The organism is Isoptericola sp. GX10416 (assembly GCF_056590155.1).
The window spans coordinates 1-168,459 of sequence record NZ_JBWPVO010000010.1; the positions used below are offsets into that span (position 1 = coordinate 1).

Genomic DNA, 168,459 nt, shown 5'->3' on the forward strand with positions numbered 1-168,459 from the left:
TGGAGACGGGGTGGGAGAGTAGGACGCCGCCGGACACCCTTCACAGCAGGCCCCCCAACCACACGGTTGGGGGGCCTACTGCATTCCCCCCAAGCTCACAGCGGCCAGCGCCGCGTTCTCTCGCGGGGCGTCGATCGTGCGTGGGAGAATCGACTGCTGGACCGCAACCGAGAGGACCTCCGTGAACGAGACACCGCGTGACGACCGCCCCGAGCGTGACGGCGAGCGTCGCCGCAGCCCCCAGGGTGGGCGCGACGGTTCCTACCGACGTGAGGGCCGTCCGTCGGGTTCACGCGATGCCGGCGCGCGCCGCGACAGCTCGGATCGGGGCAGGAGCTCGGGCGTCGGCCGCACCGGCGACGCCGCGCGAGGCTCGGGTGGCGGTTCCTATCGACGGTCCGACGACACCGGAGACCGCTCTCGTGGTGGGTACCGCGATGGTGGTGACCGCCGCCGCGACGACTCGCGTGGGTCTGGTGCGCCGGCTGGGCGTGGTGGGTACCGCGATGGTGGTGACCGCCGCCGCGACGACTCGCGTGGGTCTGGTGCGCCGGCTGGGCGTGGTGGGTACCGCGATGGTGGTGACCGCCGCCGCGACGACTCCCGGGGGGGACGACCGCCGTCGGGGGGGCCGCGTCGCGACGGCGACAGGCCGCGGACCGGTGACGGGCGTGGCCATGGCGGTCGCGACCACCGGTCCGATGACCGCGCGTCGCGCCCTGAGAAGGCGCCCTCAACCCGGTTCGAAGGCCCGGCACTGCCCGACGACGCGGACTTCCGCCAGCTCGACGGTCCGGCACGTGCGCGGTTGCGTGGTCTGAGCAAGGAGAACGCCGAGTGGGTCGGCGCGCACCTGGTCATGGCCGGACGCCTGATCGACGTCGACCCCGAGCTCGCCTACCAGCACGCCCAGGCGGCGGTGGGGCGGGGCGGCCGGATCGACGTCGTGCGGGAGGCGGCCGGCATCGCCGCGTACCGGACGGGTCGGTTCGCCGAGGCTCTGCGTGAGCTGCGGACCGTGCGGCGCCTCAACGGGTCGTCCGAGCACCTGCCGCTGATGGCGGACGCCGAGCGCGGCCTCGGTCGGCCGGAACGGGCGATCGCCCTGGCCGCGACGGACGAGGCGTCGACCCTCGACGCGGACGGCCGCACCGAGCTCGCGATCGTCGTGAGCGGCGCACGCAGCGACCTCGGCGAGCACGACGCCGCTCTCGTCGTGCTCGACCGCATCCCTGTTGCTGAGCGTGGCGGGGATCTCGGGATCCGGGTCCTGCAGGCCAAGGTCGTCGCGCTGGAGGCGGCTGGCCGTGAGGCAGAGGCTGCCGCGCTCCTGGCGACGGTGGATCCTGCTGTTCTCGCGCGCGTCCTCGGGGACGACGGCGACGAGGAGGACGTGGTGGTGTTCGACGTCTACGACGACTCCGTCGCCGACGAGGACCAGGAGCCCGCCGACACTTCGGGTGATTCGGACGACGTCGCTGCCGCCGAGACCTCGGACGTCGCGGAGCCCACTGTCGAGTCCGACGACGAGTCCGACGACGATGTGCCTGTCGCGGAGTCGGTCGCTGAGCCCGTAGAGCCGACCGACGCGGAGGCAGACGCAGAGGCCGGCACCGACGGTTCTGCGTCCGAGGGATCCCACGCGGAGGCCGACAAGAAGGACCAGGCGTGACCGTCGCGGGTCTCGGCGCGAGCGACGTGCCGTTGGCGCAGGCCCACGACCTCGCACTCGTCGACCTCGACGGCGTTGCCTACCAGGGTCATCTGCCCATCGACCACGCGGCGGCCAGCCTGGGCGCTGCGCGCGATCACGGGCTGCGCCTGGTCTTCGTGACCAACAACGCGTCACGGGAGCCCGAGGACGTCGCCGCCCAGCTCAGCAGGCTGAACATCCCCACCAGGCCTGACGAGGTCATGACTGCCGCCCAGGCGTGCGCAGCCCTGCTGCAGACCCGTCTGGCGGCCGGGTCCACGGTGCTCGTGGTGGGCGGCAAGGGTCTCGCGACGGCGGTCGCGCAGGCGGGCTTCGAGATCGTGGCCGGTGCCGACGATCGTCCCGACGCCGTCGCCCAGGGCTTCTCGCCCGATCTCGGCTGGAGCGATCTCGCCGAGGCGGCCTACGCCGTCGCCGGCGGTGCGTGGCACGTGGCCAGCAACCGCGACCTCTCGCTGCCCACCGCTCGCGGGTTCGCCCCGGGCAACGGTGCACTGGTCGCGGCGGTCGTCGCGGCCACCGGCGTCGAGCCGGACAGCGCGGGCAAACCGTCGCCGACCATGTACCGCATGGCGGTCGAGCGTGCCGGTGCGGAACGACCCCTGGTCATCGGCGACCGGCTGGACACCGACCTCGGCGGGGCGCGAGCAGGTGGCTACCCGGGCCTGCACGTCCTGACGGGCGTGTCGTCAGCTCGCGACGCCGTGCTGGCACCAGCCGGCATGCGGCCCACGTTCCTCGGGGCCGACCTGCGCGTGCTGCTCGAGCCCCATCCGGCGCCGGAGCCCCACGCCGACGGCTGGTGGCGCTGCGGCGGCAGGGCTGCCCGCGTGGTGGGCGGCGCGCTCGAGGTCGACCGTCAGGGACCTCACGGCATCGATGTCGTCCGGGCGGCCTGCGGGGCCGCCTGGGCCACGGCGGACGCCGGAGAGCCGGTCGACGCTGACCGGGTCATGGAGCTGAGCGCCTGACGCCCTGCCTGTGGGTCATCGGCGGACCGCGACCGCGCAGGCGGTAGCGTTGGGGCCGGAACGACCGAGGGAGCCGAGATGTCGCAGGACGCGCAGCACGAGGAGACCGTCGAGCCCGTGGGGTCCGACGACGTCCTCGCGCCCGTCCGTGATCTGGAGGGCCTGCCGACCGCCGAGCACGTCGAACGGTTCGAGGCTGTCGAGCGGCAGCTGAAGAAGCGGCTGGACGACGATCCCACCGGCACGGCGCCGGGCGGCGGGACGGAGAGCTGATGGCCGATCGTGCCGACGTCGAGCTCGTGCGGCGCGGCCTGGCCAGGTCGCGCCGGCACGCGAGCACGCTCGTGGTCGAAGGGCGGGTGCGGGTCGACGGCACGGTCGTCACCAAGGCCTCGGTGCCCGTGGCGGTCGACGCCGAGCTCGTCGTGGAGCCGGACCCGCTGGATCCGGGGTTCGCCTCACGGGCCGGTGGCAAGCTCGCCGGAGCCCTCGACGCCCTCGACGGCGACGTGGACGGGCGTGCTGTCACCGCGCGGATCGACGGTGCGCGCTGCCTCGACCTGGGGGCGTCCACGGGCGGCTTCACGGACGTGCTGCTGCGCCGCGGCGCCGCGCTCGTCACCGCGCTCGACGTGGGCCACGACCAGATCCTGGCTCGGTTGCGGGACGACGAACGGGTCGTGGTCGTCGAGGGGTTCAACGTCCGCGACCTGGCACCGGACGACCTGGACGGCCCGCCGGACGTCGTCGTCGGGGACCTGTCGTTCATCTCGTTGCGCCTGGTCCTCGACGCCGTGGCCGGAGCGACCCGTCCGGGCGCCGTCGTCCTGCTGCTCGTGAAGCCCCAGTTCGAGGTCGGCCGCGACCGGCTCGGCAGCGGCGGTGTCGTCCGGGATCCCGAGCTGCGTGCGGCAGCGGTGGTCGACGTGGCGGCCGCGGCGGCCGTCGCCGGACTGCGCCCTCGCGCGGTGATCCCCAGCCCGGTGCCGGGCCCGAGCGGCAACCACGAGTACTTCTGCTGGTTCGAACGCACGGTGGGCCCCGTCGCGGCCGACGTCGACAGCCTGACCCGTGCTGCGGGGACGGCTGTGGCGTGGACGCCCGACGGAGTGCCGCCGGTCGTCGCCGTCGAAGGACGGCGACAGGGAGGTTCCACATGACGCGACGAGTTCTCATCGTGACCCACAGCGGACGTGCGCAGGCCGTCGCGGCGATGACCGAGGCTGTGGCCGAGCTGGAAGCCGCCGGCTTCGAGGTAGCCCTCCACGACGACGAGGTGGCCGAGGAGTTCGGGGACCCCGCGTCCGTCGTGAGGGCGCGCGAGGGCGTCGCCGAGTCCGAGATCGTCATGGTGCTCGGCGGCGACGGCACGATCCTGCGCGCGGCCGAGCTCACGCACGGCACGGACGTCCCGCTCCTGGGCGTCAACCTCGGGCACGTCGGGTTCCTCGCCGAGTCGGAGCGCGAGAACCTGCACGAGGCCGTGCGGCGGGTCGCCGCACGCGACTACGTGGTCGAGGAACGCCGGGTCGTCGACGTCGTCGTCGAGCGGCCGGGCGAGGACGAACCGGTGACGGGGTGGGCGCTGAACGAGGCCACCGTCGAGAAGGCGCAGCGGGAGCGGATGCTGGAGGTCGGCATCGCCGTCGACGGCCGCCCGCTGAGCTCGTTCGGCTGCGACGGCGTCGTGGTGTCGACCGCGACCGGGTCGACGGCGCACGCCTTCTCCGCGGGCGGGCCGGTCATGTGGCCGGACGTCGACGCGGTCCTGATCGTGCCGTTGTCCGCGCACGCCCTGTTCGCGCGCCCGCTCGTCATCGGGCCGGCGTCGGAGTCCACGATCCAGGTGCTCGACCGCAGCGCGGTGCCGGGCGTGCTGACGTGCGACGGGCGTCGCAGCATCGAGCTGCCCGTCGGGTCCCGCGTCCGGGTGCGTCGCGGTGCGGTGCCGCTGCGCTTCGCGCGGCTCGCGCACGCGCCGTTCACCGACCGGCTGGTGTCCAAGTTCTCCCTGCCGGTGATCGGCTGGCGCGAGGCGGCCGACGAGGCCGCGGCACGCCGTGCCGGGGTCCCCGACCGCCCCGAGACGGAGGGATGAGCGTGCTCGAGGAGATCGCGATCGAGGACCTCGGAGTGATCCGAGCTGCCCGGGTGCCCCTGTCCACCGGCCTGACGGTGATCACCGGTGAGACCGGTGCGGGCAAGACCATGCTGCTGACCGGCCTCGGGCTGCTCATGGGCGGCAAGGCCGATGCCGCGTCCGTGCGCCCCGGTGCGGAGCGCGCCGTCGTCGAGGGGCGCCTCGACCTCGCCCGGCACCCCCTCGCGGCGAGCCGGGTCGACGAGGCCGGGGGAGCGGTGGACGACGACGGCACGGTCGTCGTGCTCCGGACGGTCACGTCGGGGCGGTCGCGGGCCCACCTGGGCGGCCGAGGTGTCCCGCAGAACGTCCTCGCGGAGATCGCCGACGAGCTCGTCACGGTGCACGGACAGTCCGACCAGCTGCGGCTGCGCACCCCGGCCAAGCAGCGAGAGGCGCTCGACCGGTTCGCCGGCAGCGGTCACGCCGAGGTCCTGGCAGAGCACCGCGCGGCCTGGTCCGAGCGCGTCGGGCTGCAGGCCGAGATCGATGACCTGACATCCCGCGCCGCGGAGCGGGCCCGCGAGGCGGAGCTGCTGCGGCTGGGGCTCGCCGAGATCGAGCGGCTCGACCCGCAGCCTGGCGAGGACGCCGACCTGACGACCCTGACGACGAGGCTCGGCAACGTCGAGGAGCTGCGCCAGGGCGCCCAGCTCGCCCACGACGCCGTCGCCGGGGACGACACGGAGGTCGAGGGCTCCGCCGTGCACGCCGTCGAGCGGGCGCGCAGGGCCCTGGAGGCCGTCGCCGGCGACGACCCGGCGCTCGCGGACCAGGTGCGTCGTCTGACGGAGGCCGGCTACGTGCTCGGCGACGTCGCCACCGAGCTCTCGTCGTACGTGGCCGACCTGCAGGCCGACCCCGCCGCTCTGGAGACGGCGCACGCACGGCTGGCCGACCTCGGCTCGCTCACCCGCAGCTACGGGAGCACGATCGACGAGGTGCTCCGCTGGGCCTCCGCCGCGGGACTGCGGCTGCTGGATCTCGACGACGGGGGCGAGCGCATCGACGGGCTGCGCGCGCGGGTCGCCGAGGTCGACGACCTGGTGTCGAGCCTGGCGGCGCGCATCGGTGCCGCTCGACGTGCCGCTGCCGGACGGCTCGCCGACGCGGTCACGGCCGAGCTGGACGGCCTCGCGATGCGAGGCGCCCGGCTCGAGGTCGAGGTCACCGGTGCCGAACCGGGCCCGCACGGCGCGGACCAGGTCTCGTTCCTGCTGCAGGCCCACCCCGGGGCGCCCGCCCGCCCGCTCGGCAAGGGCGCGTCGGGCGGCGAGCTCTCGCGCGTGATGCTCGCCGTCGAGGTGGCGCTCGCCACAGCAGGGGAGGACGGCGACACCGTGCTGCCCACGTTCGTCTTCGACGAGGTGGACGCCGGCGTGGGCGGACGTGCCGCGGTCGAGGTCGGACGCCGGCTCGCCGCGCTGGCGCGCCGCACGCAGGTCGTCGTCGTCACGCACCTCGCGCAGGTGGCGGCCTTCGCCGACACCCACCTCGTCGTCGCCAAGTCCACCCTGGAGGGCGCCGGGACGACGGTGACCGACGTGCGCTCCGTCACGGACGAGGAGCGGGTCCGCGAGCTGGCCAGGATGCTCTCCGGCCAGGACGACTCCGAGACGGCCCGTCTGCACGCCCTCGAACTTCTGGAGTCCTCCGTCGTGGGACCATGGGGCCGATGAGACTGAGCCTCCGCAGGGCCGAGCGCGGCCCCGACACCAGCGACGTCGCCCCCGAGTCGGTCGGTCCGGCGCGCGTCGGCGCGCGCACCAAGGACCTCACCAAGCGGCTCAAGCCGGGCGACGTGGCCGTGATCGACCACGCCGACATCGACCGTGTGGCGGCCGAGGCGCTCGTCGCCGCAGCGCCTTCGGCGGTGCTCAACGCTGCGCTGTCGACGACCGGCCGCTACCCGAACGCTGGACCGGACATCCTGCTCGAGGCCGGCATCGTCGTCGTCGACGGCATCGGTGCCGACGTCATGACGGTCACCGACGGCGCCCCGGTCCACATCGTCGGCGACGAGGTGCGGATCGACGGCCGGACCTTCGACGCCGGGACGCGCCAGACGCCCGAGACCGTCGCCGAAGCCATGGCGGCGGCACGCGAAGGGCTGTCGGACGAGATCGAGCGCTTCGCCGAGAACACGCTGTCGTACCTGCGCAAGGAACGCGAGCTGCTGCTCGACGGCGTGGGCGTCCCCGACGTGCGCACCAGCTTCGAGGGCCGGCACGTCCTCATCGTGGTGCGCGGCTACCACTACCGCGAGGACCTCGCGATGCTGCGCCCGTACATCGCCGAGAACCGGCCGGTGCTCGTGGGCGTCGACGGCGGGGCGGACGCGATCCTCGACGCCGGCCTGCGCCCCGACATGATCGTCGGCGACATGGACTCCGTCACGGACAAGGCGCTGGCCTGCGGCGCGGAGATCGTGGTGCACGCCTACCGTGACGGCAACGCCCCCGGGCTCGAGCGGGTGCGGTCGCTCGGCGTCGAACCCGTCCTCTTCCCGGCCACCGGCACGAGCGAGGACATCGCGATGCTGCTCGCGGACGACAAGGACGCCGAGCTGATCGTCGCCGTGGGCACGCACGCCACCCTCGTCGAGTTCCTCGACAAGGGCCGCGCGGGCATGGCCAGCACCTTCCTCACCCGGCTCCGGGTCGGTGGCAAGCTCGTCGACGCCAAGGGCGTCTCGAGGCTCTACCGCACCCGGATCTCCAACCTCCAGCTCACGCTGCTGTCGGCCGCCGGCGTCGCGGCCGTCGTGGCCGCCCTGTGGTCGACGTCCGCAGGCCAGACCGCTTTCGGCCTGGTCGGTGCGCAGATCGACGACATCGTCTCGTGGATCGGCAGCCTCTTCGGAGGCTGAGCCGTCCACGACCCGGAACCAAGGAGCACTCCCTTCCCGTGATCGACTTCCGCTACCACCTCGTCTCGCTGATCTCCGTCTTCCTGGCGCTCGCGGTCGGCATCATCCTGGGTGCAGGCCCGCTGCAGAACGCCATCGGCGACCAGCTCACCGACCAGGTGAACGCCCTGCGTGCCGAGCGCACCGAGCTGCGCGACACCCTCGGGGAGACCGAGGCCTCGCTCGACCAGCAGAACGCGTTCGCGCTGGCAGCGGGGGCCGAGCTCGTCAACGGGTCGCTCCAGGACGTGCGGGTCGCCGTCGTCGACGTCGACGGTGTCAACGACACCACCGAGGTGGAGGTCGTCAACCAGCTCGAGGCCGCCGGCGCACGCATCGTCGCCCAGGCGTCCCTCACGGGAGCATGGACGTCGGCCGAGGACGCGGTGCTGCGGGGGACCGTGTCGGACGGTCAGCGCGGGCAGGTCGCCGACCTGATCGACGACGAGTCCACGACGGCGCAGGTGCTGGGCACCGTGCTGGGCATCTCCCTGACCGAGCCGGCCTCGGAGACCGCGGACGAACGCAGCGACCGGGCGGTGGACCTCTACCAGCTGCTCTCGCAGGTCGGCCTGGTCGAGTCACGCTTCAACCCGTCGGCACCCGCCGACGCCGTGCTGCTCCTCACGGCGGGGGCACAGGGGAGCGAGGCCGAGACGGCCGACGCCCCGGACGTCCCCGAGGACGTCGACATGGTCGGTGCAGTGCTCGCGGTCCAGGACGCGGCCGGGACCGTCGTGGTCGCCGGCCCGACGACGCAGGACGGCGACCTGGTCGACGAGGTGCGTTCGAACGACGACGCGACGGAGCGCCTGAGCACGGTCAGCGGGATCGAGCAGGAGGTCCTGCGGCTCGACGTCCCGCTGGCGCTGGCCGCCCAGTACGTCGGGGAGGTCGGCCAGTACGGGTTCGAGGACGGCGCCACCGTCGTCCCGCCCGCCGTCGAGCTGCCCGGTCGCGGGTCGACGGACAGCGGGTCCGCGGAGGAGGGTTCCTGATGGGCGTCGGGCGGTTCGTCCTCGCCGGAGCCGTTGCCGCTGCGGCCACGACGCTCGCGCGGCGCGCCCTCGACGCGCGCCCGCCGGGCGGCGGGGCCCGCTGGACGCGGACCAACCACCGGGGTGAGCCGGTGTCGATGCTGGAGGGGCCCGCCGTCGCGCTGGGCCTGGTCGCGGGCACCCTGGTCAGCGGTGGTGACGCCCGGGTGCGCGGTGCCACGACGATCGCCACCGCCGGGGCCGGGGTCTTCGGCGTCGTCGACGACCTCGCCGAGGACACCACGACCCGCACCAAGGGGCTCAAGGGGCACCTCGGTGCTCTCGCTCGGGGCGAGGTGACCACGGGCGGCCTGAAGGTCCTCGGCATCGGCGCGAGCGCGATGCTCGCCGCCGGGATCGGGACCCCCCGCCGGGGCGGTGCGCCGGGGCACGTCAGCGACGTCGTCGTCAACGGGGCGCTGATCGCCGGGACCGCAAACCTGCTGAACCTGCTGGACCTGCGGCCCGGTCGGGCCCTCAAAGCCGCGGCCCTCCTGACGCTCCCGGTGGGGGCCGTCCAGGGTGGCGGCGGCACGGGCGCGCTGCTCGGCGCGACGGCCGCGGCCCTCCCCGGCGACCTCGCGGAGCGGGACATGCTCGGCGACGGCGGCGCCAACGCCCTGGGTGCCTTCGTCGGCAGCCGGTGGGCGTTCGGTGCCCCGCGGCCGGTGCGGGTCGCCGCGCTCGCGGGCGTCGTCGGACTCACCCTGGCCTCCGAGAAGGTCAGCTTCTCGGCGGTCGTCGAGCGCACCGCCTGGCTGCGCCGGATGGACCAGGTCGGACGCCGCCCCGCACCCACGACGGAGTCCGAAGGCGCGACCGGGTGAGCACGCCCGGCGGGCGCAGGGCCGGCACCACGATCGCCGGTGCGGCGCTGCTCATCACCGTGGTGACCCTGGCCAGCCGTGTCGTCGGGTTCGGCCGGTGGCTCGCCCAGGCGTCGTTCCTGGGAACGGGTGGTGTCGACGCGCCGTTCAACGCGGCCAACCTGCTGCCCAACGTGCTCTTCGAGGTGGCGGCGGGCGGCGCGCTCGCCGGCGCCGTGGTCCCTCTGCTGTCGGGCTATCTCGTGCGCGGCGACCGGGAGAAGGCCTCGCGGACGGCGTCCGCGCTGCTCGGTTGGACGATCGTCGTCCTGGTCCCGCTCGGTGGCGCGATGGCTCTCCTCGCGGAGCCGCTCGCCCACCTGCTGCGCCTCGACGACCCGGTGCACGAGGCCGTCGCCGCGGACTTCCTGCGCGTCTTCGCCGTCCAGATCCCGCTCTACGGCATCGCCGTCGTCCTCGGCGGGATCCTGCAGGCCCACCAGCGGTTCTTCTGGCCGGCCTTCGCGCCGCTCGTGTCGAGCCTGGTGGTCATCGGTGTCTACGCACGCTTCGGTGCGCTCGCCGACGGCAATGAGCAGGACGTCGCGGAGCTGACCTCCCAGGCGCTGGGCTGGCTGGCCTGGGGGACGACGGCGGGCGTCGCCTTCCTTGCGCTGCCCCTGATCTGGCCGGTCGTGCGGACCGGTCTGCGGCTGCGCCCGACGCTGCGGTTCCCGGACGGCGAGGGGCGGCGGGCCGCGCGGCTGGCCTTCGCCGGCATCGGCGCCCTGGTGGCGCAGCAGCTCGCCCTCCTCGTGACGATGGTCAGCGCGAACGAGGCGGGCGGTGCCGGTGCCTGGACGATCTTCCTCTACGCGCAGCAGGTGTACTTCCTGCCGTATGCCGTCCTGGCGTTCCCGATCGCGACGAGCGCGTTCCCGCGGTTCGCCGAGCTGGCGTCCGAGCGGCGCGACGACGACCTCGGCCGCCTGGTGTCGTCGACCACCCGGGTGCTGGTCGTCGTGGCCGCGCTCGGTGCGGCAGCCCTGGTCGCGGCCGCGCCGTTCGTCGAGAACGTGTTCGACGGCGTGGTGACCTCCGGTGACGCCGACGGGCTGGCGGGCGCCCTCACCTGGATGGCGCCCGGTCTGATCGGGTACGCCCTCATCCTGCAGCTCTCCCGCGTCCTGTACGCCGTCGACGCCGGACGCGCGGCCGTGGTGGCCACGGCGACCGGATGGGCGGTGGTCGCCGCCGGTGCCGCAGCGTCGGTGCTGGTGTTCTCCGGACAGACCCCCGGGGGGAGCACCCAGGTCCAGGTCCTCGCCTGGCTCGGCGGCGCCACCACCGTCGGCATGACCGTCGCCGGTGCGGCGCTGCTCGTGGCGGTGCGCCTGCGCCTGGGGGGCGCGGCGCTGGGCGGAGTGCTGCGCACCCTGGTGGTGACGGTCCTTGCCGCCGGGCTCGGAGCGTGGTTGGGACGCCTCGCGTTCCCGGCGACGGACCGCTCGGGGGCGGGCACGGGCCCTGCCACGACCGGGCAGCCCGTCGATCTCGGGGCCGCTGCCCAGGACGTCGGCCTCGGACTGCTCGCCGGGCTCGTGGCGGCTGTCGTCGTGCTCCTCGCCGCGGCGCTGACCGACGCCACCGTGCGGGGGCGGCTGACGGGCCTGGCGAAGAGCCTCGCCGGTCGCGCGGCGCGACGCTGACGCAGGCGGTGTGGGCCACCGCACCCCGTGTCGGGTCGTCTCCGGGACGCCGGCCGTCCATCTGTCCGATAGCATGGAGTTCCGTGGCTGACACCCAGAACCGAACCTCGTCCCGCTCCTCCAGCCGCGCCGGTGCGACGCACCAGACGCGCCACATCTTCGTGACGGGCGGTGTGGCCTCCTCGCTCGGCAAGGGACTCACCGCATCCTCCCTGGGCCGGCTGCTGCGCTCGCGCGGTCTGCGGGTCACGATGCAGAAGCTCGACCCCTACCTCAACGTCGATCCCGGGACGATGAACCCGTTCCAGCACGGCGAGGTTTTCGTCACCTCGGACGGCGCCGAGACGGACCTGGACATCGGCCACTACGAGCGCTTCCTCGACGTCGAGCTGCCGGCGTCGTCCAACGTCACCACCGGGCAGGTCTACTCCCGCGTGATCGCCAAGGAGCGCCGCGGTGAGTACCTCGGTGACACCGTGCAGGTCATCCCGCACATCACGGACGAGATCAAGTCCCGGATGCGCGACCAGGCCGGCCCCGAGGTCGACGTGATCATCACCGAGATCGGCGGCACGGTCGGCGACATCGAGTCGCAGCCGTTCCTCGAGGCGGCCCGCCAGGTCCGTCACGAGCTGGGCCGCGACGACTGCTTCTTCCTGCACGTCTCCCTGGTGCCGTACATCGGCCCGTCCGGCGAGCTGAAGACCAAGCCCACCCAGCACTCGGTCGCGGCGCTCCGCTCGATCGGCATCCAGCCGGACGCCATCGTGCTGCGTTCGGACCGGGTGGTCCCCGAGGGCATCAAACGCAAGATCGCCCTGATGTGCGACGTCGACAACGAGGCCGTCGTCAACGCTGCGGACGCCCCGAGCATCTACGACATCCCGCGGGTGCTGCACTCCGAGGGGCTCGACGCGTACGTGGTGCGCCGCCTCGACCTGCCGTTCCACGACGTCGAGTGGGGTGGCTGGACCCGGCTGCTCGAGCGCGTGCACGAGCCGGAGCACAACGTCGAGATCGCGCTGGTCGGCAAGTACATCGACCTCCCGGACGCCTACCTGTCGGTGACGGAGGCGCTGCGCGCCGGCGGTTTCGACAACGACACGCGCGTCGCGATCCGCTGGGTCGCCGCCGACGACTGCAGCACCCCCCAGGGTGCGCAGGAGGCGCTGCACGGCGTCGACGCGATCCTGGTGCCGGGCGGTTTCGGCGTGCGCGGCATCGACGGCAAGGTCGGTGCGCTGCGCTGGGCCCGCGAGAACCTGGTCCCCACGCTCGGCATCTGCCTGGGCCTGCAGTCGATGGTCATCGAGTACGCGCGCAACGTGCTCGGGCTCGCGGAGGCCTCGTCCACGGAGTTCGACTCCGACTCGACGCACCCGGTCATCGCCACCATGGCGGAACAGCTCGCGATCGTCGGCGGCGACGGCGACCTGGGCGGCACGATGCGCCTGGGCGCCTACACCGCGACGCTCGCCGAGGGGTCCGTCGTGGCGAAGACCTACGGCAGCACCGAGGTCTCCGAGCGCCACCGGCACCGCTACGAGGTGAACAACCAGTACCGCGAGCGCCTGGAGGAGGCCGGTCTGCTCATCTCGGGGACCTCGCCCGACGGCAACCTGGTGGAGTTCGTGGAGCTGCCCGCCGACGTGCACCCGTACTACGTGAGCACCCAGGCGCACCCCGAGTTCATGTCGCGGCCCACGGGGTCGCACCCGCTCTTCAAGGGTCTGGTGGCGGCGGCGCTGGTCCGTCAGGGCACGTCGGCGTGAGCCGTCCGGACGCAGGACCGGACCGGGGCGTGGACGTCGTCGCGCCCCGTCCGGTCCGGGACCGCACGGTCGTGCACTCCGGGCGGATCTTCGACCTGGTGCGCGACGACGTCGACCTCGGTGACGCCGGTGTCGTGACCCGCGAGTACCTCGACCACCCGGGCGCCGTCGCGGTCGTCGTGCTGGACGACGAGGACCGGATCCTGCTGCTGCGCCAGTACCGGCACCCGGTCCGGGCCCTGATGTGGGAGATCCCGGCGGGACTGCTCGACGTGGTCGGGGAGCCCGCCGTCGAGGCCGCTGCGCGGGAGCTCGCCGAGGAGGTCGACCTGGTGGCCGACCGGTGGGACGTCCTGACGGACTTCGCCACCACCCCGGGTGCCAGCAACGAGGCGATCCGCGTGTTCCTCGCCCGCGGCTTCCGGGAGGTCCCTGAGGCCGAGCGGCACGAGCGCACGGGGGAGGAGGCGGGGATCGTCACGTCGTGGGTCCCGCTGGACGAGGCCGTGACCCGCGTCCTGGCCGGCGACCTGCACAACCCGTCGGCCGTCGTCGGCATCCTGGCCGCTGCCGCGAGCCGGGCCGGCGGCTGGGCCTCCCTGAGGTCCGCGGACGCGCCGTGGCCGTACCGGCGCGGCGAGAGCCCCGCATGACCTGCGGCCCGACGGCGGCTCAGACGCGGGTGCGCAGCCTCAGCACCGCGTTCGCCGTGGCCCAGACCAGCAGGCCGGCGCCCAGCATGTGCATCCCCACGAGGATCTCCGGTAGTCCGGTGAAGTACTGGACGTAGCCGATCAGGCCCTGAGCCAGGGTGACGGCGAGCAGCAGCCAGGCTGCCCGTCGAGCGTTCGCCAGGCGGTCGACGTCGGCGCCAGGGTTGCGGGGGAGCCGCGACAGCATCACCAGCAGGGCCACGAGAGTGGCGACGAAGAGCCAGACCGTGGCGGAGTGGGCTCGCGTCATCAGGTACGGGTCGAGGGAGAGCCGGTAGCCGACGGTGTTGTCGCCGGAGTGCGGCCCCGCGCCCGTGACGAGCACGCCGAGCGTGACGACACCGACCATGAGCGCGGCGAGCAGCCATCCTGCGACCGTGACCGATCGTGGTCCGACCGGGACGGGAGAGCCGTCCCCCTCGCCGTGCCGGTGCAGCAGGTACGCGCTGAACCAGACGAGCGCCGCGGACACCCCGAAGTGGAGCGACACCCAGCCGGGGTGCAGATCGAGCAGGACGACGACGCCACCGATGAGGGCCTGGGCCACGACACCGGCCAGCGGCACGAACCCGAGGGCGCGGTACTCCGGCGAGCGGCGACGGTCGGTCCACACGAGCAGCAGCACGGCGATCGCCACGATGCCCACGACGAACGTCATGAGCCGGTTCCCGAACTCGATGTAGGGGTGGATGGTCGTCGCCTCGTGCAGCACCGGTGTGAAGCGGCCAGGCTCGCAGTGCGGCCAGGTGGAGCACCCGAGCCCGGAGTCCGTCAGTCGGACGGCGCCGCCGGTGGTGATGATGGCGATCTGCCCCACGACGTTGGCCACGAGCACGCCGCGGGTCCAGCCACGGAAGCGGCCGAGCAGGTCGGGCGAAGCGGTCGGGGCGGCGGAGGAGCCCACGGGCTCCGCGGGGGCGGGGGTGCTCACGGGTCCACGGTAGTGCCCGGCGCGGTGGCGCTACGGCGTCGCCCGGTGCCCGGGCCTGTGAGATTGGTCCGGGCTCAGTGCCAGCGGAACAGTCGGCTCGCACCCGCACCGAACGCTGCCGTCCAGGCGAGGAGCACCATGACGCTCAACGGTGGCACCCCCGCGCCGAGGAGCGCTCCACGCAGACCTTCGCCAAGCGCGCCGGACGGCAGGAACGCCGCGACGTGCGCCATCACGCCGGGCAGCTCCGACGGCGGCACGATGAGGCCGCCGCCGACGACGAGGAGCACCAGCACGAGGTTGGCGACCGCGAGCACCCCTTCGGCGCGCAGCGTCCCCGCCAGCAGGAGCGCGAGGGCGGTGAAGGCCGCCGTCCCGAGCAGGATCAGACCGACCGCGGGCAGGATGCCCGCCGGGTCGGGCGACCACCCGAGGACCAGTGCCACGACGCCGATGACGACGACCTGCACGACCTCGACCGCCAGCACCCCCAGGATCTTGCCGGCGAGGAGCCCGCCCCGACCCAAGGGGGTCGTCGCCAGCAGCCGCAGGACACCGTTGCGACGGTCGAACGCGGTGGCGATCGACTGGGAGGTGAACGCCGTCGTGACGCAGGCGAGCGCCAGGATCCCCGGCGTCACGAAGTCGACCCGGGTGGCGCCGTGCGTGTCGAGCTCGACCAGCGAGGTCTTGACCAGGCCCACGAGCAGCAGGACGGGTACGACGATGGTGACGAGGAGCTGCTCGCCGTTGCGCAGGATCGCCCGCGTCTCGAAGGACGCCTGGGCGGCGATGCGCCGTCGGGCCGGGGCCGCGCCCGTGCTGGGTGGTGTCGTCATCGCAGGTGCCGTCCCGTCAGGTCGAGGAAGACGTCCTCGAGCGTGCGGCGCCCCACCGACAGGCGCCGTGCGAGCACGTCCTGGCCGGCCAGCCACTGCGTGACGGCCGCCACGGAGACGGGCGCGGTCGGTCCGGCGACCCGGTACGTGCCCGGCTCGCCCTCGGTCACGGACCAGGCGCCGTCGGGTACCGCGGCGAGCAGGTGGGAGGTGAGCCCGTCGACGTCGAGCCCGGGCACGGCCTCCAGGTGCAGCGCGGGCCCGTGCCCGTCGTCGCCGGAGGCCAGGAGGTCGGGCACCGAGCCGCTGGCGATGACCCGCCCGTGGTCGACGACGTGCACGAGGTCCGCGAGGTCCTCGGCCTCGTCCATGAGATGGGTGGTGAGGACGACGGCGACGCCCTGGTCGCGCAGCTCGCGGACCAGGTCCCACACCGCGTGGCGGGACTGGGGGTCCATGCCTGCGCTCGGCTCGTCGAGGAACACGACCTCGGGACGACCCACCACGGCCGCGGCCAGGGCCAGGCGCTGACGCTGGCCGCCGGACAGGCGGCGCACCGTGGTGCGCGCGAAGGAATCGAGGCCGAGGCGCTCGGCCAGCTCGCCGACGTCGCGCGGCGCGGCGTACATCGCGGCGACGTGGTGCAGCATCTCCAGGGCGCGCACACCTGTCGGCAGCCCGCCGTCCTGCAGCATCACCCCGACCCTGGGGCGCAACGTCGCCGCGTCGGTCACGGGGTCGAGCCCGAGGACCCGCACCGAGCCGCCGTCCGGGGAGCGCAGACCCTCGCAGCACTCGATCGTCGTCGTCTTGCCGGCGCCGTTCGGGCCCAGCACCGCGGTGACCGAGCCGGCGCCAGCCTGCAGGTCGAGGCCGTCGACCACGTCCCTGCCGCCGTACGTCTTGCGCAGCGACCGCACGACGACGGCAGCGCCGAGTGGCGAAACGGTGGTGGGCACCAGAGGATTCTACGGAGTCGAGAAGAGCGGAGACACCATGACCTTCTACACGTTCGCCCAGCCGGCCGATCTCGCCCAGCTGGCGCGACGCATCTGGTACTGGCCCGTCATCCGCGGCGTGCTCGCCGTGGCGTTCGGGATCCTCGCAGTCGCCCTGCCGGACAAGACCCCCGGGATGCTCGTGCGCGTGTTCGGCGCGTTCGTCATCGTCGACGGCATCGTCAGCCTTGTCGACGGGCTGCGGCGCAAGGGCACCCAGGCGGGGTCGGTCAACACCGGGATCGGCGTCGTCGCGGTCGTGTTCGGTGCGGTGATGCTGTTCCTGCCCGGCGTCACCCTCACGCTCTTCCTCGCGCTCGTCGCGATCTGGGCCCTGCTCTTCGGCCTGCTCCAGATCTTCGGGTCGTTCGCGATGCGCTCGCAGGGAGGCGGCTCGTGGGTCTGGGGGCTCGTCTCCGGGCTGATCTTCGTGGCGCTCGCGGTGGTGTGCTTCGTCCGGCCGAGCGAGACGATCGAGTTCATGTCGATCCTCGTGGGGATCTTCGCGATCGTCATCGGGGTGGTGCTGGTGTCGCTCGGTCTGCGGATGCGCAAGATCGGGAAGCAGGCCGGGAGCGACCCCGACGTGATCGAGGGCGAGGTCGTCGAGGGCTGACGACGGATGACGTGGTCGTGACGGTGCGGTGAAACCTGTGTGACGTGCGTCGCAGCCGGCGTCGGGACCAGGGGATCCGCGGGTTCGGTGAGGCATGCCTTGCTTGACATCCTGCATTACGCAACAAGGATGTTATGTATATCGACGAGGCTGTCCGGGTGATCTGTGCCCGGCGACGAACCGGGAGGTGACCACGTGACGTCAGCGCCAGCGCCCGTCACGCTGCCGCCGTCCGGCACGGACGTCGACGGCACGCGCCGTCGCGTCCTCGGCCTCGTCGCGACGGAAGGGCCCGTCACGGCCGGCGAGCTCGCTGCGACCCTGGGCCTGACCTCCGCCGCGGTGCGCCGTCATCTCGGCTGCCTCGAGAACGAGGGCACCGTCACGGTGCACGACGCCGGCCCTGCCGCCGGCGCCGCCCGGCGCGGCCGTCCGGCCCGGCGCTACGTCGTCAGCACGTCCGGCCAGGCCGAGCTCGGCGGCGAGGACGTCGAGCTCGCGACCCAGGCCATGCGGTTCCTGCGACGCACCGCCGGGGACGAGGCGGTCGCCGCCTTCGCGACGGAGCGCAACGACGCCGTCGTGCGCCGGTACGCGCCCCGCCTGACCGCCACCGACCCCCGCGAACGGGCAGCGCAGCTCGCCGACCTGCTCGCGGCCGACGGCTACGCCGCCTCGGTCCGACCCGTCGTCGGACCGCAGGTGCCCGTCGTCCAGCTCTGCCAGGGCCACTGCCCCGTGCAGCACGCCGCCGAGGACTTCCCCGAGCTCTGCGAGGCAGAGGCGCGCGCCTTCGCCCGTCTGCTCGGTACCCACGTCCAGCGGCTGGCCACCCTCGCAGGCGGCGCGCACGCCTGCGTCACCAACGTCCCACTGGCTCCCCCCACCCCCGCCCGCCGCTCGCGCGGCACGCAGGAAGGAACACGATGAGCGCCCCTACCCAGGACGCCGCGAACGCGGCTCCGGAGCAGCGGTCCGACGAGGACATCATCGCCTCGATCGGCGCCTACGAGTACGGCTGGCGCGACAGCGACGCAGCCGGACAGTCCGCCCGGCGTGGCCTCAACGAGGACGTCGTGGCGAACATCTCCGCGCTGAAGAATGAGCCGGAGTGGATGCTCAAGGCGCGCCTCAAGGCGCTGCGCCTGTTCGACAAGAAGCCGATGCCGGGCTGGGGCGCCGACCTCACCGGGATCAACTTCGACTCGATCAAGTACTTCGTGCGCTCCACGGAGAAGCAGGCCACCAGCTGGGAGGACCTGCCCGAGGACATCCGCGCCACGTACGACCGGCTCGGCATCCCCGAGGCGGAGAAGCAGCGCCTCGTCGCCGGCGTCGCCGCGCAGTACGAGTCCGAGGTCGTCTACCACCAGATCCGTGAGGACCTGGAGGAGCAGGGCGTCATCTTCGTCGACACCGACACCGGCCTGCGCGACTACCCGGAGCTGTTCCAGGAGTACTTCGGCACCGTGATCCCCGCGGGCGACAACAAGTTCTCCGCGCTGAACTCCGCCGTGTGGTCGGGCGGCTCGTTCGTCTACGTCCCGCCGGGCGTGCACGTCGAGATCCCGCTGCAGGCCTACTTCCGGATCAACACCGAGAACATGGGCCAGTTCGAGCGGACGCTGATCATCGCCGACGAGGGCTCCTACGTGCACTACGTCGAGGGCTGCACCGCGCCGATCTACTCGTCGGACTCGCTGCACTCCGCGGTCGTGGAGATCATCGTCAAGAAGAACGCCCGCGTGCGCTACACGACCATCCAGAACTGGTCGAACAACGTGTACAACCTGGTCACCAAGCGCGCCACGGCCGAGGCCGGCGCGACCATGGAGTGGGTCGACGGCAACATCGGCTCCAAGGTCACCATGAAGTACCCGGCGATCTACCTGCTGGGCGAGCACGCCCGCGGCGAGACGCTGTCGATCGCCTTCGCCGGCGAGGGACAGCACCAGGACGCCGGCGCCAAGATGGTGCACGCCGCGCCCCGCACGTCGAGCTCGATCGTCTCCAAGTCGGTCGCCCGCGGCGGTGGCCGGACGTCGTACCGAGGTCTGGTCCAGGTGCTCGAGGGCGCCACCGCGTCCGCGTCGAACGTGCTGTGCGACGCGCTCCTGGTCGACCAGATCTCCCGGTCCGACACCTACCCGTACGTCGACGTCCGCGAGGACGACGTGTCCATGGGGCACGAGGCGACGGTGTCCAAGGTGAGCGCGGACCAGCTGTTCTACCTCATGTCCCGAGGCCTGGACGAGACCGAGGCCATGGCCATGATCGTGCGCGGGTTCGTCGAGCCCATCGCGCGCGAGCTGCCCATGGAGTACGCGCTCGAGCTCAACCGCCTCATCGAGCTGCAGATGGAAGGGTCCGTCGGCTGAAATGACCGCAACCACAGATCTCACGACGGACCACTCGCGCGCCGTCGCCGACGGCGCGCACTCGCACGGCGTCGTCCCCGCCGGCTCCCGCGCGGAACGCGTCACCTCCTTCGACCTCGCGGACATCCCCGTGCCGTCGGGCCGTGAGGAGGAGTGGCGCTTCTCGCCGGTCGCCCGCCTCCAGCCGCTGTTCGCCGAGACCCTCGGCACCGACGGCGTGACCGTCACGGTCGACGCCGCCCCCGAGGTCAAGGTCGAGACCGTCGCCGCCGGCGACGCCCGCCTGGGCCGCGCCGGCAAGCCCGGCGACCGCACCGCCGTCGCCGCCTGGAACGCCGTCGCCGAGGCGACCGTCGTCACGGTGCCGGCCGAGGCCGTCGCCTCCGACGTCACCTCCGTGCGCGTCGACGGCGTCTCGAAGGACGCCACGGCGAGCCACCTGGTCATCGAGGCCGAGCGGCACTCCCAGGCCGTCGTCGTCGTCGACCACCGCGGCGACGCCCTGCTCAACCAGACCCTCGAGGTCGTCGTCGGCGACGGCGCGAACCTCACGGTCGTCTCCGTGCAGGACTGGGCCGACGGCGCGGTGCACGCCTCGTCGCACCGAGCAGTCATCGGCCGCGACGCCAAGCTCAAGCACGTCGTGGTGACGTTCGGCGGCGACGTCGTGCGCGTCACCCCGGACGCGACCTTCACCGCCGAGGGCGGCGAGGTCGAGATGGTCGGCCTGTACTTCGCCGACGCGAACCAGCACCAGGAGCACCGGCTCTTCGTGGACCACGCCGTGCCGCGCTGCAAGTCGCGCGTCACCTACAAGGGCGCCCTGCAGGGTGCCGGCGCGCACGCGGTCTGGGTCGGCGACGTGCTCATCCAGGCCGAGGCCGAGGGCACCGACACCTACGAGCTCAACCGCAACCTCGTGCTGTCCGACGGGGCGCGTGCGGACTCCGTGCCGAACCTCGAGATCGAGACCGGCGAGATCGACGGCGCGGGCCACGCGTCGGCGACCGGCCGGTTCGACGACGAGCAGCTCTTCTACCTCATGGCTCGCGGCATCCCCGAGGCCGACGCCCGTCGTCTCGTGGTGCGCGGCTTCTTCGCCGAGCTGATCGACGAGATCGGTGTCTCGTCGGTCGAGGAGCGGCTGCTCGCCTCGATCGAGGCCGAGCTGGAGAAGTCGATGAGCGTCATCACCGGCGTCCCGGCGTCGGAGGCCTGAGGCATGGCCATGCAGATCGCCTGCGCGGCGGACGACCTCGCCCCCGAGGAGGCCACGCTCGTCGAGCTGGCCGGGGTGTCGGGGACCGTGCCGGTCGCCGTGGTGCGTGACGCGGACGGCGAGTTCCACGCCATCAGCGACATCTGCTCCCACGGGGCGGTCTCGCTGTCCGACGGCGAGGTCGAGGGGTGCCTGGTGGAGTGCTGGCTGCACGGGTCGCAGTTCGACCTGCGCACCGGTCGCCCGCTGCAGCTCCCCGCGGTCCAGCCCGTGCCCGTCTACCCGGTGCGCGTCGAGGACGGCAACGTGCTCGTCGACGTCGACGCGACCGTCGCCGTGGCGTCCTGATCCTTTAGCTTTCGAGAACACAGACCTGGAGAACCACCTGATGTCCACCCTGGAGATCCGCGACCTGCACGTCAGCGTCGAGACCAAGGAAGGCCCGAAGCCGATCCTGCGCGGCGTCGACCTGACCATCAAGTCCGGTGAGACGCACGCCATCATGGGCCCGAACGGCTCCGGCAAGTCCACGCTCGCCTCGGCCCTCGCCGGGCACCCCAAGTACGAGGTCACCTCGGGCACCGTCACGCTCGACGGCGAGGACGTCCTGGCGATGAGCGTCGACGAGCGCGCCCGCGCCGGCCTCTTCCTGGCCATGCAGTACCCCGTCGAGGTGCCGGGCGTGTCCGTGGCGAACTTCCTGCGCACCGCCAAGACGGCCATCTCCGGCGAGGCCCCCGCCCTGCGTCACTGGGGCAAGGAGGTCAAGGGCGCGATGGAGAACCTGCGCATGGACCCGGCCTTCGCCGAGCGTTCCGTGAACGAGGGCTTCTCCGGCGGTGAGAAGAAGCGCCACGAGATCCTGCAGATGGAGCTCTTCAAGCCGCACTTCGCCATCCTCGACGAGACCGACTCCGGTCTCGACGTCGACGCGCTGCGCATCGTCTCCGAGGGCGTCAACCGTGCCAAGGAGACCACCGACGTCGGCGTGCTGCTCATCACGCACTACACGCGCATCCTGCGCTACATCCAGCCCGACTTCGTGCACGTCTTCGTCGACGGTCGGATCGCCGAGGAGGGCGGGCCCGAGCTCGCCGAGCGTCTCGAGGCCGAGGGCTACGACCGCTTCCTCACCACCGGTACCCCCGCGTCCGCCTGAGGACCTGCGATGACCGCCACCGACACCGTGCGCCCGGCAGCGAGCTTCACCACGCGTGAGCTCGCCGCCATCCGGGCGGACTTCCCGCTGCTGGAGCGCACGGTGCGGGGCGGTCGCCCGCTGGTCTACCTCGACTCCGCGGCCACGTCGCAGAAGCCGAACGTGGTCCTGGAGGCCGAGGTCGACTTCTACGAGCAGCGCAACGCCGCCGTGCACCGCGGCGCGCACCAGCTCGCCGAGGAGGCGACGGAGGCGTTCGAGCAGGCGCGCGCGGCCGTGGCCGCGTTCGTCGGGGCCGACGTCGGCGAGATCGTCTGGACCTCGGGCGCCACGGCAGCGATCAACCTCGTGGCGTACGCACTGTCCAACGCGACCTCGGGTCGCGGGGGAGAGCCGGCGGCCAGGTTCCGCCTGGCGCCCGGCGACGAGATCCTCGTCACCGAGGCGGAGCACCACGCCAACCTCGTGCCGTGGCAGGAGCTGTGCGCCCGCACCGGTGCCGTCCTGCGCTGGATCGGCGTGGGCGACGACGGCCGGCTCGACGTCGATGCCCTCGACCACGTCGTCACCGACCGGACCCGGGTCGTGGCGTTCGGTCACGTGTCCAACGTGACCGGGGCGATCGCTCCGGTCGACCGGTTCGTGGCCGCGGCCCGCCGTGTCGGGGCGCTCACGGTGCTGGACGCCTGCCAGTCCGTGCCGCACCTGCCCGTCGACCTGCACGCGCTCGATGTGGACTTCGCGGCGTTCAGCGCGCACAAGATGGTCGGTCCCACCGGGGTCGGCGCGCTGTACGGGCGGCGAGAGCTGCTGGAAGCCATGCCTCCGGTGACGACCGGCGGGTCGATGGTCGAGGTCGTCACCATGGAGACGACGACCTACGCGCCGCCGCCGCAGCGCTTCGAGGCCGGCACCCAGATGGTCGCCCAGGCTGTCGGCATGGGCGTGGCCGCCGAGTGGCTCGACGAGCTCGGCATGGACAAGGTCGCCGTCCATGAGCACGAGATCGCGGCCGAGCTGCTGAAGATCGCCGAGATCCCGGGCGTGCGCGTCGTCGGACCGCTCGACGCCGCCGACCGGGTGGCCGTCGTGTCGTTCGTGGTGGACGGCGTCCACGCGCACGACGTCTCCCAGGTGCTCGACGACCGCGGCATCGCGGTGCGGGTCGGACACCACTGCGCGCAGCCGCTGCACCGCCGGTTCGGCGTGGCCGCCACGGCGCGGGCCTCGGCGTCGGTGTACACCAGCGTCGAGGACGTCGTCGCGTTCCGGGAAGCATTGGCAGGCGTGCGCGCGTTCTTCGGTGTGGACTGAACGATGAAGCAACGCACCGGGAGGCTCGGTCCGTACCCCGGGGAAGGACAGCCGTGAGCTCGCTCGAGCAGATGTACCAGCAGGTGATCCTCGACCACGCCAAGCGCCCGCAGGGGCGCGGTCTGGTCGACGCCGTACCGGGCCACCTCGCGGGGGAGTCGCACCAGGTCAACCCGACGTGCGGTGACGAGATCACCTTGCGTGTCGACGTGGAGACCGGCGCCGACGGCGTGCGGCTCGCGGGGGTCTCCTGGGAGGGCCAGGGGTGCTCGATCTCGCAGGCGTCCGCCTCCGTCATGGCGGGCCTCGTCGAGGGGCAGGAACTGGCCGAGGTCGCCCGCCTGGACGCAATCTTCCACGACCTCATGTCGTCGCGGGGCAAGGGGCTCGACGACGACGATGCCCTCTACGCGATCGGCGACGCCGACGCGTTCACCGGGGTCTCGCAGTACCCCGCCCGCATCAAGTGTGCGCTGCTCGGCTGGGCAGCGCTGAAGGACTCGCTGGCGCGCAGCGGCGCGCCGGCCCACCGACCCGGAGGAACCGATGACTGAGAACACCACCGAACCGGTGGCGGCCCCGACCAACGTCGCCGACGTCGAGGAGGCGCTGCGCGACGTCATCGACCCCGAGCTCGGCATCAACGTCGTCGATCTCGGCCTGATCTACGGTATCGAGCTCGACCAGAACAACCACGCCACCATCGACATGACGCTCACCTCGGCGGCCTGCCCGCTGACCGACGTCATCGAGGACCAGGCCGCGCAGGCGCTCGAGGGCATCGTGACGGGCCAGCGGATCAACTGGGTGTGGATGCCGCCGTGGGGCCCGGAGAAGATCACCGACGACGGTCGCGAGCAGCTGCGGATGCTGGGGTTCAACGTCTAAAGGAGATGCGGTGCTCTCGAAGGTCGATTGACTTGCGGAAACACCGTCTGACCTGCGGTTTCTCGAAATCGCTGGGTGGACACGGGTGGACCGGAGTGGCCTCGGAGGGCCACCCGTTCCCCCACTGTTCCCCCACGAGATTCGGGACGTCTGCGCAGGTCGGCCCTCCGGGCGGCTCTTGGACGCGCGTGCGTTTCCCCCACCAGGAACGGGGTCGGCAGGACACCTGATGGGGTGGAGGACCGCCCATGGCACGCAAGTCCGGACAGAAGCGCACGTTCGGCGAGCTTGAAGCTCGCAAGAACGCCACGACCAAGAAGGTCACCGGGTGGCGGGCCCGCTACACCGGGCCCGACTTCGCCCGGCACTCGCGGGTGTTCGCCGACAAGATTGAATCGCCCTGGGTTTCGTTCCGTCCGAACTGTAAGGATGGAACCTGATGGCCAAGTACACACCTGAGATGCGGGAGCGGGCGTTGCGGATGCTCGCCGATGCCCGTGGTGACCACCCGAACCCGACCGCGGCGGCGAGGCATGTCGCGGGCCTGCTCGGGATGAGTCCGGAGACGTTGCGGTTGTGGCGGCGGCGTGCGCAGGTCGAATCCGGGCAGCGGCCCGGGGTGACGACCGAGGCGGCCGCGGAGATCAAGCGTCTCAAGAGCGAGGTCGCCGAGCTGCGGCGTGCGAACGAGATTCTCAAGGCGGCGAGCGTGTTTTTCGCCAAGGAGCTCGACCGCCCCACGACGAAGTGATCCGGTTCATCGACGAGCACAAGGATCAGTTCGGGGTCGAGGCCATCTGTCGGGTGCTGCGCCCGGGGAGTTCGTGGGTTCATCACCTCTCGCGGGTACCGTGCCGCGAAGACCAGACCGGCGTCGGCGCGATCGTTGAGAGACGGGCTGCTGGTGCCCGAGATCGTCCGGGACTGCTGCACGGATAGGTGACGCTCGATTTGTGGTGCCGTTGAGGCCGCTGGGTTGGCGGGGATTGCCACGGGGGATCGTGATCTCCAGGGAAGGCTGGGTGCAGATGTGCGGGTCGCTCGAGTGTGGGCCCGCGAGGGCGCGGCCTGGTGCCGGCCGATGAGCTCATCACCGGTGTTGATTCAGGATGAATCGGCGCGTAGCCTGGTGGTCGAGGAGGAAGTCATGTCTGCTGTTGCTGTCGCCGCGCACGAGCCGAGTTTGAGGCTGTCCTATGTCCGTGCTCGGCTGGCTGAGATCGACCGGATGCGTCAGGTGTATCTGGCGTCGCTGGACGGGGTGCCGCAGCGAGACATCGCCGCGGCGGTTCACCTGTCTCAGGCCAGCGTGCACCGGATGATCGTGCGGGCGCGCGCGCTCGGTGCGGAGCGTGAGTCGGTCGAGGAGGTCGTGCTGCAGCGGTTCGTCGGGCAGCTCTCTACCGCGCAGATGCTTGAGCGGCTGGCGTCGATGGAGTCGTGGGTGCCGCGGGTCGTCGATCCGGTCGACGGTGTCCTGCCGGGCGATTCCTGGGCTGACCTGGACGATTTGTGCGAGGACGGGTTGATCAGCGAGGACGAGGTCGATCAGGTTCTCGACGCCCGTGAGTGACCTGCGCGCGAGTGCGCACGCTGCGGTGTGCGCTGCTGTCCGCGGCGGCGCGCCGCTGGACTCGCTGTTGACTCGCGGGGAGCAGCGGCGCCTGGTGCGTGAGGCCCGTGACTGGTATCTGGACCCCTTCGCCGGGAGTGTCACGCGCCGGGGCACTTGCGTGGTCGCCACGGCCGGCCCTCCTGGGGCGGGCAAGTCCTCGATCCTGCCTATCGCGGTCCCGGATCTGAGTTCGCGGTTGGTGATCGACCCGGACAGGGTCAAGGACTACCTCGCCCGCTGGTGCGCCGAGCACCCGGCGTTCTACGCCGATCTGTTGTCCACGGTTCTGCCCGACGGTGGCACCCTGGGTCCCCTGGAGTTGTCGCCGCTGCTGCACACCGTGTCCACCGAGGTGGCCAACGCGGTGCGCCGCGACGCCCTCGTCCAGCGGATGGACGTCGTCCTGGAGGCAACCATGGCGTCGCCCGCGTACGGGGAGCGTCTCTTGCTGTCTCTCGCGAAGGCCGACTATCAGGCGTTGGTCATCGTGTCCGTCGAGACCGACCAGCAGACCGCGCACGACCGCGCGGTCGAGCGGTGGTGGACCGGACGACAGGCCGACCCTGAGCTCGGCGGCCGCCTTGTCCTGCCCGAGACCATCGACGCCGCCTACCCCGACGCAGGTCCTGTCAGCGTCTGCCGCACCAGTGCCCGCAGCCTCGCTGAGACGATCCGCGCCGGCGGCACCGCGATCGAGCGGGTCACGATCGCTGAGTACGACGGCGGCGCGCTGGCCCGACTCGACGCCGAATCGCCACGCGCACTCGACGCCTGACGCTCCTCGGCGCTGCGGGGTTGTCCTCCTGCCCCGGGGTCGAGGTGGCCGGACGTTGACATCGTGATCCTCGTCGGCAAGGTAGGCATCGTCGACGTTGGCGCGAAACTCGGGTGCCTGTCGGTCGGCGAGCCCGGCGCACTGAATGTAGCCATCGTCCGCTACTTCAGAAGTAACCGTCGAGAACCTGTGGTGCGGGAACGACCCCTCGCGCCGGTATCGGCAGGGCGCCTGGCAGGCCCGCGGTGACGTTGAGAAGTGGAGGCTCCCTGACGGGTGGGTCCTTCGTCGCACAAGAGCAAGCTCGTGAGGGAACGTCCGGGCCAGTCCAAGCCTCGGCTGCTGGTCCATCTGCTGGTTTACGGCTTCGAGCACGGACGGACGGGGGTGAACGGGAACGGCGTGTTTCCGCGGTTCAGGGGGACGGGTTCGGTGGTCTGTCTGCCTTCACACCGAAGAGGTCACTGGTTCGAACACAGTGTCGTCGGGGCCCGGGCCGTCTCTCGCCCACGCCCCGACTTGAGTGGCCGCGGCGCGGGCCCCGATGCCGTCGATAGACTCATCGGGTGGCGTCGCCGATGCCACGTTGGAAATCTCGATATTCCTGTCAGGCTCCTGCGGACCCCGTTTCGGCGGGGAGCGCTCTGCGCTCTGATTCCCCCACGGTTCCCCCACAGACCCGCCGGCCAGGGTGAACTTGCAGGTCAGAGGGCGGATACTGCGTTCAACGTCTGATCGTCGCGGCGAGGCATCGGTCACGCCTGACGTGCCCGGTATGCCGTCGGCGACGTCCCGTGCGTGCGCGTGAACCGGCGCGAGAAGTACAGCGGGTCGTCGTAGCCGCACGCCTGCGCGACGGCGGCCACGGGCAGGTCGGTGGAGTCCAGCAGCTCGCGGGCCCGCGCCAGGCGCAGGCCTGTCTGGTACTGCAGCGGCGAGGCGCCCACCTGGGCGCGGAACAGGGCGCCGAGCTGTGACGCGCTGAGGCCGACCATCGCCGCGAGCGCCGTGACGGAGGTCCGGCGCGGGGACGTGACCCGCAGGTGCGCCACGGCGCGCTCCACGGGGTCGGGGGCGGGGCCGGGGGAGCGACGGCCGGTCGCGACGACGTGCGCGAGGGCGTGCCATGCGGCACCTGCGGCCCGGACGAGCCCGCCGGCGGTCCCGGTGTCGAGGGCGTCGATGGCCTGGGAGACGAGGCTGGCGACGGGCGCGGGGTCGCGCAGGTGCGCCACGAGGCCACCGACGGCGTCACGGGCTGCGGCAGCGAGCTCGTCGGCGTCGGGGCCGGTCGTGTGCAGCCACCAGAGCGTCCAGGGGTCGTGCTCGGCGGCGGCGTACCGGTGCGGTGTCCCGGCGGGCACCAGCACGACGTCCCCGGGCCGGACGTCGAGGCGTCCGTCCGGCGCGGCGAACCAGCCGGCGCCGTCGGTGCAGACCAGCAGGACGTGCTCCGTCGCGCCGTCGGGCCGCTCGCGTCCGTGCCGGACGGCGTGCGGGAAGAACCCGGCGTCGGTGACCAGCAGGCGTCCGGTCACCGGTCGGGCCAGGGCGGTGCGCACCGTGGGGCGCGGCACGACGACCATGCGCTGACCGGCGAAGCCGTCCCGGACCGGTCCGACGGCATCGACCGTTGTTTCGTCCATGCGCGCCAGGGTTTCGCCCATCGTGCGGTGCGGTCAAGCCACCTAGGTTCGTCCTATGCCCGAAGAAGAGTCGCGGATCGTCCTGCCACCCGTCCCGGAGCACCTGGCCGACCGTGTGGTGCGCGGCTGGCGGGCGCCGGTGAGCATCGACACCTACGACGTCGGGCGTCCTGACCGGTACCCCGCCTACCTGGACCAGCGGGTGTACCAGGGGTCGTCGGGGGCGGTGTACCCGCTGCCGTTCGTCGACCAGGTCGCACGCTCCAAGGCGTCCCGGGACTGGGACGCGATCCACCTCGAGAACGCGTACGTGCGCCTCATGGTGCTGCCCGAGCTGGGTGGGCGCATCCACGTGGGCCTGGACCGCACCCGTGGCTACGACTTCTTCTATCGCAACGACGTCATCAAGCCCGCCCTGGTCGGCCTGGCCGGGCCGTGGATCTCCGGCGGCGTGGAGCTCAACTGGCCGCAGCATCACCGGCCCGGCACGTTCCTGCCCACGGAGGCGTGGATCGAGGACGAGCCGGACGGCGCCGTCACCGTCTGGTGCTCCGACCACGACCCGTTCACCCGGATGCAGGGCCTGCACGGGGTGCGGCTGCGGCCGGACAGCGCGCTCGTCGAGCTGCGCGTCCGTCTGGTCAACCGCACCGACGACGTGCAGACGTTCCTGTGGTGGGCCAACGTCGCCGCCGCGGTGCACGACGACTACCAGGCGTTCTTCCCGACCGACGTCACCGTCGTCGCGGACCACGCCAAGCGCGCCGTCACCACGTTCCCCGCGGCCCAGGGCCGCTACTACGGCGTCGACTACCCGGCGCAGCGCACCCCCGAGCGCCCCGACGGCGACCGGTTGGACCGCTACCGCAACATCCCCGTGCCGACGTCGTACATGTGCCTGGGCTCGCAGGACGACTTCTTCGGCGGGTACGACCACGCGGCGGGCGCCGGGTTCGTGCACTGGGCCGACCACCGCGTCTCGCCCGGCAAGAAGATGTGGACCTGGGGGAACGCGCCCTTCGGCTGGGCCTGGGACCGGCACCTCACCGACACGAACGGCCCGTACGTCGAGCTCATGGCGGGCGTCTTCACCGACAACCAGCCGGACTTCGCGTTCCTGCGACCGGGAGACACCACGACGTTCAGCCAGTACTGGTACCCGATCCAGGACATCGGCCCCGTGCACCAGGCGACGCGGGACGTCGCCGTGCGGCTCGACGTCGACCCGCGTGCCGGCGGGCCGGCCGCCGTACGGGTCGGCGTCGCCGTGACCGCGCCACGGCCAGGAGCACGGGTGATGCTGCGCGCGGGCGACGACGTCCTGCTGGACGAGCACGCCGACGTCGCGCCTGGATCGCCGCTCGTGCGCGACCTGGCGGGCCCGGCGGGCGTCGAGGCGAGCGCCTACGAGCTCGTCGTCGGGCACGACGGCGTGATCCTGCTGACGTGGAGTCCCCGACCCGTCGCGGACGAGGACACCGTCCTGCCCGACCCGGCCACCGAGCCGCACGCCCCGGGCGAGATCGCGTCGACCGACGAGCTGTACGTCACCGGCCTGCACCTGGACCAGTACCGGCACGCGACCCGCTCGCCGGAGCCGTACTGGGCCGAGGCCCTGCGCCGGGACCCCGGGGACGCACGGTGCGCGACGGCGCTCGCGGCACGCCGCGCGCGGGCGGGACGGCTCGACGAGGCAGAGCGGCTGCTGCGCACGGCGACCGACCGACTGACGCTGCGCAACCCCAACCCGCGCGACGGCGAGGCGCACTACCGGCTCGGCGTCGTCCTCGCGCGCCAGGGTCGGCCGGCCGAGGCACGAGCGGCGCTGGGCACCGCGTCCTGGGACCACGCCTGGCGGGACGCGGCCGCCGTCGCGACGGCACGGCTCGACCTCGCCGCCGGACGGCTCGCGGACGCCGTCGACGAGCTCGACGCGCTGCTGCGCCGCAGCCCCGAGCACGTCCAGGGCCGCAACCTCGCCGCGGTCGCCGCCCTGCGCAGTGGTGACCCGGACGCCGCCCGCGACCTGGTGCGCGGGACGCTCGCCGTCGACCCTCTGGACGCGTGGGCGCGCGACCTCGGCACCCGGCTCGGTCTGGAGGTCCCGGCCGGAGCGACGGACGATCCCACCATCGCGCTGGACGTCGCCCTGGAGCACGCGTCGGCGGGGGAGACCGCTGTCGCCGTCGAGCTGCTGGAGGAGGTCGCGAGCCGACCGTCCCCGCACGGACAGCGGGACGTTCGCGCGATCGCGCTCCTGCACCGCGCCGACCTGGCGCTGGGCCGGGGCGACGGCGCCGCCGCCGCCGAGGCCAGGGAGCGGGCCGGGCACGCCCCGCGGGACTGGGCGTTCCCCGCGCAGACCGATGACGACATGCTCGCCCGCCTGCGCAGGGCCTGGCCCCAGGACCCGCTCGTCGCGGGGCTCGCCGGCCACCGGCTGTACGCGGCCGGGCGGCGCGAGGAGGCCACGTCGGCCTGGGAGGTCGCGGCGTCGGGAGACGGCACCGATCCCGTGGTGCTGCGCAACCTCGGCGTCGCGGCGCACAACGTGCACGGCGACGCCGACGCAGCCGCCGGCTGGTACGCCCGGGCGCGGGCCCTCGCCCCCGACGACGCCCGCCTGCTGTACGAGGCCGACCAGCTCGCCGCCCGGCGCGGCACGCCCGCCGAGCAGCGGCTGCGGTCCCTGCTGGAGCGGCCGGACCTGGTCGGTGCTCGCGACGACCTCACCGTCCAGCTCGCCGAGCTGCTCACCGACGTGGGCCGCAGCGGCGAGGCGCTCGACGTCCTCGCTGGACGCTCCTTCCAGCCGTGGGAGGGCGGCGAGGGCCGGGTGCTGGCCGCCTGGGACGCCGCGCACCTCGATGCCGGACGGCGAGCGCTCGACGACGGCGACGCCACCGCCGCGCTGGCGCAGGCCACCGCCGCGCTGACGCCGCCCGAGTCGCTCGGTGAGGCTCGGCACCCGCTGGCCAACACCGCCGACGTGCACCTGCTGCTCGGCGACGCGCTCGCCGCCGGCGACCGGCTGGACGACGCCCGCCGGGCGTGGCGCACCGCGGCCGACCAGCACGGCGACTTCGAGTCCATGGCTGTCCAGGAGCACTCGGAGCGCACGGCCGCGTCCGTCCTGGCTCTGCGCCGGCTGGGCCGCGACGCCGAGGCACAGGCGCTGCGCGACGGGCTCGCGCGGTACGTCGAGGAGCAGGCCTGCCGTCGCGCGCGGATCGACTACTTCGCGACGTCGCTGCCCACCATGCTGCTGTTCACCCGCGACCCCCAGCAGGACCACGACGACCGCGTCCGTGCCCTGCGCGACCAGCTCACCGCGCTCGACGGGGACGCCGCCGCCCGCCAGGATTCTTCCGTCACCGCGCCGGCCTGACCGACCGGCCACGCCTCTTGGAGGACACAGACATGCCCGACGCTCCCGCGAGCCCGCCGTCCGTCACGCACCAGGTGCGGGTCGAGTGCCCCGCGCCGCCGCGCCGCGACCACCTCGAGCTGGGTGACCCGCCCGGCACGCGCGACGCGGTCGCGGTCACCAGCCGGTACCTCGAACGGGCCGGCCGCCCCTGGATCCCGGTGACCGGCGAGGTGCACTACTCCCGCATCCCGCGCGAACGCTGGTCCGAGGTGCTGGGGCATGCGCGGGCCGGCGGCCTCGACTCCGTGGCCACCTACGTCTTCTGGCAGGCGCACGAGCCCACCCCCGGAGACTTCCGGTGGGACGGGAACCTCGACCTACGGGCCTTCGTCGAGCTGGCCGGACGGCACGGCCTCGACGTCGTCGTGCGGATGGGTCCCTGGGGGCACGGCGAGGCGCGCTACGGCGGCTTCCCCGACTGGCTCGTCGAGCGCGACCTCGCCACCCGGACGAACGACCCGGCCTACCTGGAGCTCGTGCACGCCTTCTACGCGCAGACGATCGAACAGCTCGACGGGCTCCTCCACGCCGAGGGCGGCCCCGTCGTCGGCGCGCAGATGGACAACGAGCTGTACGACCAGCCCGAGCACCTGGCCACGCTGCGCACCACCGCCGAAGGGCTGGGGCTGCGCGTGCCGATCTGGACCGCCACCGGCTGGGGCGGCGCCCAGGTGCCCGCGACGCTGCTGCCCCTGTACAGCGCGTACGCCGACGGGTTCTGGGAGGAGACGGACGTCGAGTGGCCCGCCTTCTCGCCCGTGCACTTCCGGTACAGCACCGTGCGCGACGACCTCAGCGTGGGCGCCGACCTGCGCGAGGCGCTCGACGGCATCGTCGTGGCGCCCGAGGGGGTCCTGCTCAAGGACGACGACGCCCTGCCGTACGCCACCTGCGAGCTCGGCGGCGGCATGCACGTCGCCTACCACCGGCGTCCCCTCGTGACGCCCGACGACGTGGCCGCGCTCGCGCTGGCCAAGATCGGCAGCGGATCCGTCTGGCAGGGGTACTACATGTACGCCGGCGGCACCCAGCGCGTCGGGCCGCACGGCACCGAGCAGGAGTCGCAGGCCACCGGGTACCCGAACGACGTGCCTACCCGCTCCTACGACTTCGCGGCTCCTGTCGGCGAGCACGGCCAGGTACGGCGGCACCACCACCTCCTGCGCCGTCAGCACCTGTGGCTCCAGACCGACGGCGCGGCGCTCGCCGCCATGACGACGACGGTGGGCGGCGGCAGCGAGGACCCGGCCGAGCTGCGCTGGTCGGTGCGGTCGGACGGACGGCGCGGCTACGTCTTCCTCACGACCTATCAGCCGGAGCGCCGGCCGCTGGACGCCCAGCCCGGCGTCCAGGTCGCCGTGGAGCTCGACGACGCGACCGTCGTCGTCGTCCCGACCCGGCCGGTGGACCTGCCGGCCGGGGTCTCGGTCGCGTGGCCGCTGCGCTACCGGCTCACGGACGGGCTGGTGCTGCGCAGCGCGACGGCGCAGGTGCTCACCCGGATCCGCTCCGGCGCGTCCGACGGCGGCGAGGTCGTCGTGCTGGTCGCGACCGACGGCGTGCCGGTGGAGCTGGTGCTCGACGGCGACGTCCTGGCGAGCGGTCCGGTGCGGGCGCGCACCGAGCCGCCCACCGAGCCGGGCGCGACGGTGCTCGACCTGGTCGGGGAGCCCGGCCCCGACGCCGTGGTCCGGCTGTCCGGCGTCGACGTCCTGGTGCTCGACGAGGCGACGGCAGACCGGCTCTACCGACTGGACGTCGCGGGGCGCGAGCGGCTGGTGCTCTCCGACGCGCCCGTGCAGGCTCTCGACGGCGCGCTCGTGGTGCACACCGACGCCGTGGACGCCACGGTGTCGATGCTGCCGGCGCCGTCGTCGCTCGTGGTGACCGACGGCGACGACGGCGCGTCCGTGGCGCCGGCCGGGGACGGCACCGACGCGGTGTGGCGCACGTGGAACCTGTCGGTGCCCGCCGCCGGGTGCCACCGCTTCGCGACCGACCTGCGTCCCCACGCCCCCGCGCCACCGGACCCGGCGCACGGCGGACCGGTGGGACGTCTCAGTGCGCCCACCGACTTCACCGGGGCTGCCCGTGTGCACCTGGACGTGCCCACCGACGTTCTCGACGGGGTGGACCGCGCGCTGCTGCGCGTGACGTGGACCGGCGACGTCGGCCGAGCCCTCGTCCGCCACGACGGCGTCGACGACGTCGTGAGCGACCACTTCTGGCACGGCCGCGTCTGGGACGTCGACCTCACCCCGTGGCGCGACGACGTCGCCCGGGACGGCGTGACCCTGGAGCTGCTGCCCTGGCGCGCCGCCACGGGGGTCTGGGTGGACCCGTCCGTGCGGGACGTGGCCGACGGGATCGCCGTGGCTTCGGTCGACGTCGTGCGCGTCGCCCGCGTCGTGCTGACCGCCGACGACCCGACGACGGAGGACGAGGCATGACCGACCCGCGGATGGTGACCGGAGGGGCGACCCCGGCGGGCGGCGCGACGGCGGAGGTGCCCGCGCACCTGCCGCGTCGGCTGGCGATCACGCTCTGGGACTTCTCCTGGTACGTGCGCACCGGGCCGGGCGAGCCGTTCGAGGACCTCGACGCGGCGTTCGCCCGCGCCGTCGACCTGGGGTACAACGCGGTACGGATCTGCGCGATGCCGTTCCTGCTGTTCCGTTCGGGTCTGGACACGACGGCGCTGCGGCTGGGGCCGCTCGGCGGCGGCTACGCCTCGCGGGTGCGCTGGTACGACGTGCGCGAGCCGACGACGATCGACGCCCGGGAGCACCTGCTGGCGCTGTTCCGCGGCGCGGACCGGCATGGCATGACCGTGATCGCGTCGTCGTGGGAGTACCAGCAGAGCCCGGCGTTCGCGGACGACCGGGCCTGGTACGACGCCCTGGACGCCGTCGACCCGCAGGAGCGGCTGACGGTGCTCGGCGAGGCGATGGCCGACCTGGTCGACCTGCTGGTCGCCGAAGGGCTGGACCACGTGCTCGCGTTCGTGGAGCCGCACAACGAGGTCCAGGCCGGGCACCTCACCGCCGGGCTGCCCGGCGTCGAGGATCCGGTGGTGGAGCTGCGCGACCGCCTCGAACGGGGGATCGCGGCGTTCTCGGCGCGGCACCCCGACGTGCTGTGCGGGCCGAACTACGCGGCCGTGCCCGTCACCGCCATGCGAGGGTTGCCACGCAACGCCCAGGTGCTGGGGGTGCACCCCTACGTGTACGGCGTGCTGGACGACCTGGTGCGCGAGTTCGCCCTGCGCGGCGACCCCGCCGACTTCCCGCAGGAACGGGCCGACTCCGAGCTCCTGCGTCCCGGCGCCCCGAGGCTCGACGAGTGGGCGCCGCCGTCGGACGAGGAGTGGAAGCGGCGTGCGTCGATCGTCGGGCACGCGGAGATCTACGTGCACGACTGGTGCGACCCGCAGGCCGTGGACCGATGGCTGTACGACCGGTACGGCGCGCACCGCATCGCCATGGCGGAGCGGCTGCGGGAGTGGATCGGTGTGGCCGCCGACCACGCCGCACGGCTCGGGATACCGCTGGTGCTGGGGGAGGGGTGGGTCGGCTACACCCCGCGCGACACCCGCTTCGAGGAGGGTCCCGTCGGGGCGCAGATCTGCCGGGACGCCGTGCGGCACGCCGCCGACGTCGGTGCCTGGGGCTCGGTGGTGTGCTCCAACGCCGCACCCCACCACGCCATGTGGGACGACGAGGACCTCCAGCGCGAGTGCAACGCCGTCCTGCGAGGCTGAGGGCGAGTGTCGGCTCCGGATGTCAGCCCACGACCCGGTAGCGCAGGTGGGTGACCGTGCCCCAGTCCTCGCTGGCGAGCTGGGCGAGCGTCAACGGTGGTCCGGCGCCGATCAGCGGCGTGCCCCGACCGAGCCACGTCGGTGACACGAACAGGTCGAGCTCGTCGACCTCGCCGGCCTCGACCAGGGAGCCGACCAGGGCGAGCGAGCCCCAGACCAGGAGGGTCCCTGAGCTGGTGGCGCGGTGCTCCCGGACGACGGCGTGCGCGTCGGCGACCACGCCGGCCGGGGGATGGTCGCCCCACGGTGCGATGCCGAGCGTCGAGGAGGCGACGATCTTCGGCACCGCGTTCACGCGGGCAGCGATCGGCTCGTCCGACGTCGGCCAGTAGCTGACGAACTGCCGGTAGGTGCGGCTCCCGAGCAGGACGGCGCGGGTGTCGTCGAGCAGGGTCGCGTTGTACGCCTGGCTCCGGGCGTCGGCCGCCTCGTCGACGCCGCGCATGACGTCGGCCTCGCCGTCCGGCCCTGCGGCGTACCCGTCCAGCGACACCCATTCCTGCACGACGACGCGCCCTGTGCTGTCCCGCGGCATCGCGTCCACCTCTCGTCCGACGGTGCTCCGGCCCAGCCAGCATGGCACGCGGTGCTCCATACGTCCCGGGATCTGCGCCGCCTCTCCTCGGCGGCGGGTGAACTGGGCATCGGCGCTGGTCAGGGCCACCCGTGGCACGGAAGACTTTCGTCCGTGCTCCTCGCGTCGCCCCCCGCCCTGGCCGATCCCGTGCTCTACGTCGGCGTCCTCGTCGGCCTGGCCCTCGGGTACGGGCTCGGGTACGCCGCGGCGCTCTGGCGTCGCGCTCGAACCGCCTACCTCGCCACCAAGGCCGGGCTCCCGGGGATGCGGCGAACCATGTGGGACCAGTGGTGGACGCTGGTCGCTCGCTGGTCTCTCGCGCTGGTGGTGGTTGGCGTGGTCGTGCTCGCGGTCTCGGACCGGGCCGCCGCCCCGGTCGGCGGCTGACCGACGTCCACGGGTCGACGCGGGCCCCGACCCGTCAGTACCCCTGCGGCGTCTCGACCGACTCCCAGTGCCACGGCTCCGGGAGCCGTCCGGCCGGTCCGGCCCAGTCCGGGTGCGTCCAGCCGAACTCCCCGGCGTGCTCCGTCATCCAGGCGAACCTCTCGCCGTCGAAACCGTCGGCGCCCATGCTGACGTCGACGGCGGTGCCCAGCCCGTGGTTCGAGCATCCTGGCGGCGCCGCCAACGGGTTGGGGTCCTCGGGGTTGAACACCTCGACCTGGTCGTCGTAGCTGCGGTAGGCGGAGTTGACGGTGAGGTGCTGGCCGAACCGGGCGGCGTAGGCGTCGTCGAGCGCGACGAGGCTGTCGAGGAGGTCCGCGCGGAGACGGTGCTGCGGGGCCCAGGGGATGGCGGCGAGGTCCTCGTCGGCGACCTTGCCGGCGGCGGGGTCCCAGCGCTGGTCGTCCTCGGGGCACGACACGGCGTCCTGCGCGGTCATCAGCGCGGTCGTCGAGGACCCGACGGCGTCGCGGCTCGTCGCCAGGGTGCTGGCGACGACCTCCAGGTCGTCGAGCGGCATCTCGGCCAGCAGGTCGGGCTCGGTCGACTCGAGGAGCTCTTGCACCGAGGAGACGGCGTCGCGCAGGCTGGCCCGCGCGGTCCCGGCGTCCTTGCCGTCGTCCGCGAGCGCATCGGTCACCGACAGGATCTCCGCGGCCCGGACCTGCGGAGCGTCGAGCGTCGCGCGGACCGCCTCGGCTTCCTCGGTCGCGTGGACCCGACGGGACGCGCGGACGGCGTCGACCGCCTCGTCGAGATCGTCGGCCGCGTCGACGGCGTCGCCGAGGCGCCGCTCGACCACGGGCGTGCCGAGCCGTGTCGTCTCGGCCTCGCCGATCTCGACGACGAGGGCGGTGCGGACGGCGTCGTCCGCGACGCGGTCGGCCGAGGCGTCGAGCTCGGTGCGGGCGGCGTCCAGCCGCAGCGCGAGCGCGGCGTCCTCGTCGTCCAGGGTGTGCACGACGCCGAACCCGGCGACCGCGATCGTGGCCAGCAGGGCGAGCGGGACGAGAACGCGCGCGACCCAGCGGGTCCCGGCCCGGCCCGGGCGCACGCGGACGTGCCGCAGCGCCTCGTCGACGGTGGTGGGCCGGGGCCTGACGACGGCCAGCAGCAGCCCGGCGAGCGCCGCGCCCAGGACGTACCAGGCGAGGTCGGTCACGCTGAAGGTCGTCCCGAGCACGTACCGTGCTGCGGGCACCTGCTCCAGGACCGCCGTCGGTACGTCCGTCAGGTGGGACGCCTCGACAGCCGTCGAGGCCAGGAGCCCGAGCGCGGCCGCCGTCGCGGAGGTCGCAGCGGGAAAGAGCAGCGCGACGAGCCACACGAGCAGGACGGCGTAGAGGGTGTCGCCGACGGGGCCGGCGACGCCCTCCGGCAGCAGCGCCCGCCCGCCGAGCCCGGCGGCCACGGTCACCAGCGCGAACGTGGCCGAGACGGCGCGGGGGACACGGGCGACGGGGCGAGGCACGGGTGAACCCTACCGACCGCGCGGATGCCGCCGTCGACGCCGGCACCTCACTCGGCCAGCCAGGCCTCGACCTGCGCGCCGTCGGGCATCCGGGCGTCGCCGATGACGTGCGGCACGACGCGCGAGTAGTAGTCGGTGACGGGACCGTCGGACTCGCGCACGAGGCAGCCGGCGGACACGCCCCCGATGACCCACGAGCCGAGCACCACGCGGTTGCCGTCGAGGTCGGGCAGCGGCACGTACTGCTGGTAGACGAGCGGCTGGTCGCCGTACGCGCCGCCGTTGACCTGCTCCAGCCCGGCGGCGTGGACGTGCACGTTGTCGCCCTCGCGGCCCCACAGGGGCTTGGCCACCCACTCGGTCAGGCCGCGCGGGTCACCGAGGTAGGCGGGCAGCAGGTTCGGGTGGCCGGGGAACAGTTCCCACAGCACGGGCAGGATCGCCTTGGTGGACAGCAGCACCTTCCAGGCGGGCTCCAGCCACTGCACGGGCTGCTGCTCCGCGCCCGACAGCACGTGCGCGCCGAACGGTTCGTGCAGCATGTCCTCCCACGGGTACAGCTTGAACGCTGCGCGCACGGGCAGGTCGAAGTCGTCGACGAAGCGTCCGCCCGTGACGTCCGTGGTCCAGCCGAGCGAGTCGATCGGGTGACCGTACGTGCGCACGCCCGCCAGGGCGGCCGTGTCGCGCAGGTAGGTGACGGTCATCTCCTCCTCGCCGGAGTCGTCGACCGTCGAGTGCAGGAAGTGCACGCCGTCGGCGTAGCGGCCGGCGGCCAGCGCGTCCGACCACCACCGGACCAGCCGGTCGTGCACGGAGTTCCACTGGTCACGGTAGGGGAAGACGTCCTCCAGCCACTGCCACTGGGCGACCGCCGTCTCGACGAGACCCGTGGGTGTGTCGCCGTTGATCTCCAGCATCTTCGCCGGTCCGACGCCGTCGTAGACGAGGTCGAACCGGGCGTAGACGGACGGGTCGTCGCGGTCCAGCGACGCCTTGGCCAGCGCGATCGACCCGCTCGGCAGGCGCAGGTCGGCGTCCGAGTAGCGACGCACCATCTCCCTGGCCGCCTCGAGGCACATGCCGTACAGCTCGTCGGTGGCGGCCTCGAGGCGCTCCACCTCGGTCATCGAGAACTCGTACCAGGCGGACTCGTTCCAGTACGGCACCTCGTGGGGGGCGCCGGCGGGGGAGTCGTCCGGCCGGTCCACCGGGGTCATGGGAAAGACGAGTCCCTGGGACTCGACCTTCTCGCGCCAGCCGAGCCGCGGGGTGATGGAGTGACGACGCATCAGGCGATGGAGGCGACCACGACGAGGGCGACGGCCACGATGACGCCGGCGCTCACACCGGCGAGCGGCACGACCGCACCGGGCACGGTGACCTCTTCGCCGAGGGTCCCCGGCGTGACGGCGTCGACCAGACGCCAGGCGAGCGCCTGCAGCAGCACCCCGACCAGGCTGAACGCGATGGTCCAGGCGAGCGCGATGCCGAAGGCGGAGTCGGCGTTGGTCCAGATCGCGGTGAAGATGATCAACCCCTGGGCGATCATCCAGGTCGCGGACACGAGCGCGGCCGAGTGCGAGGTGTGCAGGTGCTCGCCCAGCTTGCCCGGGGTGAGGAAGTCCAGCACCTTCCAGGACGCGATGAGCACGATCGTGCCGACGACGCAGTATGCGGCGCCGTAGGACAGGGCGGAGAGCAGGTCGATCACGTCGAGCCTTTCGGTCGTGGAGCGGGACGGTGTCAGGAGGAGGACTTGCCGCTGCCGCCGAAGCCACCGCGCGAGACGGTGCCCCCGTCGGCGGAGACGCCGCCCTTCGAGGTGGATCCGCGCAGCGTGGTCGAGTCGTAGGTGCCGCTGGTGGTCACGTAGGACGAGCCGACGGCGGGCGCGCGGGAGCCCGCGCGGACGTAGTACCAGTAGCTGCCGCCGCCGCTGCTGCCGCCGTGGTAGTCGGCGTCGTCGTCGTCGCAGAAGTCGTCGTCGACGCGCAGCTCGGTCGCGGGGTCGACGCAGATCGCCTGGTTGTCGGGTGCGGGGGAGCATCCGGTCAGGGCGGCGGCGACGACGGTCGTCAGCCCGAGGGCGACGGACCGGCTGCGCATCCGACGGATGGACGAGGTCACAGGGCTTCCTCCAGGGAGGTCGGGGCGGGACGGCGACCGCGCAGGAGCGGGATACCGAGCAGGATCGACAGGGCGACCACGAGCAGCGAGACACCGCTGAGGTCGACGACGGAGACGGCCAGGACCCCGGCGAACACGACGGCGGCGAATCCGGGGACGACGACGCGCCACAGCGGGCGGGCCGCGCGGCCGTCGGCCCAGGGGTACCGCAGGGTCGCGACGGCGGTGATCAGGTAGTAGCCGGAGACCAGGACCGCGGTGGCGGCCACGGAGTCGTACAGGACGTCCTCCGACAGGCACACGAGCAGGATGTACAGGCCCACGGACGCTCCCGTGAAGACCCAGGTCGCCGTCGAGGGCGTGCCGTGGCGCGAGACGTCGGCCAGGCGGGGCGATCCGACGCCGTCGCGCCCCATCGCCAGCATGGTGCGCGTCGTCGGGAGCACGGTGGTCTGCGCCGACGCCAGGCCGGAGACGAGGACGGCGGCCAGCAGGACGTTGCCGCCGGTGGTGCCCATGAGGTCGCCGGCGAGCACCACGAAGAAGTCGTCGTCGGCGACGTCGGCGAGCCTCTCGGTGCCCGCCCAGGTGACGGCAGCCCAGGTGACGACGACGTAGAGCACGACGAGCACGGCGTTGGCGGCGAGCGCCGCGAAGCCTGGCGTCTCGCGGGGGTCGTCGGACTCCTCGTTGGTGGAGAACGACGAGTCCCAGCCCCAGTAGAGGAAGACGGCAGCGAGGAACGCGGCGCTCCACCCGGTGACCCCGCCGACTCCGGTGGCCGCCACGGTGGGCCAGGTGATCTGCTCGGCCTCGGCGAGCGCCTTGACGGCGAACCACACCAGGGCGACGAGCTCGACGCCCACCAGGACGGCCTGCAGACGTGCGGCGAGCTGGATGCCGCGGTAGGCGAGCCACGCCATGACGACGATGCCCGCGGAGCCGACGACGGCGCGAGCGACGGTCGAGCCGACGAGGTCGTCGGCGCCCAGCAGGACGAAGGCGTAGTCGGCGGCCACGAGCGCCAGGTTGGCCATGACGAGCAGGCAGGCGGCGATGGTCAACCAGCCGGACAGGGCGCCCGTGCGCGGCCCGATGGCCCGCAGCGCCCACGAGTAGGAGGTGCCGCAGTCGGGCTGGACGCGGTTGAGCTCGCGGAAGCAGAGCGCGACGGCCACGACAGGGACGGCGGAGAACAGCAGCGCGGTCGGCGCCGCCGTCCCGACGGCGGCCGCGAGCACGCCCACCGTCACGGCGAGGGAGTAGGCGGGCGCTGTCGAGGCGATGCCGAACACCGACGAGTCGAAGCGGGAGACGACGCCGGTGCGCAGACGCCGGGCCGGGGTCCCGGCGGGGGCGGTGGTGGTCACCGGCTCGGCTCCGCCGCAGGTGCGTCCACCGGTTCTGACGCAGCGGTGGACGCCGTGGCGGACACCGCGGGGTCGGCCACGGGGACCGGGACGCCCAGCTTCTCGCAGACCCGGACGAGCATCTCGTGCACGTCGTCGACGTCGTCCTTGAGCTCTTCCTGCTCCTCGTGCGAGAACAGGTGCGGGTCCTGCACGAGGCGTGCCGCCAGGCGTGCGGTCGCGAGCGCCACGAGCGCGACGCTGGAGACCATGAGCCACATGCCCACGGTGCGACCCAGGGCGCTCGCGGGGGAGATGTCGCCGTACCCGGTGGTGGTGGCGGTGGTCACCGCCCAGTACAGGCCTTCGACGTAGTCGGTGTGCTCCAGCAGGGCGAACATCCCGGCGCACACGGCGACGTTCACGACGATGGCCGTCACGACCCGGCGCCCTGAGGCGCACAGCCATGACACGGCGCTGGTGAACCACTGCATCCGCTGTTGCCCTTCTCGACCCCGATCGTCACCAGCGGGACATTCCGGACCGGCGCGCAGGCAGCATAGGGGTGCCGGGCCGAAGGTGTCGAACCTCGCTCACGGAGCGGATGGCGACGGTGTCAGGAGGGCCCGACGTCGTCCGCGCTCGCTGCGTCCGGCCCGGGTTCCCCGCCGCGGGCGCGCGACCCGCGCAGGGAGCGGCGGTCGTCGTTGGCGAACGCGTAGTAGTAGCCGATGAGCAGGCCGCCGCCCACGAAGTTGCCCAGCAGCACGATCGCGACGTTGCCGAGCGCCAGGGGGACGTCGAGGCCGTGGCTGAGGCCGACGATCGTGAAGAGCGCCGTGTTGGCGACGGAGTGCTCCAGCCCGTCGAAGGCGAAGACGAACACGCTCGCCACCATGACGACCACCTTGGTGAGGTCGTCCTTGATGAGGCCGTTGTAGACCAGCAGCATCGCCAGGTTGATCATGACGTTGCACAGCACCGCGCGGACGAACAGGTCCGACCAGCCGGCGAGGCCGTCGGACACGTAGGCGAGCTTGTGGTCGACGGAGAGCTGCATCTGCTCGCCCACGGCGCCGTCGCCGAGGCTGGAGGCGAGCACGGCCAGCGCGATGACGAGACCTCCGAGCGCGTTGCCGAGATAGCACAGCCCCAGGACCCGCAGACCGCGCAGGCGCGTGATCCGGCGGTGGTACCGCCCGATCGACACGATCATCATGTTGGACGTCAGCAGCTCGGACTTGCTGTAGTAGATGAAGACGAGCGCGAAGCCGAAGACCACTGCGCCGATCATCGTGCCGATGCCGGCCAGGGCGCCGTCGTCGATGCTCGCGAACGCCGCGACCACCGAGTAGTTGGTGATGTACATGATCCCGATGACGGTCCCGGCCATGGCCGCACGCATGAGGAAGACGTGGGCGAGACCGCCGCTCATCGTGGACTTCGTCTCGAGGGCGTCCAGCACCGTCGAGATGAAGTGCTTGCCAGGGAAGAGCCGGCCCTGATCGGTCATGGCTCATACGTTCGCACGTGACGAGCGTCGCTGCTTCCCCCACCGGTGGCCCGTAGACTGGCAGGCGGTCCCCGTTCACCCTGTCGAAGGACACCCCTGCCTTGATCACCGCCCACGGCGTCGAGCTGCGCATCGGCGCCCGCGTCCTGCTCCACGAGGCCACGTTCCGCGTGGCCTCCGGCGACCGCATCGGCCTGGTCGGCCGCAACGGCGCCGGCAAGACCACGCTGACCAAGACCCTCGCCGGGGAGACCTTGCCGACCGGCGGCAAGATCACGCGCGGCAACGAGATCGGCTACCTGCCGCAGGACCCGCGCACCGGCGACCTCGACACCCTCGCCCGCGACCGCGTGCTGTCGGCTCGCGGGCTCGACCACGTCGTGGCCCAGATGCGCGAGGCCGAGAAGAACATGGCCAGCGAGGATCCGGCCGTCCAGGCCGCCGCGATGGAGCGGTACCCGAAGCTGGAGACCCGGTTCCTCGCCGCAGGCGGCTACGCCGCCGAGTCCGAGGCCGCCATCATCACGACCAACCTCGGCCTCGACGAGCGCGTGCTCGGCCAGCCGCTCGGCACGCTCTCGGGCGGCCAGCGTCGTCGCATCGAGCTCGCGCGCATCCTGTTCTCCGGCGTGCAGACCCTGCTGCTGGACGAGCCCACGAACCACCTCGACGCGGACTCCATCGCCTGGCTGCGGGACTACCTGCGGGCCTACGAGGGCGGCTTCATCGTGATCTCCCACGACGTCGACCTGTTGCGCGCCACGGTGAACAAGGTGTTCCACCTGGACGCCAACCGCGGCGAGCTCGACCAGTACAACCTCGGCTGGGACGCCTACCTCGAGCAGCGCGAGCAGGACGAGCGCCGCCGTCGTCGCGAGCGCGCCAACGCCGAGAAGAAGGCCGGGGCCCTGCTCGCCCAGGCGGAGAAGATGCGGGCCAAGGCCACCAAGGCGACCGCCGCGCAGAACATGATGAAGCGTGCCGAGCGGATGCTCTCCGGCGTCGAGGGGGAGCGGCGCAGCGACAAGGTCGCCGCCCTGCGGTTCCCGAAGCCCGCGCCCTGCGGGAAGACCCCCATCACGGCGAGCCAGCTGTCCAAGAGCTACGGGTCGCAGGAGGTCTTCGCGGGCGTCGACCTCGCGATCGACCGCGGCTCGCGCGTCGTGATCCTCGGCCTCAACGGCGCGGGCAAGACGACGCTGCTGCGGATCCTCGGCGGCGTCGAGGAGCCCGACACGGGCGAGGTCGTCCCGGGGCACGGGCTGAAGATCGGCTACTACGCCCAGGAGCACGACACCCTCGACATGTCCGTGACGGTGCTGGAGAACCTGCGCCACGCGGCGCCGGACCTCACCGACACCCAGGTGCGCTCGGTGCTCGGGTCGTTCCTCTTCAGCGGGGACGACGCCGACAAGCCCACCCATGTGCTCTCCGGCGGCGAGAAGACCCGCCTGGCGCTGGCGACCCTGGTGGTGTCGAGCGCCAACGTGCTGCTGCTCGACGAGCCGACGAACAACCTGGACCCGGCGTCGCGCGCCGAGATCCTCGGTGCGCTGGACACCTACGAGGGTGCCGTCGTCATGGTCACCCACGACGACGGCGCGGTCGAGGCGCTGCACCCCGAGCGGGTGCTCCTGCTGCCTGACGGCGACGAGGACCTCTGGTCGGACGACTACGCGGAGCTCGTCTCCCTCGCCTGACGGCGCGCCCGGCCGGTTCGGTCAGGACGGGGACGAGGCCGCGTCCACCAGGGCGTCCTCGAACTCCTCGTCCTCGCGGCGTCGACGGGCCCGTTCGGGGCGCGAGCCGCCGTGCGGGTCCTCGGCGGCGATGAGCTGGCCGGCCGTCACCGTGGCTGCCCGCGTCTCGCGGCGCCACAGGGCGACGAAGCCGCCCACCGCGCCGAGGGCGAAGATCGCCCACTGGAACGTGTAGCTCAGGTGCGAGCCGGGGTCGGTGTCCGGGCGTGGCAGCGGGGCGGGCATCACCGCGACGGCGGGTTCCTCGCTCCGGAGCTGGCCGTACGCGCCGACGGTGGCGCCCGCGGCCCAGCCGGCGCCGTCGGCGCCGGCGGCGAGCACCTGGTCGGTGTTGACGGCCGCGACCGTCGACTGGTTCGCGTCGTGGTCCGACGCCGGCTCGTCGGCCCGCAGGGTCACCGTGACGGCGACCTCGCCGGTCGGGGGGTCCGGCACGGACGCGGGTTCGCTGGCGTCCTGGCCCAGGGGCACGAACCCGCGGTCGACGATCAGCACGACGGGCTCGCCGCCGAGCTCGGTGCGCAGCGGCACGAGCAGGTGGAAGCCGGGCGTGGAGTTCACCGGGCGGTTGCGCAGCAGCACCGTGTCGGCGGGCACGTACTCGCCGACGACGACGGCGGGTCGCCACACGTCGTCGGTGGCGAGCACGTCACCGGGAGCGTCGAGGAAGTCTGACAGCGGGGCCGGGTCGGCGGTGTAGTTCGCCTCGACGAGGGCGATCTGCGCCTGGCGGTCGGTGTAGCGGTGCCACTGCCAGAACGCCGCGAGGACGCAGAGCGCGGAGAGCAGCACCGCGGCCAGACCGAGCGTGACCCACTGCCTGCGGGTCCGTCTCACGCGCGCTCCAGGTCGTCGACGGGCACGGTCTGCTTCCAGAAGCCGCGTGCGCCGAGGAACGTCTCCAGGTGCTCGCGGTGCTCGTCGCAGGCCAGCCAGACCTTGCGGCGCTCCGGTGTGTGCAGCTTGGGGTTGTTCCAGAGCAGGCCCCAGCGGGCCTCGCTGCGGCAGCCCTTGGACGAGCACACCAGGGTGCCGGCGTCCACGGGATCGGCTCCCAGACCGAGCAGGTCCATCAGACGTCGTCCCCCTTCGTGTCGTCACCGTTCGTGTCGTCGCCCTGCGGGGCGACGGTGGTGTCGTCATGCTCGACGACGCGGTGCGCGGGCGCGGGCGACGGCGGGCCGGGCTCCAGCGCGCGGGGCGCCACGGGCAGGACGGCCAGGGTCTCGCGCGAGGTCCGGTCACGGCCGGCGTTGGCGAAGATGACTGCGGTGTAGGGCAGCACGATCGCTCCGGCGATGCACACCCACAGGACCCAGCCCCGGGCGAACAGCGCGGCGACGAGGATCAGGACGACGCGCGTGCCCATCTGCAGCAGATAGGCGCGCAGGCGCCGCCACTGGTCCTCGGCGAGGTTCGCCGGGACGCTCGAGATCGAGTGCACCTGCGGGTCGGACGAGCTCACCTCGCCAGTCTACGGCCGCTCGGAGGGGCCACGGTCTTTGGAGGATTCCGACAATCGTTCCGGAAGACCTGTGGCGGCGACGCAGCGCGATGGGGCAGTGCTGCCGGGGTACGGTCGCTCCGGCGCACCGGACGTGCGTCCGGGCAGGACGCCCGTCGTCGAGAGGAACATCCCGTGACAGTGCAGGAAGCAACCGGTGGTCGCGTCGTCGTCGTGACCGGGGCGGCCCGGGGTATCGGCCGGTCGATCGCCGAGCGGTTCGTCGCGGCCGGTGACACCGTGGCCACGATCTACCGCGGTGGTGACCTGCCCGACGGCGTGCACGGCTTCGTGGCCGACGTCACGGACTCGGCGGCCGTGGACGCCGCCTTCACCGAGATCGAGCAGCAGCTCGGCGCGGTGGCGGTGCTGGTGGCGAACGCCGGCGTCACCCGCGACCAGCTCCTCATGCGCATGAGCGACGAGGAGTTCGAGCAGGTCGTCGACGTGAACCTCACCGGCACCTTCCGCTGCGTGCGTCGCGCGTCCAAGGGCATGATCCGTGCGCGGTCCGGACGCATCGTCCTCATCGGCTCCGTCGTCGGTCTGTACGGCGGCCCCGGCCAGGTCAACTACTCGTCGACGAAGGCCGCCCTGGTGGGCATGGCCCGCTCGATCACGCGCGAGCTCGGCGGACGCGGGATCACCGCCAACGTGGTCGCGCCCGGCTTCGTCGAGACGGACATGACCGCGGCGCTGCCCGAGGAGACCCAGCAGCGCTACCGTGCGTCGATCCCCGCCGGCCGGTTCGCCACGGCCGAGGAGATCGCCGGCGTCGTGGAGTTCCTCGCCTCGGACGCCGCGGCGTACGTCTCCGGCGCCGTGGTGCCGGTCGACGGCGGTCTTGGCATGGGTCACTGAACTGTCCAACGGGCGCAGTGCCCGATACGCTCCAACCAGAACTTCACTGAAAGGTCACCATGGCTCTGCTCGACGGCAAGAAGCTGCTCATCACGGGCGTCCTGACGGACAGCTCCATCGCATTCCACGCGGCGCGGCTCGCCCAGGAGGAGGGCGCCGAGGTCGTCCTGACGTCCTTCGGCCGCCAGATGAAGCTCACGCAGGCGTTCGCGAAGCGGCTGCCCGTCGCGGCCCCCGTCGTCCAGCTCGACGTCACGAGCGAGGACGACCTGACCTCCCTCGCCGACCAGGTGCGCGAGCACACGGACCGCCTCGACGGCGTCGTGCACTCGATCGGATTCGCCCCGCAGAGCGTCATGGGCGGAAACTTCCTGTCGGCCGGCTGGGACGACGTCGCCACCGCGATCCAGATCTCGACCTTCTCCTACAAGTCGCTCATCACCGCGGCCAAGCCGCTGATGAGCGACGGCGGTGCCTACGTCGGCCTCACGTTCGACGCCGGTTTCGCGTGGCCCGTCTACGACTGGATGGGTGTCGCCAAGGCCGGCCTGGAGTCCGCGAACCGGTACCTGGCCCGCGACCTCGGCCCGGACGGCATCCGCGCCAACCTCGTCTCGGCGGGGCCCATCCGCACCACGGCGGCGAAGTCGATCCCCGGGTTCGCGACGATGGAGGACAACTGGCCGACGCGGGCACCGCTCGGCTGGGACCAGACCACCGCGGAACCGGCCGCCCGCGCCGTCGTCGCGCTGCTGTCCGACTGGTTCCCCGCGACGACCGGCGAGATCGTGCACGTCGACGGCGGCGTGCACGCCATGGGGCAGTGAGCATCCGCCCATGAAGCAGCCGAAGCACGGGGACGACGCCTCCATCCCGGGGCGTCGTCTCGTGCTGCTCCGGCACGCCAAGGCCGAGCCCGCCTCGGGCTCGATCCCGGACTTCGACCGGCCCCTGGCGCTGAACGGACGACGCCAGGCGGGCCGGGTCGGCATGGCGCTGACGGCGGCGGGTCTCGTGCCTGAGCTGGTGCTGCTCTCGCCGGCGCTGCGCACCCGGCAGACCTGGGACCTCGCCCGCGGGCACCTCGGCGGGCATCCGAAGGTCCCGGCCGAGCTCCACGACGAGCTCTACGCAGCCAGTGTCGACGACGTCCTCGACCTCGTGCGAAGGATCGACCCGAAGATCAAGACGCTGCTCGTCATCGGGCACGAGCCCACGATGGCGGCCACCGCGGCCCACGTGGCCGACAAGGACTCCGACGACGCCGCGCTCGCGCAGGTACGGGTCGGCGTCCCCACGGCGACCTTCTCGGTGCTCTCGGCGACCAAGCAGCCCTGGGAGGACTGGGGCAAGAGGTCGGCGAGCCTGGTGCGGGTCGGCCGCCCGAGCTGACCGCTCGACCGACCGGACCCGCCCCCGCTCAGGCGGTGCGGCCGTCGACCTCGTCGAGGATCCGCAGCACGTCGTCGAGCCGCGGCCCGTCGATGCTGTACGGCGCCTGCTCGCGCACGAGCGGCTTGGCCGCGAACGCGATGCCCACGCCGGCCGCGCCGATCATGTCCAGGTCGTTGGCGCCGTCGCCGACGGCGACCGTGGCGGCCATCGGCAGGTCGAGCTCGGCCGCCCACTCGCGCAGCGTCGTCTCCTTGTAGGCCCTGTCCACGACCGGGCCGACGGTGCGTCCGGTGAGGACGCCGTCGACGGACTCCAGGCGGTTGGCCCGCCACCGGGTGATGCCGTGCTCCGCGGCCAGCGGCTCGAGGATCTCCGCGAACCCGCCCGAGACCAGACCGAACTCCCAACCGCGCCGGTGCACCTCGGCGACCAGCTCGGCGGCACCCGGGGTGAGGACGACGGCGTCGCGCACGGCGTCGAGCGCCGACACCGGGACGCCGGCCAGGGTCGCGACACGCTCGCGCAGCGAGGCGGCGAAGTCGAGCTCGCCGCGCATCGCCCGCTCGGTGACCGCGGCGACCTCGTCGCGGGTGCCGGCGTGCTCCGCGATGAGCTCGATGACCTCCTGGGTGAGGAACGTCGAGTCGACGTCCGTGACGACGAGCCGGCGCGCAGGCGGCAGGCCGGACGGATCGGACGACGACGCGGGTGCGGGGGCAGCGGGGGCGCTGTCAGGCAACGTGGGTACCCTTCGGGACGACGGTGATCCCCGAGTCGGTGACGGTGAACCCGCGCGCCCGGTCCTCCTCGTGATCGACGCCGATCCGGGCACGCTCGTCCACCACCACGAACTTGTCGAGGATGGCGCGATGGACCTGGGCGTGCCGGTGCACCTGGACGTCGTCCATCACCACGGAGTCGGTGACCGTCGCCCAGGAGTGCAGGTGCACGCCCGGGGACAGGATGGACCCCGCGACGGTCGCCCCCGAGATGAGGACACCAGGTGAGACGATCGAGTCTGCGGCGTGGCCGAGGCGGCCCGGGCCCGCGTGCACGAACTTCGCCGGCGGCAGGCCGGTGTAGCCGGTGAGCAGCGGCCAGTCGGAGTTGTACAGGTTGAAGACCGGCTGGACCGCGATGAGGTCCTTGTTCGCGTCGAAGTAGGCGTCGATGGTGCCGACGTCGCGCCAGTAGTCGCGGTCGCGGTCGGTGGACCCGGGCACGTCGTTGCGGATGAAGTCGTAGACGCCGGCCGTCCCGTCGGCCACGAAGGCCGGGATGATGTCGCCGCCCATGTCGTGGCGGGAGTCGGGGTCGCCGGCGTCCTTGGTGACGGCCTCGACGAGAGCGTCCGCGTCGAACACGTAGTTGCCCATCGAGGCCAGGACCTCGCGCGGGGAGTCCGGCAGGCCGACCGGGTTGACGGGCTTCTCGAGGAACTCGCGGATCTTGGTGGGGTCGTCCGGTTCGACGTCGATGACGCCGAACTGGTCGGCCAGGGAGATCGGCTGGCGGATCGCGGCGACGGTGGCCCGGGCGCCGGACTCGACGTGCGCCTCGACCATCTGGGAGAAGTCCATGCGGTAGACGTGGTCGGCCCCGACCACGACGACGATGTCGGGGCGTTCGTCGTCGATGATATTCAGGCACTGGTAGATGGCGTCCGCCGAGCCGAGGTACCAGTGCTTGCCGACGCGCTGCTGCGCGGGCACCGAGGACACGAAGTTGCCGAGCAGCGACGACATGCGCCACGTCTTGGAGATGTGGCGGTCCAGGGAGTGCGACTTGTACTGCGTCAGCACGATGACGTGCAGGTAGTGGGAGTTGATGACGTTCGACAGGGCGAAGTCGACCAGCCGGTAGATGCCCCCGAAGGGAACGGCCGGTTTGGCCCGCTGCGCGGTGAGCGGCATGAGCCGTTTGCCCTCGCCGCCCGCGAGGACGATGGCCAGGACCCGGGGATGTGACGACGCCATGGGTCGACCCTAGGACCTCGGCGGTCCGAATGCCGCACGACGCGACGAAAAGGACGCTACGTTGACCTGCGTGAGCACCCTGCCCAGGATCGACCTGCTGACCCGCGAGTACCCCCCGCACGTCTACGGAGGTGCCGGCGTGCACGTCGCCGAGCTCGCCGCCGTGCTGCGGCCGCACGCCGACGTCCGTGTGCGCTGCTTCGACGGACCCCGCCCCGACCTCGACGGCGTGACCGGCTACGACGACCCCGCGAACCTCGCCGGCGCCAACGCCGCGCTGCGGACGCTCGGGACGGACCTGGCCATGGCCGCCGACACCGAGGGCGCCGACGTCGTGCACTCCCACACCTGGTACGCGAACATGGCCGGCCACCTGGGCGGGCTCCTGCACGGCGTGCCGCACGTCGTGACCGCGCACTCCCTGGAGCCGTTGCGGCCCTGGAAGGCCGAGCAGCTCGGCGGTGGGTACGCCGTGTCGAGCTGGGCGGAGCGGACCGCCTACCTCGGAGCGGCCGGCGTGATCGCCGTCTCGGCGGGGATGCGGGCCGACATCCTGCGCTGCTACCCCGAGCTGGACCCCGGCCGGGTGCACGTGGTGCACAACGGCATCGACCTGGACGGCTGGGTGCGTCCCGACGCCGACGACGTGGCGCGCCTCGCCACGGCGCGCGGCATCGACGTGCACCGCCCGGCCGTCGTCTTCGTCGGGCGGATCACCCGGCAGAAGGGCCTGCCGCACTTCCTGCGGGCGGCGGCGCTCCTGCCGCCCGAGGTCCAGGTGGTGCTCTGCGCCGGCGCGCCCGACACCCCCGAGATCATGGCCGAGGTGCGCGGGCTGGTCGAGGACCTGCGCGCGGCCCGCGGCGGTGGCGCCGAGGCCGGTGTCGTCTGGATCGAGGAGATGCTGCCGCGCCCGGAGCTCTGCGCCGTCCTCGCGGCCTCCACCGTGTTCGTCTGCCCGTCGGTGTACGAGCCGCTGGGCATCGTCAACCTCGAGGCGATGGCCGTCGGGCTGCCTGTCGTGGCGTCCGCGACGGGCGGCATCCCCGAGGTGGTCGACGACGGCGTCACGGGACGCCTGGTGCCGATCGAGCAGTCGGACGACGGCACGGGCACGCCGCTCGACCCCGAGCGCTACGAGCGCGACCTCGCCGAGGCTCTCACCGCCGTCGTCGGTGACGCCGGACGGGCGTCGCAGATGGGGGCCGCGGGACGCCGTCGCGCGGCCGACCATTTCGCCTGGTCGGCGATCGCCGAGCGCACGATGGACGTGTACCGGGCCGTGCTCGGTTCCTGAGCCCGGGCGTCTCGTCAGTCCGCCGCCCGCCGCGACGACCGGGCGGCCGCGACCAGGTCTCGGGCCCGGGCGTCGGGCAGATAGCAGCGCACCAGGGCCAGTCCGACGAGCGGCAGCGTCGCCGGCTCGGGGACGACCAGGCTCAACGGGACGTCGCGCGGCTGGAACTTCTGCTTGAAGCGGTGCAGGGACGTGAAGCCGTACAGCGGCTCGAGCGCGGAGGAGAGCTGGTCGAGGACGGCGCCGAGGCCACCGGCGGAGGTGTCGTCCCCGTGCGCGAGCGGGCTGCCCGACAGGGAGGCCGTCCGGGCGCCCTCGTCGCGGAACGTCGTGAGCGCCGACGCGATGAGCAGCTCCATCGTGTACCGGAACGAGTCCGGTGCCCGGCGCATCACGTCCAGGGTCCACCCGGTCACGGCACCCCCTGGTGCGTGCACGGGCAACCAGCTCGTCACGCCGTGGACGCGACCGCCGTCGTCGACGGCGAGCCCCACCCGCACCGCCGGGTCGAGCGCCTCGCGCACGCCGCCGAGGGTGAACGCCATCTCCGGGAGGTCGCTGTCGCCGAGCCACGCCTCGGAGATGGCGCGCACCTGGTCGAGCACCTCCGGGGGCTCGTCGGCGAGCGTGACCAGGCGGTGGCTCACACCCTGCTTGGCGGCCTGGTTGAGCGCGGTGCGCACGTCCTGCCACTTCTTGCCCCGGAACTCCAGGTCCGGCAGGTCCACGACCGCCTCCTGCGCGACGGTCACCACCGTCCAGCCGCGGTCCGCGGCGAGGTGTGCGACCTCGGGACCGCAGGAGAAGAAGCAGGATCCGAGGCCGGCGTCGCGCGCCGCCTCGACGAACGCGTCGACGAGCTCGGCCCGTCCGTCCGGCCCGTCGCCCACCGGGTCGGTGAGGGCGACCGCCACCCCGGCGTGCACCTGGTGGGCGACGAACCCGGCGGGCTCGCCGGGTGCCCAGCGTTCGTTGCCCGTCCAGGTGGTCATCCAGGAGAGCCGCTGCTCGGTGCCGAACTGCCGCAGGGCCGCCCGGGCGTCCTCGACGTCGATCCCTGCCTCCGTGACGAGCCGGGCGCGCCGACGGTTGCGGAACGCGGAGCGCCGCGCGATCAGGAGCACCAGCGCGCCGCCGTCGAGCAGGAGCATGAGGAGAAGCAGGGGCAGGTCCTGACGGTCGACGAACGCCGCCGCCACCGCCAGGAGGAGCTCGAGCAGCACGGACAGCACGGTCAGGACGACGGCGACGCGCCACCACGAACGACGACCCCGCAGCAGCCCGACGGCGAGCACCAGGTCGATCGTGACGGACACCAGCCCCGAGGGCCAGCTCTCGCCGCCGAGCGTCCCCAGCGGCCCACCGCTCCGGGAGGCGAACGCGCCGAGCACCACGAGCAGCGCCGAGATGGCGAACCAGCCGGACGCGTTGACCCGGGCGCGCTGCACGCGCCCCACGGTGGTGCGACGGTCGTAGCGCGCCCCGAGCAGGGGGCGCGCGATGACCAGGCCGGCCAGCCAGCCCACGACGTGCTCGACGTCGGCGATCCCGCCCCACACGAGGAGCGCGCCGAGCACGTACACCGTGAGCAGGGCCGAGGCGCGGAACCGCCATGGCTGGGTGAGGCTCAGCACCGCCACGGTGGTCGCCCCGACGACGCCGGCGCTGAAGCCCACGTCGAGCTCGCCGGCGGTGCGCACGGCCCAGTCCCAGCCGGTCCGGGAGAGGAGCGCCAGCACGCCTGCGGTCGCCACCACGCCGGTGAGCTGGGTGGCGACCGCCGCGATCGCCGCGCGCCGCGTCCCGATCCGCGTCTCCGCCCAGCCGACGAGCAGCAGGAACACCCCGGCCACGGGCAGGTACTCGGCGGGGATCATCGCGAAGAAGGAACCGGTGACCGGCGTCCACCAGCGGCCCTCGGCGAAGGCGGGGGCGCCGAACGCCACGTCGTCGAACCAGCGGTGATCCTCGAACGGTGACCACAGCGCTCCGGTGACGATGCCGAGCACCAGCATCAGGCCGACGACGCTCAGCGTGAAGGGCACCCGTCGCACGATCCGTCCCGGCCGGGACGTCCTGGGGGCCTCGTGCTCGGGAACGCTCGCGGGTGCCGGCCCGGGGCCTTCGCCCGCGACGCGGGATGCCGTCATGGACGCCTCCGGGGACGACGGGTCGATTCCCCGTCAAGGTAGCCGCGTCGTCCGCGCCGCGCTCGTCGAGCAGCCGCGCACTCCCGTCGGCGTCCTGCTGTCGACGCGGACCGTTCGGCGGTCGTTCCGCCGCGGTTCACGCCGTCGTCGCCGCTGGCCGACAGGCTGATCGCGCAGGTACCCGACCCCAGGAGGACCCCGTGACCCTGCCCATCCTCAGCCCGCGCCGCAGCCGTCGTGCTGCCGGTGCCGCCGCCGTGCTCGCCGTCGCTCTCGGTGTCGCCACCGCGTCCGTCGCCGAGGCGGAGACACCGACGACGCCGGAACGTCTCGTCCTCGTGCCCTCCGCGGACCCGTCCACGTCCCAGACCGTCACGTGGCGCACGCCCGGCGAGACCGGCGCCGTCGTCCAGCACGTCCCGCCCGCAGGGGGTGCGGTCGTCACCACGCCCGGTTCCGGCACGGGACAGGCAGGGGCCGGGACGTACCACCGTGCCGACCTCGTGGACCTCCTGCCCGGGACCGACTACCGCTACCGCGTCGGGGACGGCAGCACGTGGAGCGACTGGGCCGAGTTCACCACCGCGAGCGGGTCGGCCGAGCCGTTCCGGTTCCTGTACTTCGGTGACGTGCAGAACGACATCACCGCCGGCGCGGCGCCCGTGGTGCGGGCCGCCTACGACGCGGTGCCCGACGCCGCGCTCGCGGTGCACGCGGGCGACCTCGTCAACGACGCCGAGTCCGACGCCCAGTGGGGCGAGTGGTTCGCGGCCCAGGGCGGCGAGGCCACCACGATCAACCACGTCACCACGACGGGGAACCACGAGTACGAGGGCCAGGAGCTGTCGTCGTTCTGGAACCGTCAGTTCCCGGGCGCCGGCAACGGTCCGGACGACGAGGACCTCGACGGCACGGTCGGTTACACCGACTACCAGGGCGTCCGCTTCGTCTCGCTGAACGGCAACTTCCAGGCGGCGCCGTGGCTCGACGTCGAGGACTGGATGGAGGACCAGGCGGCCTGGCTCGACGGCGTCCTGGAGAACAACCCGAACGAGTGGACGGTGGTGACCTACCACCAGCCGATGTTCGGCAGCTCGGAGGGCCGCAGCGGGCTGATCCCGCGCCACTACTGGCTCGACGTCATCGAGGAGCACGACGTCGACCTGGTGCTGCAGGGGCACGACCACACCTACGCGCGCGGCGGGCTGCGCGCGAACGAGACGGGACGCGGGGGCGTCACCACCGGACCCGTCTACGTGGTCGCGGTGACCGGGCCGAAGATGTACGAGCCGTCCTCGATCGACTGGCGGCTCGGCGGCGCGCGGGTGCGCACCCAGCTCGGGGACACGCAGACCTACCAGGTTGTGTCCGTGGACGGCGACCGCCTCGACTACGAGGCGCGCACCGCCGACGGCACCGTCGTGGACGCCTTCGAGATCGACAGGACCTCGGGGGAGAAGGTCGTCCGGGACCGCTGAGCGGCCGGCTCAGCGCACGTCGGCGAACGTGGCTGCGGCCACGGCACGCCGGGCGGTGCGCTCGACCTCGCGCAGCGCGGTGGACCGCTGGTCGATCTGCCAGAGGTTCACCGCGCCGCCGTCGTCGACGCGGGCGAGGTCGATGATCGACAGCAGCCGCCAGGCGAGCTGCAGCACCCGGGCGCGGCGTCCCTCCAGGTCGGGCACGGGCCAGCCCGCCGTCGTCGAGTGGCGCACCCGCTCGATCGCGTCGGCGGCGTCGTCGCGCCAGCGGCCCACGTCGAGGGCGTCGAGCGCGTCCGTGGCGGTCATGAGGCTGGTGCGCAGCTCGCGCTCCGCGTCGGCCAGCGAACCCGCCGTCGCGGCCAGCAGCGTGGACCACGCCGGGACGGCGGTCACCTCCCACGTGACGAGGTGGCCCGGTTCCAGGTCGCTGCCGAACGCCGTGATGCGCGGGACGACGGCCCAGGAGCCGTGCGGGGTCGTCACCAGCACGCACTCGCCGGCCTCGGTCGCCGTGGCGGCCGAGGGTGCCGGGACGCCGGACGGGTCCCCGGGGGTGGGCAGGACGGCGGCGACCTGACGCGGGCCGGTCGAGAAGGTGGCGACCAGGTCGGTGAGCGACGCGTCGTGCACCTGGGGGAGTCCGACGACGGAGTGGGGCTCGTCGTCGTCGGTCACCGACCGCACCGCGAGGCCGTGCGAGGCACCGGTGGCCTGAAGCCACAGGGCCAGCACGACGCTGCGGGGCAGGGCGCTGATCTGGCTCATCACGTGCACGATAGACGTCGTGGCACGTCGGGCGCGCGCGGTACCGGTGGGTGAGCGGATGCCCAGGTGGCCCGCACGCTCCGGTAGGGTCGGGCACCATGAGCGCGGTTCTCGACCTGCAGGGTGTCACCGTCCGCCGCGGGCGGTCGACCATCGTCGAATCGATCGACTGGACCGTGTCCGAGGGGGAACGCTGGATCGTCCTCGGCCCCAACGGAGCCGGCAAGACGACGCTCCTGAACATCCTCGCGGGCAGGTCGTTCCCCTCGGCGGGCACCGTCGACCTCCTGGGCGAGCGCCTCGGCACGGTCAACGTGTTCGAGCTCCGTCCGCGCATCGGGTTCTCGTCGGCGGCGCTCGCGGACAGCATCCCCCGCGGGGAGACGGTGCTCGACGTCGTGCTGACGGCCGCCTACGGCGTCACCGGCCGCTGGCGCGAGGAGTACGAGACCGTCGACGAGCAGCAGGCCCGCAACCTCCTGGCGGCGTTCGGCGCCGAGGACCTCGCCGGACGGCACTACGGCACCCTGAGCGAGGGCGAGCGCAAGCGCGTCCAGATCGCGCGGGCGCTCATGACGGACCCGGAGGTCCTGCTCCTGGACGAGCCCGCGGCGGGGCTCGACGTCGGCGGCCGCGAGGAGCTCGTCGGCGCGCTGTCCGAGCTGGCCGGCGACCCTGCGTCGCCGGTGCTCGTGCTCGTGACGCACCACGTCGAGGAGATCCCGCCGGGCTTCACGCACCTGCTCCTGCTGGGTGACGGCACGGTCGAGGCCTCCGGTCCGATCGAGGAGGTCCTCACCGCCGAGAACCTGTCGCGGGCGTTCGGGATCGACCTGCTCGTGGCGCACGGCGGCGGGCGCTGGCTCGCGCGGGCAGCCCGTCCCGCGGTGCGCTGAGCCGGGTTCGCCCAGCGCTCGCCGGCCGTTCGTCCGATCCTTCGCGGGCCACGGTGGACGTCGGTGATCAGTACCCCCCGAGGTGTGTTCTTTGGTAGTTTTTGACCCAAGAGCCGACAACGCGGTCAAAGGGGGACCATGGACGCCTGGTTGTGGTGGATCGGTGGGGCACTCGTCCTCGCCGTCGTCGAGATGCTCACCCTCGACCTCGTCTTCATCATGCTGGCCGGAGGCGCCGTCGCGGGCGGCGTGACCTCTGCCGCCGGTGGCCCCGTCTGGTTGCAGATCGTCGTCGCCTGCGTGGTGGCGGTGCTGCTCCTCGTCCTGCTGCGCCCCTGGCTGCTGTCCAACCTGCGTCGCCGGACGCCCCTCGTCGAGACCAACGCCGCCGCCCAGGTCGGGCGTCTCGCGGTCGTGCTGTCCGAGGTCACCGAGACCGGCGGGCGCGTGAAGCTCGCCGGCGAGGTCTGGTCCGCCCGGCTGCGCGACGACGGCGTCCCGAACAGCACCGGCCGCGTCCCCGAGGGCACCGAGGTGCGCGTGGTGGCGATCGACGGTGCGACCGCCGTCGTCCAGCCCGCCTCGGCGCCGGACGCCACCCCCACCGACGACGGCGGCCGCGTCCTCTGACGCGGTCGTCCGCCCCACCCGACAGACCTACACAAGGAGTCCACCTTCGTGGAACCAGGAACCGTCATCCTCTGGATCGTCCTCGCGGCGCTCGTCATCTTCGTCGTCACGGCGCTGTTCAAGATGGTGCGCGTCGTGCCTCAGGCCACGGCGCTCATCGTCGAACGTCTCGGGCGCTACCAGAAGACCTTCGACCCGGGCCTGCACTGGCTGGTGCCGTTCATCGACAAGGTGCGTGCCGGCGTCGACCTGCGTGAGCAGGTCGTCTCCTTCCCGCCGCAGCCGGTGATCACCTCCGACAACCTCGTGGTGAGCATCGACACCGTCATCTACTTCCAGGTGACCGAGCCGAAGTCCGCGGTGTACGAGATCGCGAACTACATCACCGGTATCGAGCAGCTCACCGTCACCACGCTGCGCAACGTCGTCGGTTCGATGGACCTCGAGCAGACGCTGACCAGCCGTGACCAGATCAACGGCCAGCTCCGCGGCGTGCTGGACGAGGCGACCGGTCGCTGGGGCGTTCGCGTCAACCGGGTCGAGCTGAAGTCGATCGAGCCGCCGGTGTCGGTGCAGGGCGCGATGGAGCAGCAGATGCGTGCCGAGCGCGACCGCCGTGCGGCGATCCTCACGGCCGAGGGTGTCAAGCAGTCCCAGATCCTCACCGCCGAGGGTGAGAAGCAGTCCCAGATCCTGCGGGCCGAGGGTGACGCCCAGGCGGCGATCCTCACGGCCGAGGGTGAGGCCCGCGCGATCCTCCAGGTGTTCGGCGCCATCCACGAGGGCAACCCGGACCCCAAGCTGCTGGCCTACCAGTACCTGCAGATGCTGCCGCAGATCGCGAACGGCAGCTCGTCCAAGCTGTGGGTCGTCCCGACCGAGTTCACCGCGGCCCTCGGGTCGATCGCCAAGGGCTTCGGCGGCACGCCGGGGACCCCCGGCATCCCGGCCGAGCCGGGCGACGACTCCGGCGACTCCGGCGGCACGGGGGCCGCGCGCTCCGCGCTCGCCGAGGCGCTGAAGGGCTCGGGTCTGCAGGACCCGGGCGAGGCGCTCGCCGAGGCGCGCCGTCAGGCGCAGGCCGCGACCGCCGACGCCACGAGCTCTGGGACCCGGTCCGGTGCGCCGTTCGATCCGTCGGTCACGCAGGGTCAGCGTCCGGCGGGGGAGCAGCCGCCTGCTCCGCCCGCGACGCCGCAGCCGCGGACGTTCGGCGAGGGCGACGTCCCGCCGCCGGCGGCGCCGCAGAAGTAGCAACCCCGGTCGCGACCCCGTCGCGGCCAGGAGAACCGAAGGGCCGTCACCCAGGGTGGCGGCCCTTCGGGTGTTCCCGAGGCTGGAGTCCGAGCGCCTCAGGTTGCGGAGTGAGTGCTCACTCACCTACGGTGGGCGAATGCCCGTCGAGACCGCACCCTCCGGCCGTGCCACTCCGCTGCGCCCGCAGGAGCGCCGCGCCGCGGTCGTCGAGGCCGTCCTGCCGCTCGTCGCCGAGCGCGGCGTCGACGTCACCAGTCGCCAGCTCGCCGACGCCGCCGGCGTCGCCGAGGGCACCCTGTTCCGCGCCTTCGGGGACAAGCTCTCTCTGGTGGGTGCCGTCGCGATGGAGGGTCTGCACCGGGCGTCCGGTCCGGAGGCGACGCGGGCCGAGCTCGCGGCGATCGACCCGTCGCTGCCGCTGGCGGACCGGCTCGCCGAGGTCATCGCTCTCGGACGACGCCGGATGGCGGACGTCGTGACGTGGATGACCGTGCTGCGCGGGATCCACGAACGCACCGGGTCGGGCGAGCTCTCGACGTCGGACAAGCTCCTGCGCGCTCGCCTCTTCCAGCAGCGCGAGGAACAGCGTGACGCCACCGTCGAAGGGCTGGTCGCCGTGCTGCGACCGGACGTCGACCGGCTGCGCGTCCCGCTCGGCGTCGCTGTCGCCCTCGTCGAGGCATCGATCGCCGGCACCCACGGACGCGTCGACCACCTCCTGCCCGCACCGTCGGCCGAGGTCGTGGCCGACGTCCTCGTCCACGGCCTCCTCGACCCCAGCCGCGCCGGTCCCGGCGAGCAGGCCACCGAACTCCCTCACCCGCACCGCACCGCACCCCCGCAAGGAGCAGCCTGATGCTCGTGTCGTTGACGCGGAAGTACCTGCGTCCCTATGCCCTGCCCGTGGTGGCGTTGCTGGTCCTCCAGCTCGTCGCCACCCTGGGCTCCCTCTACCTGCCCTCGCTCAACGCCGACATCATCGACGACGGCGTCACGCAGGGTGACACCGCGTACATCCTGCGCGTCGGCGGCTGGATGCTCGTCGTCAGCCTCGTCCAGGTGGTGTGCGCCGTCGGCGCGGTCTTCCTCGGGGCGCGGGTCGCGACGGCGCTCGGTCGTGACCTCCGCCGGGACCTGTTCGACGCCGTCCAGGGCTTCTCGGCCCGCGAGCTCGGCACGTTCGGCGCTCCCTCCCTCATCACCCGCACCACGAACGACGTGCAGCAGGTCATGATGGTGGTGCTCATGACCTTCACGATCCTGGTCATGGCGCCGATCATGATGATCGGCGGCGTCGCCATGGCGCTGCGCGAGGACCCCTCGCTGTCGATGCTGCTGCTGGTGGTCGTGCCCGTGCTGGGCGTCGCCGTCGGGCTGCTGATGTGGCGTATGGTGCCCTACTTCCGCGACATGCAGCGGCGCATCGACGTCGTCAACGGTGTGCTGCGCGAGCAGATCACCGGCTTGCGCGTCGTGCGGGCCTTCGTCCGCGAGGACCGGGAGGCCGAACGCTTCGGTGTCGCGAACACCCAGCTCTTCGACGTGTCGCTCGGTGCCGGCAAGCTCATGGCGCTCGCCTTCCCGATGGTCATGCTCATCATGAGCCTGTCCCAGGTCGCGGTGCTCTGGTTCGGGGCGGGCGAGGTCACCGACGGCAACCTGCAGGTCGGCTCGCTCATGGCGTTCCTGTCCTACCTCATGTACATCCTCATGGCCGTCATGATGTCGACGATGATGGTGATGATGGTCCCGCGTGCCGCCGTCGCCGCCGGCCGCATCAGCGAGGTCCTGGACACCGAGTCCTCGGTCGCGGAGCCTGCGTCGCCCGTCGAGCTCGACGACCTGTCCGACGGCGCGGGCCCCCGCGGGCGGATTGAGCTGCGGTCGGTCCAGTTCGGCTACCCGGGCGCCGACGAGCCCGTGCTGCACGACCTGTCGTTCGTGGCCGAGCCCGGGAAGGTGACCGCCGTCGTCGGCTCGACCGGCTCCGGGAAGACGACGCTGCTGAACCTCGTGCCGCGGCTCTTCGACGCCACCGGCGGCCAGGTGCTCGTCGACGGCGTCGACGTCCGCACCCTGCGCACCGGCGACCTCGGCTCCTTGCTCGGCCTGGTGCCGCAGAAGGCGTTCCTCTTCTCCGGGACCGTGGCCGACAACCTCCGGTACGGCAAGCCCGACGCCACCGAGGACGAGATGTGGGAGGCCCTGGAGGTCGCGCAGGCGCGCGACTTCGTCGAGGCGCTCCCCGAAGGGCTCGAGGCACCGGTCGCCCAGGGCGGCACCACGTTCTCGGGCGGGCAGCGCCAGCGGCTCGCGATCGCCCGGGCGATCGTCCGCCGTCCGCGGGTCTACCTGTTCGACGACTCGTTCTCCGCGCTGGACTACGCCACCGACGCCCGCCTGCGGGCCGCGCTGAAGCCCCGCACCGCCGACGCGGCCGTCATCGTCGTCGCGCAGAGGGTCGCGACGATCCGCGACGCCGACCAGATCCTCGTCCTGGAGCACGGGCGGATCGTCGGACGCGGCACCCATGCCGAGCTGCTCGAGCACAACGAGACCTACGCCGAGATCGTCACGTCCCAGATGTCGTTGGAGGAGGCCGCATGAGCGCGCGTCAGGCACCACCCCGGACCGCCGGACCGCGTCCCGGCGGCCCCGGCGGCCCCGGCGGCCCCGGCGGCGGCGCAGGCATGCCCGCCGCGAAGCCGATGGACTTCGGCGGGTCGCTCAAGCGGTTCGCCGCCTCGATGCGTCCCGAACGGGCTCGCGTCGTCGCGCTCACCCTGTTCGGCATCGTCTCCGTCGCTCTGACGGTCATCGGGCCCAAGGTCCTCGGCGAAGCCACCGACGTGATCTTCACCGGCGCCGCCGGGATCATGCTGGGACAGGTCGTCCCGCCCGGAACCACCGCGGCCGAGGCGATCGAAGGCCTGCGGGCCGCAGGCCAGGACGAGCAGGCGAACCTGCTCGGCACCCTCGACGGGCTCGTGCCCGGGCAGGGCGTCGACACCACGCAGCTCGCCCAGGTCCTCGCCGTCGCCGTCGCCGTCTACCTCGGGGCGTTCGTCTTCGGCTGGCTGCAGGCGCGCATCATGACGATCGCCGTGCAGAACACGGTGCGGCGCCTGCGTGACGAGGTCGAGGCCAAGCTGCACCGGATCCCGCTCAGCCACATCGACAAGCAGGCACGCGGAGACATCCTCTCGCGTGTCACGAACGACATCGACAACGTCGCCCAGAGCACCACCCAGACCCTCGCCCAGCTCGTCACGTCGGTGCTGACGGTCGTGGGCGTGCTCGGCATGATGTTCTGGATCTCCTGGGTCCTCGCGCTGGTCGCCCTGGTCACCGTGCCGTTGTCGGTGTTCGTGACCATGGCGATCGCCAAGCGTTCCCAGCCGCAGTTCGTCGCCCAGTGGGCGGCCACCGGCCGGCTCAACGCCCACGTCGAGGAGATGTTCACCGGGCACTCGCTGGTGAAGGTCTACGGCCGCCAGGCCGAGGCCGCCGCGACGTTCGCGAAGGAGAACGACACGCTGTACGACGCGACGCGGCGCTCGCAGTTCATCTCGGGCACCATCCAGCCGTCGATGGGCTTCCTCGCCAACCTCAACTACGTGCTGGTCGCCGTGATGGGTGGGCTGCGCGTGGCGTCGGGGCAGATGTCGATCGGCGACGTCCAGGCGTTCATCCAGTACTCGCGCCAGTTCACCCAGCCGCTCACCCAGGTCGCCTCCATGATGAACCTGCTGCAGTCCGGCGTGGCCAGCGCAGAGCGGGTCTTCGAGCTGCTCGACGCCCCCGAGCAGGAACCGGACCCGGTTCCCGCCCGGCGCCCCGAGCACCCCGACGGCCGGGTCGAGTTCTCCGGGGTCTCGTTCTCCTACGTGCCGGACGAGCCGCTGATCGAGCACCTGGACCTCGTGGCGGAACCCGGGCAGACGATCGCGATCGTCGGCCCCACCGGCGCCGGCAAGACGACGCTGGTCAACCTCCTGATGCGCTTCTACGAGATCGACGACGGGAGCATCCGGCTCGACGGCGTCGACACCCGCGAGATGACGCGCGACGACCTGCGCTCCCGGATCGGCATGGTCCTGCAGGACACCTGGCTGTTCGAGGGCACCATCGCGGACAACCTGCGCTACGGCGTCCCCACCGACGCCGACGTCACCGACGAGCAGTTCCTCGCCGCGACACGGGCGACGTCCGTCGACCCGTTCGTGCGCACCCTGCCCGACGGGTACGACACCGTGCTGGACGACGGCGCGGAGGCACTGTCGGCCGGGGAGAAGCAGCTCCTGACCATCGCGCGGGCGTTCCTGGCCGACCCGGACATCCTGGTGCTCGACGAGGCCACGAGCTCGGTCGACACCCGTACGGAGGTGCTGGTGCAGGAGGCGATGAACGCCCTGCGCTCCGGGCGCACGTCGTTCGTCATCGCGCACCGCCTGTCGACGATCCGCGACGCGGACGTGATCGTGGTGATGGAGCACGGCCGCATCGTGGAGCAGGGCGACCACGAGTCGCTGCTCGCAGCCGGAGGGGCTTACGCCCGCCTCTATGCGAGCCAGTTCGCCGCACCGCTCCAGGACGCCGAGGACGAGCCGGTGGGTGCATGAGCCGCGCCGTGCGTGCCACAGTGTCCCGGTGAGCGCGCACCCTCCCCAGCAGGCGGCGGCCCCTGTCGACCCGTCGCCGCAGGCCGAGCAGACCGGTCCGACGGACCGTGGCAGGCGGCGCAGCGTTCTCGTGGGGATCCTCGTGGTCCCGGCCGCGGTGCTGCTGGTCGTCGCCGCGGGGATGGTGCTGCCCGGCCTGCCCGGCCTCGGTCACGTCGGGGCGTACGTCTCGGCCTGGGCGGTCTGGCTGGTCGTGGCCGGGCTCCTGGTGGCGGTCGCCGGGCTCGTCGCGCTCCTGCGCCGCGGCACGGTGACGCGGGTGCTCGTCGTCGGGGCGGGCGTCGCCGTCGTCGCGATCTCCTTCACGGTGCTCACCCAACAGCTGCGCGTCGCCCAGGAGCACGAGGTCGGGGTGCGGATCGCCGACCTCTTCCGGATCGGCGGCGGCGACGTCGCCCCGGACGTCGAGGACACGTACGGCGACGACGGTGCCGATCCGCAGGGCGTGTCGATCTGGCTGCCCGACGGCGCCGCCGACGACGGCGGGACGTCTCAGGAAGGTGTACCCGTCGTCGTGCTCGTGCACGGCGGTGGTTGGGTCGGCGGGGAGCGGGACCAGCCGACGACGGCGTCGCACGCCGCCTGGTTCGCATCCCAGGGGTTCCTGGCGGTGAGCGTCGACTACCCGCTGTCGACCGGGACGGACCACGCCTGGGACTCCGTCGAGCCGCAGGTGGCGTGCGCCCTGGCGTGGACGGGCGCGAACGCCGCCGAGCACGGTGGCGATCCGAGCAGCATCTACCTCGTGGGCGACTCCGCGGGCGGCAACATCGCGCTCGACGTCGCCTACCGGACGGCGTCCGGCACCCTGGAGTCCGGGTGCGGCGGTGAGGTGCCGCCGGTGGCCGCGGTCAGCACCCTCTACCCGGTGGCGAACCCGATCGACTTCCACGACAACCCCGACCTCGTGCTCGGCGACCGGTCCCGCTCCATGATCGAGCGGTACACGGGCGGCACCCCGGACGAGGTCCCGGACCACTACTCGGCGGTGTGGCCCGCCGAGCACGTCAGCGCCGCGTCACCGCCCACCCTCATGGTGCTCGGCAGCGCCGACCACATGGTCCCCACCACGGGGGCCGAGGACCTCGTCGACGTGCTGCGCGCGAACGACGTGGACCACGACCTGGTCGTGATCCCGTTCGGCGAGCACGTCTTCGACGCCGCGCCCGGGGGCGTGGGGACGCAGGTGTGGCGCGAGATGACGTTGCGGCTCTTCTCCGCGCGGTGACGCAGTGTCCTGGCCGGACCTGGCCGGACCTGCTCGGTCAGGGCAGGACGAGCAGCCGGGCGGGCGGGGCGTCGGCGTGCTGCCAGTCGAACCTCGCCTCGCCGACCACCTGCCATCCCTTGTGCAGGTAGACGGCGTGCGCGACGCCGTCGTGCCGGTCGACGTCGAGCACGGGCGTGAGGCCCTGGGAGCGCAGGTGCGCCACGGCCGTGTCGAGCAGGAGCCCGCCGACCCCGAGCCCCTGGGCATCGGGTGAGACGAAGAGCACCGAGAGACAGCCGAGCGCCTCGACGGGTCGGCCGGCGCCGGCCGACCAGATCGCCCCGTGGGCGTCGTCGGCGACCGTCGTGACGCTCACGTGCCCGACAGCGCGTCCGTCCAGCTCAGCCACCCACGCCCGCTCCTCGGCGTCGCGGACGATGAACTCCGTCGCCGGGAACGGCAGCGGCCACCGGTGCGGGTAGCCGGAACCGGGCTGCTGGGCCGCGAGGGCGTCGGCGAGCGCGTCGAGGTCGGCCGCGACACGAGGACGGACGATGACGGCAGACCGGGGGGCCCGGGCGGCCGGACGAGACATGGGCCGATCGTTCCACAGCGGCTGAGAGAATCCTCGGGTGAACCACCCGAGCCTCGTCCGTGTCACGGACATCGCCGACCCGCGCCTGCGCGACTACACCGACCTCACGGACATGAAGCTCCGCAGCGTGCGCGAGCCCGCCGAGGGTCTGTTCATGGCGGAGTCGTCGAACGTGATCCGCCGGGCGCTCGCCGCCGGGCAGCGGCCCCGGTCGTTCCTCATGGCGGACCGCTGGCTGGAGTCGATGGGCGACGTGCTGGCCGCGCACCCGGACGTGCCCGTGTTCGTCGGGGACGAGGCCGTGCTCAGCACGCTCACCGGGTTCCATCTGCACCGGGGCGCGCTGGCCGCGATGCACCGCCCGGTCCCGGCCGACGTCCGCGACCTGCTGGCGGGAGCGCGGGACGGCGCCGGTGCGCGCCGTGTCGCCGTGCTGGAGGACCTCGTCGACCACACGAACATCGGGGCGGTCTTCCGCTCGGCGGCGGCGCTCGGCGTCGACGCCGTCCTCGTCACCCCGCGCTGTGCGGACCCGCTCTACCGGCGCTCGGTGCGGGTCTCCATGGGCACCGTGTTCCAGGTGCCGTGGACCCGGATCGACGACTGGCCGCGCGCCGCGGAACCGACCGGGCGCACCGGCGGCACCGACCTGCTGCGCGAGCTGGGGTTCACGGTCGCGGCCCTCGCGCTGAGCGACGACGCCGTGAGCCTCGACGAGCTCGCCGTCGACCCGCCGGAGCGGCTCGCCCTCGTGCTCGGCACCGAGGGTGAAGGGCTGCGGCCGCGTACCGTGGCGGCGTCCGACGTCGTGGTGAAGATCCCGATGGCGGGCGACGTCGACTCGCTCAACGTGGCCGCGGCGTCGGCCGTCGCCTTCTGGGCTACCCGGACGGCGTGACGCCAGCGCCGGTTCGGTACTCCGCCACCGAGTCGGCACGATCTTCTGCCGATCCGGTGGCGGAGTGCCGAAGCGGTCGAGGCGACGGGGCCGGGGCGGCGGGCAGGGCGCACGCGTCGCCCTCGCACAGCGCGGCGGCGTCGCCGACCATCGTGAACGGTGACGGCACCGGGGTGTCGCCGGGCGGATCCGCCGGGTAGCCGTCGGGCGTGGCGCTCACGCGGCGTCCTCCGCACCGGCCGCCTGGGCGAGCGCCTGGGCGAAGACCTCCGGCGGCTGGGCACCGGAGACGGCGAGCCGGGAGTCGAGCACGAAGAACGGCACGCCGCGGATCCCGTACGCCGCCGCCTGCGCCACGTCCTGGGCGACGTCGTCGGCGTACGCGCCGGAGTCGAGGGCCTCGCGGACGGTGTCGGCGTCGAGGCCGACCTCCACGGCCAGCTCGACCAGCTCGTCGGTGCGCCCGACGTGCCGACCGTCCTCGAAGTAGGCGGCCATCAGCCTCTCCTTCATCTCGCCCTGCTTGCCGTGCGCCTTGGCCAGGTGCAGCAGCCGGTGGGCGGCGAGCGTGTTGGCCGGGTGGAGGGCGTCGTAGTCGAAGCTGAGACCGACCTGCTTCGCGAGGCCCGCCGTGCGCTCTTCCATCGCGCGAGCGTCCTCGACGCCGACGCCCATCTTGGCGGCCAGCATCTCGGCGTGGCTGCCGCTCACGTCGTCGGGCATGTCGGGGGAGAGCTGGAACGAGCGGTACGTGACCTCGACGTCGACGTCGCTCGCGGCGACGGCCGACTCGAAGTTGCGCTTGCCGACGTAGCAGAACGGGCAGGCGATGTCGGACCAGATGTCGACGTGGACGGTAGTCATGCACGTCCCAACCCGCGGCCGGACGAGGGTGTTCCGGTACGGCCGCCAGCCGGGCTGTGAGGCGGGTCACCATGCTTGCGGAGCACCCGGCGGGCAAGGTTAGGCTGGCCTCCATGACGGTGACCGCTGCCCCGACGACGACGCCCTTTCGCATGTTCGACGTGGAGGTCCGCCGTGTGGTGCGACTGTGCCCGTCGTTCGTGCGGGTGACGTTCCGCGGCGACGACCTGGACCAGTTCGCGGACAACGGCCGCGACCAGCGGATCAAGTTCCTGCTCCCGGCGCCCTGCGGCGGCTGGGAGTACCTGGACCGCCAGAACCCGGACTGGTACACCTCGTGGCGCGAGCTGCCCGAGGAGCGCCGCAACCCGCTGCGCACCTACACCGTGCGAGCCGTGCGCCAGAACCTGCGCGAGGTCGACGTCGACATCGTGCTGCACGGCGACACCGGCCCGGCGTCCCGGTGGGCGAACGGCGCCAAGCCTGGCACCCCGCTCGTGATTCTCGGCCCCAACGCGGCGCACGAGGGTCCGCACCGCGGGCTGGAGTTTGCGCCGCCGGCGACCAGCCATGCACTGCTGCTGGCCGGTGACGAGACCGCCGTCCCGGCGATCGCGTCCATCTGCGAGACCCTGCCCGCCGACGCCGTCGGCGAGGTGTTCCTCGAGGTCCCGCACAGCGAGGACCGTTGGACGCTCGTCGCGCCCGCTGGGGTGCGCATCACCTGGCTGGCCCGCGAGGGCCGCACGCACGGCGACCTCCTGGTCCCCGCCGTCCAGGAGGCCGCCGACCGCATGCTCGCGCTGGGCGTGCGCGCCTCGGTCGACGAGGCGCCGCAGACGCAGCCCGAGCTGGCCGAGATCGACATCGAGACCGAGACGCTCTGGGAGGTCCCGGTCGACGCCGACGGGCGGCCGCTCGCCCAGGACGCCGTCCTGTACGCGTGGCTCGCCGGCGAGGCGGGCGTGATCAAGACGCTGCGCCGTCACCTGGTCACGACCCGCGGCGTCGACCGCAAGGCCGTGGCCTTCATGGGCTACTGGCGTCAGGGACGCTCCGAGAACTGATCAGCCCCGGTCGATCCCGAGGCCGTCGACCACCTCGACGCCGGGCATCGCGCACAGCAGCGGCCCCGGCATGAGCAGCTTGGACCGCCGCAGGCCGGAGCCCATGAGCGCGAGGCTCCCGGGCGCGGCGAACCGCGCGTCGACGAGCACGCGCCAGTCGGCGGGCAGGCCCACCGGTGTGATGCCGCCGTACTCCATCGCGGACCCCGCGGTGGCGCGTTCCGCGGGCAGGAACGACGCCTTGCGGGCGTCGAGCAGGCGACGCACCCGGGAGTTGACGTCCGCGAACGTGGTGGCCGCGACGACGCAGGCCGCGATCCGCTCGACGTCGCCGCGGCGTCCGGCCACCAGCACGCAGTTCGCCGACGCCTCGGGCGCCAGCCCGTGGACCTCGTTGAGCGTCGCGGTGTCGGCGTGATCCGGGTCGATCTCGGTCACCGCGACCTGCGTCGCGGCCCGCTCGTCGATGCCGACCCACGCCGTCAGGGCCTTCGCGACAGGGTCCGCGAGCAGGTCGGGGCGCCCGAGCGCCGGTTCCCACAGCAGGTCGCCGAGGATGGGCAGCACGGGGGAGTCGGTCACCGTCGGTACGTCCCGGTGAGCGTGGCGCGCGCCAGGGTGTGGAAGTAGACGTTGAACGCGGCGTGCACGTTCGTGTTGTCCGTCGTCAGGTCCAGGGACTCGACGTCGAGGGCGTGCACGGCGAACACGTAGCGGTGGGCGTGGTCCCCGGGCGGCGGGCCCGCGCCCTCGAAGCCGACCTGGCCGCCGTCGGACGTGAGCTGGAAGGCGCCGCCCGGGAGTCCCGAGGCGTCGGCGGCACCGGCGCCGCGCGGCAGGGAGTGGACGGAGGCCGGCAGGTCGAGCAGGTGCCAGTGCCAGTACCCCGACGGCGTGGGCGCGTCCGGGTCGAAGCAACTCACGACGAACGACTTCGTCTCCTCGGGGTACCCGGACCAGTCCAGGGCGGGTGAGGCGTTGCCGCCGTCGATCGCGTGCACGGCGTCCATCGGTTCGCCGGGAGAGATGTCGGGGCTCTTCAACGTGAACGTCGCGGGAACCGGGAGCAGCGAGTAGGGGTCCGGGGGCAGCGGTCGGGTGAAGTCCATGTCCTCACTGTGGCGTGGACGGCCTCGGCGGGCAACGGCGACCATCGGCGAGTCCCCGGCGCCGGCGGGTCGGGTGAGACGGTGTCCCCCCGGATCCTGCGGCATCGCGGGCAGAGGCGGTGCTAGGGTCGGAACGACAAACCGACCATCCGGTACGCCGACGACGGCAAGGCCGGCACGACGACGTGCGGGGGACAGGTGCACAGGTTCGACGACAGGGTCGCGGTGATCACCGGTGGCAGCCGGGGCATCGGGCTCGCGATCGCCCACCGGATCGTGGCCGAGGGTGGCCGCGTGGTCGTCACCGGCCGCAAGACGGACGCGCTCGACGAGGCGGTGGCCGCGCTCGGCCACGACCGGGCCCTCGGCGTGGCCGGTCGCGCCGACGACGCCGACCACCGCGAGGCGGTGCTCGCCACCGCGACCGAACGGTTCGGTCGGATCGACCACCTGGTCAACAACGCGGGCATCAACCCGGCCTGGGGTCCGGCCCTGGAGGTCGAGCCGTCCGTGGTCCGCAAGATCATCGACGTCAACGTCGTCGCGGCGCTGGAGTGGACGCGCGACGCCGTCGCCGCCGGTCTGGGGTCCTCCGTGGTGAACATCGCCTCGATCGCCGGGACCACCGCCAGCCCGAACATCGCCTTCTACGGCGTCTCCAAGGCCGCGCTCATCAACCTCACCGTGCAGCTCGCCCACGAGCTCGCGCCGCGCCTGCGGGTCAACGCCGTCGCGCCCGCCGTCGTCAAGACGCGTTTCGCCGAGGCCCTCTACTCCGCCGACGAGGAGGCCGCCGCGGCGGCCTACCCCCTGCGACGGCTCGGCGAGGTCGCCGACGTCGCCGGGCCGGTCGCCTTCCTGCTGTCCGACGACGCGGCCTGGGTCACCGGCCAGACACTCCGCATCGACGGTGGCGCGTCGATCGCGGCGGCGGGGTGAAGGATGGTGCCATGAAGACCACCAACGTCGCCGACGCCGTGCTGAAAGCAGCCCTGGACCTGTTCGCCACCCAGGGCTACGCCACCACGAGCGTCCAGCAGATCGTCGAGGCCGCCGGCGTCACCAAGGGCGCCATGTACCACTACTTCCAGTCGAAGGACGACCTGCTCTTCGCGATCTACGACCGGATCCTGACGCTGCAGAAGCGCCGCCTCGACGAGATCGTCGACGAGGGCGGCGCGGCGATCGACGTGATCCGTGCCGTGTGCGTCGACGTCGTCGAGACGTCGATCGACCTGATGCCCGAGGGCACCGTGTTCTTCCGCAGCATGCACATGCTGACCCCGGACCGGCGTCAGGACGTCACCAGCCGCCGTCGCGAGTACCACGACGAGTTCGCGGCGCTGATCGCCCGTGGCCAGGCCGAGGGCGTCGTCCGCACGGACGTGCCTCGCCCGGTGCTCATCGCCCACTTCTACTCCGACGTGCACTACCTGTCGTACTGGTACTCGCCGTCGGGCCCCGAGACCAAGTCGGAGGTCGCGAACCAGCTCGCCGACCTCTTCCTGAAGAGCATCACCGTGGAGGACGGATGACCAGCACCCTGCGCGCCTGGCGCGTGCACCGCAACGGCGAACCGGTCGAGGTCATGAGCCTCGACGACGTCGAGGTCCCCGCGCCGGGACCGGGCGAGGCCCTGGTCCGCGTGCGTGCCGTTGCCGTCAACTTCCCGGACGTCCTGCTCGCCCGTGGCCAGTACCAGGTGCGCCCCGAGCCCCCGTTCGTGCCCGGCATCGAGCTGTGCGCCGAGGTCGTCGAGGTCGGCGAGGGTGTCGACCGGGTCGCCGTCGGAGACCGGGTCGTCGGGTCGCACATCGGGGTGCTGGCCGAGCAGGTCGTGCTCCCGGCCGCTCTCCTGCACCCGGCGCCCGCGTCGCTCGACGACGTCCAGGCCGCCGCGCTGACCGTCGCCTACCAGACCGCGTGGTTCGGCCTGCACCGCCGGGCCGGGCTCCGAGCCGGCGAGGTGCTGCTCGTGCACGCGGCCGCAGGGGGAGTCGGGACGGCGGCCTGCCAGCTCGGCGCCGCCGCCGGCGCGACGGTGATCGGCGTGGTGGGCAGCGAGGCCAAGGCCGAGGTCGCCCGCGCGGCCGGTGCGGAGCACGTGCTGCTGCGCTCCGACGACGTCGCAGCCCGGGTCAAGGAGATCACCGGCGGTGCGGGCGCGGACGTGGTGTTCGACCCGGTGGGCGGACCGTCGTTCGAGGCGTCGACGAAGTGCATCGCCTTCGAGGGGCGGATCGTCGTCGTCGGCTTCGCCAGCGGCGAGATCCCGCCCGTGCGCGCCAATCACGCGCTCGTCAAGAACTACAGCGTGGTCGGGTTGCACTGGGGGCTGTACGCCCAGCGGGACCCGGCGCTGGTCGACGCCGCGCACGCGGAGCTCGTGCGCCTCGCGGACGCCGGCGTGCTGCGCCCGGTGGTCGCCGACGCCGTCCCGTTCGAGGAGGCACCCCACGCCGTGGCCCTGCTGGCGACCGGGTCCACGACGGGCCGGCTCGTCGTGCGGGTCGCCTCGTGAGCGCGACGACGCTGGCCGCAGCCTTCGACCTCACCGACCGGGTCGCCGTCGTGACCGGTGGGGCCCGCGGCATCGGTGCGGCCTACGTGCGTGCCCTGCACGACGCCGGAGCACGCGTGGTGGTGGCCGACCTCCTCGAGGTCGAGGGCGCCGCCCTCGCCGCCGAGCTGGGGGAGCGGGTCCGCTTCGACCGGCTCGACGTCACCGACGAGCAGACCTGGGACGCCGTCGTGGCGGGCACGGTGGACGCCTGGGGCGGCCTCGACGTGCTGGTCAACAACGCGGGGATCGCCAACGCCGGCCCGATCGAGCACTACCCCCGGGCCAAGTGGGACGCCGTCATCGCGGTGAACCTCACGGGGGTCTACCTCGGCTGCCGGGCGGTCGCGTCGACCATGCGGGAGCGCGGGCGGGGTTCGATCGTCAACATCTCCTCGGTGGAGGGGATGCGCGGCAGCACCCACCTGCACGGTTACGTCGCCTCCAAGTTCGGGGTCCGCGGGCTGACGAAGTCGCTGGCCGTCGAGCTCGGGCAGTACGGAGTCCGCGTGAACTCGGTGCACCCCGGCTGGATCGCCACCGACATGACCGCGAAGATCGATCCGTCCGGGCTGCCGATCCCGCTGCGTCGCGGCGGGCTGCCGGGCGACCTGACGGGCACCGTGGTCTATCTGGCCAGCGACGCCTCCGCCTACGTCACGGGCGCCGAGCTCGTGGTCGACGGCGGCATGATCAACGGCGTCGGGCACCTCTGAGCGCTGGTCGCTCCCTTGTTCGTCACAACCGTGCAACATCTCTGAATATGACATACCAACTAGTCGGTTTACCGGCTAGGATGTGACCATCCGACACGAAGAGGTGCCGATGTCCAGCACAGTCCCGCGGCTCGAGGTCGACGGGCTCACCGTCAGGTTCGGTGGGCTCACCGCCCTCGACGACGTCAGCTTCACCGTCGGCGACGGCCAGACCGTCGCCCTCATCGGCCCCAACGGGGCCGGCAAGACGACGGTGTTCAACGCCGTCTGCTCCCTGGTCCGACCCTCCGCCGGAAGGGTGCTCCTGGCGGGCCGACCGGCGCCCGCCTCACCGACCGGGCTCGTCGCCGCCGGGGTGTCCCGCACCCTGCAGGGGCTCGGGCTCTTCGACGCGATGACCGTCGTCGAGAACGTCCTGGTGCCGCTCACCGGGCGTCGCGGCAGCATCGACGCCCACCTCGCCACCGCGACGGCGACCCTGGAACGGCTCGACCTGACACGGCACGCCCGCACCCCCGTCTCCGCGCTGCCCTACCCGGAGCGCAAGCGGGTAGCGCTCGCCCGCGCTCTGGTCACCTCGCCGCGCCTGCTGCTGCTCGACGAGCCCGCCGGAGGACTGGGCGCCGACGACATCGGCGAGCTCTCGCTCGTGGTGCGCGAGCTCGCCGACGAGGGCTGCTCCGTGCTCCTGGTCGAGCACCACGTCGACTTCGTCATGGGGCTCGCCGACCAGGTGGTCGTGCTCGACTTCGGCAAGCGCGTCGCCTGCGGCACGCCCGACGAGGTGCGCGCCGACCCCGCGGTCGAGGCGGCCTACCTCGGGCTGGAGGCCGCGGCCGTGGCGGGAGGGACGGCATGAGCACCCGGACCGACGCCGTCACCGCCACCCGGACCATGCTCGCCGTCGACGGTCTCACCGTCGGCTACGCCGGTGCCCCTGTCCTGGACTCGCTCACCCTGGAGATCGCACCGGGCGCCGTCGTCGCCCTGCTGGGCGCCAACGGCGCGGGCAAGACCACCCTGCTGCGCGCCGTCTCCGGGCTCGTCGCCCCCCGCTCAGGGCGGATCCTGCTCGACGGCGAGGACGTCGGCGCCCTGAAGGTCGAGGACCGTGCCCGGCGCGGTCTCGCCCAGGTGCCCGAAGGACGCAGCGTCGTCGCGGAGCTCACCGTCGAAGAGAACCTGCACCTCGGGGCGCTCTGGAAGGTGCGCGGACGGCGGGCACGACGCGCCGCCGTCGACGGACTCTACGAGCAGTTCGAGCCGCTCGCCCGCCGGCGCAAGGCGCTGGGCCACCAGCTCTCCGGAGGCGAGCGCCAGATGCTCGCCCTGGCCCGCGCGCTCGTCGCCCAGCCGCGCGTCCTCCTGCTGGACGAACCCTCCCTCGGTCTCGCCCCGCGCGTCGTCGCCCAGCTCATGACCACCCTGCGCGACACCGCGCGGCGGACCGGGCTCACCGTGCTGCTCGCCGAGCAGAACGTCACCAGCGCCCTGTCCATCGCCGACCGCGGCATCGTCCTGGGTCTGGGGGAGATCGTCGCCGACGCACCCGCCGCCGACATCGCCGCCGACCCTGCCCTCCGGCACGCCTACCTGGGGTTCTGATGGATCGCCTCGTCTTCCTGCTCGCCACCGGCACTGCCCGTGGCCTCGTCATCGCGCTCTTCGCGCTCTCGCTCGTCATCATCTGGCGGGCCGCGCGCATCGTGAACTTCGCCCAGGCGGCCATGGCGGTCGTCGCCGTGTACGTCGCCTTCGCCGTCACCGGCCTGACCGGGTCGTTCTGGCTCGGGCTCGTCGTCGCGGTCGTCACCGGAGCCCTCGTCGGGTTCGCCGTCGAACGCTGGCTCATCCGGCTCGTGCCCGCGACGACGCCGCTGCCCGGCATGATCGTCGCGATCGGTCTGGTCATGGTGCTCCAGTCCGCGATCGGCATCGCGTTCGGGCCGCAGCACCGGCCGCTGCCGGCCCTGCTGTCGCAGCAGCCGTTCGTGGTCGCCGGAGTGCCCGTGCTCTCGCCCTACGACCTGTTCGTCCTGGTGGTCGCGCTCGGGGTCGTCGTCGGGCTCGCGGTGCTCTTCAACGGCACCACCCTCGGGCTGCAGATGCGGGCCTCGGCGATGGCTCCGGAGGTCTCCCGGCTGCTCGGGGTCCGGGTGCCGCGCATGGTGACGGCCGGCTGGATGTTGTCGGCCGGGGTCGCGGCGCTCGCAGTCATGCTCCTCGTGCCGACCGAGCTCGGCCTGAACGCCCACAGCGGCGACGTCCTGTTCGTCCACGCGTTCACCGTGGCTGTCCTGGGCGGGCTCGACTCGCCGGCCGGCGCCCTCGTCGGCGGCCTCGTGGTCGGCGTCCTCATCAGTCTCGTCACCGGGTTCCTGGGAGCGGGTCTCGCCCCGATCGCGGTGCTCGCCCTGCTCACCGTCGTGCTGCTGGTACGGCCCGGCGGGATCTTCGCGGTCAAGGAGGCCCGGACAGCATGACCACCGACAAGCGACGTGTCCGCGCGATCCTGCTGCGCGCCCTCGTGTTCACCGTCCTGGCCGTGGGCGCGACGTTCCTGCTCGACGACTACCGCAACTACCAGCTCGCGGTGATCGCCGCGACGTTCTGCGCGACGGCGGGGCTCACCCTGCTCGTCGGTCTCACCGGCCAGCTCTCGCTCGGGCACGCAGTGCTCATGGCGGCCGGCGGTTACGGGTACGCGCTCACGGCGACGCCAGCGGCCGACGCCGGACTGGCCGGGCCCGGACGCTTCGCGCTCGGCATCGCCGGCGCTCTCGTGCTGGCGGGCGCCGTCGGCGTCCTGCTCGGGCTGGCGGGCTCCCGGTTGAAGGGCCCGTACCTCGCGGGACTCACCCTCGCGCTGGTGATCGCCCTGCCCGCGATCACCAGCGAGGTGTCCGCCCTCGGCGGCGGCCAGGGGATCGGCGTCCCGTTCGAGGGCGTGCCCGACGCGCTGCGCGGCGTCGTCGGCGTCGAGCAGTGGCACGCCTGGATCGCCGTGGTGGTCGCCGCGGTCGCCGTCACACCGCTCGCGATCATGCGATCCGGCCGGTCCGGGACCCGGATGCGCGCCGTGCACGGCGACGAGACCGCCGCGCGGCTCGCCGGCGTCTCCCCGGCGCGCGTCAAGACGGTCGCGTTCGTCGCCGGAGCCCTGGCCGCCGGGCTGGGCGGTGCGGTGATGGCCGTCGTCACGCAGAACGTCAGTCATGGCGCCTACGACCTCGCCTTCTCGCTGCTGCTGCTCGTCGCCGTCGTCGTGGGCGGCCTCGGCAGCATCGGCGGCGCCGCCGTCGGTGCGGTGCTCGTGGTCCTGCTGCCCTGGCTCATCGACCTGCTGGTCGCCGACGTCGGGCTGCCCTCCGACCTCGAGCAGCGCCTCGCCGGCAACCTCGCCGTCCTCGTCTTCGGTGTGCTGCTCGTCGCGGTCACCGTCGTGTGGCCAGGAGGGCTGTCCCACGCCCTCGGTGGTCGCGTCAGCTCCCTCACCCATCGGCTCCGGCCGACCCGGCAAGTCTCGCAATCGCTCACAGAGAGGTGACCTCCATGCGGACCATCACCACCCGGCGCGCCCGAGCGCGCGCCACCATCGCCGCGCTCGGCGCCGCGACGCTCACCCTGACCCTCGTCGCCTGCGGCGGCGCCGACGAGGCCGTTCCCGGCGTCACCGCCGAGAGCATCACCATCGGCACCCACCAGCCGCTCACCGGCCCCGCCGCCGCGGGGTACTCGTCGATCTCCGCCGCCACCACGGCGTACTTCGACTACGTCAACGCGAACGGCGGTGTCCACGGTCGCCAGATCGAGTACCTGGTCAAGGACGACGGCTACAACCCGGCCAACACCCAGACCGTGGTGCGCGAGCTCGTCCAGCAGGACGACGTGTTCGCGATCGTCAACGGGCTCGGGACGCCCACGCACTCCTCCGTGCTGGACTTCCTCAACCAGAACGAGGTGCCGGACCTGTTCGTCTCGTCGGGGTCGACCGCGTGGAACAACCCCGAGGAGTACCCGTACACCTTCGGCTACAACGCGGACTACCACGTCGAGGGTTCGGCGCTCGGGCAGTACGCCGCCGACGAGCACGCCGGGGAGAAGGTCTGCGTCCTCGGTCAGAACGACGACTACGGCGAGACCTTCCTCGAGGGCGCCAGGATCGCCCTCGGCGAGGACGGCGTCGTCGCCGCCGAGACCTACGAGACCTCCAACCAGGACGTCACCGCACAGATCGGTGCGCTCCAGGGCGCCGGGTGCGAGGTCGTCATGCTCGCCACGGTCAACGGCTTCACCGCGCTGGCGGTCGGCACCGCCGCGGAGATGGGCTTCATGCCCACCTGGATGGCGGCGTCCGCGGGCGGCGACTATCCGACGCTCGTCGGTTTCCTCGGCGAGGACCTGGCGCCCCAGCTCCTCCAGGGCTTCGTGTCCGTCAACTACCTGCCGTTCAACCCGGACAGCGACTGGGTGGAGCTCTTCACCACCATCAACGAGGAGCACAACGGCGGCGCACCGTTCGACGGCAACACCGTCTTCGGCATGAGCGTCGGCTACACGTTCGTGGAGGCGCTGACCAAGGCCGGCGAGGACCCGACCCGCGAGTCCCTCGTCGAGGCGCTCGAGTCCGGTGACGTGGTCGGCAACGGTCTGGCCCCGCTCGGTTACTCGGCCGACAACCACGCCGGCTTCACGACGGCGGGGATCACCACGGTCGACGGTGGCGTCCAGGACTTCGTCGGCACCACCTACGTGCTCGACGGCGACACCGTGGCCCCGGCCGAGCCGGCCCCGCCGGCGGTAGAGGGCGAGGGCATCCCCGCCGAGTGACCCGTGGCCGGACGGGCGATCCTCGTCCGGCCACGATCCTGACGGGACCCGGCGCGCCCCCACGCGCCGGGTCCCGTCGTCGTGCGTCCCGTGAGGTAGAGATTCCGTCCCGCGAGGCTGTGCGCGGGGTAGAGCGGTGGGCCGGCGAGATGGTGCCGCAGGCCCGCGAGGTAGAGCGGGCACGGTGTCAGCGGACCTGCCGGACCGAGACGATGCCGTGGCCCGCGTCGACGTGGCGCGCCCCGTCGGGCAGGAACCCGTTGCGCTCGTAGAAGCGCCGGGCCCGCGGGTTGTCCTCGGCGACCCAGAGCTGGGCGGGCGCACCGGGTTCGACGACGGCGTCGAGCAGGGCCTGGCCGGCGCCGGAACCGTGGTGGGACGCCAGGACGTAGAGCGACATCAGCTCGGCGTCGCGGACCGGCGGGTGGTCGCCGATCTGCCGGCCGGAACCGCCGATCGCGAGCCCGACGACGTCCCCGTCGACGTCCGCGACGCAGACCGAGGCTCCGCCGTCGAGCCGGGACTGCCAGATCGACGTGCGTCGTTCGAGCGTGTCGGTCGTCCAGTGGTCGGCCGGGAGCAGGTGGGAGTACGTCTCGACCCAGGAGGTGTGATGGACGAACGCGCAGGCGGTGGCGTCGTCGGGCGTGGCAGGGCGGATCAGCACGGGCGAACGAACCATGGCGACATTCTTCACCCGCCAGCATCGCGAGGTCGTACTGCAGGTCGCCGGGTCGTACCGCGCGGGTACGACCCGACGACCTGCAGTACGACCTCGCGATGCTGGGTTGGCGGACGGTGGGGACAGTGGGGGTGGGTCAGCGGCGCAGCTGGGCGCGCCCGAGGGACGCGAGGTGCACCTCGTCAGGCCCGTCGGCGATGCGCAGGGAGCGGATGCCGGCGAACATCTCCGCCAGCGGCTGGTCACCGGAGACGCCGGCGGCGCCGAAGAGCTGGATGACCCGGTCGAGGATGCGCTGCACGGCGCGCGGCACCGCGATCTTGATCGACTGGATCTCGGTCATGGCCGCCCGGTTGCCGACGGTGTCCATGAGCCACGCGGTCTTGAGCACGAGCAGCCGCAGCGCCTCGATCTCGACGCGGGCCTCGGCGACCCACTCGCGCACGACGCCCTGCTGGGCGAGCGGCACCCCGAACGTGGACCGGTCGTGCGCGCGCTCGACGGCGAGCGCCAGCGCCCGCTCGGCGGTGCCGAGGGCGCGCATGCAGTGGTGGATGCGGCCCGGCCCGAGCCGCGCCTGGGCCATGGCGAAACCGCCGCCCTCGGTGCCGAGCAGGTTGGACGCCGGCACGCGGGCGTCGTCGAACACGATCTCGGCGTGGCCGCCGTGGTCGCGGTCGTCGTAGCCGAACACGGTCAGGGGGCGTACCACGCGGACGCCGGGGGTGTCGCGGGGGACCAGGATCATCGACTGCTGGTGGTGCCGGTCGGCGTCCGGGTCGGTCTTGCCCATGACGATCAGCAGCTGGCAGTCGGGGTTCATGGCCCCGGTGGACCACCACTTGCGCCCGGTGACGACGTACTCGTCGCCGTCGCGGCGGATGCGGGTACCGATCTGGGAAGCGTCGGACGACGCGACGTCGGGCTCGGTCATGGAGAACGCGGAGCGGATGCGGGCGTCGAGCAGGGGTTCGAGCCAGCGTTCCTGCTGCTCGGGGGTGCCGAACTCCGCGAGGAGCTCCATGTTGCCGGTGTCGGGTGCGGCGCAGTTCATCGCCACGGGGGCCAGGCGGACGCTCCAGCCCGTCGCCTCGGCGAGCGGCGCGTACTGGAGGTTGGTGAGCCCGGCCCCGCGCTCGGACGGCAGGAAGAGGTTCCACAGCCCTTCGGCGCGGGCCTTGGCCCGCAGCTCGTCGACGACGGGACGGAAGCGCCAGTCGTCGGGCGCGGCGGCGAGCTGGTCGTCGAGCACCGGCTCGGCGGGCAGGACGTGGTCGTGCACGAAGGCACGGACCTGCTCGGTGAGCTCGGCGGTGCGGGCGTCGGGGGCGAAGTCCATGTCAGGCGCTCCTGGGTCGGGCGGCCGCACGGGCGAGCCCGTCGGTCGCAAGGGGGGCGACGAGGTCGCCGATGGCGTCGAACCCGTCGCCGACGGTCTCGCCGGCGCGGTAGCGGAAGTGGATCCCCTCGAGGATCACGGCGAGCTTGTAGGCGGCGAAGGCGCGGTACCACCACAGGTCGGGGACGCTGGTGCCCGACCGGGCGGCGTAGGTGTCGACGATCTCGTCGAACGTGGGGTACCCGGCGTCGGGCACGACGGCGCTCACGACGGTGTCGCTGGGCGTGAGGCTGCGGATGTCCCAGTAGAGGCCGAGGAGCCCGAGGTCGACGAGCGGGTCCCCGAGGGTGGCCATCTCCCAGTCGAGGACGGCGGCCACGGTGGGACGGTCGGGCGTCCCGGCGACCAGGGCGTTGTCGAGGCGGTAGTCGCCGTGGACGATGCCGGTGCGGGCGGTCGTCGGCATGCTCGCGCCGAGACGGTCCTGGAGCTCGTCGACCTCGGGCAGGTCGCGGGACCGGGAAGCGTCGTACTGGCGCCGCCAGGTGGCGAGCTGGCGCCCGAGGTATCCGGCCGGGCGCCCGAAGTCGGCGAGGCCGACGTCGTCCGGCGAGACGGCGTGCAGGTCGGCGAGCGTGGTGGCCAGGGTGGTGCCGAGGCGGTGCAGCCCGGCCGCGGTGTAGGCGGCGTTCTGCTCGGGGCGGGAGAGCACCGTGCCGGTGACGCGTTCCATGACGAAGAACGTGGTCCCGGTGACCTCGCGGGTGTCGGCGTCGTCCACGACGTCGACGACGGCGGGGACGGGGACGGCGCTGGCGCTGAGCGCAGAGATGACGCGGTGCTCGCGGTGCATGTCGTGCGCGCTGGTCAGGACGTGGCCCAGCGGCGGGCGCCGGAGCACGAGCGGCCGGCGTGCGCCGTCCACGCGGTAGGTGAGGTTGCTGCGGCCTCCGGCGATCACCTGGGCGGTGAGCGGTGTCGCAGCGTCGGGTGCGAGGTGGGGGTGCTCGCGGGCCAGCCAGCGGGTCAGGCCGGCGCAGTCCAGGCCGGGCACGTCGGTCATCGGCGACCTCACCTTTCTCGTCGGAGCCGGCGTCGGTGCCGGTCGTCCCCACAGCATACCGCGCGGTCGGTATGTGATCGACCGATGCAACAGACACACCGCGTCAGCACCCTTCCCTACGATGTCGGTTGTGACGGACCTCACTGGCTGGCTGCTCGGTACTGATCCCGCGCTGCGCTGGCAGGTCGAGCGCGACCTGCTCGGCCTCGACGGCTCGGCGTGGCGAACGACCCGCGCCCGCGTCGCCACCGAGGGGTTCGGGGCGAGGCTGCTCGCCCACCAGGACGACGACGGTCGGTGGGCCCGCGGCGCGTTCTTCCCGGGGGGCCCTGCGTACTTCGACGTGCAGGGCGAGGGCGACCCGCCCCAGCCCTGGACGGCGACCACCTGGTCGCTCACCTCGTTGCGCCAGTGGGGCCTGGACGCCGCGGTGCTGCAGGCGCGCGACACGCCCGCGCTGCTGGCGCGGCACTGCCGCTGGGAGTACGACGACCTGCCCTACTGGGGTGGCGAGGTCGACTGCTGCATCAACGCCATGACACTGGCCAACGGCGCGTGGCTCGGCGTCGACGTCGCCGAGATCCTCGACCGCCTGACGGGTCCGTCGGGTGGGCACATGGCCGACGGGGGGTGGAACTGCTGGTGGGAGGACGGGGCGCGCGTCTCGTCGTTCTGGTCCACGCTCAGCGTGCTGATCGGGCTGCTGGAGTACGAACAGCTCGTCGGCGGCGGCGGCCGGGCGCGCGAGGCGCGCCGCGCCGGCCAGGAGTACCTGCTGGACCGGCGCCTGATGTATCGGCGCTCCACCGGCGAGCTTGTCGGCGACTGGGTGCGCCGGCTCGAGTACCCGTTCCGGGCCGACTACAGCCTGCTGCGCGCCGGCGACTACTTCCGGCGCGCCGCGCGGTACGACGGCGTCGCCCCGGACGAGCGGCTGGCCGACGCCGTCGCGGCGGTCCGGGCGGCGCGCCGCGACGACGGCACGTGGGCGACGTCGCACCGGCACGCCGGTGACGTGTGGTTCGAGGTCGACGGCGGCGTGGGGGAGCCGTCGCCCTGGCTCACGCTGGCCGGGACCTTGCTGCTGCGCTGGTGGGACGCGGCCTGACGTCCGACGTCAGGCGATCGGCGCCCCGAGCTGCTCGGTGACGGCGGCACGGATCGTGGCGGGGACGGGGACAGGCCGCTGCGTGGTCGCGTCGACGAAGACGTGCGTGAACCGGCCCTCGGCCACGGGCTCGTCGGAGCCGGCACGCACGATCGGCAGGTCCCAGGTGATGCTCGTCGTGCCCAGGCGGGCGACGCCCACGAGGACCTCGAGGTCGTCCGCGGGATAGGCCACCGGCGCACGGAACTCGCACGACGACGCGACGCAGTAGCCGCGGACGTCGCCGGCGGGGTCCAGCCCGGCCTCGCGGATCATCCAGGTGTTCACCGCGGTGTCCATCGCCTGGTAGTAGACGGTGTTGTTGACGTGGCCGTACTGGTCGTTGTCGTTCCAGCGCAGGGCGAAGGCGTGGCGGACGCGGGGCATCGGGTTCCTCTCGGGCGGTGGCGGGCGCGGCTCGCGGTGTGTGGGCTCAGGCGCGCAGCAGGTGGCGGAAGGCGGAGCGGGCGGCGTCGGGGCTCGGCGCCTCCCCGGCGATGAGGTCGGCGTAGGTGAAGGACTCCGAGACCCGGACCAGCAGGTAGGCCAGGGCGTGCGGCTCGATGGCGCCGTCGAACGGGGCGCTGCCCAGACGGGTGCGCACCAGGTGCTCCACCGTCGCGACGTAGCGGTGCTGGATGGGGCTCGCCGTCGTCGTCAGCAGGCGCAGGGCGCGGGCGGGCTCCCGGGCCAGGAACTCGCGGAAGTAGTCGGCCTCGATGAGGTCGGTGGCAAAGTGGGTGAGCAGCTCGGCGAGGTAGGCCGCCGGGGCGACCGGTGCACCGTCGTCGTCCCGCGAGTGCCCGGCGTCGGCGGCGCGCTCCGCCTGCACGAGCGTGGGGACGGCGAGGGACCAGAGGACCTCCGCGAGGAGAGCGTCGCGGTTGCCGACCCAGCGGAACACCGAGGTGCGGTCCACGCCGAGGTCCGTCGCGAGGCCGCCCATGTCGATGCGACCACCTGAGACGAAGGTCTCACGTGCGCGCTCGAAGGCGCGCAACGCGTCGGGGTGGTTGCCGGGGGCCAGGCGTGCGGAGAGCCTGGTGGGTGCAGCCCTCAGGCCGACGTCGGCGATCTCGCTGGTCGCGGTGATCATGGCGGCAGCCTAGCCCGGATCGCGTCGAGGGGTGCAACATCTCCAAAGATGATGCAAGACTGGCGACGAAGGATCGACGACGATCGGAGACGACATGACCATCACCGCGCCGGCGGGCTCGCCCGCCACGCAACGCCTGGAGCGGCTCGACGCCGACTTCTACGGCTTCCAGGACCTGCTGACGCCCGTGGAGCAGGACGCCGTGGCGCAGGTCCGCGCGTTCATGGAGCGCGAGGTGCGCCCCATCGCGGACGACTACTGGGAGCGGGCCGACTGCCCCGTGCACCTGTTCAAGCCGTTCGCCCAGCTCGGCAGCGTCGGCGCCGCCTGGGACGAGACCAGGAAGTTCGAGAACTCGGCAGTCTTCCGCGGCTGGGTCGGCATGGAGCTCGCCCGTGTCGACTCCTCGTTCTGCACGTTCATCGGGGTCTCCAGCGGCCTTGCCATGAGCTCCATCGGCCTCGGCGGTTCGCCCGAGCAGCGCGCGCAGTGGCTGCCCGACATGGCCGGCGGCGACCTCATCGGCGCATTCGGGCTCACCGAGCCGCTGTCCGGGTCCGACACCGCCCGCGGGCTGCGCACCACCGCCACCCGGCACGGCGACACCTGGGTGCTGAACGGCGCCAAGCGCTGGATCGGCAACGCCACGTTCGCGGACGTCGTCGTCATCTGGGCCAAGGACACCGCCGACGACCAGGTCAAGGGCTTCATCGTCCGCAAGGGCACGCCCGGGTTCACCGCGACCAAGATCGAGCGCAAGCAGTCGCTGCGCATCGTGCAGAACGCGGACATCACGCTCGACGGCGTCGAGGTCGCCGAGGCGGACCGTCTCCAGGGCATCGACAGCTTCCGTGACCTGGCGAACGTCCTGCGGGTCACGCGGGACGGCGTCTCCTGGCAGTCGCTCGGCACGATGATCGGCGCCTACGAGGCCGCCGTGAAGTACACCAAGGAGCGCGAGCAGTTCGGCAACCCGATCGCGTCCTACCAGCTCGTGCAGGACAAGCTCGCCACCGCCCTGGGCAACATCACCGCCAGCCTCGGCATGTGCGTCCGCGTGGCGCAGATGCAGGACGAGGGCACGCAGCGCGACCAGCACGCCGCGCTGGCCAAGGCGTTCGTCACCACCCGCATGCGCGAGACCGTCGCGCTGTCCCGCGAGGTGTGCGGCGGCAACGGCATCACCCTCGACACCGGGGTCGCGCGGTTCTTCGCCGACGCCGAGGCCGTCTACACCTTCGAGGGCACCCGCGACATGAACCACCTCATCGTCGGCCGTTCCATCACGGGCCACGCGGCCTTCGTCTGAGAAAGGACCCACACCATGACCGAGGCCTACATCGTGGCCATGGCGCGCTCACCGATCGGGCGCGCGTACAAGGGGTCGCTGCGCGAGCTGCGCGCCGACGACCTCGCCGCCCGGATGGTCCGCGCGGCGCTCGACAAGGTGCCCTCGCTCGACCCGGAGCGGATCGACGACCTGATCCTCGGCTGCGGCCTGCCCGGCGGTGAGCAGGGCATGAACATGGGTCGCATCGTGGCGGTCGCCCTGGGCCTGGACTCCGTGCCCGGCACCACGGTGACGCGCTACTGCTCGTCCAGCGTCCAGTCCACGCGCATGGCGTTCCACGCCATCAAGGCCGGCGAGGGTGACGTGTTCGTCTCCGCCGGTGCGGAGTCCGTGAGCCGCATGGTCAAGGGCTCGAGCGACTACATCGAGGGCCAGCAGCTCGAGAACCCACGGTTCGCCGAGGCCGTCGAGCGCACGGCCAAGCGAGGCGTCGGCGGGGCGCCGACCTGGACGGATCCGCGTGCGGACGGGCTCGTGCCCGACCCGTACATCGCCATGGGGCAGACGGCGGAGAACCTGGCGTCGGTCTACGGGATCACGCGCGACGAGCAGGACGCGTTCGCCGCCCGCTCCCAGCAGCGCGCCGTGCAGGCGGTCGCCGACGGCTTCTGGGCCCGGGAGATCACGCCGGTCGTGCTCGACGACGGCACGGTGGTCTCGGCCGACGACGGCCCGCGCGCCGGGACGACGGTGGAGAAGCTCGCCACGCTGGAGCCGGTGTTCCGTCCTGACGGGACCGTCACGGCGGGCAACGCCTGCCCGCTCAACGACGGCGCGGCCGCGCTGGTGATCGTCTCCGACCGCGTCGTCGACGAGCTGGGGCTGGAGCCGGTCGCCCGCATCGTCTCCACCGGGGTCACCGGGCTGTCGCCGGAGATCATGGGTCTCGGCCCGGTCGAGGCCAGTCGGCAGGCGCTCGCGCGCGCCGGCCTGACGATCGACGACATCGACCTCGTGGAGATCAACGAGGCGTTCGCCGCGCAGGTCATCCCCTCGGCCCGGGAGCTCGGGATCGACGAGGACAAGCTCAACGTGCACGGCGGGGCCATCGCCGTCGGGCACCCGTTCGGCATGACCGGCGCCCGCATCACCGCCACGCTGCTCAACGGGCTGGAGGCCACCGGCGGCCGCTACGGGCTGGAGACCATGTGCGTGGGCGGCGGCCAGGGCATGGCGATGGTGCTCGAGCGCGTCTGACGGGGAGGCGGGCCACGCCCGCACGACCCCGCCGAACGACGGCGAGTGGATCGCCTGAGCGATCACCGCGCGCAGATCAGGTCGGCACTCTGGGTTCTGGTCGGCAGTTCAGACTGCCGACCAGAACCCAGAGTGCCGACCTGATGCGGTGCTCGGCGAGCTAGGGGGTGGGGACGTACAGCGCCAGCGTCTGGGCGACGAGCGCCGGCTTCTCGGCGCCCTCCAGCTCGATCGTCACCGTGGAGGCCAGGCGCACGCCCTGACCGGCCGCCTCGGCGCCGGTGATCTCCACGATGGCGCGGACCCGGCCACCGGCGGGCACCGGCGTCAGGAAGCGGACCTTGTCGAGGCCGTAGTTGACGGCCATCGCCGTGCGCCCCACCTCGAGCAGCTCGCCGGTGAGCTTCGGCAGCAGCGATAGGGTGAGGTAGCCGTGCGCGATGGTGCCGCCGAACGGCCCGGCGGCGGCCCGCTCGGCGTCGAGATGGATCCACTGATGGTCCTCGGTGGCGTCGGCGAACGCGGTGATGCGCGGCTGCTCCACGGCGAACCACTCGCCGGTCGCCGTCGAGCCGACGGCGTCGGCCAGCGCGGCGGGGCTCTCGACGACGATCCGTTCGCCCGTCGTCGCGCTCATGCGCGCGGCCCGCCCGCCACGTAGAGCACCTGGCCGCTGGTGAACCCGGCCTCCTCGGAGCAGAAGAACGACGCCGCAGCGGCGATGTCCTCCGGCTGCCCGACGCGCCCGACGGGCACCTCGGAGGCCATGTGCGCCAGGAAGTCCTCCAGCGGCACGCCCACGCGGCGGGCCGTCTCGGCGATCATCTCGGTGGCGATGACCCCCGGCGCGATGGCGTTGGCGGTGACGCCGAACTTGCCGAGCTCGATGGCGAGGGTCTTGGTGAATCCCTGCATCCCGGCCTTGGCGGCGGCGTAGTTGGCCTGGCCGCGGTTGCCGAGCGCGGACGTGCTGGACAGGTTCACCACCCGGCCCCACTTCGCGTCGACCATGGCGCTCTGCACGGCGCGCGTCATGAGGAACGCGCCGCGCAGGTGGACACCGAGCACCGAGTCCCAGTCGTCGGTCGACATCTTGAACAGCAGGTTGTCGCGCAGGATCCCGGCGTTGTTGATCAGGATGGTCGGGGCGCCGAGCTCGGCGGTGACGCGGGTGACGGCGTCGGCGACGGACTGCTCGTCGGCCACGTCCACGCCGACGCCGATCGCGCGGTGCCCGTCGGCGACGAGCTTGGCGGCGGTCTCGGCCGCGACGTCCTCGAGCAGGTCGAGCACGGCGACGGCGTGGCCGTCGGCGGCGAGGCGGGCGGCGACGGCGGCGCCGATGCCGCGAGCGCCGCCGGTGACGATCGCGACGCGGCTGGTGGAGGCTGTCATGCGGGGTTCCTCTCGTCGAAGGTGATGAGCTGGCGCAGCTCCTCGCCGGCGGCGAGGCGGTCCAGCGCGCGGGGCAGGTCGTCGAGCCCGATGCGGGCCGAGACGAGCCGTTCCAGCGGCAGTCGTCCTGCTCGCCAGAGTTCCACGTATCGGGGGATGTCGCGGCCCGGGACGGCGGAGCCGAGGTAGGAGCCGACGACGGTGCGCGCCTCGGCGGTGAGGCTCAGGGGCGCGAGGCTGGCGCGGTCGTCGGGGGAGGGCAGGCCGACGGTGACGGTGGTGCCGCCGGGTGCGGTGAGGGCGTAGGCGGTCTCGAACGCGCGGGCGGACCCGGCGGCCTCGACGACGACGGGGGCGCGCACGCCGTCGTCGAGCGCCTGGGCGGGGGCCAGGGCGCGGACGGCCCCGAGCTCGCGGGCGAGATCGAGCTTGGCCGGGACGGTGTCGACGCCGATCACCTCGTGCCCGAGCGCGTGGGCCACGAGCAGCGCGGCCATGCCGACGCCGCCGAGCCCGACGACGACGACGGTGTCGCCGGGGGCCGGGCGCCCGGCGTTGAGCACCGCTCCGCCGCCGGTGAGCACGGCGCAGCCGAGCAGGGCGGCGACGTCCGCGGGGACGTCGTCGGGCACGGGCACGACGGACGCGGCCGAGACGACGGCGTGGGTGGCGAAGGCGCTGACGCCGAGGTGGTGGTGGACCTCGGCGTGGTCGCGGTGCAGGCGGCGCACGCCGCCGACGAGCGTGCCGGCGGCGTTGGCCGCCGACCCGACGGTGCACGGCAGGCGGCCCTCGGTGGCGCAGGCGTCGCAGACGCCGCAGCGGGGCAGGAAGGTCATGACGACGCGGGCGCCGACGGTGATGCCGGTGTCGGTCGGGATGCCGTCGCCGAGACGTTCGACGATGCCGGCGGCCTCGTGGCCGAGCAGCATGGGCGTGGGGCGCACGCGGTTGCCGTCGACGACGGACAGGTCGGAGTGGCACAGCCCGGCCGCCTCGATGCGGACGGCGAGCTCGCCGTGGCCGGGCGGGTCGAGCTCGAGCGGCCCCACGGTCAGGGGGCGGGACTCGCTCCAGGGTGCGGGTGCGCCGCAGCGCTCCAGGACGGCACCGATGATCTGCACGGTCGTGACCTCCTCGTCGGACGTCCTCCGAGCATACCGACCATGCGGTATGCCGAGAAGCGGGACGGCGTCGCACGTCTGATCAGCGCGGTTGACAGCCGGTGACCGCGGGCGTGTACTAGAGGTGTTCGAACATGCGTTCGAAGACGTTTCGAACTTGCAGCGCCGGTCAGCCCGACCGACAGCACCACCGCCGGGAGGAGGGCCGCATGAGCGTGGTCCCCGAGGTCCTGCCCCTGTCCCGGGCTGCCGACCTGGCCCCGGACCTGGTTCCGAACCGAGCCGCGGACCGGAACGCCGACCGGGCCGAGCGGCACGCGCGGGCGCTCGCCGCCCTGCACGGCGCCGAGCTCGGCCACCGGCGCCTTCCGCGTCCCGCGCCGGAGCCGGGGGCGCAGCCGCCCTCGCCGCAGCAGCCCTCCAGCGCGCAGCCCCCGACCCGCCCCGACGGGCTGCCGGCCCGACGGCGGTCGGTCGCCGAGTCGTCCCGGAACGGGCCCGTGGTCCGCGCCGTCCATCCCGCCCTGGCGCCCCTGCTGCCCGGCGGGGTGCTGCCCGCCGGCGGCGTGCTCGCCGTGCAGGGCTCCACCAGCCTGCTGCTCGGTCTGCTCGCCGCCCCCTCGCGCGAGGGCGCCTGGACCGCGCTGGTCGGCGCGCCCGCCGTCGGGCTGCTCGCCGCCGCCGACGCCGGCATGGCGCTCGGGCGCACCGTCGTCGTCCCCGCCCCCGGCCCGGACGCCTCCCTCGCGCTGGCCGCGCTGCTGGACGGCATGGACCTGGTCGTCGTCGGCCCGGACGCCGCGCTCACCGAGGCCGACCGGCGCCGTCTCACCGTCCGCGCCCGCCAGCGCGACGCTGTCCTGGTGCCCACCGCACGGTGGCCCGGCGCGCACGTCACGCTGGACGCCCGCGGCGGGAGCTGGTCCGGTGCGGACGCCGGAGCGGGCTGGCTGCGCCAGCGGACGCTGCGCGTCCTGCGCACCGGGCGCGGCGTGGCGGCGCGGCCCGTCGAGATCGACGTCGAGGTGCCGCTCACCGCGTCCGAGGCCGCCGCCGGGCAACGGTCCCGCAGCGCGCCCGGCGCGCCCGGCACGGCTCACGCCGCCGGGCAGCACCTGAGGATCGCATGAGCACCCCCGCGCTGGGCGCGGACGCCGCGACCCGCACCGCCGTCCTGTGGGTCCCCGACTGGCCGGTGGTCGCCGGGCTCACCGCGGCCGGGATCGACGCGCACGTACCCGCCGCCGTCCTCGGCGCACCCTCCGGGGGCGGGACGCGGGCGGGGCGCAGCGTCGTGGCCACCTCCGCCGTCGCCCGCACCGCCGGGGTGCGTCGCGGCATGCGCCGTCGTCAGGCCCAGGAGGCCTGCCCCGACCTGGTGCTCCTGGAGACCGACGACGCCCGCGGCGCCCGCGCGTTCGAGCCCGTGGCGACCGCCGCCGAGACGGTCGTCGCAGGGCTGGAGATCGCCCGTCCCGGCCTGGTGCTGCTGCCCGCCGACGGCGCCGCCCGCTACCACGGCTCCGAGCGGGCCCTCGCCGAACGCCTCGTGGCCGCCGTCGCCGAGGTCGGCCACGAGTGCCAGGTGGGCGTGGCCGACGGGCTGCTCGCCGCAGTGCTGGCCGCCCGGGCCGACGCCGTCGTGCCCGCCGGCGGCTCGGCGGCCGCGCTCGCGTCCCGCCCCGTGGGCGACCTGGTGCACGCCGTCTGCGACCCCGGCGTCGTGACCGCGGTGCGCGAGGCCGTCGACCTGTGGCGACGGCTCGGGCTGCGCACGCTCGGGGACCTCGCCGCGCTGCCCGCCGCGAGCGTGGCATCGCGCTTCGGCGACCTGGGCGCCTGGGCGCACCGGCTGGCGTGCGGCCACGACGAGCGCCCGCCCGCCCGACGCCGGATCGACGCCGACCTCGCCGTGGGCACCGACCTCGACCCGCCCGCCGACCGGGTCGACGTCGCCGCCTTCGCCGCCCGCCGTCTCGCCGAGGAGCTGCACGCCCTGCTCGTCGCCCACGGGCTGGCCTGCGCGCGCCTGCGCATCACCGCCCGCACGGCCTCCGGCGAGCTGGAACGCCTGTGGCGCACCGACTCCGCGACCGGCGGGCTCGACGCCGCCCGCATCACCGACCGGGTGCGCTGGCAGCTCGAGGGCTGGCTCACCGACTCGGCGCTGCGCCGCACCGGCACCGACGGCTCGCCGCACGTCGAGCCCGTCGTGCACCTGGCGCTCGCGGCGGAGGACGTCGCCCCGGCCGGGACGCACCAGCCGAGCCTGTGGGGGCCCGACGCGGGCGGGGACACCCGGGCCCGGGCGGCGCTGGACCGCGTCCAGGGCCTGCTCGGCGGGGACGCCGTCCTCGCGGTCCGCCTCCAGGGCGGGCGCGACGCCCGCTCGCGCGTGCGGCTGGTGCCCTTCGGCGAGGAGGCGGCGCTCGCCCGCGACCCCGACCGCCCGTGGCCCGGCGCGCTGCCCAGCCCCGCACCCGCCACGGTCCTGCCCGACCCGAGCCCGGCCGGGCTGCTCGACGCCGCGGGGCGCGCCGTCGTCGTCGACGCCCGGCTCGCGATGAGCGCCGCGCCCGCCTGCGTGCGCTGGGGCGACGACGAACGGGCCGTGGTCGCCTGGGCGGGACCGTGGCCGCTCGCCGAACGCTGGTGGACGCCCGCGCCCGTGCGTCGCGTCCACCTGCAGGCGCTGCTCGACGACGGTCGGGGACTGCTGCTCGCCCAGACGGCCGGCACCTGGACGGTGGAGGCCCTGTATGACTAGATACGCCGAGCTGCACGCCCACTCGGCGTTCAGCTTCCTCGACGGCGCCAGCCATCCCGCCGAGCTGGCCGCGGAGGCGTCCCGGCTCGGCCTGGAGGCGCTTGCCCTGACCGACCACGACGGTCTGTACGGCGTCGTCCGGTTCGCCGAGGCGGCCCGCGCGGTCGGGCTGCCCACCGTGTTCGGTGCCGAGCTGCACCTGCCCGCCCCCGTGCCGGGCGGCGCCCCGGTGCTGGACCCGCCCACCGGCGTCCCCGACCCGCGGGCCACCCACCTGCTCGTCCTGGCCCGCGGCGCGGACGGCTACCGCAACCTGTCCCGGGCCATCGCCACCGCCCACCTGGAGGCAGGGGTCAAGGGGGCGGCCCGCTACGACCTCGACCGCCTGGGCGCCGAGGCCGCCGGGCAGTGGCTGGTCCTGACCGGCTGCCGCAAGGGCGCGGTGCGGCGGGCTCTGGAGACCGCTGCCGCGGGCGCCGGCACCGACCCGCTGGGTGCGGCCCGCGCCGAGCTGGACCGGCTCACCGGCGTCTTCGGCCGGGACAACGTCGCCGTGGAGATCACCGCCACCGCCGACCCCCGCGACGCCGACCTCCACGACGCGCTCGCCGGCCTCGCCCGCGACGCGGGCCTGCCGCTGGTGGCCACCACCGCCGCGCACTACGCGCGCCCCCGGGACGCCGACCTGGCGGGGGCGCTCGCGGCGGTGCGGGCCCGCTCCTCGCTGGACGACCACGACGGCTGGCTGCCCGGCGCGCCGACGGCTCACCTGCGCTCCGCCGCGGAGATGGCCAGGCTGCACCACCGCCACCCCGGCGCCGTGCCCGCGGCGGCCGACCTGGCGGCGCAGTGCGCGTTCGACCTGCACCTCGTGGCCCCCGACCTGCCGCCCTACCCGGTGCCCGCGGGCCATGACGAGGCGAGCTGGCTGGCCGAGCTGGTCCGCCGCGGCGCCACGCAGAGATACGGCCCGCGACCCGGTCCCGGACAGAGCGAACGGGTGCCCGGCGCGTGGGCGCAGATCGACCACGAGCTGCGCGTCATCACCCAGCTGGGCTTCCCGGGGTACTTCCTCGTGGTCTACGACCTGGTGGAGTTCTGCCGCCGCGAGGGCATCCTGTGCCAGGGCCGGGGGAGCGCCGCCAACTCCGCGGTCTGCTACGCCCTGGGCATCACCGCGGTCGACGCCGTCCATCACGGGCTCTTGTTCGAGCGGTTCCTGGCGCCCGAGCGCGACGGTCCGCCGGACATCGACGTCGACATCGAGTCGGTGCGCCGCGAGGAGGTCATCCAGCACGTCTACGCCCGGTTCGGGCGCACGCACGCGGCGCAGGTCGCCAACGTCATCACCTACCGACCGCGCTCGGCCGTGCGGGACGCCGCCCGCGCGCTGGGGTACGACGTCGGGCAGGCCGACGCGTGGAGCAAGTCCATCGAGCGCTGGGGGTCGCTGCGCGGACCGGACCCGACCAGCCCGGCAGCGGACCGTGCCGTCGGGGCGGCGCGTGCCGCGGCGGGCGCGCCGGCGGTCCCGGTGACGCGGCGCGACGCCCGGGAGGCGCACGTCGCGGCGCTCTGGGAAGGGCGACCCGCCCGCGAACCCTCGTCCACCTCCCCGGCACGGTTCGTCGACGTGCTCGCCGAGGACGTGCGCCGGGCGGACGACGCGCACGACGTCGTCCCTGCCCAGGCCCCGCCGTCGGCGCAGGAGGAGGGCACCATCCCGGCGCCGGTGCTGGACCTGGCCGACCGGTTCCTGCGCCTGCCGCGGCACCTGGGCATCCACTCGGGCGGCATGGTGATGTGCGACCGGCCCGTCATCGAGGTCTGTCCGGTCGAGTGGGCGCGGATGGAGGGGCGCACCGTGCTGCAGTGGGACAAGGAGGACTGCGCGGACGCCGGGCTGGTGAAGTTCGACCTGCTGGGCCTGGGGATGCTCACCGCGATCCGGTACGCCTTCGAGGGGGTCGAGGCCCGCGGCGGTGAGCGCCTGGAGCTGCACACCCTGCCGCCCGAGGACCCGCGCGTGTACGACCTGCTGTGCGCCGCCGACACCGTCGGGGTGTTCCAGGTGGAGTCACGCGCCCAGATGGCGACCCTGCCGCGGCTGCAGCCCCGCTGCTTCTACGACGTCGTCGTGGAGGTCGCGCTCATCCGCCCGGGCCCGATCCAGGGGCAGTCGGTGCACCCCTACATCGAGCGCTCCCGGGGCCGGGCGCCCGTCACGTACCTGCACCCGCTGCTGGAGCCGTCCCTGAAGCGCACCCTGGGGGTGCCGCTGTTCCAGGAGCAGCTCATGCAGATGGCGATCGACGTCGCCGGGTTCAGCCCGGCCGAGTCGGACCAGCTCCGCCGGGCGATGGGTTCCAAGCGGTCGGTCGAGCGGATGGAGGCGCTGCGCGACCGGCTCTACGCCGGGATGACGGAGCGCGGCGTCCCGGCGGACGTGCAGGTGCAGATCTACGACAAGCTCAAGGCGTTCGCCGACTTCGGGTTTCCCGAGTCGCACGCCTACTCGTTCGCGTTCCTCGTCTACGCGAGCGCCTGGCTCAAGGTGCACGCCCCGGAGGCGTTCTACGCCGGGCTGCTCGCCGCGCAGCCGATGGGGTTCTACTCCCCGGCCTCCCTCGTGGCGGACGCCCGCCGGCACGGGGTGCAGGTGCTGCGCCCGGACGTCAACGCCTCGGCGGCGCTGGCCGGTGTGGAACGGGTCGAGACGTCCGGCGCTGCCCCCTCGCCCGCCGACAAGGACGGCGGTAGGGACGGTGGTGGGGGAGTCGGGCTGGTGGGGCTGGACGTCGATGCGGCGCTGGCCGTCCGGCTCGGGCTGGGCGCGGTGCGTGGTCTCGGGTCCGACGTCGCCGAGCGGATGGTCGCCGAGCGGGCGGCGGGCGGCCCGTTCCGCGACCTGCGCGACCTGGTGCGCCGGGTCGAGCTGTCCACCGCGCGGCTGGAGGCGCTGGCCACCGCGGGCGCCCTGGAGCCGCTCGGCGTGACCCGGCGCGAGGGGCTGTGGGCTGCGGGGGCGCTCGGCCAGGAGGGCCCCGGCACGCTGGAGGGCGTCAGCGTCGGTGTCGGCGCGCCGCCGCTGCCCGACATGGACCCCCTGGAGATCGACGTCGCCGACACCTGGGCCACCGGCATCACCCCGGACTCGACCTCACCGCTGGAGCACGTCCGCGCCGGGCTCGACCGTCAGGGGGTGCTCACCGTGGACGCGGCGATGCGGGCGGAGCCCGGGACCCGCATCGCCGTCGGCGGCGTCGTCACGCACCGTCAGCGACCCGGCACCGCGGGCGGCGTGACGTTCCTGTCGCTGGAGGACGAGACCGGGCTGCTCAACGTCATCTGCACCCCGGGTCTGTGGCGCCGGTTCCGCACCGTGGCCCGGGGTGCGCCCGCGCTCGTGGTGCGCGGCCGGGTGGAACGGGCCGACGGCGCGGTCAACCTGCTCGCCGAGCACCTCGCCGTGCTCCGCCTGCCGGTGACGACCCGGTCGCGGGACTTCCGCTGACGGTGTCGCCGCGAGCGCCAGCGGCCCGACGGCGCTCGCGGCGACCGCGGGCGAGCTCGGTCGCGAGCGCGTCCAGGGGCTGGGCGAACGGGTCGGCGAAGGCCGCGAGCCAGTCGCGCGCGACGTCGAGCCCGGTGTCGTCGAGCATGTAGACGCGCCGGGTCCCCTCGGCGCGCACGCGCACGAGGCCCGCCTCGCGCAGCACCCGCAGGTGCTGGGAGACGGCGGGCTGGGAGATGGGGGTGACCCCCTGGACCGCCGTGACCAGGTCGCCGGCGCCCGCCTCGCCCGCCCCGTGCACGAGCCGCAGCAGGTGTCGGCGCACCGGGTCGCCGAGCGCGGCGAAGACCCGTCCCGCCGCGCCCTGCGCGTCCGTGCCCGGTCCGGTCACCTCACGCCTCGGGGACCGTCGTGTAGAACGCGACGGTGCGCTCGGCGGCCGCCCGGGCGTCGGCCGCGTCGTCGCCGTCCGCGACGGCGGCCTCGGCCCAGCCGATGGCCGCCGCTCCGACGAACTCCTTGCCCGCGTCGGACACGGTCCACGCCTCGGCCTCGGCCGGGTCCGACGGCGCACCGGAGGTGAGGTGGAGAGCGAGGCCCATGAGTGCCAGGTCCCAGCCCACGCCGACGGCGCCGGGGCCGTACTGCTCCCAGAACTCCGGCTGCACGGGCGCCTCGTGGACGAGCTCCAGCGTGGTGCCGCCGTCGTGCGGGCGCAGCGTGACCGTCACCCACGAGACGCCGCCGCCGAACTCCCAGGTGACGGCGAAGGCCTCGGGCCGCTGGCAGCGCAGCACGGTGCCACCCGCGTTGCCCTCGAGCTGGTACGTCCCGCCCTCCACGAGGTCGCCGCTGACCGGCATGAACCAGCGCGTGATCCGCTCCGGGTCGGTGAGGGCGCTCCAGAGGTCGCCGCGGGTCGCGGTGTACGAGCGGCGGGCGACGGCGACGCGGGTGGGCTCGCCGTCGCGCTCCCCGCTGCGCACCTCGCGGGTGACGAGGCCGGCGGTGGCGACGGGGTCGATGTCGATGCTCATGGTGACTCCTTAAGTAGAGACTTATAGACAACCATGGACCGGGTCTCCCTGTCGAGGCCGACGTCGGCGGCGGGGCCTACGCTCGCGTCATGGCCTTCCGGATCGAGCCGGCCACCTCCGACCGGTTCGACGACGTCACCACCATGCTCGACCCGCGCGGTCACGAGCAGGTCTGCTGGTGCCTGCACTGGCGTCATCCGCCCGGCCTGCCACCCGACGGGCGCAGGGAGCACCTGCGCGACCTCTGCGCCCACGAACCGCCCGGGCTGCTCGCCTACCTCGATGAGGACGAGGACGACGACGGTGCGGACCGACCGGGTGCCCAGAAGCCGGACGCCGGCGGGACCGTCGTCGGCTGGGTCGGCCTCGCACCGAGGTCAGCCGCCGTCGCGCTCCAGCGGTCCCGGGTCCTGCCGGTCGGCGAACCCGAGGACTGGCCCACGACGTGGGTGGTGCGCTGCTTCGTCGTCCGGGTCGGGTACCGCCGGCGCGGCGTGGCCCGGGCGCTGCTGCGGGGCGCCGTCGAGCACGCCCGCTCCCGGGGCGGGCGGGTCGTCGAGGGTTTCCCGGTCGATCCCGAGCCGGGCCGCCGGGTCCCGGTGAGCGCCGCCTTCGTCGGAACCGTGCGGTTGTTCGCCTCCGAGGGCTTCGAGACGGTCGGCGACACCCTCGCCACGAGCGGCAGGCTGCCGCGGCTGCACCTGCGGCTCGTCCTCGGCGCGTCCTGACGACGGCGCCAGCCGCGCCCGGGCGGGCGCGGCCGGCGGAGCCGTCTCACCAGGCCTGGGCGAAGACGTCGGCGAACAGTTCGTCGACGTCGACCTCCAGCCCACGGGCGACGAACCAGGAACCGATGTTGCGGCAGTCGCGGTGCAGCAGGTCCGCACCGAACGGGTTCGCCACCAGGTCGACGACCTGGGGCAGGTCGATGACCACGAGCCGCTCGCCGTCCGCGAGCACGTTGTACGGCGACAGGTCGCCGTGCGCCCAGCCGAGTCGGGCCAGGACGCCCATCGCGGTGCGGACCTGCTCGTAGTAGTCGGCCAGCAGGTCGGGCGCGGGTCGCACCTGGGCGAGGCGGGGCGCCGCGACCGCGGCGCCGTCGGCCTCGACGTGGCCGACGAACTCCAGGAGCAGCTCGGTCCCGTCGATCTGGACGGGGTAGGGGACCGGGGCGCCGGCGTCCCACAGGGCGCACAGCGTGGCGAACTCGGCGTCCGCCCACTGGGTCGCCCGCACCGAGCGGCCCCAGGCGGAGTGCCTGTCCTGGGTCGCGCGCTGGTCACGGCTGCGCCGCTCGCGCCGTCCCTCGGTGTAGGCGCCGGAACGGTGGAACTGCCGGTGGTCGGTGTCGCGGTAGCGCTTGGCGGCGAGCAGCACCGCCTGGTCGGGGTCGTCGGGCATGGCGCGTTCCACGAGGAAGACGTCGGCCTCCTTGCCCGTCTTGAGGATGCCGAGCTCGGTGTCGAGGGCGGCGGCCGCGGTCACGACCCAGGCGGGTCGCGGCTCGGGTCCGCGCTGCCCCTTGGCGACGCCGGTCCAGGTGGACCAGCGCTGGCCCGTGCCCGGCTCGGGCAGGTCGGTCTCGGTGGCGAGGAAGGTCAGGTCGATCGGGTGATCGGGGTGGTGCAGGGACACGGGAGGATCCTTCGGGTGGTGACGACGGTGGACGTGCTGCTCTGGTCCATCGCTCTGCCCTCCTTCCGGTCCGGCACGCGTCGGTCGCGTGCGCCTCGTCGAGTGTGCCGCCCCGGGCCGGGGTCGCGCACGGGATTTTCGGGCTACGGTGCCGACATGTCCTTCGAGGCGGTGGCCGACGGCGTCCTGGTCCGCACGAGCCGGCGCGAGAGCACGACGACGACGCTCGTGCTCGGGGCGACGCTGCCCGGCGATCGGCGTGCCGGGCTGCTGGTGGACCCGGCCCGGGACACCGACGAGCTGGAGGCGATCGCCGACGAGCTCGACGAACGTCGGGTCACGGTGGTGGCCGGTCTGGCGACGCACGCGCACCACGACCACCTGCTGTGGCACCCGCGCCTCGGGATCGCCCCACGGTGGGCCTCGCCGGCCGTGGTGAGCGTCGTCGACCAGCACCGTGAGGCGTTGACGCGGGCGCTGGAGGCCGACGCCGCCTACCCGCCCTCGGTGCTCGGCCTCTTCGCCGACGTCCGGTCCGTACCGGCGGGCGCGACCGGGGTCCCGGACCCCGACGGCGTGCTCCCCGCGACGGTGCTCGTCGTCCACGACGCCCACGCACCGGGCCACACCGCGCTGTGGCTGCCCGGACCCCGCGTGCTGGTGGCGGGCGACATGCTCAGCGACGTCGAACCGCCGCTGCCGTGGGACGAGATCACCGGGGCGGCGGACCTGGTGTCCTACCGCGCCGGGCTCGACGTGCTGGCGCCGTTCGTGGCGCAGGCCCGGGTGCTCGTGCCAGGGCACGGGACGCCGTCGGACCGCCCGCTGGACCGCCTTGACGCCGACCGGCGGCGTCTGGAGGAGATGGCCCGGGACCGCTGAGGCCGGCGGACGGTCAGGCGAACAGCGCGACGACGCCGTCCCAGACGGCCATCGTGTCGTAGCCCATCTGGTCGAGCATCGCCCAGGCGACCCCGACGAGCGCGTACGCGCTGACCGGCGTCATGAGCACCCACTCGCGCCAGGACCCGGCGTCGCCCAGGAGCGGCAGCGACAGGTTGCCCTTCGGGCTCCACATGTCGTCGAAGGGCAGCCAGCGGTGCCGCCGCACCCAGCGCGGCGAGCGGAACCGCAGCGGCCACAGCAGCGGGACGCCCCGCGTCGTCAGGAAGTCGCCCAGGATGTGCACCGCGCACCCCAGCCCGACGCAGAACGGCATCCAGTACCACTCCTCGGGCGCGAACACGGCGACGAAGGCGGCCAGCGAGATCGACAGGCTCCACGTCCACCACCGGCGCTGCCCGGTGAGCTTGAGCGCGCGCACGGCGAACGCGATGAGCAGCACCGCCATGATGCCGGGGCCGATGAGGACGTCGCCGAACCGGTCCGTGTGGAACGACAGCTTGCCCACCAGCCAGGCGATCGCCGTGAACGCGGCGATGCCGAGGATCGAGTGGGTGCCGTTGCGGTGCCCGCCGGACAGCGTCGAGACCAGCTTGGTGACGGCCTCGGACACCGGGGGCAGCGAGTGCGAGATGGTGCCGTTGTGGTGGTCGGCGTCGGGCAGGAGCGCCGCACCCGCGCAGACCAGCGCGCCCGTCATGACCCCGACGTCGGAGACGGGGTACCAGCCGAAGGCGATCGGGGTCGAGGCGGTGACGGCCACCCAGGCCGCCGCCCCGGAGGCGGCGTGGTGCCCACCCATCATCGGCGCTCGTTCTCCTTCGTCCGGTCTGCGGCCCGATGACCGATTGGTCCGGGTCGCCCCGAACGCTACACGTCGGTGCCGACGGCGCGGGACCGCGCCCGTGCCAGCACGCCGGCGACGTCCGGCGGGCGCCACCCGGCCGGCTTGAGCACCTTGCCGTCCTCTCGGCGCAGCGCGACGCCGTCCGGTCCGAGCTTGGCCATGTTGGAGGCGTGGATCTCGGTGAAGACCTCGTCGCCGGGGATGCCGCACTCGATCTCGAGCCCGTGCAGCACGTACCGCAGGTCGCCGGTGGCGTCCGCCGTCTCCACGAGGTCCGCGTCGTCGAGCGGACCGTCCACCACCGACGCGATGGCCTGCTCCACCACGGCGCGCGCGCCGGGCCCCAGCAGCGCTCCGGTGAGCTCGGCGAACTCCTCGGCGACCAGCCGGTAGCGCATCCGCAGCCGGTCGTCGGGCAACGCAAGGTCGGGCGCCCCGTCGTTGACGCGGACGTCGAACGCCTCGTGGAACTGCCGGACCAGCTCTCGTTCGTCGACCATGGTCGGACGCTAGCCGATCTCGAGCCGTGCGATGGCTCCCTCACTCCTCGGGATGCTCCTTGAAGCCGGCGGTCCGGGTGCCGGGTCCCTGGATGCCGGACAGGATGCGGGCGGAGTTGACGAGCCCGACGTGGCTGAACGCCTGCGGCACGTTGCCGAGCTGGCGCCCGGCGTCGACGTCGTACTCCTCGGCCAGCAGGCCGAGGTCGTTGCGCAGGCCGAGCAGCCGCTCGAACAGCGCGCGGGCCTCGTGGTCGCGCCCGATGCCGTGCAGCGCGTCCACGAGCCAGAAGCTGCAGATGAGGAACGTGCCCTCCGCACCGGGCAGCCCGTCCACGCGGTCGTCGGCGTGCGTGTGATAGCGCAGCAGCAGGCCGTCCTGGCTCAGCTCGCGCTGCACCGCCTCGACGGTCCCGACGACGCGGTGGTCGGTCCACGGCAGGAACCCGACCCGGGGGATCAGCAGCAGGGAGGCGTCCAGACCGTCCGAGCCGTAGAACTGCGTGAACGTGTTGCGCTCCGCGTCGTAGCCGCGGGTCAGGACGTCGGTGCGGATGGTCTCACGCAGGGAGCGCCATCGGTCCACCGGCCCTTCGAGGCCGAACTTCTCGACGGAGCGGATCATCGCCGCGACTCCGGCCCAGGCCATGACCCGCGAGTGCACGAACGCCTGCCGAGGTCCGCGGACCTCCCACAGCCCGTTGTCGACGTCGTCCCAGTGGCCTTCGAGGAAGTCGAGCATCGCCTTCTGCAGGTTCCAGGTGTCGACGTCCTCGCTCACCCCGTTGGAGCGGGCGAGGTGCAGCGCCACGAGCGTCTCTCCCCAGACGTCGAGCTGGAGCTGGTCGGCCGCGCCGTTGCCGATGCGCACGGGAGCGCTGTTCTCGTAGCCAGGGAGCCAGTCCAGCGACGTCTCGGGCAGCCGACGGCGGCCGTCGAGCCCGTACATGATGCGCAGCTGGGACGGGTCGCCGGCCACGGTGCGCAGCAGCCACTCGCGCCAGGCGCGGGCCTCGCCCGTGTGCCCGGTGCCGAGCAGGGCCAGGAGGGTGAACGACGCGTCCCGCAGCCAGCAGTAGCGGTAGTCCCAGTTGCGCACGCCCCCGACGAGCTCGGGCAGGGACGTCGTGGCCGCGGCCGCTATGGCGCCCGTGGGGGAGTAAGTGAGGGACTTCAGCGTGATCAGGGAGCGGCGCACGGCCTCCGGCCACTCGCCGTCGTACGACGTCTGCCCGACCCAGTCGCTCCAGAAGTCGAGGGTGCCGGCCAGCGCGACGGTGGCGTCGACCGGGGCGGGTTCGGGCTCGTGGGACGGGTGGTGGGAGAGCACGAACGTGACCCGGTCGCCCGCGGCGACCTCGAAGCGGGAGCGGACGGCGCCGTCGACGATCGAGACCTCCTGCGGCACCGGGGCGGACAGACTGAGCGCATCCGGTCCCGCGACCGCGCCGACCGTTCCGGCGCGGCGGCTGCCCAGCAGCGTGTCGGCCCGGGTGATCCACGGCGCGACGTGCCCGTAGTCGAAGCGGGGCACCATCTCGCTGAGCATCGCGACCCGTCCGCTGACACCCTCGACGATGCGCACCAGGTCGGCGGTGCGCCCGCGCGGCGGCATGAGGTCGGTAACCCGGACGTGCCCGTCCGGGGTCTCCCACTCGGTGTCCAGCACGAGCGTCTCGCCGCGGTACCCGCGGCGGGTGCAGAGCCCGCCCGACGACGGCGCGACACGCCAGAAGCCGTGGCGTTCGTCGCCCAGCAGGGCGGCGAAGCAGGCCGGGTCGTCGATGTCGGGCAGGCAGAGCCAGTCGATCGAGCCGTCGCGCCCGACCAGGGCGACGGTCTGCAGGTCGCCGACGATGCCGTAGTCCTCGATGCGCAGTGCCATCGCCCTCACGCTAGGTCAGCGCCGTGACCTGCGCCACGGCTCGGTGGTTTGCAGGTCGGGGGCGGTGCCGTGCTATGTTTTTCCCCGCACCCCAGCGAGGAAGAACACCTCGCGAGGGTCCACCTGTCCGGGTGGCGGAATGGCAGACGCGCTAGCTTGAGGTGCTAGTGCCCTTTATCGGGCGTGGGGGTTCAAGTCCCCCTCCGGACACTCGTTGAGACAGCGACGACGAAGACCTCCTGGGTCCACAACCAGGGGGTCTTCTGTCGTATCCGGCTGAAGCTCGGTTCGAGATGTTCCCGCGGGTGTTCCCACAGGGAGCGCTTCCCGTTCCCGTGGGTGTTCCCACAGGCGGTCAAGTAGCCCGGACTGGCGGTGTCTCTGCAAGTTGGGGTGGTGTCCGGAGGGGGACGGGCACCCCGGTGCAGTATCTGGCGCCGACTCCTGCACCCGGCCCGCCACATCGAACAGAACCAGGTCGACGACGCGCACACGACTCCACTGGGCGTCCATCGCGGACGGGCGTCCCGCCCGGTCTACCCTCAGATCTGGCTCCGGTGGACATCCTCCGGGTGTGGCCCGCTGGGACGCGCGCTCACATGCTGCGGGGTGCAGGACGGGAGGATCGCACCGGATCCTGAGCGGTGCGATCCTCCCGTCCTTGGGGGAGCTACTTCTGGGACAGGTACCCGATCGCTTCGGTGATCACCTCGGCGACTGCTCCGGGCCTCGACACCATGACCGAGTGCGACGCGCCGTGGATCTCCGTGACAGAGACTGCTCCGGCACGCTCGGCCATGAACCGCAGGCCCTCGACGGGGATGTTCTTGTCGGCGTCGCCGAAGACGAACCACGACTGAAGCGACTTCCACGCGGGGGTCGGCGCCGGCTGGGGCTCCCCGAGGGCGAAGTCCCTGATCGGGCGCTGCGTGCGGGCCTGGATCGCGGCGTCGGCGGTCGGGACGTCGGCCGCGAACTGGCCGGGGAACAGGTCCCGGTCCACGACGAGGTCGTTGGTCCCGTCACCGAGCGGGTACGGGCGGACCGTCTCGCCGAGGGTGCTGCCGGGGAATCGGCCGGTCAGCTCGAGCGCCGTCTCGCCGTGGTCGGGGGCGAACGCGGCGACGTAGACGAGGCCGACGACGGCGGGGTCGTCCACCGCTGCCTCGGTGATGACGGCGCCGCCGTAGGAGTGGCCGACGAGGAGGACCGGACCACCGATCCCCTTGACGGCCCGTCGCACGTTCTCGGCATCGGTGGTGACGCTGCGTAGCGGGTTCGGTGTGGCGACGGCGGTCACCCCGGCCTCGGTGAGCCGGGCGATCACACCCGACCAGCTGGCCGACTCGGCGAACGCGCCGTGGACCAGGACGACGGTGATCTCTTCGGACATGCTTCGTGCTCCTTGGTGGGGGGTCATGCGAACTCGACGATCAGCTCGACCTCGACCGGCGAGTCGAGCGGCAGCACAGCGACGCCGACGGCGCTCCGCGCGTGCACCCCGGCTTCTCCGAAGATCGCGCCGAGCACCTCGGACGCCCCGTCGAGCACTCCGGGCTGCCCGGTGAAGGCCGGGTCGGACGCCACGAACCCGACCACCTTCACGATCCGCGTGATCCGGTCGAGCGTGCCCAGTACCTCGGCCACGGTCGAAAGGGCGTTGAGCGCGCTGATGCGAGCGCAGTCGGAGGCGTCCTCGGGTGTCACCTCGGCGCCGACCTTCCCGGTGACGGGAAGTCGCCCGTCGAGCAGAGGGAGCTGACCGGCTGTGAGAACGAGGTTGCCGCCGAAGACGGCGGGCGCGTAGACGCCGGCGGGCGCCGGTGACTGGTGTGGGATCGTGATGCCCAGCTCGGCGAGGCGGGCGTTGATGTCGGGCATCAGCGGGCCAGGAACTCGAGGATGTCCGCGCCGAGCGCCTTCCGGAACTCGCCGTAGATGCCGTGCGGCGCGCCCGGGTAGACCTTCAGGGTGCCGTGCTTGACGAGCTCGGCCGACCGGAGTGCCGAGGCACCGATCGGGACGATCTGGTCGTCGTCGCCGTGCGCGATGAGGATCGGCACGTCGAGGGCCTGGAGGTCTTCGGTGAAGTCCGTCTCGGAGAACGCCTTCACGCAGTCGTACGCGGCGGCCAGGTTTACCAGCATGCCCTGACGCCAGAAGTCGTCCTTCGCGCCCTGGGAGACGTTCGCCCCCTCACGGTTCGCACCGAAGAACGACTCGGCGAGGTCCTGGTAGAATTGCGAAGCGTCGGCGAGCACGCCTGCACGGATGCCGTCGAACACCTCGATCGGCAGCCCGTCCGGGTTCTGCTCGGTCCGGACCATGAGCGGGGGCACGGCTCCGACCGTGACGACGCGGGCGACCCGTCCGGCACCGTGCTGCGCCGCATAGCGCACCACCTCGCCGCCTCCGGTCGAGTGGCCGACGACGACGAGGTCTCGCAGGTCGAGGGCCTCCACCAGCTCCGCGAGATCGCGGGCATAGGTGTCCATGTCGTTGCCCGTGGAGGTCTTCGAGGACCGGCCGTGACCACGTCGGTCGTGGGCGATCGCCTGGTAGCCGGCGTCCGCGAGCAGCTTGAGCTCCACCTGCCAGGCATCCGAGCTCAGCGGCCAGCCGTGGCTGAAGAGGACCGGCTGGCCCGACCCCTGCGTCGTGAAGTAGATCTCCGTACCGTCGGACGTCGTGATGTAAGGCATGAAATATCCTCTGCTGCGGGTGGGTCCATCCGGCTGACGGACCGCTGGTGGGCTGCCGCTCCTGGCCTTCGGCCGTCGGCGTGCGCTCACCTCCATCTCAGTGCCCGACCCGGGCCGGTCACCAGGCAGAAAGCAGGCAGAAGTGCGAAATCTCCTCCCGTGACGCGCCCTCCGACCCTGGGCGAACAGCTGCGGCAGCTCCGGATGTCCGCCGATCTCACCCTCGAAGCCCTGGCGGAACGCTCGGGCGTGAGCGTCCGCACAATTGGTGACGTGGAGCGAGGCGTCAGCGCCGCACCGCACCGCCGGACCGTCGATGCGCTCGCCCGAGGTCTCCAGCTCCGTCCGGTCGACCGCGAGGCCCTGATGCGCGCGTCGCGATCCGGACGAGCAGTCGCCGCCCACGAGCCACGGGCATCGGCGGTCGCCCCTCACCGGGTCTGGGACTTCAGCGGTCGGGCGAGGGAGCTCGCCGAGATCGTGTCGTTCGTCTCCGGGTCCGCGGCGGTGCGAGGGGCTCCCGTCGTGATCTCCGGGCTCGCGGGGATCGGCAAGACCACCACGGCGCTCGAGGCGATCCACCGACTCGAAGGCTCGCGGCCGATCGTGTTCCTCGACCTGTACGGTCTGACCTCGTCGCCCCTGACGCCCCTGCAGGTCGTCAGCGGCCTGCTGCGCCAGACACCCGGCGCCGACGAGTCGATGCCGCGAACCCTCGACGACGCGGTACGACGGTGGCGGGCAGCGACCGGGACGACCCCCATGACCGTGCTCCTGGACAACGCCGACGCCGAGGCTCAGGTCCGACCGGTCCTCACGCTGGATCCGCGTAGCGCGGTCGTCGTGACCTCGCGCCGTGCTCTCACCGGCCTGGAGGGGGTGCGCCGCATCACGCTCGGACCCATGCAGCCCGAAGAGAGCGTGGAGCTCCTGGGGGCCATCATCCCCGCCGACCAACGCGACGCCGGTGACCTCCGCGACCTCGCGGAGCTCTCCAGCAACATCCCGCTCGCCCTGCGGATTGCTGGCAACCGGATCGCCTCGATGCCAGCGGTCCGGGCGGGGGACTTCTCGGCACGTATCAGGTCGGCGGAGGACCGGCTGCGGATGCTGGTGGCCGGCGACCTCGCGGTCGCTGCCGCCTTCGCCCCGTCGTACGAGGACCTGGCGCCTCCGGTCGCGGCACTCTTCCGCTCGGTCTCCGTGATCGAGGCCGGCACCTTCGACGTCCGGATCGCCGCGGCCACCCTCGAGCCCCCGCTGAGCATCGTCGACGTCGAGTCCCATCTGGACGAACTGACCGACCTCGGGCTGGTCGAAGCCCGCGGTGGTCACCGATATCGCCTCCACGACCTCGTCCGCCTGTTCGCCGGATCACGACGTGCCGACGCCGAGTCCGCCGAGGAGACACTGGCGCGGCGCGTCCGGTTGAGGCACTGGCTGCTCGAGAGCCTTGAGCGCGCCGGCGCCTGGTTCGAGCCGGAACGGACGCCGACGAACGCCCCTGCGACCGGCATGACGTTCGCCGACACGACGTCGGCCGATGCATGGATCCGCCTCGAGGAACAGCACTGGTGGCCGGCGATGAGGGCCGCGGCCCAGGCTGGGGAACACACCCTGGTGGTCGAGGCCGCCGACGCGCTGCACTGGTTCTCGGAGCTCTGGGCGGACTGGGGGCACTGGGTGGAGTTCTTCGGCCTCGCCGTCGACTCGTCACGGGCCCTCGAGGATGCGCGCCTCGAAGCGATGCACCTGGGCTACCTCGTGTGGGCCACCGTCATCGAGGCACGGGATGCCACCGAAGGGCTCCGGATCGCTCGGCTCGCGGTCGCCGCCGCGGAGAGGTCCGGGGACCACCAGCAGCTCGGCTGGACGCACTACTACCTCAGTTGGATGCTGCAGAAGAACGAGATCGAGGGCAGCCTGGCGGCAAGCCGTGAAGCACTGATGCACTTCGGTCTCGCCGGCGACGCGGAGGGCCTTGCCAGCGCCGCGGCAGCCATCGGCAACCACGCGCAGGCCCGTGGTGATCATCAGCTGGCGCTCGATGAGTTCCGGTCCGCACACCGTCGCCTCCAGACCGATGCGTCGGCTTCGAACGCCACGACATACGTGGTCGGAACCCTGCACTACTTCATGTCCCAGGCGCTCGTCGGACTCGAACGGCACGCAGAGGCCGTCCAGGAGGCCGGCCGCGCCCTCGCTATCGCCGAGGAGACCCGGGCAACCATGCTCACCCGGTTGTCGTTGCGGGCACGGGCAACGGCCCACCTCGCGTCAGGAGACGGTCCACGGGCCCGGGCGGACGTCGAACGTGCTCTCGACGGGCTCGACCTGACATCGTCCGCCACCATGAACACCGCGCTGCGGGACTCCTTGCTCCCGCTGCTGGAAGAGTCCGACAAGCTGGCGTGACGCAGGGTGGTCCGGTTCCTGTTCGACGCGATGGCTCGTGGACATCTTGCCATGACGGTCGAGTCGCACTCACGATCGAGGACACTGACCGCCGTCCGACCCCACCCCGACCATCGCCGAAGATTCAGCTCCAAGCCTCCACTGAACCCGGCGCGCATCAATCGGGACTGCTGCACGGATAGGTGACACCTGACCTGTGGTGCCTGCGGGTGCTGCTGGAAGGATGTGTCCCGTGCCCAGACCCCACCCGAAGGAGTTCCGCGACGACGTCTGAACCGCCCTGGGTCTGATGGAGGCTTTGGTGTGCCCCGGCTTCCGTGGAGTCGGATTACTGGAATCTAGGCCACGGTGATCGTTGCTGTGTTCTCGAACTCTACGGGTGTCAGCCAGCCGAGGGCGGAGTGCCGGCGCTGGCGGTTGTGGAAGATCTCGAGGTACTCGAAGATCGCGTTCGCCAGTTCCAGGCGCGTGCGCCATCGACGCCGGTCCAGGAGCTCGACCTGCATGCGTGACCAGAAGCTCTCGATGACGGCGTTGTCGTAGCAGTCGCCGATCGATCCCATCGAGGGCACCAGGCCAGACTCCTTGGCCCGGGTGGTGAAGGCCCAGGATCCGAACTGGACTCCGTGATCCGAGTGAATGATCGTCCCGGCCGGTGGCCGGCGGTTCTCGATGGCCATGCTGAGCGCGTTGGTGACCAGGGCTGCCGTGGGCGAGGAGTCGATCGACCAGCCGACCACGCGCCGGGAGCAGACGTCGAGCACGACGGTGCAGTACACCTTGCCTTCTCGGGTGGGGTGCTCGGTGATGTCGGTGACCCACAGCTCGTTCACGCCATCGCGGGCGAACTGCCGATCGACGAGGTCGGTGGAGATCAGGTCGGGGCGAGCGCGACGCCATCTCGGTCGCCCGCCGACGCCTTTGAGGCCGGCACGCGCCATGAGCATCTCCACGGTGCCGTGCCAGACCTGGATGTCGTGGCCCTTGGTCAGCTCGGCGTGCACCCGGCGGGCGCCGTAGACGCCCCGGGAGGCGGTGTGGATGGTGCGGATGGTCTCGGTGAGCAGGGCGTGCCGCACGTGTCGGGCCGAGGGTGCCCGCACCAGTGAGGCGTAGTAGCCCGATTCCGAGCAGCCGAGGGCCCGCGCTGCGGGTTGGACCGGCAGCCCTTCACCGGCCATCACCGCGATCGCTTCGAACCGTCTTTTGGGGGCACCACCTTCCCCAGCAGCTCGCTCGCGCGCCGGTGGATCGCCAGCTCGGTCTCCAGCTCGACGATCCGCTTCCTGGCCGCGGTGAGCTCGGCCTTCTCCACACTGGTCAGGCCCGGCTTGAGGCCCTTGTCGATGCGGTCCTGGCGCCGCCAGGCGTAGATCGTCTGGTCGCTGATCTCCAGATCGCGCGCCACGTCCGCGACCTTGCGGCCCGACTCGAGCAGATCCAACACCTTGCGCCGGAACTCCGGCGGATAACCACGACGTCCCACGAGGCCCCTCCTACAGGGTCAGGTGGCACAAGAATCCAGTAATCCGACTCCACGGAAGCCGGGGCACACCATTGAGCGCGGAATCCTCGGCCGGCACATCCCGACAACCCTCAACAACTACTTGGATCGCAAGGGAGCAACGAGCGATCAGCGGCGCGAACTTTTCCGCGCGAGGAGCGATCACCGTCAGGGTGAGACGCTCGGTGCCGTCTGGCGGGGCTTGTCTGGGTCGGTCCGATGAACGGCGGGCACTCCTCGACGTGCCCGCGTCGAACTCACCTCCCTCGATGATTCAGCACGAATGGGCCTCGCCTCGAGATCCCGAACGCTGTGTGACTAGCCTGCGGGACGTCGTGCGGCCCTTGATCCGGTGGGCCATCTTCGCCACCGCCGAGGCAGCGCGCGACACGTTCGACCCCCGGTCACCGGTCGGCTCCTGAGCGGGGGTCGTCGCCGAGAGTGTCTCCAGGGTGCCCCTCAAGTCCGCCTGACACATCGACGAAGACCACCCAGGGCCTGCACCCAGGCAATTTCGCTGCCGCTGGACACGGTGGGAGAGTTCCCCCGTGGATACACGGAAGGTCATCGCGACCGCTCGGCACTGGGCCATCAGCTACTCGCAGGTCGAGGCGCGCCGCACCGTGGTGCGCCTCGACGCCGAGCACGCTCTCGACGCGCTGAAGAGGAACCTTGTCACCGCGACTCTCGGGGGTGAGGTCGGGTGGCGCGTGCTTCCCCTCGGCGCGAACGACGTCTCGGCCCTGCGCGCCGTGTCGCGTGCCGTGACGCTCGCGCCGATCGAGGCGGACGACCAGGAGGCAGTGCGGCAGCTCGCCGACGAGGTGCCCGACGCGCTTGCCGAGGCCGACGCGGTAGTCGGCGCGCGCCGGCTGCTGGCGACCCCAGCTGTGCGGCAGGCCGGTGCAGAGGCCGTGGAGTTTCTCACCGAGTACGTCACCTGGGGGCTGGAGTCCGGGCTGCCCGGCGTTCTGCGTCGCCTGGAGCCGGGCTCCGAGCCGGAGGACATCACGGTCACCGACGCTCTGTCCTCACGGGTGGGACTGGGTTCGATCTGGCGGGGCCTGGGCGCCGCCGAGCTGATCGATGCGAGCGCGCCTCCTGCTGCGAGCGGCACGTCGGTGTCAGCCGCCGATGCTGACCTCACCCAGCTGCGCTCCGTGCTCGCCTCCGGTACCACGACCCATCTCGTCGTCTTCAGCACGGCGCCGCACTGCGCGGCTGATCTGATGACCGCCCTGCAGCCCTGACGAAAGGGGCAGACCCGTCACCTGACTCTGTTGCGTGGCGCGCCGGGCCCCGAGCGCATCGGTCCACTACGGTCCGGCCATGATGAAGCTCACGTGGCGGCGTTGCGGCGTTGCCATCGTGCTGGTGCTCGGGGGCGCGGTCCTGGCGGGCTGCGCCGGGGAGCCGTCCGGTTCGCTGGTGGCGGCACCACCGCCGGACGCCGCGCCGGCCCAGGTGGTCCAGGCGATCGTGGACGCCGTCAACGATCGTGACGAGGAGCGCCCGGCATCGCGTTGGTCGTAGCGCACGACGTGGAATCCCTCGGCGGCCAGCGCCTGGCACAGACCAGCGGGCCACCAGAACCGAGAGGTGCCGAGACCCATGACCAGCAGCAGCGGGTCTCCCTCGGATCCAAGCATCTCGTCCCACGCGATCTCGACCTGCCCGTTGCGTGGGCATCTCGTCGGACTCCATCGCACGTCGTCGGTCATGTCCAGCCCCCCTCATTTTCGCGAACACTGTTCGTATCAACCCCGGCCTACGATATGCGTACGCTGTTCACGTAATCCGGTTTCCCGAGAGGTGATCAGTGGCACCCGCAATCGACACGCTCTCGTCACCGATGCCTCGTCGACGAGGCAGGGTGCCGTCCCGTAGCCGCCGCGAGCTCGCCGACGCTGCCGTCGGGCTTGCCGACCGCGACGGGCTGGGGGCCGTGACCATGCGATCCGTCGCACAAGCACTGGGCACTAGCGCGGCGTCTCTCTATCGCTACGTCAGCAACCGCGAAGACCTCGTCGCCCTCATGAGCGACGAGGCCAGCGGCGAGCTCGACCTGCACGGGCCGGACGAGCGACCGTGGATGGATCAGATGCTCGACCTGGCCAACGACATGCGCTCCCTCTACCGCCGGCACCCCTGGATGCTCGTGGTCTCAGGCACGAGTCCAGAACCGGGACCGAACGCGGTCGCCTACCTCGAGCACGCGCTCGCCGTTCTCGCACCGGCGCAGGCCGACGGAGGCGCGAAGCTGGAGGCCCTGGCGGTGTTCGACGGTCTCGTCAGGATCTTGTGCCAACAGGAGCAGCGCCGTCCCATGCTGGAGGGGTCGCCTGCTGCGTTCCGCCGCACGCTTGCCGACCATCTGTCGGCACGGTCGACGTCCACCGAGTCCTCTCCGCACCTCGCCGCGGCCCTCGCCGACGCAGGACCCGCCGGCGACCCCTTTGACCGGGTGCTCCGCCGCGTGCTGGAAGGGCTGATCGCGACGCCGTGAGCCCCCGGAACCGGGTCTCGGTCTGCTCGATCCCGAGTGCACCCCGGGCGGGAGAGCTTGCGTGTGTCGAGTTCGACTTCTATTCCGGTAGGAACAACGACGCCGCGCTCGTGAGCAGAGGCGCGAAGATGAGGACGCCCGCCTGCACATCGGCGATCGTGCTGCTGTCCGCGCCAAGTGCGAGCTCCAGCTTTCGGCGTGCGTCCGCGCGCTCAGGGAGATCTGCGGCATCTGAGTCCATGATCGGCGCGACCATTTGGCACAGCCGTCTCACCGCTGCTCGATGGGCACCAGCAGCGGGGGAGTACGCGATCGCGACCACCGCCGACCACGCTGCGCCGAAGATGATCACGACAGCTTCCGGCTGAGCATCGTGGATCTGTCGCGCGGCGCCCAGGGCGAGGGTCGCGAGAGTGACCTGGGTCCCCAGGGCGCTCAAGAGCCCTACGAGCATCGGACGGAGTGCGATCAGCATCTCGGCAGCCTTGCCTGGCTCGTGAGCTTCCAGTGTCCGCGAAGCTTCGAAGACAGCAGCCAAACAAGCTGCCACGGGAAGTGCAGCGATCGCTGCCAAGGTCACGAGGAGTGGTCCTCGCACATTGCCACCGGTCGCGAGCGACGGGCCCTCTGGCGTCGCGAGGCCGAGCGTGAATGCCAATGCCACCAGTCCAAGTGCCGCGCCGTAGCCCTGGGCGACATACGTCCCCACCCGCCTCAGCGGAGGAGCGCTCCCGAGCTTGACCAGGTCTGCCCAGCGGGCGAGTCCGTAGCCGAAGACAGCGCCACTCGCTGTCGCCAGTGCCACCGCCAATCCCGCCCAGACCAGCCACTCCTGGGTTCCGATCGACGGCGACGTCCACACGATCACGAGACCGGCGCCCGCGCCAGCGACGGTATAGAGCCACCGCGTCAGCGGCCCGTGCCAGTGCCGACCGGACTTCGGCGCAGCGGGCCCCAGAGCTGTCGCCATAGGACCTCCTACCTCGGTCATCGGCGTCGCTTCAGACTACTCGTCGGGCCAGTCCTTGCTGTCTCGCCCGACGCTGACGAAGCACGTCAGCTCCCAAGAGATCGACCATGTCCCGCGTTGACCACGTGCTCTCCTGCGACGATGCCTGCGCTGGCGATACCGACCGACAGCCGCGGAACAGGGAGAACGTTCCTCGCACCGCACCGCTAGCATCACCGCCATGACGTCGACGCCCATGCCGGAGCCCCTTGTCTTCGGCATCGAACGCGCCGCAGCGGCTATCGACCAGGACGGTGAGCTCCCCGCGGTCGAGCGTGCGGCGCTGCACCGCGTCGTCGAAATGCTCGGCCAGAACATCCATCCTGAGGCCGCCCGGTACGTCCGGGCCAAGCTGGCGCTCGTCTGCGCGGTCCAGAGCCTGGCGCACCTCAAAGATCACCCGCGACTGCACGAGTCGGCAGAGTCCTTGCTGCGCCACGTCGCCGCGACGATGTGTGGCGAACTCGACGTCGACGACCTCGAGGCCGAGTACGAAGCGGCACACGCAGGGGCAGTCGGGCTGCTGCAGTCCGGCACGGTCGAACCGGTCGTCGGGTACGCCCTGCTCTCCTGTGCCGCCGCGGCGTCGACCGTCGTCTACGACACCGACCTCGACGACCTGAGCGTCGGGGAGATCCGGGCCGATCCGGCGGGCTGGGAGGCGTGCTTCTTCGCCTCGCTCGCCGCGTGCGGCGGCGCGACGTGGGAAGCGGTCGGTTCCCGTGAGGCTCGACGGCACTTCTGGGAGTGGTATCTCGCCACGGCGGTGCCGCACGCGTGGGCCCCTGAGACTGCACTTCTCGCTCTGACCGTGACGCCCGACCAGGGCTGAACCCCACAGGAGGACGACGAAGAACTACGCGCGCGCGGCACGCTCGGCGACCAGGGCTGCGAGCGTGGTGCCCGTCTTCGTCTCCTGGGGAGCGCCCAGGTCGATGCCGTGGGCGGCGAGGAGAACCTTCGTCTCGGCAGCGGCCTGGAACGCCCTGGCGGGCGCCGCCTTGGTCGAGAGCTCCAGGATCCGTGACCCGTCCGGCAGAAACCAGAGCTCAGCGGTCAGGCGCCGGGCGCCGGGCGGGGCGAACCTCGCCTTGAGCAGAGTGACCGGACCCAGCGCGACGACGTCGTCGAGGCCGGTCCCCGAGGGCAGCCGGTCGTCGATGACGGACCGCTGGGACCGGTCGAGGAGCTTGCGCAGCATGCCCGGGTCGCCCGCCAGCGCGCGAACCCGGGCGTCGGGCGCCTCGGTGGTGAGCGAGCACGAGCACGTGAATCCCGCCGGCGAGGCGTCGAGCTCCACCTTGAAGCCCGGGCGGCCGCGGAACCGTTCGGGGGCCTCGGCAGGCAGCATCGGACGGAGCTTGACGGTGACGTCGCCCGCCCGGCCCTGGGTGCGGCGGGCACGAAGCACCAGGCCTGCCTCGGAGAGCTGCAGGTCGGGGGTGTCGAGGAAAACGACCTGGCGGATCTTGGCCGTCAGCACATCGATGCCGAGCGCGGCCACCACGCGACGGTGGTCGGCGTCGGGGATGGTCAGCTTGAGCTCGACGGAGTCGACGTCGGGCAGCATGCCGAGCACCTCGGCGAGCTGTGCGGTGTCATAGGCGGGCAACGTCGACACGGGTCACCTCCGGGGAGTGCGTCGTCGACCTCGATCATGCGCTGCGTGGAGTCGACTCACCTGCCGTGGCACCACCGCCAACCTCAGGTCAGCACGACGAGCTCCGCGGTGGCCCGCGTCATGGCGACGTAGCGGTCGACGGCGCCCGTCACGCCGTCGCCGAACGACTCCGGGTCGACGAGCACGACCAGGTCGAACTCGAGGCCCTTGGTCAGTTCCGGGGCCAGGGACCGCACCCGCGGCCGCTCCGGGAAGTCGGCCGCGCCGACGACGCACACGACTCCCTCGTGGGAGGCCAGCCAGGCGGACACCACGCCCTCCAGGTCGTCGACGCTCCCGCGCCGCACCGCCGTCCCGGTGCTGCGGACCGACGTCGGGACGTTCGCGTCGGGGATCGCGGCGCGGACGACGGGCTCGGCCTCGGCCATGATCTCGGCCGGCGTGCGGTAGCTGATCGTCAGCGACGAGCGCCGTACCCGGGTCGCGCCGACGCGGGCGAGCCGCTGCTCCCACGTCTCGGTGAACCCCTGGCGCGCCTGGGCCCGGTCGCCCACGACCGTGAGGCTCCCGGCGGGGCACCGGGCCAGGACCGTGCGCCACTGCGCGTCGGTGAGCTCCTGGGCCTCGTCGACCACCACGTGCGAGAAGGGTCCGGCGAGGGCGTCGGCGGCGTTGGCAGGTGCGTCGGCGGTGTGCCCGAGCGCGGCGCGCAGGTCCTGGCCGCGCAGCATCGACATCACGCCGAGGTCGGAGTCGTCCGTGGCGAGCAGGTGGTCGACGACGTCGTCCATGCGGGCGCGCTCGGCCGCCTGCTCGACGGCGTGCCGCCGTCGCCGCAGAGCCGCGTCCGGGTCGCCGACGCGCCGCCTGGCCGCGTCGAGCAGCGGCAGGTCGGCGGTCGTCCAGGCGTCCGGGACGTCGCGCTGCAGCAGGTCCACCTCGTCGGGCGTCAGCCAGGGCGCGCAGCGGCGCAGGTACGCGGGCACCGTCCAGAGGTCGCCGACGACGTCGGCCGCCTCCAGCAGGGGCCACGCCCGCCCGAAGGCGCGTACGAGGTCCGCGTCCGTCTCCAGCGCACGGCGCAGCTCCGCCGTCGGGTCGGCGCCCGCCGTGGCGTACGCGTCGAACTGGTCGTCATCGTGGCCGACACCGTCGTCGACACCGTCCGTGCCGCGGTCTTCGTCGTCCTCCCACACCTCCTGGTCGCGACCCCAGCCCTCGTCGTCGTACGCAGCGGGAGCGTGCGCGCCGACGTCGGCCTTGTCGACGAGCAGGTCGAGCAGCGCCGTCCAGATCTCCTCCCGGGCGTCGTCGTGCGGCGTGCCGGGGTCCGGGGCGGCGAACGCCTCGGCCCAGTCCTGCGGCGTCACCACGACGTCGGTCCAGGCCGTCTCGACGAGCAGCGACGTCGTGGGTGGGTTCTCGTGCAGCGCGACCGCCGGACCGACGGCGTCGACCAGGCGGGCGTCGCCCTTCAGCGCCGCCACCCGAGGGTCGGGCTCCTCGCGGGCGCCCGCGCCCTCGGGAACCAGGTCGGCCAGGGTCGCCAGGCGAACCCCGTCCTCACCCAGGCTCGGCAGCACGTCGGCCACGTAGGCGAGGTACGGGTCGCTCGGGCCGACGACGAGCACCCCGCCGTGCCTGCCCCCGACGGCCGGGTCGGCGGCCAGCAGGTAGGCGGCGCGGTGCAGCGCCACCACCGTCTTGCCGGTGCCGGGGCCGCCCTCCACGACCAGAGCACCGCGCGACGTGTCCCGCACGATGGCGTCCTGGTCGGCGGCGAGGGTGCCGAGCACGTCGCGCATCCGCTCCGAACGGCTCGTGGCGAGGCTCGCCACGAACGCGGAGTCGTCGTCGGGCGCGAGACCGTCGGTGGCGAGGTCGAGGGTGAGCACCTCGTCCCAGTAGTCGACGACGCGGCGGTCCTGCCAGCGGTACCGGCGCCGGCTGGCCAGCCCGCGGGGCTCGGCGACCGTGGCCCCGAAGAAGGCCGCGGCGGCACCGGAGCGCCAGTCCACGAGCAGGGTCCGGCCGTCCGACGCCGTCAGGCCGAGGCGACCGACGTAGACGGGGTGGGAGCCGTCCGCCGGGACCATCCGTCCCAGGCACAGGTCGACGCCGTAGCGGTCGAGCAGGCGCAGCCGACCGGTGAGCCGGTGGATCTCCTGGTCACGGTCGAACGCCGCCTGCCCGCTGCCGCCGGGCAGGCGGCGGGCGGCGGCGAGACGCTCGCGGACGTCGTCGGCCGCGGCGTCCAGGTGGGCGGTGATCGCGGCGAAGTGCGTGTCGTCGGCGCCGACGCGCCGGACGTCGGACTTGGCGGCGCGGGCCGCGGGCAGGGCGAACGAGCTGGTGGTCTGCGGGGGCATGAGGCTCCGTCCTCGGGAACGGCGGGGCCGGGCGGCAGGCGTGCCCGGCCCGTGACGAGACTCGATGATGCGCCCGCAGGGGGGCCTTGCGGCAAGACCCCCCGTGCGCTATATCTTGAAAGTGGCAGGGAGCGTGCTCCCTGCCCTTCGTGTGTCCGGACCCGTTCGCCCCGCTGCGCAGGGCCGTCAGGCGGGCAGCGCCCCCAGCGGCTCGACGGTCCCCCGCGGAACGTCCCGGGTGCAGCGGTGGATCCGGGCCAGCGCGAGGCGCGACCCGTGCCACAGACCGTAGGTGCGCACCGCGTCCAGCCCGTAGCTGCTGCACGACGGCACGTACCGGCAGCAGGGCGGACGCGCGGGGGAGATCAGCCGCTGGTAGCCACGGATCGCGGCGATCCCGAGCCGGCGCGGCAGCGCCCAGGCGTGCAGGGGACGCACGCGGGGCGCCGGCGTCGTCGCCGACGCGGCCCAACGGTGGAGCAGACCTCCACGACGGCGCCCACGCCGTCGACCTGCTCGGCGCGTTCGCCGGCGGTCCGGCAGGTCGCAGCCCGTGAGGTCCAGCACGGCCGACGTGCCCTTGCATCCGAGGCCGCTGCCGCGGCCGCCCCCACCGTCACCGCAGCCGTCACAGCCGTCGCATCCGTCGATCACGGCGGAACTCTAGCGCTCCCGGCGCCCGGGACGTGGCGCGCGGCCGGCGTCGGCCCACCGCGTCGCCCCCCGCGTCGCCCCCCGTGACCCCCCACGTCGTACGCTGCGGCGATGAGCTACGTCGAGGACCTGTTCTCGCTCGCCGGGCGCACCGCCGTCGTCACCGGTGGCAGCTCCGGCATCGGCCGCGCGATCGCGACGGCGCTCGCCCGGGCGGGCGCCGCCGTCGTGCTCGTGGCCCGCGGACGGGACGCTCTGGACGACACCGCGCGCGAGCTGACCGGCCTCGGTTGCCGGGCCGCCGTCGTCGTCGGCGACCTGTCCACCCGGGCCGGTGCCCAGCGGGCCGCCGACGACGCGGCCGTGCCCTTCGGCGAGCCGGACGTCGTCGTGTCCAGCGCCGGCATCAACCTGCGCCCGCCGATGGCGGACGTCGACGCCGAGGTCTGGGACGCGACCATGGCGGTCAACCTGGAGGCGCCGTTCTGGTTCGGTCAGCGGTTCGGGCCGGGCATGGCCGAGCGGGGCCACGGACGGCTGATCCACATCAGCTCCCAGCAGGCTCACCGGGCGTTCGTCACCAGCGGTGTCTACGGCGTCTCCAAGGGCGGCCTCGAGTCGCTCGCCCGGTCCCAGGCCGAGGCGTGGTCCTCCCGCGGCGTGACGGCCAACACCCTGGTGCCCGGCTTCGTGCTCACCCCGCTCAACGCGCGGCTCCAGGAGGACACCGCGCGGGTGGCCGCCCTGGCGGACCGCACGCACGTGGGACGCAACGGCGTCCCCGACGACTTCGCGGGAGCCGCGGTGTTCCTCGCCGGGTCGGCCTCCGGGTACGTCACCGGCCAGTCGATCCACGTCGACGGCGGGTTCTCCGTGCACTGACGGCTGCGGAGACGCAGACTGGCAGCACCCGGACGAGGGGAGCGATCGTGGCCGAGGCGAGGGAGAACGTCCCGCAGTGGCTGCGCACGTCCGCAGGCTGGTCGTGGCGCCTGGTAGCCCTGGTGGTCGGCCTGTCCCTCATCGTCTACGCCGTCGCGCAGGTGCAGGTCGTGTTCGTCGCGGTGTTCCTGGCACTCGTGCTCACCTCGGTGTTCCGCCCGCTCGCGGACGTCTACGACCGCGTCATGCCGCGCCCGCTCGCCACCGTGCTGTCCCTGCTGACCGGCGTCGTCGTCTTCGGCGGCCTCATGACGTTCGTCGTGGCGTCCGTCGCGGGGCAGTGGACCGAGCTCGCCGGGCAGTTCGACACCGGCCTGCAGCAGATCCTCGATTTCCTGCAGAACCTGCCCTTCGGCCTGTCGGTCACCGGTGACCAGCTCAACCAGTGGCTGGACACCGCCGGCCAGTGGCTCGGGGACAACGCCGAGAACCTGGCCGGTCAGGCCGCCGAGTCCGCGGGGTCGGTGATCGAGGGCTTCATGGTCGTGGCGCTGGCGATCTTCTGCACGATCTTCTTCGTCAACTCCGGCGACAAGATGTGGCACTGGTTCACCCGCCAGATGCCGGCCCGCAGCCGTCGACGGCTGCGGGAGGCCGCCGGCGCCGGCTGGTACACCTTCTCCGGCTTCGCGCGGGGCACCGTCATCATCGCCTTCATCGACGGTGTCCTCGCCTTCGTCCTGCTGAGCATCCTCGGGGTGCCGCTGGCGGCGCCCCTGGCGGTGCTGGTGCTGATCGGCGCGTTCATCCCGCTGATCGGCGCGCCGCTGGCGATGATCATCGCCGCCGTCGTGGCGCTCGCGGCCCAGGGGATCGTCACCGCCCTCATCGTCACCGTCGGGATCGCGCTCATCGGCCAGCTCGAGGGCCACGTGCTGCAGCCGCTCATCATGGGCAAGCAGGTCTCGCTGCACCCCGTCGTCGTGGCCGTCGCGGTGTTCGGCGGCACGGTGCTGGCGGGAATCCTGGGTGCCGTCGTCGCGGTGCCCCTCGTCGCCGTCGTCTGGACGATGTACTCCACGCTGCACGGCGCGCGGCCGGTGCCGTTGCCGCGCGGCGCCCCGGACAGCTCGGGGTCCGCGGAGGACGACGCGGACGACGGCGTCGCGATCGAGCCCGGCCACCGGGGCACCGGGTCCGACGCCGAACCCGACGCCGCACCGGAACGCGCGGCGGACGATCCGCACCCGGGCGAGGACGCGCCGCAAAGAACCTGACCACGACCGGTCCGGCTGGCAGGATCCGGACATGGAGCCGTTCGTCCTGCGCAGCAGCGCCGTCACCCTGTCCGTCCCGACGTCCGCCGACGTCGACCGCATCGCTGCGCTGTGCGCCGACCCGGCGATCCAGGAGTGGACGGTCGTGCCGTCCCCGTACACGCTCGCCGACGCGCGGGGCTTCGTCGAGGAGCACGTCGCCTCCGGGTGGGCCGACGAGAGTCGCTTCACCTGGGCGGTGCGTGCTCCGGGTGAGGTCGCCGGACGCGTCCTCGGCATGGTCGGCATGTCCCACCAGGGGGACCCGGGCACGCAGCGCCACGGCGAGCTCGGCTTCTGGACGGCGCCCGAGGCGCGGGGCCGTGGCCTGACGACCGAGGCGGCGCGCCTGGTCGTCGACTGGGCGCTCGACCCCGAGGGTCTCGGCCTGTCCCGGGTGCAGTGGAAGGCCTACGTCGGCAACTGGGCGTCGCGGCGGGTGGCGTGGAAGCTGGGCTTCCAGTTCGAGGGGACGATCCGTCGTGGCGGCGAGCAGCGCGGCAGGCTGCGCGACGACTGGCAGGCGGGACTGTTGCCGGACGACCCGCGGGAGCCGACGGCGCCCTGGCCCGCCGAGGCACCGCGGGCCTGACGAACTTCTGGCGCGATCCGAGGAGCGACCCGTCCGGAGAGGCTCGCGCGTCGCCGTACACTCGTGCGGCCCGCGCTCGGCGGGCGGTGAGCAAGGAGCACGAGGCGATGGCGCTGCAACGACACGTCGCGGTGATCGGGGCGGGTCCATCCGGTCTGGCGACCATGCGTGCCCTGGACCGCCAGGGCCTGACCTGGACCGGCTACGAGGCGCACGAGGACGTCGGTGGCTTGTGGGACATCGACAACCCGCGGTCCACGGTCTACGAGTCGGCGCACCTCATCTCGTCGCGCACGACGACGCAGTTCGCCGAGCTCGCGATGGACTCGGACGTCGACTACCCGAGCCACCGCGAGCTCCTGCGGTACTTCCGCACGTACGCCGACACGTTCGACCTGCGCCGCCACGTCCGGTTCGGCACCCGGGTGACCGCAGTCGAACCCGTCGACGGCGACGCCAGCGGGGCGTCCGGCTGGGACGTGCACGCCACCGGACCCGACGGCGCCGACGTCACGCGGTTCAGCCACGTCGTCGTCGCGAACGGCACCCTCGCGGAACCGAACGTGCCGAGCCTGCCGGGGTACTTCTCCGGCGAGGTGCTGCACTCCAGCGCCTACAAGAGCGCGGCGGTGTTCGCGGGCAAGCGGGTGCTCGTCGTCGGCGGCGGCAACTCGGGCTGCGACATCGCGGTCGACGCCGTGCACCGCGCGGCGTCCGTCGACCTGTCCGTGCGGCGCGGCTACTGGTTCGTGCCCCGCTACCTGCTGGGCCGTCCCACCGACACCCTCAACCAGGGGCGCCCGCTGCCCGCCCGGGTCAAGCAGGCCGTGGACTCCCGGCTGCTCACGCTGCTCAACGGTGACCCGCAGCGCTTCGGGTTCCCGGCCCCCGACCACAAGATCTACGAGTCCCACCCGGTGGTGAACTCCCTGGTGCTGCAGCACGCCGGCCAGGGTGACCTCCGGGTGCGTCCCGACCTCGACGCCGTCGACGGCAGCACCGTGCGCTTCGCGGACGGCACGTCGGGCGACTACGACCTCGTGCTGCTGGCCACCGGCTACCGGCTCGACTACCCGTTCCTCGACCCTGCGCACCTCGCGTGGGACGGACCCGGTTCGGGCACCTCGCCGCGGCTGTTCTGCAACATCGTGCCGCCGTCGGCCAACGGGCTGTTCGTCGTCGGGATGCTGGAGGCCTCGGGCATCGGCTGGCAGGGCCGCGCCGAGCAGGCCGAGCTCGTCGCCCGCTACCTCGCGGCCGACGCCGCCGGGGACGACGGCGACGCCGCCGCGGCGTCGCGCGCGGCCCGGTTCAGGGCGCGTCTCGCCGAGCCCTGGCCCGACCTCACCGGCGGGTACCGCTACCTCGGGCTGGAACGCATGAGCTACTACGTCAACAAAGACGCCTACCGGCGCACCGTGCGCCGCCTCGCGGCCGACCTCGCACCCGACGCCACCCCAGGGCTCGCCTCGAGGGGGGCAGCATGAACATCGACGACGCCGCCGTCGCCTTCTCGGGCGGCAACCTCGTGGTCCTCTCCGTCGTGCTGGGGCTGATCATGCTGGGCATCGCCCTGGACACCGCCCCGTCGGACTTCGCCGTCGTGCGCCGTGCCCCCAAGGCGATGGCGCTCGCGCTCGGCGCGCAGCTCCTGGTGCTGCCGGCGGTCACCCTGGCCCTCACGCTGCTCCTCGACCTCCAGGCCTCGGTCGCGCTGGGGCTCATCCTGGTGGCCTGCTGCCCGCCCGGGAACGTCTCCCAGGTGCTCACCTACCGGGCCGGGGGCAACGTCGCGCTGTCGGTGTCGTTCACCGCCGTCGCGAACGCCGTCTACGTGTTCACCATGCCGCTCTCCATCGCGTTCTGGGGCGGTCTGCACCCCACGGCGCGCGACATCCTCGCGGACGTCAGTCTCGACCCGGTGAGGATGTTCGCCGAGATCGCGCTGGTCATCGGCGTGCCCTTCGCTGTCGGGCTCACCGTGAGGGCCCGCTGGCCCCGCGTCGCGGCTCGCCTGCAGAAGCCCGTGCGCTGGTTCAGCCTGGTCGCCCTGGTCGGTTTCATCGTCGCCGCGCTCGCCGGGAACTTCGACGTCTTCGTCACCTACATCTCCATGGTGCTCGTGGCGGTGTTCTGCCACGAGGTCGTCGCGCTCGGCACGGGCTATCTCACCGGGCGGCTCGGTGGCCTCGGCCCGCGCGAGGTCAAGGCCATGACCTTCGAGACCGGCATCCGCAACGCGGGCCTCGGCCTCGGCCTCGTCTTCACGTTCTTCGGTGGCATCGGCGGGATGGCGGTCGTGGCGGGCTTCTGGGGGATCTGGGACATCGTCGCGGGCCTCGTGCTCGCCACCGTCTGGGCGCGACGCACCCGCACCCGCGGATCGGTGGACGCATGAGCACGGTCCTGGTCACCGGCGGGTCGGGCTTCCTCGGCTCGCACGCCGTCGCGGCGCTCGCGGCCCGCGACGACGTGACCGCCGTCGTCTCCGCCGACGTCCGTCCGCCCGCCCGCCTGCCCGACGGCGCGTCATCCGTGACGCTCGACGTCACGGACGCCGACGCCGTCCGGCGCGCGGTCGCCGAGCACGGCGTCGACGTCGTCGTCCACCTCGCGGCCATCGTCAACCCCGGCACGCTCGACGAGGCCACCGAGTACCGGGTGGACGTCGACGGCACCCGCAACGTCCTGGACGCCTGCGTGGCGGCCGGGGTGCGGCGTGTGGTGATCTCGTCCTCGGGAGCCGCCTACGGGTACCACGCCGACAACCCCGTGCCGCTGCACGAGACCGACGCGCTGCGCGGCAACGACGAGTTCACCTACTCCCGCCACAAGCGGCTCGTCGAGGAGATGCTGGCCCGGTACCGCGCCGAGCATCCCGGGCTGGGACAGGTGGTGCTGCGCATCGGCACGATCCTCGGTCCCGGTGTGGCCAACCAGATCACGGCGCTGTGGGACGCCCCACGGCTGCTGCGGGTGCGGGGGAGCGACAGCCCGTTCGTCTTCGCCTGGGTGGGTGACGTGACCGGGGCGATCGTCGCCGGCGCGACGGGTGCGGCCACCGGCGCGTTCAACGTCTGCGGGGACGGCCGCATGACGGTCCAGGACATCGCGAGCCGGCTCGGCAAGAGGACGGTGGCCGTCCCTGCCCCGCTGCTGGCCGGCCTGCTGCGCGTGGCCAGGTCCCTGCGCCTCACGGTGCACGGGCCCGAGCGGGTGGGGTTCCTGCAGTACCGGCCCGTGCTCGACAACACCCGGCTGAAGGAAGGTCTCGGCTACGTGCCGCGGCTCACGAGCCCCGAGGCGTTCGAGGAGTGGCTGCGGGTCCGGTGACGTGCGCCATAGCCGTTGCGCCGACCGGGCACCGGGTGCGACAGTGGACGCCGTCCCCGCGGGCTGGCCGCAGGTGAGAGGGGACGGGCGAAGGGAAACTCAGGTGACGGACTCCATGGTCGGTCCGACCCTGCGCTGACCCTGCCCACCCGCACCCGGACCGGTGCACCCCCCGGTGGACGGACGACGTCGGCGCACCGACCTCGTACCCGCGGAGCCTCATGCCTGCCCCCACCTCTCCTTCTCCCGCGGTCGTCCTGCGCGACCTCACGTTCTCCTGGCCCGACGGCGCCACCCCGATCGCGGGCGTGTCCGGCACGTTCGGCGCCGGGCGCACCGGGCTCGTCGGTGACAACGGCACCGGCAAGTCCACGCTGCTGCGTCTCGTCGCCGGGCACCTGACACCCACGTCCGGCAGCGTGTCCGTCGCCGGAGCCGTCGCCTCCGTGCCGCAGCGACTGACCCTCGACGTCGGCGCCACCGTCGCGGACCTGCTCGGTGTCCGGGCACCCCTGGACGCCGTGCGCGCCATCGCCGACGGCGACGTCCGACCCGAGCTGTTCGACGTCGTCGGCGACGACTGGGACGTCGAGGAGCGTGCCGTGGCCGCGCTCGCCGCGGCCGGCCTGCCGAGCGCCCCCGGCGTCCTGGACCGTACTGTCGGCACGCTCTCCGGCGGGGAGACGGTGCTCACGGCGGTCACCGGTGTGCGGCTGGGGCGTGCGGACGTCGCGCTGCTGGACGAACCCACGAACAACCTGGACGGCGCGGCGCGCGAACGACTCGTCGAGCTCGTGCGCACCTGGCGCGGGGCGCTCGTCGTCGTCTCGCACGACCGCGAGCTGCTGGAGCTCGTCGACGCCACCGCCGAGCTGCGCACCGGCTCGCTCACCACCCACGGCGGGCCCTACTCCGCGTACGAGGAGTGGTTGGGCGTCCAGCAGGTCGCCGCGCAGCGCGCGGTGCGCGACGCGGAGCAGACGTGGCGCCGGGAGCGGCGCGAACGCATCAAGACGGGCGAGCGCATCGCGCACTCGCAGCGTCAGGGGCGCACCGACGCCGCGAACAGCAAGTACGTCAAGGCCGTCGTCAACGACCGGCGCAACGCGGCCGAGAAGTCCCAGGGGAGCCGACGGGGTGCCGCCGACGCCGCGGAGGCCGCCGCGCTCGCGGCGGTCGACTCCGCTCAGCGCGCCGTGCGCGACGACGACCGGATCGTCGTCGACCTTCCCGACCCGGACGTGCCGGCCGGGCGCCGGATCGCCGTGCTGAGCGGGGCGGACGGGCGCGAGGTGATCCTCGCCGGACCGCAACGGGTCGCCCTGACGGGCGCGAACGGCGTCGGCAAGACGACGCTGCTGGAGCGGCTGCTGGCCGGCCCGTCGTCGTCGGGCGAGATCCTGACCGGACGCGTGGGCTACCTGCCGCAACGCCTCGACGACCTCGACGACGACGACACGGTGCTCGACGCCGTCCGCGCCGGGGCCCCGCACGTGGCACCGGGCGAGCTCCGCAACCGGCTGGCGCGGTTCCTGGTGCGCGGGGACCAGGTCGACCGGCCGGTGGCGACCCTGTCCGGCGGAGAACGTCTGCGCGTGCACCTGGCGCGCATGCTCCTGGCGGATCCGCCCGCCCAGCTCCTCGTGCTGGACGAGCCGACGAACAACCTCGACCTGGCCAGCACGGACCGCCTGGTGGAGGCGCTGAGCAACTACCGGGGCGCGGTCCTGGTGGTCAGCCACGACCGCTCGTTCCTGCGACGGATCGGCGTCGGGACGTTCCTGGAGCTCGGGCCCGACGGCGTGCGGCCCGTCGGTTGACCCGCGGACACGCCGCGGGGCGCCGGTCGGGAGCTCCGACCGGCGCCTCGCGGTGGGTCAGGCGCAGGCCGCGCCGTTGAGGGTGAAGCCCGTGGGCGCCGGGTGCCCGGACCCCGTGGTCGCGCCGTTGAACCCGAAGGTCGCCGACTGTCCGGGGGCGATCGTGCCCGACCACGCGGGGTGCTCGGCCGTCACGGTGGTGCCGGACTGGGTGAGCGTCGCGCTCCAGCCCGGCACGTCGACCCGCTGCCCGCCCGGGTACTCGAACTCGACGACCCAGCCGGTCACGGGCGCGTCCGCGGTGTTCGTCACGGTGACCGAGGCCGTGTAGCCCGGCTGGTTCCCGCCCCAGTGCGACGCCTGGTAGGCGACCTCGCACTCGCCGGTCGGCTCGTCGGTGGGCGTGGGCGTCGGGCTGGGCTCGACGTCGCCCACGAGGGTGGTGAAGGTCACCACGGCGGTCTCGGCGGACACCGCACCGGTGTTGTCGTTCCGGGAACGGACCGTCACGGAGTACTCCGTCGAGGGTTCCAGTCCTTCCAGGTCCACCATCGGGACGCCGTCGGTGGCGGCGATCACCTCGCCGGTCCCGGCGTCGAGGACGTCGAAGCCCGTGACGCATCCTCCTGGCGCCAGGCCCCACATGACGTGGGCGCTCGTGGCGGTGATGCTCGACGCCCCCGGCGGGGTGGCGGGGGCGACGGGCGCCTCGTCCGGGCAGCCCTCCGGCTCGGCCGTGACCGTCGGCGTGGGGTCGGGGCCGTCGTCGCCGAGGCCGGTGACCTCGCCGTCGCCGCCGTCGAACGCGACGTCGGAGCAGGAGTAGAAGTTCTCGTTGCTGTCCGAGCGCACCCAGTGCGTGAACACGATGTGCCGCCCGGAGCGGTCGGCCGGGAGCGTCACGTCCCAGTAGTAGTAGTTCAGCCCGCCCGGACCACCGGTCGCCGGCGGGTCGACGACGGAGTCGATCAGCTCCAGGTCGTCCCAGCCCAGCGGCGCCGTCGGGTCGAAGCCCTCGCGCGTCACGTAGACGTCGAACCGGCCCGGGTGGGCCGCCCAGTTGTTGTGCTGGAACTCGTACGTCTCGCCGGCCGTGAGGTGCGTCGTCGGCCAGTCGGTGCGGGCAGCGTTGTACGGCTCGAAGTCGTACGGCCCGCTGCCGCCACCGTCGCAGATGCGCCCGTCCGGGATGTACCCGACGGTGCGTCCGGCCCCGTTGGAGTCGAGGTTGCCGAACCAGTTGTACAGGGGCGTCTTGCCGCTGGCGGCCACGGCGTCGGCGCAGGCCGGGTTCTTCGGCGTGATGTCGCCGCCGGCGGAGGTGCCGTCGAGCCAGCAGAAGTACTGACGGCTCCCGGGGAACACCTCGGCGCCGTGGGCCTCGGCCGGCGGCGGCGCGGTCGCCACCACCAGGCCTGCCGCGCCCAGGACCACCGCGGCGGCCAGGGCTGCGAGTCGTCGCATGTCGAACTCCTTCGTTCGTCGGACAGTTCCCTCCAGCGTCGTCCACGCGTGCGCCGCGTGGCGACCGTGCGAAACGTTTCGTGCGCGGGCCGGGCGATGGGGTTGGATGGCGTCATGGCACTCGCTCCGGACAACCCGTTCGCCCGCCCGTCCGACCTCCCCTACGAGCTGCCGGACTTCTCGGCCGTGCGGGTCGAGCACCTGGAACCCGCGGTGCTCGCCGGCCTGGCCGAGCAGCGGGCCGAGATCGAGGCGATCGCGACCGACCCGTCGCCCGCCACGGTCGCCGGCACGCTCGAGGCCCTCGAGTGCTCCGGTCGCCTGTTGGAACGCGCGAGCACCGTGCTGTTCACGCTGGTGAGCGCCGACGCGACGCCGCAGGTCGAGGACGTGCACGCCCGCCTCGCGCCGCTGCTCGCCGCCCACCACGACGCGATCCACCAGGACGGGCGGCTGCACGCCCGCCTGCTGTCCCTGCAGGAGCGGGCCGACGCCGGCGAGATCGACCTCGCCGGCGACGAGGCGTGGCTGCTGCGCACCTGGCTCAAGGACCTGCGCCGGTCCGGGATCACCCTGGCGGACGCCGACCAGGAACGGCTGCGCGAGCTCAACGCCCGCCTGTCCGAGCTGTCCGCCGAGTTCGGGCGCCGGCTCCTGGCGGGCGAGAAGTCCTCCGGGGTGCTGCTCACCGACCCCGCCGACCTCGCCGGGCTGACCGACGACGAGGTCGCCGCGGCGGCCCAGGCCGCGACCGACGCGGGCCACCCCGGCGGCTGGCTCCTCGTCCTGCAGCTCCCCACCCGTCAGGGGGTCGTCGCCTCGCTGGCGAGCGACGCCGTCCGGGAGCGCGTCCAGCGGGCCAGCGAGTCGCGCGGCACGCACGGCGACGACCACGACACCCGCGCCGTGCTGCTGGAGATCGCACGGCTGCGCGCCGAGCGCGCCCGGCTCCTGGGCTACCCGCACCACGCCGCCTACGTCGCCGAGGACGCCACCGCGGGCAGCGCCGAGGCCGTCGCGCAGATGCTCGACCGCCTCGCCCCGCCCGCCGTCGTGAACGCCCGCGCCGAGGCCGACGAGCTGGCGGCCCACCTGCACCGGACCTCGCCGGACGCCGAGCTGCGAGCGGCGGACTGGGCGCGCCTCGCCCAGCAGGTCCGCGGCGAGCGCCGTGCGCTCGACGACGCCGACCTGCGGCCCTACCTCGAGCTCGAGCGCGTCGTGCACGACGGTGTCTTCGAGGCCGCCCGACGCCTGTACGGGCTCTCGTTCGCCGAGCGCGTCGACCTGGTGGGATACCACCCCGACGTGCGCGTCTTCGAGGTCTTCGACGCGCCCGAGCCCGGCACGCCGGGCGAAGGGCTCGGCCTGTTCCTCGCGGACTGGTACACCCGACCCACCAAGCGCGGCGGCGCCTGGATGAACAGCCTCGTCGAGCAGAACCACCTGTTCGGGCAGCGGCCCGTGGTCATCAACAACCTCAACGTGGTCAAGCCGGAGGCGGGGCGGCCCACCCTCCTCGTCTGGGACCAGGTCATCACCCTCTTCCACGAGTTCGGCCACGCGCTGCACGGGCTCCTGTCCGACGTCCGCTTCCCGTCCCAGGCGGGCACCAGCGTGCCGCGCGACTTCGTGGAGTTCCCCTCCCAGGTCAACGAGATGTGGGCCTGGGAACCGGAGATCCTGAGCTCCTACGCCGTCCACCACGTCACCGGCGAGCCCCTGCCCGCGCAGTGGGTCGACACCCTGCTCGCCGCCCGCGCCGACGGCGAGGGGTTCGCCACCACCGAGTACCTCGGCGCCGCCCTGCTCGACCAGGCGTGGCACCGGCTCGGTCCCGGCGACGTGCCCACGTCGATCGACGACGTGGCGGCGTTCGAGGACGCGGCGCTCGCTGACGCCGGGCTCGATGGCGTCCTGGTGCCGCCGCGGTACCGCACCACCTACTTCAACCACGTGTGGGGCTCCGGCTACGCCGCCGCGTACTACAGCTACATCTGGTCCGAGGTCCTCGACGCCGACACCGTCGAGTGGTACCACGAGAACGGCGGGCTGACCCGGGCGAACGGGGACGCGTTCCGCCGGCTGCTGCTCGCGCGCGGCGGCTCGCAGGACCCTCTGGACTCGTTCCGGGACCTGCGCGGGCGCGACGCCGACATCGCCCCGCTCCTGGCGCGCCGCGGACTGGGTACGGTGGCGTCGTGAGCACCCCCACCGCACCTCGCCCCGGAACCACCGCCGCCGACGAGGTCGTCGACATCTGCCGCGACCTGCTGCGGATCGACACCTCGAACTTCGGCGACGACTCCGGACCGGGGGAGCGCAAGGCGGCCGAGCACGTCGCGACGCTGCTGGCCGACGTCGGGCTGGAGCCGCAGGTCTTCGAGTCCGCGCCGGGACGCACGTCCGTCGTCGCACGCTGGGAGGGGACCGACCCGTCGCGGGGCGCGCTCGTGCTGCACGGTCACACCGACGTCGTGCCCGCCCAGGCGGCCGACTGGTCCGTGGACCCGTTCGCCGCCGAGGAGATCGACGGCATGCTGTGGGGCCGTGGCGCCGTCGACATGAAGGACATGGACGCGATGATCCTGGCGGTCGTGCGCCAGATGGTGCGCGAAGGCCGGCGCCCGGCGCGCGACGTCGTCATCGGGATGTTCGCCGACGAGGAGGCGGGCGGGGTGCTCGGCGCCCGTTGGCTCGTCGACCACCACCCGGAGCTCTTCGAGGGCGCCACGGAGGCCGTCAGCGAGGTGGGCGGATTCTCCGTCGAGGTCGGCGGACGGCGCGCCTACCTGGTCCAGACGGCCGAGAAGGGCCTCGCCTGGTTGCGCCTCGTCGCCGACGGCCGCGCCGGGCACGGCTCGCAGGTCAACCACGAGAACGCGGTGACCGAGCTCGCGGCCGCCGTCGCGCGCGTGGGCCGGCACGCCTGGCCGTACACGCTGACGCCCACGGTGGAACGCCTCCTGCGGGGCGTCGCCGACCTGACCGGTCTGCCGTTCGACCCCGACGGTGGTGCGGACCCCTCGCTGGTGGACGCCCTGGTCGCCGCGCTCGGCCCGGCCGCGAAGTTCGTCGGGGCCACCGTGCGGCACACCACCAACCCCACCCAGCTCGACGCCGGGTACAAGGCGAACGTCATCCCCGGCTCGGCGTCGGCGACCCTGGACGTGCGGACCCTGCCCGGGCACGAGGCGGAGGCGCACGAGACGCTCGCCGCGCTCGTCGGGCCGCAGGTGCGCATCGAGACGATCCACGCCGACCAGGCTCTCGAGGTGCCGTTCTCCGGTGGTCTCGTCGACGCCATGGTGGACGCCCTGCACGCCGAGGACCCGGGCGCCGCCGTGCTGCCGTACACGCTCTCCGGCGGCACGGACAACAAGTCGCTCGCACGCCTGGGCATCACCGGCTACGGGTTCGCCCCGCTGCGCCTGCCCGCCGACCTCGACTTCGCGGGCATGTTCCACGGTGTCGACGAGCGGGTGCCCACCGACGCCCTGAAGTTCGGCACCCGCGTCCTGGACCGCCTGCTGTCGACCTGCTGAGCACCGGCAGCGCAGGCCGGCGGCCTCCGCCGCGAAGAAGCCCGGGGGAGCGGCCGCACACGCCGTGCGGAACGTGTCCACTCAGAGCGTGGAGCGTGCCTTGATGATCTTGCGGCGCAGCCACACCCGTCGTTCGCCGCCGAGATAGAGGCGGCTGCGGGCCAGCTCCCAGCGTCCGTACTCGGCCTCCTCGGTGAGCATCTTGCGTGCGTCCGGCACGGAGACGTCTCTGTCGATCGTGACCACGCGGTACTCGTACTGTCCGTGCCTGCGCCAGCTGGATGCCATCGGCTCGCCTCCCGTTGCCGGTCGTTCACCGTTTTCGTGTGCCCATTGTGCCCCTCTTGGCGCTAACGTCAGAGCATGACCGCTGACCCGCGCGCCGCGTTGGACCGCTTCGTCGCTGCACTCGAGGGGCACTTCCACGCCGTCTCGACGCGGCGGGGCGACGACGACCCCGCCGTCGACGAGGCCTACGAGGTACTCGCCGACGCCTTCGAGGTGTACGAGGACTCGCTCGCCCAGGTGTACACCGAGGTGACGCCGTTCTACCTCGACGAGGACGGCGACGACGAGGACGACGACGAGGACGACGACCTCGACGACCTCGACGACGTCGAGGTCAGCGCGAGCTGAGGCCTACCAGCGCTCGGGATACCCCACGTCGATCGCGGACACGTCGTCGAGCGCGGCGTGCACCTCGCCGGGCAGCACCAGGTCCGCTGCTGCGAGCGCGCCCTTGAGCTGCAGGGGCGTGCGAGCGCCCACGACGGCGCAGGCGACCGCGGGACGGGCCAGGAGCCAGGCGAGGGCGACCTCCAGCGGCGCCCGCCCCAGGCCGTCCGCAGCGGTGGCCACGGCCTCCACGATGGCGGCCGACCCGGCGTCCTCGAGGTACTGCCCCACGAACCCGGCCAAATGGTCCGACGCCGCCCGGGAGTCGACAGGGACCGAGCGGCGGTACTTGCCGGTGAGCACGCCGCGCCCGAGCGGCGACCACGCGAGCACCCCGGTCCCGAGGTCCAGCGCGGCGGGGACGATCTCGCGCTCGATGCCGCGCTGCAGCAGCGAGTACTCCAGCTCCAGGGCCGCCAGGCCCGTCCCGTCCGACTCCAGCAGGGTCGCGGCACGCGCCGAGGCCCAGGCCGGATGGTTCGACAGCCCGACGTAGCGTGCCCTCCCCGACGAGACGGCCAGCCGCAGGGCGGAGACCGTCTCCTCCAGCGGTGTGGTCGGGTCGGGGCACGCGACGAGGAACAGGTCGACGTGGTCGGTGCCGAGCCGGCGCAGCGACGCGTCGAGCTCGCCGAGCAGACCGCCCCGGGACGCGTCGCGCCGCGGGCCGGCGGCCCCGCTGCGAACCCCAGCCTTGGTGACGAGCACCACGTCGTCGCGGGCCACCTGGCCGTCCAGCGCCTCACCCAGCACCTGCTCGGCGTCGCCGTCGCCGTACGAGGCCGCGGTGTCGACCAGGGTGCCTCCACCGTCCAGGAACGTGCGCAGGATGTCGGCCGCGTCAGCCCTGTCGGTGTCGCGTCCCCAGGACATCGTGCCGAGCCCCAGGGCGGAGACGCGCAGTCCCGCCGAGCCCACCTGCCGTCGTTCCATGCGGCGGAGCCTACCGGCGGCGTCGGTGCGGACGTCGGTACCGCGCCGGGTAGTGTGGCCGCTCGTGAGTTCCTGGGAAGCGATCCTCCTCGGCCTGGTGCAAGGCCTCACCGAGTTCCTGCCGATCTCCTCCAGCGCGCACCTGCGCATCGTGGGCGAGTTGATCGGTGGGCAGGACCCGGGGGCGCTGTTCACGGCCGTGTCCCAGATCGGCACCGAGACGGCCGTGCTGCTCTACTACCGGCGCACGATCAAGGCCGTGTGCATCGGGTGGTGGACCTCCCTGCGCGGCGACCACGGGCGCGACTGGCGCTCCCGGATGGGCGCGCACGACTCCGACGCCCGCATGGCCTGGTACATCGCGCTGGGGTCCGTCCCGATCGTGGTGCTCGGCCTGCTGTTCCAGGACGCCATCGAGACCACGCTGCGCAACCTGTGGATCACCGTCGTCATGCTGGTCGTCTTCGCGATCCTGCTCGATGTCGCCGACCGGTACGGGGCGCGGGTGCGGCACATCGATGAGCTCACCCCGAAGCGGGCGATCGGGTTCGGGCTGGCCCAGTCGCTGGCGCTGGTCCCGGGCGTCTCGCGGTCCGGCGGCACGATCACCGCGGGCCTCGCGATGGGCTTCACCCGCAAGGCAGCCGCGGACTACTCGTTCCTGCTGGCGGTGCCGGCGGTGCTGGGGTCCGGCTTCTACCAGATCGCCAAGGCCGCCGGCGGCGACGCCGCCCCCGGCTCGGCCGACGCCATGGACATCGTGCTGGCGACGCTGATGGCGTTCGTCGTCGGGTACGTCGTCCTCATCGGGTTCCTCAAGATCGTCTCGACCTACTCCTACAGGCCGTTCGTCTACTACCGGTACGGGCTCGCCGCGGTCGTCGTGATCCTGCTCCTGACAGGTGCGATCGACGCGAACTCCGGGGCGCACGTCTGACGCCGGTACCCTGAGGCCGTGCGTTCCTGGCCTCTCCCGCAGATCCCCGAGCTCCCCGCCCCCCTCGACGGCCGTCGTCCGACCGTGATGGTGCACGACACCACGACCGGTCGAGCGGTCGACGCGGCGCCAGGAGACACCGCTCGCACGTACGTGTGCGGCATCACGCCGTACGATGCGACCCACCTCGGGCACGCGGCCACGTACATCGCGTTCGACCTGCTGCACCGGGCCTGGATCGACGCCGGCAAGCAGGTCACGTACTGCTCCAACGTCACGGACGTCGACGACCCGCTCCTGGAGCGCGCGACGGCCACCGGCGTGGACTGGCGCGATCTGGCCCGCGACCAGATCGCCCTGTTCGCCGAGGACATGACGGCGCTGGGTGTCGTTCCGCCCGCGCCGTGGACCGGCGTCGTGGAGCACATGGCGCCGATCGTCGCGGCCGTGAGCCGGATGCTCGCCGACGGCACCGCGTACCGCGTGCCGGTCGAGCCGGGTGCCGGGGGCGACGACCCGGGTCTCGGCGACGTCTACGCCGACCTCGGCGCGGACTCGGCGTTCGGCGCCGTCTCCGGGTACGACGACGCCACGATGGCCGAGCTGTTCGCCGAGCGCGGGGGCGACCCTGACCGCGAGGGCAAGAAGAACCCGCTGGACCCGCTGCTGTGGCGCCGCGAGCGTCCGGGCGAACCCGCCTGGGAGGCGGGGGACCTCGGCACGGGACGACCCGGCTGGCACGTCGAGTGCGCCGTCATCGCCCAGGACGGGATCGGCCTGCCGTTCGACGTCCAGGGTGGCGGCGCGGACCTCGTGTTCCCGCACCACGAGATGTCCGTCTCGCACGGGCGCATGCTGGTCGGCCCGCACAGTGCGCCGCGGGCGCACACCCATGCGGCGCTCGTGTCCTACGACGGCCACAAGATGAGCAAGTCGCGCGGCAACCTCGTGCTCGTCTCGGCGCTGCGCCGCGACGGCGTGGACCCGATGGCGATCCGTCTCGGCGTGCTCGCGAACCACTACCGCACCGAGTGGGAGTGGACCGACCAGGTGCTGCACGACGGCGTCGCTCGGCTCGACCGGTGGCGCGCGGCGGTGTCGGGCAACGGCGCTCCTGCGGCTGACGCGCTCCTGGCGGAGCTGCGCGCGGCGATGGCCGACGACCTCGACGCGCCCCGCGCGCTCGCCGCGGTGGACGCCTGGGCGGACCGCTCCCTGGAACCGGGCCGTGACACGACGTCTGACGAGGAGGGCGCTCCCGGCGTCGTCGCGCGCGCCGTCAACGCCCTGCTGGGCGTGCGCCTGTAGGAGGCTCAGCCCTTCTCGGGGCCGGGGTCCCGACGACGCAGGTAGCGCTCGAACTCGCGCGCGATCGCCTCGCCGGAGGCCTCCGGCAGCTCGGCGGCGTCCTTCGCCTCCTCGAGCTGGTGCACGTACTCCGCGATCTCGGCGTCCTCGCCCGCGAGCTCGTCGACGCCGTGCTGCCACGCCTCGGCGTCCTCGACGAGCTCGCCGAGGGGGACGGCGGCGGCCACCAGCTCTTCGACGCGCGCCAGGATCGCCAGCGTCGCCTTGGGCGAGGGCGGGTTGGCGACGTAGTGGGGCACGGCCGCCCAGAGCGACACGGACTGGAAGCCGCGGGTGGCGGCCTCGTGCTGCAGGACCCCGACGATGCCGGTGGGCCCCTCGTACGTGCTCGGTTCGACGTCGAGCACGGCCTGCAGGCCCTCGGACTCGGTCGTCGCGGAGATCGGGATCGGGCGGGTGTGGGGCACGTCGGCCAGCAGTGCCCCGAGGGTCACCACGGTGCGGACCTCCAGCTCGTCCGCCAGGTCCAGCAGCTCGCGGCAGAACGACTTCCACCGGAACGACGGCTCGATGCCGTGCACCAGGACGACCCGACGGTCCGGCAGCTCCGCCACCGAGATCGTGGTCGTCGGCCAGGCCACGACACGGCGGCCGTCGTCCCTCGGAGTGATCGTCGGCCGGTTGACCTGGAAGTCGTGGTAGTCCTCCGGGTCGAGCTCGCGCAGCAGTGAGGCATCCCACACCTCGCTCAGGTGCTCCAGAGCCCCGCTCGCGGCCCCACCTGCGTCGTTCCACCCCTCGAACGCGGCGATCATGACGGTCTGACGTGCGGCGTGACGGCCGAACGAGGGCTCCGTGCTCATCTGGCCACCCTATACAGCGCGGTGGTGGTCGTTCCTGGCCGACACCCGCCCCCGAGGTCGGCCGGCGCGGGATCTCGGCGACCGGTGCAGGTAGCCTCGACGTGCCTGACCGTCCGCCCGCGCCACGTCTGGAGCCCACCCTGAACACCGCCGCACGTCATGCCTCCGCCGACGCCCCTGCCTCGGGATCGGACGGGCTGCCTTCCGCCGTCCTGTGGGACATGGACGGCACCCTGGTGGACACCGAGCCGTACTGGCACGAGGCGGAGTTCGCCCTGGTCGCCGACCACGGTGGCTCCTGGTCGCACGAGCAGGCGCTGGAGCTCACGGGCTGCGAGCTGACGTTCGGCGCGCAGCGGCTCCGGGAGGCCGGCGTCGACCTGTCCGTGCCACGCATCGTCGACTACCTGCTGGGCAAGGTCAGCGTCGCGGTCGCCCGTGAGGTGCCGTGGCGACCCGGTGCGCTCGACCTCCTGGACGCCGTCGTGCGCGCGGGCGTGCCCTGCGCCCTGGTGACCATGAGCTACTCCGTGCTCGCGGACGCCGTCGTCGCGCACGTGCCGGGAGCGTTCCGGACCCTCGTCACGGGTGACCAGGTCAGCCGCGGCAAGCCGGACCCGGAGGCCTACCTGGTCGGTGCCTCACGACTGGGTGTCGCCATCTCCGAGTGCGTCGCCATCGAGGACTCACCGACGGGTATCGCCGCGGCGCTCGCGTCGGGCGCGCGGACCCTCGGTGTCGAGGCCGTCCACCCGATCGTCGAGCAGCCCGGCCTGAGCCGCGCCCGCAGCCTCACGGACGTCGACCTGGGCGTGCTGCGACGCATCGCCCGCGGCGAGGTCGTCGACCTCATGCGCTGACGCGCCTCAGACGTCGACGCCGAGCCGTTCGCGGAGCTGATCGGGGGTGACGAGCGGGGGAGTGCCGCCGAACTCCGGGCACACCGCCTGGTGGGCGCACCATCCGCACAGCTTGCTGCGCTTCGGGGCGAACTCCCCCCGGCGCGCAGCGGCCTCGATCGCGTCCCAGATGCCGCGGACCTTGGTCTCGGTGACCTCGAGCTCCCGCTCGGTCGGCTGCGCGCGCAGCACCTGCCCGTCGCCGAGGTAGACGAGCTGCAGCATCGCGGGCAGCACGCCGCGCTCGCGCCACACGACCAGGCCGTAGAAGCGCATCTGGAACAGCGCCGAGCTCTCGAAACCGGGGCGCGGTGACCGGCCCGACTTGTAGTCGACCACCCGCACCATGCCGTTCGGGGCGACGTCGATCCGGTCGATGATCCCGCGCAGCAGTGGTCCGTCGTCGAGCTGGGACTCGACGCGCAGCTCGCGGGACTCGGGTTCCAGCCGGTTCGGGTCCTCCAACGTGAAGTACGTGCCCAGCAGTTTGCCCGCCGTGCCCAGCCAGTCCTCGACGGAGTTGCCCTCGGCGTCGCCGCCGGACGTGAAGAGCTGCGCGTACCGCGGTTCTGCCTCCACCAGGCGGTCCCACTCGCCCGGCAGCAGGTCGAGCGCCGCCTGCGGCGTGCGCTCGCCCAGGGGCGCGTCGTAGAGCCGTTCCAGGACGGCGTGCACCAAGGTTCCGCGTGCGGCCGCCGACGACGGCGGCTCGGGCAGGCGGTCGACCGTGCGGAAGCGGAACAGCAGCGGGCACTGCAGGAAGTCGTTCGCGCGCGACGGAGACAGCGCCGGACGGCGGGGGGGCGCGTCCGCCAAGTTGGGCGAGTCGACGTCGGGCGTGGCGTCCGGACCGCCCGCCGGGTCGGCCGTCGAGTCAGCCGCCGAGTCGGCCGTGGGGTCCGCGGTCGTCGTCATCCCGCCACCCTATGGCGCACGGCCGACACGGCCGGACCGCCGCTCCCGGATAGCCTGGAGCGGTGCCTCCCCGTTCTCCCGGCTGGACCGTCGGCCGGATCGCCGGTGCCCCCGTGGTCATCACCCGGTCCTGGGCCGTCGCCGCCGTCGTCCTCGCCCTGCTCTTCGCCCCGACGGTGCGCTCGTTCGCCCCGCGCCTGGACCTGGTCGGCGTGGTGGTGGTGTCCGCCGCGTTCGTCCTGCTGCTCTTCGGCTCGGTGTTCCTGCACGAGGTCGCGCACGCCCTGGTGGCCCGCGCCCGCGGGTACCGGGTCGACGAGCTCGCGCTGACCCTGTGGGGAGGCCACACGGCCTACACCGGCAGCGACCGACGTCCCGGCGACGTCGCCCTCGTCGCCGTCGTCGGCCCCCTGACGAACCTGGCGCTCGCCGCCGCGTTCTGGCTCGCCTTCGAGGCCCAGCAGCAGATGTCGGTGCCCGCGCTCCTGCTGTACGCGGGCGCTTTCTCCAACGCCTTCGTGGGCGTCTTCAACCTCGTGCCCGGCCTCCCGCTCGACGGCGGCCAGGTGCTCGCGGCGGGCGTCTGGGCGGTGACCGGCTCCCGGACGCGGGGGACGCTCGTGGCCGGCTGGGCCGGTCGCGTCGTCGGGATCGGGCTGGTCGTCGTCGCGCTCGCGTGGCCGCTGCTGCAGGGGCGCCAGGCCGACGTCTTCACCGTGATGTGGGCGGCGATCATCGGGGCGTTCCTGTGGTCAGGCGCGACCGACGCGATCCGGTCCAGCCGCCGTCACCAGCGCGTCGCCGCGCTGGACGTCGCGACGCTGTCGACCGGGGCCGTCGTCGTGCCCACCGGCGCGGGGGTCGACGCCGTCGCCGGGGCGCTGGCCTCCCGGGCGAACGCCGGCGGGGCAGAGGTCGCCGTCGTCGTGGTCGACGACGCGGGCGCCCCGCTCGGGTGGATCGACGCCCGTGCGGCGGCCGCCGTGCCGCCCGACGTCGCGGCGGCGACCCCGGTGGACGCGGTCCTGGTCCCGTTCACGGCCGGTTCCGCGGTCCAGGCGCACGAGTCCGGACCCGACCTGCTCGACCACCTGGCCCGCACCTCGGGCGGTGCTCGTGTCGTCCCGGTGCTCGACGGCGTCCGGGTGAGCGGCGTCCTGGACGTCGCCGGGGTGGCGGCCGCGCTGCGTCCGCCCGGTCGAAAGTAGACTGGTCGACCGTGACTTCCTCCTCCGCCACCGGTGCCGACCTGCGGCGTGGTCCGCTGCGCGTCGGCGACAAGGTCCAGCTCACCGATCCCAAGGGTCGGATGCACACGATCACGCTCGCCGAGAACGCGACCTTCCACACCCACAAGGGCTACTTCCGCCACGAAGAGCTCATCGGACGGCCCGAGGGCTGGGTGGTGACCAACACCGCCGGCATCGAGTACCTCGCGCTGCGTCCGCTGCTGAGCGACTTCGTGCTGTCGATGCCCCGGGGCGCCGCCGTGGTCTATCCCAAGGACGCCGGCCAGATCGTCCAGATGGCCGACATCTTCCCCGGTGCTCGCGTCGTCGAGGCCGGCGTGGGCTCCGGCGCGCTGACGATGTCGCTGCTGCGCGCCGTCGGCGACGCGGGCGAGCTGCACTCCATCGAGCGGCGCGAGGACTTCGCCGCCGTCGCGCGCGGCAACGTCGAGGCGTTCTTCGGCGGTCCGCACCCCGCGTGGCAGCTGCACACCGGCGACCTCGCCGATCGTGTGCACGACGTCGTCGAGCCTGGTTCGGTGGACCGCGTGGTGCTCGACATGCTCGCACCCTGGGAGAACATCGACGCGGTGGCGAGCGTGCTCGCCCCGGGCGGGGTGCTGATCTGCTACGTCGCCACGGCCACCCAGCTCTCCCGCACCGCCGAGGACCTGCGGTCCGACGGCCGGTTCGCCGAGCCGAGCGCCTGGGAGTCCATGGTGCGCGGCTGGCACCTCGAGGGCCTGGCGGTGCGCCCCCAGCACCGGATGATCGGGCACACCGGCTTCCTGGTCAGCGCGCGGCGTCTGGCCGACGGCGTGGAGCCGCCGGAGCGCAAGCGACGCCCGGCCAAGGGCGCCCACCCCGCCCCGGACGACACCTGGACCGAGGAGGACCTCGGCGAGCGGCCGGTGTCCGACAAGAAGATCCGCAAGGTGCGGCGCGAGGTCGGCCAGGCCCCGGACTGAGGTTTCGACCAGGTCACGGTCCGGTCTGGATCCTGTGAACGTCGCGACCGGTCCGTGAAATGGTCGACGCGATGTCGGCGTTGAGCCGTAAGGTGCTGTTTCCGGGGGCGCCTCCGTGACAGCGGAGGGCGTCACCCGGGCCGTACGAGAGGGGACGCGATGACCGACCACCCTGTCCGCCCGGAAGGTACGCCCGCGCCGTCGGGCCGCGACGCCCAGGCCGCGCTGCTCGCCGCGAAGAACGAACGCCTCGCCGAGGCCCTGCGCGCCGCCCGCGACCAGATCGTCGAGCTGAAGAAGCAGATCGACGACCTGTCGAAGCCGCCGGGGACGTACGCCGTGTTCCTCGGCGCGCACGACGACGGTTCGGTCGACGTGATGTCGTCCGGGCGCAAGATGCACGTCCAGGCGAGCCCGGGGCTCGCGCTCGACGAGCTCGCCCCCGGCCAGGAGGTCAAGCTCAACGAGGCCATGACGGTGGTGTCCGCCGGCGGCTTCGAGCGGATCGGTGAGCTGGTCACGGTCAAGGAGATCCTCGACGGGTCGCGCGTGCTGGTGGTCGGTCGCGCGGACGAGGAACGAGTGGTGCGCCTGGCCGGCTCCGTCGCGGACGCGCCCCTGCGCGTCGGCGACTCCCTGACCGTCGACGTGCGCAGCGGCTTCGTCTTCGAGGTCGTGCCCAAGTCCGAGGTCGAGGAGCTCGTCCTGGAGGAGGTGCCCGACATCGCCTACGAGGACATCGGCGGTCTCGGGCCGCAGATCGAGGCGATCCGGGACGCGGTCGAGCTGCCGTTCTCCCACCCCGACCTGTTCCGCGAGCACGGGCTGCGCCCGCCCAAGGGTGTGCTGCTGTACGGCCCGCCGGGTTGCGGCAAGACGCTCATCGCCAAGGCGGTCGCGTCGTCGCTCGCCAAGATGGTGGCGGACAAGCGCGGCGGCGACCCGAACGCGAAGAGCTACTTCCTCAACGTCAAGGGTCCCGAGCTGCTCAACAAGTACGTCGGCGAGACCGAGCGGCACATCCGCCTGATCTTCGCCCGGGCCCGCGAGAAGGCGTCCAAGGGCATGCCGGTCGTCGTCTTCTTCGACGAGATGGAGTCCCTGTTCCGCACCCGCGGCACGGGGCTGTCGTCCGACGTCGAGACCACGATCGTGCCGCAGCTCCTGGCGGAGATCGACGGTGTGGAGCGCCTGGACAACGTCATCGTCATCGGTGCCTCGAACCGCGAGGACATGATCGACCCGGCGATCCTGCGCCCGGGCCGGCTCGACGTGAAGATCAAGATCGAGCGCCCGGACGCCGAGGGTGCCAAGGAGATCTTCGCGAAGTACCTCACCGCGGACCTGCCGATCCACGCGGACGACCTGGCCGAGCACGACGGCAACCGTGCCGCGGTGGTCGAGGCCATGATCCGCTCGGTCGTCGAGCGCATGTACGCCCAGGACGAGGACAACCAGTTCCTCGAGGTCACCTACGCCTCCGGCGACAAGGAGGTCCTGTACTTCAAGGACTTCAACTCCGGAGCGATGATCCAGAACGTCGTGGACCGCGCGAAGAAGTCGGCGATCAAGGACTTCCTCTCCAGCGGCAGCCGCGGCATCCGTGTCGAGCACCTGCTCAGCGCCTGCGTGGACGAGTTCCAGGAGAACGAGGACCTGCCGAACACGACCAACCCGGACGACTGGGCTCGCATCAGCGGCAAGAAGGGCGAGCGCATCGTCTTCATCCGCACGATCGTGCGCAAGAAGGGCGAGAACGGCGCCCCGCGCACCATCGACACGGTCAACTCGACGGGCCAGTACCTGTAGGTCAGGCGGGGCGGTAGACCACCAGCGCGACGTCGTCGCGGGCCACCTCGGGCAGCATCTCCTGCAGGAGGCGGTCGGGCACGTCCTCGAGTCTCGCTGCGCGGCCGACCCGGACGGCGACCTCCTCGAGCCGGTCCAGCCCCGCAGCGAGGCTCTCGCCGCGGCGCTCGACCAGCCCGTCGGTGTACAGCAGCACCGTGTCGCCGACGGTCAGCGACGCCTTGTGCTCGGGGCGCGCCCCGGTCGGCAGGGTCAGCGGCGTGCAGCGGGCCTCGTCGAGCCGGTGACAGGTGCCGTCGGTCTGGACGAGCAGGCCGGGCGGGTGCCCGGCGCTGGAGTACGTCAGCGTCATGGTGCGCGCGTCGAAGACCCCGCAGAACACGGTCGTGAACTCCGCGCCGGGCACCGTGCGGGCGAACCCGTCGAGCTCCTCGAGCGTCTCGGCAGGGCCGTACCCGGCCATCATCAGCGCCCGGCCGGCGCTGCTGAGCCGTCCCATGGCGGCGGCCGCGCCCACGCCGTGACCGACGCAGTCGCCCACGACGAGCCCGAACCTGCCGCCCGGCAGCTCGACCACGTCGAACCAGTCGCCGCCGACGGTGAGGCTGTCGTCCGCCGGGCGGTAGCGGGTCTGCCAGTGGGGGGAGTCCAGGGTGCCCGGCACCATCGCGCGCTGCAGGGCGTCGCTCACGGTGCGCACGCTCGCCATCCGTCGCCGGTGCTCGGCGGCGTCGTTCAGCGCCGTGCCGATGGTGCGCGCGAGCAGTTCGAGGAACGTGCGCTGGCTGTCGTCGAACGGGCGCCGAGGGTTGCCGTGCAGCACCAGGACCCCGGGGTCCGGTCCGTCGCCGACCCTCGTGACCAGCACGCCGTCGCGCCACGACGGCACCCCGTGGCGCCGCACCCTGGCGACGTCGGCGCCGGCGACGGCCAGGTCGCCGCCGCTGGTGGAGATCCGGGCGCCGTCGAGGTGGAGGTGGGCGGAGGTGACGTCCTCGCTGTCCCCGAGGACGTCGACGGCGATGCGGGCGACGTCGCTGGTGAGGTCGCGGTGGCCGTGCAGCGCGGTGGAGAGCCGGCCGAGGGTCGCCAGCCGACGACGGTCGACCACCTGGTCGGTGGTCTCGGTGGCGATGTCAATGACGCCCCGCACCACGCCGTCGTCGTCCCGTAGCGGGCTGTAGGAGAAGGTGAAGCGGGTCTCCTCGACGAACCCGGAGCGCTCCATCCACAGCAGCATGTCGACCGACCAGGTCGGTCGGCCGGTCGTGACGACCTCGTCGAACAGCGGTCCGATGTCGTGCCAGATGTGCCCCCACAGATCCGAGGCCGCGGCACCCATGGCGCGAGGGTGCAGCTCGGTGCCGAGCATCTCGCGGTAGCCGTCGTTGTAGATCATCGTGAGCTCGGGCCCCCACGTGACCAGCACGGCGAACCGCGTGCTGAAGCAGAGCTCGACGGCGCGCCGCAGCGGCGCGGGCCACGTCCGCGGGTCACCCAGGGGGGTCCGCGACCAGTCGACCTCGCGCGCGAGGGACGCGCACTCGCCCTCACGGAGGGCGGAATCGAACCAGCCGGGCACGCACCGATTCTAGAACCGGCCGGGGCCAGGCCCCGACACGCCTGGATCCCGCCGTCCGCGGCGGGTCGGTGCCGCCGGGACGTCAGGCGCGACGCATAGGGTGGCGTCGTGACCGTGCGACGCGTGATGGGGATCGAGACCGAGTACGGGGTCCTGTCCCCGGGACGACCGATGGCCAACCCGATGCTGATGAGCTCGCAGGTGGTGACGACGTACCGGGCCTCGGTCCAGGGTGGTCGGCCCGGCCACCCGCCGGCGCGATGGGACTACGTGGACGAGGATCCGCTGGCGGACGCTCGGGGCTTCCACCTGCAGCGCGCCTCGGCGCACCCCTCGCTCCTCACCGACGATCCGGACGCCCCGGCGCCGTCGGGCCCGACGGCGGGGTCCGCGACGGAGGACCTCGCGCGTCCCGACGTCGAGGAGTACGACGACCCCAGCGCCGCGAACTGCATCCTCACCAACGGTGCGCGGCTGTACGTCGACCACGCCCACCCGGAGTACTCCTCGCCGGAGGTGACGAACCCGCGCGACGCCGTCGTCTGGGACGTGGCCGGTGAGCGCGTCATGCTCGCCGCGACCCGCCGCCTCACCGCTGTACCGGACGCGGCCGTCGTCCTGTACAAGAACAACATCGACGGCAAGGGGGCCAGCTACGGCACCCACGAGAACTTCCTCGTGGACCGCAGGCTGCCGTTCTCCACGCTCGTCGAGCTCCTCACGCCGTTCCTCGTCACCCGCCAGGTCTTCACCGGGTCCGGGCGCGTCGGTCTCGGACCCACGGGGGACGAGGCCGGCTTCCAGCTCTCGCAGCGCGCGGACTACATCGAGGCCGAGGTCGGTCTGGAGACGACGCTGCGCCGTCCCATCGTGAACACCCGCGACGAGCCGCACGCCGACCGGACACGGTGGCGCCGCCTGCACCTGATCATCGGCGACGCCAACCACCTGGAGGTCGCGACGTTCCTCAAGCTCGGCACGACGTCGGCCGTGCTGTGGGTCCTGGAGAACCTCGACGCGCTCGCGTCGACGGGCGTCGACGCCCGGGCGGAGCTCGGTCGCCTGCGCCTGGCCGACCCGGTGGACGCCGTGCAGCGGGTCTCGCGCGACGTCGCCCTGTCCGGCCGGCTCGAGCTCGCCGACGGCACCACCCTGTCGGCCCTGGAGATCCAGCAGCGTTACGTCGACGTCGTCGCGCGGGCACTGGCGGCGCTCGGCACCGACGACGAGAGCGACGTCGTGGTGCGACGGTGGCGGTCGGTCCTCGACCGCCTCGCCGTCGACCCGGGGTCGTGCGCCCGCGAGGTGGAGTGGGTGGCCAAGCTGCGGCTCCTGGAGCGCATGCGCGAGCGCGACGGGCTCGCCTGGGACCACCCGCGGCTGCGCGCGCTCGACCTGCAGTGGTCGGACGTCCGTCCCGAGCGCGGCATCTACCACCGCCTCCTGGCCGCCGGCGCCGTGGAGCGTCTCGTGGCGGAGGACGAGGTGGGCCGCGCGGTGCACCACCCGCCCACGGACACCCGGGCCTGGTTCCGCGGTGAGGTGATGGAGCGCTACGCGGACGAGGTGTCCGCGGCCAGCTGGGACTCCGTCATCTTCGACGTTGCCGGCGCGGCCTCGCTGCAGCGCGTGCCCATGCCGGACCCGCTGCGGGGGACGGAGCAGCACATCGGGGCCCTGCTCGACGCCAGCCCGGACGCCGCATCGCTCCTGGCGGGTCTGCGCGGCGACACGTGAGCACCCGGGCGCGCGCCGTGGCCCGGACGACATAGGCTGACCACACCCGCACGGGGTACGACGAAGGAGGCGGACCATGGCCGGTCAGGAACGGATCTCGGGACAGCACGACGACCGCACGCCCGACGAGGAGCCTCAGGACCCGCCGCCCGCGGCCCCGCAGACGTCGGAACGCGACGCCGAGGTCGACTCGCTGCTGGAGGAGATCGACGAGGTGCTGGAGTCCAACGCCGAGTCCTTCGTGCGCGGCTTCGTGCAGAAGGGCGGGCAGTGAGTGCCCACGTCAGCCGCTGACGCCACCGGCCGGCTCCCGGACGCGTTCCTGCGCCCGGGGTCGAGCTCGTTCATGGAGTTCCTCTCCGAGCACTCGCCCCAGCTCCTGCCCGGACGCCGCACCACCTCGGGCACCGTTCCCGCGGCGGACCTGGCGCCGCACGCGACGACGATCGTGGCGCTGACCTTCGGCGACGACGAGTCCGGCCGGGGGATCGTGCTCGCTGGCGACCGCCGCGCCACCATGGGGCACATGATCGCCTCGCGCGAGATCGAGAAGGTGTTCCCGGCCGACGAGTTCTCGGCGGTGGGGATCGCCGGTTCGGCGGGCCTGGCCGTGGAGCTCGTGCGCCTCTTCCAGCTCGAGCTCGAGCACTACGAGAAGATCGAGGGCTCGCTGCTGTCCCTGGACGGCAAGGCCAACCGGCTCGCCACGATGATCCGCGGCAACCTCCCGATGGCGATGCAGGGCCTGGCCGTCGTGCCGCTGTTCGGCGGGTACGACCTCGATCGGGGCACCGGCCGGCTCTTCAGCTACGACGTCACCGGCGGTCGCTACGAGGAGCACGAGCACCACTCGGTCGGCTCGGGCTCGGTGTTCGCGCGCGGCGCGCTGAAGAAGCTGTGGCGCCCGGGCCTCGACGCCGCCGGTGCGGTCGCCGTGGCGGTCGAAGCCCTTTACGACGCCGCCGACGACGACAGCGCGACCGGCGGTCCGGACCCGGTGCGGCGCATCTGGCCGGTCGTGGCCACCGTCACGGCGGGCGGCTACGACCGGGTCGGTGACGACGCGCTGGCCGAGGTCGTGGCCCAGATCGTCGCGGTGCGTTCCGGTGCAGGGGGTGGTCGCGCATGAGCATGCCGTTCTACGTCTCGCCCGAGCAGCTGATGAAGGACCGGGCCGACTTCGCGCGCAAGGGGATCGGCCGCGGGCGTTCCGTCGTCGTGCTCGCCTACGACGACGGCATCGCGTTCGCCACGGAGAACCCGTCGCGCGCGCTGCACAAGATCTCGGAGATCTACGACCGCATCGCGTTCGCCGCGGTGGGCAAGTACAACGAGTTCGAGAACCTGCGGGTCGCGGGCGTGCGCTATGCCGACCTGCGGGGCTACTCCTACGACCGTGCCGACGTCGCGGCCCGGGGTCTCGCCAACGCCTACGCGCAGACCCTCGGGACGGTCTTCACGACCGAGTCGAAGCCGCTCGAGGTCGAGCTCGTGGTGGCCGAGGTCGGAGACTCGCCGGCAGCGGACCAGATCTACCGGCTGACCTACGACGGTTCGGTCGCCGACGAGCACGGGTTCGTGGTGATGGGCGGTCAGGCCGACCAGCTCACGACCCGCGTCAAGGAGTCCTGGACCGAGGGGATGGACCTGGGTGCCGTGCTGCGGCTGGCGGTGCGGACGCTCGGCGCCGTCGCGGCGGACGGCAGCGTGTCCGCCGAGGGCGGGCGCGAGATCCCTGCGAGCGGCCTCGAGGTGGCGGTGCTGGACCGGCGGCGTCCGCGTCGGGCGTTCCGACGGCTGCAGGGCGAGGTGCTCGCCGGCCTCCTGGCCGACGGCGACGAGTGAGGGGGCAGTCCATGGACCGACGGATCTTCGGGCTCGAGACCGAGTACGGCGTCACGTGCGCGGCCGACGACGGGCGAGGACTGAGCGCCGACGAGGTGGCGCGCTACCTGTTCCGCAAGGTGGTGGCGTGGGGCAGGTCGTCGAACGTGTTCCTGCGCAACGGCTCGCGGCTCTACCTCGACGTCGGGTCCCACCCCGAGTACGCGACCGCGGAGTGCGACGACGTGCGCCAGCTCGTCGCGTACGACCGGGGCGGGGAGCGGATCCTGGAGGGTCTGGTCGCCGACGCCCAGCAGCGGCTCGAGCACGAGGGCCTGCCCGGCAAGGTGCACCTGTTCAAGAACAACACCGACTCGGCGGGCAACTCCTACGGGTGCCACGAGAACTATCTCGTGCGGCGCCAGGGTGACTTCTCGCGCCTGAGCGACGTGCTGGTGCCGTTCCTCATCACCCGTCAGGTCCTCACCGGAGCCGGCAAGGTGCTGGCCACGCCCCGTGGCGCCACCTACTGCCTGTCTCAGCGGGCCGACCACATCTGGGAGGCAGTCTCCAGCGCGACGACGCGTTCGCGCCCGATCATCAACACCCGCGACGAGCCGCACGCGGACGCCGAGCATTACCGCCGGCTGCACGTCATCGTCGGCGACTCGTCGATGTCGGAGACGACGACGATGCTCAAGGTCGGCGCGACCGACCTGGTGCTGCGTCTCATCGAGGCCGGCGTGCCGATGCGAGACCTGTCCCTGGAGAACCCGATCCGGGCGATCCGGGAGATCAGCCACGACGCGAGCGGACTCCACCCTGTCCAGCTCGCGAACGGGCGGACCGCGACGGCGGTGGAACTGCAGGGCGAGTACTTCCAGCGGGTCCGCGAGCACGTGGACGCCCATCTGGACGCGACCCCGCAGATCAAGGCCGTCCTCGACCTCTGGGAGCGAGGGTTGCGGGCCCTGGAGTCCGGTGACCTCACCCTGGTCGACCGGGAGCTCGACTGGGTCATCAAGCTGCGACTCATCGACCGCTACCGCGCCAAGCACGGACTGGAGATGGACGACCCCCGGGTGGCGCGGCTCGACCTGGCCTACCACGACATCTCCCGCACCGAAGGGCTGTACAACCTGCTGGCCGCACGCGGCATGGTGGAACGTGTCGTGACGGACCTCGAGGTGTTCGAGTCGACGGCGGTGCCGCCGCAGACGACGCGCGCGAAGCTCCGCGGGGACTTCGTCCGGGCGGCTCAGGACGCACGGCGCGACTACACCGTGGACTGGGTGCACCTGAAGCTCAACGACCAGGCGCAGCGAACGGTGCTCTGCAAGGACCCGTTCCGCAACGTCGACGAGAGGGTCGAGCGGCTCATCGAGTCCATGTGAGCCACCGCAGCCCGGCCCCGGGCGGTTGCCGGGGGCTCCGGCGCATCGTGGCAGACTGTGCCGGTGCCGTCCCCCCGCCTGCGATCGATCGCCGCCCTGTGCGCGGTGCTCCTGACTGCCGGGTGCTCGGGCTCGGTCCTGGACGACCTCGCTCCGGCCTCCGTGCCGACGCAGGCCCCGGTGGCGGTCAGCGGCCCGGCGGGCGAGGTGCCGGTGCTGGAGTACCCCCAGCCCTACGACGTGGTGCGGGCAGGTTCCCGCACCCTGCGACCTGGCACCGGGGACGTGCTGTCGAGCGGCGACGACGTGCTGCTGAACATGTACGCCGAGGACGGCCGTGACGGCAGCGTCATCACCTCGACCTACCAGGACGCACCCGCCTGGTACACCTTCTCCGCGGATTCGCTCGGTCAGAACGTCTACGACTCGTTGCGCGGCAAGCGCGTGGGTGCTCGGGTGCTGGTGATCGACTCGAACGACGGCGTCCCCGTGGTGCTGGTGATCGACGTGCTGCCGACCCGAGCCGACGGAGCGGCCGTCGACCCGGCGAAGGGACTGCCGAAGGTGGTGCGGTCCGCCGACGGAGAGCCCTCCGTGGTCGTCCCGGACGGCAAGCCTCCGAGCGAGCTCGTGGTCCAGCCGCTCGTGCGCGGCGACGGACCGCAGGTCGAGGTCGGCCAGGTCGTCACGGCGCGGTACGTGGCGGTGCGCTGGAGCGACGGGTCGGTCGTGGACTCGAGCTGGGCGCCCGGCGTCGCACCCCAGTCGGAGACGATCGGGATCGGTCGGCTCGTGGAGGCCTGGGACCAGGGCCTGCTGGAACAGTCGGTGGGGACGCAGGTGCTGCTCGTCGCGCCACCGGAGCTGGCGTACGGCGGTACCAACAGCGACCTCGCCGGCGAGACGATCGTGTACGTCGTCGACATCCTCGACGCGCGCTTCCAGGTGGCCGAGGAGGCCCCGCCCGACGTGGCCGACGAGGACGCCGACGAGGCGGGCTCCGGGGCCGACGAGACCACCCCAGGAGAGTGAGTACCTCATGACCGTGTCCGTCCGGGTCATCCCGTGCCTCGACGTCGACGCCGGGCGCGTCGTCAAGGGCGTCAACTTCGTCAACCTGCGCGACGCGGGCGACCCCGTCGAGCTCGCCTCCCGCTACGACGCCGAGGGGGCGGACGAGGTCACTTTCCTCGACGTCTCGGCGTCGTCCGGCGAGCGGGCCACGATGATCGACGTCGTGCGCCGCACGGCGGAGCAGGTCTTCGTCCCGCTGACGGTCGGGGGCGGGGTGCGCTCCACGGACGACGTGGACCTCCTGCTGCGTGCCGGGGCCGACAAGGTCGGCGTGAACACGGCGGCCATCGCCCGGCCGGAGCTGATCTCGGAGATCGCCGACCGGTTCGGCAACCAGGTACTCACCCTGTCCGTCGACGCCCGCCGGGTGACCGGCGAGACGCGGACGCCCTCGGGGTACGAGGTCACCACCCACGGCGGGCGCCGCGGTACCGGGATCGACGCCGTCGAGTGGGCCGAGCGCGCCGCAGGTCTCGGCGCGGGGGAGATCCTGCTCAACTCGATGGACGCGGACGGCACGACCGGTGGTTTCGACCTGGAGATGCTGGGTGCGGTGCGCGAGCGCGTCACGGTGCCGCTCATCGCCTCCGGCGGTGCCGGCACCCCGGAGCACTTCGTCGAGGCTGCCCGTGCCGGGGCCGACGCGCTCCTGGCGGCGAGCGTCTTCCACTTCGGCGCGCTGACGGTCTCTCAGGTCAAGGACGCGATGCGCGAAGCGGGCGTCGAGGTGCGCTGAGCGGCCTCGCCGCACCGTCTAGGATCGATTCGATCCTGACGACGACTGCGAGGTTCTGCCGTGCCCGACCCAGCCCGACCGTCGGCCCTGACCGGGTCACGACTGCGCCGTGGCGCCGCTCTGATGTGGCGCGGGATGCAGGTGGAGCCGCGCCTGTACGTGCTGGCGGTCCTCGCCTCGGCGGTGTTCGGCGCGACGACCGTGGCGGTCAGTCGGGCGGTCGGCTGGGCCACCGACACCGTCGTCGTCCCGGCCGTCGCGGGCGACGTCGAGGCGCAGGGGAACATCTGGGTGGCCGGCGCGGTGCTGGCCGCGGTCGCGCTGACCCTCGCGGTCTCCGTCGCCGCCCGGCGCATCTGGGCCGGCTGGGGGTTCGTGGGGATCCAGGCGGAGCACCGACGGGGCCTCACCGCGCAGTTCCTGCGGCTGCCGATGTCGTGGCACCGCGCGCACCCGGCGGGCCAGCTCCTGTCGAACGCCAGCGCCGACGTCGAGGCCGCCACGGGCGTGTTCAACCCCCTGCCGTTCGCCCTCGGCGTCGTGGTGATGATCGTGGTCGCCACGGTCATGCTCCTGCTCATCGACCCCTGGCTGGCCGCGGCGGCACTCGTGGTCATCCCCGCGACGATCGCCGCGAACCTCGTCTTCCAGCGGTACATGGACCCCGTGGCCACCCGCGCGCAGCAGCTGCGGGCCGACGTCGCCGACGTCGCGCACGAGTCCTTCGAGGCCGCGCTCCTGGTCAAGTCCCTCGGGACCGCGGACCGCGAGGAGGCGCGCTTCGCCGCGCGGACCGACGAGCTGCGGCGCGCGAACGTGCGGGTCGGGGTGGTCCGGGCCGTCTTCGACCCCGTCATCGAGCTGCTGCCCAACCTCGGCACCCTGCTGGTCCTGGGGGTCGGCGCGTGGCGGGCCGCGACGGGTGCGGTCGGCGTCGGTGACGTCGTCACGGCGGCCTACCTGCTGACCCTCATGGCCGTCCCCGTGCGCGCCTTCGGCTGGGTGCTGGGGGAGCTGCCGCGCGGTCTCGTCGGCCACGACCGCATCTCGCGGGTGCTCGACGCCCGTGGCGCTCTCACCACCGGTGATGCTCGGCTGACGCCTCGCGGGGACGGGCTCGCCGTGCGGCTCGAGGACGTCGGCGTCGGCGTCCAGGTCGCCGGGCGGCCCGTGACGCTGCTGGAGGGGATCGACCTCGACGTCCCGTCAGGTGCGACCGTCGCGGTCGTCGGACCGACCGGTGCCGGCAAGACGACCCTGGTGTCGCTGCTGAGCCGCTTGTCGGACCCGACGCACGGCCGGGTGCGGCTCGACGGCACCGACGTGCGCGACCTCGCCGTCGGCGAGGTGCCCGCCCAGGTCGCCCTGGTCGCCCAGCAGACTTTCGTCTTCGAGGACACGGTGCGAGCCAACGTCACGCTCGCCGACGACGTGTCCCCCGACGTGGACGCCCAGGTGTGGGAGGCGTTGCGCCTCGCCCGTGTCGACGACGTCGTGCGGGCGCTCCCGGGCGGGCTGGACGCGCCGCTGGGGGAGCGGGGCGCCAACCTCTCCGGCGGGCAGCGCCAGCGGCTCGCCATCGCCCGCGCGCTGGTCCGCCGGCCCCGGCTGCTCGTGCTCGACGACGCCACCAGCGCCGTGGACCCACGCGTCGAGCAGGAGATCCTCACCCACCTCTCGGCCTCGACCGACGGCCGCCGGTCGACGACGGTCGTCATGGTGGCCTACCGGATGTCGTCCGTGACGATGGCGGACGTCGTCGTGCACCTGGACGCCGGACGCGTCGTCGACGTCGGCACACACGCCGAGCTGCTGGCACGGGACGCGGGCTACCGCGAGCTCGCCACGGCGTACGAGGCGGAGACGGCACGCCGTCGCCGCGAGGAGGCGGACGAGCAGGCCGTCGAGGACGTCACCGAGGGGTTCGACCGCGTGCCTGACCTCGAGGCCCGCACCGACGACGAGGAGGCCGTCCGATGAGCGACTCCCGGATCGCGACCGCGAGCGACCTCGGCGTGCTCGCCACGCTGCGCCGCGGGCTGGAGATCTCGCCGCAGATCGTCCAGGGTCTGTGGCTCACCCTCGCCGTCGCGGTGGTCGCCGCCGCAGGTCGGGTGGTCGTGCCGCTCGCGGTCCAGCGGACGGTGGACGACGGCCTGCTGGCCGACGGCGGACCCGACGCCGGGCGGATCGCGGTGCTCACCGGCGTCGCGGCCGCGGCCGTCGTGGTCGCCGGGCTGTGCACCGCGATGGTCAACATCCGGCTGTTCCGGTCCACGGAGGCGGGCCTGGCCGAGCTGCGCGTGAAGGCGTTCCGGCACGTCCACGACCTGTCCACGCTCTCGCAGGGCTCGGAGCGGCGCGGAGCGCTGGTCTCGCGGGTCACGAGCGACGTCGACACGATCTCCCACTTCGTGCAGTGGGGCGGCATCATGCTGCTCGTCTCGTGCCTGCAGATCGCGGTGGCCACGGTGCTGATGGCGGTCTACTCGCCGGCCCTGACGGTCGTGGTGTGGCTCTGCTTCGTGCCACTGTTCCTCGTCCTGCGCCGCGCGCAGCGGTCCGTCGGGGAGCGCTACGCCCTGGTGCGGGCCAAGATCGGGTCGCTGCTGGGTGCGGTGTCCGAGGCGGTCGTGGGAGCGGAGACGGTTCGCGCCTACGGCGTCGCCGAGCGCACCGGCCGGCGCATCGACGTGGCCGTCCAGGAGACCCGCCGGGCGCAGGGCCGTGCACAGGTCCTCGTCGCGACGGTGTTCTCCTCCGGCACTCTCATGGCCAACCTCGTGCTGGCCGTCGTCGTGGTCGTGGGCACGTACCTCGGTATCGGTGGCGGGCTCACGGCCGGACAGCTCGTCGCGTTCCTGTTCCTCGTCCAGCTCTTCACCGGGCCGGTGCAGATGGCCACGGAGATCCTCAACGAGCTGCAGAACGCCGTGGCGGGCTGGCGCCGGGTCATCGCCGTCGTGGACACCCCGCTCGACGTGGTGGATCCCGCCGACGACGTCGTCGACGGGTCCGACGCCGCGGCCCGGTCGCCGCGCGGGGACGCCCACGTCGCGCTGCGCGGTGTGCGGTTCGGCTACCCGGACGGGCCCGAGGTGCTGCACGGCGTCGACCTCGACCTGCCGGCGCGCCGCAAGATCGCCGTCGTCGGGCAGACCGGGTCGGGCAAGACGACGATCGCCAAGCTCGTCACCCGGCTGATGGACCCGACATCCGGCGCCGTCGAGCTGGACGGCGTCGACCTGCGCGACATCCCGCTGGCGAGGTTGCGCGAGCGCGTCGTGCTGGTGCCGCAGGAGGGGTTCCTCTTCGACGGCACGGTGCTCACCAATGCGGCCTACGGGCTGCGGAGCACGGTGGCCGAAGCGCGGACGGAGCCGCCGACGGAACCTCTGGGCGGCCTGCAGGCCGACCCCGGCACCGACCGCGCCACCGACCCTGGCACCGACCCCGAGGTGCGGGCGCGGGTGGCCGCGGCGTTCGAGGCGCTCGGGATCGCGGAGTGGGTCGCCGGTCTGCCCGGCGGCCTCGACACCGACGTGGGGCAGCGGGGCGAGTCGCTCTCGGCGGGCGAGCGCCAGCTCGTGGCCGTGGCCCGCGCCTACCTCGCGGCCCCCGACCTGCTGGTCCTCGACGAGGCGACGTCCGCCGTCGACCCCGCCACCGAGGTGCGGATCGCGCGCGCTCTGGACGCGCTGACGTCCGGGCGCTCGACCATCACGATCGCCCACCGGCTCTCGACCGCCGAGGCGAGCGACCTGGTGGTCGTGGTCGACGACGGGCACGTCGTCGAGGTCGGACACCACACCGACCTGGTGGCCCAGGGCGGCGTCTACGCGCGCATGCACGCGAGCTGGGTGGCCCAGACCCGCTGAGACGACGGCGGGGCGCCGCTCTGTGCCGTGAAATGATGCAGGCGTGCAGAACCGCAGCGCCCTGGACCCCGCCATCGCCGACCGCCTCAAGCGTGACGACCACGGTCTCGTCGCCGCCGTCGTGCAGCAGCACGACACCGGCGACGTGCTCATGCTCGGCTGGATGGACGACGAGGCGCTGCACCGCACGCTCACCGAGGGCCGCGTGACGTTCTGGAGCCGGTCGCGCGGCGAGTACTGGCGCAAGGGCGACACCTCCGGGCACTACCAGTACGTGAAGTCGGTCGCCCTCGACTGCGACGGCGACGCCCTGCTGGTGCGCGTCGACCAGGTCGGCGCGGCCTGCCACACCGGCACCCACACCTGCTTCGAGGCCGGCGGGCCGCTGCCCGCGTCCGTCGGTCACCGTCCCGAGACCACCGAGGAGAACCGGTGACCACGACCCCCGCCACCACCGCCCCCGCAGCCGCCGTCGCCCCCACCGCCGACGAGCTCACCTGGGGACGCACGTGGCCGGCGCTGGACACCTTCCGCGAGCTGGCACGTACGCGCCGCGTGGTGCCCGTGGTCCGCAAGGTCCTGGCGGACGACGTCACCCCTGTCGGTCTCTACCGCACCCTCGCCGCGGGTCGCCCGGGGACGTTCGTGCTGGAGTCGGCCGAGGTCGGCGGTGCGTGGTCGCGCTGGTCCTTCGTCGGCGTGGACTCCCGGGCGACGCTCCTGTCGTCCGACGGACGGGCGCAGTGGCGGGGAGACGTCCCGGCGGGCATCCCCACCGAGGGCGACGTGCTCGAGGTCCTCGGTGCGGCGCTGGAGGCCCTGCGGACCGAGCCGATCGAGGGGCTGCCCCCGTTGACCGGCGGCTTCGTCGGCGCCATGGGCTGGGACATCGTGCGGCACTGGGAGCCGACGCTGCCGAAGACGGCCCCCGACGAGCTCGACGTGCCCGAGGTCGCGCTGTCGCTGGCCACCGACCTGGTGGCCGTCGACCACCACTCCGGGTCCGTGTGGCTCGTGGCGAACGCGATCAACGCTGACGGCACCGACGAGCGGGTCGACGAGGCGCACGCCGACGCGGTGGCACGCCTCGACGCGATGGCCGACCGGCTGGCCGCACCGGCTCCGCCCGTGCGGACCGTCCTCGCGGACGACGTCGTCGAGCCCGAGCTGGAGTTCCGTTCGACGCGCGACGAGTTCGAGGACGCCGTGCGCGCGGGCCAGGAGGCGATCCGCGACGGCGAGGTCTTCCAGGTCGTCCTGTCCCAGCGCCTGGACCTCGACTGCCCGGCCGCGCCGCTCGACGTCTACCGTGCGCTGCGCACGATCAACCCGAGCCCCTACATGTATTACTTCCAGCTCCGGGACCACCGGGACCGCGACTTCGCGGTGGTCGGATCCAGCCCGGAGACGCTGGTCAAGGTGGACGGCGACCACGTCACGACGTACCCGATCGCGGGGTCGCGGCCGCGGGGGGCCACCGTCGAGGAGGACGTGGCGCTCGCCGAGGAGCTGATCGCCGACCCCAAGGAACGTGCCGAGCACCTCATGCTCGTCGACCTGTCCCGCAACGACCTGGTGAAGGTGTGCGAGCCGACGTCGGTCGAGGTCGTCGAGTTCATGGCGACGCGCCGCTTCAGCCACATCATGCACCTGTGCTCGACGGTCGTGGGGCGGCTGCGCCGCGGCGCGACGGCGCTGGACACCCTGCGGGCCACGTTCCCGGCGGGGACGCTGTCCGGCGCCCCGAAGCCCCGCGCGATCGCGCTCATCGACGAGCTGGAGCCGGCGTCGCGCGGCATCTACGGCGGTACGTGCGGCTATCTCGACTTCGGGGGCAACCTCGACATGGCGATCGCGATCCGGACGGCGTTCCTGCGCGACGGGCGCGCCTCGGTCCAGGCCGGGGGTGGGATCGTGGCCGACTCGGTCCCGGCCCTGGAGTACGCCGAGTCGCGCAACAAGGCGGCCGCGGCGGTCCGGGCGGTCCAGCTCGCCGCGCGGTTCGCCGACCTCACCGCGGGGCCGGAGTCGCAGCGATGATCCGTTCCCGCGGCCGCTCCGTGGTGCTGCTGCTCCTGCTCGGCGGGGCGGTCTTCGCGGTCTCGGCGCCGGTGTGGTTGAGCACGGCGGTCGCCACGGCGCTCGAGCCCGAGGTGGCGATCGAGGTCACCGGCACGACGGCGGCGCCCGCGGTCAGCGCTGCGGCCTTCGTGACGATCGCCTGCGCGCTGGCGGCCACGCTGGCGGGTCGGGTCGCCCGGCGCATCGCACTGGCCGTGGCGACGCTGGCCGGGCTCGTCGTGGTGGCGGGCACCGTCGGGGTGCTCATCGACGTCGAGGGTCCGGCGGTGACGGGCGCGGCCGACGCGGCCGGGGTGACCACGCTGACGGCCCCCGTCGACGTGACGCCGTGGCCCTGGATCACGGTGGCCGTGGGTATCGGGGTCGTGGTGGTCGGAGCGCTCGCCCTCGCGGGTGCCGGTTCGTGGTCCGCCACGGGCGGGCGTCACGAGCGGGCGGGGGTCGCGGACGCGCCGGGACCCGACGCCGAGCCGGACGCCCAGGCGGACTGGGACGCGCTCTCCGGCGGCGCCGACCCCTCCGCGGACCGGTAGTGTTGACCCAGCATCACGCGACGAAAGGCTTTCCCACACCATGACCGAGAACCGCACCGCCGAGGTTTCGTACCTGCCTGAGGCGGTCCCTCCGACGAACCACGGCCACACCGTCGCGGCCTGGACCGCGATGATCGGCGTGATGCTCGGTGCCGCGATCTCCGCGGTGGGCTGCCTGCCGGGCGTCCCGTTCGCCCTGTTCTGGGTCGGTCTCGTCGTCGCCGTGGCGGCCTGCGTCGTCGGACTGGTCCTGCGGAACATGGGATACGGCCAGGCCAAGGCCGGCGTCGAGCCCCGTCGCACGGGCTCCGGCCACTGATCTTCGGCGTCTCGCCCGCACCCCGTCCGGGGTGCGGGCGTCGTGCTGTCCGGGCCTGGGGTGCCCGGCGGTCCGTCTCGTCACTCGGGCGGTGGTCAAGGGGTTCGCGTGCCCGGCCTACCATGGCAGGACACGACCGGGGGAGGGGAGAGACATGACAGTCCTGGAGGACATCGTCGCGGGAGTCCGTGAGGATCTCGCCGTGCGTCAGGAACGTACGTCGCTCGACGAGCTCAAGGAGCGCGCGGCGCGCGTGCCCGGAGCGCTCGAGTGCTGCAGCCGGCTGCTGTCGGAGGACAAGGTCGCCGTCATCGCCGAGGTGAAGCGGTCGAGCCCTTCCAAGGGAGACCTCGCGCCCATCGCCGACCCGGCAGCGCTCGCCGCCGAGTACGCGGCCGGTGGGGCGAGCGTGATCTCCGTCCTGACGGAGCAGCGCCGCTTCGGCGGCAGCCTCGCCGACCTGGACGCCGTCCGCGCCCGGGTCGACGTCCCCGTCCTGCGCAAGGACTTCGTCGTCACGCCCTACCAGGTCTGGGAGGCGCGGGCGCACGGCGCCGACGTCGTCCTGCTCATCGTGGCCGCCCTGGAGCAGACCGTGCTGACCTCGCTCATCGAGCGGGTGCACTCCCTGGGGATGACCGCGCTCGTAGAGGCCCACACCGCCGACGAGGTGGGTCGAGCCCTCGACGCGGGCGCCCGGGTCGTGGGGGTCAACGCCCGTGACCTGAAGACGCTCGAGGTCGACCGCAGCACGTTCGCCCGGCTCGCTCCGCTCATCCCGGACGACGTCGTCCGCATCGCGGAGTCCGGTGTGCGGGGTCCGCACGACGTCATGGAGTACGCGCGGGCCGGCGCCCATGCGGTGCTGGTGGGCGAGGCGCTGGTGACCGACGGCGCGCCGCGCCGGTCGGTGGCCGACCTCGTCGCGGCGGGTCAGCACCCGTCGCTGTGGTCGGTGCGTCCGGCCGCGCAGCCCTGACCGGCACGCACCTAGCGGCGGTCCCGCCGACCGCCCCCGTCCTCGTCCGACCCCCCCGCCCCGAAGGAGCGACCGTGCCCGACCAGCCCGTGCGCGACGCGCTGACCGAGACTCTGGCCCACCAGGTAGCCGGCAAGCTCGCCGACGTCCAGGGACCGTACTTCGGTCAGTTCGGCGGCCGATACGTGCCTGAGGCACTTATTGCCGCCCTCGACGAGCTCGAGACGGAGTTCCGCAAGGCCCAGGGCGATCCCGCCTTCGCCGCCGAGCTCGCGCGGTTGCACCGCGACTACACCGGTCGCCCGTCGCCCGTGACCGAGGTGCCGCGGTTCGCCGCGCACGCCGATGGCGGTTCGGGCGCCGTGCGGATGTTCCTCAAGCGCGAGGACCTCAACCACACCGGGTCGCACAAGATCAACAACGTGCTCGGCCAGGCCCTGCTCGTGAAGCGGATGGGCAAGACGCGGGTGATCGCGGAGACCGGCGCCGGCCAGCACGGCGTCGCCACCGCCACCGCCGCCGCGCTGCTCGACCTCGAGTGCGTCGTCTACATGGGCGAGGAGGACACGCAGCGGCAGGCTCTCAACGTCGCCCGCATGGAGCTGCTCGGCGCGACCGTCGTCCCCGTCGCGATCGGCACCAGGACGCTCAAGGACGCGATCAACGAGGCGCTGCGCGACTGGGTCACGAACGTCGAGAGCACCCACTACCTGCTGGGCACGGTGACGGGGCCGCACCCGTTCCCCGAGATGGTCCGCGAGTTCCACCGGATCATCGGCGAGGAGGCGCGCGAGCAGGTCCTCGACCGGATCGGCCGCCTGCCCGACGTCGTGGCCGCCTGCGTGGGCGGGGGCTCGAACGCGCTCGGTCTGTTCAACGCGTTCCTGGACGACGTCGACGTCGCGCTCTTCGGGTTCGAGGCCGGCGGCGAGGGCATCGAGAGCGGGAGGCACGCCGCGCGCTTCTCCGGTGGTGCCCCGGGCGTGCTGCACGGGGCGCGCTCCTACCTGCTCCAGGACGACGACGGCCAGACGCGGCCCAGCCACTCGGTCTCCGCCGGGCTCGACTACCCGAGCGTCGGGCCCGCGCACTCGTGGTTGCACGACATCGGCCGGGCGACCTACGAGCCCGTCACCGACGACGAGGCGATGGAGGCCTTCCGGCTGCTGTGCCGCACGGAGGGCATCATCCCGGCCATCGAGTCCGCGCACGCCCTGGCGGGCGCGCTGCGCGTGGGCCGACGCCTCGCCGACGAAGGACGCACCGACCAGGTCCTCCTCGTCAACCTGTCCGGTCGCGGTGACAAGGACGTGGCGACCGCCGCGCGCTGGTTCGGACTGCTCGACGCCGACGGCGAGGGAGAGAAGTGAGCACCGTGACGACGTCGCGCACCGAGGCGTGCCTGGAATCCCTGCGGACGCAGGGTCGCCCGGCGCTCGTCGGCTATCTCCCCGTCGGGTTCCCCGACGTCGCCCGCTCGGTCGAGGCCGTCGTGACGATGGTCGACGCCGGAGTCGACGTCGTCGAGATCGGCGTGCCCTACACCGACCCGGTGATGGACGGCCCGGTCGTCCAGGCGGCCGCCGAGGCCGCGCTGACCGCGGGTGCGCGCGTGCGCGACGTCCTGCAGGTCGTCGAGGCCGTCGGTGGGCGCGTCCCCGCGCTGGTCATGTCCTACTACAACCCGCTGCTGCGCTACGGCGTCGACGCGTTCGCACGCGACCTGGCCTCGGCCGGCGGCGCGGGTGTCATCACCCCGGACCTCATCCCCGACGAGGGCGCCGAGTGGAGTGCCGCCGCTGACGAGCACGGCCTGGACAAGGTGTTCCTCGTCGCGCCGAGCTCCACGCCGGAGCGGTTGCGCCTGACGGCCGCCGCGTCCCGCGGGTTCGTCTACGCCGCTTCGACGATGGGCGTCACCGGTGTCCGTGACGCTGTCGGGCACCGTGCCGAGCAGCTCGTCGCGGACACGCGGGCCGCCGGTGCGCCGTACGTCAGCGTCGGCCTCGGCGTCTCGACGGGCGACCAGGCGGCCGAGGTGGGTCGGTACGCCGACGGTGTCATCGTCGGCTCGGCCCTCGTGCGCACGCTGCTCTCGGACGACCCGTGGTCCACGCGGCTCGATCGACTGGGTAAGGTGACCGGCGAGCTCGCGGCAGGCGTCGCGCGCTCCCGCACCAGCCCCGGAGGATCCTCGTGACCGTCATGACCTCGCTCGCGGCCTCGATCCCGAGCCCGTCGCAGCACACCTGGCATCTCGGTCCGCTGCCGGTCCGGGCCTACGCGCTCGCGATTCTCGTGGGGATCGTGGTGGCGGTCTGGCTGACCACGAAGCGCTGGAAGGCTCGCGGCGGCGACCCGGACGACGTCCTGGACATCGCCTTCTGGGCCGTCCCGTTCGGCATCGTCGGCGGACGTCTCTACCACGTCTTCTCGACGCCGGACCCCTACTGGGGCGAGAACGGCGACCCGGTCAGGGCCCTGTACATCTGGGAGGGTGGCCTCGGGATCTGGGGTGCCGTCGCCTTCGGTGCGATCGGTGCCTGGATCGGGTGCCGTCGCAAGGGGGTGCGGCTGTCGTCCTTCGCCGACGCCCTCGCCCCTGGTCTGCTGATCGCCCAGGCGATCGGCCGACTGGGCAACTGGTTCAACCAGGAGCTCTTCGGCGCTCCGACGACGCTGCCGTGGGGTCTGCAGATCGATCCGGCCTACCTGCCGATCGACCCGGCCACGGGTGCGCAGTACGCCGAGGGCACGCTGTTCCACCCGACCTTCCTGTACGAGATGCTGTGGAACCTCGCAGCGGCGGCCCTGTTGATCTGGCTCGACCGCCGGTACAGGCTCGGTCATGGAAGGGTATTCTGGGCTTACGTCGCGATCTATACGCTCGGTAGGGTGTGGATCGAGATGCTCCGCATCGACACCGCCGAGATGGTGCTCGGGCTGCGGCTGAACGTCTGGACGTCGATCCTCCTGGGCCTCGGGGCCCTGGTCGCCTTCGTCCTCATCGGTCGGCGGCACCCCGGACGCGAGGACGGTGTGTGGCTTCCGGGCCGTGCACCGCAGGACCCGGCGGCCGTCGAGACGGAGACCGAGACCGATGACGCTCGCGCCGGTTCGGACGACGTCCCCGATCCCGGTGCGGACGTCACTGACACGACCGACACGGATTCGCGTCCGGTCGGGTCCGACCAGGACCCGGCACCGCGCTCCTGACGGTTCGCCCCTGGTCGACCACCGGGGGAGCGCCGACAGATTTGTCCCGACGGGCCGACGACGTCCCGAACCACCTTAGGAAGAAAGTCGCGCCCGCAGTGCGGGCGTGCAGGAGGACGGTGTTGATGACCACGCCGCAGCACTGGGTCGCGCCCCCCGAGGCACAGGGCCTCTACGACCCCGCGTCCGAGCACGACGCCTGCGGGGTAGCCTTCGTCGCTACCCTGCGAGGCACTCCCGGCCGCGACATCGTCGACGCCGGCCTGACCGCCCTGCTCAACCTCGACCACCGCGGAGCGGTGGGCGCCGAGGAGGACAGCGGCGACGGCGCCGGGATCCTCACGCAGATCCCGGACGCGTTCCTGCGCGACGTGGTCGACGCCGAGCTCCCGCCGGCCGGGCAGTACGCCATCGGCATGGCCTACCTGCCTCAGGACGCCGCCGAGGCCGACGACGTCGCACGCCGGTTCGAGGCCATCGCGGCCGAGGAGAAGCTCGACGTGCTCGCGTGGCGCGACGTCCCCGTGACCGCCGACCTCGTGGGGCCGACCGCCCGGGCGTCGATGCCGACGTTCCGCCAGGTCGTCGTGGTGGACCCCGCGCGCGAGCTCTCGGGCGTCGCGCTCGACCGCCGCGCGTACCGGCTGCGCAAGCGTGCCGAGCACGAGCTGGACCTGTTCCTGGCCTCGCTCTCCGCCCGCACCGTGACCTACAAGGGCATGCTCACGACGGCGCAGCTCGAGCCGTTCTTCCCGGACCTGTCGGACCCGCGGTACGCCTCGGAGATCGCTCTGGTCCACTCGCGCTTCTCGACGAACACGTTCCCGTCGTGGCCGCTGGCCCAGCCGTTCCGGCTGATCGCGCACAACGGCGAGATCAACACCGTCAAGGGCAACCGCAACTGGATGGCCGCCCGTGAGGGCACGCTCGCCAGCGACACGCTCGGCGACCTCGCGCCCCTGCTGCCCGTCTGCAGCGAGGGGTCGAGCGACTCGGCCAGCTTCGACGAGGTGCTGGAGCTGCTGCACCTGTCGGGCCGGTCGCTGCCGCACTCGGTGCTGATGATGATCCCGGAGGCATGGGAGAACCACGCCGAGATGGACCCCGCCCGCCGGGCGTTCTACCAGTACCACGCGAACCTCATCGAGCCGTGGGACGGGCCCGCCTGTCTCACCTTCACCGACGGCACCCTCATCGGTGCCGTGCTCGATCGCAACGGCCTGCGTCCGGGACGCTTCTGGGTCACCGAGGACGGCCTGGTCGTGCTCGGCTCCGAGGCCGGCGTGCTGGACCTGGACCCTGCGACGGTCGTCCGCAAGGGCCGCCTGGAGCCGGGGCGCATGTTCCTCGTCGACACCGCCCAGGGCCGCATCGTCGAGGACGACGAGGTCAAGTCGCAGCTCGCCGCCCAGCGTCCCTACGCCGAGTGGATCGAGCGGAACTCGATCGAGCTGTCGTCCCTGCCCGAGCGGGAGCACATCGCGCACTCGCCGGCCTCCGTGCAGCGCCGCCAGCGCGCCTTCGGCTACACGTCCGAGGAGCTCAAGGTCATCCTCACCCCGATGGCGAACGCGGGCGCGGAGCCCCTGGGCGCCATGGGCTCGGACACCCCCGTCGCGGTGCTCTCCAGCCGCCCCCGGCTGCTGTTCGACTACTTCACGCAGATGTTCGCCCAGGTGACCAACCCGCCGCTGGACGCCATCCGCGAGGAGCTGGTCACGTCCATCGGCGGGGCGATCGGTCCTGAGCCCAACCTGCTGGACGACTCGCCGGCGCACGCCCGCAAGCTGCTGCTGCCGTTCCCCGTCCTGGACAACGACGAGCTCGCCAAGATCGTGCGCATCGACCGCGACGAGCGGCTCGAGGGCGAGTTCCGCGCCGTCATCGTGCGTGGTCTCTACGACGTCTCGGGCGGCGGTCGCGCCCTCCAGGAGCGCCTCCAGGAGATCTTCGACCAGATCGACGGCGAGATCGAGGCCGGCGCGACGCACATCGTGCTGTCGGACCGGGACTCGGACGCCGAGCGCGCGCCGATCCCGTCCCTGCTCCTGACCAGCGCCGTCCACCACCACCTGCTGCGCCGCCAGACCCGCACGCGGATCTCGCTGGTGGTCGAGGCCGGTGACGTGCGCGAGGTGCACCACGTCGCGCTCCTGATCGGCTACGGCGCGGCCGCGGTCAACCCGTACCTGGCGATGGAGACCGTCGAGGACCTGGCGCGACGCGGGTACCTGCAGGTGTCGCCGGACCAGGCCGTCACGAACCTCATCAAGGCGCTCGGCAAGGGTGTGCTCAAGGTGATGTCCAAGATGGGCATCTCGACGATCATGTCCTACCGGGGCGCACAGGTCTTCGAGGCCGTCGGGCTGTCGCACGAGCTGGTCGAGGACTACTTCACGGGCACCACCAGCCGGCTCGCCGGCATCGGTCTCGACGTCATCGCCGCGGAGACCGCGGCGCGGCACACCGAGGCGTACCCGGCGTCGGGCAACCACATCCCGCACGAGCGTCTGACGACCGGTGGCGAGTACCAGTGGCGCCGCGACGGCGAGGAGCACCTCTTCGACCCGGAGACGGTCTTCCGGCTGCAGCACGCGACCCGCAGCGGCCGCATGGACATCTTCCGGCAGTACACCCGGCGCGTCGACGAGCAGTCGGAGCGTCTGATGACGCTGCGCGGCCTGCTGCGGTTCACCCCGGAGCGCGAGCCGGTCCCGCTCGACGAGGTCGAGCCGGTCAGCGAGATCCTCAAGCGGTTCAACACCGGTGCCATGTCCTACGGCGCGATCAGCCAGGAGATGCACGAGACGCTGGCCGTCGCGATGAACCAGGTCGACGGCCGGTCGAACTCCGGCGAGGGCGGTGAGGACCCCGAGCGCCTCTACGACCCGCAGCGGCGCTCCCGCGTCAAGCAGATCGCCTCCGGGCGCTTCGGCGTGACGAGCGAGTACCTCACGCAGGCCGACGACATCCAGCTCAAGCTCGCCCAGGGCGCCAAGCCGGGCGAGGGCGGCCAGCTGCCCGGCCCGAAGGTGTACCCGTGGGTCGCGCGGACCCGACACTCCACGCCTGGCGTCGGCCTCATCTCGCCGCCGCCGCACCACGACATCTACTCCATCGAGGACCTCGCCCAGCTCATCCACGACGCCAAGAACGCCAACCCGTCGGCGCGCGTCCACGTCAAGCTCGTCTCCGAGTTCGGCGTCGGGACCGTGGCCACGGGCGTGTCCAAGGCGCACGCGGACGTCGTCCTGATCTCCGGGCACGACGGCGGCACGGGCGCGAGCCCGCTCACGTCGCTCAAGCACGCGGGCACCCCGTGGGAGATCGGTCTGGCGGAGACCCAGCAGACGCTGGTGCTGAACAACCTGCGCGACCGCATCACGGTGCAGGTCGACGGCCAGATGAAGACCGGTCGCGACGTCGTCGTGGCCGCGCTGCTCGGCGCCGAGGAGTTCGGCTTCGCGACCGCCCCGATGGTGGTCTCGGGCTGCATCATGATGCGCGTGTGCCACCTCGACACCTGTCCGGTGGGCGTGGCCACGCAGAACCCCGAGCTGCGCCGACGTTTCACGGGCAAGCCGGAGTTCGTCGTGAACTTCTTCGAGTTCATCGCCACCGAGGTGCGCGAGCACCTGGCGGCCCTGGGCTTCCGGTCGATCGAGGAGGCCGTCGGCCAGGTCCGCGCTCTCGACACCCGCAAGGCCGTCGACCACTGGAAGGCGCAGGGTCTCGACCTCGCGCCGGTGCTGGAGTTCGTCGAGCCGCCGGCGGGCTCGTCGCTGTACCGCACCCAGGTGCAGGACCACGGCCTGGACAAGGCGCTCGACCAGGAGCTCATCGCCCGCGCCAAGGAAGCGCTCGAGGACGCCCGCCCCGTGCGGATCGAGGTCCCCGTGCGCAACGTCAACCGGACGGTCGGCACCATGCTCGGCCACGAGGTGACCAAGCGTTACCACGGTGAAGGCTTGCCCGACGACACGATCGACGTCGAGCTGACCGGCTCGGCCGGTCAGTCGTTCGGGGCGTTCCTGCCCCGCGGCGTGACGCTTCGCCTCTTCGGCGACGCCAACGACTACGTCGGCAAGGGCCTGTCCGGCGGACGCATCGTGGTCCGCCCGGACCGCGCCGCGGTGCTCGAGGGCGCCGCCAACGTCATCGCGGGCAACGTCATCGGCTACGGCGCGACGTCGGGCGAGATCCTGCTGCGCGGTCGCGTCGGCGAACGCTTCGGCGTGCGCAACTCCGGCTCGACGCTGGTCGTCGAGGGCGTGGGTGACCACGGCTGCGAGTACATGACCGGCGGCGAGGTGCTGGTCCTCGGACCGACGGGCCGCAACTTCGGCGCTGGCATGTCCGGCGGTGTGGCCTACGTGCTCGACCTGCGCGCGGCCGCGATGAACACGACGTCCGTGGCGTCCGGCGAGCTCGTCGTCGGACCGCTCACGGACCAGGACTGGGACCGGGTGCGCGCCCTGCTGGAGCGCCACCGCGACGAGACGGGCTCGCCGGTCGCGGCGGGCCTGCTGGACGACGAGTCGTCCCGCGAGCGGTTCAGCCGCGTCCTGCCGCCGGTGTGGGCCAACGTCCGCGCGGCGCTGGCCGAGGCGGACGCGGCGGGCACGCCGCTGGGCGAGGGCGACGACTTCGACCCGTCCCTGTGGGAGCGAATCATGGAGGTGGCCCGTGGCTGATCCCCGCGGATTCATGAAGGTGCGGGAGCGCGAGCTCCCGCCGAACCGTCCGGTCGAGGTGCGCCTGCACGACTGGAAGGACACCCACGCGCTGCGCGAGGACGGTCAGCCGTACCTCAAGGAGCAGGCGGGGCGCTGCATGGACTGCGGCATCCCGTTCTGCCACCAGGGCTGCCCGCTCGGGAACCTCATCCCCGAGTGGAACGACCTCGTGCGCACGGACCAGTGGGCCGACGCGATCGAGCGGCTGCACGCGACCAACAACTTCCCGGAGTTCACCGGTCGTGTCTGCCCGGCTCCCTGCGAGTCGAGCTGCGTGCTGGGCATCAACCAGCCCGCCGTGACGATCAAGAACATCGAGGTCTCGATCATCGACGAGGCCTTCGAGCGCGGTCTCGTGGTGCCACAGGTCCCGCAGCGGCTCACGGGCTCGACGGTCGCCGTCATCGGTTCCGGTCCGGCAGGCCTGGCCGCGGCCCAGCAGCTCACCCGCACGGGGCACACCGTCGTGGTGTACGAGCGCGACGACGCCATCGGCGGTCTGCTGCGTTACGGCATCCCCGACTTCAAGCTGGAGAAGGTGCACATCGAGCGCCGTCTGGCCCAGATGGAGGCCGAGGGCACACGGTTCCGCACCGGGGTCGAGATCGGCAAGGACATCACGTGGGACGCGCTGCGCCGGCGGTTCGACGCCGTCGTCGTCGCCACCGGTGCGACGGTGCCGCGCGAGCTGCCCGTGCCCGGTCGTGACCTGGCCGGCGTGCACTTCGCGATGGACTTCCTCACACCGGCGGGCAAGGCCGTGGCCGGCCGACCGGTCGAGGGCGCGCCGTCGGCCGAGGGCAAGCACGTGATCGTGATCGGCGGCGGCGACACCGGCTCCGACTGCGTCGGGACCTCCCTGCGCCAGGGTGCGGCCAGCGTGACCACGCTGGCCATCGGCAAGCGGCCACCGTCGGAGCGCCCCGAACGCCAGCCCTGGCCGACCGACCCGATCCTCTTCGAGGTCTCCTCCTCGCACGAGGAGGGTGGCGAGCGCCGCTTCCTGGCCTCCACGGTGGAGTTCCTCGGTGACGACGAGGGTACGGTGCGTGCGCTCAAGGTCGCCGAGACGGAGTACCTTGAGGACGGACGACGGGTGCCGAAGGCGGGCACCGAGCACGAGATCCCCGCTGACCTGGTGCTCATCGCGATGGGCTTCACCGGCCCGGAGACGCCGGACCTCGTCGCCCAGACGGGGGCCGAGACCACGAGCCGTGGGTTGGTGCGCCGCGGCGACGACTACGCCTCGACGGTGCCGGGGGTGTTCGTGGCCGGCGACGCAGGCCGTGGGCAGTCGCTCATCGTGTGGGCGATCGCCGAGGGCCGCGCCGCGGCCGCCGCAGTAGACACGTTCCTCCAGGGGACGACCGAGCTGCCCGCTCCGGTGGGCCCGCGCACGGTTGCCCTGAGAGGATGAGAGAGAACCCGGGCGCCGTGCGGCGCCCGGGCCTGGTCCCGGCCGTGCCGGGACCGTACGACGACGAGGCTGGAGACATGCGCAGAGCGAAGATCGTGTGCACCATCGGACCCGCGACGGCGTCCCCGGAGAAGCTCCGGGAACTGGTCGACGCAGGCATGGACGTGGCCCGGATCAACCGGAGCCACGGCGAGAAGTCGGAGCACGAGGCCGTCTACCACGGTGTGCGCACGGCGGCGAAGGACGCCGGCCGCAACGTCGCCGTCCTGGTGGACCTGCAGGGGCCGAAGATCCGGCTCGGCCGGTTCGCGGACGACGAGAAGCACTTCCTGAACGAGGGCGACACCTTCACCATCACGACCGAGGACGTCGTCGGTACCCGGGAGCTGGTCTCGACCACTCACCAGGGCCTGCCGAACGACGCACGGGTCGGCGACCCGATCCTCATCGACGACGGCAAGGTCCGTGTGCGGGTCACCGCCGTCGAGGGTCCCCGCGTCGTGACGACGGTGGAGATCCCGGGCCCGGTGTCGAACAACAAGGGTCTGAACCTTCCCGGCGTGGCCGTCTCGGTCCCCGCGCTGAGCGACAAGGACACCGACGACCTGCGGTGGGCGCTGAACCTCGGTGCCGACATCATCGCGCTGTCGTTCGTGCGCAACGCCGCCGACTACGACGACGTCCGCCGGATCATGGAGGAGGAGGGACGCGTCGTCCCCGTCGTCGCCAAGATCGAGAAGCCGCAGGCGGTGGAGAACCTCGAGGAGGTCGTCGCCGCGTTCGACGGCTTCATGGTGGCCCGCGGCGACCTCGCCGTGGAGATGCCGCTCGAGCAGGTCCCGCTGGTGCAGAAGCGCATCATCGAGCTCGCACGCCGCAACGCCAAGCCGGTGATCGTGGCGACTCAGGTGCTCGAGTCGATGACCACGAGCCCGCGCCCGACGCGTGCCGAGGCCTCGGACTGCGCGAACGCGGTGCTCGACGGCGCCGACGCGGTCATGCTGTCGGGGGAGACCTCGGTCGGTGACTACCCGATCGTCACGGTGCAGACGATGGCCTCCATCATCGAGGCGACCGAGGAGCTGGGCCGGGAGCGCATCGCGCCCCTCGGCTCGACCCCGCACACCCGCGGTGGCGTCATCACCCGGGCTGCCGCCGAGATCGGTGAGACGCTGGGTGTGAAGTATCTGGTGACGTTCACGCAGTCGGGCGACTCGGCGAAGCGCATGTCGCGCCTGCGCTCGGGCATCCAGCTGTTGGCCTTCACCCCCGAGGAGTCGGTGCGCAACGTGCTGGCGCTCACCTGGGGCACGACGTCCTACCTCGTGCCCGAGGTCGACTCGGTCGACGCCATGGTGAGCCAGGTGGACCAGACGCTGCAGGCGAACGGCCTGGCCGAGGTCGGCGACCGCGTGGTCATCGTCTCCGGCGCGCCGGTCGGCGTGCCCGGCACGACCAACTCGATCCTGGTCCACAAGGTCGGCTCGAGCACCGACGCGCGTGGCGTCGCGGTCTGACGACGTCTCGGGGCGGTTGTCCTGAGCGGTACGCGGCAGGGCCCGCACCCCGTGGGGTGCGGGCCCTGCCGCGTCTGTGGTGCCCCGGGTGGGACTCGAACCCACACTGGATCGGGTTTGAGCCGATTGCCTCTGCCGATTGGGCTACCGGGGCATGAGGCTGGGGTTATCGAACCACATGGTGCACCCGTGGCCCAACCGGTCTCGCGCGCCTCGGCCAGGGTGCGGACGGTCACACCGGCGCGGGGGGTGAAGTGCGCGCGACCTGGGCGTGCGGGGTCTACGATGGCAACCGTGACCGACGAGAAGCTGCCGCTCGACCTGCCCCCGCTGATCGACCAGGAGCCCGCCCCGACGCCTGAGGCGCCGGCCAAGCCCTCGCGACGCGCCGTGGTCGCCGAGGACGAGGCCCTGATCCGCATGGACGTCGTCGAGACCCTCCAGGAGGCGGGTTTCGACGTGGTGGGTGAGGCCGGTGACGGCGAGACCGCCGTGCAGCTCGCGGTGGAGCTCAAGCCCGACGTCGTGGTGATGGACGTCAAGATGCCCGAGCTGGACGGCATCTCCGCCGCCGAGCGCATCGGCAAGGCCCACGCGGCCCCGGTGGTGCTCCTGACGGCGTTCTCCCAGACCGAGCTCGTGGAGCGGGCCCGTGACGCGGGCGCCATGGCGTACGTCGTCAAGCCCTTCACCCCGGCGGACCTGCTGCCCGCGGTCGAGATCGCGATCTCGCGCTACCAGCAGATCGGCGCGCTGGAGTCCGAGGTCGCCGACCTCCAGGAGCGCTTCGAGACCCGCAAGCGCGTGGACCGCGCGAAGGGTCTGCTCATGACGAAGATGGGCCTCAGCGAGCCGGAGTCGTTCCGCTGGATCCAGAAGACGTCCATGGACCGGCGCCTCACCATGCGCGAGGTGGCCGACGCCGTCATCGATCAGGTGGGCGGCGCCTGACAGACATTGTGCGACTCCCCGGCGACCGGCTATGGTCACCGGGGAGTCGTGATCTTTTCGTGACCTGTCGGCCGACGGGTCGACGTCGTCGAGGGAGTGTCGATGCGAGCTGGGATCGAGGTGCGGGCCGCTGACGAGGGTGACCTCGAAGCGGTCGCCGAGCTGGTGGCGATCACGGGTCCGGAGGGTGGTACCGCTGCCACCGCCGACCCTCGTCGGCTCTGCGAGCACCTGAGCGTCCTCATCGCCTCCGGCGGCGAGGTCCTGGTTGCCCTGGACGACGACCAGGTGGTCGGGTTCCTGCTGGCGCGTGTCCTCGGCCCGCGGCTCTACGCCACGACCCCCAGCCTCTACGTCGACGCGATCATGGTCGCCCCGACGGCACGACGCCAGGGTGCCGGCCGGGCGCTGCTGGCCGCCGTCATGGAGCTGGCGCGCGCTGCGGGCGCGGAGAACGTCTACTGCGCCCCGGCCCCCGGCGCGCGCGAGATGCACCGATTCCTCGCGCAGCTCGGGTTCGCACCCGCAGCCGGGCACCGTGTCGTCGCGACGACGGCGCTGGAACGACGGCTCGCCCAGGAACCGGCCGGTGGCCCGACGGTCATCCGTCGCCGCGACGGCGTCCGACGCCGCAGGGACGCGACCCGTGCGGCGATCGAGGACCTCGTGGCCAGGCGCCGACGGGCGCGCGAGGCCGGCCTGCCGACCGGACCGGTCGACCTGAGGGCGTTCCAGGCTCAGCACGCCGCCGAGGAGGCGGCCCTGCGGAACGCTCAGCGCGAGCCGAGCTCGTCCGCCTCCTGACCTCGGGGCGGCTCTGCGAGCCGCCCGTCGTCGGTCAGCCGGCGTCGAGGATCATGCAGGTGAGTCGCGCCGTGGCGACCCGTCGGTCCGCGTCGTCCACCACGACGATCTCGTAGGCGGCCGTCGTGCGGCCCCGGTGGATCGCCGTCGCGGTGCCGTGAACCCGCCCGTCCCGCAGCCCGCGGTGGTGCGTGATGTTGAGCTCGATCCCGACGGCGGCGCGTCCCTCGCCCGCGTGCACCTGGGCGGCGACGGATCCGAGGGTCTCGGCGAGCGCGGCGGTCGCACCGCCATGAAGGAGTCCTGCCGGCTGGGTGTTGCCCGCCACGGGCATGGAGCCCTGCGTGGTCTGCGCCCCCACCTCCGTGAGCTCGATCCCGGTGCGTTCCAGGAGGGTGCCGGCAGCAGCCTGGTTCCAGTCGGCGACGGTGCGGGGGCGGCTCGGCGTCGTGTCGGTCATGCGGGTTATGTTGGCACAGCAGGTCACAGCGGTTGGGATCTGGCCGCGTGAGCGCCGATCCGGCCGCGGTGCGGTC

Annotated in this window: 156 protein-coding genes, 2 tRNA genes and 2 pseudogenes; 105 read left to right on the plus strand and 55 right to left on the minus strand. The window is 72.8% G+C overall.

Annotated features, from left to right (window positions below):
* The first annotated feature begins 377 nt into the window (after window positions 1-377).
* The 13 genes from ACWAT2_RS14055 to ACWAT2_RS14115 all read left to right on the plus strand — a co-directional run bounded on the left by ACWAT2_RS14055 (window position 378) and on the right by ACWAT2_RS14115 (window position 13,710).
* Window positions 378-821, plus strand: coding sequence for a hypothetical protein (locus tag ACWAT2_RS14055; protein WP_480048920.1), 444 nt, complete (start codon window positions 378-380; stop codon window positions 819-821).
* Entirely contained in the window at window positions 809-1,672 is an 864-nt protein-coding gene (locus tag ACWAT2_RS14060; protein ID WP_480048921.1) for a hypothetical protein, read from the plus strand. Before ACWAT2_RS14055 ends, ACWAT2_RS14060 begins: the two co-directional genes overlap by 13 nt.
* A complete protein-coding gene (locus ACWAT2_RS14065) occupies window positions 1,669-2,685 on the plus strand; it encodes an HAD-IIA family hydrolase (RefSeq protein WP_480048922.1) in 1,017 nt (338 codons plus the stop codon). The genes ACWAT2_RS14060 and ACWAT2_RS14065 overlap by 4 nt, the downstream gene beginning before the upstream one ends.
* A gap of 78 nt (window positions 2,686-2,763) precedes the next feature.
* The gene (locus ACWAT2_RS14070) at window positions 2,764-2,958 is read left to right on the plus strand and encodes a hypothetical protein (RefSeq protein ID WP_480048923.1); all 195 of its coding nucleotides are present in this window, start codon (window positions 2,764-2,766) and stop codon (window positions 2,956-2,958) included.
* Window positions 2,958-3,845 (plus strand): TlyA family RNA methyltransferase, encoded by an 888-nt coding sequence (locus ACWAT2_RS14075; protein ID WP_480048924.1) that lies wholly within the window; start codon window positions 2,958-2,960, stop codon window positions 3,843-3,845. The genes ACWAT2_RS14070 and ACWAT2_RS14075 overlap by 1 nt, the downstream gene beginning before the upstream one ends.
* Window positions 3,842-4,783: an NAD kinase gene (locus ACWAT2_RS14080; RefSeq protein WP_480048925.1), complete on the plus strand. Its 942-nt coding sequence runs from the start codon at window positions 3,842-3,844 to the stop codon at window positions 4,781-4,783. Before ACWAT2_RS14075 ends, ACWAT2_RS14080 begins: the two co-directional genes overlap by 4 nt.
* A gap of 2 nt (window positions 4,784-4,785) precedes the next feature.
* Complete coding sequence (gene recN / locus ACWAT2_RS14085) at window positions 4,786-6,504, plus strand: DNA repair protein RecN (protein WP_480049067.1); 1,719 nt, start codon at window positions 4,786-4,788, stop codon at window positions 6,502-6,504.
* Window positions 6,501-7,694, plus strand: a complete 1,194-nt coding sequence (gene steA / locus ACWAT2_RS14090) for a putative cytokinetic ring protein SteA (RefSeq protein ID WP_480048926.1) — start codon at window positions 6,501-6,503, stop codon at window positions 7,692-7,694. The genes recN and steA overlap by 4 nt, the downstream gene beginning before the upstream one ends.
* Window positions 7,695-7,732: 38 nt before the next feature.
* The gene (locus ACWAT2_RS14095) at window positions 7,733-8,731 is read left to right on the plus strand and encodes a copper transporter (protein WP_480048927.1); all 999 of its coding nucleotides are present in this window, start codon (window positions 7,733-7,735) and stop codon (window positions 8,729-8,731) included.
* On the plus strand, window positions 8,731-9,597 hold the full coding sequence (locus ACWAT2_RS14100; RefSeq protein ID WP_480048928.1) for a hypothetical protein: 867 nt from the start codon (window positions 8,731-8,733) through the stop codon (window positions 9,595-9,597). The genes ACWAT2_RS14095 and ACWAT2_RS14100 overlap by 1 nt, the downstream gene beginning before the upstream one ends.
* Window positions 9,594-11,285: a murein biosynthesis integral membrane protein MurJ gene (murJ, locus tag ACWAT2_RS14105; RefSeq protein WP_480048929.1), complete on the plus strand. Its 1,692-nt coding sequence runs from the start codon at window positions 9,594-9,596 to the stop codon at window positions 11,283-11,285. Before ACWAT2_RS14100 ends, murJ begins: the two co-directional genes overlap by 4 nt.
* 83 nt (window positions 11,286-11,368) lie before the next feature.
* On the plus strand, window positions 11,369-13,057 hold the full coding sequence (locus ACWAT2_RS14110; protein ID WP_480048930.1) for a CTP synthase: 1,689 nt from the start codon (window positions 11,369-11,371) through the stop codon (window positions 13,055-13,057).
* Window positions 13,054-13,710 (plus strand): NUDIX domain-containing protein, encoded by a 657-nt coding sequence (locus ACWAT2_RS14115; RefSeq protein ID WP_480048931.1) that lies wholly within the window; start codon window positions 13,054-13,056, stop codon window positions 13,708-13,710. Before ACWAT2_RS14110 ends, ACWAT2_RS14115 begins: the two co-directional genes overlap by 4 nt.
* Before the next feature lie 19 nt (window positions 13,711-13,729).
* On the opposite strand, the gene ACWAT2_RS14120 is transcribed toward ACWAT2_RS14115, so the two are convergent.
* The 3 genes from ACWAT2_RS14120 to ACWAT2_RS14130 all read right to left on the minus strand — a co-directional run bounded on the left by ACWAT2_RS14120 (window position 13,730) and on the right by ACWAT2_RS14130 (window position 16,499).
* Complete coding sequence (locus ACWAT2_RS14120; RefSeq protein WP_480048932.1) at window positions 13,730-14,701, minus strand: COX15/CtaA family protein; 972 nt, start codon at window positions 14,699-14,701, stop codon at window positions 13,730-13,732.
* A gap of 74 nt (window positions 14,702-14,775) precedes the next feature.
* A complete protein-coding gene (locus ACWAT2_RS14125; RefSeq protein ID WP_480048933.1) occupies window positions 14,776-15,540 on the minus strand; it encodes an ABC transporter permease in 765 nt (254 codons plus the stop codon).
* Window positions 15,537-16,499 carry an ABC transporter ATP-binding protein gene (locus tag ACWAT2_RS14130; RefSeq protein WP_480048934.1) on the minus strand — a complete coding sequence of 321 codons (963 nt, stop codon included), beginning with the start codon at window positions 16,497-16,499 and terminating at the stop codon, window positions 15,537-15,539. The genes ACWAT2_RS14125 and ACWAT2_RS14130 overlap by 4 nt, the downstream gene beginning before the upstream one ends.
* Before the next feature lie 37 nt (window positions 16,500-16,536).
* Here ACWAT2_RS14130 and ACWAT2_RS14135 point away from each other — a divergent pair, with 37 nt between their 5' ends.
* The 13 genes from ACWAT2_RS14135 to ACWAT2_RS14195 all read left to right on the plus strand — a co-directional run bounded on the left by ACWAT2_RS14135 (window position 16,537) and on the right by ACWAT2_RS14195 (window position 26,502).
* Window positions 16,537-17,154, plus strand: a complete 618-nt coding sequence (locus tag ACWAT2_RS14135; RefSeq protein WP_480048935.1) for an HdeD family acid-resistance protein — start codon at window positions 16,537-16,539, stop codon at window positions 17,152-17,154.
* Window positions 17,155-17,349: 195 nt separating this feature from the next.
* The gene (locus ACWAT2_RS14140; RefSeq protein WP_480048936.1) at window positions 17,350-18,084 is read left to right on the plus strand and encodes a helix-turn-helix transcriptional regulator; all 735 of its coding nucleotides are present in this window, start codon (window positions 17,350-17,352) and stop codon (window positions 18,082-18,084) included.
* Window positions 18,081-19,532, plus strand: coding sequence for a Fe-S cluster assembly protein SufB (gene sufB, locus ACWAT2_RS14145; protein WP_480048937.1), 1,452 nt, complete (start codon window positions 18,081-18,083; stop codon window positions 19,530-19,532). The genes ACWAT2_RS14140 and sufB overlap by 4 nt, the downstream gene beginning before the upstream one ends.
* A gap of 1 nt (window position 19,533) precedes the next feature.
* Window positions 19,534-20,751 carry a Fe-S cluster assembly protein SufD gene (gene sufD, locus ACWAT2_RS14150; protein WP_480048938.1) on the plus strand — a complete coding sequence of 406 codons (1,218 nt, stop codon included), beginning with the start codon at window positions 19,534-19,536 and terminating at the stop codon, window positions 20,749-20,751.
* Between the two features lie 3 nt (window positions 20,752-20,754).
* On the plus strand, window positions 20,755-21,099 hold the full coding sequence (locus ACWAT2_RS14155) for a non-heme iron oxygenase ferredoxin subunit (RefSeq protein ID WP_480048939.1): 345 nt from the start codon (window positions 20,755-20,757) through the stop codon (window positions 21,097-21,099).
* A gap of 40 nt (window positions 21,100-21,139) precedes the next feature.
* Window positions 21,140-21,910 (plus strand): Fe-S cluster assembly ATPase SufC, encoded by a 771-nt coding sequence (gene sufC, locus ACWAT2_RS14160; RefSeq protein ID WP_480048940.1) that lies wholly within the window; start codon window positions 21,140-21,142, stop codon window positions 21,908-21,910.
* A gap of 9 nt (window positions 21,911-21,919) precedes the next feature.
* Complete coding sequence (locus ACWAT2_RS14165) at window positions 21,920-23,224, plus strand: cysteine desulfurase (RefSeq protein ID WP_480048941.1); 1,305 nt, start codon at window positions 21,920-21,922, stop codon at window positions 23,222-23,224.
* Between the two features lie 53 nt (window positions 23,225-23,277).
* The gene (gene sufU, locus ACWAT2_RS14170; RefSeq protein ID WP_480048942.1) at window positions 23,278-23,778 is read left to right on the plus strand and encodes a Fe-S cluster assembly sulfur transfer protein SufU; all 501 of its coding nucleotides are present in this window, start codon (window positions 23,278-23,280) and stop codon (window positions 23,776-23,778) included.
* Window positions 23,771-24,112, plus strand: coding sequence for a metal-sulfur cluster assembly factor (locus ACWAT2_RS14175; RefSeq protein ID WP_480048943.1), 342 nt, complete (start codon window positions 23,771-23,773; stop codon window positions 24,110-24,112). The genes sufU and ACWAT2_RS14175 overlap by 8 nt, the downstream gene beginning before the upstream one ends.
* 248 nt (window positions 24,113-24,360) lie before the next feature.
* Window positions 24,361-24,552: a hypothetical protein gene (locus ACWAT2_RS14180; protein WP_480048944.1), complete on the plus strand. Its 192-nt coding sequence runs from the start codon at window positions 24,361-24,363 to the stop codon at window positions 24,550-24,552.
* A complete protein-coding gene (locus tag ACWAT2_RS14185) occupies window positions 24,552-24,863 on the plus strand; it encodes a transposase (protein ID WP_480048945.1) in 312 nt (103 codons plus the stop codon). The genes ACWAT2_RS14180 and ACWAT2_RS14185 overlap by 1 nt, the downstream gene beginning before the upstream one ends.
* Window positions 24,864-25,193: 330 nt before the next feature.
* Window positions 25,194-25,685, plus strand: coding sequence for a hypothetical protein (locus ACWAT2_RS14190; protein ID WP_480048946.1), 492 nt, complete (start codon window positions 25,194-25,196; stop codon window positions 25,683-25,685).
* On the plus strand, window positions 25,678-26,502 hold the full coding sequence (locus ACWAT2_RS14195) for a zeta toxin family protein (protein WP_480048947.1): 825 nt from the start codon (window positions 25,678-25,680) through the stop codon (window positions 26,500-26,502). The genes ACWAT2_RS14190 and ACWAT2_RS14195 overlap by 8 nt, the downstream gene beginning before the upstream one ends.
* 755 nt (window positions 26,503-27,257) lie before the next feature.
* Here the strand turns inward: ACWAT2_RS14195 and ACWAT2_RS14200 are convergent.
* Window positions 27,258-28,148, minus strand: a complete 891-nt coding sequence (locus ACWAT2_RS14200; protein WP_480048948.1) for a helix-turn-helix domain-containing protein — start codon at window positions 28,146-28,148, stop codon at window positions 27,258-27,260.
* Between the two features lie 55 nt (window positions 28,149-28,203).
* Here ACWAT2_RS14200 and ACWAT2_RS14205 point away from each other — a divergent pair, with 55 nt between their 5' ends.
* Genes ACWAT2_RS14205 through ACWAT2_RS14215 form a run of 3 tightly spaced genes read left to right on the plus strand, consistent with a single transcriptional unit; the run spans window position 28,204 to window position 35,338 of the window.
* Window positions 28,204-31,536: a DUF5107 domain-containing protein gene (locus ACWAT2_RS14205; RefSeq protein WP_480048949.1), complete on the plus strand. Its 3,333-nt coding sequence runs from the start codon at window positions 28,204-28,206 to the stop codon at window positions 31,534-31,536.
* A gap of 32 nt (window positions 31,537-31,568) precedes the next feature.
* The gene (locus ACWAT2_RS14210) at window positions 31,569-34,028 is read left to right on the plus strand and encodes a beta-galactosidase (RefSeq protein WP_480048950.1); all 2,460 of its coding nucleotides are present in this window, start codon (window positions 31,569-31,571) and stop codon (window positions 34,026-34,028) included.
* A complete protein-coding gene (locus ACWAT2_RS14215; RefSeq protein ID WP_480048951.1) occupies window positions 34,025-35,338 on the plus strand; it encodes a cellulase-like family protein in 1,314 nt (437 codons plus the stop codon). The genes ACWAT2_RS14210 and ACWAT2_RS14215 overlap by 4 nt, the downstream gene beginning before the upstream one ends.
* Window positions 35,339-35,360: 22 nt before the next feature.
* Here the strand turns inward: ACWAT2_RS14215 and ACWAT2_RS14220 are convergent, their stop codons facing one another.
* Complete coding sequence (locus tag ACWAT2_RS14220) at window positions 35,361-36,062, minus strand: dihydrofolate reductase family protein (RefSeq protein WP_480048952.1); 702 nt, start codon at window positions 36,060-36,062, stop codon at window positions 35,361-35,363.
* Window positions 36,063-36,086: 24 nt separating this feature from the next.
* Between ACWAT2_RS14220 and ACWAT2_RS14225 the strand changes: the two genes are divergently transcribed.
* On the plus strand, window positions 36,087-36,362 hold the full coding sequence (locus tag ACWAT2_RS14225) for a hypothetical protein (protein WP_480048953.1): 276 nt from the start codon (window positions 36,087-36,089) through the stop codon (window positions 36,360-36,362).
* Between the two features lie 34 nt (window positions 36,363-36,396).
* Here ACWAT2_RS14225 and ACWAT2_RS14230 read toward each other — a convergent pair whose 3' ends face one another.
* The 7 genes from ACWAT2_RS14230 to ACWAT2_RS14260 all read right to left on the minus strand — a co-directional run bounded on the left by ACWAT2_RS14230 (window position 36,397) and on the right by ACWAT2_RS14260 (window position 42,885).
* Window positions 36,397-37,893 carry a M15 family metallopeptidase gene (locus ACWAT2_RS14230; protein WP_480048954.1) on the minus strand — a complete coding sequence of 499 codons (1,497 nt, stop codon included), beginning with the start codon at window positions 37,891-37,893 and terminating at the stop codon, window positions 36,397-36,399.
* Window positions 37,894-37,940: 47 nt separating this feature from the next.
* On the minus strand, window positions 37,941-39,185 hold the full coding sequence (locus ACWAT2_RS14235; protein WP_480048955.1) for a glutathionylspermidine synthase family protein: 1,245 nt from the start codon (window positions 39,183-39,185) through the stop codon (window positions 37,941-37,943).
* Complete coding sequence (locus ACWAT2_RS14240; RefSeq protein ID WP_480048956.1) at window positions 39,185-39,607, minus strand: DUF350 domain-containing protein; 423 nt, start codon at window positions 39,605-39,607, stop codon at window positions 39,185-39,187. Before ACWAT2_RS14240 ends, ACWAT2_RS14235 begins: the two co-directional genes overlap by 1 nt.
* 32 nt (window positions 39,608-39,639) lie before the next feature.
* On the minus strand, window positions 39,640-40,023 hold the full coding sequence (locus tag ACWAT2_RS14245; RefSeq protein WP_480048957.1) for a tRNA-dihydrouridine synthase: 384 nt from the start codon (window positions 40,021-40,023) through the stop codon (window positions 39,640-39,642).
* The gene (locus tag ACWAT2_RS14250; protein ID WP_480048958.1) at window positions 40,020-41,393 is read right to left on the minus strand and encodes an APC family permease; all 1,374 of its coding nucleotides are present in this window, start codon (window positions 41,391-41,393) and stop codon (window positions 40,020-40,022) included. The genes ACWAT2_RS14245 and ACWAT2_RS14250 overlap by 4 nt, the downstream gene beginning before the upstream one ends.
* Window positions 41,390-41,866 carry a potassium channel family protein gene (locus ACWAT2_RS14255; RefSeq protein ID WP_480048959.1) on the minus strand — a complete coding sequence of 159 codons (477 nt, stop codon included), beginning with the start codon at window positions 41,864-41,866 and terminating at the stop codon, window positions 41,390-41,392. The genes ACWAT2_RS14250 and ACWAT2_RS14255 overlap by 4 nt, the downstream gene beginning before the upstream one ends.
* A gap of 122 nt (window positions 41,867-41,988) precedes the next feature.
* Entirely contained in the window at window positions 41,989-42,885 is an 897-nt protein-coding gene (locus ACWAT2_RS14260; RefSeq protein ID WP_480048960.1) for a formate/nitrite transporter family protein, read from the minus strand.
* Window positions 42,886-42,986: 101 nt separating this feature from the next.
* On the opposite strand from ACWAT2_RS14260, the gene ACWAT2_RS14265 reads away from it, so the two are divergent.
* Window positions 42,987-44,585: an ABC-F family ATP-binding cassette domain-containing protein gene (locus ACWAT2_RS14265; RefSeq protein ID WP_480048961.1), complete on the plus strand. Its 1,599-nt coding sequence runs from the start codon at window positions 42,987-42,989 to the stop codon at window positions 44,583-44,585.
* Between the two features lie 21 nt (window positions 44,586-44,606).
* On the opposite strand, the gene ACWAT2_RS14270 is transcribed toward ACWAT2_RS14265, so the two are convergent.
* The 3 genes from ACWAT2_RS14270 to ACWAT2_RS14280 are packed head-to-tail and all read right to left on the minus strand — an operon-like array spanning window position 44,607 to window position 46,110.
* Window positions 44,607-45,482, minus strand: coding sequence for an SURF1 family cytochrome oxidase biogenesis protein (locus ACWAT2_RS14270; RefSeq protein WP_480048962.1), 876 nt, complete (start codon window positions 45,480-45,482; stop codon window positions 44,607-44,609).
* On the minus strand, window positions 45,479-45,718 hold the full coding sequence (locus tag ACWAT2_RS14275; protein WP_480048963.1) for a hypothetical protein: 240 nt from the start codon (window positions 45,716-45,718) through the stop codon (window positions 45,479-45,481). Before ACWAT2_RS14275 ends, ACWAT2_RS14270 begins: the two co-directional genes overlap by 4 nt.
* On the minus strand, window positions 45,718-46,110 hold the full coding sequence (locus ACWAT2_RS14280; protein ID WP_480048964.1) for a DUF3099 domain-containing protein: 393 nt from the start codon (window positions 46,108-46,110) through the stop codon (window positions 45,718-45,720). Before ACWAT2_RS14280 ends, ACWAT2_RS14275 begins: the two co-directional genes overlap by 1 nt.
* 174 nt (window positions 46,111-46,284) lie before the next feature.
* Here ACWAT2_RS14280 and fabG (ACWAT2_RS14285) point away from each other — a divergent pair, with 174 nt between their 5' ends.
* From fabG (ACWAT2_RS14285) to ACWAT2_RS14295, 3 genes are read left to right on the plus strand one after another with little or no spacing between them, the layout of a single operon-like run.
* Window positions 46,285-47,010: a 3-oxoacyl-ACP reductase FabG gene (gene fabG / locus ACWAT2_RS14285; protein ID WP_480048965.1), complete on the plus strand. Its 726-nt coding sequence runs from the start codon at window positions 46,285-46,287 to the stop codon at window positions 47,008-47,010.
* A gap of 59 nt (window positions 47,011-47,069) precedes the next feature.
* Window positions 47,070-47,837, plus strand: a complete 768-nt coding sequence (gene fabI, locus ACWAT2_RS14290; protein WP_480048966.1) for an enoyl-ACP reductase FabI — start codon at window positions 47,070-47,072, stop codon at window positions 47,835-47,837.
* A gap of 10 nt (window positions 47,838-47,847) precedes the next feature.
* Entirely contained in the window at window positions 47,848-48,402 is a 555-nt protein-coding gene (locus ACWAT2_RS14295; RefSeq protein WP_480048967.1) for a SixA phosphatase family protein, read from the plus strand.
* Window positions 48,403-48,430: 28 nt separating this feature from the next.
* Here ACWAT2_RS14295 and serB read toward each other — a convergent pair whose 3' ends face one another.
* Window positions 48,431-49,087: a phosphoserine phosphatase SerB gene (gene serB, locus ACWAT2_RS14300; protein WP_480049068.1), complete on the minus strand. Its 657-nt coding sequence runs from the start codon at window positions 49,085-49,087 to the stop codon at window positions 48,431-48,433.
* A 49-nt stretch (window positions 49,088-49,136) separates the two neighbouring features.
* Window positions 49,137-50,381: a glucose-1-phosphate adenylyltransferase gene (gene glgC / locus ACWAT2_RS14305; protein ID WP_480048968.1), complete on the minus strand. Its 1,245-nt coding sequence runs from the start codon at window positions 50,379-50,381 to the stop codon at window positions 49,137-49,139.
* A 70-nt stretch (window positions 50,382-50,451) separates the two neighbouring features.
* Between glgC and glgA the strand changes: the two genes are divergently transcribed.
* Window positions 50,452-51,678 carry a glycogen synthase gene (gene glgA, locus ACWAT2_RS14310; protein ID WP_480048969.1) on the plus strand — a complete coding sequence of 409 codons (1,227 nt, stop codon included), beginning with the start codon at window positions 50,452-50,454 and terminating at the stop codon, window positions 51,676-51,678.
* Window positions 51,679-51,692: 14 nt separating this feature from the next.
* Here glgA and ACWAT2_RS14315 read toward each other — a convergent pair whose 3' ends face one another.
* Window positions 51,693-53,828 (minus strand): bifunctional lysylphosphatidylglycerol flippase/synthetase MprF, encoded by a 2,136-nt coding sequence (locus ACWAT2_RS14315; protein ID WP_480048970.1) that lies wholly within the window; start codon window positions 53,826-53,828, stop codon window positions 51,693-51,695.
* Between the two features lie 200 nt (window positions 53,829-54,028).
* On the opposite strand from ACWAT2_RS14315, the gene ACWAT2_RS14320 reads away from it, so the two are divergent.
* Entirely contained in the window at window positions 54,029-55,306 is a 1,278-nt protein-coding gene (locus ACWAT2_RS14320; protein WP_480048971.1) for a purple acid phosphatase family protein, read from the plus strand.
* Window positions 55,307-55,315: 9 nt separating this feature from the next.
* Here ACWAT2_RS14320 and ACWAT2_RS14325 read toward each other — a convergent pair whose 3' ends face one another.
* Window positions 55,316-56,077, minus strand: coding sequence for a hypothetical protein (locus ACWAT2_RS14325; RefSeq protein WP_480048972.1), 762 nt, complete (start codon window positions 56,075-56,077; stop codon window positions 55,316-55,318).
* A gap of 98 nt (window positions 56,078-56,175) precedes the next feature.
* Between ACWAT2_RS14325 and ACWAT2_RS14330 the strand changes: the two genes are divergently transcribed.
* The 7 genes from ACWAT2_RS14330 (at window position 56,176) to ACWAT2_RS14360 (ending at window position 64,770) form a co-directional block, all read left to right on the plus strand.
* The gene (locus tag ACWAT2_RS14330) at window positions 56,176-56,973 is read left to right on the plus strand and encodes an ABC transporter ATP-binding protein (RefSeq protein WP_480048973.1); all 798 of its coding nucleotides are present in this window, start codon (window positions 56,176-56,178) and stop codon (window positions 56,971-56,973) included.
* A 138-nt stretch (window positions 56,974-57,111) separates the two neighbouring features.
* Window positions 57,112-57,603 (plus strand): NfeD family protein, encoded by a 492-nt coding sequence (locus ACWAT2_RS14335; RefSeq protein ID WP_480048974.1) that lies wholly within the window; start codon window positions 57,112-57,114, stop codon window positions 57,601-57,603.
* Between the two features lie 48 nt (window positions 57,604-57,651).
* Entirely contained in the window at window positions 57,652-58,857 is a 1,206-nt protein-coding gene (locus tag ACWAT2_RS14340) for an SPFH domain-containing protein (protein ID WP_480048975.1), read from the plus strand.
* Between the two features lie 139 nt (window positions 58,858-58,996).
* The gene (locus tag ACWAT2_RS14345) at window positions 58,997-59,716 is read left to right on the plus strand and encodes a TetR/AcrR family transcriptional regulator (RefSeq protein ID WP_480048976.1); all 720 of its coding nucleotides are present in this window, start codon (window positions 58,997-58,999) and stop codon (window positions 59,714-59,716) included.
* Window positions 59,716-61,467 carry an ABC transporter ATP-binding protein gene (locus ACWAT2_RS14350; RefSeq protein ID WP_480048977.1) on the plus strand — a complete coding sequence of 584 codons (1,752 nt, stop codon included), beginning with the start codon at window positions 59,716-59,718 and terminating at the stop codon, window positions 61,465-61,467. Before ACWAT2_RS14345 ends, ACWAT2_RS14350 begins: the two co-directional genes overlap by 1 nt.
* Complete coding sequence (locus ACWAT2_RS14355; RefSeq protein WP_480048978.1) at window positions 61,464-63,482, plus strand: ABC transporter ATP-binding protein; 2,019 nt, start codon at window positions 61,464-61,466, stop codon at window positions 63,480-63,482. Before ACWAT2_RS14350 ends, ACWAT2_RS14355 begins: the two co-directional genes overlap by 4 nt.
* A 28-nt stretch (window positions 63,483-63,510) precedes the next feature.
* Entirely contained in the window at window positions 63,511-64,770 is a 1,260-nt protein-coding gene (locus ACWAT2_RS14360; protein ID WP_480048979.1) for an alpha/beta hydrolase, read from the plus strand.
* Window positions 64,771-64,807: 37 nt separating this feature from the next.
* On the opposite strand, the gene ACWAT2_RS14365 is transcribed toward ACWAT2_RS14360, so the two are convergent.
* Window positions 64,808-65,347, minus strand: coding sequence for a GNAT family N-acetyltransferase (locus ACWAT2_RS14365; RefSeq protein WP_480048980.1), 540 nt, complete (start codon window positions 65,345-65,347; stop codon window positions 64,808-64,810).
* A gap of 37 nt (window positions 65,348-65,384) precedes the next feature.
* On the opposite strand from ACWAT2_RS14365, the gene ACWAT2_RS14370 reads away from it, so the two are divergent.
* Complete coding sequence (locus ACWAT2_RS14370) at window positions 65,385-66,245, plus strand: TrmH family RNA methyltransferase (protein WP_480048981.1); 861 nt, start codon at window positions 65,385-65,387, stop codon at window positions 66,243-66,245.
* Here ACWAT2_RS14370 and ACWAT2_RS14375 read toward each other — a convergent pair.
* Window positions 66,229-66,465: a hypothetical protein gene (locus ACWAT2_RS14375; protein WP_480048982.1), complete on the minus strand. Its 237-nt coding sequence runs from the start codon at window positions 66,463-66,465 to the stop codon at window positions 66,229-66,231. The two genes, ACWAT2_RS14370 and ACWAT2_RS14375, sit on opposite strands and share 17 nt — an antisense overlap.
* Window positions 66,462-67,112: pseudogene (locus tag ACWAT2_RS14380) on the minus strand (DsbA family oxidoreductase); the annotation flags it as partial. The pseudogene ACWAT2_RS14380 and the gene ACWAT2_RS14375, both read right to left, overlap by 4 nt.
* A gap of 110 nt (window positions 67,113-67,222) precedes the next feature.
* Between ACWAT2_RS14380 and ACWAT2_RS14385 the strand changes: the two are divergent.
* Window positions 67,223-68,176 (plus strand): siderophore-interacting protein, encoded by a 954-nt coding sequence (locus ACWAT2_RS14385; protein WP_480048983.1) that lies wholly within the window; start codon window positions 67,223-67,225, stop codon window positions 68,174-68,176.
* Here the strand turns inward: ACWAT2_RS14385 and ACWAT2_RS14390 are convergent, their stop codons facing one another.
* Both ACWAT2_RS14390 and ACWAT2_RS14395 read right to left on the minus strand, forming a co-directional pair.
* On the minus strand, window positions 68,177-68,758 hold the full coding sequence (locus ACWAT2_RS14390; RefSeq protein ID WP_480048984.1) for a YbaK/EbsC family protein: 582 nt from the start codon (window positions 68,756-68,758) through the stop codon (window positions 68,177-68,179).
* Window positions 68,755-69,285, minus strand: a complete 531-nt coding sequence (locus ACWAT2_RS14395) for a YbhB/YbcL family Raf kinase inhibitor-like protein (RefSeq protein ID WP_480048985.1) — start codon at window positions 69,283-69,285, stop codon at window positions 68,755-68,757. Before ACWAT2_RS14395 ends, ACWAT2_RS14390 begins: the two co-directional genes overlap by 4 nt.
* A 198-nt stretch (window positions 69,286-69,483) precedes the next feature.
* Here ACWAT2_RS14395 and ACWAT2_RS14400 point away from each other — a divergent pair, with 198 nt between their 5' ends.
* From ACWAT2_RS14400 to ACWAT2_RS14440, 9 genes are all read left to right on the plus strand, one after another.
* Window positions 69,484-70,224: an SDR family oxidoreductase gene (locus ACWAT2_RS14400; protein WP_480048986.1), complete on the plus strand. Its 741-nt coding sequence runs from the start codon at window positions 69,484-69,486 to the stop codon at window positions 70,222-70,224.
* Between the two features lie 11 nt (window positions 70,225-70,235).
* Window positions 70,236-70,820, plus strand: coding sequence for a TetR/AcrR family transcriptional regulator (locus tag ACWAT2_RS14405; RefSeq protein WP_480048987.1), 585 nt, complete (start codon window positions 70,236-70,238; stop codon window positions 70,818-70,820).
* Window positions 70,817-71,806: an NADPH:quinone oxidoreductase family protein gene (locus ACWAT2_RS14410; RefSeq protein ID WP_480048988.1), complete on the plus strand. Its 990-nt coding sequence runs from the start codon at window positions 70,817-70,819 to the stop codon at window positions 71,804-71,806. The genes ACWAT2_RS14405 and ACWAT2_RS14410 overlap by 4 nt, the downstream gene beginning before the upstream one ends.
* Window positions 71,803-72,561, plus strand: a complete 759-nt coding sequence (locus ACWAT2_RS14415) for an SDR family oxidoreductase (RefSeq protein WP_480048989.1) — start codon at window positions 71,803-71,805, stop codon at window positions 72,559-72,561. The genes ACWAT2_RS14410 and ACWAT2_RS14415 overlap by 4 nt, the downstream gene beginning before the upstream one ends.
* 109 nt (window positions 72,562-72,670) lie before the next feature.
* Window positions 72,671-73,420 carry an ABC transporter ATP-binding protein gene (locus ACWAT2_RS14420; RefSeq protein WP_480048990.1) on the plus strand — a complete coding sequence of 250 codons (750 nt, stop codon included), beginning with the start codon at window positions 72,671-72,673 and terminating at the stop codon, window positions 73,418-73,420.
* Complete coding sequence (locus ACWAT2_RS14425) at window positions 73,417-74,166, plus strand: ABC transporter ATP-binding protein (protein WP_480048991.1); 750 nt, start codon at window positions 73,417-73,419, stop codon at window positions 74,164-74,166. The genes ACWAT2_RS14420 and ACWAT2_RS14425 overlap by 4 nt, the downstream gene beginning before the upstream one ends.
* Entirely contained in the window at window positions 74,166-75,044 is an 879-nt protein-coding gene (locus ACWAT2_RS14430) for a branched-chain amino acid ABC transporter permease (protein ID WP_480048992.1), read from the plus strand. The genes ACWAT2_RS14425 and ACWAT2_RS14430 overlap by 1 nt, the downstream gene beginning before the upstream one ends.
* On the plus strand, window positions 75,041-76,108 hold the full coding sequence (locus ACWAT2_RS14435) for a branched-chain amino acid ABC transporter permease (protein ID WP_480048993.1): 1,068 nt from the start codon (window positions 75,041-75,043) through the stop codon (window positions 76,106-76,108). The genes ACWAT2_RS14430 and ACWAT2_RS14435 overlap by 4 nt, the downstream gene beginning before the upstream one ends.
* A 5-nt stretch (window positions 76,109-76,113) precedes the next feature.
* A complete protein-coding gene (locus tag ACWAT2_RS14440) occupies window positions 76,114-77,391 on the plus strand; it encodes an ABC transporter substrate-binding protein (protein ID WP_480048994.1) in 1,278 nt (425 codons plus the stop codon).
* Between the two features lie 187 nt (window positions 77,392-77,578).
* On the opposite strand, the gene ACWAT2_RS14445 is transcribed toward ACWAT2_RS14440, so the two are convergent.
* The 3 genes from ACWAT2_RS14445 to ACWAT2_RS14455 form a co-directional block, all read right to left on the minus strand.
* A complete protein-coding gene (locus ACWAT2_RS14445; RefSeq protein WP_480048995.1) occupies window positions 77,579-78,073 on the minus strand; it encodes an N-acetyltransferase family protein in 495 nt (164 codons plus the stop codon).
* 136 nt (window positions 78,074-78,209) lie between these two features.
* Window positions 78,210-79,412: an acyl-CoA dehydrogenase family protein gene (locus tag ACWAT2_RS14450; RefSeq protein ID WP_480048996.1), complete on the minus strand. Its 1,203-nt coding sequence runs from the start codon at window positions 79,410-79,412 to the stop codon at window positions 78,210-78,212.
* A 1-nt stretch (window position 79,413) separates the two neighbouring features.
* The gene (locus ACWAT2_RS14455; protein ID WP_480048997.1) at window positions 79,414-80,475 is read right to left on the minus strand and encodes a phosphotransferase family protein; all 1,062 of its coding nucleotides are present in this window, start codon (window positions 80,473-80,475) and stop codon (window positions 79,414-79,416) included.
* A gap of 121 nt (window positions 80,476-80,596) precedes the next feature.
* On the opposite strand from ACWAT2_RS14455, the gene ACWAT2_RS14460 reads away from it, so the two are divergent.
* The gene (locus tag ACWAT2_RS14460) at window positions 80,597-81,583 is read left to right on the plus strand and encodes a squalene cyclase (protein ID WP_480048998.1); all 987 of its coding nucleotides are present in this window, start codon (window positions 80,597-80,599) and stop codon (window positions 81,581-81,583) included.
* A gap of 9 nt (window positions 81,584-81,592) precedes the next feature.
* On the opposite strand, the gene ACWAT2_RS14465 is transcribed toward ACWAT2_RS14460, so the two are convergent.
* Window positions 81,593-82,009 (minus strand): acyl-CoA thioesterase, encoded by a 417-nt coding sequence (locus tag ACWAT2_RS14465; RefSeq protein ID WP_480048999.1) that lies wholly within the window; start codon window positions 82,007-82,009, stop codon window positions 81,593-81,595.
* Between the two features lie 46 nt (window positions 82,010-82,055).
* Complete coding sequence (locus tag ACWAT2_RS14470) at window positions 82,056-82,718, minus strand: QsdR family transcriptional regulator (protein WP_480049000.1); 663 nt, start codon at window positions 82,716-82,718, stop codon at window positions 82,056-82,058.
* Between the two features lie 94 nt (window positions 82,719-82,812).
* On the opposite strand from ACWAT2_RS14470, the gene ACWAT2_RS14475 reads away from it, so the two are divergent.
* Entirely contained in the window at window positions 82,813-84,027 is a 1,215-nt protein-coding gene (locus tag ACWAT2_RS14475) for an acyl-CoA dehydrogenase family protein (RefSeq protein ID WP_480049001.1), read from the plus strand.
* 15 nt (window positions 84,028-84,042) lie between these two features.
* Window positions 84,043-85,266, plus strand: coding sequence for an acetyl-CoA C-acetyltransferase (locus ACWAT2_RS14480; RefSeq protein ID WP_480049002.1), 1,224 nt, complete (start codon window positions 84,043-84,045; stop codon window positions 85,264-85,266).
* 160 nt (window positions 85,267-85,426) lie between these two features.
* Here ACWAT2_RS14480 and ACWAT2_RS14485 read toward each other — a convergent pair whose 3' ends face one another.
* The 3 genes from ACWAT2_RS14485 to ACWAT2_RS14495 are packed head-to-tail and all read right to left on the minus strand — an operon-like array spanning window position 85,427 to window position 87,785.
* Window positions 85,427-85,903, minus strand: coding sequence for a MaoC family dehydratase (locus tag ACWAT2_RS14485; RefSeq protein ID WP_480049003.1), 477 nt, complete (start codon window positions 85,901-85,903; stop codon window positions 85,427-85,429).
* Complete coding sequence (gene fabG, locus ACWAT2_RS14490) at window positions 85,900-86,661, minus strand: 3-oxoacyl-ACP reductase FabG (RefSeq protein ID WP_480049004.1); 762 nt, start codon at window positions 86,659-86,661, stop codon at window positions 85,900-85,902. The genes ACWAT2_RS14485 and fabG (ACWAT2_RS14490) overlap by 4 nt, the downstream gene beginning before the upstream one ends.
* Window positions 86,658-87,785 (minus strand): zinc-binding dehydrogenase, encoded by a 1,128-nt coding sequence (locus ACWAT2_RS14495; RefSeq protein WP_480049005.1) that lies wholly within the window; start codon window positions 87,783-87,785, stop codon window positions 86,658-86,660. Before ACWAT2_RS14495 ends, fabG (ACWAT2_RS14490) begins: the two co-directional genes overlap by 4 nt.
* 209 nt (window positions 87,786-87,994) lie before the next feature.
* Here ACWAT2_RS14495 and ACWAT2_RS14500 point away from each other — a divergent pair, with 209 nt between their 5' ends.
* Genes ACWAT2_RS14500 through dnaE form a run of 3 tightly spaced genes read left to right on the plus strand, consistent with a single transcriptional unit; the run spans window position 87,995 to window position 94,066 of the window.
* Window positions 87,995-88,915: a hypothetical protein gene (locus ACWAT2_RS14500; RefSeq protein ID WP_480049006.1), complete on the plus strand. Its 921-nt coding sequence runs from the start codon at window positions 87,995-87,997 to the stop codon at window positions 88,913-88,915.
* Window positions 88,912-90,552: a DNA polymerase Y family protein gene (locus tag ACWAT2_RS14505; RefSeq protein WP_480049007.1), complete on the plus strand. Its 1,641-nt coding sequence runs from the start codon at window positions 88,912-88,914 to the stop codon at window positions 90,550-90,552. Before ACWAT2_RS14500 ends, ACWAT2_RS14505 begins: the two co-directional genes overlap by 4 nt.
* Window positions 90,545-94,066 carry a DNA polymerase III subunit alpha gene (gene dnaE, locus ACWAT2_RS14510; RefSeq protein ID WP_480049008.1) on the plus strand — a complete coding sequence of 1,174 codons (3,522 nt, stop codon included), beginning with the start codon at window positions 90,545-90,547 and terminating at the stop codon, window positions 94,064-94,066. Before ACWAT2_RS14505 ends, dnaE begins: the two co-directional genes overlap by 8 nt.
* Here the strand turns inward: dnaE and ACWAT2_RS14515 are convergent.
* Window positions 93,996-94,457 (minus strand): ArsR/SmtB family transcription factor, encoded by a 462-nt coding sequence (locus ACWAT2_RS14515; RefSeq protein WP_480049009.1) that lies wholly within the window; start codon window positions 94,455-94,457, stop codon window positions 93,996-93,998. The two genes, dnaE and ACWAT2_RS14515, sit on opposite strands and share 71 nt — an antisense overlap.
* Window position 94,458: 1 nt before the next feature.
* A complete protein-coding gene (locus tag ACWAT2_RS14520; RefSeq protein ID WP_480049010.1) occupies window positions 94,459-95,103 on the minus strand; it encodes an SRPBCC family protein in 645 nt (214 codons plus the stop codon).
* Between the two features lie 89 nt (window positions 95,104-95,192).
* Between ACWAT2_RS14520 and ACWAT2_RS14525 the strand changes: the two genes are divergently transcribed.
* Window positions 95,193-95,831, plus strand: a complete 639-nt coding sequence (locus tag ACWAT2_RS14525; protein WP_480049011.1) for an N-acetyltransferase family protein — start codon at window positions 95,193-95,195, stop codon at window positions 95,829-95,831.
* 46 nt (window positions 95,832-95,877) lie between these two features.
* On the opposite strand, the gene ACWAT2_RS14530 is transcribed toward ACWAT2_RS14525, so the two are convergent.
* A complete protein-coding gene (locus ACWAT2_RS14530) occupies window positions 95,878-96,735 on the minus strand; it encodes a serine protein kinase RIO (RefSeq protein ID WP_480049069.1) in 858 nt (285 codons plus the stop codon).
* Window positions 96,736-96,897: 162 nt separating this feature from the next.
* On the opposite strand from ACWAT2_RS14530, the gene ACWAT2_RS14535 reads away from it, so the two are divergent.
* Window positions 96,898-97,623 carry an MBL fold metallo-hydrolase gene (locus ACWAT2_RS14535; RefSeq protein ID WP_480049012.1) on the plus strand — a complete coding sequence of 242 codons (726 nt, stop codon included), beginning with the start codon at window positions 96,898-96,900 and terminating at the stop codon, window positions 97,621-97,623.
* A gap of 13 nt (window positions 97,624-97,636) precedes the next feature.
* On the opposite strand, the gene ACWAT2_RS14540 is transcribed toward ACWAT2_RS14535, so the two are convergent.
* The 3 genes from ACWAT2_RS14540 to ACWAT2_RS14550 form a co-directional block, all read right to left on the minus strand.
* Complete coding sequence (locus ACWAT2_RS14540) at window positions 97,637-98,449, minus strand: metal-dependent hydrolase (protein WP_480049013.1); 813 nt, start codon at window positions 98,447-98,449, stop codon at window positions 97,637-97,639.
* Between the two features lie 65 nt (window positions 98,450-98,514).
* A complete protein-coding gene (locus tag ACWAT2_RS14545) occupies window positions 98,515-98,991 on the minus strand; it encodes a pyrophosphohydrolase domain-containing protein (RefSeq protein ID WP_480049014.1) in 477 nt (158 codons plus the stop codon).
* Window positions 98,992-99,031: 40 nt separating this feature from the next.
* Window positions 99,032-100,876: a glycoside hydrolase family 15 protein gene (locus ACWAT2_RS14550; protein WP_480049015.1), complete on the minus strand. Its 1,845-nt coding sequence runs from the start codon at window positions 100,874-100,876 to the stop codon at window positions 99,032-99,034.
* Between the two features lie 125 nt (window positions 100,877-101,001).
* On the opposite strand from ACWAT2_RS14550, the gene ACWAT2_RS14555 reads away from it, so the two are divergent.
* A tRNA-Leu gene (locus tag ACWAT2_RS14555) sits at window positions 101,002-101,086 on the plus strand.
* Between the two features lie 460 nt (window positions 101,087-101,546).
* On the opposite strand, the gene ACWAT2_RS14560 is transcribed toward ACWAT2_RS14555, so the two are convergent.
* From ACWAT2_RS14560 to ACWAT2_RS14570, 3 genes are read right to left on the minus strand one after another with little or no spacing between them, the layout of a single operon-like run.
* On the minus strand, window positions 101,547-102,269 hold the full coding sequence (locus ACWAT2_RS14560; RefSeq protein ID WP_480049016.1) for an alpha/beta fold hydrolase: 723 nt from the start codon (window positions 102,267-102,269) through the stop codon (window positions 101,547-101,549).
* Between the two features lie 23 nt (window positions 102,270-102,292).
* The gene (locus ACWAT2_RS14565) at window positions 102,293-102,757 is read right to left on the minus strand and encodes a RidA family protein (protein ID WP_480049017.1); all 465 of its coding nucleotides are present in this window, start codon (window positions 102,755-102,757) and stop codon (window positions 102,293-102,295) included.
* On the minus strand, window positions 102,757-103,578 hold the full coding sequence (locus tag ACWAT2_RS14570; RefSeq protein ID WP_480049018.1) for an alpha/beta fold hydrolase: 822 nt from the start codon (window positions 103,576-103,578) through the stop codon (window positions 102,757-102,759). The genes ACWAT2_RS14565 and ACWAT2_RS14570 overlap by 1 nt, the downstream gene beginning before the upstream one ends.
* A 159-nt stretch (window positions 103,579-103,737) precedes the next feature.
* Here ACWAT2_RS14570 and ACWAT2_RS14575 point away from each other — a divergent pair, with 159 nt between their 5' ends.
* On the plus strand, window positions 103,738-105,993 hold the full coding sequence (locus ACWAT2_RS14575) for a helix-turn-helix domain-containing protein (RefSeq protein WP_480049019.1): 2,256 nt from the start codon (window positions 103,738-103,740) through the stop codon (window positions 105,991-105,993).
* Between the two features lie 338 nt (window positions 105,994-106,331).
* Here the strand turns inward: ACWAT2_RS14575 and ACWAT2_RS14580 are convergent.
* A pseudogene (locus ACWAT2_RS14580) lies at window positions 106,332-107,479 on the minus strand (IS3 family transposase).
* A gap of 566 nt (window positions 107,480-108,045) precedes the next feature.
* Between ACWAT2_RS14580 and ACWAT2_RS14585 the strand changes: the two are divergent.
* Window positions 108,046-108,747, plus strand: coding sequence for a hypothetical protein (locus ACWAT2_RS14585; RefSeq protein WP_480049020.1), 702 nt, complete (start codon window positions 108,046-108,048; stop codon window positions 108,745-108,747).
* 66 nt (window positions 108,748-108,813) lie between these two features.
* Here the strand turns inward: ACWAT2_RS14585 and ACWAT2_RS14590 are convergent, their stop codons facing one another.
* Complete coding sequence (locus ACWAT2_RS14590; RefSeq protein WP_480049021.1) at window positions 108,814-109,218, minus strand: alpha/beta fold hydrolase; 405 nt, start codon at window positions 109,216-109,218, stop codon at window positions 108,814-108,816.
* A 152-nt stretch (window positions 109,219-109,370) separates the two neighbouring features.
* On the opposite strand from ACWAT2_RS14590, the gene ACWAT2_RS14595 reads away from it, so the two are divergent.
* Entirely contained in the window at window positions 109,371-110,003 is a 633-nt protein-coding gene (locus ACWAT2_RS14595) for a TetR/AcrR family transcriptional regulator (protein ID WP_480049022.1), read from the plus strand.
* A 79-nt stretch (window positions 110,004-110,082) separates the two neighbouring features.
* On the opposite strand, the gene ACWAT2_RS14600 is transcribed toward ACWAT2_RS14595, so the two are convergent.
* Window positions 110,083-110,973 (minus strand): hypothetical protein, encoded by an 891-nt coding sequence (locus ACWAT2_RS14600; RefSeq protein ID WP_480049023.1) that lies wholly within the window; start codon window positions 110,971-110,973, stop codon window positions 110,083-110,085.
* A 220-nt stretch (window positions 110,974-111,193) separates the two neighbouring features.
* On the opposite strand from ACWAT2_RS14600, the gene ACWAT2_RS14605 reads away from it, so the two are divergent.
* Complete coding sequence (locus ACWAT2_RS14605) at window positions 111,194-111,844, plus strand: Imm5 family immunity protein (RefSeq protein WP_480049024.1); 651 nt, start codon at window positions 111,194-111,196, stop codon at window positions 111,842-111,844.
* A 24-nt stretch (window positions 111,845-111,868) separates the two neighbouring features.
* Here the strand turns inward: ACWAT2_RS14605 and ACWAT2_RS14610 are convergent, their stop codons facing one another.
* From ACWAT2_RS14610 to yidD, 3 genes are all read right to left on the minus strand, one after another.
* Window positions 111,869-112,633 (minus strand): CYTH domain-containing protein, encoded by a 765-nt coding sequence (locus ACWAT2_RS14610; RefSeq protein ID WP_480049025.1) that lies wholly within the window; start codon window positions 112,631-112,633, stop codon window positions 111,869-111,871.
* Between the two features lie 83 nt (window positions 112,634-112,716).
* A complete protein-coding gene (locus ACWAT2_RS14615; RefSeq protein ID WP_480049026.1) occupies window positions 112,717-115,002 on the minus strand; it encodes a HelD family protein in 2,286 nt (761 codons plus the stop codon).
* A gap of 186 nt (window positions 115,003-115,188) precedes the next feature.
* Window positions 115,189-115,440 (minus strand): membrane protein insertion efficiency factor YidD, encoded by a 252-nt coding sequence (gene yidD / locus ACWAT2_RS14620; protein WP_480049027.1) that lies wholly within the window; start codon window positions 115,438-115,440, stop codon window positions 115,189-115,191.
* Between the two features lie 327 nt (window positions 115,441-115,767).
* Between yidD and ACWAT2_RS14625 the strand changes: the two genes are divergently transcribed.
* The 7 genes from ACWAT2_RS14625 (at window position 115,768) to ACWAT2_RS14655 (ending at window position 123,599) form a co-directional block, all read left to right on the plus strand.
* Window positions 115,768-116,538 (plus strand): SDR family NAD(P)-dependent oxidoreductase, encoded by a 771-nt coding sequence (locus ACWAT2_RS14625; protein ID WP_480049028.1) that lies wholly within the window; start codon window positions 115,768-115,770, stop codon window positions 116,536-116,538.
* A 47-nt stretch (window positions 116,539-116,585) separates the two neighbouring features.
* Window positions 116,586-117,815, plus strand: a complete 1,230-nt coding sequence (locus tag ACWAT2_RS14630; protein ID WP_480049029.1) for an AI-2E family transporter — start codon at window positions 116,586-116,588, stop codon at window positions 117,813-117,815.
* A gap of 31 nt (window positions 117,816-117,846) precedes the next feature.
* Window positions 117,847-118,446, plus strand: a complete 600-nt coding sequence (locus tag ACWAT2_RS14635) for a GNAT family N-acetyltransferase (RefSeq protein ID WP_480049030.1) — start codon at window positions 117,847-117,849, stop codon at window positions 118,444-118,446.
* A gap of 107 nt (window positions 118,447-118,553) precedes the next feature.
* Window positions 118,554-119,933 carry a flavin-containing monooxygenase gene (locus tag ACWAT2_RS14640; protein WP_480049031.1) on the plus strand — a complete coding sequence of 460 codons (1,380 nt, stop codon included), beginning with the start codon at window positions 118,554-118,556 and terminating at the stop codon, window positions 119,931-119,933.
* Complete coding sequence (locus ACWAT2_RS14645; RefSeq protein ID WP_480049032.1) at window positions 119,930-120,844, plus strand: bile acid:sodium symporter family protein; 915 nt, start codon at window positions 119,930-119,932, stop codon at window positions 120,842-120,844. The genes ACWAT2_RS14640 and ACWAT2_RS14645 overlap by 4 nt, the downstream gene beginning before the upstream one ends.
* Window positions 120,841-121,779, plus strand: a complete 939-nt coding sequence (locus tag ACWAT2_RS14650) for an SDR family oxidoreductase (RefSeq protein WP_480049033.1) — start codon at window positions 120,841-120,843, stop codon at window positions 121,777-121,779. Before ACWAT2_RS14645 ends, ACWAT2_RS14650 begins: the two co-directional genes overlap by 4 nt.
* 221 nt (window positions 121,780-122,000) lie before the next feature.
* Window positions 122,001-123,599 carry an ABC-F family ATP-binding cassette domain-containing protein gene (locus tag ACWAT2_RS14655; RefSeq protein ID WP_480049034.1) on the plus strand — a complete coding sequence of 533 codons (1,599 nt, stop codon included), beginning with the start codon at window positions 122,001-122,003 and terminating at the stop codon, window positions 123,597-123,599.
* Between the two features lie 57 nt (window positions 123,600-123,656).
* On the opposite strand, the gene ACWAT2_RS14660 is transcribed toward ACWAT2_RS14655, so the two are convergent.
* The gene (locus ACWAT2_RS14660) at window positions 123,657-125,063 is read right to left on the minus strand and encodes a lytic polysaccharide monooxygenase (protein ID WP_480049035.1); all 1,407 of its coding nucleotides are present in this window, start codon (window positions 125,061-125,063) and stop codon (window positions 123,657-123,659) included.
* A gap of 114 nt (window positions 125,064-125,177) precedes the next feature.
* Between ACWAT2_RS14660 and ACWAT2_RS14665 the strand changes: the two genes are divergently transcribed.
* Window positions 125,178-127,268: a M3 family metallopeptidase gene (locus ACWAT2_RS14665; RefSeq protein WP_480049036.1), complete on the plus strand. Its 2,091-nt coding sequence runs from the start codon at window positions 125,178-125,180 to the stop codon at window positions 127,266-127,268.
* The gene (locus ACWAT2_RS14670) at window positions 127,265-128,608 is read left to right on the plus strand and encodes a M20/M25/M40 family metallo-hydrolase (RefSeq protein WP_480049037.1); all 1,344 of its coding nucleotides are present in this window, start codon (window positions 127,265-127,267) and stop codon (window positions 128,606-128,608) included. Before ACWAT2_RS14665 ends, ACWAT2_RS14670 begins: the two co-directional genes overlap by 4 nt.
* A gap of 81 nt (window positions 128,609-128,689) precedes the next feature.
* On the opposite strand, the gene ACWAT2_RS14675 is transcribed toward ACWAT2_RS14670, so the two are convergent.
* On the minus strand, window positions 128,690-128,896 hold the full coding sequence (locus tag ACWAT2_RS14675; RefSeq protein ID WP_418277005.1) for a DUF5703 family protein: 207 nt from the start codon (window positions 128,894-128,896) through the stop codon (window positions 128,690-128,692).
* Between the two features lie 75 nt (window positions 128,897-128,971).
* On the opposite strand from ACWAT2_RS14675, the gene ACWAT2_RS14680 reads away from it, so the two are divergent.
* The gene (locus tag ACWAT2_RS14680) at window positions 128,972-129,244 is read left to right on the plus strand and encodes a primosomal protein (protein WP_480049038.1); all 273 of its coding nucleotides are present in this window, start codon (window positions 128,972-128,974) and stop codon (window positions 129,242-129,244) included.
* Window positions 129,245-129,247: 3 nt separating this feature from the next.
* Here the strand turns inward: ACWAT2_RS14680 and ACWAT2_RS14685 are convergent, their stop codons facing one another.
* Window positions 129,248-130,216 (minus strand): aldo/keto reductase, encoded by a 969-nt coding sequence (locus tag ACWAT2_RS14685; protein WP_480049039.1) that lies wholly within the window; start codon window positions 130,214-130,216, stop codon window positions 129,248-129,250.
* A gap of 64 nt (window positions 130,217-130,280) precedes the next feature.
* On the opposite strand from ACWAT2_RS14685, the gene uppP reads away from it, so the two are divergent.
* Together uppP and mshC are read left to right on the plus strand one after the other, a co-directional pair.
* Window positions 130,281-131,153 (plus strand): undecaprenyl-diphosphatase UppP, encoded by an 873-nt coding sequence (gene uppP, locus ACWAT2_RS14690; RefSeq protein ID WP_480049040.1) that lies wholly within the window; start codon window positions 130,281-130,283, stop codon window positions 131,151-131,153.
* Between the two features lie 18 nt (window positions 131,154-131,171).
* Complete coding sequence (mshC, locus tag ACWAT2_RS14695) at window positions 131,172-132,461, plus strand: cysteine--1-D-myo-inosityl 2-amino-2-deoxy-alpha-D-glucopyranoside ligase (protein ID WP_480049041.1); 1,290 nt, start codon at window positions 131,172-131,174, stop codon at window positions 132,459-132,461.
* A gap of 5 nt (window positions 132,462-132,466) precedes the next feature.
* Here the strand turns inward: mshC and ACWAT2_RS14700 are convergent, their stop codons facing one another.
* Window positions 132,467-133,324: a PAC2 family protein gene (locus ACWAT2_RS14700; protein WP_480049042.1), complete on the minus strand. Its 858-nt coding sequence runs from the start codon at window positions 133,322-133,324 to the stop codon at window positions 132,467-132,469.
* Window positions 133,325-133,425: 101 nt separating this feature from the next.
* On the opposite strand from ACWAT2_RS14700, the gene ACWAT2_RS14705 reads away from it, so the two are divergent.
* Entirely contained in the window at window positions 133,426-134,184 is a 759-nt protein-coding gene (locus ACWAT2_RS14705; RefSeq protein WP_480049043.1) for an HAD family hydrolase, read from the plus strand.
* 6 nt (window positions 134,185-134,190) lie between these two features.
* Here ACWAT2_RS14705 and ACWAT2_RS14710 read toward each other — a convergent pair whose 3' ends face one another.
* On the minus strand, window positions 134,191-135,138 hold the full coding sequence (locus ACWAT2_RS14710) for a RecB family exonuclease (RefSeq protein ID WP_480049044.1): 948 nt from the start codon (window positions 135,136-135,138) through the stop codon (window positions 134,191-134,193).
* 62 nt (window positions 135,139-135,200) lie between these two features.
* Between ACWAT2_RS14710 and ACWAT2_RS14715 the strand changes: the two genes are divergently transcribed.
* The 3 genes from ACWAT2_RS14715 to arc all read left to right on the plus strand — a co-directional run bounded on the left by ACWAT2_RS14715 (window position 135,201) and on the right by arc (window position 139,144).
* The gene (locus tag ACWAT2_RS14715) at window positions 135,201-136,346 is read left to right on the plus strand and encodes a site-2 protease family protein (RefSeq protein WP_480049045.1); all 1,146 of its coding nucleotides are present in this window, start codon (window positions 135,201-135,203) and stop codon (window positions 136,344-136,346) included.
* Window positions 136,347-136,357: 11 nt separating this feature from the next.
* On the plus strand, window positions 136,358-137,335 hold the full coding sequence (locus ACWAT2_RS14720; protein ID WP_480049046.1) for a tRNA (adenine-N1)-methyltransferase: 978 nt from the start codon (window positions 136,358-136,360) through the stop codon (window positions 137,333-137,335).
* A gap of 159 nt (window positions 137,336-137,494) precedes the next feature.
* Complete coding sequence (gene arc, locus ACWAT2_RS14725; RefSeq protein ID WP_480049047.1) at window positions 137,495-139,144, plus strand: proteasome ATPase; 1,650 nt, start codon at window positions 137,495-137,497, stop codon at window positions 139,142-139,144.
* A 1-nt stretch (window position 139,145) separates the two neighbouring features.
* Here the strand turns inward: arc and ACWAT2_RS14730 are convergent, their stop codons facing one another.
* Window positions 139,146-140,726: a PP2C family protein-serine/threonine phosphatase gene (locus ACWAT2_RS14730; protein WP_480049048.1), complete on the minus strand. Its 1,581-nt coding sequence runs from the start codon at window positions 140,724-140,726 to the stop codon at window positions 139,146-139,148.
* A 126-nt stretch (window positions 140,727-140,852) separates the two neighbouring features.
* Between ACWAT2_RS14730 and dop the strand changes: the two genes are divergently transcribed.
* The 20 genes from dop to pyk all read left to right on the plus strand — a co-directional run bounded on the left by dop (window position 140,853) and on the right by pyk (window position 166,168).
* Window positions 140,853-142,463, plus strand: coding sequence for a depupylase/deamidase Dop (gene dop, locus ACWAT2_RS14735; protein WP_480049070.1), 1,611 nt, complete (start codon window positions 140,853-140,855; stop codon window positions 142,461-142,463).
* Between the two features lie 76 nt (window positions 142,464-142,539).
* The gene (locus tag ACWAT2_RS14740; RefSeq protein ID WP_480049049.1) at window positions 142,540-142,737 is read left to right on the plus strand and encodes a ubiquitin-like protein Pup; all 198 of its coding nucleotides are present in this window, start codon (window positions 142,540-142,542) and stop codon (window positions 142,735-142,737) included.
* A gap of 72 nt (window positions 142,738-142,809) precedes the next feature.
* Complete coding sequence (prcB, locus tag ACWAT2_RS14745; protein ID WP_480049071.1) at window positions 142,810-143,592, plus strand: proteasome subunit beta; 783 nt, start codon at window positions 142,810-142,812, stop codon at window positions 143,590-143,592.
* Complete coding sequence (prcA, locus tag ACWAT2_RS14750; RefSeq protein WP_480049050.1) at window positions 143,589-144,308, plus strand: proteasome subunit alpha; 720 nt, start codon at window positions 143,589-143,591, stop codon at window positions 144,306-144,308. Before prcB ends, prcA begins: the two co-directional genes overlap by 4 nt.
* Window positions 144,309-144,319: 11 nt before the next feature.
* Window positions 144,320-145,681: a Pup--protein ligase gene (gene pafA, locus ACWAT2_RS14755; protein WP_480049051.1), complete on the plus strand. Its 1,362-nt coding sequence runs from the start codon at window positions 144,320-144,322 to the stop codon at window positions 145,679-145,681.
* A gap of 63 nt (window positions 145,682-145,744) precedes the next feature.
* Window positions 145,745-146,713, plus strand: a complete 969-nt coding sequence (locus ACWAT2_RS14760; RefSeq protein WP_480049052.1) for an FKBP-type peptidyl-prolyl cis-trans isomerase — start codon at window positions 145,745-145,747, stop codon at window positions 146,711-146,713.
* A gap of 7 nt (window positions 146,714-146,720) precedes the next feature.
* Entirely contained in the window at window positions 146,721-147,491 is a 771-nt protein-coding gene (hisF, locus tag ACWAT2_RS14765) for an imidazole glycerol phosphate synthase subunit HisF (RefSeq protein ID WP_480049053.1), read from the plus strand.
* Window positions 147,492-147,614: 123 nt separating this feature from the next.
* On the plus strand, window positions 147,615-149,471 hold the full coding sequence (locus ACWAT2_RS14770) for an ABC transporter ATP-binding protein (RefSeq protein ID WP_480049072.1): 1,857 nt from the start codon (window positions 147,615-147,617) through the stop codon (window positions 149,469-149,471).
* Window positions 149,468-151,369, plus strand: a complete 1,902-nt coding sequence (locus ACWAT2_RS14775; protein WP_480049054.1) for an ABC transporter ATP-binding protein — start codon at window positions 149,468-149,470, stop codon at window positions 151,367-151,369. The genes ACWAT2_RS14770 and ACWAT2_RS14775 overlap by 4 nt, the downstream gene beginning before the upstream one ends.
* Before the next feature lie 43 nt (window positions 151,370-151,412).
* The gene (gene hisI, locus ACWAT2_RS14780; RefSeq protein WP_480049055.1) at window positions 151,413-151,805 is read left to right on the plus strand and encodes a phosphoribosyl-AMP cyclohydrolase; all 393 of its coding nucleotides are present in this window, start codon (window positions 151,413-151,415) and stop codon (window positions 151,803-151,805) included.
* Window positions 151,802-153,409, plus strand: a complete 1,608-nt coding sequence (locus tag ACWAT2_RS14785) for an anthranilate synthase component I (protein WP_480049056.1) — start codon at window positions 151,802-151,804, stop codon at window positions 153,407-153,409. Before hisI ends, ACWAT2_RS14785 begins: the two co-directional genes overlap by 4 nt.
* Entirely contained in the window at window positions 153,406-153,984 is a 579-nt protein-coding gene (locus ACWAT2_RS14790; RefSeq protein WP_480049057.1) for a Trp biosynthesis-associated membrane protein, read from the plus strand. The genes ACWAT2_RS14785 and ACWAT2_RS14790 overlap by 4 nt, the downstream gene beginning before the upstream one ends.
* A gap of 40 nt (window positions 153,985-154,024) precedes the next feature.
* Window positions 154,025-154,303: an HGxxPAAW family protein gene (locus ACWAT2_RS14795; RefSeq protein ID WP_480049058.1), complete on the plus strand. Its 279-nt coding sequence runs from the start codon at window positions 154,025-154,027 to the stop codon at window positions 154,301-154,303.
* A gap of 154 nt (window positions 154,304-154,457) precedes the next feature.
* The gene (gene trpC / locus ACWAT2_RS14800) at window positions 154,458-155,282 is read left to right on the plus strand and encodes an indole-3-glycerol phosphate synthase TrpC (protein WP_480049059.1); all 825 of its coding nucleotides are present in this window, start codon (window positions 154,458-154,460) and stop codon (window positions 155,280-155,282) included.
* 74 nt (window positions 155,283-155,356) lie between these two features.
* Complete coding sequence (gene trpB, locus ACWAT2_RS14805) at window positions 155,357-156,652, plus strand: tryptophan synthase subunit beta (RefSeq protein ID WP_480049060.1); 1,296 nt, start codon at window positions 155,357-155,359, stop codon at window positions 156,650-156,652.
* The gene (gene trpA, locus ACWAT2_RS14810) at window positions 156,649-157,482 is read left to right on the plus strand and encodes a tryptophan synthase subunit alpha (RefSeq protein ID WP_480049061.1); all 834 of its coding nucleotides are present in this window, start codon (window positions 156,649-156,651) and stop codon (window positions 157,480-157,482) included. Before trpB ends, trpA begins: the two co-directional genes overlap by 4 nt.
* Before the next feature lie 5 nt (window positions 157,483-157,487).
* Window positions 157,488-158,498: a prolipoprotein diacylglyceryl transferase gene (gene lgt / locus ACWAT2_RS14815; RefSeq protein WP_480049073.1), complete on the plus strand. Its 1,011-nt coding sequence runs from the start codon at window positions 157,488-157,490 to the stop codon at window positions 158,496-158,498.
* Between the two features lie 125 nt (window positions 158,499-158,623).
* Window positions 158,624-163,192, plus strand: a complete 4,569-nt coding sequence (gene gltB, locus ACWAT2_RS14820; protein WP_480049062.1) for a glutamate synthase large subunit — start codon at window positions 158,624-158,626, stop codon at window positions 163,190-163,192.
* On the plus strand, window positions 163,185-164,651 hold the full coding sequence (locus ACWAT2_RS14825; protein WP_480049063.1) for a glutamate synthase subunit beta: 1,467 nt from the start codon (window positions 163,185-163,187) through the stop codon (window positions 164,649-164,651). Before gltB ends, ACWAT2_RS14825 begins: the two co-directional genes overlap by 8 nt.
* Before the next feature lie 77 nt (window positions 164,652-164,728).
* Window positions 164,729-166,168: a pyruvate kinase gene (gene pyk, locus ACWAT2_RS14830; RefSeq protein ID WP_480049074.1), complete on the plus strand. Its 1,440-nt coding sequence runs from the start codon at window positions 164,729-164,731 to the stop codon at window positions 166,166-166,168.
* 77 nt (window positions 166,169-166,245) lie between these two features.
* On the opposite strand, the gene ACWAT2_RS14835 is transcribed toward pyk, so the two are convergent.
* Window positions 166,246-166,322: transfer RNA gene (locus ACWAT2_RS14835), tRNA-Leu, on the minus strand.
* Window positions 166,323-166,453: 131 nt separating this feature from the next.
* Between ACWAT2_RS14835 and ACWAT2_RS14840 the strand changes: the two genes are divergently transcribed.
* Both ACWAT2_RS14840 and ACWAT2_RS14845 read left to right on the plus strand, forming a co-directional pair.
* Complete coding sequence (locus tag ACWAT2_RS14840) at window positions 166,454-167,119, plus strand: ANTAR domain-containing response regulator (protein ID WP_480049064.1); 666 nt, start codon at window positions 166,454-166,456, stop codon at window positions 167,117-167,119.
* 102 nt (window positions 167,120-167,221) lie between these two features.
* Window positions 167,222-167,923 (plus strand): N-acetyltransferase family protein, encoded by a 702-nt coding sequence (locus tag ACWAT2_RS14845; RefSeq protein ID WP_480049065.1) that lies wholly within the window; start codon window positions 167,222-167,224, stop codon window positions 167,921-167,923.
* 34 nt (window positions 167,924-167,957) lie between these two features.
* Here ACWAT2_RS14845 and ACWAT2_RS14850 read toward each other — a convergent pair whose 3' ends face one another.
* The gene (locus ACWAT2_RS14850) at window positions 167,958-168,383 is read right to left on the minus strand and encodes a hotdog fold thioesterase (protein WP_480049066.1); all 426 of its coding nucleotides are present in this window, start codon (window positions 168,381-168,383) and stop codon (window positions 167,958-167,960) included.
* Window positions 168,384-168,459: the final 76 nt, after the last annotated feature.

Coding starts and splice junctions, on each gene's coding strand:
- ACWAT2_RS14175 (WP_480048943.1), top strand. CDS start 23,771: ATGACTGAGAACACCACCGAACCGGTGGCGGCCCCGACCAACGTCGCC.
- ACWAT2_RS14080 (WP_480048925.1), top strand. CDS start 3,842: ATGACGCGACGAGTTCTCATCGTGACCCACAGCGGACGTGCGCAGGCC.
- ACWAT2_RS14520 (WP_480049010.1), bottom strand. CDS start 95,103: ATGAGCATCGACATCGACCCCGTCGCCACCGCCGGCCTCGTCACCCGC.
- ACWAT2_RS14255 (WP_480048959.1), bottom strand. CDS start 41,866: ATGCAGTGGTTCACCAGCGCCGTGTCATGGCTGTGCGCCTCAGGGCGC.
- ACWAT2_RS14070 (WP_480048923.1), top strand. CDS start 2,764: ATGTCGCAGGACGCGCAGCACGAGGAGACCGTCGAGCCCGTGGGGTCC.
- ACWAT2_RS14770 (WP_480049072.1), top strand. CDS start 147,615: ATGTGGCGCGGGATGCAGGTGGAGCCGCGCCTGTACGTGCTGGCGGTC.
- ACWAT2_RS14570 (WP_480049018.1), bottom strand. CDS start 103,578: ATGCCTTACATCACGACGTCCGACGGTACGGAGATCTACTTCACGACG.
- ACWAT2_RS14190 (WP_480048946.1), top strand. CDS start 25,194: ATGAGCTCATCACCGGTGTTGATTCAGGATGAATCGGCGCGTAGCCTG.
- ACWAT2_RS14500 (WP_480049006.1), top strand. CDS start 87,995: ATGAGCGTGGTCCCCGAGGTCCTGCCCCTGTCCCGGGCTGCCGACCTG.
- ACWAT2_RS14235 (WP_480048955.1), bottom strand. CDS start 39,185: ATGCGTCGTCACTCCATCACCCCGCGGCTCGGCTGGCGCGAGAAGGTC.
- sufD (WP_480048938.1), top strand. CDS start 19,534: ATGACCGCAACCACAGATCTCACGACGGACCACTCGCGCGCCGTCGCC.
- fabG (WP_480049004.1), bottom strand. CDS start 86,661: ATGACAGCCTCCACCAGCCGCGTCGCGATCGTCACCGGCGGCGCTCGC.
- ACWAT2_RS14550 (WP_480049015.1), bottom strand. CDS start 100,876: ATGGCACTGCGCATCGAGGACTACGGCATCGTCGGCGACCTGCAGACC.
- gltB (WP_480049062.1), top strand. CDS start 158,624: ATGACCACGCCGCAGCACTGGGTCGCGCCCCCCGAGGCACAGGGCCTC.
- ACWAT2_RS14440 (WP_480048994.1), top strand. CDS start 76,114: ATGCGGACCATCACCACCCGGCGCGCCCGAGCGCGCGCCACCATCGCC.
- ACWAT2_RS14425 (WP_480048991.1), top strand. CDS start 73,417: ATGAGCACCCGGACCGACGCCGTCACCGCCACCCGGACCATGCTCGCC.
- ACWAT2_RS14540 (WP_480049013.1), bottom strand. CDS start 98,449: ATGATGGGTGGGCACCACGCCGCCTCCGGGGCGGCGGCCTGGGTGGCC.
- ACWAT2_RS14535 (WP_480049012.1), top strand. CDS start 96,898: ATGTCCTTCGAGGCGGTGGCCGACGGCGTCCTGGTCCGCACGAGCCGG.
- ACWAT2_RS14165 (WP_480048941.1), top strand. CDS start 21,920: ATGACCGCCACCGACACCGTGCGCCCGGCAGCGAGCTTCACCACGCGT.
- ACWAT2_RS14475 (WP_480049001.1), top strand. CDS start 82,813: ATGACCATCACCGCGCCGGCGGGCTCGCCCGCCACGCAACGCCTGGAG.
- ACWAT2_RS14365 (WP_480048980.1), bottom strand. CDS start 65,347: ATGTCTCGTCCGGCCGCCCGGGCCCCCCGGTCTGCCGTCATCGTCCGT.
- ACWAT2_RS14645 (WP_480049032.1), top strand. CDS start 119,930: ATGAACATCGACGACGCCGCCGTCGCCTTCTCGGGCGGCAACCTCGTG.
- ACWAT2_RS14625 (WP_480049028.1), top strand. CDS start 115,768: ATGAGCTACGTCGAGGACCTGTTCTCGCTCGCCGGGCGCACCGCCGTC.
- ACWAT2_RS14600 (WP_480049023.1), bottom strand. CDS start 110,973: ATGGCGACAGCTCTGGGGCCCGCTGCGCCGAAGTCCGGTCGGCACTGG.
- ACWAT2_RS14545 (WP_480049014.1), bottom strand. CDS start 98,991: ATGGTCGACGAACGAGAGCTGGTCCGGCAGTTCCACGAGGCGTTCGAC.
- trpC (WP_480049059.1), top strand. CDS start 154,458: ATGACAGTCCTGGAGGACATCGTCGCGGGAGTCCGTGAGGATCTCGCC.
- ACWAT2_RS14850 (WP_480049066.1), bottom strand. CDS start 168,383: ATGACCGACACGACGCCGAGCCGCCCCCGCACCGTCGCCGACTGGAAC.
- ACWAT2_RS14775 (WP_480049054.1), top strand. CDS start 149,468: ATGAGCGACTCCCGGATCGCGACCGCGAGCGACCTCGGCGTGCTCGCC.
- ACWAT2_RS14560 (WP_480049016.1), bottom strand. CDS start 102,269: ATGTCCGAAGAGATCACCGTCGTCCTGGTCCACGGCGCGTTCGCCGAG.
- ACWAT2_RS14435 (WP_480048993.1), top strand. CDS start 75,041: ATGACCACCGACAAGCGACGTGTCCGCGCGATCCTGCTGCGCGCCCTC.
- sufC (WP_480048940.1), top strand. CDS start 21,140: ATGTCCACCCTGGAGATCCGCGACCTGCACGTCAGCGTCGAGACCAAG.
- ACWAT2_RS14655 (WP_480049034.1), top strand. CDS start 122,001: ATGCCTGCCCCCACCTCTCCTTCTCCCGCGGTCGTCCTGCGCGACCTC.
- ACWAT2_RS14455 (WP_480048997.1), bottom strand. CDS start 80,475: ATGACCGACGTGCCCGGCCTGGACTGCGCCGGCCTGACCCGCTGGCTG.
- ACWAT2_RS14410 (WP_480048988.1), top strand. CDS start 70,817: ATGACCAGCACCCTGCGCGCCTGGCGCGTGCACCGCAACGGCGAACCG.
- ACWAT2_RS14405 (WP_480048987.1), top strand. CDS start 70,236: ATGAAGACCACCAACGTCGCCGACGCCGTGCTGAAAGCAGCCCTGGAC.
- ACWAT2_RS14275 (WP_480048963.1), bottom strand. CDS start 45,718: ATGGACCTGCTCGGTCTGGGAGCCGATCCCGTGGACGCCGGCACCCTG.
- ACWAT2_RS14675 (WP_418277005.1), bottom strand. CDS start 128,896: ATGGCATCCAGCTGGCGCAGGCACGGACAGTACGAGTACCGCGTGGTC.
- ACWAT2_RS14355 (WP_480048978.1), top strand. CDS start 61,464: ATGAGCGCGCGTCAGGCACCACCCCGGACCGCCGGACCGCGTCCCGGC.
- ACWAT2_RS14480 (WP_480049002.1), top strand. CDS start 84,043: ATGACCGAGGCCTACATCGTGGCCATGGCGCGCTCACCGATCGGGCGC.
- ACWAT2_RS14685 (WP_480049039.1), bottom strand. CDS start 130,216: ATGGAACGACGGCAGGTGGGCTCGGCGGGACTGCGCGTCTCCGCCCTG.
- ACWAT2_RS14350 (WP_480048977.1), top strand. CDS start 59,716: ATGCTCGTGTCGTTGACGCGGAAGTACCTGCGTCCCTATGCCCTGCCC.
- ACWAT2_RS14590 (WP_480049021.1), bottom strand. CDS start 109,218: ATGACCGACGACGTGCGATGGAGTCCGACGAGATGCCCACGCAACGGG.
- ACWAT2_RS14660 (WP_480049035.1), bottom strand. CDS start 125,063: ATGCGACGACTCGCAGCCCTGGCCGCCGCGGTGGTCCTGGGCGCGGCA.
- ACWAT2_RS14790 (WP_480049057.1), top strand. CDS start 153,406: ATGATCCGTTCCCGCGGCCGCTCCGTGGTGCTGCTGCTCCTGCTCGGC.
- ACWAT2_RS14740 (WP_480049049.1), top strand. CDS start 142,540: ATGGCCGGTCAGGAACGGATCTCGGGACAGCACGACGACCGCACGCCC.
- hisF (WP_480049053.1), top strand. CDS start 146,721: ATGACCGTGTCCGTCCGGGTCATCCCGTGCCTCGACGTCGACGCCGGG.
- ACWAT2_RS14210 (WP_480048950.1), top strand. CDS start 31,569: ATGCCCGACGCTCCCGCGAGCCCGCCGTCCGTCACGCACCAGGTGCGG.
- steA (WP_480048926.1), top strand. CDS start 6,501: ATGAGACTGAGCCTCCGCAGGGCCGAGCGCGGCCCCGACACCAGCGAC.
- ACWAT2_RS14485 (WP_480049003.1), bottom strand. CDS start 85,903: ATGAGCGCGACGACGGGCGAACGGATCGTCGTCGAGAGCCCCGCCGCG.
- ACWAT2_RS14525 (WP_480049011.1), top strand. CDS start 95,193: ATGGCCTTCCGGATCGAGCCGGCCACCTCCGACCGGTTCGACGACGTC.
- ACWAT2_RS14330 (WP_480048973.1), top strand. CDS start 56,176: ATGAGCGCGGTTCTCGACCTGCAGGGTGTCACCGTCCGCCGCGGGCGG.
- ACWAT2_RS14135 (WP_480048935.1), top strand. CDS start 16,537: ATGACCTTCTACACGTTCGCCCAGCCGGCCGATCTCGCCCAGCTGGCG.
- ACWAT2_RS14385 (WP_480048983.1), top strand. CDS start 67,223: ATGACGGTGACCGCTGCCCCGACGACGACGCCCTTTCGCATGTTCGAC.
- ACWAT2_RS14345 (WP_480048976.1), top strand. CDS start 58,997: ATGCCCGTCGAGACCGCACCCTCCGGCCGTGCCACTCCGCTGCGCCCG.
- ACWAT2_RS14450 (WP_480048996.1), bottom strand. CDS start 79,412: ATGGACTTCGCCCCCGACGCCCGCACCGCCGAGCTCACCGAGCAGGTC.
- ACWAT2_RS14460 (WP_480048998.1), top strand. CDS start 80,597: ATGTCGGTTGTGACGGACCTCACTGGCTGGCTGCTCGGTACTGATCCC.
- ACWAT2_RS14335 (WP_480048974.1), top strand. CDS start 57,112: ATGGACGCCTGGTTGTGGTGGATCGGTGGGGCACTCGTCCTCGCCGTC.
- ACWAT2_RS14635 (WP_480049030.1), top strand. CDS start 117,847: ATGGAGCCGTTCGTCCTGCGCAGCAGCGCCGTCACCCTGTCCGTCCCG.
- ACWAT2_RS14185 (WP_480048945.1), top strand. CDS start 24,552: ATGGCCAAGTACACACCTGAGATGCGGGAGCGGGCGTTGCGGATGCTC.
- ACWAT2_RS14710 (WP_480049044.1), bottom strand. CDS start 135,138: ATGACGACGACCGCGGACCCCACGGCCGACTCGGCGGCTGACTCGACG.
- ACWAT2_RS14615 (WP_480049026.1), bottom strand. CDS start 115,002: ATGCCCCCGCAGACCACCAGCTCGTTCGCCCTGCCCGCGGCCCGCGCC.
- prcB (WP_480049071.1), top strand. CDS start 142,810: ATGGAGTTCCTCTCCGAGCACTCGCCCCAGCTCCTGCCCGGACGCCGC.
- ACWAT2_RS14430 (WP_480048992.1), top strand. CDS start 74,166: ATGGATCGCCTCGTCTTCCTGCTCGCCACCGGCACTGCCCGTGGCCTC.
- ACWAT2_RS14215 (WP_480048951.1), top strand. CDS start 34,025: ATGACCGACCCGCGGATGGTGACCGGAGGGGCGACCCCGGCGGGCGGC.
- ACWAT2_RS14420 (WP_480048990.1), top strand. CDS start 72,671: ATGTCCAGCACAGTCCCGCGGCTCGAGGTCGACGGGCTCACCGTCAGG.
- ACWAT2_RS14650 (WP_480049033.1), top strand. CDS start 120,841: ATGAGCACGGTCCTGGTCACCGGCGGGTCGGGCTTCCTCGGCTCGCAC.
- ACWAT2_RS14565 (WP_480049017.1), bottom strand. CDS start 102,757: ATGCCCGACATCAACGCCCGCCTCGCCGAGCTGGGCATCACGATCCCA.
- ACWAT2_RS14505 (WP_480049007.1), top strand. CDS start 88,912: ATGAGCACCCCCGCGCTGGGCGCGGACGCCGCGACCCGCACCGCCGTC.
- arc (WP_480049047.1), top strand. CDS start 137,495: ATGACCGACCACCCTGTCCGCCCGGAAGGTACGCCCGCGCCGTCGGGC.
- ACWAT2_RS14295 (WP_480048967.1), top strand. CDS start 47,848: ATGAAGCAGCCGAAGCACGGGGACGACGCCTCCATCCCGGGGCGTCGT.
- ACWAT2_RS14155 (WP_480048939.1), top strand. CDS start 20,755: ATGGCCATGCAGATCGCCTGCGCGGCGGACGACCTCGCCCCCGAGGAG.
- ACWAT2_RS14315 (WP_480048970.1), bottom strand. CDS start 53,828: ATGACGGCATCCCGCGTCGCGGGCGAAGGCCCCGGGCCGGCACCCGCG.
- pyk (WP_480049074.1), top strand. CDS start 164,729: ATGCGCAGAGCGAAGATCGTGTGCACCATCGGACCCGCGACGGCGTCC.
- ACWAT2_RS14665 (WP_480049036.1), top strand. CDS start 125,178: ATGGCACTCGCTCCGGACAACCCGTTCGCCCGCCCGTCCGACCTCCCC.
- prcA (WP_480049050.1), top strand. CDS start 143,589: ATGAGCATGCCGTTCTACGTCTCGCCCGAGCAGCTGATGAAGGACCGG.
- ACWAT2_RS14700 (WP_480049042.1), bottom strand. CDS start 133,324: ATGAGCACGGAGCCCTCGTTCGGCCGTCACGCCGCACGTCAGACCGTC.
- dnaE (WP_480049008.1), top strand. CDS start 90,545: ATGACTAGATACGCCGAGCTGCACGCCCACTCGGCGTTCAGCTTCCTC.
- sufB (WP_480048937.1), top strand. CDS start 18,081: ATGAGCGCCCCTACCCAGGACGCCGCGAACGCGGCTCCGGAGCAGCGG.
- fabI (WP_480048966.1), top strand. CDS start 47,070: ATGGCTCTGCTCGACGGCAAGAAGCTGCTCATCACGGGCGTCCTGACG.
- ACWAT2_RS14395 (WP_480048985.1), bottom strand. CDS start 69,285: ATGGACTTCACCCGACCGCTGCCCCCGGACCCCTACTCGCTGCTCCCG.
- ACWAT2_RS14605 (WP_480049024.1), top strand. CDS start 111,194: ATGACGTCGACGCCCATGCCGGAGCCCCTTGTCTTCGGCATCGAACGC.
- ACWAT2_RS14470 (WP_480049000.1), bottom strand. CDS start 82,718: ATGATCACCGCGACCAGCGAGATCGCCGACGTCGGCCTGAGGGCTGCA.
- ACWAT2_RS14845 (WP_480049065.1), top strand. CDS start 167,222: ATGCGAGCTGGGATCGAGGTGCGGGCCGCTGACGAGGGTGACCTCGAA.
- dop (WP_480049070.1), top strand. CDS start 140,853: ATGGGGATCGAGACCGAGTACGGGGTCCTGTCCCCGGGACGACCGATG.
- pafA (WP_480049051.1), top strand. CDS start 144,320: ATGGACCGACGGATCTTCGGGCTCGAGACCGAGTACGGCGTCACGTGC.
- ACWAT2_RS14445 (WP_480048995.1), bottom strand. CDS start 78,073: ATGGTTCGTTCGCCCGTGCTGATCCGCCCTGCCACGCCCGACGACGCC.
- ACWAT2_RS14465 (WP_480048999.1), bottom strand. CDS start 82,009: ATGCCCCGCGTCCGCCACGCCTTCGCCCTGCGCTGGAACGACAACGAC.
- ACWAT2_RS14640 (WP_480049031.1), top strand. CDS start 118,554: ATGGCGCTGCAACGACACGTCGCGGTGATCGGGGCGGGTCCATCCGGT.
- ACWAT2_RS14680 (WP_480049038.1), top strand. CDS start 128,972: ATGACCGCTGACCCGCGCGCCGCGTTGGACCGCTTCGTCGCTGCACTC.
- ACWAT2_RS14840 (WP_480049064.1), top strand. CDS start 166,454: ATGGCAACCGTGACCGACGAGAAGCTGCCGCTCGACCTGCCCCCGCTG.
- ACWAT2_RS14795 (WP_480049058.1), top strand. CDS start 154,025: ATGACCGAGAACCGCACCGCCGAGGTTTCGTACCTGCCTGAGGCGGTC.
- ACWAT2_RS14100 (WP_480048928.1), top strand. CDS start 8,731: ATGGGCGTCGGGCGGTTCGTCCTCGCCGGAGCCGTTGCCGCTGCGGCC.
- ACWAT2_RS14125 (WP_480048933.1), bottom strand. CDS start 15,540: ATGACGACACCACCCAGCACGGGCGCGGCCCCGGCCCGACGGCGCATC.
- ACWAT2_RS14325 (WP_480048972.1), bottom strand. CDS start 56,077: ATGAGCCAGATCAGCGCCCTGCCCCGCAGCGTCGTGCTGGCCCTGTGG.
- glgC (WP_480048968.1), bottom strand. CDS start 50,381: ATGGCGTCGTCACATCCCCGGGTCCTGGCCATCGTCCTCGCGGGCGGC.
- ACWAT2_RS14200 (WP_480048948.1), bottom strand. CDS start 28,148: ATGGACGAAACAACGGTCGATGCCGTCGGACCGGTCCGGGACGGCTTC.
- ACWAT2_RS14260 (WP_480048960.1), bottom strand. CDS start 42,885: ATGACCGATCAGGGCCGGCTCTTCCCTGGCAAGCACTTCATCTCGACG.
- lgt (WP_480049073.1), top strand. CDS start 157,488: ATGACCTCGCTCGCGGCCTCGATCCCGAGCCCGTCGCAGCACACCTGG.
- ACWAT2_RS14205 (WP_480048949.1), top strand. CDS start 28,204: ATGCCCGAAGAAGAGTCGCGGATCGTCCTGCCACCCGTCCCGGAGCAC.
- ACWAT2_RS14075 (WP_480048924.1), top strand. CDS start 2,958: ATGGCCGATCGTGCCGACGTCGAGCTCGTGCGGCGCGGCCTGGCCAGG.
- ACWAT2_RS14180 (WP_480048944.1), top strand. CDS start 24,361: ATGGCACGCAAGTCCGGACAGAAGCGCACGTTCGGCGAGCTTGAAGCT.